At 70.9% G+C, this 224,736-nt stretch carries 201 protein-coding genes and 3 tRNA genes (2 of these 204 only partly in view); 89 read left to right on the top strand and 115 right to left on the bottom strand.

What is annotated here, in order from left to right:
* Both ACXJY8_RS05450 and ACXJY8_RS05445 read right to left on the bottom strand, forming a co-directional pair.
* Positions 1 to 58: the 5' end (the start) of an NAD(P)-dependent methylenetetrahydromethanopterin dehydrogenase gene (locus ACXJY8_RS05450; protein WP_463777096.1), read on the bottom strand. It extends 836 nt beyond the left edge of the window; only the first 58 of its 894 coding nucleotides appear in the window; the start codon lies at positions 56 to 58; its stop codon lies beyond the left edge, outside the window.
* Between the two features lie 110 nt (positions 59 to 168).
* A complete protein-coding gene (locus ACXJY8_RS05445) occupies positions 169 to 1,155 on the bottom strand; it encodes a beta-ribofuranosylaminobenzene 5'-phosphate synthase family protein (protein ID WP_463777093.1) in 987 nt (328 codons plus the stop codon).
* A 282-nt stretch (positions 1,156 to 1,437) separates the two neighbouring features.
* Here ACXJY8_RS05445 and ACXJY8_RS05440 point away from each other — a divergent pair, with 282 nt between their 5' ends.
* From ACXJY8_RS05440 to folK, 16 genes are all read left to right on the top strand, one after another.
* Positions 1,438 to 2,517, top strand: coding sequence for a formyltransferase (locus ACXJY8_RS05440; RefSeq protein WP_463777089.1), 1,080 nt, complete (start codon positions 1,438 to 1,440; stop codon positions 2,515 to 2,517).
* Positions 2,511 to 4,154 (top strand): formylmethanofuran dehydrogenase subunit A, encoded by a 1,644-nt coding sequence (locus ACXJY8_RS05435; RefSeq protein ID WP_463777084.1) that lies wholly within the window; start codon positions 2,511 to 2,513, stop codon positions 4,152 to 4,154. The genes ACXJY8_RS05440 and ACXJY8_RS05435 overlap by 7 nt, the downstream gene beginning before the upstream one ends.
* Positions 4,155 to 4,203: 49 nt before the next feature.
* Complete coding sequence (fhcD, locus tag ACXJY8_RS05430) at positions 4,204 to 5,163, top strand: formylmethanofuran--tetrahydromethanopterin N-formyltransferase (RefSeq protein WP_463777081.1); 960 nt, start codon at positions 4,204 to 4,206, stop codon at positions 5,161 to 5,163.
* A complete protein-coding gene (locus tag ACXJY8_RS05425; protein ID WP_463777079.1) occupies positions 5,160 to 5,957 on the top strand; it encodes a formylmethanofuran dehydrogenase subunit C in 798 nt (265 codons plus the stop codon). Before fhcD ends, ACXJY8_RS05425 begins: the two co-directional genes overlap by 4 nt.
* Before the next feature lie 142 nt (positions 5,958 to 6,099).
* Positions 6,100 to 6,306, top strand: coding sequence for a hypothetical protein (locus tag ACXJY8_RS05420; protein WP_463777076.1), 207 nt, complete (start codon positions 6,100 to 6,102; stop codon positions 6,304 to 6,306).
* A gap of 182 nt (positions 6,307 to 6,488) precedes the next feature.
* A complete protein-coding gene (locus tag ACXJY8_RS05415) occupies positions 6,489 to 8,111 on the top strand; it encodes a sensor histidine kinase (protein ID WP_463777074.1) in 1,623 nt (540 codons plus the stop codon).
* Positions 8,108 to 8,812, top strand: coding sequence for a response regulator transcription factor (locus tag ACXJY8_RS05410; protein ID WP_463777071.1), 705 nt, complete (start codon positions 8,108 to 8,110; stop codon positions 8,810 to 8,812). The genes ACXJY8_RS05415 and ACXJY8_RS05410 overlap by 4 nt, the downstream gene beginning before the upstream one ends.
* A gap of 200 nt (positions 8,813 to 9,012) precedes the next feature.
* The gene (gene pqqA / locus ACXJY8_RS05405; protein WP_055889187.1) at positions 9,013 to 9,102 is read left to right on the top strand and encodes a pyrroloquinoline quinone precursor peptide PqqA; all 90 of its coding nucleotides are present in this window, start codon (positions 9,013 to 9,015) and stop codon (positions 9,100 to 9,102) included.
* Positions 9,103 to 9,145: 43 nt separating this feature from the next.
* Positions 9,146 to 10,048, top strand: coding sequence for a pyrroloquinoline quinone biosynthesis protein PqqB (gene pqqB, locus ACXJY8_RS05400; protein ID WP_463777066.1), 903 nt, complete (start codon positions 9,146 to 9,148; stop codon positions 10,046 to 10,048).
* Between the two features lie 143 nt (positions 10,049 to 10,191).
* The gene (gene pqqC / locus ACXJY8_RS05395) at positions 10,192 to 11,289 is read left to right on the top strand and encodes a pyrroloquinoline-quinone synthase PqqC (protein WP_463777063.1); all 1,098 of its coding nucleotides are present in this window, start codon (positions 10,192 to 10,194) and stop codon (positions 11,287 to 11,289) included.
* On the top strand, positions 11,286 to 12,443 hold the full coding sequence (pqqE, locus tag ACXJY8_RS05390; protein ID WP_055951555.1) for a pyrroloquinoline quinone biosynthesis protein PqqE: 1,158 nt from the start codon (positions 11,286 to 11,288) through the stop codon (positions 12,441 to 12,443). The genes pqqC and pqqE overlap by 4 nt, the downstream gene beginning before the upstream one ends.
* A 26-nt stretch (positions 12,444 to 12,469) precedes the next feature.
* Positions 12,470 to 13,165: a hypothetical protein gene (locus tag ACXJY8_RS05385; protein WP_463780398.1), complete on the top strand. Its 696-nt coding sequence runs from the start codon at positions 12,470 to 12,472 to the stop codon at positions 13,163 to 13,165.
* A complete protein-coding gene (locus tag ACXJY8_RS05380) occupies positions 13,146 to 13,526 on the top strand; it encodes a hypothetical protein (protein WP_463777058.1) in 381 nt (126 codons plus the stop codon). The genes ACXJY8_RS05385 and ACXJY8_RS05380 overlap by 20 nt, the downstream gene beginning before the upstream one ends.
* 244 nt (positions 13,527 to 13,770) lie before the next feature.
* The gene (gene folP / locus ACXJY8_RS05375; RefSeq protein WP_463780395.1) at positions 13,771 to 14,544 is read left to right on the top strand and encodes a dihydropteroate synthase; all 774 of its coding nucleotides are present in this window, start codon (positions 13,771 to 13,773) and stop codon (positions 14,542 to 14,544) included.
* Complete coding sequence (folB, locus tag ACXJY8_RS05370) at positions 14,541 to 14,915, top strand: dihydroneopterin aldolase (protein ID WP_463777053.1); 375 nt, start codon at positions 14,541 to 14,543, stop codon at positions 14,913 to 14,915. Before folP ends, folB begins: the two co-directional genes overlap by 4 nt.
* Before the next feature lie 14 nt (positions 14,916 to 14,929).
* Complete coding sequence (gene folK / locus ACXJY8_RS05365; RefSeq protein WP_463780392.1) at positions 14,930 to 15,403, top strand: 2-amino-4-hydroxy-6-hydroxymethyldihydropteridine diphosphokinase; 474 nt, start codon at positions 14,930 to 14,932, stop codon at positions 15,401 to 15,403.
* Between the two features lie 314 nt (positions 15,404 to 15,717).
* Here the strand turns inward: folK and xoxJ are convergent, their stop codons facing one another.
* The 6 genes from xoxJ to ACXJY8_RS05335 all read right to left on the bottom strand — a co-directional run bounded on the left by xoxJ (position 15,718) and on the right by ACXJY8_RS05335 (position 22,293).
* Positions 15,718 to 16,572 carry a rare earth element methanol dehydrogenase accessory protein XoxJ gene (xoxJ, locus tag ACXJY8_RS05360; protein ID WP_463777046.1) on the bottom strand — a complete coding sequence of 285 codons (855 nt, stop codon included), beginning with the start codon at positions 16,570 to 16,572 and terminating at the stop codon, positions 15,718 to 15,720.
* Positions 16,572 to 17,141 (bottom strand): c-type cytochrome, methanol metabolism-related, encoded by a 570-nt coding sequence (locus ACXJY8_RS05355; RefSeq protein ID WP_463780387.1) that lies wholly within the window; start codon positions 17,139 to 17,141, stop codon positions 16,572 to 16,574. The genes xoxJ and ACXJY8_RS05355 overlap by 1 nt, the downstream gene beginning before the upstream one ends.
* 171 nt (positions 17,142 to 17,312) lie before the next feature.
* On the bottom strand, positions 17,313 to 19,115 hold the full coding sequence (xoxF5, locus tag ACXJY8_RS05350) for a lanthanide-dependent methanol dehydrogenase XoxF5 (RefSeq protein WP_108038892.1): 1,803 nt from the start codon (positions 19,113 to 19,115) through the stop codon (positions 17,313 to 17,315).
* A 663-nt stretch (positions 19,116 to 19,778) separates the two neighbouring features.
* A complete protein-coding gene (locus ACXJY8_RS05345; protein WP_463777040.1) occupies positions 19,779 to 20,543 on the bottom strand; it encodes an ABC transporter ATP-binding protein in 765 nt (254 codons plus the stop codon).
* Positions 20,524 to 21,261, bottom strand: coding sequence for an ABC transporter permease (locus ACXJY8_RS05340; protein WP_463777035.1), 738 nt, complete (start codon positions 21,259 to 21,261; stop codon positions 20,524 to 20,526). The genes ACXJY8_RS05345 and ACXJY8_RS05340 overlap by 20 nt, the downstream gene beginning before the upstream one ends.
* Positions 21,262 to 21,300: 39 nt before the next feature.
* Positions 21,301 to 22,293, bottom strand: a complete 993-nt coding sequence (locus tag ACXJY8_RS05335; RefSeq protein ID WP_463777032.1) for an ABC transporter substrate-binding protein — start codon at positions 22,291 to 22,293, stop codon at positions 21,301 to 21,303.
* A gap of 261 nt (positions 22,294 to 22,554) precedes the next feature.
* Between ACXJY8_RS05335 and ACXJY8_RS05330 the strand changes: the two genes are divergently transcribed.
* Positions 22,555 to 22,932 (top strand): 4a-hydroxytetrahydrobiopterin dehydratase, encoded by a 378-nt coding sequence (locus tag ACXJY8_RS05330; RefSeq protein WP_463777027.1) that lies wholly within the window; start codon positions 22,555 to 22,557, stop codon positions 22,930 to 22,932.
* 25 nt (positions 22,933 to 22,957) lie between these two features.
* On the opposite strand, the gene ACXJY8_RS05325 is transcribed toward ACXJY8_RS05330, so the two are convergent.
* The 3 genes from ACXJY8_RS05325 to ACXJY8_RS05315 are packed head-to-tail and all read right to left on the bottom strand — an operon-like array spanning position 22,958 to position 24,721.
* On the bottom strand, positions 22,958 to 23,179 hold the full coding sequence (locus ACXJY8_RS05325; RefSeq protein ID WP_055949561.1) for a hypothetical protein: 222 nt from the start codon (positions 23,177 to 23,179) through the stop codon (positions 22,958 to 22,960).
* A 57-nt stretch (positions 23,180 to 23,236) separates the two neighbouring features.
* On the bottom strand, positions 23,237 to 24,082 hold the full coding sequence (locus ACXJY8_RS05320; RefSeq protein WP_463777019.1) for a metallophosphoesterase: 846 nt from the start codon (positions 24,080 to 24,082) through the stop codon (positions 23,237 to 23,239).
* Between the two features lie 18 nt (positions 24,083 to 24,100).
* A complete protein-coding gene (locus ACXJY8_RS05315) occupies positions 24,101 to 24,721 on the bottom strand; it encodes a cation efflux transmembrane domain-containing protein (protein WP_463777015.1) in 621 nt (206 codons plus the stop codon).
* A 228-nt stretch (positions 24,722 to 24,949) separates the two neighbouring features.
* Here ACXJY8_RS05315 and croR point away from each other — a divergent pair, with 228 nt between their 5' ends.
* The 9 genes from croR to ACXJY8_RS05270 all read left to right on the top strand — a co-directional run bounded on the left by croR (position 24,950) and on the right by ACXJY8_RS05270 (position 34,235).
* Entirely contained in the window at positions 24,950 to 25,429 is a 480-nt protein-coding gene (gene croR / locus ACXJY8_RS05310; RefSeq protein ID WP_055949554.1) for a 3-hydroxybutyryl-CoA dehydratase, read from the top strand.
* Between the two features lie 82 nt (positions 25,430 to 25,511).
* Positions 25,512 to 26,264 (top strand): TrmH family RNA methyltransferase, encoded by a 753-nt coding sequence (locus tag ACXJY8_RS05305; protein WP_463780385.1) that lies wholly within the window; start codon positions 25,512 to 25,514, stop codon positions 26,262 to 26,264.
* 171 nt (positions 26,265 to 26,435) lie between these two features.
* Complete coding sequence (gene crtI, locus ACXJY8_RS05300; RefSeq protein WP_463777009.1) at positions 26,436 to 28,016, top strand: phytoene desaturase family protein; 1,581 nt, start codon at positions 26,436 to 26,438, stop codon at positions 28,014 to 28,016.
* Complete coding sequence (locus ACXJY8_RS05295) at positions 28,013 to 28,444, top strand: DUF2141 domain-containing protein (protein WP_463777005.1); 432 nt, start codon at positions 28,013 to 28,015, stop codon at positions 28,442 to 28,444. Before crtI ends, ACXJY8_RS05295 begins: the two co-directional genes overlap by 4 nt.
* A 7-nt stretch (positions 28,445 to 28,451) precedes the next feature.
* Entirely contained in the window at positions 28,452 to 29,438 is a 987-nt protein-coding gene (locus tag ACXJY8_RS05290) for an ABC transporter ATP-binding protein (protein ID WP_463777003.1), read from the top strand.
* Positions 29,435 to 30,628, top strand: coding sequence for an ABC transporter permease (locus tag ACXJY8_RS05285; RefSeq protein WP_463777000.1), 1,194 nt, complete (start codon positions 29,435 to 29,437; stop codon positions 30,626 to 30,628). Before ACXJY8_RS05290 ends, ACXJY8_RS05285 begins: the two co-directional genes overlap by 4 nt.
* 124 nt (positions 30,629 to 30,752) lie before the next feature.
* Positions 30,753 to 32,294, top strand: a complete 1,542-nt coding sequence (locus ACXJY8_RS05280) for a phytoene desaturase family protein (protein WP_463776997.1) — start codon at positions 30,753 to 30,755, stop codon at positions 32,292 to 32,294.
* A 58-nt stretch (positions 32,295 to 32,352) separates the two neighbouring features.
* Positions 32,353 to 33,105, top strand: coding sequence for a lysophospholipid acyltransferase family protein (locus tag ACXJY8_RS05275; RefSeq protein WP_463780381.1), 753 nt, complete (start codon positions 32,353 to 32,355; stop codon positions 33,103 to 33,105).
* Positions 33,105 to 34,235, top strand: a complete 1,131-nt coding sequence (locus ACXJY8_RS05270; protein WP_463780379.1) for a glycosyltransferase family 2 protein — start codon at positions 33,105 to 33,107, stop codon at positions 34,233 to 34,235. The genes ACXJY8_RS05275 and ACXJY8_RS05270 overlap by 1 nt, the downstream gene beginning before the upstream one ends.
* Here the strand turns inward: ACXJY8_RS05270 and cutA are convergent.
* Positions 34,214 to 34,546 carry a divalent-cation tolerance protein CutA gene (cutA, locus tag ACXJY8_RS05265; RefSeq protein WP_463776993.1) on the bottom strand — a complete coding sequence of 111 codons (333 nt, stop codon included), beginning with the start codon at positions 34,544 to 34,546 and terminating at the stop codon, positions 34,214 to 34,216. The two genes, ACXJY8_RS05270 and cutA, sit on opposite strands and share 22 nt — an antisense overlap.
* A gap of 136 nt (positions 34,547 to 34,682) precedes the next feature.
* On the opposite strand from cutA, the gene ACXJY8_RS05260 reads away from it, so the two are divergent.
* Positions 34,683 to 35,453 carry an NAD kinase gene (locus ACXJY8_RS05260; RefSeq protein ID WP_463776986.1) on the top strand — a complete coding sequence of 257 codons (771 nt, stop codon included), beginning with the start codon at positions 34,683 to 34,685 and terminating at the stop codon, positions 35,451 to 35,453.
* A 7-nt stretch (positions 35,454 to 35,460) separates the two neighbouring features.
* Here the strand turns inward: ACXJY8_RS05260 and ACXJY8_RS05255 are convergent, their stop codons facing one another.
* From ACXJY8_RS05255 to ACXJY8_RS05245, 3 genes are all read right to left on the bottom strand, one after another.
* Entirely contained in the window at positions 35,461 to 37,137 is a 1,677-nt protein-coding gene (locus ACXJY8_RS05255) for a DUF2336 domain-containing protein (RefSeq protein WP_463776981.1), read from the bottom strand.
* Positions 37,134 to 38,243: a lytic transglycosylase domain-containing protein gene (locus tag ACXJY8_RS05250; protein ID WP_463776978.1), complete on the bottom strand. Its 1,110-nt coding sequence runs from the start codon at positions 38,241 to 38,243 to the stop codon at positions 37,134 to 37,136. The genes ACXJY8_RS05255 and ACXJY8_RS05250 overlap by 4 nt, the downstream gene beginning before the upstream one ends.
* A gap of 103 nt (positions 38,244 to 38,346) precedes the next feature.
* The gene (locus ACXJY8_RS05245) at positions 38,347 to 38,763 is read right to left on the bottom strand and encodes a rhodanese-like domain-containing protein (RefSeq protein ID WP_463776975.1); all 417 of its coding nucleotides are present in this window, start codon (positions 38,761 to 38,763) and stop codon (positions 38,347 to 38,349) included.
* Positions 38,764 to 38,849: 86 nt separating this feature from the next.
* Between ACXJY8_RS05245 and ftrA the strand changes: the two genes are divergently transcribed.
* On the top strand, positions 38,850 to 39,845 hold the full coding sequence (gene ftrA / locus ACXJY8_RS05240) for a transcriptional regulator FtrA (protein WP_463776971.1): 996 nt from the start codon (positions 38,850 to 38,852) through the stop codon (positions 39,843 to 39,845).
* 81 nt (positions 39,846 to 39,926) lie between these two features.
* Here ftrA and ACXJY8_RS05235 read toward each other — a convergent pair.
* From ACXJY8_RS05235 to ACXJY8_RS05220, 4 genes are all read right to left on the bottom strand, one after another.
* A tRNA-Gly gene (locus ACXJY8_RS05235) sits at positions 39,927 to 40,001 on the bottom strand.
* A 110-nt stretch (positions 40,002 to 40,111) separates the two neighbouring features.
* Positions 40,112 to 40,186, bottom strand: a tRNA-Gly gene (locus tag ACXJY8_RS05230).
* A 135-nt stretch (positions 40,187 to 40,321) separates the two neighbouring features.
* Positions 40,322 to 40,798: an NUDIX domain-containing protein gene (locus ACXJY8_RS05225; RefSeq protein ID WP_463776968.1), complete on the bottom strand. Its 477-nt coding sequence runs from the start codon at positions 40,796 to 40,798 to the stop codon at positions 40,322 to 40,324.
* A gap of 5 nt (positions 40,799 to 40,803) precedes the next feature.
* Positions 40,804 to 41,502, bottom strand: a complete 699-nt coding sequence (locus ACXJY8_RS05220; RefSeq protein ID WP_463776966.1) for a fumarylacetoacetate hydrolase family protein — start codon at positions 41,500 to 41,502, stop codon at positions 40,804 to 40,806.
* Positions 41,503 to 41,649: 147 nt separating this feature from the next.
* Here ACXJY8_RS05220 and ACXJY8_RS05215 point away from each other — a divergent pair, with 147 nt between their 5' ends.
* The 4 genes from ACXJY8_RS05215 (at position 41,650) to ACXJY8_RS05200 (ending at position 46,320) form a co-directional block, all read left to right on the top strand.
* Complete coding sequence (locus ACXJY8_RS05215) at positions 41,650 to 43,149, top strand: FAD-binding oxidoreductase (RefSeq protein ID WP_463776964.1); 1,500 nt, start codon at positions 41,650 to 41,652, stop codon at positions 43,147 to 43,149.
* Between the two features lie 235 nt (positions 43,150 to 43,384).
* Positions 43,385 to 43,678: a DUF2218 domain-containing protein gene (locus ACXJY8_RS05210; protein WP_056468938.1), complete on the top strand. Its 294-nt coding sequence runs from the start codon at positions 43,385 to 43,387 to the stop codon at positions 43,676 to 43,678.
* 108 nt (positions 43,679 to 43,786) lie between these two features.
* A complete protein-coding gene (locus tag ACXJY8_RS05205) occupies positions 43,787 to 45,067 on the top strand; it encodes an aminopeptidase (protein WP_463776960.1) in 1,281 nt (426 codons plus the stop codon).
* Between the two features lie 377 nt (positions 45,068 to 45,444).
* Entirely contained in the window at positions 45,445 to 46,320 is an 876-nt protein-coding gene (locus ACXJY8_RS05200) for an outer membrane protein (RefSeq protein ID WP_463776958.1), read from the top strand.
* Between the two features lie 113 nt (positions 46,321 to 46,433).
* On the opposite strand, the gene ACXJY8_RS05195 is transcribed toward ACXJY8_RS05200, so the two are convergent.
* From ACXJY8_RS05195 to ACXJY8_RS05155, 9 genes are all read right to left on the bottom strand, one after another.
* Entirely contained in the window at positions 46,434 to 47,207 is a 774-nt protein-coding gene (locus ACXJY8_RS05195; protein ID WP_463776955.1) for a DUF1223 domain-containing protein, read from the bottom strand.
* A 4-nt stretch (positions 47,208 to 47,211) separates the two neighbouring features.
* Positions 47,212 to 48,234 carry a lipid A biosynthesis lauroyl acyltransferase gene (locus ACXJY8_RS05190; RefSeq protein ID WP_463776952.1) on the bottom strand — a complete coding sequence of 341 codons (1,023 nt, stop codon included), beginning with the start codon at positions 48,232 to 48,234 and terminating at the stop codon, positions 47,212 to 47,214.
* Between the two features lie 114 nt (positions 48,235 to 48,348).
* Positions 48,349 to 49,371, bottom strand: coding sequence for a zinc-binding dehydrogenase (locus ACXJY8_RS05185; RefSeq protein WP_463776948.1), 1,023 nt, complete (start codon positions 49,369 to 49,371; stop codon positions 48,349 to 48,351).
* 109 nt (positions 49,372 to 49,480) lie between these two features.
* On the bottom strand, positions 49,481 to 49,756 hold the full coding sequence (locus ACXJY8_RS05180; RefSeq protein WP_463776944.1) for an SH3 domain-containing protein: 276 nt from the start codon (positions 49,754 to 49,756) through the stop codon (positions 49,481 to 49,483).
* A gap of 58 nt (positions 49,757 to 49,814) precedes the next feature.
* On the bottom strand, positions 49,815 to 50,582 hold the full coding sequence (locus ACXJY8_RS05175) for an SDR family NAD(P)-dependent oxidoreductase (protein ID WP_463776941.1): 768 nt from the start codon (positions 50,580 to 50,582) through the stop codon (positions 49,815 to 49,817).
* A complete protein-coding gene (locus ACXJY8_RS05170; RefSeq protein ID WP_463776939.1) occupies positions 50,579 to 51,877 on the bottom strand; it encodes a beta-ketoacyl-ACP synthase in 1,299 nt (432 codons plus the stop codon). Before ACXJY8_RS05170 ends, ACXJY8_RS05175 begins: the two co-directional genes overlap by 4 nt.
* A 53-nt stretch (positions 51,878 to 51,930) precedes the next feature.
* Entirely contained in the window at positions 51,931 to 53,070 is a 1,140-nt protein-coding gene (locus tag ACXJY8_RS05165) for a beta-ketoacyl-ACP synthase (RefSeq protein WP_463776936.1), read from the bottom strand.
* A 10-nt stretch (positions 53,071 to 53,080) separates the two neighbouring features.
* Complete coding sequence (locus ACXJY8_RS05160; RefSeq protein WP_463776933.1) at positions 53,081 to 53,551, bottom strand: 3-hydroxyacyl-ACP dehydratase FabZ family protein; 471 nt, start codon at positions 53,549 to 53,551, stop codon at positions 53,081 to 53,083.
* Positions 53,552 to 53,628: 77 nt separating this feature from the next.
* Positions 53,629 to 53,931 carry an acyl carrier protein gene (locus ACXJY8_RS05155; RefSeq protein ID WP_055949487.1) on the bottom strand — a complete coding sequence of 101 codons (303 nt, stop codon included), beginning with the start codon at positions 53,929 to 53,931 and terminating at the stop codon, positions 53,629 to 53,631.
* A gap of 297 nt (positions 53,932 to 54,228) precedes the next feature.
* Here ACXJY8_RS05155 and ACXJY8_RS05150 point away from each other — a divergent pair, with 297 nt between their 5' ends.
* A complete protein-coding gene (locus tag ACXJY8_RS05150; RefSeq protein WP_463776928.1) occupies positions 54,229 to 55,392 on the top strand; it encodes an AI-2E family transporter in 1,164 nt (387 codons plus the stop codon).
* Between the two features lie 19 nt (positions 55,393 to 55,411).
* Here the strand turns inward: ACXJY8_RS05150 and ACXJY8_RS05145 are convergent, their stop codons facing one another.
* Entirely contained in the window at positions 55,412 to 55,789 is a 378-nt protein-coding gene (locus ACXJY8_RS05145) for a hypothetical protein (protein ID WP_463776926.1), read from the bottom strand.
* Positions 55,790 to 55,923: 134 nt separating this feature from the next.
* Complete coding sequence (gene ndk / locus ACXJY8_RS05140; RefSeq protein ID WP_463776923.1) at positions 55,924 to 56,346, bottom strand: nucleoside-diphosphate kinase; 423 nt, start codon at positions 56,344 to 56,346, stop codon at positions 55,924 to 55,926.
* A 289-nt stretch (positions 56,347 to 56,635) separates the two neighbouring features.
* Between ndk and ACXJY8_RS05135 the strand changes: the two genes are divergently transcribed.
* Positions 56,636 to 57,178, top strand: coding sequence for a DUF2147 domain-containing protein (locus tag ACXJY8_RS05135; protein WP_463776920.1), 543 nt, complete (start codon positions 56,636 to 56,638; stop codon positions 57,176 to 57,178).
* A 46-nt stretch (positions 57,179 to 57,224) separates the two neighbouring features.
* On the opposite strand, the gene ACXJY8_RS05130 is transcribed toward ACXJY8_RS05135, so the two are convergent.
* Entirely contained in the window at positions 57,225 to 57,860 is a 636-nt protein-coding gene (locus tag ACXJY8_RS05130) for a glutathione binding-like protein (protein WP_463776918.1), read from the bottom strand.
* Between the two features lie 216 nt (positions 57,861 to 58,076).
* Here ACXJY8_RS05130 and ACXJY8_RS05125 point away from each other — a divergent pair, with 216 nt between their 5' ends.
* From ACXJY8_RS05125 to ACXJY8_RS05105, 5 genes are all read left to right on the top strand, one after another.
* Positions 58,077 to 58,370, top strand: a complete 294-nt coding sequence (locus ACXJY8_RS05125) for a hypothetical protein (protein ID WP_463776916.1) — start codon at positions 58,077 to 58,079, stop codon at positions 58,368 to 58,370.
* A 121-nt stretch (positions 58,371 to 58,491) separates the two neighbouring features.
* Entirely contained in the window at positions 58,492 to 58,908 is a 417-nt protein-coding gene (locus ACXJY8_RS05120; RefSeq protein WP_463776914.1) for a DUF4345 domain-containing protein, read from the top strand.
* Positions 58,905 to 60,920, top strand: coding sequence for an FUSC family protein (locus ACXJY8_RS05115; RefSeq protein WP_463776912.1), 2,016 nt, complete (start codon positions 58,905 to 58,907; stop codon positions 60,918 to 60,920). The genes ACXJY8_RS05120 and ACXJY8_RS05115 overlap by 4 nt, the downstream gene beginning before the upstream one ends.
* Positions 60,920 to 61,114, top strand: a complete 195-nt coding sequence (locus tag ACXJY8_RS05110; protein ID WP_463776910.1) for a DUF1656 domain-containing protein — start codon at positions 60,920 to 60,922, stop codon at positions 61,112 to 61,114. The genes ACXJY8_RS05115 and ACXJY8_RS05110 overlap by 1 nt, the downstream gene beginning before the upstream one ends.
* Positions 61,115 to 61,116: 2 nt before the next feature.
* Positions 61,117 to 62,139, top strand: a complete 1,023-nt coding sequence (locus ACXJY8_RS05105) for an efflux RND transporter periplasmic adaptor subunit (RefSeq protein ID WP_463776907.1) — start codon at positions 61,117 to 61,119, stop codon at positions 62,137 to 62,139.
* A gap of 612 nt (positions 62,140 to 62,751) precedes the next feature.
* On the opposite strand, the gene gatB is transcribed toward ACXJY8_RS05105, so the two are convergent.
* From gatB to ACXJY8_RS05080, 5 genes are all read right to left on the bottom strand, one after another.
* Positions 62,752 to 64,224: an Asp-tRNA(Asn)/Glu-tRNA(Gln) amidotransferase subunit GatB gene (gene gatB, locus ACXJY8_RS05100; RefSeq protein WP_463776905.1), complete on the bottom strand. Its 1,473-nt coding sequence runs from the start codon at positions 64,222 to 64,224 to the stop codon at positions 62,752 to 62,754.
* Between the two features lie 68 nt (positions 64,225 to 64,292).
* Positions 64,293 to 64,592 (bottom strand): hypothetical protein, encoded by a 300-nt coding sequence (locus ACXJY8_RS05095; protein WP_463776902.1) that lies wholly within the window; start codon positions 64,590 to 64,592, stop codon positions 64,293 to 64,295.
* 172 nt (positions 64,593 to 64,764) lie between these two features.
* Positions 64,765 to 66,246: an Asp-tRNA(Asn)/Glu-tRNA(Gln) amidotransferase subunit GatA gene (gene gatA, locus ACXJY8_RS05090; RefSeq protein ID WP_463776897.1), complete on the bottom strand. Its 1,482-nt coding sequence runs from the start codon at positions 66,244 to 66,246 to the stop codon at positions 64,765 to 64,767.
* A gap of 122 nt (positions 66,247 to 66,368) precedes the next feature.
* Positions 66,369 to 66,656 carry an Asp-tRNA(Asn)/Glu-tRNA(Gln) amidotransferase subunit GatC gene (gene gatC, locus ACXJY8_RS05085; RefSeq protein WP_243913308.1) on the bottom strand — a complete coding sequence of 96 codons (288 nt, stop codon included), beginning with the start codon at positions 66,654 to 66,656 and terminating at the stop codon, positions 66,369 to 66,371.
* A gap of 147 nt (positions 66,657 to 66,803) precedes the next feature.
* Entirely contained in the window at positions 66,804 to 66,983 is a 180-nt protein-coding gene (locus ACXJY8_RS05080) for a hypothetical protein (RefSeq protein WP_463776892.1), read from the bottom strand.
* Positions 66,984 to 67,096: 113 nt separating this feature from the next.
* On the opposite strand from ACXJY8_RS05080, the gene ACXJY8_RS05075 reads away from it, so the two are divergent.
* The gene (locus tag ACXJY8_RS05075; protein ID WP_463776889.1) at positions 67,097 to 67,642 is read left to right on the top strand and encodes an SMI1/KNR4 family protein; all 546 of its coding nucleotides are present in this window, start codon (positions 67,097 to 67,099) and stop codon (positions 67,640 to 67,642) included.
* A gap of 165 nt (positions 67,643 to 67,807) precedes the next feature.
* Positions 67,808 to 68,302: a Holliday junction resolvase RuvX gene (ruvX, locus tag ACXJY8_RS05070; protein WP_463776883.1), complete on the top strand. Its 495-nt coding sequence runs from the start codon at positions 67,808 to 67,810 to the stop codon at positions 68,300 to 68,302.
* Positions 68,303 to 68,308: 6 nt separating this feature from the next.
* Here ruvX and dprA read toward each other — a convergent pair whose 3' ends face one another.
* The 6 genes from dprA to ACXJY8_RS05040 all read right to left on the bottom strand — a co-directional run bounded on the left by dprA (position 68,309) and on the right by ACXJY8_RS05040 (position 75,095).
* Positions 68,309 to 69,484 (bottom strand): DNA-processing protein DprA, encoded by a 1,176-nt coding sequence (dprA, locus tag ACXJY8_RS05065; protein WP_463776879.1) that lies wholly within the window; start codon positions 69,482 to 69,484, stop codon positions 68,309 to 68,311.
* A gap of 33 nt (positions 69,485 to 69,517) precedes the next feature.
* Complete coding sequence (gene plsY / locus ACXJY8_RS05060) at positions 69,518 to 70,126, bottom strand: glycerol-3-phosphate 1-O-acyltransferase PlsY (protein ID WP_463776871.1); 609 nt, start codon at positions 70,124 to 70,126, stop codon at positions 69,518 to 69,520.
* Positions 70,123 to 71,436, bottom strand: coding sequence for a dihydroorotase (locus ACXJY8_RS05055; protein WP_463776868.1), 1,314 nt, complete (start codon positions 71,434 to 71,436; stop codon positions 70,123 to 70,125). The genes plsY and ACXJY8_RS05055 overlap by 4 nt, the downstream gene beginning before the upstream one ends.
* A 237-nt stretch (positions 71,437 to 71,673) precedes the next feature.
* Positions 71,674 to 74,385, bottom strand: a complete 2,712-nt coding sequence (gene acnA / locus ACXJY8_RS05050; RefSeq protein WP_463776865.1) for an aconitate hydratase AcnA — start codon at positions 74,383 to 74,385, stop codon at positions 71,674 to 71,676.
* Between the two features lie 250 nt (positions 74,386 to 74,635).
* Positions 74,636 to 74,833: a DUF2283 domain-containing protein gene (locus tag ACXJY8_RS05045; RefSeq protein WP_463776863.1), complete on the bottom strand. Its 198-nt coding sequence runs from the start codon at positions 74,831 to 74,833 to the stop codon at positions 74,636 to 74,638.
* Positions 74,817 to 75,095, bottom strand: a complete 279-nt coding sequence (locus ACXJY8_RS05040) for a DUF4258 domain-containing protein (RefSeq protein WP_463776859.1) — start codon at positions 75,093 to 75,095, stop codon at positions 74,817 to 74,819. Before ACXJY8_RS05040 ends, ACXJY8_RS05045 begins: the two co-directional genes overlap by 17 nt.
* Positions 75,096 to 75,399: 304 nt before the next feature.
* On the opposite strand from ACXJY8_RS05040, the gene ccmA reads away from it, so the two are divergent.
* Together ccmA and ccmB are read left to right on the top strand one after the other, a co-directional pair.
* Entirely contained in the window at positions 75,400 to 76,053 is a 654-nt protein-coding gene (gene ccmA, locus ACXJY8_RS05035; protein WP_463776855.1) for a heme ABC exporter ATP-binding protein CcmA, read from the top strand.
* Complete coding sequence (gene ccmB, locus ACXJY8_RS05030) at positions 76,053 to 76,718, top strand: heme exporter protein CcmB (protein WP_200941289.1); 666 nt, start codon at positions 76,053 to 76,055, stop codon at positions 76,716 to 76,718. The genes ccmA and ccmB overlap by 1 nt, the downstream gene beginning before the upstream one ends.
* A gap of 4 nt (positions 76,719 to 76,722) precedes the next feature.
* Here ccmB and opgC read toward each other — a convergent pair whose 3' ends face one another.
* The 4 genes from opgC to ACXJY8_RS05010 all read right to left on the bottom strand — a co-directional run bounded on the left by opgC (position 76,723) and on the right by ACXJY8_RS05010 (position 81,571).
* Positions 76,723 to 77,922, bottom strand: coding sequence for an OpgC domain-containing protein (gene opgC, locus ACXJY8_RS05025; RefSeq protein WP_463776849.1), 1,200 nt, complete (start codon positions 77,920 to 77,922; stop codon positions 76,723 to 76,725).
* Positions 77,923 to 78,048: 126 nt separating this feature from the next.
* Entirely contained in the window at positions 78,049 to 79,221 is a 1,173-nt protein-coding gene (locus tag ACXJY8_RS05020) for an SMP-30/gluconolactonase/LRE family protein (protein WP_463776846.1), read from the bottom strand.
* A gap of 38 nt (positions 79,222 to 79,259) precedes the next feature.
* Entirely contained in the window at positions 79,260 to 80,243 is a 984-nt protein-coding gene (locus ACXJY8_RS05015; protein WP_463776842.1) for an SMP-30/gluconolactonase/LRE family protein, read from the bottom strand.
* Positions 80,244 to 80,308: 65 nt separating this feature from the next.
* Positions 80,309 to 81,571 carry an SMP-30/gluconolactonase/LRE family protein gene (locus ACXJY8_RS05010; RefSeq protein WP_463776838.1) on the bottom strand — a complete coding sequence of 421 codons (1,263 nt, stop codon included), beginning with the start codon at positions 81,569 to 81,571 and terminating at the stop codon, positions 80,309 to 80,311.
* Positions 81,572 to 82,001: 430 nt separating this feature from the next.
* Here ACXJY8_RS05010 and ACXJY8_RS05005 point away from each other — a divergent pair, with 430 nt between their 5' ends.
* Positions 82,002 to 83,471: a methyl-accepting chemotaxis protein gene (locus ACXJY8_RS05005; protein ID WP_463780375.1), complete on the top strand. Its 1,470-nt coding sequence runs from the start codon at positions 82,002 to 82,004 to the stop codon at positions 83,469 to 83,471.
* A 41-nt stretch (positions 83,472 to 83,512) separates the two neighbouring features.
* On the opposite strand, the gene ACXJY8_RS05000 is transcribed toward ACXJY8_RS05005, so the two are convergent.
* The 3 genes from ACXJY8_RS05000 to ACXJY8_RS04990 form a co-directional block, all read right to left on the bottom strand.
* A complete protein-coding gene (locus ACXJY8_RS05000; protein WP_463776834.1) occupies positions 83,513 to 83,683 on the bottom strand; it encodes a hypothetical protein in 171 nt (56 codons plus the stop codon).
* A 171-nt stretch (positions 83,684 to 83,854) separates the two neighbouring features.
* Positions 83,855 to 84,763, bottom strand: coding sequence for a response regulator (locus ACXJY8_RS04995; RefSeq protein ID WP_463776830.1), 909 nt, complete (start codon positions 84,761 to 84,763; stop codon positions 83,855 to 83,857).
* Positions 84,756 to 88,151, bottom strand: coding sequence for a hybrid sensor histidine kinase/response regulator (locus ACXJY8_RS04990; protein ID WP_463780372.1), 3,396 nt, complete (start codon positions 88,149 to 88,151; stop codon positions 84,756 to 84,758). Before ACXJY8_RS04990 ends, ACXJY8_RS04995 begins: the two co-directional genes overlap by 8 nt.
* A gap of 339 nt (positions 88,152 to 88,490) precedes the next feature.
* Between ACXJY8_RS04990 and urtA the strand changes: the two genes are divergently transcribed.
* From urtA to ACXJY8_RS04940, 10 genes are all read left to right on the top strand, one after another.
* On the top strand, positions 88,491 to 89,750 hold the full coding sequence (gene urtA / locus ACXJY8_RS04985; RefSeq protein WP_463776825.1) for an urea ABC transporter substrate-binding protein: 1,260 nt from the start codon (positions 88,491 to 88,493) through the stop codon (positions 89,748 to 89,750).
* A 287-nt stretch (positions 89,751 to 90,037) separates the two neighbouring features.
* Positions 90,038 to 90,964, top strand: coding sequence for an urea ABC transporter permease subunit UrtB (gene urtB, locus ACXJY8_RS04980; protein ID WP_463776821.1), 927 nt, complete (start codon positions 90,038 to 90,040; stop codon positions 90,962 to 90,964).
* A gap of 14 nt (positions 90,965 to 90,978) precedes the next feature.
* Positions 90,979 to 92,133 (top strand): urea ABC transporter permease subunit UrtC, encoded by a 1,155-nt coding sequence (gene urtC / locus ACXJY8_RS04975; protein ID WP_463776819.1) that lies wholly within the window; start codon positions 90,979 to 90,981, stop codon positions 92,131 to 92,133.
* 8 nt (positions 92,134 to 92,141) lie between these two features.
* Positions 92,142 to 92,927 (top strand): urea ABC transporter ATP-binding protein UrtD, encoded by a 786-nt coding sequence (gene urtD, locus ACXJY8_RS04970; RefSeq protein WP_463776816.1) that lies wholly within the window; start codon positions 92,142 to 92,144, stop codon positions 92,925 to 92,927.
* A gap of 86 nt (positions 92,928 to 93,013) precedes the next feature.
* The gene (gene urtE / locus ACXJY8_RS04965) at positions 93,014 to 93,703 is read left to right on the top strand and encodes an urea ABC transporter ATP-binding subunit UrtE (protein ID WP_463780368.1); all 690 of its coding nucleotides are present in this window, start codon (positions 93,014 to 93,016) and stop codon (positions 93,701 to 93,703) included.
* 29 nt (positions 93,704 to 93,732) lie between these two features.
* Complete coding sequence (locus ACXJY8_RS04960; protein WP_463780365.1) at positions 93,733 to 94,749, top strand: alpha/beta fold hydrolase; 1,017 nt, start codon at positions 93,733 to 93,735, stop codon at positions 94,747 to 94,749.
* A 128-nt stretch (positions 94,750 to 94,877) separates the two neighbouring features.
* Positions 94,878 to 96,107 carry a formamidase gene (fmdA, locus tag ACXJY8_RS04955; RefSeq protein ID WP_463776810.1) on the top strand — a complete coding sequence of 410 codons (1,230 nt, stop codon included), beginning with the start codon at positions 94,878 to 94,880 and terminating at the stop codon, positions 96,105 to 96,107.
* A 228-nt stretch (positions 96,108 to 96,335) separates the two neighbouring features.
* Complete coding sequence (locus ACXJY8_RS04950; RefSeq protein ID WP_463776806.1) at positions 96,336 to 96,647, top strand: FmdB family zinc ribbon protein; 312 nt, start codon at positions 96,336 to 96,338, stop codon at positions 96,645 to 96,647.
* Between the two features lie 64 nt (positions 96,648 to 96,711).
* Complete coding sequence (locus ACXJY8_RS04945; protein WP_463776802.1) at positions 96,712 to 97,764, top strand: aliphatic amidase; 1,053 nt, start codon at positions 96,712 to 96,714, stop codon at positions 97,762 to 97,764.
* A gap of 184 nt (positions 97,765 to 97,948) precedes the next feature.
* Positions 97,949 to 100,894, top strand: coding sequence for a PAS domain-containing hybrid sensor histidine kinase/response regulator (locus tag ACXJY8_RS04940; protein WP_463776798.1), 2,946 nt, complete (start codon positions 97,949 to 97,951; stop codon positions 100,892 to 100,894).
* 93 nt (positions 100,895 to 100,987) lie between these two features.
* Here the strand turns inward: ACXJY8_RS04940 and ACXJY8_RS04935 are convergent, their stop codons facing one another.
* From ACXJY8_RS04935 to ACXJY8_RS04905, 7 genes are all read right to left on the bottom strand, one after another.
* Positions 100,988 to 102,664 (bottom strand): methyl-accepting chemotaxis protein, encoded by a 1,677-nt coding sequence (locus ACXJY8_RS04935; RefSeq protein WP_463776794.1) that lies wholly within the window; start codon positions 102,662 to 102,664, stop codon positions 100,988 to 100,990.
* A 208-nt stretch (positions 102,665 to 102,872) separates the two neighbouring features.
* Positions 102,873 to 103,304 carry an inositol monophosphatase family protein gene (locus ACXJY8_RS04930; RefSeq protein ID WP_463776790.1) on the bottom strand — a complete coding sequence of 144 codons (432 nt, stop codon included), beginning with the start codon at positions 103,302 to 103,304 and terminating at the stop codon, positions 102,873 to 102,875.
* 48 nt (positions 103,305 to 103,352) lie between these two features.
* Positions 103,353 to 104,291, bottom strand: a complete 939-nt coding sequence (locus ACXJY8_RS04925) for a phosphotransferase (RefSeq protein WP_463776786.1) — start codon at positions 104,289 to 104,291, stop codon at positions 103,353 to 103,355.
* Positions 104,292 to 104,316: 25 nt separating this feature from the next.
* Entirely contained in the window at positions 104,317 to 105,279 is a 963-nt protein-coding gene (locus ACXJY8_RS04920; protein ID WP_463776783.1) for a phosphotransferase family protein, read from the bottom strand.
* Entirely contained in the window at positions 105,276 to 106,019 is a 744-nt protein-coding gene (locus ACXJY8_RS04915) for a M20/M25/M40 family metallo-hydrolase (RefSeq protein ID WP_463776780.1), read from the bottom strand. Before ACXJY8_RS04915 ends, ACXJY8_RS04920 begins: the two co-directional genes overlap by 4 nt.
* A 512-nt stretch (positions 106,020 to 106,531) precedes the next feature.
* On the bottom strand, positions 106,532 to 107,284 hold the full coding sequence (locus ACXJY8_RS04910) for a DeoR/GlpR family DNA-binding transcription regulator (protein ID WP_463776777.1): 753 nt from the start codon (positions 107,282 to 107,284) through the stop codon (positions 106,532 to 106,534).
* Positions 107,285 to 107,719: 435 nt separating this feature from the next.
* Complete coding sequence (locus ACXJY8_RS04905) at positions 107,720 to 108,307, bottom strand: amidase family protein (protein WP_463776774.1); 588 nt, start codon at positions 108,305 to 108,307, stop codon at positions 107,720 to 107,722.
* A gap of 115 nt (positions 108,308 to 108,422) precedes the next feature.
* On the opposite strand from ACXJY8_RS04905, the gene ACXJY8_RS04900 reads away from it, so the two are divergent.
* From ACXJY8_RS04900 to ACXJY8_RS04885, 4 genes are all read left to right on the top strand, one after another.
* On the top strand, positions 108,423 to 109,415 hold the full coding sequence (locus tag ACXJY8_RS04900) for an ABC transporter ATP-binding protein (protein WP_463776771.1): 993 nt from the start codon (positions 108,423 to 108,425) through the stop codon (positions 109,413 to 109,415).
* A 29-nt stretch (positions 109,416 to 109,444) separates the two neighbouring features.
* Positions 109,445 to 110,719, top strand: coding sequence for an ABC transporter substrate-binding protein (locus ACXJY8_RS04895; RefSeq protein ID WP_463776767.1), 1,275 nt, complete (start codon positions 109,445 to 109,447; stop codon positions 110,717 to 110,719).
* Positions 110,720 to 110,888: 169 nt separating this feature from the next.
* On the top strand, positions 110,889 to 111,836 hold the full coding sequence (locus ACXJY8_RS04890; protein ID WP_463776762.1) for an ABC transporter permease: 948 nt from the start codon (positions 110,889 to 110,891) through the stop codon (positions 111,834 to 111,836).
* Positions 111,836 to 112,729 (top strand): ABC transporter permease, encoded by an 894-nt coding sequence (locus ACXJY8_RS04885; protein ID WP_463780363.1) that lies wholly within the window; start codon positions 111,836 to 111,838, stop codon positions 112,727 to 112,729. Before ACXJY8_RS04890 ends, ACXJY8_RS04885 begins: the two co-directional genes overlap by 1 nt.
* A gap of 341 nt (positions 112,730 to 113,070) precedes the next feature.
* Here ACXJY8_RS04885 and ACXJY8_RS04880 read toward each other — a convergent pair whose 3' ends face one another.
* From ACXJY8_RS04880 to ACXJY8_RS04845, 8 genes are all read right to left on the bottom strand, one after another.
* Positions 113,071 to 114,099 carry an ABC transporter ATP-binding protein gene (locus tag ACXJY8_RS04880; RefSeq protein WP_463776758.1) on the bottom strand — a complete coding sequence of 343 codons (1,029 nt, stop codon included), beginning with the start codon at positions 114,097 to 114,099 and terminating at the stop codon, positions 113,071 to 113,073.
* A complete protein-coding gene (locus ACXJY8_RS04875) occupies positions 114,096 to 115,157 on the bottom strand; it encodes an ABC transporter ATP-binding protein (RefSeq protein ID WP_463776755.1) in 1,062 nt (353 codons plus the stop codon). The genes ACXJY8_RS04880 and ACXJY8_RS04875 overlap by 4 nt, the downstream gene beginning before the upstream one ends.
* Positions 115,154 to 116,083, bottom strand: coding sequence for an ABC transporter permease (locus tag ACXJY8_RS04870; RefSeq protein ID WP_463776750.1), 930 nt, complete (start codon positions 116,081 to 116,083; stop codon positions 115,154 to 115,156). The genes ACXJY8_RS04875 and ACXJY8_RS04870 overlap by 4 nt, the downstream gene beginning before the upstream one ends.
* Complete coding sequence (locus ACXJY8_RS04865) at positions 116,083 to 117,036, bottom strand: ABC transporter permease (RefSeq protein ID WP_463776748.1); 954 nt, start codon at positions 117,034 to 117,036, stop codon at positions 116,083 to 116,085. Before ACXJY8_RS04865 ends, ACXJY8_RS04870 begins: the two co-directional genes overlap by 1 nt.
* Before the next feature lie 259 nt (positions 117,037 to 117,295).
* Entirely contained in the window at positions 117,296 to 118,846 is a 1,551-nt protein-coding gene (locus ACXJY8_RS04860) for an ABC transporter substrate-binding protein (protein WP_463780361.1), read from the bottom strand.
* Positions 118,847 to 119,214: 368 nt separating this feature from the next.
* Positions 119,215 to 121,551 (bottom strand): TonB-dependent receptor family protein, encoded by a 2,337-nt coding sequence (locus ACXJY8_RS04855; protein ID WP_463776745.1) that lies wholly within the window; start codon positions 121,549 to 121,551, stop codon positions 119,215 to 119,217.
* Between the two features lie 219 nt (positions 121,552 to 121,770).
* Complete coding sequence (gene ada, locus ACXJY8_RS04850; RefSeq protein WP_463776739.1) at positions 121,771 to 122,865, bottom strand: bifunctional DNA-binding transcriptional regulator/O6-methylguanine-DNA methyltransferase Ada; 1,095 nt, start codon at positions 122,863 to 122,865, stop codon at positions 121,771 to 121,773.
* A 313-nt stretch (positions 122,866 to 123,178) separates the two neighbouring features.
* Positions 123,179 to 123,508: a CsbD family protein gene (locus ACXJY8_RS04845; RefSeq protein ID WP_463776736.1), complete on the bottom strand. Its 330-nt coding sequence runs from the start codon at positions 123,506 to 123,508 to the stop codon at positions 123,179 to 123,181.
* 375 nt (positions 123,509 to 123,883) lie between these two features.
* Between ACXJY8_RS04845 and ACXJY8_RS04840 the strand changes: the two genes are divergently transcribed.
* Complete coding sequence (locus ACXJY8_RS04840) at positions 123,884 to 125,509, top strand: hybrid sensor histidine kinase/response regulator (protein ID WP_463776734.1); 1,626 nt, start codon at positions 123,884 to 123,886, stop codon at positions 125,507 to 125,509.
* Between the two features lie 54 nt (positions 125,510 to 125,563).
* Here ACXJY8_RS04840 and ACXJY8_RS04835 read toward each other — a convergent pair whose 3' ends face one another.
* The 4 genes from ACXJY8_RS04835 to ptsP form a co-directional block, all read right to left on the bottom strand.
* Positions 125,564 to 127,099: a carbohydrate porin gene (locus tag ACXJY8_RS04835; protein WP_463776731.1), complete on the bottom strand. Its 1,536-nt coding sequence runs from the start codon at positions 127,097 to 127,099 to the stop codon at positions 125,564 to 125,566.
* A 106-nt stretch (positions 127,100 to 127,205) separates the two neighbouring features.
* Positions 127,206 to 128,930: a fructose-specific PTS transporter subunit EIIC gene (locus tag ACXJY8_RS04830; RefSeq protein ID WP_463776728.1), complete on the bottom strand. Its 1,725-nt coding sequence runs from the start codon at positions 128,928 to 128,930 to the stop codon at positions 127,206 to 127,208.
* 68 nt (positions 128,931 to 128,998) lie between these two features.
* Positions 128,999 to 129,958, bottom strand: a complete 960-nt coding sequence (gene pfkB / locus ACXJY8_RS04825; RefSeq protein ID WP_463776724.1) for a 1-phosphofructokinase — start codon at positions 129,956 to 129,958, stop codon at positions 128,999 to 129,001.
* Positions 129,955 to 132,507 carry a phosphoenolpyruvate--protein phosphotransferase gene (gene ptsP / locus ACXJY8_RS04820; RefSeq protein WP_463776721.1) on the bottom strand — a complete coding sequence of 851 codons (2,553 nt, stop codon included), beginning with the start codon at positions 132,505 to 132,507 and terminating at the stop codon, positions 129,955 to 129,957. The genes pfkB and ptsP overlap by 4 nt, the downstream gene beginning before the upstream one ends.
* 169 nt (positions 132,508 to 132,676) lie before the next feature.
* Here ptsP and ACXJY8_RS04815 point away from each other — a divergent pair, with 169 nt between their 5' ends.
* The 4 genes from ACXJY8_RS04815 (at position 132,677) to ACXJY8_RS04800 (ending at position 136,174) form a co-directional block, all read left to right on the top strand.
* On the top strand, positions 132,677 to 133,660 hold the full coding sequence (locus ACXJY8_RS04815) for a LacI family DNA-binding transcriptional regulator (RefSeq protein WP_463776716.1): 984 nt from the start codon (positions 132,677 to 132,679) through the stop codon (positions 133,658 to 133,660).
* A 295-nt stretch (positions 133,661 to 133,955) separates the two neighbouring features.
* A complete protein-coding gene (locus tag ACXJY8_RS04810; RefSeq protein WP_463776712.1) occupies positions 133,956 to 134,345 on the top strand; it encodes a hypothetical protein in 390 nt (129 codons plus the stop codon).
* Positions 134,346 to 135,325: 980 nt separating this feature from the next.
* Positions 135,326 to 135,697 carry a hypothetical protein gene (locus tag ACXJY8_RS04805; RefSeq protein WP_463776709.1) on the top strand — a complete coding sequence of 124 codons (372 nt, stop codon included), beginning with the start codon at positions 135,326 to 135,328 and terminating at the stop codon, positions 135,695 to 135,697.
* A gap of 48 nt (positions 135,698 to 135,745) precedes the next feature.
* Complete coding sequence (locus tag ACXJY8_RS04800; RefSeq protein ID WP_463776704.1) at positions 135,746 to 136,174, top strand: hypothetical protein; 429 nt, start codon at positions 135,746 to 135,748, stop codon at positions 136,172 to 136,174.
* Positions 136,175 to 136,183: 9 nt separating this feature from the next.
* Here the strand turns inward: ACXJY8_RS04800 and ACXJY8_RS04795 are convergent, their stop codons facing one another.
* Positions 136,184 to 137,254 (bottom strand): IS630 family transposase, encoded by a 1,071-nt coding sequence (locus ACXJY8_RS04795; RefSeq protein ID WP_463780359.1) that lies wholly within the window; start codon positions 137,252 to 137,254, stop codon positions 136,184 to 136,186.
* Positions 137,255 to 137,727: 473 nt separating this feature from the next.
* Between ACXJY8_RS04795 and ACXJY8_RS04790 the strand changes: the two genes are divergently transcribed.
* From ACXJY8_RS04790 to ACXJY8_RS04780, 3 genes are all read left to right on the top strand, one after another.
* Complete coding sequence (locus tag ACXJY8_RS04790) at positions 137,728 to 138,375, top strand: SCO family protein (protein ID WP_463776700.1); 648 nt, start codon at positions 137,728 to 137,730, stop codon at positions 138,373 to 138,375.
* A gap of 22 nt (positions 138,376 to 138,397) precedes the next feature.
* Positions 138,398 to 141,151 (top strand): galactose oxidase-like domain-containing protein, encoded by a 2,754-nt coding sequence (locus ACXJY8_RS04785; protein WP_463776697.1) that lies wholly within the window; start codon positions 138,398 to 138,400, stop codon positions 141,149 to 141,151.
* A 111-nt stretch (positions 141,152 to 141,262) separates the two neighbouring features.
* Positions 141,263 to 141,748, top strand: a complete 486-nt coding sequence (locus ACXJY8_RS04780; RefSeq protein WP_463776694.1) for a prepilin peptidase — start codon at positions 141,263 to 141,265, stop codon at positions 141,746 to 141,748.
* Between the two features lie 9 nt (positions 141,749 to 141,757).
* On the opposite strand, the gene ACXJY8_RS04775 is transcribed toward ACXJY8_RS04780, so the two are convergent.
* From ACXJY8_RS04775 to ACXJY8_RS04745, 7 genes are all read right to left on the bottom strand, one after another.
* Positions 141,758 to 142,651 carry a type II secretion system minor pseudopilin gene (locus ACXJY8_RS04775; RefSeq protein ID WP_463776689.1) on the bottom strand — a complete coding sequence of 298 codons (894 nt, stop codon included), beginning with the start codon at positions 142,649 to 142,651 and terminating at the stop codon, positions 141,758 to 141,760.
* On the bottom strand, positions 142,648 to 143,271 hold the full coding sequence (locus ACXJY8_RS04770; RefSeq protein WP_463776683.1) for a prepilin-type N-terminal cleavage/methylation domain-containing protein: 624 nt from the start codon (positions 143,269 to 143,271) through the stop codon (positions 142,648 to 142,650). Before ACXJY8_RS04770 ends, ACXJY8_RS04775 begins: the two co-directional genes overlap by 4 nt.
* Positions 143,264 to 143,653, bottom strand: a complete 390-nt coding sequence (locus tag ACXJY8_RS04765; RefSeq protein ID WP_463776681.1) for a prepilin-type N-terminal cleavage/methylation domain-containing protein — start codon at positions 143,651 to 143,653, stop codon at positions 143,264 to 143,266. Before ACXJY8_RS04765 ends, ACXJY8_RS04770 begins: the two co-directional genes overlap by 8 nt.
* A complete protein-coding gene (locus ACXJY8_RS04760) occupies positions 143,650 to 144,099 on the bottom strand; it encodes a pilus assembly FimT family protein (protein ID WP_463776678.1) in 450 nt (149 codons plus the stop codon). The genes ACXJY8_RS04765 and ACXJY8_RS04760 overlap by 4 nt, the downstream gene beginning before the upstream one ends.
* A complete protein-coding gene (gene gspG / locus ACXJY8_RS04755) occupies positions 144,099 to 144,539 on the bottom strand; it encodes a type II secretion system major pseudopilin GspG (RefSeq protein ID WP_463776674.1) in 441 nt (146 codons plus the stop codon). Before gspG ends, ACXJY8_RS04760 begins: the two co-directional genes overlap by 1 nt.
* Before the next feature lie 96 nt (positions 144,540 to 144,635).
* On the bottom strand, positions 144,636 to 145,850 hold the full coding sequence (locus ACXJY8_RS04750; protein WP_463776672.1) for a type II secretion system F family protein: 1,215 nt from the start codon (positions 145,848 to 145,850) through the stop codon (positions 144,636 to 144,638).
* Positions 145,850 to 147,604: a GspE/PulE family protein gene (locus ACXJY8_RS04745; RefSeq protein ID WP_463776669.1), complete on the bottom strand. Its 1,755-nt coding sequence runs from the start codon at positions 147,602 to 147,604 to the stop codon at positions 145,850 to 145,852. The genes ACXJY8_RS04750 and ACXJY8_RS04745 overlap by 1 nt, the downstream gene beginning before the upstream one ends.
* A 219-nt stretch (positions 147,605 to 147,823) precedes the next feature.
* Here ACXJY8_RS04745 and ACXJY8_RS04740 point away from each other — a divergent pair, with 219 nt between their 5' ends.
* The 3 genes from ACXJY8_RS04740 to ACXJY8_RS04730 are packed head-to-tail and all read left to right on the top strand — an operon-like array spanning position 147,824 to position 150,058.
* Complete coding sequence (locus ACXJY8_RS04740; RefSeq protein WP_463776665.1) at positions 147,824 to 148,834, top strand: hypothetical protein; 1,011 nt, start codon at positions 147,824 to 147,826, stop codon at positions 148,832 to 148,834.
* A 13-nt stretch (positions 148,835 to 148,847) separates the two neighbouring features.
* On the top strand, positions 148,848 to 149,435 hold the full coding sequence (locus tag ACXJY8_RS04735) for a GspMb/PilO family protein (protein ID WP_463776661.1): 588 nt from the start codon (positions 148,848 to 148,850) through the stop codon (positions 149,433 to 149,435).
* Positions 149,432 to 150,058, top strand: a complete 627-nt coding sequence (locus tag ACXJY8_RS04730; RefSeq protein ID WP_463776658.1) for a hypothetical protein — start codon at positions 149,432 to 149,434, stop codon at positions 150,056 to 150,058. The genes ACXJY8_RS04735 and ACXJY8_RS04730 overlap by 4 nt, the downstream gene beginning before the upstream one ends.
* Positions 150,059 to 150,253: 195 nt before the next feature.
* Here the strand turns inward: ACXJY8_RS04730 and ACXJY8_RS04725 are convergent, their stop codons facing one another.
* From ACXJY8_RS04725 to ACXJY8_RS04710, 4 genes are all read right to left on the bottom strand, one after another.
* Positions 150,254 to 150,739 (bottom strand): hybrid sensor histidine kinase/response regulator, encoded by a 486-nt coding sequence (locus ACXJY8_RS04725; RefSeq protein ID WP_463776656.1) that lies wholly within the window; start codon positions 150,737 to 150,739, stop codon positions 150,254 to 150,256.
* A 271-nt stretch (positions 150,740 to 151,010) separates the two neighbouring features.
* Positions 151,011 to 153,527, bottom strand: a complete 2,517-nt coding sequence (gene gspD / locus ACXJY8_RS04720; protein ID WP_463776653.1) for a type II secretion system secretin GspD — start codon at positions 153,525 to 153,527, stop codon at positions 151,011 to 151,013.
* A gap of 597 nt (positions 153,528 to 154,124) precedes the next feature.
* Positions 154,125 to 154,658, bottom strand: a complete 534-nt coding sequence (locus ACXJY8_RS04715; RefSeq protein WP_463776649.1) for a hypothetical protein — start codon at positions 154,656 to 154,658, stop codon at positions 154,125 to 154,127.
* Between the two features lie 158 nt (positions 154,659 to 154,816).
* Positions 154,817 to 154,891, bottom strand: a tRNA-Val gene (locus tag ACXJY8_RS04710).
* 469 nt (positions 154,892 to 155,360) lie between these two features.
* On the opposite strand from ACXJY8_RS04710, the gene ACXJY8_RS04705 reads away from it, so the two are divergent.
* The 4 genes from ACXJY8_RS04705 (at position 155,361) to ACXJY8_RS04690 (ending at position 167,314) form a co-directional block, all read left to right on the top strand.
* On the top strand, positions 155,361 to 157,568 hold the full coding sequence (locus tag ACXJY8_RS04705; protein WP_463776646.1) for a glycosyltransferase family 2 protein: 2,208 nt from the start codon (positions 155,361 to 155,363) through the stop codon (positions 157,566 to 157,568).
* Positions 157,569 to 158,082: 514 nt separating this feature from the next.
* Complete coding sequence (locus ACXJY8_RS04700) at positions 158,083 to 165,501, top strand: SDR family NAD(P)-dependent oxidoreductase (RefSeq protein WP_463776642.1); 7,419 nt, start codon at positions 158,083 to 158,085, stop codon at positions 165,499 to 165,501.
* A 25-nt stretch (positions 165,502 to 165,526) separates the two neighbouring features.
* Positions 165,527 to 166,903: an aminotransferase class I/II-fold pyridoxal phosphate-dependent enzyme gene (locus tag ACXJY8_RS04695; RefSeq protein WP_463776638.1), complete on the top strand. Its 1,377-nt coding sequence runs from the start codon at positions 165,527 to 165,529 to the stop codon at positions 166,901 to 166,903.
* A 261-nt stretch (positions 166,904 to 167,164) separates the two neighbouring features.
* A complete protein-coding gene (locus ACXJY8_RS04690) occupies positions 167,165 to 167,314 on the top strand; it encodes a hypothetical protein (RefSeq protein ID WP_181017336.1) in 150 nt (49 codons plus the stop codon).
* A 21-nt stretch (positions 167,315 to 167,335) separates the two neighbouring features.
* Here the strand turns inward: ACXJY8_RS04690 and ACXJY8_RS04685 are convergent, their stop codons facing one another.
* Both ACXJY8_RS04685 and ACXJY8_RS04680 read right to left on the bottom strand, forming a co-directional pair.
* A complete protein-coding gene (locus tag ACXJY8_RS04685) occupies positions 167,336 to 168,727 on the bottom strand; it encodes an Nramp family divalent metal transporter (RefSeq protein ID WP_463776635.1) in 1,392 nt (463 codons plus the stop codon).
* Positions 168,728 to 168,858: 131 nt separating this feature from the next.
* Entirely contained in the window at positions 168,859 to 170,556 is a 1,698-nt protein-coding gene (locus ACXJY8_RS04680) for a methyl-accepting chemotaxis protein (RefSeq protein WP_463776632.1), read from the bottom strand.
* Positions 170,557 to 171,372: 816 nt separating this feature from the next.
* Here ACXJY8_RS04680 and ACXJY8_RS04675 point away from each other — a divergent pair.
* Together ACXJY8_RS04675 and ACXJY8_RS04670 are read left to right on the top strand one after the other, a co-directional pair.
* Entirely contained in the window at positions 171,373 to 172,395 is a 1,023-nt protein-coding gene (locus ACXJY8_RS04675) for a DUF2865 domain-containing protein (RefSeq protein WP_463776627.1), read from the top strand.
* An 86-nt stretch (positions 172,396 to 172,481) separates the two neighbouring features.
* On the top strand, positions 172,482 to 173,399 hold the full coding sequence (locus ACXJY8_RS04670; protein ID WP_463776622.1) for an MBL fold metallo-hydrolase: 918 nt from the start codon (positions 172,482 to 172,484) through the stop codon (positions 173,397 to 173,399).
* A 7-nt stretch (positions 173,400 to 173,406) separates the two neighbouring features.
* Here the strand turns inward: ACXJY8_RS04670 and ACXJY8_RS04665 are convergent, their stop codons facing one another.
* Positions 173,407 to 174,186 carry a DUF1499 domain-containing protein gene (locus ACXJY8_RS04665; protein ID WP_463776617.1) on the bottom strand — a complete coding sequence of 260 codons (780 nt, stop codon included), beginning with the start codon at positions 174,184 to 174,186 and terminating at the stop codon, positions 173,407 to 173,409.
* A 140-nt stretch (positions 174,187 to 174,326) separates the two neighbouring features.
* Here ACXJY8_RS04665 and ACXJY8_RS04660 point away from each other — a divergent pair, with 140 nt between their 5' ends.
* Positions 174,327 to 174,809 (top strand): MarR family winged helix-turn-helix transcriptional regulator, encoded by a 483-nt coding sequence (locus tag ACXJY8_RS04660; protein WP_463776613.1) that lies wholly within the window; start codon positions 174,327 to 174,329, stop codon positions 174,807 to 174,809.
* Between the two features lie 99 nt (positions 174,810 to 174,908).
* On the opposite strand, the gene ACXJY8_RS04655 is transcribed toward ACXJY8_RS04660, so the two are convergent.
* Together ACXJY8_RS04655 and ACXJY8_RS04650 are read right to left on the bottom strand one after the other, a co-directional pair.
* Complete coding sequence (locus ACXJY8_RS04655; RefSeq protein ID WP_463776609.1) at positions 174,909 to 175,637, bottom strand: HAD family hydrolase; 729 nt, start codon at positions 175,635 to 175,637, stop codon at positions 174,909 to 174,911.
* Positions 175,627 to 176,166 carry a hypothetical protein gene (locus ACXJY8_RS04650; protein WP_463776606.1) on the bottom strand — a complete coding sequence of 180 codons (540 nt, stop codon included), beginning with the start codon at positions 176,164 to 176,166 and terminating at the stop codon, positions 175,627 to 175,629. Before ACXJY8_RS04650 ends, ACXJY8_RS04655 begins: the two co-directional genes overlap by 11 nt.
* Positions 176,167 to 176,268: 102 nt before the next feature.
* On the opposite strand from ACXJY8_RS04650, the gene ACXJY8_RS04645 reads away from it, so the two are divergent.
* The 3 genes from ACXJY8_RS04645 (at position 176,269) to ACXJY8_RS04635 (ending at position 179,289) form a co-directional block, all read left to right on the top strand.
* A complete protein-coding gene (locus ACXJY8_RS04645) occupies positions 176,269 to 177,666 on the top strand; it encodes an aminotransferase (protein WP_463776604.1) in 1,398 nt (465 codons plus the stop codon).
* Positions 177,667 to 177,954: 288 nt separating this feature from the next.
* Positions 177,955 to 178,170 (top strand): hypothetical protein, encoded by a 216-nt coding sequence (locus tag ACXJY8_RS04640; RefSeq protein ID WP_463776601.1) that lies wholly within the window; start codon positions 177,955 to 177,957, stop codon positions 178,168 to 178,170.
* A 168-nt stretch (positions 178,171 to 178,338) separates the two neighbouring features.
* Positions 178,339 to 179,289, top strand: coding sequence for a metallophosphoesterase (locus tag ACXJY8_RS04635; RefSeq protein WP_463776597.1), 951 nt, complete (start codon positions 178,339 to 178,341; stop codon positions 179,287 to 179,289).
* 53 nt (positions 179,290 to 179,342) lie between these two features.
* On the opposite strand, the gene ACXJY8_RS04630 is transcribed toward ACXJY8_RS04635, so the two are convergent.
* From ACXJY8_RS04630 to ACXJY8_RS04590, 9 genes are all read right to left on the bottom strand, one after another.
* Entirely contained in the window at positions 179,343 to 179,471 is a 129-nt protein-coding gene (locus ACXJY8_RS04630) for a hypothetical protein (protein ID WP_463776593.1), read from the bottom strand.
* A gap of 110 nt (positions 179,472 to 179,581) precedes the next feature.
* Positions 179,582 to 181,114 carry an acyl-CoA carboxylase subunit beta gene (locus ACXJY8_RS04625; protein WP_108038747.1) on the bottom strand — a complete coding sequence of 511 codons (1,533 nt, stop codon included), beginning with the start codon at positions 181,112 to 181,114 and terminating at the stop codon, positions 179,582 to 179,584.
* A 143-nt stretch (positions 181,115 to 181,257) separates the two neighbouring features.
* Positions 181,258 to 182,187, bottom strand: a complete 930-nt coding sequence (locus tag ACXJY8_RS04620) for a phosphatase PAP2 family protein (RefSeq protein ID WP_463776588.1) — start codon at positions 182,185 to 182,187, stop codon at positions 181,258 to 181,260.
* Positions 182,188 to 182,334: 147 nt separating this feature from the next.
* Positions 182,335 to 183,135: an ATP12 family chaperone protein gene (locus ACXJY8_RS04615; RefSeq protein ID WP_463776585.1), complete on the bottom strand. Its 801-nt coding sequence runs from the start codon at positions 183,133 to 183,135 to the stop codon at positions 182,335 to 182,337.
* A 50-nt stretch (positions 183,136 to 183,185) separates the two neighbouring features.
* A complete protein-coding gene (locus tag ACXJY8_RS04610; protein WP_463776583.1) occupies positions 183,186 to 183,860 on the bottom strand; it encodes an HAD-IA family hydrolase in 675 nt (224 codons plus the stop codon).
* A 31-nt stretch (positions 183,861 to 183,891) separates the two neighbouring features.
* A complete protein-coding gene (locus ACXJY8_RS04605; RefSeq protein WP_463776580.1) occupies positions 183,892 to 184,332 on the bottom strand; it encodes a serine/threonine protein kinase in 441 nt (146 codons plus the stop codon).
* A gap of 154 nt (positions 184,333 to 184,486) precedes the next feature.
* The gene (locus tag ACXJY8_RS04600) at positions 184,487 to 185,917 is read right to left on the bottom strand and encodes an RluA family pseudouridine synthase (protein WP_463776577.1); all 1,431 of its coding nucleotides are present in this window, start codon (positions 185,915 to 185,917) and stop codon (positions 184,487 to 184,489) included.
* Positions 185,918 to 186,008: 91 nt separating this feature from the next.
* Positions 186,009 to 187,256 (bottom strand): Hsp70 family protein, encoded by a 1,248-nt coding sequence (locus ACXJY8_RS04595; RefSeq protein ID WP_463776575.1) that lies wholly within the window; start codon positions 187,254 to 187,256, stop codon positions 186,009 to 186,011.
* 176 nt (positions 187,257 to 187,432) lie between these two features.
* The gene (locus tag ACXJY8_RS04590; protein WP_463776572.1) at positions 187,433 to 188,929 is read right to left on the bottom strand and encodes a carboxypeptidase M32; all 1,497 of its coding nucleotides are present in this window, start codon (positions 188,927 to 188,929) and stop codon (positions 187,433 to 187,435) included.
* 494 nt (positions 188,930 to 189,423) lie between these two features.
* On the opposite strand from ACXJY8_RS04590, the gene ACXJY8_RS04585 reads away from it, so the two are divergent.
* On the top strand, positions 189,424 to 189,657 hold the full coding sequence (locus tag ACXJY8_RS04585) for a hypothetical protein (protein WP_463776570.1): 234 nt from the start codon (positions 189,424 to 189,426) through the stop codon (positions 189,655 to 189,657).
* Between the two features lie 218 nt (positions 189,658 to 189,875).
* Here ACXJY8_RS04585 and ACXJY8_RS04580 read toward each other — a convergent pair whose 3' ends face one another.
* The 6 genes from ACXJY8_RS04580 to ACXJY8_RS04555 form a co-directional block, all read right to left on the bottom strand.
* Positions 189,876 to 192,521 carry a right-handed parallel beta-helix repeat-containing protein gene (locus ACXJY8_RS04580; RefSeq protein ID WP_463776568.1) on the bottom strand — a complete coding sequence of 882 codons (2,646 nt, stop codon included), beginning with the start codon at positions 192,519 to 192,521 and terminating at the stop codon, positions 189,876 to 189,878.
* Positions 192,522 to 192,731: 210 nt separating this feature from the next.
* Complete coding sequence (locus ACXJY8_RS04575; RefSeq protein ID WP_463776565.1) at positions 192,732 to 194,048, bottom strand: replication-associated recombination protein A; 1,317 nt, start codon at positions 194,046 to 194,048, stop codon at positions 192,732 to 192,734.
* Between the two features lie 84 nt (positions 194,049 to 194,132).
* Complete coding sequence (locus tag ACXJY8_RS04570) at positions 194,133 to 195,596, bottom strand: Do family serine endopeptidase (RefSeq protein WP_463776561.1); 1,464 nt, start codon at positions 195,594 to 195,596, stop codon at positions 194,133 to 194,135.
* A gap of 120 nt (positions 195,597 to 195,716) precedes the next feature.
* Positions 195,717 to 196,418 (bottom strand): hypothetical protein, encoded by a 702-nt coding sequence (locus ACXJY8_RS04565; RefSeq protein WP_463776559.1) that lies wholly within the window; start codon positions 196,416 to 196,418, stop codon positions 195,717 to 195,719.
* A 315-nt stretch (positions 196,419 to 196,733) separates the two neighbouring features.
* Positions 196,734 to 197,096: a phasin gene (locus ACXJY8_RS04560; protein ID WP_463776555.1), complete on the bottom strand. Its 363-nt coding sequence runs from the start codon at positions 197,094 to 197,096 to the stop codon at positions 196,734 to 196,736.
* 127 nt (positions 197,097 to 197,223) lie between these two features.
* The gene (locus ACXJY8_RS04555; RefSeq protein ID WP_463776550.1) at positions 197,224 to 198,483 is read right to left on the bottom strand and encodes a glycosyltransferase; all 1,260 of its coding nucleotides are present in this window, start codon (positions 198,481 to 198,483) and stop codon (positions 197,224 to 197,226) included.
* A gap of 143 nt (positions 198,484 to 198,626) precedes the next feature.
* On the opposite strand from ACXJY8_RS04555, the gene ACXJY8_RS04550 reads away from it, so the two are divergent.
* Both ACXJY8_RS04550 and ACXJY8_RS04545 read left to right on the top strand, forming a co-directional pair.
* A complete protein-coding gene (locus ACXJY8_RS04550; RefSeq protein ID WP_463776547.1) occupies positions 198,627 to 199,901 on the top strand; it encodes a glycosyltransferase family 4 protein in 1,275 nt (424 codons plus the stop codon).
* A gap of 175 nt (positions 199,902 to 200,076) precedes the next feature.
* Positions 200,077 to 200,259 (top strand): hypothetical protein, encoded by a 183-nt coding sequence (locus ACXJY8_RS04545; protein ID WP_463776545.1) that lies wholly within the window; start codon positions 200,077 to 200,079, stop codon positions 200,257 to 200,259.
* 84 nt (positions 200,260 to 200,343) lie between these two features.
* Here ACXJY8_RS04545 and ACXJY8_RS04540 read toward each other — a convergent pair whose 3' ends face one another.
* Positions 200,344 to 202,026: an acyl-CoA dehydrogenase family protein gene (locus ACXJY8_RS04540; protein WP_463776540.1), complete on the bottom strand. Its 1,683-nt coding sequence runs from the start codon at positions 202,024 to 202,026 to the stop codon at positions 200,344 to 200,346.
* 213 nt (positions 202,027 to 202,239) lie between these two features.
* On the bottom strand, positions 202,240 to 203,112 hold the full coding sequence (locus tag ACXJY8_RS04535; protein ID WP_463776535.1) for a DMT family transporter: 873 nt from the start codon (positions 203,110 to 203,112) through the stop codon (positions 202,240 to 202,242).
* A gap of 143 nt (positions 203,113 to 203,255) precedes the next feature.
* Here ACXJY8_RS04535 and ACXJY8_RS04530 point away from each other — a divergent pair, with 143 nt between their 5' ends.
* Positions 203,256 to 204,140 (top strand): YihY/virulence factor BrkB family protein, encoded by an 885-nt coding sequence (locus tag ACXJY8_RS04530; protein WP_463776530.1) that lies wholly within the window; start codon positions 203,256 to 203,258, stop codon positions 204,138 to 204,140.
* 131 nt (positions 204,141 to 204,271) lie between these two features.
* The gene (locus tag ACXJY8_RS04525) at positions 204,272 to 205,093 is read left to right on the top strand and encodes a transglutaminase-like domain-containing protein (RefSeq protein ID WP_463776526.1); all 822 of its coding nucleotides are present in this window, start codon (positions 204,272 to 204,274) and stop codon (positions 205,091 to 205,093) included.
* 175 nt (positions 205,094 to 205,268) lie between these two features.
* On the opposite strand, the gene ACXJY8_RS04520 is transcribed toward ACXJY8_RS04525, so the two are convergent.
* Positions 205,269 to 207,044, bottom strand: coding sequence for a glucan ABC transporter ATP-binding protein/ permease (locus ACXJY8_RS04520; RefSeq protein WP_463776523.1), 1,776 nt, complete (start codon positions 207,042 to 207,044; stop codon positions 205,269 to 205,271).
* A 237-nt stretch (positions 207,045 to 207,281) separates the two neighbouring features.
* Between ACXJY8_RS04520 and ACXJY8_RS04515 the strand changes: the two genes are divergently transcribed.
* Together ACXJY8_RS04515 and ACXJY8_RS04510 are read left to right on the top strand one after the other, a co-directional pair.
* Complete coding sequence (locus ACXJY8_RS04515) at positions 207,282 to 208,055, top strand: motility protein A (protein WP_056221112.1); 774 nt, start codon at positions 207,282 to 207,284, stop codon at positions 208,053 to 208,055.
* Positions 208,056 to 208,088: 33 nt separating this feature from the next.
* Positions 208,089 to 208,922 carry an OmpA/MotB family protein gene (locus ACXJY8_RS04510; RefSeq protein WP_463776520.1) on the top strand — a complete coding sequence of 278 codons (834 nt, stop codon included), beginning with the start codon at positions 208,089 to 208,091 and terminating at the stop codon, positions 208,920 to 208,922.
* A gap of 51 nt (positions 208,923 to 208,973) precedes the next feature.
* Here the strand turns inward: ACXJY8_RS04510 and ACXJY8_RS04505 are convergent, their stop codons facing one another.
* Positions 208,974 to 209,480, bottom strand: a complete 507-nt coding sequence (locus ACXJY8_RS04505) for a CAP domain-containing protein (protein WP_463776517.1) — start codon at positions 209,478 to 209,480, stop codon at positions 208,974 to 208,976.
* 26 nt (positions 209,481 to 209,506) lie between these two features.
* The gene (locus ACXJY8_RS04500; protein WP_463776515.1) at positions 209,507 to 212,182 is read right to left on the bottom strand and encodes a DUF3772 domain-containing protein; all 2,676 of its coding nucleotides are present in this window, start codon (positions 212,180 to 212,182) and stop codon (positions 209,507 to 209,509) included.
* A 597-nt stretch (positions 212,183 to 212,779) separates the two neighbouring features.
* Between ACXJY8_RS04500 and ACXJY8_RS04495 the strand changes: the two genes are divergently transcribed.
* Entirely contained in the window at positions 212,780 to 213,328 is a 549-nt protein-coding gene (locus tag ACXJY8_RS04495) for an HNH endonuclease (RefSeq protein ID WP_463776512.1), read from the top strand.
* A gap of 6 nt (positions 213,329 to 213,334) precedes the next feature.
* On the opposite strand, the gene ACXJY8_RS04490 is transcribed toward ACXJY8_RS04495, so the two are convergent.
* From ACXJY8_RS04490 to ACXJY8_RS04475, 4 genes are all read right to left on the bottom strand, one after another.
* On the bottom strand, positions 213,335 to 213,577 hold the full coding sequence (locus ACXJY8_RS04490) for a hypothetical protein (protein WP_463776509.1): 243 nt from the start codon (positions 213,575 to 213,577) through the stop codon (positions 213,335 to 213,337).
* 77 nt (positions 213,578 to 213,654) lie between these two features.
* On the bottom strand, positions 213,655 to 214,575 hold the full coding sequence (locus tag ACXJY8_RS04485) for an outer membrane protein (RefSeq protein ID WP_463776507.1): 921 nt from the start codon (positions 214,573 to 214,575) through the stop codon (positions 213,655 to 213,657).
* A 149-nt stretch (positions 214,576 to 214,724) separates the two neighbouring features.
* A complete protein-coding gene (locus ACXJY8_RS04480) occupies positions 214,725 to 215,576 on the bottom strand; it encodes an outer membrane protein (protein ID WP_463776503.1) in 852 nt (283 codons plus the stop codon).
* Positions 215,577 to 215,842: 266 nt separating this feature from the next.
* Positions 215,843 to 216,724 carry an outer membrane protein gene (locus tag ACXJY8_RS04475; protein ID WP_463776500.1) on the bottom strand — a complete coding sequence of 294 codons (882 nt, stop codon included), beginning with the start codon at positions 216,722 to 216,724 and terminating at the stop codon, positions 215,843 to 215,845.
* 211 nt (positions 216,725 to 216,935) lie between these two features.
* Here ACXJY8_RS04475 and ACXJY8_RS04470 point away from each other — a divergent pair, with 211 nt between their 5' ends.
* A complete protein-coding gene (locus ACXJY8_RS04470) occupies positions 216,936 to 217,268 on the top strand; it encodes an MmcQ/YjbR family DNA-binding protein (protein ID WP_463776497.1) in 333 nt (110 codons plus the stop codon).
* A gap of 61 nt (positions 217,269 to 217,329) precedes the next feature.
* Here the strand turns inward: ACXJY8_RS04470 and glmM are convergent, their stop codons facing one another.
* The 6 genes from glmM to ACXJY8_RS04440 form a co-directional block, all read right to left on the bottom strand.
* Positions 217,330 to 218,673 (bottom strand): phosphoglucosamine mutase, encoded by a 1,344-nt coding sequence (gene glmM / locus ACXJY8_RS04465; protein WP_463776494.1) that lies wholly within the window; start codon positions 218,671 to 218,673, stop codon positions 217,330 to 217,332.
* 243 nt (positions 218,674 to 218,916) lie between these two features.
* Entirely contained in the window at positions 218,917 to 220,833 is a 1,917-nt protein-coding gene (gene ftsH, locus ACXJY8_RS04460) for an ATP-dependent zinc metalloprotease FtsH (protein ID WP_463776491.1), read from the bottom strand.
* A gap of 160 nt (positions 220,834 to 220,993) precedes the next feature.
* Positions 220,994 to 221,890 (bottom strand): tRNA lysidine(34) synthetase TilS, encoded by an 897-nt coding sequence (tilS, locus tag ACXJY8_RS04455; RefSeq protein ID WP_463776488.1) that lies wholly within the window; start codon positions 221,888 to 221,890, stop codon positions 220,994 to 220,996.
* A gap of 98 nt (positions 221,891 to 221,988) precedes the next feature.
* A complete protein-coding gene (ybgF, locus tag ACXJY8_RS04450) occupies positions 221,989 to 222,957 on the bottom strand; it encodes a tol-pal system protein YbgF (RefSeq protein ID WP_463776483.1) in 969 nt (322 codons plus the stop codon).
* Between the two features lie 170 nt (positions 222,958 to 223,127).
* Positions 223,128 to 223,646 carry a peptidoglycan-associated lipoprotein Pal gene (gene pal / locus ACXJY8_RS04445; protein ID WP_463776480.1) on the bottom strand — a complete coding sequence of 173 codons (519 nt, stop codon included), beginning with the start codon at positions 223,644 to 223,646 and terminating at the stop codon, positions 223,128 to 223,130.
* Positions 223,647 to 223,977: 331 nt separating this feature from the next.
* The gene (locus tag ACXJY8_RS04440; protein ID WP_463776478.1) at positions 223,978 to 224,367 is read right to left on the bottom strand and encodes an Hpt domain-containing protein; all 390 of its coding nucleotides are present in this window, start codon (positions 224,365 to 224,367) and stop codon (positions 223,978 to 223,980) included.
* 112 nt (positions 224,368 to 224,479) lie between these two features.
* Here ACXJY8_RS04440 and ACXJY8_RS04435 point away from each other — a divergent pair, with 112 nt between their 5' ends.
* On the top strand, positions 224,480 to 224,736 hold the 5' portion of the coding sequence (locus ACXJY8_RS04435; RefSeq protein WP_463776473.1) for a response regulator. It continues 163 nt past the right edge of the window; only the first 257 of its 420 coding nucleotides appear in the window; its start codon is at positions 224,480 to 224,482; the stop codon falls past the right edge of the window.

The raw sequence follows: 224,736 nt of genomic DNA, 5'->3' as shown, positions 1-224,736 counted from the left end.
CGTCGAACGGGCTCATGTGCTTCAGGGGCGTGATCATGTGCAGGATCGAGCGGGCCATCGTCGGACTCCCTTCGTGCTGTGACGCGGCCCGATCGTGCGCCGAGGCGTCGAATTGTCAAAGCCGTCCCGGTGCGGGCGGCCCGAAGCTCGGATCTACAGGACGTCGTCTTAAAGCGCGGTGACCGTCGCGCCGGTGTTGCGGCCCCGCGCCACCAGGAATTTCAGGGGGCCCGGCCGCTGCAGCATGCCCACCAGGGCGCGCGCCTCGGCCTCGGAGGGCACCAGGGCGAAGCCGGTCGGCCCCCACGAGCTCTGGCCGTAGCCGGCGATCCCGAGTTCGGCGATGGCGGCGAGCGCCTCGGCCACGGCGGGGCTGGCGAAGCGTCCGCCCTGGTGGGGGGCGAAGTGGTCGCCGATCAGCTGCTGGATCCGGGTGATGCCGGCGCCGAACCCCTCCGGCTCGGCGGTGACCGCGGCGGGCAGCACCTGCATCAGCACGATGCGGCAGATCTCGGCGGCCTGGGCTTCCGGAAAGCGGGGCAGGTCGCGGAAGGCCGCGACCTCGCGGGTGCCGTGGACGCCGGTCATGCCGGTGTCGAGGATCAGCACGACGCGCCAAGCCTCCGGATAGGCCAGCCGGGCGATGACCGGGGGCGGGTTGCCCTCGGGGTCGCGCCCGCCATCGACGATGAGGCCGCCCCGCGTGAAGGCGGCGAGGCCCACGCCGGAGCGGTTGCCCCGGTCGAGGGCGTTGGCGAAATCCTCCGGCGCGAAGGGCCGCCCGGCGAGGCCGGCCAAAGCCGCCGCCACGCTGAGCGCCAGCTGGGTCCCGGAGCCGAAGCCCGCATGGGCGGGGATGGCGGATTCGATGTGGAGCGCGGCGTGCCCGGCGATGCCGAGATGGCCGGCGGCCGCCAGGGCGTAGGCGGCGGCGCGGCGCGCCTCCGGCCCGGTCACGTCGAGGCGTTCGGCCGGCCGCGCCGTCAGGGTCACGGCGGGAGCGTCGAGGGCGAGGCCGATGCTGCCGAAGCGCCGGCCGAGGCCGCCATGCAGGTCGAGGAAGCCGAAATGCAGGCGGGCCGGGGCGTGCACGCGAAGGCCGGTGCCGGGCTCGCCGGGCCCGCCCGGGATCCGCATCACGTCGATCCCCTCCATCGCGACCCGTCCTCTCCGTTCCGTACGGCCTCGTGCCCCGGCGGGCCGCGAATTCCGCGCCGCCGGCTTCTCCCACGGAGCGCCGACCCGTCGCAAGCGCGTCGGGCAAATCTCCCGGCGCGGTGGCGGGGTCCCGATTCGCACGCGGCGGGTCTGGGGGGTTGCCTGGGCGGCGGCGGCGATGCAAACGTGCCGCCCCAACGATATGGACTGGCTCAGTCCCGCCGCGCGCGACGCCGAATACGGTGCGCGCCGGGCCCTCGATTTTCCAAGGTGCAACGCATGGCGGCCTGGGTGAAGGGTGGTGCGACGGATGCGGATGCGGCGGTGGAGGCCGCCGCCACGCTCCTCGCTTCAGCGCAGAATGCTGTCCTGGCAGGCCTCTGCGCCGAGTTGAGCGCGGTGCGCGCGGCCTACCACCTTGCCGATGCCATCGGCGCCTCCGTCGATCCCGTGGCCGGCCCGAGCCTCTATGCCGAGCTCGGCCCCTTGAGCCACGGCGGCGCCATGACGACGACGCCGGCCGAGGCCGTCGGCCGGGCCGATGCGGTCCTCATCGTCGGCAACGCTCCCTGGGACCGCGCGATCGTCCAGGACATCGCCGGCTCGCAGGCGACCCGCGGCCGCGCCGCCGGCTCCGAACGGACGATCCTGTCCCTGGGCGGCCCGCGCAACGGCGCCACCCGGCACGTGGCCTATCCGGCGGAGACGGGCGGCCTCGCGGTCTCGATCGCGCACCTGCGCGCCTTCCTGAAGGGCCATCTCGCCGGGGAGGCCGCCTATGCCGACCTCGCCAAGCGCCTCGCCGCCGCGCAGTACGGCGTCGTCCTCTACGACCCGGCCGAGATCGGCGAGCTCGGCGTCGAGATGCTCCAGGGCATGATCAAGGACCTCAACGAGGTCACGCGCTTCTTCGGGCTCTCCCTCTCCGACCCGTTCCAGGGCCGCGCCCTCCTGCAGCTCGCCGCCTGGACCACGGGCCAGGCGCCCCGCGTCGGCTTCGGCCGCCACGTGCCCGAGCACGATCCCTGGCGCTTCGACAGCGCCCGCCAGGTCGCCGCCGGCGAGGCCGACGCCGCGCTCTGGCTCGCCTCCCTCCCCGCTCCCCGTCCCGACTGGCTCGGGTCCCTGCCGAGCATCGCCATCGTGGGCGTCGGCAGCCCGGACGCCAGCGGCGACGCCGCCGACGTGGTCTTCGCCGTGGGCGTGCCCGGCGAGACCGCCGGCGGCAGCCTGTGGGACGAGCGCCGGGCCGCGATCGCCTATGCGCCGGCCTCCGGCCAGACCGCCGAGCTGAGCGCGGCCGGCATCCTCACCGCCATCCAAGACCGCCTCACGCAGAAGAAGGGCGCCGCATGCTGATCCGGATTCACGGAGGCCGGGTCGTCGACCCGACGGCCGGCCGCGACGCGGTCGGCGAGGTCTGGATCGAGAACGGCCGCGTGGTGGCCGCCTCCGACCGCGCGCCCGACCGGACCATCGACGCCACCGGCTGCGTCGTGATGGCCGGCGGCGTCGAGGTGCACTCGCACATCGCCGGCGGCAACGTGGTGATGAGCCGGCTCCTGCTGCCCGAGCTCTACGCCAGCGAGGCCGCGCCCGAGGGCCACCCCTTCGCCCATGCCGGCGGCTCGGCCGCCTGGATCGGCGCGAACTACGCGCGGATGGGCTACACCCTGGCGGTCGAGCCCGCGATGCCGCCCGCCAACGCGCTGGCGACTCAGCTCGAACTCGCCGACATCCCGCTCCTCGACCGCGGCGCCCTCACGGTGATGGGCAACGACGACCACCTGCTCCAGCTCCTGCGGGCGCGCGAGGGCAAGGCGGCGGTGCGCGACCTCGTCGCCCTCTCGGTGGCGACCTCGCGGGGCCTCGGCGTCAAGTGCATCAACGCGGGCGGCGCCTCGGCCTTCAAGGACGGGATGCTGAAGCTCAGCCTCGACGACGAGATCCCGGTCTACGGCCTCTCCACCCGCAAGATCATGGGCGCCCTCCTCGACGCGGTCGAGGAGATCGGCGTGCCGCACCCGCTCCACGTCCACTGCAACAACCTCGGCATCCCGGGGGCGGACGAGTCCTTCGTGGACACCCTGGAGGCGGCGGAGGGCCGGCGCATCCACTTCGCCCACGCCCAGTTCTACGCCTACGGCGTCGCCGATCCGGAGAACCCCCTCACCGGCGGCTTCCGCTCGGCGGCCGAGCGCATCACGCAGGCCATGGAGGCACACCCGAACGCGACCTACGACGTCGGCCAGGTCGCCTTCGGCCAGACCGTGACGATCTCGCTGGACATCCTGCGCCAGTTCGCCGGCCGCAAGGGTGCCAATCCGAAGAAGTGGATCGTCAACGCGGGCGACGCGGAGGGCGGCGGCGTGGTGCCGTTCCTGTACAAGCCGCGCGGGGCGGTGAGCTCCCTGCAATGGGCGATCGGCCTCGAGCTGATGCTCCTGTCCAAGGAGCCGGAGCGCACCATCCTGACCACCGACCACCCGAACGGCGGCCCGTTCACGGATTACCCCCGCATCATCCACTTCCTGATGGACAAGGAGGAGCGCGACCGCGAAATATCCTCCCTGCACAAGGTCATCGCCGAGCGCTCCGGCCTCGGCGCCATCGAGCGCGAGTACAGCTTCTCGGAGATCGCCCAGCTCACCCGCTCGGGCCCCGCCAAGCTCCTCGGCCTGGCCGATCGCGGCCACCTGCGCGAGGGGGCCCGCGCGGACGTCGCGGTCTATCGCGACGATCCGAACCGCACCGCGATGTTCGCCCGCGCCAGGCTGGTGCTCAAGGACGGCGAGACCATCGTGGAGGACGGCGAGGTCGTGGCCTGGCGTTCGGGCCGCACCCTGGAACTCGCCGTCGAGTCCGACAAGGCGATGGTGGCCCGCTCCGAGACCTACCTGCAGGACCGCTTCGGCACCGGCCTCAAGAGCTTCGCGGTGCCCGACGAGGCCTTCCCGAAGCCGGATGTGTTCGCGGAGGTCGCATGTCGGTCGTGAGCAAACTCGGATGTGCGCTCTGCGCGACGCGTGAGGACCGGTGACTGAGATGACGGACCTCACCCTCAACGGCATCCCGGTGATCGACACCTTCGCGGAGGCGTTCGACGTCGCCGGCACGGCCATCGTCATCACCAACGACACGCCCAAATGGGCGATGATCGCCGCCACCGTGATGACGGGCTTCGCCACCTCGGTGATCGGCTGCGGGGCCGAGGCCGGGATCGACTGCGAGCTCTCCCCGGAGGAGACGCCGGACGGGCGCCCCGGCGTGCGCGTCCTGCTGTTCGGCTTCGAGCCGAACGGCCTCAAGGACCAGCTCCTCAAGCGGGTCGGCCAGTGCATCCTCACCTGCCCGGGCACCGCCTGCTACGCCGGCGTCGACGGGCCGACGAAGATCAAGCTCGGCGGCGCGATCCGCTATTTCGGCGACGGCTTCGCGGTGGCCAAGCGCCTGACCGACCCGGTGACCGGCAAGGCCCGGCGCTACTGGCGCATCCCCGTCATGGACGGCGAGTTCCTGTGCGAGGACTTCGTGCGCGCGGTGGACGGCGCGGTCGGGGGCGGCAACCTGCTGTTCCTCGGGCGCAAGCACGCCGACACCCTGAAGGTCGCCGAGATCGCGGTCGAGGCCGCCCGCGCGGTGTCCGGCGCGATCCTGCCCTTCCCCGGCGGCATCGTCCGCTCCGGCTCGAAGGTGGGCGCCCGCACCAAGGGCATGATGGCCTCCACCAACGACGCCTATTGCCCGACCCTGAAGGGCCGGGCCGGCACCGAACTCTCGGCCGAGGTCGGCGTCGTGCTGGAGATCGTCATCGACGCGCTGACCTCCGACGCCGTCGCGGAATCGATGCGCGCGGCGCTGCATGCGGCGACCGAGGCCGGGGCCGCCCACGGCCTCGTCGCGGTCACGGCCGGCAATTACGGCGGCAATCTCGGCCGCCACCATTATCACCTGAAGAACCTGCTCTCGAAGGAGCCGGGCAGCAGCGAGGCCGGAGCCGCATGAGCACCCTGACCCTGCGCCAGGAGCCGCCGGAGCGGCTCGACCTCCTGCACGTCAACCCGCTCTCCCTGAGCGGCCTCAGCGAGGCCGAGGCGGCCAGACTCCCCGTCGGCACCAGCCGCCGCGGCCTGACGCTGGGCGACTGCTTCACCCTCGCGCTCGACGGCTCGGACGAGCTCGTCATCGAGGGCGGTTCGTCGCGCCTCGACCGGGTCGGCGCCGCGCTCAGCGGCGGCCGCATCCGGGTGGCGGGCGATGTCGGCCAGCGCCTCGGCGCGGGCATGCAGTCCGGCTCCGTCACCGTCACGGGCTCGGCCGGCCCCTTCGCGGGATCGGGCGCCACCGGCGGCACCATCACCATCGAGGGCGATGCCGGCGACCATGCCGGCGGGGCGGTCTACGCGGCCAAGGCCGGGCTCGACGGCGCCACCCTGGTGATCCACGGATCGGCCGGAGACTATCTCGGCGACCGCATGCGGCGCGGCCTGATCCTGGTGGGCCGGGCCGGGGCCCATGCGGGCGCGCGCATGATCGCCGGCACCATCGCGGCCACGAGCCTCGGCGACCATCCGGGCTACGGCATGCGCCGGGGCACGATCCTGGCCGGCCAGGTCGGGGCCCTGGCCCCGAGCTTCGTCGAGACCGGCACGCACGATCTCGTGTTCCTGCGCCTGCTCGCGCGCTCGCTCCGGCCCCTGAGCCCGGCGCATGCCGACCTCGCGGCCGGGGCGCTGACCCGCTACTCGGGCGATCTCGCGACCCTGGGCAAGGGCGAACTCTGGGTGGCGGCGGCCTGAGGGCCGCCCCGCCATCACGAGTCCGGTCGATCCGGCCGCCGGACTTGCACAATTCTCCCGATCGGACGACCTTCGTCGACCGCGGGATGGCACCATAGTGCCGGCCTCCCGCGCCTCCCCCCGCGCGAACCCGGCGTCACCGATGCTCATCCTGCTCTCGATCTGCCTCCTTTCGCAGCCCTCGCAATGCCGCGAGGACAAGATCGACCTCTCCTACGAGGCGCGCAGCCCCGTCGTCTGCCTGCGCAATTCCCAGAGCGCGATTGCCAAGTGGCAGGAGGAGCACCCCGAATGGCACGTCACCAAGTGGCGCTGTGCCGTCCGGGGCAGTCAGCCGCGCGACCTGTGAACGGGCGCAGGTAAGCTTCGGCCGAACCCCGCCGCCTTGCCTCTCCGGCCGACCTCGGCCTAGAGATCCTGCCGGGGACGGAACGGATCGGCGCATTCGGCAAGGCGACGTATCCGGCAAGGCGGCGCATCCAGCAGGACACGGAACGCGTCGCGACGAACGCAGGATAGGCTGGCAGAACCATGCGCTCGCTGAAGGTCCGGTTCGCGCTGCTCCTCGGCGCCACCGCGCTCCTCGTCGTCCTGGCCGCCCTCGGGGTGCTCGCCTCGATCAACGCGGCCGAGCGCACCATCGACCGGACGCTCGCGGCGCAGGGACGCCTGGAACTCCTCGTCGAATTGTCGGGGCGCATGACCCAGTACGGCCTCGCCGCCCTGGAGGCGGTGAGCAACCCGGATGCGCAGCCGGAGGGGCTGGCGGTGGCGCGCACCAATGTCGACCGGGCCCTGGTGGCGGTGGACGAGGCCCTGGGGCGCTCGATCGCCTCGAGCGACGACCCCCTCGACCGGACGCAATACGCCGCCCGCACCCGGCCCCTGGCGCAGCTGCGCGCGGCCCGCGCGGTCCTCGACCGGCAGGTGGCCCAGGTTCTGCGCCAGTCCGAGGACGAGTCGCGCAAGGCGGCGATCCGGGGCGCCCTGAACGGCTTCGGCGCCATGACCGGGCAGCCCCTCTCCTTCCTGATCGAGGTGGAGCGGCGCTCGATGATCGCCGGTTCGGACGCCGCCCGCGCGCTCTCCAGCACCCTGCGGGTCGCCTCGCTGGCCGCCGTGGCGGGGGCGCTCGCCATCGTGCTCCTGCTGTACCGGGCGGTGACCCGCCCCGTGCTGGCCCGGATCGAGGCCGTGCGCCGCGCCGCCAGCGCCGTGGGCCGGGGCGAGCTCGACACCCGCCTCTCGGTGGCCACCCGCGACGAGCTCGGCCTGCTGGTGGCGAACTTCAACCGCATGGCCGCCCGCCTCGCCCGGCGCGAGGGCCGCCTCGCCGCCGACCGCGCGGCCCTGGAGGACACCGTGGCGGCCCGCACCCTCGACCTGCGCGCCGCCAATGCCCGGCTCGAGGCGGTGGACCGCTCGCGCCGGCGCTTCTTCGCCGATGTCAGCCACGAACTGCGCACGCCCCTCACGGTCATCCTCGGCGAGTGCGACATCGCCGCCCGCGCGGCCGCGCGCCAGCGCGACGTCACTCCCGTCTTCGCCACCATCCGCAAGCGCGCCCTCGGCCTGAAGCGCCGGGTCGAGGATCTGCTGCGCGTCGCCCGCTCCGAATCGGGCCAGATCGAGCTCGACCGCCGGCCGGTGGGCGCGGGGGAGATCCTCGCCGACGCCGTCGACGGCATGGCCTCCGAGGCCGCCCGCCGGCGCGTGGGCCTCAGCCTCGATCCCGCCGAGACCGACCCGATGCTGCTCGCCGACCGGGAATGGCTGCGCCAGGTGGTCGAGAGCCTGATCGACAACGCCCTGCGCCACGCCACCGGGCTCACCCGGGTGGTGGCCGCCCTGGCGCCGGTGGAGGGGGGGCGCGTGGTCGTGACCATCACCGACGACGGGCCGGGCTTCCCGGACCTCGGCGACGGCCTGTTCGAGCGCTTCCGCCGCGACAGCCCCACGGGAGAGGCCGGCTTCGGCATCGGCCTGGCCCTGGCGCGCTGGGTCGTGGAGCGTCATGATGGCACCATCCGCCTCGGGGCGGGGCCGGGCGGGCGCGGTGCGCAGGTCGCCCTCGACCTGCCCGCGCTGTCCCCCAGCGACGCCGAGCATTCCCCCTCGCCTCACCCGACGGGCGCCCAGGAGACCGTGGCATGACGCGCGTACTGATCGTCGAGGATGACAGCGACATCCGCGCCATGCTCGCCCGCGGCCTCGAGGCGGAGGGCTTCTCCGTCGGCGTGGCCGGGCGGGTCGACGACGCCCTCGCGGCCGCCCGCGCCGAGGCGCCCGAGGCGGTGGTGCTCGACATCACCCTGCCGGACGGCTCCGGCCACGACGTCTGCCGCTCCCTGCGCGAGGGCGGCTATCCGGGGCCGATTCTCTTCCTCTCGGCCCGGGACGAGGTGCGCGACCGTGCCGAGGGGCTGGCGCTCGGCGCCGATGACTACATCGTGAAGCCCTTCGTCTTCGACGAGTTGCTCGCCCGCCTCCAGACCCACCTCCTGCGCCGCAAGGCCTCTGAGGCGCCGCGCTCGATCGTCACGGCCGGCAAGCTCATGCTCGACCTGACCATCCGGCAGGTCGGCTTCGCGGATGCGACGGCGCGCCTCACCCCGCGCGAGGCCGAGCTCCTCGCCCTCCTGATGGACAACGCCAACCACCCCGTCTCCCGGGGCGACATCTTCGACAAGCTCTGGGCCGGCCAGGGCGGCCTCTCGCTGAATGTCGTCGATGTCTACGTGGGTTACCTGCGGACCAAGCTGTCCGACTTCGTCCGCCTCGGCGGTCCGGTCATCGTCACGGTGCGGGGCCGGGGCTTCATGCTCGACCTCAAGGGACAGGATTTCCGGCACTGATTCCGGCACCGCGCGTTAACGGCGGCGGCGGATTCACGGGGGTCGCCGGGAGAAACCGGCAATTTAGCGCTTGAACTGCCGAGCCAAATTGTCGATACCAGCCCGGCGACAGAAATCACTGCGCCGTCAGTGTCTTACGATCTTCTTAGAGGCGATCGGGATGCTGCTGACGTTCAGAAGAAACTTTCAGGAGAAACACCATGACCTGGGCCGCCCCCATCGTTTCCGAGATCTGCGTCGGCATGGAAGTCACCAGCTACGAGTCGGCTGAGATCGACACCTTCAACTAAGTTTCGTCGAACCCGAGGGTCCCAAGGCAGCGTCGGTTCCACCATGCATGTCCTGATCCTCGGTTCGGCCGCGGGCGGCGGCCTTCCCCAGTGGAATTGCCGCTGCCCGATCTGCTCCCTCGCCCGCGCGGACGAGACCCGCGTCAGGCCGCGGACCCAGTCGAGCATCGCCGTCTCCCCCGATGGAGAGCGCTGGCTCCTGGTGAACGCCTCCCCCGATATCCGCCAGCAGCTGTTCGACAATCCGGCGATGCATCCGCGCAGCGGACTCCGGCACTCGCCGATCCATGCCGTGCTGCTGACCAACGGCGACGTCGACCATGTCGCCGGCCTGCTGACCCTGCGCGAGGGCCAGCCCTTCACCCTCTACGGCACCGCCGGCATCCTCGACTCGGTCAACGCCAACCGGGTCTTCGACGTGATGGCCGCGGGCGTGGTGGCCCGCGAGCCGATCGCCCTCCACCGTGCCTTCGAGCCGGTGCCGGGCCTGAGCGTCACCCTGTTCGCGGTGCCCGGCAAGGTGCCCCTGTGGCTCGAGGACGAGACCCTGGAGATCGGCGCCGAGACCGAGACCACGGTGGGCGCGATGATCGAGGCCGGCGGGCGGCGCCTCGCCTACATCCCCGGCTGCGCCCGCGTCACCGAGGACCTGAAGGCCCGCATCGGCGGGGTCGACGCCCTGCTGTTCGACGGGACCGTCCTCCTCGACGACGACATGATCCGGGCCGGCGTCGGCACCAAGACCGGCTGGCGCATGGGGCACGTGCCGATGACCGGGGACGGCGGCTCCATCGCGGCCCTCGCGGATGTCGATATCGGCCGGCGCGTCTTCGTCCACATCAACAACACCAACCCGGTGCTGATCGAGGGCTCCGACGAGCGCCGGCAGGTCGAGGCGGCGGGCTGGACCGTGGCCCATGACGGATTGACGCTGTCCCTTTCGTGATGCGGCCATCTGGCAGTTTACTGCCGACGGCATACATTGTGTCCGATTGAATTGCGTGTTTGCGTCAGCGGCCTTCACGGGACGCGGCGCGATTGATAAGAAAAGTTCCTAAAACCGCTTCCCGCTGATCCGCGAGCCACGCCATGACCGCGCCCTTCCCGACCCCGAAGACCGACGAGGCTCAGCGCCTGCTCTCGCCCGAGGAACTCGAGGCGGCCTTGCGCGACATCGGCGCGCGCCGCTACCACAACCTGCACCCGTTCCACCGCCTGCTGCACGACGGCAAGCTCAGCAAGGATCAGGTCCGGGCCTGGGCGCTGAACCGCTACTACTACCAGGCGATGATCCCGGTGAAGGACGCCGCCGTGCTCGCCCGGATGACCGACGCGTCGCTGCGCCGGGTCTGGCGCCAGCGCATCGTCGACCATGACGGCGACGCGCCCGGCGACGGCGGCATCGAGCGCTGGCTCAAGCTCGCCGAGGGCGTGGGCTTCGCCCGCGACTACGTGGAATCGACGCAAGGCATCCTGTCGGCGACCCGGTTCTCGGTGGATGCCTACGTGCATTTCGTGAAGGAGCGCTCGCTCCTGGAGGCGATCGCCTCCTCGCTCACCGAGATGTTCTCGCCGACCATCATCTCGGAGCGGGTGGCCGGGATGCTGAAGAACTACGACTTCATCACCAAGGACACGCTGGCGTATTTCGACAAGCGCCTGACCCAGGCCCCGCGCGACGCGGACTTTGCCATCGCCTACGTCAAGGAGCACGCCACCACGCCGGCGCTGCAGCGCCAGGCGATGGATGCGCTGACGTTCAAGTGCAACGTGCTCTGGACGCAGCTCGACGCGCTCTACTTCGCCTACGTCGCCCCCGGCCTGACCCCGCCCGATGCCTGGACGCCCGGCACCGGGCTGGTGCCCGAGCCGGCGGTGGCCCAGGCGTCCGGACCGCTGGCGGCCGGCACCGGCACCCTGACGGCGCACGACGTGCCGCGCCTGCCCCGCGGCGTGCGCCTGCGCCACGACGCCGTGCGCGACCAGCACGTCCTCCTGGCGCCCGAGCGCACCTTCGACCTCGACGCCAACGCGGTGGCGGTGCTCGAACTGGTCGACGGGCAGCGCAGCGTGCGCGACATCGCCGGGCTGCTGGCCGAAAAGTTCACGGCCGATGCCGCCGTGATCGAGGCCGACATCCTCGTGATGCTGAACGATCTGGCCACGAAACGGGTCCTGGAGCGATGAACGCGATCACGCCGAACGCCCCCACCCTGCCGGCTCCGGTCGGGCTCCTCGCGGAGCTGACCCATCGCTGCCCGCTGCGCTGTCCCTACTGCTCGAATCCGCTCGAACTCGACCGGCGCTCGGGCGAGCTCGACACGGCGACGTGGCAGCGGGTGCTGACGGAGGCGGCGGGCTTGGGCGTGCTGCACGTCCACCTCTCGGGCGGCGAGCCGACGGCGCGCAACGACATCGTCGAGATCACCGCGACCTGCGCGAAACTGGGTCTGTATTCCAACCTCATCACCTCCGGCGTCGGCGGCGCCCTGCAGAAGCTCGACGCGCTCTACGATGCCGGCCTCGACCACGTTCAGCTCTCGGTGCAGGGCGTCGACGCGGCCAATGCCGAGAAGATCGGCGGCCTTAAGAACGCCCAGCCGCAGAAATTCGCCTTCGCCGAGCGCGTGACGCAGCTCGGACTGCCGCTGACACTGAACTCTGTGATCCACCGGGGCAACATCCACGAGGTCGAGGGCTTCATCGACCTGGCCGTGAAGCTCGGCGCCAAGCGCCTGGAGGTCGCCCACACCCAGTATTACGGCTGGGCCTACGTGAACCGCGCCGCCCTGATGCCGAACAAGGCCGAAGTCGACCGCTCGATCCGTATCGTCGAGGCCGCCCGCGAGCGCCTGAAGGGGCAGCTCGTCATCGATCTCGTGGTGCCCGATTACTATGCGAAGTACCCGAAGGCCTGTGCCGGCGGCTGGGGCCGCAAGCTCATGAACGTGACGCCGCAGGGCAAGGTGCTGCCCTGCCACGCCGCCGAGACGATCCCGAACCTCGAATTCTGGTACGTGTCCGACCATTCGCTCGGCGACATCTGGGCGAATTCCCCGGCCTTCACGGCCTATCGCGGCACGGACTGGATGAAGGAGCCCTGCCGCTCCTGCGACCGGCGGGAGAAGGATTGGGGCGGCTGCCGCTGTCAGGCCCTGGCGCTCGCCGGGGACGCGGCGGCCACCGACCCGGCCTGCTCCCTGTCGCCGCTCCACGCCAAGGTGCGCGATCTCGCCACCGAGGAGGCGGCCGAGACGCCGCCCGACTACGTCTACCGGACCATCGGCAGTAACGTGCAGCCCAATGTGCGTACGCCGCTGAATGAGGAAGCGCCGCTTTGAAGCCCGTCACCCTTGCCGCGTTCGTGATGCTCGCGGGCGCGCCCGCGCTCGCCCAGACCGCGCCCGCCGCGCCTCCGGCGTCTGAGACGCTCGCCGTCACCCAGGCCAACACCGCGACGCCCCCGAATGCCTCGGACCTGCTCTTCGAGCAGCCGCAGATGAAGAACGTCCCCCCCGGGTCGAAGCTCACCTACGACTACCTGCGCCGCAGCGGCATCTCGAAGGGGCCGTTCGGGCCGCCGCTGAACGACACGATCAAGCTCGGTGTGGAACCCGGTAACGCCGCGGACAACCGTAATATCCGTGTGGAGATGTTCTCCGGCGCCAACCGCTTCCCGGCCGGCCCGTTCGAGGACATGCCCGGCAACCCCGTGATGACGCTCTTCCTGGAGCATCACCTGATGGACCTCGCCCGCGTGCTGATGGCCAACCCGCGCTACATCAAGAACGCCATCCGCAAGGGCCTGCGCGACAACGCCACCGTGACGCCGACGCAGATCGACTACAAGGGCCGGAAGGTCGACGCCTGGCGCATCGAGACGCAGCCCTTCGTCGACGACAAGATGAAGGAGCGCATGCGCGGCTTCGAGAACCTGAAATACACCTTCGTCACCTCCGAGGCCGTGCCCGGCGAGCTCGTTTCGATCGAGGCGAGCTCCAAGAACGCCGAGGGTGGCGAACTCCTGCAGGAGAACCTGAGCTATGATCCGAACGCTGGTTAAGCGGCTTCCGCGCCTCGCCGCCGGCGCCTGCGCCGCGGCTCTCGTGGTCGGCGCGGCGGCGGCGGCCGAGCCCGAGAACGACTACCCGACCGAGGCCCGGGCCGATTACATCTTCGGCTGCATGGCCGCCAACGGCCAGTCGCGCGAGTCGCTGTCGCGCTGCTCCTGCTCCCTCGACGCGCTCGCCTCGCTGCTGCCCTACGACAAGTACGTCCAGGCCAGCACCGTGCTCTCCCTGCGCCAGGGCATCGGCCAGCGCACCACCGCGTTCAAGTCGACCAAGGTCTTCGACGATCAGGTGGCTGAACTTCGCCGCGCCCAGGCCGAGGCAGAGATCCGCTGCTACCGCGGCGGGACCTGACCGGGACCCTCGACATTGCCGCGACGCCGCCGCCTCGAGGCGGCGGCGCAGGACCGGGCCGTGTTCGGCTCCGACCTCGGCATGGGCGTTGCTCCGACCCGGTATTGCGTTCAAAGACAGCGGCATCCCGGCCGAGGACGCGCCCCGGACGCGCCCGCCTTCGAACCCGAGCAATCCCGTGCCCCCAGACCTGCCGGCCCCGCTGACGTCGCTCCTGCCCGATCTCGGACGGCGCGTGCTCGTGATGGGCATCCTCAACGTCACGCCCGATTCCTTCTCGGATGGCGGCCGCTTCGCCGATCTCGATCCTGCCCGCGCGCAGGCCGAGACCCTCGTGGCGGAGGGCGCGGCCCTGGTGGATATCGGCGGCGAATCCACCCGCCCCGGCCACGTGCCGGTCTCGGCGGAGGAGGAGCAGGCCCGCATCCTGCCGGTGATCCGCGACCTCGCCCCGCGCCTGCCCGTCCCGATCTCGGTGGACACCTACAAGGCCTCGACCGCGCGGGTGGCGCTGGAGGCCGGCGCCCGCATCGTGAACGACGTCTGGGGCCTCCAGCGCGAGCCCGACATCGCCCGGGTCGCCGCCGATCACGGGGCACCGGTGATGATCATGCACAATCGCGAGACCATCGATCCGGCCATCGACATCGTCGCCGACATGCTGCGGTTCTTCGAGCGCTCGCTCGCCATCGCACGCGCCGCCGGCCTTCGCGACGGCGACATCGTGCTCGACCCCGGGATCGGCTTCGGCAAGAGCTGGGCCCAGCACCTCGAAGCCCTGCGGCGCCTGCCCGAGATCGTTGCCCTGGGCTTTCCCGTCCTCGTCGGCGTCTCGCGAAAGTCGCTCCTCGGGCGCCTGCACGACGCCGAGACCAAGCCGGTGGACCGCCTGTTCGGCTCCATCGGCAGCCATGTGCTCGCCGCCACGCTCGGCGCGCAGATCGTGCGGGTCCACGATGTCCGTCCGCATGTGGACGCGCTCCGGGTGGTCGACGCCGTGATGGGACACGCCGCATGAGCGACCGCATCCTCGTCGACCGCATCGCCGTCTTCGCCTTCCACGGCCTCCTGCCGGAGGAGGCACGCCTCGGGCAGCGCTTCTACGTCTCCCTCGACGTCCGCTTGGATCTCGCGGCGGCCGGGCGCTCCGACGACGTCGCCCGGACCGTGAGCTATGCCGACCTCACCGAGATCGTGACCCGGATCGCCACGCAGCGGCGCTTCGCCCTGATCGAGGCGCTGGCGGAAGCCATCGCGGCCGAGATCCTGGACCGGCACCCGACCATCACCGAGATCCGGGTGCGGGTGGACAAGCCGAGCGCGCCGGTGCCGGCCGTGATCGACGGAGTCGCCATCGAGATCGTCCGTAGCCGCGAGGCGGCCCGATGAACGCGGCATCGGGGCTGCACGCGGCCTATCTCGGCCTCGGCAGCAACATCGGCGACAAGGCCGCGACCCTGGCCGATGCGGTGGCGCGGCTCGCCGCCACGCCGGGCATTCGCGTCACCGCGCGCTCGTCCGACTATCGTACCCCACCCTGGGGCGACACCGATCAGGACTGGTTCCTCAACGCCGCGATCGGGATCGAGACCAGCTTGACTCCGCACGACCTCCTGGAGGCGGGCCTAGCCATCGAGACCGCCATGGGCCGGGTGCGCGAGCGCCGCTGGGGGCCGCGGGTGATCGACATCGACGTGCTGTCCTACGAGGGCGCGGCGATCTCGGATGCCCGCCTGGTGCTGCCGCACCGCTTCGTGCGCGAGCGCGCCTTCGTGCTGATGCCCCTGGCCGAGATCGCCCCGGATCTGCGCATCGGCCCCGAAACGGTGACCGAGGCCCTGGCCAAGCTCGACGCTGCAGGCATCGAGCGGGTCTGATCAGGGCCGGATCTCGATTCCGTCGCAGGTCGCGACCCGCTCGGCGTCGATGACGCCCACGCAGCCGTCGCTCTCCGGGAGGAAGGCGGTGCGGGTGGCCGAGTCAGAACGGCCCATCGTGCAGGCCATGGATCCAGGAGGTCGACGCCAAGACGCGCGGCCCTCGTTCGCGCCGCTGGCGGCCTGCGCCGACGTCGCGGATAAGACCTTCAGCGAGCCGGGGGGACGCTGCGCAGGTTTGCGCCTCGGATCGACGCGTGCAAGCGAGCCGGGCATACGATGGCGGCGGCGGAGCCGATCCGCCGCCTTCCGTCTCAGGGGGCCGGAGCGTCGAGGAGCTTGTTGCCCTCTTCCTCCAACAGCGGCACGTCGTAGTCGCGCAGCACCTTCTCGATGTCGGCGCGGCGCTTGCGTAGGATCGTATTGAGCGTGCGCTTCCAGTCGTTCTCCTCCAGGCGGACCCCGAGGGCGATCCGGAAGGTGAGCGGCGGGCGGTCGGGCTCCTGTAGCAGCGGCGTGACCGTCATCGGTACGCCGCTCTGCTTGGCGAGCCAACCGGCGGCCGGACCCCAGAGGATCGCCGCGTCGATGCGCTTCTCGGCCAGATCCGCGATGACCTCGGCCGAGACGGTCTGGTGCTTGCGGGCCGGATCGAGCTGGTAGGGAGCGTAGGCCTTCATCGCACTGACGAGGCCCACCTCGCCCATCCGGTTGACCGGGGGCGTGCCGCCGATGACGCCGATCGACTTGCCCTTGAGCTTGGGATCGTCGAGGCGGGCGACCCCGTCGAACTCACCCGTACGGGTGACCAGCGTGTAGGCGGAGCGGTAATAAGGGTTCGAGTGCTGGACGAGCTCGCCGCCGGCGGCCGATCCGATGATGATGTCGCACAGGCCGGTGCCGAGGGTGTTGCGGACGAAGCCGGGCCCCTGCGTCAGCCAGTAATAGCGAATCTTGACCTTGAGCTCGTCGGCGATGATCGCCGCGATCCTGTTCTCGAAGCCATCCTCCTTGCGTTCGGAGAACGGCATGTTGCCGGGATCACCGCAGACACGCAGGGTGTCCGTCGTGACGAGGTCCGGCAGCGATTGGGCCAGCGCCGGTCGCGCTCCTGCCGCGAGCAGCAGGAGCGCGAGCGCGAGACCCGTCCGGGAGCCTGGATGCGTCATCAGCCGCCCAGGCACTCCTTCTCGGCCGTCTTGGCCGCCTCGGGCTTGTCTTCCTTGTCGCTCGGGCGGATGCGCGGCATGGCGCCGGACGCACGAGCCTTCAGATACACGTACAGGTCGTCCGCGTAGCACATGACATTCTTGTTGTCGCCGAAAGCCGGCATGACCTTTTCCTGGCCTGCCTGCGTGTCGCGCTTGCCGCCGGCGAGAATGCCGATGAACTCCTCGTAGCCGATCGTCTTGAGGGAGTCCTTCAGGGCCGGCGCGTAGGTCGATCCCATGGCATCGGGGCCGTGGCAGACGTGGCACTCGGCGTGATAGCGGCGGTAGCCCGAATAGGCGTACCAGTCGAACTTCTTGCCATCGTTGGTGATGTGGAAGGTCGGGTGGCCCTCGGCGTCCTGATACTTTCCGTCCTCGACCTTCACGGCCGCGAACTTGTCGATCAGCTTGGCGTCCTTGTCCGGAGCATTCGGGTCCAGCTGATTGGCAAGAGCCGGGTCAGCCTTCTTGGCGTCCTCGGCATGAACAGCAAAAGTCGAGACGGTGGCGAGGGCGAACGCCGCCATGAGCGGACGGATGGCGGCTTTGCTGATGATATGCAACGACGTTTCTCCCAGGAACTCCACGTCGGCTGACAAGCCGCGTGTTTCACATCTTGTTCTTCCAACTCTAATCATAAAGGTGCCGGCGCGGAAACCCGCGCCGGCACCCAAGGCCTTACCGTAACGTGCGACCGATTAGTTCGGCAGCGAGAAGACGGTCAGCTGACCACCGAGGTTGGTGTAGTTCGAGAGGGCAGCGTAGCCACCCACCGCGCCGAGACCGGCGTTCGGGTCGGTCAGGCCGGCCGCGAGGCCGATGCCGGCCCAGCCACCGACACCCGACAGGATGCCGACGAACTGCTTGCCCTTGTGGCTGTAGGTCATCACGTTGCCGATGATGCCCGACGGGGTCTTGAACTTATAGAGTTCCTTGCCCGTCTTGGAGTCGACAGCCTTCAGGTAGCCTTCCAGGGTTCCGTAGAACACCACGTCACCGGCGGTGGCGAGGGCACCCGACCACACCGAGAACTGCTCGGCGTTCGACCACTTGATCTTACCGTTCACGCCGTCCCAGGCGATGAAGTTACCCATGCCGCCGTGGCTGTTGGGGGCCGGGTACATGGCCAGGGTCGCACCGACGTAGGGCTGGCCGGGGGTGTAGGAGACCCGGAACGGCTCGTAGTCCATGCAGACGTGGTTGGTGGGCACGTAGAACAGGTTGGTCTTCGGGGAGTAAGCAGCGGGCTGCTGATCCTTCGAACCCAGCGCCGCGGGGCAGATGCCCTTGGAGTTGGTGTCCTCACCGTTCTGCTCGGTGGAGTACTTGGCCTGGACGAGCGGGCGGCCGTAGTTCTTGGAGCCCTTGTCCATGTCGACCTTGGAGGCCCAGTTCACGACCGGATCGTACTTCTCGGCGACCAGGAGCTCGCCGGTGGCGCGATCGAGGGTGTAGCCGAAGCCGTTACGGTCGAAGTGGGTCAGGAGCGGACGCTCCTTGCCGTCAACCTTCTGATCCGTGAGGATCATCTCGTTGATGCCGTCGTAGTCCCACTCGTCGTGCGGGGTCATCTGGTAGACCCACTTGGCGGCGCCCGTGTCGGGGTTACGCGCCCAGATGGTCATGGACCACTTGTTGTCGCCCGGACGCTGCTTGGGGTTCCAGGTGGAGGGGTTGCCCGAGCCGTAGTACATCAGGTCGAGCTTGGGGTCGTAGGAGAACCAGCCCCAGGTGCAGCCGCCGCCGGTCTTCCACTGATCGCCTTCCCAGGTCTTCAGCGAGGAGTCCTTGCCGACCGGCTTGCCGAGCGAGGTGGTCTTCTCGGGGTCCATGATCATGTCGGCGTCGGGGCCCTGGGAGTGGCCGCGCCACACCTTCTTGCCCGTCTTGGCGTCGTAGGCGGTGACGTGGCAGTTCACGCCGAACTCGCCGCCGGAGATGCCGACGATGATCTTGTCCTTCACCGGGAGAACGGTCGCGGTGTTGGTCTCACCCTTCTTGGGGTCGCCGTTGACGACGGACCAGTTCACCTTGCCGGTCTTGGCGTCGAGCGAGACGACCGTGGTGTCGGCCTGGTGCAGGATGATGGCGCCATCGGCGTAGGCGAGACCACGGTTGACCGTGTCACAGCACATCACCGGGATGACCGACGGGTCCTGCTTGGGCTCGTACTTCCAGGCGATCACGCCGTCCTTGTCGAGGTCGAGGGCGTAGACGATGTTCGGGAAGGGGGTGTGCACGTACATCATGTTGCCGACGACGAGCGGCGAGCCCTCGTGGCCGCGCAGCACGCCGGTCGAGAAGGTCCAGGCGACCTGGAGCTGCTTGACGTTGCTGGCGTTGATCTGGTCGAGCTTCGAATAGCGCGTGTTGGCGTAGTCGACGGTCTGAAGGACCTGCTCGGCCGGGTTGGCCGTGCGCTTCAGGACGTCTTCGTTGGCGAACGCCGTGGTCGAAGCGACCATGCCGGCGCCGAGTGCGAGAAGATGTACCGCTCTCATGGATTCCTCCGACAGATCTTCCAGCCGTGATCACGCAGCAGTAGCTGCAGGATCACGCCGTGATCTGACTGTTTGCGACAGGGATAGGTTCGCCTCGGTAGCGGACGCCAAACCCTGATCACCAAACCATAAAAGGTTTGAGCAGGGTCTGTGTGGTCAGGGGCCGCTATCCCTTTGCGGCGCCCCTCGAAACCGAAGCTTGAATGAACTCTAAGAAAAATTCGGGCGGCGTCAACACGCTTGCGCGCCGTGCATCCAGGCTTCGCACAAGTCGTCGTGAACGATCCAGCGACGTTCTAAACGGCTCACGCTACGCACCATAAGATGGTGCACCGCAATATCGCGAAATGGTAAGATAAAGTGTTTTATAGATCTTTGCCGGTTCTTCATGCGGTCGACGCATGTCGGTTCAGCTTGGCCGCAGATGGCATGTCCTCGTTGACCCATCGCGATCACGTCGCGAGCCGGATCGGCGAACGGGCATGAAACAAAATGCATTGCTTGTTTTATAATGCTGGAATCGCCGCGTCGGGCGTTCCTGCGGGCGGAGCTGCGTCCGTCCGGATCGACGGGTTGTGCCCGTGACCCGATGCGCGGTCTCGCCGCATCCGGTTTCAGAACAGATGGGGGAAATCCCGCGGTCGATGCGGGCCCGTGATCGAATCAGACCGCGATCACACCGGGAAACCGCGTGGCGAGGTCGGCGCGGTTCGCTTCCACCCAGGCTCGGTCGCGCTGCCCGCGGGGCCGGTCGAGGGTGATGGTCCCGAGGAGGCTCGCTGGGCGGGCCGAGACCAGGAGCAGACGGTCGGCGATCTCCAGGGCCTCGGCGACGTTGTGGGTCACCATCAGGACACCCATCCCCGAATTCCCCACCGCCGCGACCACCAGGCCACGCAGGGCCGCCGCCGCGTTGTCGTCCAGGGAGACGAAGGGCTCGTCGAGGATGAGGATGCGGGGCTTCTGGGCCAGCGCCCGGGCGAGGGAGACCCGCCGGGCCATGCCGAGGGACAGCGCGCCCGGATAGCGCCCGCGCCAGGGCGCCAGCCCGAGGGACTCGAACAGGAGGTCGAGATCCTGCCGCCGCTCGGTCCGCGGCAGGGCGAGGCGCACGTTCTGCTCGACGGTGCGCCAGGGCAGCAGGCGCGGCTCCTGGAACGCCATGGCGATGCCGGCCTGGTCCGGCGGCGGGGTGACGCTGCCCTCATAATCGGGATCGAGGCCGAGGAGGATGCGCAGGGTGGTGGTCTTGCCGGCCCCGGACGGGCCGATCAGGCAGGTGATCTCCCCGCCGATGATCGAGAAGGCGAGATCGCGCACGGCCTCGACCGGCTCGGGGCCGGCCCCGCCATAGACCTTCCGGACGATCGCGACCCGCAGGGCCGTCGCGCCGGGAGCGGATCCACCCTCAGCGCCAGCGTCGGACATAGGCTTCGAGCCGTTGCAGGATGAGGATGTCGATGGCGATCATCACGCTCATAAATACGATGCTGTAGCCGACGATGGCCGCCACGTTCAGGCTCTGGACGAAGTAGTAGTTGATCGCGAAGCCGACACCGTTGGGTCGGCCGAGCAGTTCGATCACCAGCACGATCTTCCAGGCGAGCGACAGCCCCGAGCGCGCGGCCGCCACCGCGAAGGGTTGCAACTGCGGGATCAGCACATGGGCGATCCAGGTCCGCCGGTCGAAGCGGTAGCTGCGCGCCATCTCCTCGAGCTGTGGATCGAGGCCGCGGGCGCCCTCGCGCAGGATCACGGCGACGTTCGGCAGCTTGTTCAGCACCACGGCGACGATGGCGGCCGCCTCGTTGAGGCCGACCCAGATGTAGGCCAGCACCGTGATCACCAGGGCGGGCGTGTTGAGGAGGATGAGCAGGGGGGTGTCGAGGACGAGGTTCAGCCGGCGCGAGCGGCCGAGGGCGATGCCGAGGAGCACCCCGAGGGTCATCGCCAGGAAGAAGGAGATCCCGACCCGCGACAGGGTGATGCCGACGTTCCACCACAGGTCGCCGGTGGCGGATTCGCGCGCGAGGAAGTCGACGATCGCGAGTGGCGCCGGCAGCAGCCGCGAGCCGGCGGCGGACGCCGCGACCTGCCACCCCGCGAGGAGGACCAGCACGGAAGCGAGGCGGGTGGCAAAACCCATGGGGGTCAGGGCGTCGGGGTCGCGGCGCGCGGGGCGGCCTCAACCATTGCCGGTGCCGTCGAAGTAGAGGCCGGCGGGAAGCGTCGTGCCGGCGCCGACCAGGCGCTCGCCGCCGAGGCGGGCCATGACGGTGAACAGCTTCTCGCCGTCGCTGCGCTCCGTGGCGAGGGGGCGGCGCGGGATTCCGGCGAGGAAGTCGCGCTTCAGGGCCTGGAAGGTCGCCTCGTCCTCGGCCGCCATCAGCGGGCGAACCACGTCCCAGGCGGCGGGGTCGTTGGCGAGGATGTCCTTGGCGGCCTTGGAGGCGCGGGCGAAGCCGACCACCGCCTCGCCCTTGTCCTTTACGGTGGCGTCGTCGAGGAGGTAGCCGATCAGGGCCATCGATCCGGTGGCGCCGAAGGCGCGCATGATGTCGTCCGAGCCGATCAGGCGGCGAAAACCCTTGGGCTCCAGGCGCGCGCAGTAGGTCCAGTACAGCAGCCCGGCATCGAGTTCGCCCTGCTCGAGCTTGAGTGCCAGGAGCGGCGGCGCGCCGAAGGCGATGGTAGCCTGGGTCTCGAGGTCGATGCCGGCGGTGTCGCGGGCCTGGGCTTTGAGCAGGAGCCAGTTCTTGTCGAGGGGGCCGCCGGCGACGCCCAGGCGCTTGCCCTTGAGGTCGGCCAGCGTCCGGATCGGGCTGTCGCCCGGCACCATCAGGGAGCCCTCGGTGGTCGAGTAGGGGAAGAACCGGATCGCGCGGCCCTCGTTGCCGAGCCGGGCGGCCCAGAGCAGGTCGCCCACGATGGTGTCGACTTGGCCGCCCAGGAAGGCGATCCGCGCGGCATCGTTGCCGGCGAGCTTGACCACGTCGAGGGTGAACCCGTTGGCGCCGTCGAGCCCGCGCGCCTTGATCACCGCCGCTTCCCAGGAGACCGTGCCGAAGGGCAGGCTGCCGACCCGGAACGCCGGCCCCGCCGCCCGCGCAGGCCGGGCGAGGCTCCAGGGCAGAGGCAACAGTGCCGCTGTCGCGAGCAATCCGCGCCGTGACAGCATGAGGGACTCTCCCTGGATTCGAAGTCGAACGCTCGGGTTGTCCCGCGAAGGCCGGCGTTGGTTGGCAGTCTTCATAGGAGGTCGGGCACAGGGCGTCCACAGGACGAATTGGCAAGTCCGCCGGGCGGATGGTCGCCCCCGAACCGGCAAACCCTTGCGAATCTGCCGCGAGCCCTCGCCGAGCCGGCGCGATCCTTTGCGTGCGACCGGGCCCCGGCGCAGAGATTTGGCCACGATACTTGTTCGAGGGAGCTTGGAACCATGGCCGGCATGCGGGACGACGTGATCGACGACGCCACCGTCACGGAGCGCCTCGCGCGCGAACTCCCGGCCTGGCGCCTGGAGGAGGGCTGGATCCGCCGCACCTACAAGACCGCGGGCTGGAAGGGCACGCTCATGGTGATCAACACCGTGGGCCATCTCGCCGAGGCCGCCTGGCACCATCCGGACATCACCGCCTCCTACGCCTGGGTCGAGGTGCGCCTGACCAACCACGCCGCCAAGGGCATCACCGAGAAGGACTTCGCGCTGGCCGCCAAGATCGAGGAGGTGGTCGGCTGGCAGCCCGGCACCGAAGGCGGCGCGCTGGAGGGCACCCCCACCGATCCGCGCTTTGCCTACATCAAGTACGACAGGTAGCCCGAAGAGCCGGGGAGCGGCCGGCTCAGTCGGCCTGCTTCACCCGGCGGCACTCGGTCTTGAGATAGCTCGTCTTGCCGACCTCGTCCCGCAGGTCCGTGCGGGCGATGATCTCCTGCCAGCCATTGGTGCAGCCGAGTTCGTTGGCGACGCGGACCTTGCGGACCTCGCTGGCCTTGTCGTCGGTGCAGGCCTCGATCGGGATCCCGTTGGCGCAGACGAGGACCACGGCGATGAAGGCGTTCATGGGGTGAGCTCCGGCGATGCGATGCCGGACAGGTACGCGGCCGGGCGGCGTCCGGTCTCAACCGATCGTGAGAATGTGATCGGCGGAGAAGTCCCGCCCCTCGACCGGGTTGGCGACCCAGCGGGTCTCCCCGATCCGCATGTCGTGCCCGGCATGGAAGTGGCCCGAGACCCAGAGGTCGGGCCGGTCCGCCGCCGGTAGGTCCTCCAGGACGGTGGTGGCGTAGAAGGCCGGGACCCACCAGGGCACACCGAGGGTCTCCCGGAACGCATTGGCCGCGCGCGGGCTCGCCGGGTGATGGGTGACGCAGACGGTCGGGCCGCCATGGGGCTTGGCCAGGGCTGCCGCCAGCAGGGCGCGCTCCCGCGCGTGGGCCGCCATCGCGTCGGCGGGCGACCAGATCGTGCCGTCGCCGTTGCGGATCGAGCCGCGGTACTCGCGCGAACCGGTGACCGGGTCGGTCATCCGCGCGGCCGCGTAGGCGATCGGGTCCTCCGGCGGATCGACCACGCGACCATCGAGCCAGAGCCCGGCCAGCGACCAGTCGCTCCACAGGGTCGTCCCGACGAAGCGGACGCCGTCGAGGACGACGGTCGCCCCCCGCTGGAGCAGGTGGATCTCCGCCCCCTCCCCGTTCAGGCGAAGGACCTCGGCCTCCAGGGCGGCGAGGAGCTCGGGGGCCGTGCGCCCGTCGCCGGTCGGCGCGTAGTGTTCGTGATTGCCCGGCACGAGCACGATCGGGTGCCCCTGCGCCAGCATCATCAGGGCCGCGAGGCCCGATTCGGGCCGGCCCTCGTGCAGGTCGCCCGGGCAGACCAGGACGTCGAAGGGCCGGCTCGGGCGTGGGATGACGTCGAGGCGACGGCGCTCCAAGTGCAGGTCAGAGATGGGAAACAGGCGCATGACGGGGCTCGACGCCTCTCAGGGGATCGGATTCTCGGACGCGGCCTTCGCCGCGCGCCACTCGGCCCGCGCGGCCTTCAGGATGTCGCCCGCCGAATCCGCATTGAGGACGGCGATGCCGGCCGCCGCGATGAGGTCGGGCCAGGCCGACAGGGTCAGGGCGGTGGCGAGGCCAGCGGCGATGATCGCGAGGTTGGCGAAGGCGTCGTTGCGGGCCGAGAGATAGGCCGCCCGAGTCAGGCTACCGCCGCCCGAACGGTGGCGGGCCAGCATCGCCGCGCAGGCGAGGTTGACCGCCAGCGCCCCGAGGCCTGTGAGCGTCAGGGGCAGCGGGGCCGGCGGCGCCATCGTGGCGAACTTGATCCAGGCGGCGTAGGCGGTGGCCAGGGCCGGCAGAAGCAGGATGACGGCGAGGACGGCCCCGAGCCGGGCCCGGTTGCGCACGCTCCAGCCGATGCCGGCGAAGATCAGCAGGTTGATCGCCGCATCCTCGAGGAAGTCGAGGCTGTCGGCGATCAGGGCCAGCGAGCCGATCGCCAGGGCGACGCTGATCTCGATGCCGAAATACGCGAGGTTGAGCCCGGCAACGCGGGCGACCACCGGGCGCAGGGTGGCGGACGGGGTGGGCGTAACGGACAAAGGCGGCGTCTCGACCTGACGGGGGCGGGGGGATCGGCCCGGACCCGGGCCCGGCACCTCGCGACGAGAATCTCCATGGCGCGAGATGCCTCCGGCTGTCGAGGCTCAAGATCCGAACCGATGCTTTTCGGGCACCGGATACTGGATTTGGCCCGCCGCCTGTGCGAGGCGAAACGCCAAGCCGCACGAGACCCGCGTGCCAAACACCAAAGTCAGGGGAAACTGCCGATGATGCCCGAACTGCGCGTCCTGTACTTCGAGGATCTCGAAGTCGGCCTGTCCGAGACGCTGAACAAGGTCATCGCCTCTTCCGACGTGGTGGGCTTCGCGGAGATCACCGGCGACCGCAACCCGATCCACCTGTCCGAGCACTTCGCGGCACGCACGCCCTTCGGGACCCGGATCGCCCACGGCCTCTACACCGCCGGCCTGATCTCGGCGGTGCTCGGCACCCGCCTGCCCGGCCCCGGCGCGGTCTACATCAGCCAGACCCTGAACTTCCGCGCGCCGGTCCGCATCGGCGACACGGTCGAGGTCACCGTCGAGGTGGCCGAATTGGTGCCGGAGCGCCGCCGCGCCCGTCTGAAATGCACCTGCTCGGTGGCGGGCGAGGTCGTCCTCGACGGCGAGGCCCTGGTGAAGGTGCCGACCAAGGCCGAGGCCGATCCCCTCGCGGTGCGCATGGGCGGGCGTCCGGCGAGCGCCTGACGCCGCCTTGGCTGCCGCTCCCCGGCCCGCGCCGGTCGCCATCGACGATCCCGCAGACCCGCGCCTCGCGCCCTACACGGCGATGCGCGAGCGCGACCTCGTCGGGCGCGCCGGCCGCTTCATCGTCGAGGGCGAGGTGACCCTGCGGGTCATGCTCTCGGCCCGGGCGCGGTTCGGCCTCGAATCGGTCCTGCTCGCGCCCGAGCGCCTGGCCGGCCTGGCGGAGGCTTTGGCCCGGTTGCCCGAGGCCGTACCGGTCTACACGGCGACGAAGCCGGTGATGAGCGCGATCACCGGTTTCCCGATCCACCGTGGCGTCCTCGGCGTCGGCCTGCGCAGAACGGAGGCGCCCGACGACGTGCTCCCCCGCTTGCCGCCCGCCCCGGCGCCGGCCCTCGTGGTCGGCCTCGTCGGCCTGACCAACCACGACAATGTCGGCGGCCTGTTCCGCAACGCCGCCGCGTTCGGCGCCGACGCGGTGCTGCTCGACGCCGGGACCTGCGACCCGCTCTACCGCAAGGCGATCCGCGTCTCGGCCGGTGCCGCGCTCATCGTCCCGTTCCGGCAATTGGCCGATGCCGACGCGATCCTGGCCTTCGCGGCGCGCCACGCCCTGGAGCCCCTGGCCCTGAGCCCCGGCGGCGCCGAGACCCTCGCGGCCCTGGCGCCGCCCGCCCGCGCCCTGCTGTTGCTCGGGAGCGAGGGGCCGGGCCTGCCCCCGGAGCTGATGGTGCGCCTGCGCACCGTCCGCATCCCGATGGCGCCGAATTTCGATTCGCTCAATGTCGCGACGGCGGGGGCGATCGCGCTGCATCACCTGTCCCGATCGGCCTAGCGGGCGAGCGGCCCGCTCCGAGGGCCACCGCCACGCGCGACACTGCGCCCCCATTGCCGCGCGCCCGGCTACGGTCAAGATTACGCACCGGACCGCACGAGGTCTGGACGGACCATTCTTGCGCGCCAGATGCGCTCAAAGATGGGAGCGTGGACGAGGGAGTTGCGAGCGTTGTTGCAGTCACGGGACGGCTTGCGGACCCTGTCCGGACGCCGCGTCATCATCGTCGGTGCCGGTCCCGGCGGCCTCGCCACCGCACTCCTCCTTGCCCGGGCCGGCGTCCACGTCACGCTGCTGGAGAAGGACCCGGCGGTCGGCGGCCGTACCAAGACCGTGGAAGCCCCCGGCGGATTCCGCTTCGACATCGGCCCGACCTTCTTCCTCTATCCGCAGATCCTCGCCGACATCTTCGAGACCTGCGGCGAGCGGCTGGAGGACCACGTCAAGCTCGAGCGCCTGGATCCGCAGTACCACCTCGTGTTCGAGGCGGGCGGCGAGATCCGCGCCACGAACGACATGGACCGGCTCGAGGCCGAAGTAGCGCGCATCGCGCCGGACGACGCGAAGAACGTGCGCAAGTTCTTCGCCGACAACCGGGTCAAGCTGAAGTTCTTCAAGCCGGTCCTGGAGCAGGCATTCCACACCCTGCGGGCCATGGCCTCCCCGGCGATGATCGCCGCCCTGCCCCATCTCCATCCCGGGCGCAGCGTCGACAAGGACCTGCGGCGCTACTTCAAGGATCCGCGGGTCCGCCTCGCCTTCGCGTTTCAGACCAAGTACCTCGGCATGTCGCCGTTCCGGTGCCCGAGCCTGTTCACCATCCTGTCGTTCCTCGAATACGAGCACGGCGTCTATCACCCGGTCGGCGGCTGCGGCGCCGTCTCGGAGGCGATGGCCGGGCTCGCCCGCCGGATGGGCGTGGACATCCGCCTCGGGGCGGGCGTCGAGCGCGTGCTGTTCGAGGGCAAGCGCGCCAGTGGCGTGGTCTGCAACGGCGAGACCCTGCAGGCCGACGCGGTGGTCATCAACGGCGACTTCGCCAAGGTGATCCAGGACCTCGTGCCGCAACAGCACCGGCCGCGCTGGCGCGACGCCAAGATCGAGAAGGCGCGCCTCTCCTGCTCGACCTTCATGCTCTATCTCGGCCTCGACGGGCCGATGCCGGAGGCGCTCGGCCACCACACCATCCTGCTGTCGGAGGATTACGCCCGCAACATCCGGGAGATCACCGACGGCATCCTGCCGATGCAGCCCTCGCTCTACGTGCAGCACGCGGGCTTCACCGACGGCGGCATGGCGCCCCCCGGCCAGACCAGCCTCTACGTGCTGGTGCCGGTGCCGAACCTGAAGGCGGGCATCGACTGGAAGGGTCTGCGCGAGACCTATCGCCGCCTCGTCCTCGACCGCCTCGCCCTGCTCGGCCTCGGGGACATCGAATCGCGGATCCGCTACGAGCGCATCGTCGATCCGACCGAGTGGCGCGACGAGTTCTTCGTGCACGAGGGCGCCACCTTCAACCTCGCCCACGACCTGATGCAGATGCTCTACTTCCGACCCCACAACCGCTTCGGGCCGGGGCTCTACCTCGTCGGCGGCGGTACCCATCCGGGCTCCGGCCTGCCGGTGATCTATGAGGGCGCGCGCATCACCGCCCGCCTCCTCATCGAGGAATTGTCCGCCGGCCGCGTCGGCGCCGCCAGCGCCGGCATTCCCGCGACCGCACCCCTGGCCGCCTCGGGCGACGCCACTTGAGGCGGCGGTCGAGGCTCACGGTCGCCGTCTGCACCCTCTTCCTCGTCACGGGGGCGGCGCAGGCCGCTTCCGTGGCGGTGGAGGTCGAGGGCATCGAGCCCGGCGGCCTCCTCTCCGTCGCCCTGTGCCAGGACGGCCTGTCCGAGGCCGATTGCCGGACCGGGCAGCAGGCCGAGCCGCGGGCCGCCGCGCAGCGCTTCGTCTTCCCAAACGTGGCACCCGGGATCTACGCGGCCCTCGCCTATCAGGACACCAACGGCAACGGCCGCCTCGACCGGACCGGCCTCGGCCTGCCCCTCGAGCCCTACGGGTTCTCCGGCGAATCTTCACGATCCGCCCGCCCCGACTTCGCGCGCGCGCGCTTCACCGTGCGCGAGCCGGGCGTGGCCGTGCGGGTTCGCCTGTCGCGCGCCCTGCCGCCCCGCTGAGTTCCGCGTGAGCCCCCATTCCGAGCCGCTCCTGAGGGTGGCCGGCGCCGCCCTCGCCTATCGGGGCAGCCGCGTGCTGGAAGGCGTCGACCTCGCCCTCGGGGCGGGCGAGACGCTTGCGCTCCTCGGCCCCAACGGCGCCGGCAAGACCTCGCTGATGCGCCTCATCGCGGGGCGTCTGGCCCCCGGCGCCGGCAGCGTCCGCGTCGCCGGCGACGACCCTCACCGGACGCCGGCCGCGCGCCGGGCGATCGGCTGGGTGCCGCAGGAGATCGCCCTCTATCCCCGCCTCTCCGTGGCCGAGAACCTGTCGGTCTTCGCCCAGCTCGCCGGCATCGCCCGGCGCGAGAGGTCCGAGGCGGTGGCGAGGGGCCTCGCGCTCTGCGCCCTCGCGGAAGTGGCCCGGCGCCCGGTCGGGCTGCTCTCGGGCGGCTATCAGCGCCGCGTCAACATCGCCGCCAGCCTGATGGCGCGGCCCCGTCTCGTCCTCCTCGACGAACCGACGCAGGGCGTCGACCTGCATGCCCGGGCGGCCATCCATGCGGTGCTCGGGCGCCTGCGCGAGGCCGGCACGGCCCTCCTCGTCGCCACCCACGACTTCGCCGAGGCCGAGCGCCTCGCCGACCGGGTCGCGATCCTGGCACGGGGCCGGATCATCACCGATGGCCACCTGTCCGAACTGCTCGCTCGCATCCGCGCCGACGCCCCCGAGCACGAGGCGGCGCTCGTCGCCCCGGCCGACGCGGCGGCGGAGGCGGTGCTGCGCCGGAGCGGATTCCTTCCCGTCGACACTGGCTCGACCTGGCGGGCGCGCCGCCTCAGCGGGACGCCCCGCGATGGCGCCGACCTCCTCGCCGCCCTTCGGGACGCCGGCGTGCCCATCGCCGAGATCCGCATCCGTGCGCCCGGCCTGGAGGCGGTCTATCGCGAGGCGTTGGCGGCATCCGCGGCCGATGGCGGGGACGTCTCTCCCGAGACGGGAGCCGCCGCATGATCTCGGCCGCCTTCCGCGTGATGCTGCTCGGCCTGGTACGCGACCGGGCCGCCCTGGTCATGGCCTTCGTGCTGCCGACCGTGATCTTCACGATCTTCGCCGCGATCTTCTCCGGCGCGCTCGGCGAGCGCATCCGCATTCATGTCGGCCTCCTCGACCTCGTCCAAACGCCGACGACGCAGCGGCTGATGCAGGCCCTGGAGGCGGACCCGTCCCTCCGGGTCGGGCGCCTCTCCGCCGCCGACCTCGACGGCGCCGTCGCGGCGGTGCGTCGGGGCGAGGTCGACGTGGCCCTGGTGCTGCGCGGGGACCTCGACGCCGGTTCGACCCGCGCCGACCAGCCCGTGGTGCTGATCGAGAATCCCGCTAAGGCCCTGGCCACCCCGATCGCCCTCGGCCAGCTCCAGCGCGTCCTCAACGAGGCCCTGCCCGACGTGGTCCTGGCCCGGATCGTCGCCGACGTCGAGCGCTCGGGCAAGATCGGCCCGGACGAGCGCGCCTTCCTCAACCAGGCCTTCGCCGAGCAGCGGGCCCGCAAGGAGCCCTTCGCCTTCGCCTCCCTGGTGGAGCGGCGCAGCACCGCCTCGGGCGCCACCAACGATCGCGTCAGCTACTATGCGGGCGCGATCACGGCGGTGTTCCTGCTCTTCGCCGCCATGCAGGGCGCCCTCTCCCTCGTCGACGAGCGGCAGTCCGGCCTCGCCGATCGGCTGATGGCGGGCCCCGGCGGCCTCGCCGTGGTGGTGCTGGGCAAGTTCCTGTTCCTGGTGGGCCAGGGCCTCGTCCAGGCCGGGCTGATCTTCTCGGCCGCCGCCCTGCTGCACGGGGTCGACATCCTGCCCCATGCCGGCGCCTGGCTGGTGACCTCCCTGCTCGTCTCGGCCATGGCGGCCGGCCTTGCGCTGGCCGCCTGCGCCGCCTCCGCCACGCGCCAGCAGGCGCATCTGGCCGCCACCTTCGGCGTCCTGCTGCTCTCGGCGGTGGGCGGCAGCATGGTGCCCCGTTTCCTCATGCCGCCGTGGCTGCAGGAGGCCGGCTGGCTCACCCCCAACGCCTGGGCCATCGAGGCCTACCAGAACGCCCTCAGCGAGGGCTGGGCCGCGGCCCTGCCCGCCTGGGGCGTGATGGCCGCCGTGGCGGCGGCGGGCCTCGGCGTCGCGTTGGCGCTGGTGTCGCGGCGGGCGATCTAGGAAGGTGCGTGCGAAGACGGCGTCCGTCCACGCCGCGACCGGTTAGCGCGTTGACCGCGCGGCCATCCGGTCTAGCTTCATATAGAGAATGGGCTTTCGGACCGGCCCGGGGAGTGACACGAACATGCGGGCTGGGTCTTCGGTCGCCGTCGTCGGCGCAGGGTTGGGCGGCTTGGCGGCCGCCTGCGTGAGCGCCGCGCGCGGCCACACCGTCACGCTCTACGACAAGAACGACTGGCTCGGCGGCAAGGCCGCGGTGTTGCACGAGGGCGGCTTCCGCTTCGACATGGGGCCGACCATCCTCACGGTGCCGAAGGTGCTGGAGCGGATCTTTCAGGAGGCCGGGCGCAACATCCACGACTACCTGGACCTGCGCCGCCTCGATCCGCAGTGGCGCTGCTTCTTCGACGACAACACCCATCTCGACCTCATGGCCGACGTGCCGACCATGGCCGCCGACATGGAGCGCTTCGCCCCCGGCACCGGCGCCGGCGAAGGCTACAAGAAATTTCTCGAGATCTCCGAGCACCTGCACGACGTCTCGAACAAGTTCTTCTTCTGGAAGCCGGTCGAGGACCTCTTCGACACGATCAACATCCGCGCCAACATGAATCCCGGCACCCTGCGGGACGTGCTGTCCCTGCGCATGGGCTCCTCGGTGGCCGGCACCATCCGCTCCAAGGTGAAGGATGCCCGCCTGGCGCAGATGCTCGATCACTTCGTGCAGTATGTCGGCTCCTCGCCCTACGGCGCCCCGGCCGTGCTCTGCGCCATCGCGCACATGCAGACCGCGGAGGGCGTCTGGTATCCGATGGGCGGCACCCGTGCCGTGGCAGAGGCGCTGACGAAGCTCGCCGGAGAACTCGGCGCGACCCTCCGGCCCGGCGACGAGGTCACCGGCCTCGCCATCGAGCAGGGCGCGGTCAAGGGCGTGCGGACCGCCTCCGGCATCACCCCGTTCGACGCCGTCATCTCGAACATGGATTCGGTTCGCACCTACCGCGAGCTCGTCGGCGGCGATGTCGGCAAGTCCTACGAGAAGAAGAGCTTCGAGCCGGCCTGCTCCGGCGTGGTGCTCTACCTCGGGCTGAACAAGCGCTACGAGCACCTGAACCACCACGACTTCGTCTTCTCCCGCGATCCGGAGGAGGAGTTCGACTACATCTACCACAAGGGCGAGCCGGCCCCGGACCCGACCGCCTACCTGGCGGCCCCCTCCTCCACCGACCCGTCGGTGGCGCCTGAGGGCGGCGAGGCGCTCTACGTCCTCGTCCATACCCCGTACCTGCGCCCGCACCACGACTGGTCGAAGATGTTCCCGGCCTACCGGCAGGTCATCCTCGACAAGCTCAAGCGCACGGCCAACATGCCCGACCTCGAGGAGCGCATCGTCGTCGAGCGCCACCTCACCCCGCAGGACATCCATGAGCGCTACAAGGTGCTCAACGGTGCGATCTACGGCCTCGCTTCCCACGGCAAGTTCATGGGCGCGTTCAAGCCCGGCAACCGCTCGCGGCAGGTGCGCGGCCTCTACCTCGCCGGCGGCGCGGCCCATCCGGGGCCCGGCATGCCGATGGTGATGATGTCGGGCTGGATCGCGGCGGATGCCCTCGACACCGATGCGCGGGGCGCCGGCATCCGCGGGGAGGAGCGCGCCAGCGCCTGAAGGCCCGACCGTGTCCCGCGAGGACGGCCCCACCCGATCACCCGCCCTGTGGCGGTTCATGGTCGGGTATTTCGACCGCTACGTCCGACGCCACCTCAACGCCCTGCGGCTCGCCCGCTGGGGCGTGCCGGCCTGCGCCGACCATCCCGGCCCGGTGGTGGTCTACTGCAATCACCCGGCCTGGTGGGACGCGGCCGTGGTCATCCTGCTCGCCGGCAAGCTCTTCCCGGCGCGCGAGAGCTACGCCCCCTTCGACGCGCGGATGCTGGAGAAATACGCGGTCTTCGCCCGGATGGGCGCCTTCGCGGTGGACCTCGACTCGGCCCGCGGGGCGGCTCAGTTCCTCAAGGCGACCCGGCGAATCCTGGGGGCGCCGAACCGGATGATCTGGATCACCGCCCAAGGGCGCTTCCAGGACGTCCGCGCCCGGCCCCTGGCGCTGCGCGCCGGCGTCGGCCGCCTGCCCGAGATCGCGCCCGACGCGCTGTTCGTGCCGCTGGCCCTCGAATACGCCTTCTGGGAGGAGCGCGGCGGCGAAGCCTTCGCGGCCTTCGGGACGCCGGTGACGGGCGCCGCCCTTCTCGCCCTGCCGCGGACCGAGCGCCTGGCCCGGATGGAGGCGGACCTGACCGCGACCCTCGACCGGCTCAGCGCCGACGTGGTCGCGCGCGAGGCCGGACGCTTCACGCCGCTCGCCTCCGGTGCCAAGGGCATCGGCGGGATCTACGATCTCTGGCGGCGCCTCGGCGCCGTCCTCACGGGCCGGCGCTTCGAGCCGGCCCACCGCCAGAAGGGAGATCCGGTCCCGTGATGCTCGGTCTCGCGATCCTGGCCCTGGCCTGCGCGGCGCTGCCCGCCCTCGTCGCCTGGGTGAATCTCTCGATCCTGCGCACCCCCGAGCCGGACCTCGACGTCCGGGCCCGGGTCTCCGTGCTGATCCCGGCCCGGAACGAGGCCGCGGTGATCGCCGCCACGGTGCGGGCCGCGCTGTCGAGCGCCGGCGTCGCCCTGGAGGTGCTCGTCGGCGACGATCATTCCACCGACGACACCGCCGCCATCGTGTCGGCCATCGCGGCCGAGGATCCGCGCCTGCGCCTCGTTCCGATCCCGCCCCTGCCCGAGGGCTGGACGGGAAAGAACCACGCCTGCGCGCGGCTGGCCGAGGCCGCGACCGGGACGCATCTCCTCTTCGTCGACGCCGACGTGAGCCTGGCGCCCGCGGCGGCGGCGGCGCTCGCGGCCCATGCGCGCCGGACCCAGAGCGCCCTGGTCAGCGGCGTCCCGCGCCAGCTGATGGGCTCGCTGGGCGAGCGCCTAACGGTGCCGATGATCAACTTCCTCCTCCTCGGCTACCTGCCGATGGCGATGATGCGGGCTTCCCTGCGTCCCAGCCTCGGGGCCGCCTGCGGTCAGCTCGTCCTGGTCGGGCGCGAGGCCTATGCGGCCACCGGCGGTCACGGCGCCGTGCGCACCAGCCTGCACGACGGCGTCGTGCTGCCGCGGCGCTTCCGGCAGGCCGGCTACCGGACCGATCTGGTGGCCGGCTACGCCCTGGCCACCTGCCGGATGTATCGCGGCTTCGATCAGAGCTGGGCCGGCTTCTCGAAGAACGCCCACGAGGGCATGGCGACCCCGCGAGCCCTGCCCGTCTGGACGCTCCTCCTGGTCGGCGGGCACGTGCTGCCTTGGCTGCTCCTCCTGGCCGCGCTGTTCGGGCTCGGGTCGGGCCACGCCGTATTCCTGGCCTTCGCGGCCGCGCTCGCCTCCCTGGCGACCCGGGCCGCGATCACCCTCGTCACCCGCGAGCCCCTGGGCACGGTGCTCCTCCACCCGGCGACGGTCCTGGTCGCTCTGGCGATCCAGTGGACCGCCCTCCTGCGGCGCAAGGCCAGCGGCACGCCCCTGTGGAAGGGCCGGAGCTACCCGATCGGCGGCCCTTGAGTCTCCGCCGCGATCCAGGCCGCGGTGTCGGGGTCGGACCCCATCACGGGCAGGTGCAGGATGATCGGCGTCTCGTAGGGGTGGCGGGCCTTCAGCGCGGTGCTCAAGGAATCCGCCAGGCCGTCTCGGGTCTTGAGGATCGCCACGACCTCGGATCCCCGCTCCACCGCGCCCTTCCAGGCGTAGACGGAGAGCATCCCCGGCAGGACGTTGACGCAGGCGGCGAGGCGCAGCCGCACCAGCGCCTCTCCGACATCCAGGGCGGTGCCGGCATCGGGGAAGGTGGTGTAGACGAGAAGCGGCCGCTCCATGCTATGGGTCTCCGACCAGGGCTACGCCGCTCCACCGGCGGGAGCGGGCCGGCGGGAATGCCGGCAGGACTGGGATCGAGACGCTGGAGCGAACGCTCCGCGTCGGCAAGGTGGTCGGCAAGGCGGATGTGAGCCCATGGCCCGGCGTTTCGAACGGCTCGCCTTCGTCGCAAGTCCCACGGAGGACGCCCGCCAGGCGGCCGCGACCCTGATGCGGCGCTACGACCACGTGCCGCCCAACGAGGCGGACGTGGTGGTGGCGCTGGGCGGCGACGGGCTGATGCTCCAGACCCTGCATCGCTTCATGCATGCCGGTACGCCGATCTACGGCATGAACCGCGGCACCGTCGGCTTCCTCATGAACGAGTTCCGCGAGGACGGGCTGATCGAGCGCCTGGAGAACACCAAGCGCAGCATCATCCACCCGCTGATGATGGAGGCCGTGGATACCGAGGGACGCCGGCACCAGGCCCGCGCCCTCAACGAGGTCTACATGCTGCGCCAGACGCACCAGACCGCCAAGCTGCGGATCTCGATCGACGGCCATGTCCGCCTGCCGGAGCTCATCGCCGACGGCGTGCTCGCGGCGACCCCGGCTGGGTCCACCGCCTACAACCTGTCGGTGGGCGGCCCGATCCTGCCCCTCAACGCCCGGCTCCTGGCCCTGACGCCGATCTCGGCCTTCCGGCCCCGGCGCTGGCACGGGGCCCTGCTGCCGGACTACGCCCGCATCCTCATCGAGGTGCTCGACGCCGCACACCGGCCGGTGGCGGCGGTGGCGGACCACACCGAGTTCCGCCGGGTCTGCACGGTGGAGACCTGGCTCGACCACGCCACCAACCTGACCCTGCTGCACGATCCCGGCCACAGCCTCGACGAGCGCATCCTGCGCGAGCAGTTCGGCTGAGCGCCCCTCAGGCGGCCAGGCGCGCCCGGTCTTCGCGATAGCTCGCGATCAGCGCCTCGGGGATCGCATCGAGCACGACTTCGGTCGCCAGGGCGCGGCTCCGGGCGCGGCTGCCCTCGAACTCGGCGAGCAGCGCGTCGGAGAGTCCGTCGAGGATCAGGCCCACCGGGTCGGTGCGCGCCGTCTCGACGTCGGCCGGCGCTTCGGCCGCCGCGATCTCCGGGATCTCTTCCGCCACGGTCACGGCCGATTCCACCGATGCATCCGGACCCGGCAGCTCCGCCTCGGCGGGCAGTGCCTCGGCAGCGAGATCGACGGCCACCGGCACGGTCGTTTGCGGGATCGTTTGCCGGGCCTCTTCCGAGGTCGCCTCCCAGGCCCCGTCCACGGCCGCTTCCTGGATCGCCGCGACGGTCTCGGCGACGGGTTCGGGAGCGCTCTCCAGGGCCTGGTATGCCTCCTCGTCGGCGAGGACCTGGCGCTGGGCCTCGCGCCACTCGGCATCGAGGATCTCGCGCTCGATCCGCAGGATCTCGCTGCGCTCGGCCTCGGCGGCGAGTTCGCGAGCGAGCACCCGGGCCTCGTCGCGGGCGGCCTCCGCCTCGAAGCGGGACAGGAGCGCCATGACGCTCTGCGCTTCGGTGAAGGGCATCGTCTCGCAGGCGGTCAGCGCCCGCTCGATCATCAGGCGCGACAGGCCGGCTCCGGCGCTGGCGATGGCGCCCTGCCCGGCTTCGCGCCAGGCCGACAGCGCGGCGCTGAAGGCCGGCAGCAGCACCGGCGGCAGGCCGGCCTTGCGGTGCAGGGCCGCGAAGGCGGCGGTCGAGGCGTCGTGCATCAGTCCGGCCACCCGGCGGACCGGAAGGCCGGCGAGGTCGGCCAGCGCCATCTCGGCGAAGGCCATGTTGCCGGAGAGGATCGCCCGTAGCAGCAGGCCGGCATTGAGCTGGCCGCAGGCCTTCAGATGGGCGACGAGGCGGGCGAGATCGACGGGATGGGCCTCGGCGCAGAAGGCGAGCGTCGTGCGCTCCTGTGCCTCGCGACTGGCGCGCGCGCTGCGGGCCGGCGTGAGCCAGCCGGAGGACACCGCGAAGGCGGAGAGCGATTCGGCGAGACGCGTGGTCACGCTCTGGCGCACCTCGAGGGGCAGGTAGGGCCGGGCCAGGACGGCCTCGCGCAGGGCGGCCACGTCTCCGTGGCGCTCCACCATCCGCATCAGGCTGCCGGTGGTGATGTGGGCGGTGCGGTTGCGGACCAGCACGACCAGGGCCTCGGGTTCGGCGATCTCGGCGAGCGCCCCCGCGACGGCCGGCGACAGGTCGAGCCGGCTCGCGATGGCGCGGCGGGCGGCGAGGCACCCGATGGCGACGCCGTCGACGAGGTCGGCATCGCTCAGCACCGGCGAGCGGGCCAGCACCAGGGTGGCGATCTCGGCCTGGTCGCCGGCCAGAGCCACGATCAGGGTGCGGGGCGCGTTCGCGCAGGCCGCGCAGGCCTCGGCCAGCGCCCGACGCACCAGGCTGGAGGGATCGTCGAGGAGGGCGAGGAGTGCGGCTTCCGCCTCCCAGGCCACGTCCTCGCCGAGGCCGTCGTAGAGGTAGGCGCGGGCCAGGGCACCCGCGGCCTCCGCCCGTCGCGCCGCGGAGGAGTGCTGCGTCCAGGCGAGGAACTGGCGGATGATCATGAGCCGCTCCGGATCGTGAAGAGGGACAGGTCGAGGGGGGCACCGGAGCGGGCCGGCTGGGCGGAGGCGCCGAATTCCGCCGGGCGGCGCGGCGGCAGCGGCGCTCCGACGAGGGCCGCCGTCGCGGCGGGCGCCGGATTCGCGGCGGCCGTCGGGGCGGCGATGGCGGAGGCGATCGTTCCCGTCCCGCCGTCGGTGCCGTCCGAGCGCGGAAAGTAGGTCGGCGCGGCGCGGGCGGCTTCCGGCCGGCTCGCCTCCTGCCCGGCGCCGCGCCCCTGCCAGAGGCGGGCGACGCCGGCCGAGACGCCACCCTGCTGGCGCGGGTCGGTCTGGAACATCGAGCGCAGCCCGCCCTCGTTGAGGGAGGCGTAGGCGGTGGTCCCCTCGGGCAGCGTGATCGTGGCGGCCGGCGTGGCCGGCGCGGTGCCGGCGCGGGCAGTGGCGAGATGGGCGTAGAGTTCGGCCGCGCCGCGCGGGCGCCCGGTTCGGTCGTAGAACAGGCCGCGATTGGCGGCGGCCGCCTCCGGCATGTCGAGGGCGGCGGCCCGGGCCGGGCTCGCCTGCGCCGTGGCGATGAGGGCGGCGGCGCCGCGCGCGCCGAGGACGTGGGCGGCGTAGAGGTCGCCGCCCGTGGGCTCGCGCCCGAGGGCCGCGGTCAGGGCCTCGCGGTTCCGCTCGGTGAGGGCCCCCGCCATGGTGGCGGCGATGCGAGGATCGCGGCGCAGGTCGAGGATGGTCTGCTTGGCCGCCGGGTCGCTCACCGTGTAGGTGCCGTCGGCCGCCTTGGTGATCGCGTCGGCATAGGTCCCGAGGCCGAGCCGGGGCCCGGCGGTCTTCATCGTGCCGAGCCAGGTCTGCTCGATGAACTGGAACAGACCGGTGGCCGAGGAGGTGGCGGCCTTGGCGGAGGGGTCGAGGGAGGATTCCCGCTGCGCCGTCGCGAGCAGGTAGTCGAACCCCGCGCCGGACGTCTGCGCCCCGTCGCGGATCGCATCGACGACGCCGCCCGACCCACCCGTGCGCGCCGCGGCGCTGTCGCGCGGACCCAGGTCCCGGCTGGCGCTGGAATCGCGGGCATTGGCGGGCGGCGTGGTGAAGAGGAACATGGCCATCCGGCTGGGGGCGGACCCAGGCGCCGCCCCGACGGCAACTTTGTTCTCCCTATGGTAAAGGAAGGTTGAAGAGCCGGTTGGCCGACGCGGGCCTCTTTCAGGATTCACCCGTCGCCGAAAGATCTTCGGCGAAGGTCAGTCCCTCGTCGGCCCAGCCCGTGAGTCCGCCGAGCATGAGCTTGACCGGTCGGCCGAGTTCGGCGAGCCGCAGGGCGGCGCGGTCGGCTCCGTTGCAATGGGGACCGGCGCAGTAGACCACGAACAGCGTGTCGACGGGCCAGGCGGCGAGGCGCTCGGCCGTGATCAGGCGGTGCGGCAGGTGTACGGCCCCCGGGATGTGGCGGCGCCGGAACGCCGCCTCCGAGCCGACCGCGTGCAGCAGCACGAAATCGGGCGGGCCTGCCTCCAGGGCGGCCGCCACGTCGGCGCAGTCGGTCTCCAGGGCTAGGCGGCGGCGGAAGTGGTCGCGCGCGATCGCGGGCGGGCAAGCGGGAATGGCGGTCACGGGGCTCATCGTCGGTCTCCGTCTCGGGGCCGCCCAGAGCTAGCAGTGGGCGCGACGCTTGGCGGCGGGCCGAATTGCCAGTTAGCGTCGCGATCATGCCAAAGCCGCAGGCCCGCCTCTCCCCCGCCGACCGCCTCGTGGTGGTGTTGGCCTATGACGGGCTCTGCACCTTCGAGTTCGGCGTCGCCGTGGAGATCTTCGGCCTGCCGCGCCCCGAGATGGGTCCGGACTGGTACCGCTTCGCCGTGGCCGCGGTCGATCCGGGTCCGCTGCGGGCCGAGGGCGGCGTGCGCCTGCTCGCGGATGGCGGTCTCGACCTCCTCGATCGGGCCGGCACCATCGTGGTGCCGGGCTGGCGCGGGGCTGAGATGCCGGTGCCCGAGGCCCTCGCCGCCGCCCTGCGCAGGGCCGCCGCCCGCGGGGCGCGCGTCCTGTCGATCTGCTCCGGCGTCTTCGTCCTCGCCGCCGCGGGCCTGCTGGAGGGGCGGCGCGCCACCACCCACTGGCGTCACGCCGCGGCGCTGGCCGCACGCCATCCCGGCATCCGCTTCACTCCCGACGTGCTCTACGTGGACGAGGGAGCGATCCTGACCTCCGCCGGTTCGGCCGCCGGGATCGACCTCTGCCTGCACCTCGTGCGCCGCGACTTCGGGCCGGGCGCCGCCAACGCCGTCGCGCGGCGCCTCGTCGTCCCGCCCCATCGGGACGGCGGCCAGGCCCAGGTCGTCGCGGGGGCGGTCCCGACGCTTCACGAGTCGGGGCGGATCGGGCCGCTGCTCGACGCGATGCGGGCGGCGCCGGCCCGCGACTGGCCGGTCGCCGATCTGGCGGACCGTGCCGGCATGAGCCCCCGGACCCTGCTGCGCCGCTTTTCCGCCGCCACCGGCACGACGCCGGCCCGCTGGCTCCTCGACCTGCGGCTCGCCCGGGCCCGGGACCTGCTGGACCAGGCGGACCAGCCACTTCAGGCCGTCGCCGAGGCGGCGGGCTTCGCCACGGCCGCGGCCCTGCGCCAGCACTTCCGGCGCCGTTTCGCGGTGACGCCCGCGGCCTATCAAGCCGGCCGTGCCCCGCGCCTCGAAAAGGCGTGAACGGACACCGCCAACACACGGTCCGGAAACACAAAAACGCCCCGGAGGGCGTTGCATCGTCTCAATCTTGGTTGGGAAAACTGGAGCGGGCGAAGGGATTCGAACCCTCGACCCCAACCTTGGCAAGGTTGTGCTCTACCCCTGAGCTACACCCGCTCACACCCATCCTGGCGGAGGAATTCCTCGTGCCGGAAAGGTTCGTCGTCTCAACGAAGCAAAAAGCCGCCTCTCAGCGGCTGTCGCTCCGGTCGTCTCGTTCGGTCTATTGGAGCGGGCGAAGGGATTCGAACCCTCGACCCCAACCTTGGCAAGGTTGTGCTCTACCCCTGAGCTACACCCGCTCACAACCGCGCCACTGGTGGGAAAGACCCGCCGGCGGCCCCGGACGGCGTCTCTAAACACCATTCCGCCGGGCGTTGCAAGCGCTGAATCCGGGCGCCGGACACCGGGGCCGTTTGCCGGCGTCATGACGGCCGTCAGGCCTGCCAGTGGGCGGCCGGGGGCAGGCCCTCGCGGATCTCGCGCAGGCGGGCGCGGGTGGCGGCGGTGGTTTCGGCCGGCAGCGCATCAAGGGGGAAGAAGCCGCAGGCGGCGATCTCGCGGTCGGGGTGCTTCGGCGCCCGCACCGAGAAGCCGGCGGCCACGTAGAGTGCGACGTGGTCGCGCCCGGCCGCCGTGAGGTTGTGGTAGAAGCCGTGCAGCCGCATGGGGCGGCCGGGATCGACCACGATCTCGGCCTCCTCGCGGAACTCGCGGATCATCGCCGTCACCGCACTCTCCCCCGCCTCGATGCCGCCGCCCGGCAGGTGCCAGCCCGCCACGTAGGTGTGGCGCACGAGGCAGACCCGGCCCTCCGCATCGATGGCGGCCCCGCGCACGCCCAGGGTCATGCCGCGGGTCGCGAGCGCGCCGTAATGAACCAGGCGCCGCATCCAGGACCGGTCGAGGAGCATCCGGCTCAGACGACGTGCAGGCGGATGGCGCCGAGGCCGTCGATGGCGGCCGTCATCGTCTCGCCGCGCCGGACCGCGCCGACGCCCGAGGGGGTGCCGGTGAAGATGAGGTCGCCGGGATGCAACTCGAAATAGGTCGAGAGCAGCGCGACCTGCTCGGGGATCGACCAGATCATCTCGGAGAGGTCGCCGCGCTGGCGCTCGCCCGCATCCACCGCCAAGATGATGGCCCCCCGCACCGGGTGACCGATGGCCGAGGCCGGGTGCAGCGGCCCGATCGGCGCCGAGGCGTCGGCAGATTTTGCGAGGTCCCAGGGCCGCGCCAGGCGCTTGGCCTCGTCCTGCACGTCGCGCCGGGTCATGTCGAGGCCCACCGCATAGCCGTAGACGTGGTCGAGGGCGGAGGCTTCCGGGATGTCCCGGCCACCGAGGCCGAGAGCCGCCACCATCTCCACCTCGAAATGGTAGTTCTCTGTGCGCGGCGGATAGGGATGGTCCACGGGGGCGTCGCCGGTCACGATCTGCAGGGCGTCGGCGGGTTTCATGAAGAAGAACGGCGGCTCGCGGTCGGGGTCCTTGCCCATCTCGCGGGCGTGGGCGGCGTAGTTGCGGCCGACGCAATAGACCCGCCGGACCGGGAAGAGGTCGTCGCTGCCGACGATCGGGAGGGCGGTGCGGGGCGGGTTCGGGATCACGGACAGCATGGGTCTCTCCAACCTCTTCTCTCGGCCGCTGCGGCACGGCGCCCGGTCGCTCGCCCTGCACAGGACGGCGCGCCATCCCTATCATAGGCGGCAGGCCCGGCCGCGCCATCCCGCCGCCGCCCGTGGCCTGCCGTTGTGAGATCCGTGGTGACCGACCCTTCCCGCCTGCTGGCGTACCTCGCCGCGCATCTCGGCACTGACCATGTCCTGACCGACCCGGCCGACCTCGCGCCTCACCTGGCCGAGACCCGCGGCCTGGAGCGCGGCCATGCCATCGCGGTGGTGCGGCCCGCCGACACCGAGGCCGTCGCCCTCGTGGTGCGCGCCTGTGCCGAGGCGGGGGTGCCGGTGGTGGCGCAGGGTGGGAATACCGGCCATGTCGGGGGCGGCCTGCCGCAGGGGGGCATCGTCCTCTCCCTGGCGCGGCTGAACCGGCTGCGCGCACTCGATCCCGTCAATGCCAGCATCACGGTGGAAGCCGGGATGGTTCTGGCCGACGTGCAGGCGGCGGCCGCGGAAGCCGGGATGCTGTTCCCGCTCTCCCTGGCTTCGGAGGGCTCGTGCCGGATCGGCGGCAATCTCGCCACCAATGCGGGCGGCACCGCGGTGCTCGCCTACGGCAATGCCCGGGACCTCGTCCTCGGGCTGGAGGTGGTGCTGGCCGACGGCCGGATCTGGAACGGGCTGAAGGGCCTGCGCAAGGACAATGCCGGCTACGACCTCAAGCACCTGTTCCTCGGCTCGGAGGGAACCCTCGGGCTGATCACCGCGGCGGTGCTGAAGCTTTATCCCCGGCCGGTCTCGCGGTCCGTGGCCTTCGTCGGCCTCGCCTCGGCGGAGGCCGCCCTCGCCCTGTTCCGAAGCCTGCGGGCCGAGGCCGGCCCGGCCCTCACCGCCTTCGAGTACATCGCGCCCTTCGGCCTGGAGATCGTGCTGCGTCATCGGGCCGGGGCCCGCCGGCCGCTCGCGGGCTCGCACGCGGCCTACGCCCTGGTGGAGCTGTCGACGACCCGCCCCGGCGACGATGCCGGCGCCCTGCTGGAGTCGCTCCTCGTTCGGGCGCAGGATGCGGGGCTTCTCGAGAATGCCGTCCCGGCGGCGAGCGAGGCGCAGGCGAACGCCTTCTGGGACCTGCGCGAGAGCCTGTCGGAGGTGCAGAAGGCCGAGGGCGCCTCGATCAAGCACGATGTCTCGGTGCCGCTCTCCCGCCTGCCGGAATTCCTCGCCCGGGCGACGCGGGCCTGCGAGGCGGAGATGCCGGGCCTGCGGGTCTGCGCCTTCGGGCATTTCGGGGACGGCAACATCCATTTCAACCTGAGCCAGCCCGTGGGTATGGACCGCGCCGCCTTCCTCGCCGCCTGGGAGCGCTTCAACCGGATCGTCCACGACATCGTCGCGGCGCTCCAAGGCTCGATCGCGGCCGAGCACGGCGTCGGCCTGCGCAAGCGCGCGGAGCTGGCACGCTACGCCGACCCGGTCGCCCTCGACCTGATGCGAAGCCTCAAGGCGGCCTTGGATCCCGCCAACATCCTCAACCCCGGCAAGGTCTTGGACTCGGGAAGGGGGTCGCCGGAGCAGGTTCACCGGACGAAGGGCGCGGCCGGTCCGGCATCATTCGGTTTTTCGGAAGGCTCAACAAAAAATTAGCCGGAACCCGACCTGTCGTCGCCGGATTGACGTTGTGCGACGCACAAGGACTTGCCAGATTATGGACCGCAACGCGCCATAAATCGGCTCGGCTGCGGGCGGAAGAGGTTGCACGACAACGACGGACAGCTGGTTGCAGTGCGGTGGGTTAGCCCGGTCTTAACCCTTGCCGCTTCTCTTGGAAGAGAGATCAGATCGGCCGTCGCGATCGAAGACCGAGCAGGAGACACGTTCGATGCCGACTTCCCAGGCGAGAGTTCCCACGGCGGAGGCGAGCCGCTACCTCAAGCAGCTCTGCCGCCACTGGAGCCACAAGTTCCCGGTGGAAGCCACCGAGGATGCCGGCCGCGTGCCCTTCGGCGAGGACCGGGTCTGCACCTTCGAGGCCGGCCCCGACGCCCTGCTGATGCGGGTCGCGACCCCCGATCCGGCCGCCCTGACGCGCCTGGAGAACGTGGTGTCCGATCATCTCCTGCGCTTCGCCTTCCGCGAGAACCTCGGCGAGATCACCTGGTCGCGCGCCGCCTGAATTCCTGCCGCGGCCGGTCGGCCCGTTCCGCGTCGGCGGAGGGTTGACCTGTCGTCCCGGGACCTGATCTTGAGCGCGAGACGCGTCGGGACGCACCGGGAGACAGGCATGGACGGGATCGCGCAGACAACGAGCGGGGCTGCCCCTGCACAGGGTACGCGGCACGCCGAGCGCCTGGAGCGCCTGGCCGAGGTCGCCGTGAAGGTCGGCCTGGGCCTCCGGCCCGGACAGGAACTCGTGATCACCGCCCCTCTGGAAACGGTGCCGCTGGCCCGGCTGATCACCGAGCAGGCCTACAAGGCCGGCGCCTCGCTGGTGACCACCTTCTACACGGACGACGCCGCCACCCTGGCGCGGTTCGCCTACGCGCCCGACGCGGCCTTCGATACCGCCGCCGGCTGGCTCTACAGCGGCATGGCCGAGGCCTACCGCAACGGTGCCGCCCGCCTCGCCATCGCGGGCGACGACCCTTCCCTCCTCGCCGGCCAGGACTCGGCCAAGGTGGCCCGCGCGAACCGGGCGCGCTCCAGGGCCTACGTGCCGGCCCTCGAGCTCATCGCCAACTTCTCCACCAACTGGACGATCGTCTCGGCAGCGACGAGCCCCTGGGCCCGCACGGTGTTCCCCGACCTGCCGGAGGCCGAGGCCGTGTCCCGTCTGTGGGATGCGATCTTCGCGGCCTCACGGGTCGACGGCCCGGATCCGGTGGCGGCCTGGGAAGCGCACAACGCCGCCCTGCACGCCCGGATGGACGCGCTCAACACCCATCGCTTCGCGGCCCTGCGCTTCTTCGGGCCCGGCACGGACCTCACCGTGGGCCTCGCCGACGACCACGAATGGTGCGGCGGCGCCTCGGCCTCGCGCAGCGGCATCGTCTGCAACGCCAACATCCCCACCGAGGAGGTTTTCACCACCCCGCACAAGGACCGGGTGGACGGCACCGTTACCAGCACCAAGCCCCTCTCCTACCAGGGCACCCTGATCGACGGCATCCAGGTGCGCTTCGAGGGAGGGCGCATCGTCGAGGCCACCGCCCGCACCGGCGGCGACGTGCTCGCCAAGGTGCTGGAGACCGACGAGGGCGCGCGTCGCCTCGGCGAGGTCGCCCTGGTGCCGGCCTCCTCGGCGATCTCCGCCTCGGGGCTCCTGTTCTACAACACCCTCTACGATGAGAACGCCGCGAGCCACATCGCCCTGGGCCAGGCCTACAGCAAGTGCTTCCGCAACGGCGGCGCGGATTTCAGCGAGGACGACCTCGCGGCGCGGGGCGCCAATCGCAGCCTGATCCACATCGACTGGATGATCGGCTCCGACCGGATCGATGTCGACGGCCTGTCCGCCGAGGGCCGGGCGATCCCCGTGATGCGGGCCGGCGAATGGGTCGCCTGAACCGGCACCTCCAGCCGGACTAGCTCCGCAGTCATTTGCGTGCGCCCCCATCGTGTGCGGGCGCACGCCGATCTGGTCTGCTGGATTGACGTGGGCAAATTTCCCACGCAAGGTTGGGACGTGGTCGCACCGGCCACGGACCTGCAGCCGCCCTGACGGGCCGATGCTCCGAACCCACTTCCTGAGCCCACCGTTCGGGAAACCGTCCGATCACCGCGCCGCGCGTTTGCCGGCACGCGCGGGCGGCGATCGAATCGGCCGATCCCGACGCCGCCCGGACGCACGCTCGTGCCCCGGAACGGATGAACGGGGATCGACCGGCGGATCGGATCCATCGTCCGGGCTCGCGATCTCCCGCGGGAGACAACGAGGATCTCATGACCAAGACCTATCTGCTGGCCGGCCCGATGGCCGCGGTGCTCGCCGGGGCGGCCTCCGCCGCCGACCTTCCGCGCCGCGTGGCGCCGCCGGTCTTCACCGCGGTGCCCGTCTTCAGCTGGACCGGCTTCTACGCGGGTCTCAACGCCGGCTACGGCTTCGATGCCAGCGGCAGCAGCGGCGCCACCGTCATCGGCACCACGGCCGCCTCGGGCATCATCGCCAACGGCGCCGCTCCAGGCCTCGTCGCCTTCAGCAACCGCAACGCCAACGACGGCTTCACCGGCGGCGGCCAGATCGGCTACAATTATCAGCTCGCGCCGGGCTCGGGCTTCGTCGTCGGCGTCGAGGCCGATGCGCAGTATCTCGGCTTCGGAACCAGCCGCAACACGGCATCCTTCGTCGGCACGCCCAATGCCGACCTAACCTTCGTCAACCCGAACGGCCTGTCGAACCTCGATTATTTCGGCACCGTACGCGGTCGCCTCGGCTACGCCTTCGACCGGACCCTGGTCTACGGCACCGGCGGTTTCGCCTATGGCGGTGGCGGCGGCTCCAGTTTCGGCCTGCCCAACAGCACCGGGGACACGTTCCGCACGGGCTGGGCCGCCGGCGGCGGCATCGAGTACGCCCTGCCGACCGACTCGTTCCTGAACTTCTTCCGGTCCTCGGCCGTCACGCTGAAGGTCGAAGGGCTGTATGTCAGCCTCGACCGCAACAGCAGCAACGGCGTGTTCGCCTACTCGAACTCCACCGGGACCCAGTACAGCGTTTCCGGCACGGATTATGCCGCCGCCACGGGCTATGCCAGCCGTCGCTCCGACGAATTCGCCGTCGTCCGCGCCGGCCTGAACTACAAGTTCGGCACGTACTGAGGCATCGGACGGACCTCCCTTTGGCCTGAGCATCCCCAGCCCGATCAGACTGGCCGCTCAGTCAAACGGCACCCCGGGAGCGATCCCGGGGTGGTGCCGCTGCGGAAAGCCTTTCAGAAACCCGGGGCCTTGGCGGCGCCGAGGATGCGGGTGGGGCGCCCCTCGTTGCCGCCCTGGAGCACGACCACGTAGGAATCGGCCTCGGCGATCTGGGCCGCGTGGCGCGGCACTTCGTAATGCGCCGCATGGCCCGTCCAGGGGCCGATCCGGTGCATTCCCCGCACGACGTTGATGTAATCGAAGGCCTGACCCTTGTTCTCGCCGCCGCCGATGGCGATCCGGCGGCGGCGCATCACCGGCAGCAGCCAGAGTTCGGCCTTGGCGTCCGTCACGCTGCTCGCGCCGACATCGATGAAGATGCGGTCGCCCTCTTCCCAGCTTCGGACCGATACCTGGACCGGACTCCCGGCCCGGGCGCGGCGCAGGGCCCGCTCCAGCGAATTGCGGTCCGAGCGGATCATCGAGGGCTCGCCGTTGACGATGGCCTGCGGCGTGAAGACCTGCCGCTCGCCGCGCAGGGACGCGTAGGCCCGCTGCCGCGCCGTGAAGGCGGGCTGGGCGTAGACGTCCTTCCAACCGAGATAGTCCCAATAGGTGATCGGGAAGGTCAGGGCGATGATGCCGGGGTCGCGGGCGAACTCGCCGAGCACCCGCGAGGCCGGCTGGCAGGAGGCGCAACCCTGGCTGGTGTAGAGTTCGATCACCACGGGCATGCGCTCGCCCGCCGAGACCCGGGCGGCAGCCGACACCAGGACGCCGGCCGCGACGAGCAGGGCGAGGCGCAGGCCGGCGGTTCGGCGCGGGAGGGGCGTGGCGTCGCGGCTCATGAACTCAGGATACCGCCGCCCGGCCATTCCCGGTCATCACGGTCGCTCGATCCTCGCCCGCTGCGTCCGGTCCGGGCGTCTGCGCCGGTTTCGGCTTCGGAAGCATCGCGGGGCGCCAGCGCCGGTGCATCCAGAGCCACTGCCCGGGATTCTCGCGGATCCAGCCCTCGATCACCCGCGTCATCGCCTGCATGGCACCCTGGACGTCGATGGCACCGGAAGCGTCGCGCGGAAGCTCGAGGGGCGGCGTCAACTCGAGGTGGAAGCCCGAGCCGTCGCGCCGGACCACCCGCGCCCCGTGGACCGGACACTCGTAGTGCCGGGCGAGCTTACCCAGCAGCGGATTGACCAGGACGGGCTTGCCGAAGAATTCCACCACGACGCCGCGGGTGAAGTGCTGGTCGATGAGCTGGCCGAGATGGCCGCCGCGCTCGACCACGCCCTGCATGGCAAACACCGCGCCCTGCCCCGCCGCGGCCAGACCGCCCATGGTCTGGCGGCGGACCTCCTGAACCAGGCGGGCGGACGCCGCGTCGTTGGGGGGGCGGAAGATCGCGGTGGCGTCCAGGCCGAACCGGGCCGCGCAGATCGCCGGCAGCTCCCAGTTCGCCAGGTGGGCCGAGAAGATCAGGCCCGGCTTGCCGTCGTCGCGCAGGTCGGCGAAGTGGCTCTCGCCCGCGACCGTGATGCGCCGGCTGGCGGTGAGATCGGCCGGGTCGATGTCGATCAGCGTGTGGAGATGGGCGTATTCCGCGCCGGTGCGCCCAAGATTGTCCCAGGCTTCCAGGGCGAGGGCTCGGATCGCGGCCTCGTCACGCTCGGGAAAGGCCGCCCGCAGGTTCGCCATCGCGATGCGGTGGGCGGGCAGGAACGGACCCACGGTCCGGACGATCCGGCCGCCGAGCCGGCTCGCGCGCTCCGCCCCGAGGCTCCGTGCCAGCCAGAACAGCCCCCGGATCAGGGGAATCATCGCGAGCCCGGCGAGGCGTGGCAGGTTGCGCTTCAGGACGAGGGCGAGGCGAAGCAAAACGAATCCCGTGACGCGGGACGTTCCGGCGACGACCCTGGCTCCTGGCATAATTCATTTTCACGCGGGTGGGCACCCGTGTGCGCTGCAACTCAGAGCGTCACGAGAATCCTGTCAGAGCGTCACGAGGATTTTGCCGAATACCTTCCGGGATTCCAGGCGCTCCAGCCCCTGCGCGAAATCCACCAGGGGCAGCACCGTGTCGATCACCGGCGTGATGCCCTGCGCCATCTTGGCCATCGCGTCGCGGATGTTGGCCATCGAGCAGCCGAACGAGCCGGTGATGCGGTATTGCTGCTGGAACAGCTGCATCAGGTTCATGGTGGTGGAGACGCCGGAGGTGGAGCCGCAGGTGACGAGGCGTCCGCCGCGCTTGAGGCAGAGCAGCGAGCCGTTCCAGGTGTCGGGCCCGACATGCTCGAACACCACGTCGACGCCCTTGCGCTTCGTCAGGCGCCGGACCTCGCCCTCGAAGCGCTCCTCGCGATAGTTGATGACGTGGTCGGCGCCGAGCGCCTTCGCCTTCTCGCCCTTGGCATCGTCGCCCACCGTGGTGAACACGGTGCAGCCGATGGCCTTGGCCATCTTGATCGCGGCGGTGCCGATGCCGGAACCGCCGGCATGTACGAGGATGCTCTCGCCGGGCTCCAGGCGGGCATTGTCGAACAGCATGTGCTGCACGGTGCCGAACGCCACGGGCGCGCAGGCCGCATCGGTGAAGCTCACGCCGTCCGGCATCTTGATGACGAGGCGCGCCGGCATGGTCACGCGTTCCCGGGCGAAGCCGTCGATGTGGAAGCCCATGACGCCGGAGACGTCCTCGCAGAGGTTGTCGCGGCCCTCCCGGCAGGCCTTGCACCGGCCGCAGGTCTGGGCGCCGTACATCGCCACCCGGTCGCCCGTCGCCAGCCCCTCGACCCCCGCGCCGACGCAGACGATCTCGCCCGAGGCCTCGGCGCCGACCGCGAGCGGCAGCTTGCGCTTGGCGAAGGCCATGCCGCGGAAGCCCCAGACATCGATGAAGTTCAGGCCCACCGCACGCACGCGGATCTGGACCTCGCCGGGGCCGGGGGCGGCGGGCTCCGCGACGTCCTCGAGGCGCAGGTCGCGGTCACCGTGGAGCTGGAGGGATTGCATGAGGCTCGCTTCCGTTCGCGGGGCGCCGCGGAGGCCCTCGCGAGGGCCGGGCGTTCATGCGCCCCTCGCTAGCCTTCGCGGGACGAGGCATCAACCCGCCGGAGCGGTCTCACTCCGGTGACAGGTAGCGCCGCCGGGCCCAGCCGAGGATCGGGCCGGCCTTGACCCGGCACCAGGTCAGGCCGCTCGGGGTCTCGGCGGTGCAGCCGAAGCCGCGCAGGCGGGTCCCCATCGGGGCCTGGCCGAGGGCGGGCGCGGCGGCATCGGGCGTCTCGCGGATGCTTAGGGTCTCGCCACGCGGCAGGCCGTCGACCCGGAAGGCTTCGGCGGCGGCGGGACCGGCGGCGAGCAGTGCGAGGACCAGCGCGGCGCGGATCGGGGACATCGGGCGAGGGGACACGAAGCGAGGGGACACGAAGCGCGGGGACATGGTCGGTTCGGCCTCAGGAGCGGTGGACGCCCATCATCGCGGTGAGGCCGCCGTCGACGGGCAGCACCGCCCCGGTGATGTAGGCGGCGCCCTCACCCATCAGGAAGGCCGCCAGAGCGGCGACGTCCTCTGGCCTGGCGAAGCGGCCGGCGGGAATCTGACGCTCCATCGTGGCGCGGTAGGCGGCGTAAGGGGCCATCATCCCGGTATCGATGAAGCCGGGCGCGATCACGTTGACGGTGACGCCGCGCTTGGCCGACTCGACCGCCAGGGTGCGGCAATAGGCGACCAGGGCGCCCTTGGTGGCGGCGTAGGCCGCGTTGCCGGGATTGGCCTGGAGGGCGGCCACCGAGCCGATGGCGACGATGCGTCCCGAGCGCGCGCGGATCATGCCCCGGATCAGGGACTTCGCCAGGCGCGTGAGCGACCAGAAGTTCACCTGCATGGCCGCCTCGGCCCGATCCTGGTCCAGCATCGCTGCCAGCGCGTCGTAGGATTGGCCGGCATTGTGGACGAAGCCGTGGAAGCCCTCGCCGGCCTCGAGGCCCTCGCAGAACGCCTCGATGGCGGCACGGTCGGCGAGATCGAGGGCCTCCGCGGTGATCGTGCGGCCGGGATGGGCCGCCGACAGCTCCGCCACCAGCCGCTCGGCGGCCTCGGCGGAGGAGCGGTAGGTGAAGGCCACGTCGTGGCCGGCGGCGGCCAGCGCCCGCACGATCGCCGCGCCGAGGCCGGATGCGCCGCCGGTGACGAGGACGCGACGAGCGACCCCCGCACTCATGCCGGCTCGTCCGCCAGAACGAGGCAGGTGTTCTGGCCGCCGAAGCCGAACGAGTTCGACAGCACCCGGCGCACGGGCACGTCCCGGGCCTCGGCCACGATGTCGAGGGGGATGGCGGGGTCGGGCACCGCGTAGTTGATCGTCGGCGGGATGCGCCCGTGGGCGATGGTGAGGAGCGAGATCACCGCCTCCACCGCGCCGGCGGCCGTGAGGGTGTGCCCGATCATCGACTTGTTGGAGGAGACCGGCAGGGCGCGGATGCGGTCGCCGAACACGGCGGCGCAGCTCATCGCCTCCATCTTGTCGTTCTCCGGCGTCGAGGTGCCGTGGGCATTCACGGTGTCGATGGCGTCGGGGGCCGTGTCGGCATCCTGCAGGGCGGCGCGGATCGCCGCGATGCCGGGGGCGCCGTCGGGGCTCGACCGGGTGCGGTGGAAACCGTCCCCCTTCTCGCCGCAGCCGAGCACGTAGCCGAGGATCCTGGCGCCCCGGGTCCGTGCCGCCTCGGCATCCTCCAGCACCAGCGCCCCGGCGCCCTCGCCCATGACGAAGCCGTCGCGGTTCTTCGAGAACGGCTTCGAGGCGGCTTCCGGCGGGTCGTTCTGGGTGGACAGGGCCGAGAGCAGCGAGAATCGGATCAGGGATTCCGGATTCACCGAGCCGTCGGTGCCGATGCACAGGGCGGCGGTGACCTCGCCGCGCCGGATCGCCTCGACGCCGAGCTGGATCGCGGTGGCGCCGGACGAGCAGGCGGTGGAGAGCGGGATCGGCGAGCCCTTGGTGCCGAACCGGTCGGCGATGTGGTCGGCTACCGTGCCGAAGATGAAGAGGTCGTGCCAGGGGTCGAAGCGCCGGCTCGCGGCGGCGCGCTGCAGATCCGCGTAGGTGATCGGGCCGCTCTGACCCGAGGCCTCGGCCAGGGCCTGACGTTGCGGCCACTCGATCTCCACCGGGGGCACGGCGATGAACAGGGCGCCGGGGAAGTCGCCGGGGCGGCCGATGCCCGCCTGCGCGATCGCCTCGTCGGCGGCGGCCTCCGCGAAGCGCTGCGACAGGGCCGGCGCCACCAGGGGATCGGTGTCGAGGAAATCGACGGTGCCGGCGATGCGGGTGCGCAGGCCCTCCGTGGGGAAGCGCCGGATGGCGTGGATGCCGGACCGGCCGGCGGTCAGCGCGGCCCAGTTGTCGGCCTGCCCCTGTCCCAGGGAGGTGACGATGCCCAGGCCGGTGACCGCCACCAGCGGCCGGCCCTTCGCGTCCCGAACCCTGGTGTCGCTGAGAGGTTGGTTCGTCATCGCGCCGTCTTACACTCTATTTCGTCGCGACCGGAGTCCGGGATCGCCCCGTGTCAGGCCGCCGTCACCCGGATCACGCCCTCGCCGCGGCGATGGCCCACCACCGTCACCGCCACCTCGCGCAGGCCCCGCTCGGCGACGAGCGCCGCCGCCAGGGCGGCGCCGAAGGGGGCCACCGTCTCGAGGGTGTGGCCGGCGAGGTCGCCCAGGGCCGTCACGGCCACGCCCGGCGCGAGGCGCGCCAGGGCCGCACCCTCTTCGGCCGTGACCGGGGCGACGCCGGTGGCGCCGGCGAGCACGGCGTCGGGCGCCGCGACGCCCGCCGCCGCCCAGAGGGCCGCGAGGCTGGCCTCGGTGCTGCCGGGGGCGCGCTGCGTGCGGTCGCTGCCCACCGGGCCGAGGCGGGCGAGCGCCCGCGCGCCGCGCGCGGCAGCGTGCTCGGCGGCCTCCAGAACCAGGAACGCGGCGGCGCTTCCCAGGATGAAGCCGGCCTCGTCCTCCGGAACCCGGTCGAAGACCGGGCGGAAGTCGCGGGCGCGCAGGAAGCCGCCCATCTCGTGGATCACCATCACGTCCGGGCGCTCGGCGCTGTAGGAGCCGCCCACCAGCATGCAGTCCACCTGCCCGGAGGCGATCCGCGCCTGGGCGATGCGCAGGGCGTCGGTGCCGGCGGCCTCCTCGCCCATGAAGGTGCGCGAGGCGCCGGTGACCCCGTGGACGATGCCGATATTGCCGGCGAGCAGGTTCGAGAGCTGGGCCAGGAACAGGGTCGGGCGCAGGTCGTTCTGCAGGTGCTCGTTGAGGTAGGCGCCCGGGTCGACCGCCTCGCGCAGGCCCGTGAGGATGGCGCCGTCCACCGCCGTGTCGCGCTCGCCGCCGCCGGCCGAGACCACGAGGTGCATGCGCCCCTTGAGGTCGGCATCGCCCTTCACCCCGGCGGAATCGAGGGCGAGACCGGCGGCGTAGACGCCGAGGCGCTGCCAGGGCTCCATCTGGCGCTGGTCGGATTTCTTCGGGATCTGTCCGTCGAGGGCGAGGGGCGCGACCGGATGCACCGTGTAGGGCGCGAAGGTCTCGGTATCCGTGCGCGCCGGCGCACCCGCGTCGAAGGCCGCCAGATGCGCCGCGAGGCCCTCGCCCGCGCAGGAGACGAGGCCGATGCCGGTGACGACGACGTCGCGAAGTTCGCTCATGCGGTCATGCTCATGCGGGCTCGCCCGCGAGATCGAACAGCCCGATCCGGCGGGCCCGCTCGCGCATCGGCGCGTCGAGGCCGGCCGGGAACGGCATGGTGCGGAAGCGCAGCTCGGCATTGGCCAGCGGCTTGCCGTCGTGACGGATCGCCGCCTTGGTCACCGCGTAGCCCGAGCCGTCATGTTCGAGGCTCGCCTCGATCTGCAGCTCGGCGCCCGGGCCGACGAAGGAGCGGAAGCGCGCCTTGTCCACGCCCATCAGGAACGGCATCTGCCGGAACCCCAGATGGGCGAGCACGAGGTAGCCCGAGGCCTGCGCCATGGTCTCTGTGAGCAGCACGCCCGGCACGAGCGGGTGATCGGGGAAGTGCCCCTCGAAGACCGGGCTCTCCATCGGCACGCGGGCCAGAGCCTCGATCCGGCCGGTCTCCCGGTCGAACCGGGTCACGGCGTCGATCATCTCGAAATATTCGAGGCGCATGGCGTCCAGGGTCCCGTGCGGGCGGGTGTTTCGAAGAGGCCGCGCCGGTCGCCGAGGGTGTTCCGGGCGGCTCGGATTCAGGCTTTGGCGGCCTTCTCGGCCACCAGGGCGTCGATGCGGGCGCAGAGGTTCTTGAGGACGAAGTACTCCTCGGCCGGCACCTTGCCCTCGTTGACCTCCTGGGTCCAACGCTCGAGCGGGAGCTTGATGCCGAAGGCCTTGTCCACCGCGAAGGCGATGTCGAGGAAGGCGAGCGAATCGATCCCGAGGTCGTCGATGGCGTGGCTCTCGGGCGTGATCGTGTCGCGCGGGATGTCGGCGGTGTCGGCGATGATGTCCGCGACGCGGTCGAAGGTTGCGGTATGGGTCTGGTCGGACATGCGTTCTCGCCGTGTGACTGGGTATCCCACCGGGTTCGGCCCGAGCCGATCGGGGGCCGGAGCGATCCGGCGCATGGTGCCCGGTGCCCCCGGTCGCGCAGCATGCCCCTTCGGCCGGCGTTTCCGCCGCCCTGGACAGTGAAGGCGGTCCCTTACACGAGGGGTGTAGGAGGGGCAACCTTGGCCATCACGGCGTCGCGATCGGGCGGCCGCCTCCATTCCGATCCTGCGGCGATGGACTAGATGGACGCTGAGGACGTGCCGCCGCGGCCGGTCCCCACGAGGTCGATCAACACGATGGCACAACTTCCCTCCGTGACGCCGGCCGGAGCGCCGCCGGCGGGCGCGCCCGACCCGCGCCTGTCCCCCGACCATCCGCCGCGTGCGGGCGCGCACCCGCTGTCGGGGCCGTCGCAGAGTCTGGCCCGCCTCGCCCTGATCCTCGCCCTCGCGGGCCTCGGGATCTGGGTGCTGCACCACTTCATCCCGGCCCTGGTCTGGGCCGTGATCCTGGCGATCGCCCTCGGGCCCCTCTACGCCCGCGCCGAGCGGCGCTGGCCACCGGGCCGGCACAACATCCTGCTGCCCCTGCTGTTCACCGCGGCGGTGGCCCTGGTCTTCCTGATCCCCCTGGTGGTTCTGGGCGTGCAAGCGGCGCGCGAGGCCCACGACGTGGTCGCCTGGGCGCGCTCCTTCGAGAAATCCGGCATCCCGGTCCCGGATTTCCTCGGCCATCTCCCCTTCGGCGCGGCGCAGGCGCAGGCCTGGTGGGCGGAGAACCTGAGCCATCCGGCGGCCGGCTCGGAACTCCTGCACCGCTTCGACAACTCCTCGGTGATCGGGGTCACCCGCAGCCTCGGGGCGCAGATCGTCCGGCGGGTCGTCCTGTTCGGCTTCACCCTGGTGGCGCTGTTCTTCCTGTTCCGGGACGGGCGGGCGGTGGCTGCCCAGGCGCTGACCGCCAGCGCGAAGCTGTTCGGGCCCCGGGGCGAGCGGGTGGCGCGGCAGATGGTGGCCTCGGTCCACGGTACCGTGGACGGCCTCGTCCTGGTCGGCCTCGGCGAGGGCGTGCTCCTGGGGATCGTCTACTACTTCGCCGGTGTGCCGCACCCGGTGCTGCTCGGGGCGCTGACGGCCGTGGCGGCGATGATCCCGTTCGGGGCGCCCCTGGTCTTCGGCATCGCGGCGGCGATCCTGCTCGCCAACGGCGCGGTGGTGCCGGCGGTGGTGGTCGTGGTGGCGGGCTTCGTCGTCACCTTCGTGGCGGACCACTTCGTGCGCCCGGCGCTGATCGGCGGCACGACCCGCCTGCCCTTCCTCTGGGTGCTCCTTGGCATCCTCGGCGGCGTCGAGACCTTCGGCCTCCTCGGCCTGTTCCTCGGTCCGGCGGTGATGGCCGCGCTGATCCTGCTCTGGCGGGACTTCACGCAAGGCCGGCCGGAGGAGGCACCCCGGGCCTGAGCCCGGGGCGCGCCGCGCCTCACGCCGGGCGCGGCAGCTTGCAGCTGTCGAGGGCGTTCAGGGCCTTGGTGCGGGCCGAATCGTTGAAGTAGCCGGTGCTGCGGTAGGCATCGAGCTCGCCCTTGTCGAGGCTCGCGAGCGTCTGGTTCGCGTAGCAGCCGCAGGGGCGCGCGAGGGAGACCTCGGAGACGTTCTGCAGGCGGGCCTGGGTCACGGTGCAGGCGTGGCGCACGCGGCCCGTGAGGTTGCCGGTGGAGGCCGTCTTCAAGGCCGGATCGGGGGTGTAGCCCTCGAGGGACGCGGTCGGGCCGGACTTGTTGGCGTTGCAGGCGGCGACGAGCGAGAGCAGGCCGGCGGCGAGCAGGAGCCGGCCGGTGCGCGGGGCGATGGAGCGCATGGAATGATGGGTCCGTGAAAGCGATTCGGGAACGAACCGGTTTCACGTCCGTGCCCCCGCCGCGCAAGGGCGCCGGGGCCACACTGGGACGGCAAACGCCGGAGCTTCCGCGAAGCTCCGGCGCGCCGCGGGCTTCAGCCGACGATGTCGGAATCCTGGAAGAACTGGGCGATCTCGGCCTTGGCGTTCTCGATGCTGTCGGAGCCGTGGACGGTGTTCTCGCCGACCGACTCGGAGAAGGTCTTGCGGATGGTGCCCTCGTCGGCGTTGGCCGGGTTGGTGGCGCCCATCACTTCGCGGTACTTGGCGACGGCGTTCTCGCCCTCGAGCACCTGCACGACGACCGGGCCGGAGGTCATGAACTCCACGAGCTCGCCGAAGAACGGGCGCTCCTTGTGGATCTCGTAGAACTTCTCGGCCTGGGCGCGGCTCATCTGGATGCGGCGCTGACCGACGATGCGCAGGCCCGCCTTCTCGATCACGGCGTTGACCGCGCCGGTCAGGTTCCGCTTCGTCGCGTCGGGCTTGAGAATGGAGAAGGTGCGCTCGGTGGCCATGGTCCGTCCGGTTGTGATCGCTCAGCCGAAAATGGCTTCGGCGCCGGGCTTATAGCGGGCGGACTCCCGACCCTCAACCCGAGGCGGATTCGTGGGGGATAACCGGGGCCACGGCACCGGTTTCCCGGCCGCCATGGCTTTGGCGCAACAGCGCCGGAAAATCGCCCGAATGCGGACGCCTCCTGTGGCCAGACGATCACGGCCCTCCCCCGACGGGGCCGACACCGATCCCTGCCGACCCTCTGGCCGCCGGCGTCCCGCCGCAGCCACGCCACATGGAGACCAGGACATGCGCGTCGCCCTCACCGCCGCCTTCATCCTCGCCGGCCTCGCCCCCGCCTCCGCCGCGCCGGCCCAGGACCCGTCGGGCACCTGGCTCACCGGGGACGGCCGCGCCAAGGTCCGCATCGACCGCTGCGGTCCGGGTGCCGCCAACATCTGCGGCAAGGTGGTCTGGGCCAAGACCGCGACCAACGAGGACGGCAGCCCGCGTACGGACATCAAGAACCCCGATCCGAAGAAGCGCAGCCGGCCCGTGCTCGGCCTGACGCTCCTCGACAACCTGAAGCCCGAGGAGACGAAGTTCTCCGGCGAGATCTACAACGCCGACGAGGGCAAGATGTACCAGGTCAGCCTGGAGCGGGAGAGCAGCTCCGAGCTCTCGGTCTCCGGTTGCCTTCTCAAGGTCCTGTGCGGTTCGCAGACCTGGACCCGGGTGCCCGACGTGAACCAGCAGGCTTCCGCCGCCACGCCCGAATCGGCCCCGGCCCCGCGCCCGGCGCCGAAGGCCGCCAAGGCCGCGCCCGCCAAGGCCGCCGCCCCGGCCGAGTGAGGTCGACACATCGAGGGGGGGCGGCCCTGGATCGAGGCGCTCTCGCTCAGACCGCCGCGAAGCCCCTCTGCACGGCCGGCCGCTCCATGACGCGGTCGAGCCAGGCCCGCACGTGGGGCACGGCGGCGAGTTCGATGCTCTGCTTCTCGTGGTACTTGGCCCAGGGCAGGATCGCGATGTCGGCGATGGAGAAGTCGCCCGCCACGTAGTCCCGGTCCGCGAGGCGCTTGTCGAGCACGCCGTAGAGGCGCTGCGCCTCCGCGGTGAAGCGGTCGATCGCGTAGGGGATCTTCTCCTGCGCGTAGATCCGGAAATGGTGGACCTGGCCCAGCATCGGCCCGAAGCCGCCCACCTGCCAGAACAGCCATTCGTCCACGGCCACCCGGGCGCGCTCGTCGGCGGGATAGAGGCAGCCGGTCTTGCGGCCGAGATACTGCAGGATCGCGCCCGACTCGAACACCGTGATCGGCTCGCCCCCCGGGCCGTCCGGGTCGACGATGGCGGGGATCTTGTTGTTGGGCGAGATCTGCAGGAAGTCCGGGGCCATCTGGTCGCCCCGACCGATATTCACCGGCACCACCCGGTAGGGCAGCCCGCACTCCTCCAGCATGATCGGGATCTTCCAGCCGTTCGGCGTGCTCCAGGTGTGCACGTCGATGGGTTTTCCCGGGGCGTGTGCCATGCTGATGTTTCCGACCCTGTTCAGGCCCGCTCGATTCGCCGAAACAATCCGGAACGCGAGCGGAAGGTTGCAGACTCCGTGCCATCGGCACGGGCGGTGGCGGGAGCAGTGGATCGCACGCCTACCCGCACAGATGGCGCTTGCCCTCGCCCACGGTTGTGGCTGTGATGCGGACGGCCCGCCGGATGGCGGCGCCCAAACGTCCCGGGGGTCGTCATGCTGTCGTTCCGTTCGCGCCGCGCCAATGCTTTGTTCGCGGGCTTGCTGCTTCTGGCAAGTCCCCTGGTTGTGACAAGCTCCCTCGTCTCCGGCGGTGCGCTGGCACAAGCCGCGGCGGCGCCCAAGCCCGCCAAGGAACTCAGCGTCGGCCAGAGCGCGGCCCGCGAGCGCCAGAAGAAGTGCGGCGCCGAGTGGCGCGCCCTCTCGGTGGCCGACAAGGCCGCGCAGGGACCGAAATGGCCCCAATATTACAGCAAGTGCGTGAAGCGACTGAAGCAGGTGAACGCCTGATCCGACGCGCCGCCCGCGGTCCGTCCCGGGCGGTTCGGGGCCTTTCGCGAAGGGCCGAGGAACGTAAGCCTGACCGTCCCGGTTTCCGTTCCTGACAGGATGATTCCGGACGGACGCGACGATGCGGGAACGGCAGGCGCTGCAGCGCGCGGTGGCGGTGATGGCCCTGGTCCCGGTGGTCTCCGGCTTCTACGGCGTGCTGTTCGGCCTCAACGGGATCGGCCGCGGCGGTCTCGTCGACGTCTCCGCCGACAGCCACTTCCGCTACCTGTCCGGCCTGCACATGGGCATCGGCATCCTGTTCTGGACCTGCGTGCCCGGCATCGCGGGCAAGACCACCCTGTTCCGCTTCCTCACCCTGGTGGTGGCGCTCGGCGGCCTCGCGCGCCTGCTCGGCTGGGCCCTCACCGGCCTGCCGTCGTTCCTGATGCTGGCGGCGCTGGCCGTCGAACTCCTCGTCACCCCGCTGCTCTGCCTGTGGCAGGCCCGGGTCGCGGCGCGCGCCGCCGACGCGATGGCCCGCGGGGTCACCGTGTGAGCACGCTCGCCGACCGCCGCCCCCGCCTGCCGGAGCGGGCGCTCGCCGCCCTCGAGCGCGTGGTCCCGAAGCCCGCCGCCTGGGCCTTCGCCGTGCGGATCTGGCTCGCCATGGTGCTGGCGCTCTACGCGGCCTTCTGGCTGCAGCTGTCGAGCGCCTCCTCCGCCGCCGTCTGCGTCGCGATCCTGGCCCAGCCCAAGCGCGGCCAGGCCCTGTCGAAGGCGTTCTACCGCTTCCTCGGGACCCTCGTGGGGGCGGCCGTGGCCATCGTCCTGATGGCCCTGTTCGCGCAGGACCGGGTGGTGCTCCTCGTCGCCTTCGCGACCTGGCTCGGCGTCTGCGTCTTCACCGCCCACTTCCTGCAGGACACCCGGGCCTACGGCGCCATGCTGTCGGGCTACACCGTGGCGATCATCGCCATCGCCCATATCGACACGCCCCAGAGCACCTTCGATGCGGCGGTCGACCGGGTCGCGGCGATCACCCTCGGCATCGTGGCAATCACCTTCATCAACGACGCCCTCGGCTCGCCGAGCATCTGGCGCAGCGTCCGCGACAGCCTGGGCGACGCCCTGGCGGAGAGCCGCGCCTTCGCCCGCGAGACCCTGACCCGGGGCGATCCGGGCTCCGAGCGCACCGCCGCGCTGATCCGGAAGATCGCCGCCCTCCGGGGCGATGCCAGCGCCATCGCGGGCGAACTCGACGACGGGCCGGACCGGGCCGCCGGCGCCCGCAGCGCCATCGCGGCGCTCTACGTGATGGCGGCGGCCGCGCGCCACCTCCGGGCGGCCCTGGCCCGGCTGTCCGCCCCGCCGCCCGCCGTGGCGGAGGCCCGCGACCTCTGCCTCGCCCTCACGGAACCGGAGGGCGAGCCGGACCGGGCCGTGGCACGGCTGTCGGATCTCGTCGACGAAGCCGTGCGCACGGGCGACCAGCCCCTCGACGCGATCCTCGCCCTGCAGCGCGCTCTCGACTTCGCCCGTGCGGCCCGGTTCGCCGCGGACGGTCACCGGGTCCTCGCCTGCGGCGGGCGCCCCTTGCGCGACGTGACGCTTCCGACCCACCGCGACGTGCCCGAGGCCCTGCGGGGTGCCATGCGGGTGGTGATCGCCTTCGGCCTCACCGCACTCCTCCTCGTCGCGACGGGCTGGCCGGCCACCTCCTTCGCCCTGGTCCAGGTGGCGGCGACCTGCTCGCTCTCCTCGATCACGCCCGACCCGCGGGTCTTCGCCAAGGGCGTCCTAATCGGCATGCCGCTGGCCGCCCTCTGCGCCGGGATCGTCCTGTACGGGGCGCTCGCCGGCGTGCAGGGCTTTCCCCTGCTGGCGATCGCCATCGCGCCGGTCGTCTTCGCCGCCTGCTTCCTCAGCCTCAACCCGCCGACCTTCGGCATCGGCTTCATCCTGCTGGTGTTCTTCCCCGTGCTGCTCTCGCCGGCCAATCCGCAGAGTTACGATCCGCAAGGGTTCCTGACCAACGCCTTCCTGGTGATCTTCGCGGCGCTGATCCTGTTCTTCACCGTCCGGGTCATCCTGCCGATCTCGAACGCCCGGCACCGCGCCTTCGCCCTCGATTCGGCCCGGCGCGCCCTGGTCGATGCGCTGGCGGGGCGGGGCGGCGACGCCACGACCCGGACCAGCCTCAACAGCGACCGCCTGCTGCAATTCGCCCGCTGGAGTTCGGGCAGCGCCGCCGTGCGGCGGGCGAGTCTCGACCGGGCCTTCGAGCTCGCCCGCATGGAATCGGCGGCCGCCCGGGCCCATGCGCAGCTGCGCGGTCTCGCCCGGGACGGCGCCCTCGCGGCGGCCGCGGACCGGGCCCGCGCCGCCCTCGCGAGCGTCGAGGCCGCGCGCATGCGCGCGGCCGCCGCGGCGCTGCTGGCTGCGGGCCGCGAGGCCGCGCCGGCCACCCGCCTGCACCTCGCCCGTGCGGTCAGCGACCTCGCCACGGCCGCCCTCGTCGCCGAGGGCCAGGGGCGCTTCCTGCGCCGCCTCGGCATCCGGGCCGCCTGATGCGCAGCGACCTCGATCTCGGCGGCGTGCTGCTCTCGCCCTTCGTGGCCTATGCCGCCGGGGCGCTGGCGATCCTGGTGATCCTCCGCCTGCTCTTCGCGCGCCTGCGCATCGCCCGCTACGTCGCCAACCCGCCCCTGGCGGAGGCCGGCCTCTACGTCTGCATCCTCGCCCTCCTGATCGTGTTCCTGTGACGATGGCCCAAGATCCGCCCGCCGAGACCGCCGCCGCAGGACCGGAGGCCCGCTCCCGCGCGCCCGAGCCCGACATCAGCCCACGCGCGCCCGGGCGCGGACGCCGGGTGCTCCGCCTGCTGATCACCGGGCTCATCCTGGCCTGCGCCTTCGTCGCGGCGGCCCTCGTCTGGCAGTTCTACGTCACCGCCCCCTGGACCCGCGACGGGCGGGTGCGCGTGCAGGTCGCCAGCGTGGCGCCTCAGGTCTCGGGCCAGATCACGGAGCTGCGCGTCGTCGACAACCAAGCCGTGAAGAAGGGCGACATCCTCTACGTCATCGATCCGTTCGATTTCGAGGTCTCGGTGACCTCGGCCCAGGCCGAGCTCGACAACCGGGAGGCGGACCTCCAGGTCAAGCAGACCCAGGCCGCCCGGCGCGAGGCGCTGACCACCCTCTCGACCTCCGTCGAGGAGAAGCAGCAATTCGCCGGCACCGCCAAGATCGCCCAGGCGGCGGTGGCCTCCGCGAAGGCGCAGCTCTCGCAGGCCAAGATCAACCTCCAGCGCACGCAGGTCCGCTCGCCTGTGAACGGCCGGGTGACGAACCTCCTGCTGCGCCCGGGGGACTACGCCACCACCGGCACCGTCAACATCGCCATCATCGACACCGATTCGTTCTGGATCGACGGCTATTTCGAGGAAACCAAGATGGCCCAGATCCACGTGGGCGATCCGGTCTCGGCCGAGCTTCTCGGCTACGATCCGCTGATCCGCGGCACGGTGGAGAGCATCACCCTGGGCATCAGCACCGCCAACGCCACCGCCAGCACCCAGGGCCTGCCCAATGTCGACCCGGTCTACACCTGGGTCCGCCTCGCCCAGCGCGTGCCGGTGCGCATCCGGATCGAACAGGTGCCCGAGGGCGTGACCCTGGTCGCCGGCATGACCGCCACCGTCTCGGTGGGCGAGCCCGGCACCCACCGCCAGGACTGGCTCGCCCGCCTGCGCAGCCGCTTCACCGGGGCGGCGGCCCCCACCCCGTAGGCTGTGGCGCCGGGCCGGCCGGTTGCAGGGGCGGTCAAGGGCCTGGGCGGCAACGAGAATTCTAGGCTGTGCCGATGGGAATGAATACAGTCGCGGAATCCCACAAATAGGCTCTTGACGCATCCCCGATCTGGTCGCACCTTGATGTGGTGCTTCGACGGCAAAGCACAGCTCAAGCAACGAGGAGGCCTTGATCGGATAACGATCACGACCGACCGGACGCAGGAGATTTGGGTATGACTCCACCCCAGCAGGCGGCTGCGGCGATCATCCAGGGCTGATTCGACCTGGACGTTGAGCAGCGCACACGCGAATTACGGGACGGAAGCGGTCTCCGGGGCGCAGAAGCGGCCAGCACGGCACGACTTCAGACATGCACCAGGCCCCACCTCGGCCGCTTCCGCCGCCAGTTTTCTTTTTCTCCAGGCAGGCGGGCGCGCTTCGCGCCGGACGTTCACGCTGCATCTCTCCCGAGGCCTCGCCGCTGCGCTTCCGCGCGAGCGGCCCGACCCATGAGTGGGAGCGTCTCAGCAAGAGTGTGGCCGCAAACGGACCGGTTCGCCACCCGGTCCCGGCCGCGGATGTCCGCGGCGCGGGACCCGAGCCCGGTCGTTACTCAATCCCCAGCTTCGCCTTCAGCAGGGCGTTCACCGCCGCCGGGTTGGCCTTGCCGCCGGTGGCCTTCATGGTCTGGCCGACGAACCAGCCGAGGAGTGTCGGCTTCTCGCGGGCCTGCTGAACCTTGTCGGGGTTCTTGGCGATGATCTCGTCCACGGCGGCCTCGATGGCGCCGGTATCGGTGACCTGCTTCATGCCGCGCGAGTCGACGATCTGGCGCGGATCGCCACCCTCGGACCAGACAATCTCGAACAGGTCCTTGGCGATCTTGCCCGAGATCACGCCCTCGCCGATGAGGTCGACGATGGCGCCGAGCTGATCGGCCGACACGGGCGTCGCCTCGATGCCCCTGCCCTCCTTGTTCAGGCGCCCGAACAGCTCGTTGATGACCCAGTTCGCGGCGGCCTTGCCGTCGCGGCCCTTGGCCACCGCCTCGAAGTAGTCGGCCGAGGCGCGCTCGGCGATGAGCACGCCGGCATCGTAGGGCGACAGCCCGTAGGATTCGATGAAGCGGGCCTTCTTGGCATCCGGCAGCTCCGGCAGGCCGGCGGCCAGGGCGTCGACATAGGCCTGGTCGAATTCCAGCGGCAGCAGGTCCGGGTCGGGGAAGTAGCGGTAATCGTGCGCCTCCTCCTTCGAGCGCATGGAGCGGGTCTCGCCCTTGCCCGGATCGAACAGGCGGGTCTCCTGGCTGATCGTGCCGCCATCCTCGATGATCGCGATCTGGCGCCGCGCCTCGGTCTCGATGGCCTGGCCGATGAAGCGGATCGAGTTGACGTTCTTGATCTCGCAGCGGGTGCCGAGCGGGTCGCCGGGCTTGCGCACCGAGACGTTGACGTCGGCGCGCAGCGAGCCCTTCTCCATGTCGCCGTCGCAGGTGCCGAGGTAGCGCAGGATGGTGCGCAGCTTGGTCACGTAGGCGCGCGCCTCCTCCGAAGAGCGGAGATCCGGCCGCGAGACGATCTCCATCAGGGCGACGCCGGAGCGGTTGAGGTCGACGAAGCTCTGGGTCGGGTTCTGGTCGTGCAGGGACTTGCCGGCATCCTGCTCCAGGTGCAGCCGCTCGATGCCGACGGTGATCGATTCGCCGTCGGTCAGGTCGACCAGCACCTCGCCCTCGCCGACGATCGGGTCCTTGAACTGGCTGATCTGGTAGCCCTGCGGCAGGTCCGGGTAGAAGTAGTTCTTCCGGTCGAACACCGAGCGGTGGTTGATCCGCGCCTTCAGGCCGAGGCCGGTGCGCACGGCCTGGGCGACGCACTCTTCGTTGATGACCGGCAGCATACCGGGCATCGCCGCGTCCACCAGGGAGACGTGGTCGTTCGGCTCGCCGCCGAACTCGGTGGAGGCGCCGGAGAACAGCTTGGAGCGGCTCGTGACCTGGGCGTGGATCTCCATGCCGATCACGACCTCCCAGTCGTGCAGGCCGCCCTTGATGAGCTTCTTGGGGTTCACGGCAGCGGTCATGATGGCCCGGATTCAGCGTTGCGGGGCGCGGATGCGCGCCGGAAAAGTGGAAGTGCCGGCCGGCGCGGTCAAGCGCGCAGGCGGTAGAGCTGGTGCGCCAGGAAGCCCAGGGTGCCCCAGGCGAAGCCGGCGATCCAGCGCACGGGGAAGAAGGTCGGCCCGTCGTGGCTCACCGGCGCCGGCCAGGGAATGCCGATCGCGGTGAGGCCCCACGACACCAGCACCGAGACCGCGAAGGCCATCAGCGACACGAGGATGACCTTGACGAACTGGTCCGACTTCCAGCCCATCACCAGGGCGATGGCGATCAGCACCGGATCGAAGGCGGCCCAGATCCAGACGTCGAAGGGATAGACCGGGACCGTCATCGGGCCTGTTCCCAGGGTGAGGTGCGCCGTCCGGCAGACGACCGCGACCGGCTCCCTCTCCTGGAAGGAGAGGGTTGGGGTGAGGTGTGGTCCACCTCCGGACAGGTCACGCACCTCACCCTGTCCCTCTCCTTCCAGGAGAGGGGACCCGCGCTTCCCATTGAAACCCTGCTCATGCCCACCACGCGGCGGGCAGCTTGGTGCGTCCAGCTGCGTCCTCGATCACCTGGGCGGCGGCGAACAGCGTCTCCTCGTCGAAGGGTCGGCCGATGAGCTGGAGCCCGAGGGGCAGGCCCTGGGCGTCGAGGCCGGCCGGCACCGAGATGCCGGGCAGGCCCGCCATGTTCACCGTGATGGTGAACACGTCCTGCAGGTACATCTCGACGGGGTCGCCCGAGCCCTTCTCGCCGATGCCGAAGGCGGCCGACGGGGTCGCGGGCGTCAGGATCGCGTCGATGCCGGAGGCGTAGGCCTGCTCGAAGTCGCGCTTGATCAGGGTGCGGATGCGCTGGGCGCGGACGTAGTAGGCGTCGTAGTAGCCCGCCGAGAGCACGTAGGTGCCGATCATGATGCGGCGCTTCACCTCGCGGCCGAAGCCGGCGGCGCGGGTGTTCTCGTAGAGGCCAGCGATGTCCTTGCCGGGCACGCGCAGGCCGTAGCGCACGCCGTCGTAGCGGGCGAGGTTCGAGGAGGCCTCCGCCGGGGCGACGATGTAGTAGGCCGGCAGGGCATATTGCGTGTGCGGCAGCGAGATCTCCCGCACCGTGGCGCCGGCATCCTTCAGCATCGCCGCGCCCCGGTCCCAGAGCGCCTGGATCTCGGCGGACATGCCCTCGACCCGGTATTCCTTCGGGATGCCGATGGTCAGCCCCTTCACGCCGCGGGCCACGGCGGCCTCGAAGTCCGGCACGGGCAGGTCGGCGCAGGTGGTGTCGCGCGCGTCCTGGCCGGACATCGAGCCGAGCAGGATCGCGCAGTCGCGCACCGTGCGGGCGATCGGGCCGGCCTGGTCCAGGGAGGAGGCGTAGGCGACGGTGCCCCAGCGCGAGCAGCGGCCGTAGGTCGGCTTGATGCCGACCGTGCCGGTGAAGGCGGCGGGCTGGCGGATGGAGCCGCCGGTATCGGTCGCGGTGGCGCCGAGGCAGAGATGGGCGGCCACCGCCGCCGCGGAGCCGCCGGAGGAGCCGCCCGGCACCAGCTTGGCGTCCGATCCGGCGCGGCGCCAGGGCGAGACCACGTCACCGTAGGCGGAGGTCTCGTTGGACGAGCCCATGGCGAATTCGTCGAGATTCAGCTTGCCGAGCATCACCGCGCCGTCGCGCCACAGATTGGCGGTCACGGCCGATTCGTAGGCCGGAACGAACCCCTCGAGGATCTTCGAGCCCGCAGTGGTCGTCACGCCCTCGGTGCAGAACAGGTCCTTGATGCCCAGCGGGATGCCCTCCAGCGGCCGGGCCTGCCCGGCGGCGATCCGCGCATCGGCCGCCTCCGCCATGGCCAGGGCCCGGTCCGGCGTCTCGACCAGGTAGGCGTTCAGCGCCCGGGCCTTCTCCATGGCGTCGAGATGCGCCCGGGTCAGGTCGGCGGCGGTGAAGTCCTTGGCCTTGAGCCCGTCGCGGGCCTCCGCCAGGGTGAGTTCGTTCAGAGAGGTCATGGGTTGCGAGAGTCCTGGGCGCTCGTCCTGTGGGGTCCCGGGGCTCCGCCGTCGCCGCCGGTCGGGCGCCAGGCGGACCGTCCCTCGGGGCGGCCGGGTGTGCGGGTCGGCGGCGGGCGCGCCTACTCGACGACCTTCGGCACGAGGAAGTAGTGGTCCTCAGTCTCAGGGGCGTTGGCCACGATCGCGTCGGCCTTGGCCCCGTCGGTGACCACGTCCGCGCGCTTCTTCATCGCCATCGGGGTGACCGAGGTCATGGGCTCGACCCCCGTCACGTCCACGGCGCCGAGTTGTTCGACGAAGGCCAGGATCGCGTTCAACTCGCCCTGCAGGGGGGCGACCTCGTCCTCGCTCACCGCGATGCGCGCCAGATGCGCGATGCGCCTCACCGTCGTTGCGTCGACCGACATGCTGTCTTCGGATCCTCAGGCACCCATCGCGGTCCGGCGGGGTTCCGCGGGCGATGGGGCGTCGGGCCGGGCTATAGCACCCGCCTCTGCGGGCTCGCAACGCCGGGGCCGCGCTCAGGCCGCCGCGGCGCCCGGAGGCCGCCAGCGTCAGGCGATGGCGTGGTGGGGCAGGATCGGCGACTCGATGAGGATGCCCGCCCGCGCGGGGGAGACGTCCGCCTGCCGGAACCCGACGAGCAGGATCTCGCAGGCCAGCGCCAGCATCAGCTTGTGCCGCAGGGGCATCCGGCGGCGCGCGGGCCGCGGCTGGGGCATCGGGTCGGTCATGCGGTCGATATCCGGCGTCTTAACGATGGATTAACGATGCTCTGGCCGATCCGGTCCCCGCAAGGCTATGACAACGCTTCTTTAAGGTTAACCCCGGTCCGGAGATCGATTTCATGTGGGAGACGGTGTTCTCGCCCTGCGCGCCGGGTCCGGTGGCGACCGAGGCGGCCCTCGACCGGGCCGAGGCGGAACTCGGCTACGGGCTGCCCGAGAGCTACCGCGCCTTCTGCCGGACCCTCGGGGCAGGGCTCGCCAACGGCTACTTTCGCGTGGCGGTCCCGAGCGAGGCCCCGGAGACCGACCTCCTCGCGCAGTCCGAGCTGATCGCCCACAGCATCGCCTCCGTCCTCGGCGACCGTCCAGAGCACCGCTTCGAGGTGGAGGGCGACGATCCGAGCGTCGTCGAGCGGGCCGGCTTCTTCGGCCGCTCGGAGGCCGGCGTGTTCCTGTTCTGGGACGTGGTGCCGGGGCGTGACGAGTACGAGATCTGGGTCTTGGGCGCCGACCTCGAATCGGTGCGCTTCGGCGGGGCCGACCTCGTCGACCTGATTCGGCGCAGCCAGGGACCGGCGGTGCGCGGCATCCTCGGCATGGGCGCCGAGCCCCTCCCCGCCAGCTTCGTCGGCGACGGCACCGAAGGCTCGGCCGGCCTGCACTGATTCCCGGGCGGCCCGGATCGGCCACGGATGCCCCCTTTGGCGCGCGGCGGGGTTTGCCGATCGAGAGTACGACTCGCCGGCCGCCGGGAAGGCTTGCCGCCAGGAAGGCTTGCCGCCCGGAGCCGGATCGCGCAGGAGAGGCGCCATCACGGGAGAGCGACGGACATGGACGAGGCCGAGATGCGGGCCTTCGCGGAGGCGTCGCAGGGCGGGCCCCGTCTGATCGGGATCGACCTCGGCACCAAGACGATCGGGCTCGCCCTGTCGGATGTCGGGCGCCAGATCGCCTCGCCCCTGGAGACGATCCGGCGGGTGAAGTTCACCCCCGACGTGAAGCACCTGGCAACCCTGTGCGAGCGGCACGGCGTCGGCGGCCTCGTCATCGGCCTGCCCCTCAACATGGACGGCAGCGAGGGGCCGCGGGTCCAGTCGACCCGCTCCTTCGTGCGCAACATGAAGCCGCTCCTGCCCCTGCCCGTGCTCTACTGCGACGAGCGCCTCTCCACCGCCGCCGTCACCCGCGCGCTCATCGCGGCGGATGCCTCGCGGGCCAAGCGCGGCGAGGTGGTCGACATGCTGGCGGCCGCCTACATCCTGCAGGGCTGCCTCGACCAGATGCGCCGCGCGCTGGGCGAGGAGGAGCCCGACGACGAGGCGTGACGGCCCTCAGCCCACCAGCGACACCGCGCCGCTGCCGTGGCGCTCGATGCGCCCGTCGAGTTCCAGCTCGAGCAGGGTGGTCTGGACCACGCGGACGCTGAGTCCGGCGCTGCGCGCCAGCTCGTCGGTCCCGATCGGGGTCGGGCTGAGATAGGCGATGAGGCGGGCGCGGTCGTCCGTGGGCTCCGGCGCCGCGAAATCCTCGGCGGGCATCGGCAGGACGATGCCGTCGACATCGAGCTCGTCCCAGAAGATCGGCGCATCGGCGAGGTCCGGCCGGTCGACCGCCAGGGCCTCGGACCGGCGCCCGTCGGCGCCCCCCGCCAGCAGCGGGGCGATGACGTCGATGACGTGGGCGGCCTCGGAGACCAGCGTCGCGCCCTGGCGGATGAGGTCGTTGGTGCCTTCCGCCCGCGGGTCGAGGGGCGAGCCCGGCACGGCGAAGACCTCGCGGCCCTGTTCCAGGGCGAAGCGGGCGGTGATCAGCGAGCCCGAGCGGCGGGCGGCCTCCACCACGATGGTCCCGTAGGCGAGGCCGGAGATGATGCGGTTGCGCCGGGGGAAGTCGCGCCCGCGCGGCTCCCACCCCATCGGCATCTCGGCCAGCACCGCCCCGCCCGCCTCCAGGATCGCCTCGACCAGGGCGGCGTGGTTGGCCGGGTAGATCCGGTCCTGTCCCCCCGCCAGCACCGCCACCGTGCCGGGCACCAGGGCCGCCCGATGGGCGCGGGCGTCGATGCCCCGCGCCAGCCCCGAGACCATGACGAGGCCGGCCTCGCCGAGCCCGCGGGTGAGGCGCTCCGTGAAGGCGAGGCCCGCGGCGGACGCGTTGCGCGAGCCGACCAGGGCGATGGCGGGACGCTGGAGGATCGCGGCCTCGCCCCGGATCGCGATCAGCGGCGGGGCCGAGTCGGCGGCCTGCAGCAGCTTCGGATAGTCCGCCTCCCCGAGCGCGACGAGGCGGGCACCAAGGCGACCGGCTGCGGCGATCTCGGCCTCGGCCTCCGCCCGGCTCGGCGGCTTGATGCTGCGGCCACTGCGGCCGGTGAGGATCGGCAGGGCCTCGAGGGCCGGGCCGGCGCCGCCGAAGCGGTTGATCAGGGTGCGGAAGCTGCGCGGGCCGATGCCCTCGCTGCGGATCAGGCGCAGCCAGTCGAGACGCTGGGCATCGGTGAGCTGCATCGCCCTCCCCCTTCCGGAGCGGGCGCCCGGGCCTCAGCCCTTCTGCCCGATGCGCCCCTCGGTCCCGTCGATCAGCCGGCGGATGTTGGGCGCGTGCTTCCACCATAGCAGGACGGCGAGCAGGAGAAACAGCATTGCAACCGCAGGCTGTCCCAGCGCCCACAGGACGAGGGGCGTCAGGGCCGAGGCCGCCAGCGCCGCGAGGGAGGAGTATTTCAGGGTGAAGGCGAGGCCGAGCCAGATGGCGGCGAAGGCCAGGAGGCCCAGCGGGCTCAGCGCCAGGAGGACGCCGAGGAAGGTCGCCACGCCCTTGCCGCCCTTGAAGCCGAGCCAGACCGGGAACAGGTGCCCCAGGAAGGCGCCGAGGCCGGCCACGAGCGCCGCCTCCAGCCCGAAGCGGCCGGCGAGCAGCACCGCGAGCGTGCCCTTCAGGGCGTCCCCCAGCAGGGTCGCGGCCGCCAGGCCCTTTCGCCCGGTGCGCAGCACGTTGGTGGCGCCGATGTTGCCGGAGCCGATCGCCCGTACGTCGCCGAGCCCCGCATAGCGGGTCAGGATCAGCCCGAACGGGATCGAGCCGAGAAGGTAGCCCCCCGCCAGCCCTGCCAGCAGGAGGGGCCAGGATGTTTCGTCGAGGGCGATCACGCGGCGGCCTCGGTCTCGGCGGGCGCGCGGAACACGACGCGTCCCGCCACCATGGTCAGGATGGCGGCCCCCTGGAGGCGCGCCTCGTCGAAGGGCGAGTTCTTCGAGCGCGACTTCAAGGTTCGCTTGTCGAGGACGTAGGGCAGGTCCGGATCGATCAGCACGAGGTCGGCCGGCGCCCCGGCCGCGAGGCGGCCGGCCGCGCGCCCGAGGAGGGCCGCCGGGTTCGCCGTCAGGGCCGCCAGCAGGCGCGGCAGGGCGACGTCGCCGGTATGGACCAGCCGCAGCGCCGCGCCGAGCAGGGTCTCGATGCCCAGCGCCCCGTCGGCGGCCTCGGCGAAGGGCAGCCGCTTGGTCTCGACGTCCTGCGGGTTGTGGTCGGAGACGACGACGTCGATCACGCCCGCGTTGAGGGCCGCCACCAGGGCGAGCCGGTCGGTCTCGTGGCGCAGCGGCGGCGAGAGCCGGCAGAAGGTGCGGTAATGGCCGATGTCGCCCTCGTTGAGGACGAGGTTGTTCACCGAGGCGCCACAGGTGACGGGCAGGCCGTCCGCCTTGGCCCGGCGCACGATCTCGACCGAATCGGCACAGGAGATCATCGCGGCGTGGTAGCGCGCCCCGGTGAGGCGCACGAGGCGGATGTCGCGCTCCAGCATCACGGTCTCGGCCTCGCGCGGGATGCCGAGGAGCCCGAGGCGCGAGGCCATCTCGCCCTCGTTCATCACGCCGTCGCCGACGAGATCGGGCTCCTCCACATGCTGCATCAGCAGGGCGCCGAAGTCGCGGGCATAGGTCAGCGCGCGGCGCATCACCTGGGCGTTCGCCACCGCCTTGAGGCCGTCGGTGAAGGCCACGGCGCCGGCTTCCTGCAGCAGCCCGAACTCGGTCATCTCCTGGCCGGCCAGCCCCTTGGTGATGGCGGCGGCCGGCAGGACGTGGACGCTCGCCGTGTCGCGGGCCCGGCGCAGCACGAAGTCAACGATGGCCGGCCCGTCGATGACCGGGTTGGTGTCCGGCATGCAGACCAGGGTGGTGACGCCGCCGGCCGCCGCCGCCGCGCTGGCGCTGGCCAGGGTCTCGCGGTGCTCGGCGCCGGGCTCGCCCACGAAGGCGCGCAGGTCGACCAGGCCGGGGCTGAGGACATGGCCGCCGCAATCGATCGTCTCGGCCGCGTCCGGCACTCCGGCGACGGGTCCCCAGCCGACATCCTGGATCAGGCCGTCGCGCACGAGGACGTGGCCGGGTCCCTGCCGGCCCGTCGCCGGATCGCAGAGCGTCGCGTTGGTCAGGAGGATCGGGCGCACGTTCATCACCCTCTCCCCTCTCCCGCAGAGGGGGGAGGGTTCAGGGTCGGCGCAGACAACATGAGATCGTCGGATAAGCGAGGCACCTGAAAATCCTTGCTCTGTCGCGGTCTTGGATCGTTTCACCGCGTTTCGGCCGCCCACGGCGCGGCGTCAAGCGCAGGGAGGCCGATACGAAAAAGGCCCCGCCCTTTCGGGCGAGGCCTCACAATCGCGATTGCGATTTGCGGAACCGGTCGTTTCTTACGCGGCCAGCGAGCGCAGGACGTAGGGCAGGATGCCACCGTTGCGGAAGTATTCGAGCTCGTCGAGGGTATCGATGCGGCAGGTCAGCGGCACCTCGCGCTTGGTGCCGTCGGCCGAGGTGATCTCCGCGATCATGGTCTGGCGCGGCTTCAGGTCGCCGGACAGGCCCCGGATCGAGACCGTCTCGTCGCCCTTCAGGCCCAGCGAGGCCCAGGAGGTGTCGCCCTGGAAGACCAGGGGGACGATGCCCATGCCGACGAGGTTCGAGCGGTGGATGCGCTCGAAGCTCTCGGCCACCACGGCCCGGATGCCCAGGAGCTTGGTGCCCTTGGCCGCCCAGTCGCGCGAGGAGCCGGTGCCGTATTCCTTGCCGGCGAAGACGACGAGCGGGGTCCCTTGCGCCTGGTACTTCTGCGCGGCGTCGTAGATGAACATCCGCTCGCCCGAGGGCTGGAACAGGGTCCAGCCGCCCTCGACCACGTTGCCGGACTCGTCGCGGACCATCTGGTTCTTGATGCGGATGTTGGCGAAGGTGCCGCGCATCATGACTTCGTGGTTGCCGCGCCGGGTGCCGTACTGGTTGAAGTCCTGCACCCGGACCTGGTGCTCCTGCAGGTAGGCGCCCGCCGGGGAGTTCGCCCGGATGTTGCCCGCCGGCGAGATGTGGTCGGTGGTGATCGAGTCGAGGAACAGGCCGAGGATGCGGGCGTCGACCACGTCCTCCACCGGGGCCGGGGTCTTCTGCATGCCCTCGAAATAGGGCGGGTTCTGCACGTAGGTGGAGGTCGAATCCCACTTGAAGGTCTCGGCCTCGGTGACCTCGACGGCCTTCCAGTAATCGTCGCCGCCGAACACGTCGGCGTAGCGGGACTTGAACAGGGTCGAGGTGATGTTGGCCTCGATGAACTCCTGGACCTCGGCGGACGAGGGCCAGATGTCCTTCAGGTAGACGGGCTGGCCGTCCGACCCCGTGCCCAGCGGCTCGGTGGTGATGTCGATCTGCATCGAGCCGGCGAGCGCGTAGGCGACGACCAGCGGCGGCGAGGCGAGGTAGTTCGCCCGCACGTCGGGGTTCACGCGGCCCTCGAAGTTGCGGTTGCCCGAGAGCACGGCGGCGGCGACGACGTCGTTGTCGTTGATCGCCTTCGAGATCGGGGCCGGCAGGGGGCCCGAGTTGCCGATGCAGGTGGTGCAGCCGAAGCCGACGAGGTTGAAGCCGAGGGCGTCGAGGGGCTTCTGCAGGCCGGCGCTCTCAAGGTACTCCGCCACCACCTGGGAGCCGGGCGCCAGGGAGGTCTTCACCCAGGGCTTGGAGCGCAGGCCCTTGGCGACCGCGTTGCGGGCGAGCAGGCCGGCGCCGATCATCACGCTCGGGTTCGAGGTGTTGGTGCAGCTCGTGATGGCGGCGATGACCACGTCGCCGTGGCCGATGTCGAAGTTGGCGCCCTCCACCGGGTAGCGCTTGGCGATGTCGGCCGCCTTCTTGAACTCGGTCTCCATCGACTGCGCGAAGCCGGGCTTGGCGCCGTCGAGGAGCACCCGGTCCTGCGGACGCTTGGGGCCGGCGAGCGACGGGCGCACGTCGCCCATGTCGAGTTCGAGCGTGTCGGTGAAGACGGGGTCCGGCGTGGCCGCGTCGCGCCACATGCCCTGCGCCTTGGCGTAGGCCTCCACCAGGGCGATCCGGTCGTCGGCGCGGCCAGTGACCTTGAGGAAGTCGATGGTCTTCTGGTCGATGGGGAAGAAGCCGCAGGTGGCGCCGTATTCGGGGGCCATGTTGGAGATCGTGGCGCGGTCGGCCACCGCCATGTCGTCGAGGCCGGGGCCGTAGAACTCCACGAACTTGCCGACCACGCCCTTCTTGCGCAGCATCTGGGTGACGGTGAGCACGAGGTCGGTGGCCGTGGTGCCCTCGGGCAGCTTGCCCGACAGCTTGAAGCCGACGACCTCGGGGATCAGCATCGAGAGGGGCTGGCCGAGCATCGCGGCCTCGGCCTCGATCCCGCCGACGCCCCAGCCGAGCACGGCCAGGCCGTTGACCATGGTGGTGTGCGAATCGGTGCCGACGAGGCTGTCCGGATAGGCGAGCTCGGTGCCGTCCGAAGAATCGGGATCCTGCTTCGTCCACACGGTCTGCGACAGGAACTCGAGGTTCACCTGGTGGCAGATGCCGGTGCCGGGCGGCACGACGGAGAAGTTGTCGAAGGCCGACTGGCCCCATTTGAGGAAGGTGTAGCGCTCGCCGTTGCGCGAGTATTCCAGCGCCACGTTGTCGGCCAGCGCCTTCGGGGTGCCGAACTCGTCGACGATCACCGAGTGGTCGATCACGAGGTCGACCGGCACCAGCGGGTTGATCTTCTGCGGGTCGCCGCCGAGCGCCACCATGGCGTCGCGCATCGCGGCGAGGTCGACCACCGCGGGCACGCCCGTGAAGTCCTGCATCAGCACCCGGGAGGGGCGGAAGGCGATCTCGGTCTCGGTCTTGCCCTTGTTGCCGAGCCAGGCGACGGTGGCCGAGATGTCGTCCTTCTTGACCGAGCGGTCGTCCTCGAAGCGCAGCAGGTTCTCGAGCAGCACCTTCATGGAGAAGGGCAGCGCGGTGGCGTCGGCGAGGCCGGCCTTCTCGGCATGGGGAATCGAGTAGTAGGTGTAGGACTTGTCTCCGACGGTGAGGGTCTGGCGAGACTGGAAGCTGTCGAGCGATGCCACGGCGTTGTAATTCCTCGCGAGCGGTTGGTCGAACACGCGCAGGCATAACCTGCGCCACGAAAACACGTGTTCGGCTGGGAGCGCTGTGAAGCGCGCGCCGCCCCGGGGGTGCCCGGGTGAGGATGATGCGCGAAGGGCGATTTGGACGCCCTGAAACTCGCGCGGCGCAGCCTGCGCGCGTTATAGAACACTTCGAAACTGGCCGCTACCGGGGGCCTGACAGCGCGCGGGATCTGTTCGGAAGGCGCGACTACGCCGCGACGAGATGCGCGAAATCCGCGCCCTCGGCCACGTGCCGGGAGGCATCGAGGATCTCGATCCCGACGACGCGTCCCGCCGCGTCGAAATCGAGCACGATGCCCGGACGCACTTCCTCGCTTCCGGCGATTCGCGCGTCGGCGAGCTGCACGTAGAGGGCGTCGGCCTCGGCATCATATCGGGACTTCATCGGCTCCAGGCCTCCGGCCACGATCCAGGAATGCGGTGATGACGTGAAAGGTCGAGGCAGATCGTACCACGAAAACCACGCGAAGCGTGCGGCCCTCCCGCTCGGGCACGGTGCGAAAGGCGCGCGTTCGGTCCGGATGTCCAGGGTCGGTTTCGAAGGCTTCTGGGGCGAGGATCGTGCGCTCGACCCAAGCCGGCTCCAGCTTGCGCAACGCGAGCTGGTCCCGCGCGTGCCGCGTGTAGGTGAAGATCGGACCGGGCATGGGACCCGCGCGTGCGGCGACCGGACAGCAGCGACCGGAAAGGAGCCGATCAGTGCCGATTACGACCGAAGCCCCCGAATTGCACGCGAAAGTTGTCGTGCGTCGGGCCGGGTCCGATCCGGATCACCGCCGGAATTCCCGGCCCGGACGGCGCGACCACCGACGCATCCTTTTCGCGCTCCTGGGTCTCGCCACCGAACGATCCGCGTGCGATGGGCGAAGCGCCGAGGGAGCGGAGACCCCCGCACTTGGTTTGGCCGGCCCGGCAGGCGCATCTCTCAAGGCTCATGATTCAGGACCCCCCGTGCGGCTGACCGCCCAAGACCTCGCCGTCCGCCGCTCCGGCCGCCGCATCTTCTCGGGCCTGTCCTTCGCCCTCGGGCCGGGCGAGGCCCTGATGGTCACCGGGCGCAACGGGGCCGGCAAGTCGACGCTGCTCGCGGTGCTGGCGGGCCGGCTCAAGCCGGAGGCCGGGACGGTCGCGGCGAGCGGGGTCGGCGAGGCGACCCTGTCCGAGTGCCTGCACGTGGTCGGCCATCGCGACGGGCTGAAGAGCCCGCTGACGGCCGAGGAGAACCTCGCCTTCGCCCGCGACCTCCTCGGCGCGCCGACGGCGAGCCCGCGCGCGGCCCTCGAGGAACTCGGGCTCGGCCACGCCCTGCGGCTGCCCGTGGCCTATCTCTCCGCCGGCCAGCGCCGGCGGGTGGCGCTGGCCCGCCTCCTCGTCTGCCGGCGCCCGCTCTGGCTCCTCGACGAGCCGACCGCGGCCCTCGACGCCGCCTCGCAGGATGTCCTGGCCGGGATGATGGCGCGCCACCGCGCGGCGGGCGGCCTCGTGATCGCGGCGACGCACCAGGCCCTCGGCCTCGCCGACGCGCAGGAACTGCGGATCGAGGCGCCCGTGCCCGCGGCACCGGCCGCGGCCCGGGCGGCGGCGGCCGACGAGGTCTGGTGGTGATGCGCGCCCTGAGGGCCCTCGTCGCCCGCGACCTCGCCCTCGCCGCCCGCGTCGGCGGCTCGGGGGCGCTCTCCCTCGTGTTCTTCCTGATGATCGTCGCCCTGGTGCCCTTCGCCCTCGGGCCCGACCTCAACCTGCTGTCGCGGATCGGCCCGGCGATCCTCTGGCTCGCCGCCGTGCTCTCGACCCTGATCGGCCTCGACCGCCTGTTCCAGGCCGACGAGGAGGACGGCTCCCTCGACCTGATGACCGGCTCGCCGGCCCCCCTGGAGGGGGTGGTGCTCGCCAAGGTGCTGGCCCACTGGCTCACCACCGGCCTGCCGCTGGCCCTGGCCTCGCCCCTGTTCGGGCTCCTCGTCGCCCTCGACGGCCGGGCGATGGCGGCCACCGCCCTCACCCTGCTGGTCGGCACTCCGGCCCTGACCTTCGTGGGCGCGGTGGGCGCGGCGCTCACCGCCTCCATCCGCCGCGGCGGCCTCATCCTGGCGGTCGTGGTGCTGCCGCTGATGATCCCGACGCTGATCTTCGGCGTCTCGGCGAGCGAATCGGCCCTCGGCGGCACCGTCCCGTTCACGACACCCCTGGCCATCCTGTGCGCCCTCAGCCTGATCGCGGGCGTGATCGGGACGCTGGCCGCCGCCGCGGCCCTGCGCTGGTCGGAATAGGGGTTCAGGCGGTGGTCGAGCGCGGGCCGCCCGCCGCGCGTGCCAGTCTGTCCGGACCCGTCGTCCCGCTTCGGCCGGGAGCCGCCGGACCGCGCATCGGCCGGTGGGCGGGACCGGCGATCCGCAGGGCGATGCCGACGAACAGGGCGATCATGCCGGCTTCGAGGAGCAGCATCGGCAGCCAAGCGTCGTCGAGGGGAACGGAGGCGAGATCGAGCGCCTCGCTGGCCGCCACGGCCCCGATCGCGCCGGCGGTGAAGACCGGCAGGGAGCTGCGGCCGAGGCGGCACAGGAGATGGTCGCGCGGCACCTGGTGCAGCAGGCGGATCAGCGGAGCCCGCGGCAGGGCCATCACCACGTAGGTCAGGGCGAGGAGGTGCAGCAGGCGCAGGGGCGACTGATAGGTCTTGCTCGCGCCGAACCAGAAGCCGTCGTTGCGCGTCGCGGCCCAGTCCGCCGCCAGCGGCCACAGGCGCACCACGATCACCGCCAGGACGAGGTAGCCGACGAGGTAGGCCAGCGCGAGCCCGGTCAGCCACCGGCTGCGCGGCAGGGCGACGCCGCCGACCATGCCCTGGCCGATCGCGATCCCGATGGAGAAGACGAGGATCCAGGGCAGGACCGTCAGGACGAAGGGCGCGCCCGTGAGGCTGTTGTTCACCACCAGATCGAACGCCCCGGCCGCGAGCCAGAGGAGCAGGGCCGGTGGCAGGGGCGCCCAAAACCGCCATCCGGCCAGGCGCAGGAGGAGGGGCGCGACCAGCATCAGGGCGACGTAGAGGCGCAGGACGGCGGAGTAGCCCACCGTCTGGCGCAGGGTCAGGGCATGGCCGAGCACGCGCGGAAAGCCGTGGTCCCGCAGCAGGCCCAAAGCCTCCGCGTGAACGCCCGCGACGCCGCGCAGGGCGAGGAATGCGGCCAGGAGGCCGAGCGTCGACAGGATGATCACGAGGTCGAAGGCGTAGATCCGGACGGCCCGCCGCCAGAGATGGGCGACGATGTCCGGGAGCCGGCGCCGCGACGCCTGGCTCGCCGCGAGGGCGACGGAGATGCCGCTGAGCAGGACGAAGATGTCGGCGCTGTCGGAGAAGCCCAGGCGGGACGGCGAGACCGCCGCGAGGGCGCCGTCCTGGATGTGGTTGACGAAGATGTTGATCAGGCAGAGGCCGCGGATGGCGTCGATCGTCGCCCGTCGCTGCGGCATGCCCTCGGTCCGATGCGGTTCACACGCAGCGGTGATAGCGTCCGACGCTTAAGGTTGTATTGCAACCCCATGGCGCAGGGCCGGGGCGATGCCCGGCCGAGCGCCTGGCCCGACGACCGGTGCGCCTCAGGCCGGATCGGCGTCGATCCGCATGCGCAGGATGGCGTAGGGCTGCGCCTGCAGGTCCTCGCCGCCGTTGTATTCCGGGCGCCGGTTCACCTGGGCGGACGAGATGTGGAGCCAGCGGTCCGGGGTGATCCAGAACGTGTCGGCCCAGATCAGGCGCGGGTCGGAGGCGATGATCTCCACCGTACCGTCGGGGTCGCGCCGGCCGACCGCGTTGAATTCCTGCATGGCGAGGTAGACCCGGTCCTTCGAATCGGTGGTGAGGCCGCCGGTCATGCCCTTCTCGCCGAGATCCGCGACGCCGGCCGCCACGCCTGCGTCGCTGGTCTCGGGGTCGAGGAGCGCGGCGGTCTCCACCGCGTAGAGGCGCCGCCCGATCAGGGGGGCGTAGTACAGGCGCCGGCCGTCGGGGCTGAGCGCGATGCCGTTGGCGCCGCCCTGGACCGGGCGCGGCGGCCCCTCCCCCTTGCGCTGCACCACCGGGCGGTCCTCGACGATCTTGAGGAGCCCCTTCTGCGACTTGGTGCTGGCGTGACCCGCAAGGCGGCGCACCACCCGGCCGCTGGCGAGATCGACCGCCAGGATGGCGCCCTCCCCGTCCTGGCCCTGGTCGGTGATGTAGGCGCGGGCATAGCCGTCGCGGATGTCCACCCGCAGGTCGTTGAGCGACGAGGTCGGGGTGATGCCGGCCTCCAGCGGCACGACGCGGCGGATGCGGTTGCCGGCGAGGTCGATCTGCACCAGCTTGGCGCCGCCCTTCACCGGCGGGCCGGAGCCGTCCGGCAGGCCGGCATCCAGGCACCACAGGGTGTCGTCGCGGTCGAAGACGCCGTTGGGCACGTGGAACAGGCGCGCCTGCGGCTGCTCCGGGTCGGGCTGGTTCGTGGCCATGTCCGGGTAGGGCCGGACCGCGCCGTCCGCCAGCACCTCGCCCAGGGTGTAGGGCACCTTGGCGTTGAAGCGCGGCATCATCACGAAGCGCCGGCCGCCGGCCGAGATGGCGAGGCCGGTGGGGGTCGAGGGCGCGTTCGCCGTGAAGGCGAGTTCGAGCCCGCCCGCCGCCCGGCGGGTGGCGACCTCGGGGGGCGCCGCCGCGGCGGCCTCGCCGGGCAGGGAGAGGGCCGCCGCACCGGTGAGGCCGGCGGCGAGGAGGTCACGGCGAGCGAGCGTCATGGCGCAATCCGGTCGAGCGGGGACGAGGGAACGGCGGGTCAGCCCCGGGCGGGGCCGCGCACCTTGAGGTCGATGGCGAGGACATGGGCGCCCGCGCCGATGAAGAGGCGCCGGCCGTCCGGGCCGCCGAAGGCGACGTTGGCGGCGTCCGTGGCGGTGGCGATGCGCCCGAGGGCCGTGCCGTCGAGCGCGTAGATCCGCACGCCGTCGAAGCAGGCGGCGTAGACCCGGCCGTCGGCATCCACCGCGAGCCCGTCCGGCACGCCGGCCTCCACGGTGGCGAAGGGTTTCGGTGCGCCGAGGCCGCGGCCCTCCCGCACCGGGAAGACCAGGACGGTGCGGGCGCCCTCCGGGTTCTTCAGGGCGGCGCTGGTGTCGCTGACGTAGAGGCGGCTGCCGTCCGGGCTGAAGGCGATGCCGTTGGGCTGGCCGACGGCGTCGGTCATGGCCTCGACCCGGCCGGACGGGTCGATCCGGTAGACCCGCCGTGCCCCTTGCGCCGGCGTCGCCATCAGGCCCTCGTCCGGCATGGTGATGCCGAATACGGGGTCGGTGAACCAGATCGCGCCGTCCGGCGCCAGGGCGGCGTCGTTGGGCGAATTCAGCGGCCGGCCCCCGAAGGCGTCGGCCAGCACGGTGAGGCGCCCGTCCGGCTCGCGCCGCACCACCCGGCGCCCGCGATGCTCGCAGGTGACGAGGCGGCCCTCGCCGTCCAGGGTGTTGCCGTTGGCGTTGTTCGAGGGATCGCGGAACACGCTCGTGCCGCCGTCGTCGCCGATCCGGACCATCCGGTTGGCCCGGACGTCGCTGACGATCAGGCCGCCGAGCCCGGGCGCGTAGCACAGGCCCTCGCACCAGCGCCCGCCCGCATAGAGCGTGCGCAGCGGCGCGCCGGGATCGAGCACGTCGCGCAGGCGCGGATCGTCGACCCGGACGATGGGGGCCGCCGCGGCCGGCCAGCCGCGCAGGGCGAGGGCCGTTCCCGCGCCGGCGAGCAGCGCGCGTCGTCGTATCGTCGGCATCGATCCTCGATGGGCTAAGGGCACGACGGCCGCGCCGCCCCGGTGCGGGGACGGCGCGGTGCGGGTCAGCGGGCGGCCGGGGCCGGGGCGGTCGAGCCGGTGGCGTCGCTCGCACCCGGCTTGAAGCTCCACAGCTCCGTCGGCAGGGCCGCCGGCGCGTCTGGCTTGTAGAAGGCCGAATCCTGGATGTGCGAGGTGGTGACGTAGAGCGTCCCGTCGGGCCCTTCCGCGAAGGTGTCGGGCCAGCGCAGGCGCTTGTCCTGCACCACGGTGGCGAGCGCATTGCCCTTGGCCGAGAGGTCGCGGACCTTGATCGAATCGTCCTGCGGCGAGGTCACGTACATCCGGCCGTCCTTGCGCGAGATGATCAGCCCGTCGGCCGGGCCGTTCTCGCCCACAGTCTCGATGCGGCCCGACACGCTCTTGTCGGCCAGCGCCGTCGGCATCAGCGCGGAGGTGATGCTGCCCGCGAGCGTCTCGGTGGGCAGGCTGTAGAGCGTCTTGCCCTTGATCGCCTGCCAGTAGAGCGTCTTGCCGTCGGGCGAGAGGGCGATGCCGTCGGCGGCGAACTCGACGCCGCGCCCGTCCGGCCGGCGCAGGGGCTTGCCGTCATAGGTCACGGTCACGCTCTTGTCCGCCTGCGTCGAGGGATCGCCGTCGAGCACCCGGTGGGCCCGGCCGCTGTCGAGGTCGACCACCACCAGGGCGCCCTTGGCCCCGGAATCGGTGAGGTAGGCGGTCTTGCCGTCGGGGGAGAAGCGCACGTCGTTGAGGTAGGAGCCCTGGGGCGCGACGCTCTCGTCGAAGGCGATGGTGCGCGCGGGCTGGTTGGTCTTCAGGTCGATCTCGACGAGCTTCGGGCCGCCGGGCACCAGGGCCGCCATGGCGGGGGCGGCCGGATCGAGCACCCAGAGGTTGCCGTTCGGACCGGCTACGACGCTCTGGACGCAGACCCAGTGGTCCTTGGCCGTGACCTCGTCCTTGCGGGCGTTGCGCCAGGCGTTCCAGGCCGCATCGGGGAACGGCACCACCTTGCCGTCCTTCAGTTCGGCCACCGAGACCTCGGTGTCCTCGGTCCAGCGCGGGAAGTTGACGAAGATGCGCCCGTCCTTCGAGACGGTGACGCCGGTGACCTGATGGTCGAAGCTCGCCACCTTGGTCAGCGTCGCGGCCGGCGCCGCGGGCGCGCCCTGCGCCAGCACGGAACCCGGCAGGAGGACGGCGCCCAGCAGGGCCGCCGCGAGGGTCCGCGTCCGTCCGGCGCGGAAGCCGGATTGCGGGAGCCCCCGAATCGGACGTGTCGGGTGGTCGGACTGGCGTCGCGTCATCGGCCCTCTCGGCATGGAAACTCTCTCGGTCGGGAATCTCGGTCGGGAAACTCGGCGTCGGGGCCCTGCGGTCCCGCGGCGCACGTGTTCGTCGACGGGGCAACGCACGAGGCGCCGGCCAAGGTTCATCGCTCGCGCAACTCGTGAACGGGCGGCCGCGCCCGCATCGCCCAGGCGCTCCGCGATCCAGGCGCGGGGGCGTGGCGATCCCGGCCCCCGCGGCCGTTTCGGTCACGGCCGCGTGATAGACAATTCCGGAATGCGAGGAAGTTCCGGATGTTCTGACTTTAAACCGCTCAAATCGGCACAAAATTGCAAAAGGTCCAGTACCGTTAAATTCGGATTCAGGTTTCCTATTCAGAAAGTTCAGGAACGGAACCGGGCGTCGCCGGTCACGGATCGGCCGCTGAGTTCAAGCATGGGGATCGCAATGTTCGGGGCAGGCCTTCGGGCGACACTGGATGCCCTCGACCGGTCACAGGGTCGGATCGAGTTCGGCATGGACGGGACCGTCCAGGGCGCGAACCAGATCTTCCTTGATCTCGTCGGCTATACCCTCGACGAGGTCCGGGGCCGTCCGCACAGCCAGTTCGTGCCCGCCGAGGAGCGGGATTCGCCCGCCTACCGGCAGTTCTGGGACGCCCTGCGCCGCGGCGAATTCCAGGCGCGGGATTTCTGCCGGGTCGCCAAGGACGGGCGCCGGATCTGGATCCAGGCGAGCTACAACCCGATCCTCGACCGGCGCGGCAAGCCGATCAAGGTCGTCAAGTTCGCCACCGACATCACCGCCCAGACCGAGCGCAACGCCGGCAACGAGGCGCAGATCGCGGCGATCAACCGCTCGCAGGCGGTGATCCACTTCACGCCGGAGGGCATCGTCACCGACGCCAATCCGAACTTCCTCGAGACCCTGGGCTACCGCCTCGAGGAGATCCGGGGCCGCCACCACAGCCAGTTCATGGCGCCCGCCGAACGGGACAGCCCGGCCTATGCGGCGTTCTGGTCGGCCCTTGCCGGGGGCGCCTACCAAGCCGGCGAGTTCCGCCGCCTGGCGAAGGGCGGCCGCGAGGTGTGGATCTACGGCGCCTACAACCCGGTATTCGGGCCCGACGGCCGGGTGATCGCCGTGGTCAAGTTCGCCAGTGACGTCACCGCTGAGGTCGCCGACCGGTTGCGGCGCCACCAGGGCCAGCAGGCGATCGACAAGGATCTCGGGCTGATCACCGGCTCGATCTCCGACGTCAGCCATCAGGCCAGCCTCACCGCCGAGGCGGCGGCCCAGACCTCCGGCAACGTCCAGGCGGTGGCGGCGGGCGCCGAGGAATTCTCGGCCTCCATCGAAGAGTTGAGCCGCCACGCCGTCGAGGCGAAGACCGCCGCCGACGAGGCCGTGATCCGGGCCGGGGAGGCCTCCGGCATCGTCGCGGGCCTGACCTCGGCCGCCGACAAGATCGGCGAGGTGATCTCGGTGATCCGCTCCATCGCCGACCAGACCAACCTGCTGGCGCTCAACGCCACCATCGAGGCGGCCCGGGCGGGCGAGGCGGGCCGGGGCTTCGCCGTGGTCGCCGCCGAGGTGAAGGCCCTGGCCAACCAGTCGTCCCGCGCCACCGAGGAGATCGGGACGCAGATCGCGGCGGTTCAGACCTCCACCAACCAGGCGGTGAGCGCCATCGGGGCCGTGGCCCAGACCATCGCCCATCTCAGCGAGATCTCGCTGAGCGTGTCCTCGGCGGTGACCGAGCAGGCCGCGGTGACCCGCGACATGTCGGTCAACATGCAGAACGCCGCCAGGAGCGTCGAGATCGTGCGTCAGAACGTGGACGGGATCGCCGCCGCCGCGAGCGACGTCGACGGCTCGGTGCGCAAGGTCGGCACCGCGGCCCGTGCCCTCGCCTGACGAGACCGCGGGCGGAGGGTAACGCGCCTCCCCGCGCCGTCCTATTCCTTGCGGAGACCGGCCCCGGGCTGCGTCACCGAGGGTTCCGAGCCCGAGCCCGGCACCCGGCCGCGCAGGGCCGCCGGCGTCCCCGCCCGGCCGGCCTCGTGCCGGTCGAGGCCGGGCACGACGCGCTCGGTGATGTCCACGCAGCGGCCGACCAACCACGCCATCCAGTTCATCGCCAAGCTCCCCGTCGAGACCTCGGACTTAGATCGTGTCTCGCCGCGCCAAAGCGAGGGGTCGGGGCGGAAATATCCGCGTGCCGGTGGGGACGGCAGGCGTCGGGCGAAATCTCTTCGCGCGACGTTCCTTCGGGCCAGACCCCGTCGGCCGTGACCCCGTCACTCCAGATCCTGCAGGTGGCGGGTGGCGATGACGGAGGCGGCGGTGCGGTTCTCGACGCCGAGCTTCTCGTAGATGCCCTCCAGGTGCTTCGTCACCGTGCGCGGGCTCAGGCCCAGGATCTCGCCGATGTCGCGGCTGGACTTGCCGCGCGAGAGCCAGAGCAGCACCTCCGCCTCCCGCCCGGTGACGCGCAGGCGCAGGCGCAGGCGCTCCAGCCCCGCCTCCGTGCTATCGCGGGACAGGCGCAGCAGGATCTCGTCGCCGGTGCCGCCGATGAAGCTGAAGGTGTAGGCCGTGCCGGCGCGGTCGGCGAGCGTGAGGGCCGGCCCGCCCGCGCCGGCGAGGCAGGCCCGGAGCCAGGCGGCCCCCTGCGGCGGCAGGCTCGCGGGGGCGCCGGGTTCGGTGAAGCCGCCGAGCAGGCGGGCGGCCTGGGGCGTGCCCCACAGCACGGTCCCGTCCCGGTCCACCGCGAACAGGGTGCGGCCGGTGGTGTCGAGGGCGGCCCGGGCGCTCTGGGCCGCGCGGGCCCCGGCGAGGTGGACCCGGATGCGGGCCAGGATCTCGTCGGGCGCGATCGGCTTCGTGACGTAGTCGACGCCCCCCGCCTCCAGGCCCTTCACGATGTGCTCGGTCTCCGACAGCCCGGTCATGAAGATGACGGGCACGTGGGCGAGGTGGCCCCGGGCCTTGAGGCGGCGGCAGGTCTCGAAGCCATCCATGCCCGGCATCATCGCGTCGAGCAGGATCACGTCCGGGGTGATCTCGTCGACCAGCGCCAGGGCGAGGTCGCCGGCCACCGCCACCAGCACGGTCGCGCCCGAGCGCTCGATCGCCTCCGTCAGGAAGCTCAGGGTCTCGGGGGAATCGTCGACCACGAGGACGATGTCGCGCTGCGCCTCAGCCATCGGAGGCCGGCTCCATCAGGCCCTCGATCACGGTCCGGGCCCGGCGCAGGTCGAAGACCGCGGTGAGCGACCGCATCTGCGCGACGAAGGCCGTCGGCGGCGCGGGGCCGCCCGCCATCTCGGCGAGCTTCGCCTCGATGCCGCGGACGTGGCCGATGCGCACGAGGCGCAGGAGGTCGGCGAGGTGCTCCGGGCGCGGGTCCGGCGCGGCGGATGCGGGGGAAGACTGCCCGGGGACTTCCAGCGAAGGGACTTCCACCGCAGGGACTTCCGCCGCGGTCCAGTCCAGGCCGAGGAGGCCGGTGACGCATTCGAGGAAATCGCGCAGGTCGAAGGGTTTGGCGATGATCGCGTCGTGGGGCGCGTCGCTGCCGCGGACCGGGCTGATCTCGTGCACGTTGGCCGACATCATGGCGATGCGCGCCGTGTGGCCGGCCTCCCGCAGGGCCTTCGCCAGCACCCAGCCGCTCATGCCCGGCATGGCGATGTCGAGGAGGAACAGGTCCGGCGGCCGCGTCGCGGCCAGCGCCAGGCAGGCCGGGCCGTCGCCGGCCTCCAGCACCACGAGGCCGAGGGGCTCGAGGATGTCCCGCATCAGCCCGCGATGGGCGGCGTCGTCGTCGGCGACCAGGATGGTGCGGCGCGCGCCCGCGTAGCTCCGGGCCGGGGCGCTGGCCTGGGCGAGGACCGGCTTCGGACGCGCCACCGAGGCGAGCATCAGGCGGACCCGGAAGCGGGTGCCGCGCCCGACCTCGCTCTCGACCGTGATCTCGCCGCCCATCACCTGGGCCAGCAGGTGCGCGATGGTCAGCCCGAGGCCGGTGCCCGGCGTGGAGCGGGCGGCGGCCAGGGAGCCGCGCTCGAACGGCTCGAAGATCCGCTCCAGGTCGTCCGGGCGGATGCCGAGGCCGGTGTCGCTGATCGTGAACACCGCGATCTGGTTGCGGTAGGTCAGGTCCAGGGTCACCGTGCCGGCGGGGGTGAACTTGATCGCGTTCGACAGGAGGTTGAGCAGGATCTGGCGCAGGCGCTTTTCGTCGGTGGCCACCACCGCCGGCAGGGTCTCGGGCCGGGTGAAGCGGAACGCCAGGGCGGCGCCCTGGGCCTGGAGCCGGATCATGTCGACGATCTGGTCGAGGAAATCGGCGAGCCGGACCTCGTTGCGGTGGATCTGCAGGCGCCCGGCCTCCATCCGGGAGATGTCGAGGAGGCCGTCGATCAGCCCCGACAGGTGCTGGGCCGATCGCCGGATCACCCGGATGCCGTTCTGGCGCGGGGCCGGAATCGAGGGGTCGCCCTCGAGCAGCTGCGCGTAGCCGAGCACGGCGTTCAGCGGCGTGCGCAGCTCGTGGCTGATGCCGACCACGTAGCGGCTCTTGGCGAGGTTGGCGGCTTCGGCGATCTCCTTGGCCTGCTGCAGCTTGGCGTCCGTGACTTTGTGGGCCTCGATCTCGGCCTGGTAGAGCCCGGTCTGGCGGGCGGTCTCCTCCAGGGCGACCCGGCGGCTCTCCTGGGCCAGTACGAACAGCCAGGCGACGATGCCGAGGATCACGATCAGGATCAGGAACACGCTGGTGAGCGCGGCGCCGAGCACCTCGCGGTGCTCGGGATGCTCGGCGCTGGCGCCGGCATGGACGATGCCGAGGATCAGCGCGATCGCCGCCACCAGGGTGAGCATCAGCGCGAGGTAGCGCCCCAGGGGGGCGCCGATCCAGGCGGCGGTGCGGGCCGGGGCGACCCGGGCGAGCAGGCTCTGGGCCTGGGCCTCCAGGCGGCCGTGCGGCTTGCACAGGTCGCCGCAGCGCGCGTCGAGGGAGCAGCACAGGGAACAAATCGGCCCGGCATAGGCGGGGCACTGGGCCATGTCCTCGGGCTCGAACGGGTGCTCGCAGACCCGGCAGGTGATCTCGGACGCGCCCTGCCAGTCGGTCCGCGGGGTGCGGGCGAGGTAGTAGCGCCCGCCCGTGGCGAGCGCGATGGCGGGCGCCCCCAGGCCCGCCACGGCCAGCGCCAGCATCGGCGCGAAGGGCACGGCCGTCCCCCCGAGCCAGCCCGCATGGGCGGCGAAGCCGGCGAGGATCGCCAGCGCCATCGCGCCGGTGCCGACGGGGTTGATGGCGTAGAGATGCGCGCGCTTGAACTCGATGCCGGGCGGCGACAGGCCGAAGGGCTTGTTGATGGCCAGGTCCGCCGCCAGGGCCCCGACCCAGGCCGAGACCACCACGGCGTAGAGCGACAGGGTGCTGACGATGGTCTTGTCGATGCCGAGCTCCATCAGCAGGAGCGCGATGGCGACGTTGAAGACGAGCCAGACCACGCGGCCCGGATGGCTGTGGGTCAGGCGCGAGAAGAAGTTCGACCAGGCGATGGAGCCCGCATAGGCGTTGGTGACGTTGATCTTGAGCTGCGAGACCACGACGAACAGCGTCATCAGGGCGACGGCGCCGATCCCCGAGGGCAGCACGTAGCCGAAGGCCACCGCGTACATCCGCGTCGGCTCCCCGGCATGCTCGGCGGGCACGCCGTGCGCCAGCGCGAGCACGGCCAGGAACGAGCCGAGCAGGATCTTGAGCATCCCGGGCAGGATCCAGCCGCCCCCGGCGCCCAGCACCGCCGCCCACCAGCGGCCCTCGCGGCCGGGCTCCCGCGCCGGCACGAAGCGCAGGAAGTCGACCTGCTCGCCGACCTGTGCCAGCAGCGCCAGGAGGATGCCGGAGGCCAGCCCGAAGCGCGGCCAGTCGAAGCCGCCGAGGCCGTCCGCGCCCGGATGGCCGAGCCAGGCCGTTACCGGCGCGTCCCCGGCCCAGGCGATGCAGGCCAGGGGTAGGAGGTTGAGGACGATCCAGACCGGCTGCGTCCAGAGCTGGAAGCGGCTGATCATCGCGATGCCGTAGACGACGAGCGGGATCACCGCGAGCGCGCTGACGAGGTAGCCGAGGCTCGGCGGCAGCCCGAAGCAGAGCTCCAGGGCCAGCGCCATGATCGCCGCCTCGATGGCGAGGAACAGGAAGGTGAAGCTCGCGTAGATCAGCGAGGTCACGGTCGAGCCGATATAGCCGAAGCCGGCTCCCCGGGTGAGCAGGTCGATGTCGACCCCGTAGCGGGCGGCATAGAGGCTGATCGGCGTCGCGGTGGCGAAGATGATGGCGCCGACCACCAGGAGGGCCGCCAGGGTGTTGGTGAACCCGACCGTCAGCACCAGGGTGCCGCCGATCGCCTCCAGGGCGAGGAAGGAGAGCGACCCCAGGGCGGTCTGGGCGACCCGGAAGCCCGACCAGCGCCGCGCCTTCTTGGCGGTGAAGCGGAGGGCATAGTCTTCCAGCGTCTCGTCGGCGACGAGGCGGTTGTAGTCGCGCCGGATCGGCAGGATACGCTGGTGCTCGGTCATCGTGTTCGGCGCGGACGGTACCATGCCGCGCGGGGTCTGGCGCGGCATCCCGGCCCGTCCGGGACCGTGGCGCTCCGTCGTCCCCAGCTTAGCAAGGACCGTGCCCGTCGATCGTGCGCCCGAGCGGAGGCGCGCTCCGGCCCGGCAGGTGGCGCGCGGGCCCGGGGACCGGAAGTCCGGAGACTCGCGGGGAAGTTCGTCAGCATGGGCCTGTGCGCGGGCCGCCGACATACGCAAAACAGCGTATAGGCCGCACTGCACAACGCGGCCTAGCCTCCGCTCCGTCGATCCGCGGCCGTTCCAGGCGCCGTGCGACGACGGACAGGGGTTTTGGGCACGATGGCAGAGGACAAGGGCAACGGCCTGCAATCGGCGCTGCGGCGCAGGCTTCTCATGGGGCTGGCCGGCGTTCCGGCGATCGCCCTGATGCCGCGCATGAGCTTCGCGGCGGCGCCGCCGACCTCGGCGGTGAACACCACCGGCCTCGCGGTGACCGACACCGAGGTCACGGTGGGCATCCTGCACTCGGCCACCGGCACGATGGCGATCTCCGAGACCGGCTCGATCCAGGCCGAGAAGCTGGCGATCTCGCAGATCAACGAGGCGGGCGGCGTGCTCGGCCGCAAGATCAAGGTCATCCAGGAGGACGGCGCCTCCGACTGGCCGACCTTCGCCGAGAAGGCCAAGAAGCTCCTCGTCAACGACCATTGCGCCGCCGTGATGGGCTGCTGGACCTCCGCCTCGCGCAAGGCCGCGCTGCCGGTCTTCGAGCAGTACAACGGCCTGCTGTACTACCCGACCTTCTACGAGGGCCTGGAGCAGTCCAAGAACGTCATCTACACCGGCCAGGAAGCCACCCAGCAGATCCTCGAATCGCTCAACTGGGTCGCCAAGGAGAAGGGCGCCAAGACGTTCTTCTTCATCGGCTCGGACTACATCTGGCCGCGCACCTCGAACAAGATCGCCCGCAAGCACATCGAGAACGTGCTCAAGACCAAGGTCGTCGGCGAGGAATATTTCCCGCTCGGCCACACGCAGTTCAACTCGGTGATCAACAAGCTCAAGCTCACCAAGCCGGACGTGATCTTCACCGACGTGGTCGGCGGCTCGAACGTGGCGTTCTACAAGCAGCTCAAGGCGGCCGGCATCGACCTGTCGAAGCAGACCCTGCTGACGATCTCGGTGACCGAGGACGAGATCGACGGCATCGGCGGCGACAACATCGCCGGCGCCTATTCCTGCATGAAGTACTTCCAGTCGCTCAAGAACCCGAACAACGAGAAGTTCGTCGCCGCCTTCCACAAGATGTGGGGCGAGAAGACCGTCATCGGCGACGTGACCCAGGCCGCCTATCTCGGGCCGTTCCTGTGGAAGATGGCGGTGGAGAAGGCCGGGTCCTTCGACGTCGACAAGGTGGCGGCCGCCTCGGCCGACATCGAGTTCAAGGAAGCCCCCGAGGGCTACGTCAAGATCCACCCCAACCACCACCTCTGGTCGAAGACCCGCGTGGCCAGGGCCCTGCCCACGGGCCAGTTCGAGGTGGTCTACGAGAGCCCGAACCTGATCGAGCCGAACCCCTTCCCGAAGGGCTACCAGTAGGACTTCGGGTCCCGGTGCGCGTGTCCTCTCCGTCCAGGCAAGGCCCGGAGGGAGAGGGACTGCCGGACCATCCAGGAACACCGTCATCCCGGGGCCGCGCAGCGGAGCCCGGGATCCAGACACGCAGGGTCCGCAAGGTTCTGCACCGGTGGCGGCTCCGGAGTCCGGGCTCGCCTGCGGCGCCCCGGAATGACGGTGTGGCAAACGCGAGCGCTCTTTCGGAAGGGCGAATGATTGCGGCCCGATGCTTGCACATCCCGCGGCGGCATCCTTCGGAGAACGAACCCATGTTCGGTGATTATTCGCTCGGGGATCTCAGCTCGATCTTCGTCATGCAGGGCTTCGCCGGGCTGATCCTGTTCTCGGTCTACGTGCTGATGGCCCTCGGGCTGGCGATCATCTTCGGCCAGATGGGCGTGATCAACATGGCCCACGGGGAGTTCATGATCCTCGGCGCCTACATGACCTATCTCTGCTCGGGCTTCTTCCAGACCCACCTGCCGGCCCTGTTCCCGGCCTACTTCTTCGTGGCGATGGCGCTCGCCTTCCTGGCCTCCGGGGCGCTGGGGATGCTGGTGGAATGGGCGCTGATCCGCCACCTCTACAAGCGCCCCCTCGACACGCTGCTGGCGACCTGGGGCCTCTCGCTGATCCTGCAGCAGGCCTATCGCTCGATCTTCGGGGCCCGCGAGGTCGGCGTCGAGCTGCCGTCCTGGCTCATCGGCTCGGTCCAGGTCACCGACACCATCGAGATCCCGATCAACGGCATGTTCGTCATGGGCGTCACCACCCTGATCACGGTCGGCGTCGCGATCCTGATGTACCGCTCGCGCTTCGGGGCCCAGGTCCGTGCCGTGGTGCAGAACCGCCCGATGGCCGGCGCCGTCGGCATCGACACCGAGCGGGTCGACCGCCTGACCTTCGGCCTCGGCTGCGGCATCGCGGGCATCGCCGGCTCGGCCTTCACCATGGTGGGCTCCACGGGGCCGACCTCGGGCCAGCTCTACATCGTCGACACCTTCCTGATCGTGGTCTTCGGCGGCGCCGCCTCGCTGCTCGGCACCATCGCCTCGGCCTTCTCGATCTCGCAGACGCAGTCGACCCTGGAATTCTTCCTCTCGGGCTCCACCGCGAAGGTGATCACCCTGCTGGCGGTGGTCGGCATCCTGATGCTGCGGCCCCAGGGCCTCTTCACCCTCAAGGTCCGGCGCTGAGGAGCCCGAACGTCATGACCCGCTCCACATCCCCCACCCCCGTCGTCAACGACAACCCCTTCATGAAGCCGATGGAGTGGGTGAGCCTCGCGCTCCTCGTGGCCGTGATCTTCATCCTGCTGCCGCTGCTGCTCGACGCCTTCCGCCTCAACCTCGTCGGCAAGTACCTGACCTACTCGTTCGTGGCCCTCGGCCTCGTCATCTGCTGGGGCTTCGGCGGCATCCTGTCCCTCGGACAGGGGGTGTTCTTCGGCCTCGGCGGCTACCTGATGGCGATGTATCTCAAGCTGGAGGCCTCCAGCGTCGAGAACACCAAGATCCAGTCGACGCCGGGCATCCCGGACTTCATGGACTGGAACCAGATCACCGCCCTGCCCTGGTTCTGGAAGCCGTTCCAGAGCCTGCCCTTCACCCTCCTGGCGGTGCTCGTGGTGCCGGCCTTCTTCGCCTTCGTCATCGGCACGGCGATGTTCCGGCGCCGCGTCGGCGGCACCTACTTCGCCATCATCACCCAGGCCATCGCCGCCATCCTGACGATCCTCATCGTGGGCCAGCAGGGCTATACCGGCGGCATCAACGGCATCACGGATCTGCGCACCCTGCACGGCTGGGACATCCGCACCGACAGCGCCCACAACATCCTCTACTTCGTCAATGCGGGCCTCCTCGTCGGCTGCATCCTGTTCGCCCAGATGGTGAAGAAGTCGAAGCTCGGGCGCATCCTGCTGGCCATGCGCGACAAGGAGGACCGGGTCCGGTTCTCGGGCTACCAGGTGGCGAGCTTCAAGACCTTCGCGTTCTGCCTCGCGGCCGTGTTCGCCGCCATCGGCGGCGCGATGTTCACCCTCCAGGTCGGGTTCATGTCGCCCTCCTTCGTGGGCATCGTGCCCTCGATCGAGATGGTGATCTACGCCGCCGTCGGCGGGCGCCTGTCGCTGTTCGGCGCGGTCTGGGGCACGCTCCTCGTGAACTGGGCCAAGACCAGCTTCTCGGAGAGCTTCCCGGAGCTCTGGCTCTTCGGCCTCGGCGCGCTCTTCATCGCCGTGGTGCTGGCCTTCCCCAACGGCCTGGCGGGCATCTACCGCACCTATGTCGAGCCCCGCCTGACCCGGCGCGTGAAGGCCCTGGAGCCCGCCCCCGCCGTCGCCCTGCCGCACGCCGCCGAGTAGGATTCCCGATGAACGCCGCCATCCTGCCCTCGCACATCATCGGCGCCGACCCGGCCGAGAAGACCTTCCTGCTGGCCGTGGAGGCCCTCACCGTCTCCTTCGACGGCTTCAAGGCGGTCAACGACGTCTCGTTCTACGTCGACCCCAACGAGATCCGGGTGATCATCGGCCCCAACGGGGCCGGCAAGACCACGGTGCTCGACCTGATCTGCGGGCGCACCAAGGCCAGCGCCGGCTCGATCAAGTACAAGGGCCAGGAGCTGACCAAGCTCTCCGAGAGCGCCATCGTCCAGGCCGGGGTGGGGCGCAAGTTCCAGACCCCGTCGATCTACGATGACCTGACGGTGTTCGAGAACCTGGAGATCTCCTATCCCCGCGGCCGCTCGGTTTTCGGGGCCCTGACCTTCAAGCGCGACGCCGAGGTCCGCGACCGGATCGAGGAGGTCGCCAGCATGATCTTCCTCAAGGACCAGCTCCTCGAGCGGGCCGAGTTCCTCAGCCACGGCCAGAAGCAGTGGCTCGAGATCGGCATGCTGCTGATCCAGGACCCGGAACTGCTGATGCTCGACGAGCCGGTGGCGGGGATGAGCGTCGGCGAGCGCATCAAGACCGCCGAGCTCCTCAACCAGATCATCCAGGGCCGCTCGGTGCTGGTGATCGAGCACGACATGAAGTTCGTCGAGGACATCGCCCACCGGGTCACCGTGCTGCACCAGGGCAAGGTCCTGTCGGAGGGCTCGATGGAGCGGGTCAAGAACGACCCGAAGGTCATCGAAGTCTATCTCGGCCACTGAGAGGAAACGGCGCCATGCTCCAGACCACGCCCGTCCCCTCCCCGAGCCCCTCCCCCGTGCCGCCCATCCAGGCCGGACTCCCGCCGATGCTGGCGATCGGCGACCTGCACGCGGCCTACGGCCAGAGCGAGGTGCTGCACGGCCTCGACATCGCGGTGGCGCCCGGCGAGATCGTCGCCGTGATGGGCCGCAACGGCATGGGCAAGACCACGCTGATGAAGACCCTGATGGGCATCGTGCCGCTGAAATCCGGCTCGATCCGGGTCGACGGCGCCGAGGTCGGCGGCCTCAAGAGCCATCAGCGCGTGGCGCAGGGCCTCGCCTACGTGCCGCAGGGGCGGATGATCTTCTCCGCCATGACCGTGCAGGAGAACATCGAGACCGGGCTCACCGTGACCAACGAGCGCCGGGTGCCGCAGGACCTCTACACGATGTTCCCGGTGCTGCTGGAGATGAAGGGCCGGCGCGGCGGCAACCTGTCCGGCGGCCAGCAGCAGCAACTCGCCATCGCCCGGGCGTTGGCGAGCCGGCCCAAGGTCCTCCTCCTCGACGAGCCCACCGAGGGCATCCAGCCCTCGATCATCCGCGAGATGGGCCGCACCCTGAAGAAGATCCGCGACGACCGCGGCCTCTCCATCGTGGTCTCCGAGCAGGTGCTCAGCTTCGCCCTCGACGTGGCCGACCGGGTGCTGGTGATCGAGAACGGCCACATCGTCCACGAGTCCCTGCGCGCCGACATCGACGAGGCCCAGGTCGCCCGCTTCCTCTCCGTCTGACGGGGTCCGGCATGCCGAAAGGGGCAGAGATGGTCGATTACGAGATCTTCGAGCTCGGCGACTTCGTCCTCCAGTGCGGGAAGACGCTGCGCAGCGCCAGGCTCGCCTACAAGACCTTCGGCACGCTCAACGCGGCGAAAGACAACGCCATCGTCTATCCGACCTGGTACTCGGGCCAGCACACCGAGAACGAGTGGCTGATCGGCCCCGGCAAGGCCCTCGACCCGGAGCGGTACTTCATCATCATCCCGAACATGTTCGGCAACGGGCTCTCGTCCTCGCCGAGCAACACGCCGGCCCCCTGGAACGGGCCGCGCTTTCCCAACGTCACCGCCTACGACAACGTCACGGCCCAGCATCGCCTCGTCACCGAGCATTTCGGCATCGAGCGGCTGGTCCTCGTGACGGGCTGGTCGATGGGAGCGCTCCAGACCTACCACTGGGGCGCGCTCTACCCCGACATGGTGCCCCGCATCCTGCCGTTTCAGGGTTCGGCCAAGTGCTCGCGGCACAACTTCGTCTTCCTCGAGGGCGCCAAGGCCGCTCTGCAGGCGGATGCCGCCTACGCGGAGGGCTGGTACACGAGCCCGCCGAACCGGGGCCTGCGCGCCTTCGGCCGGGTCTATGCCGGCTGGGGCCTGTCGCAGACCTTCTACCGGATCGAGGCCGACCGGACCCATATGGGCTACGCCTCGCTGGAGGACTTCCTCGTCGGGTTCTGGGAAGGGCTGTTCTACACCCGGGACGCCAACGACCTGCTCGCCATGCTCTGGACCTGGCAGAACGGCGACATCAGCGCCAACGACCGCTTCAAGGGCGACTTCAAGGCCGCGCTCGGCGCCATCCGCGCGAAGGCGATCCTGATGCCCGCCTCCACCGACCTGTACTTTCCCCCCGAGGACAACGCCATCGAGGCGGCGGCCATGCCGAACGCGGAGCTGCGCGTCATCGACACCTGGTGGGGCCACTTCGCGGGCGGCCCGGGCACGAGCCCCGACGACATCGCCACACTCGACGCGGCCCTGAGGGAGCTGCTCGCAAGCTGACCGGCCCGGGGCCGGAGCGCGTCGCGCCCGGCCCGACGATCACCGGCACATCACCCGCCGACGGATCTCACCGCCGGCGCGAACGGGGACGCATGTCCTCACGTCTGGCAAGGGAGCAACGACCCAGCATGCCCGAGACCCTGATCAAGGTCGATCTGACCCAATCGGCCTACGACAACGACATGGTGCACAATCGCTGGCACCCCGACATCCCGATGGTGGCCATGGTCAAGCCGGGCGACGACTTCATCGTCGAGACCTACGACTGGACCGGCGGCTTCATCAAGAACAACGATTCGGCCGACGACGTGCGCGACATCGACCTGTCGATCGTGCACTTCCTCTCCGGCCCGATCGGCGTCGAGGGTGCCGAGCCCGGCGACCTCCTGGTGGTCGACCTCCTCGACATCGGCGCCAAGCCCGAGAGCCAGTGGGGCTTCAACGGCTTCTTCTCCAAGAAGAACGGCGGCGGCTTCCTCGACGAGCACTTCCCCCTGGCCCAGAAGTCGATCTGGGACTTCGAGGGCATGTTCACCAAGTCGCGCCACATTCCCGGCGTGCGCTTCCCCGGCCTGATCCATCCCGGCCTGATCGGCTGCCTGCCCGATCCGAAGATGCTGGAGACCTGGAACACCCGCGAGAAGGCGCTGTTCGACACCGACCCCAACCGGGTGCCGGCGCTCGCCACCCTGCCCTTCGCGCCCACCGCCCATATGGGCCGGCTCAAGGGCGAGGGCCGCGACAAGGCGGCGGCGACGGGCGCCCGCACGGTGCCGGGGCGCGAGCACGGCGGCAATTGCGACATCAAGGACCTGTCGCGCGGCTCGAAGATCTACTTCCCGGTCTACGTGCCCGGCGCGGGCCTCTCGATGGGCGACCTGCATTTCAGCCAGGGCGACGGCGAGATCACCTTCTGCGGCGCCATCGAGATGGCGGGCTGGGTCCACCTCAAGGTCAGCCTGATCAAGGACGGCATGGCCAAGTACGGGATCAAGAACCCGATCTTCAAGCCGTCGCCGATCACGCCGAAGTTCGACGACCACCTCATCTTCGAGGGCGTCTCCGTCGACGAGTACGGCAAGCAGCACTACCTCGACGTGACGGTGGCCTACCGCCAGGCCTGCCTCAACGCGATCGAGTACCTGAAGAAGTTCGGCTATTCCGGCGCCCAGGCCTACTCGATCCTCGGCACGGCCCCGGTCCAGGGCCACATCTCCGGCGTCGTCGACATCCCGAACGCCTGCGCCACCCTCTGGATTCCGACGAAGATCTTCGACTTCGACATCAATCCGGGTGCCGACGGGCCGACGAAGTTCCTCGACGGCTCGATCCAGATGCCGCTGTCGCCGGACCTCTGAGACCCGGCCCGCGCCCGGGGCCGGCGCCGATCCCCCTCCCCCCGGCAGGGGGATCGCAGTTGCCGGTTCGCGAGCCGGGACGTCGCCCGTCGCAACCTCTCGTCCCGGGGCCGCGCGGCGGAGCCCGGGATGACGCGGCGGGTCGCACGCGAACGCGCGAACGTCCGGATTCGTGAGTCGCACGACGCTCGCCGCGTTCCCTCACGCAGACATCACCGAGAGGCCCCGATGCCCGTCTACGATTACAGTTGCGATGCCTGCGGCCCGTTCACGGTGCTGCGCCCGATGGCCGAGTTCCGCGATCCGCACGATTGCCCGGATTGCGGCACCGCCTGCGGCCGGGCCTTCCTCACCGCGCCGAACCTCGCCTCCATGGATGCCGGCCTGCGCAAGGCGCACGCCACCAACGAGCGCAGCCGCCACGCCCCCCGCAAGGCCTCCGGTCACGGCCCCGGCTGCGGCTGCTGCGGCAAGACCGCGAAACAGCCCGCCGCCGCCAAGAGCTTCCCCAACGCCCGGCCCTGGATGATCAGCCACTGAGCCGAGCCCGAACGGCCCGCCTGCGCACCGGAGGACGGGTTCGAAACCCCAGGAGGATCACGCCATGATGCACGGAGACATTTCGTCGAGCCAGGACAGCGTCGGCGTCGCCGTCGTGAACTACACGATGCCCCGCCTGCACACCCGGGCCGAGGTGCTGGAGAACGCGGGCAAGATCGCCGACATGGTGGTCGGCATGAAGTCCGGCCTGCCCGGCATGGACCTGGTGATCTTCCCCGAATACTCGACCCACGGGATCATGTACGACGCGGCCGAGATGTACGAGACCGCCACCACGATCCCGGGGCCGGAGACCGACATCTTCGCCGCCGCCTGCCGCAAGGCCAAGGTCTGGGGCGTGTTCTCGCTGACCGGCGAGCGCCACGAGGAGCATCCGAACAAGGCGCCCTACAACACCCTCATCCTGATGAACGACCAGGGCGAGATCGTGCAGAAATACCGCAAGATCATGCCCTGGACCCCGATCGAGGGCTGGTATCCGGGCGACCGGACCTACGTCTCCGACGGGCCCAAGGGCCTGAAGATCAGCCTCATCATCTGCGACGACGGCAACTATCCCGAGATCTGGCGCGACTGCGCCATGCGGGGCGCCGAGCTCATCATCCGCTGCCAGGGCTACATGTATCCGGCCAAGGAGCAGCAGGTGCTGATGTCGAAGGCGATGGCGTTCGCCAACAACACCTACGTGGCGGTGGCCAACGCCGCCGGCTTCGACGGGGTCTACAGCTATTTCGGCCATTCGGCGGTGATCGGCTTCGACGGCCGCACGCTCGGCGAGTGCGGCGAGGAGGCGATGGGCATCCAGTACGCCGCCCTGTCGAAGTTCCTGATCCGCGACGCGCGCGCCCACGGGCAGTCCGAGAACCACCTCTTCAAGCTGCTCCACCGCGGCTATACCGGCATGATCGCCTCGAAGGAGAACCGGCACGGCCTGTCGGAATGCCCCTACGACTTCTACCGCCGCTGGATCGAGGACCCCGACGGGACCCGCGACGCCGTGCGGGCCATCACCCGCCAGAGCGTCGGCACCGAGGAATGCCCGATCGAGGGCATCCCCTTCGTGGGCAAGGGCGAGGGCCCGCCCGACCCGCGCTGAGCGCCGAGCGCACGCGTCTCGCCCGATCCGGATGCCAGGGCCGGTCCCGCCGCCGCGGGGCCGGCCCGCGTCGTTCCGGCGGCGGCGCCGCATTGCCGTTTGACCCGGGCGGGCGGCCCCTCTACCGCCCATGCGAGGCCCGCGCGCGCCCTTGAGCGAATCCCGGAAGGAGGGACGTCCCGGCATGAGACAGCCCGAGACCGACGCGCGCCTGCGCCGCGCCGAGGACCTGGAGCGCGAGGCCGCGCGCCTGCGGGCCGAGGCCCGCCGGGCCGGCGCGGTGTCCGAGGGCCAGGGCCAGGGCCAGGCCGAGGGCGGGCGGCGGGCCGACCCGGTGCCCCACCGGCAGGCGATCCTCGACAGCACCACCCGCTTCGCCATCGTGGGCACGGACCGCGACGGGGTGGTGTCCGACTGGAACACCGGGGCGGCGCGCATCTTCGGCTGGAGCGCCGCCGACATCCGCGGGCGCAGCATCGCCGAGCTGTTCGTCCCCGAGGACCGCGCCATCGACCGGCCCGGGATCGAGATGCGCTGCGCCCTGGAGCAGGGCCGGGCCGACGACGAGCGCTGGCACCTGCGCGCGGACGGCTCCCGGTTCTGGGCCTCCGGCGAGATGATGCCCCTGCGGGACGCGGACGGCCATCACATCGGCTACGTCAAGGTCGTCGCCGACCGCACCGCCGAGCACCGGGCCGGCGACGCCCTGCAGGATGCGGAGATGCGCCTGCGCCGGGCCCAGGAGGCGGGCGGCATCGGCGTGTTCTCGGTGGGCATCGACGACGGCCTCCTGCACCCGACCCCGGAATTCTGCCGGCTCTACGGCCTGCCCGAGGCCGCGAGCTACCCGGCCGTGGCCTTCGAGCGCCTGATCATCCCGGACGATGCGCACCTCGTCTCCACGGCGGAGAGCCGCCGGCTGGGCGAGCCGCCGCGGGACGTGGAGTACCGCATCCGCCGGCCCGACACCGGCGCGCTCCGCTGGATCGCCCGCCGGGGCGAGATCGAGCGCGACGCCGCCGGGCGGCCGCTGCGGTTCTCGGGCGTCGCCCGCGACGTCACCGAGCAGCGCTCCGCCCGCGACGCGCTGGCCACCAGCGAGGCGCGCTACCGCGCCCTGTTCGAGGCGGTCGACGACGGCTTCTGCATCATCGAATTCTTCGACGGACCGCACGGCCCCGCGAGCGACTACGTCCATGTCGAGGCCAATGCCGGCTACGAGCGCCACACCGGCATCCCCGACATCGTCGGCCGCACCCTGCGCGACCTCGCGCCGGCCGAGGCCGAGGGCTGGCTCGAACTCTACGGCGGCGTCCTGCGCACCGGCAAAGCGATCCGGTTCGAGCGGGCCTTCCCGCTGGCCGGGCGGTACATCGAGGTCTCCGCCGCCCGGATCGAACCGGCGAGCCGGCGCCAGGTCTCGGTGCTGTTCCGGGACATCTCGGACCGCCGCCGGGCGGAGGACGCCCTGCGCGCCAGCGAGGCCCTGGCCCGGGAGAACATCGAGCGGGTGCAGCTCGCCCTGGCGGCCGGCGCCATCATCGGCACCTGGCTCTGGGACCTGCCCACCGACCGCTTCAGCGTCGACGAGGCCTTCGCCCGCAGCTTCGGCCTCGACCCCGCCGCGGGCCGCGAGGGCCTGAGCCTCGCCCAGGTGGTCGAGACCGTGCATCCGGACGACCGCGCCGGCCTCGCCGCGGCGATCGAGGCCGCCATCGCCCAGGGCGGCCCCTACGCGCACCAGTACCGGACCCGCCGCGCCGACGGGCGCTACTACTGGCTCGAGGCCAATGGCCGGGTCGAGCACGGCCCGGACGGCACGCCCCTGCGGTTTCCCGGCGTGCTCATCGACATGGAGGAGCGCCGTGCCGGTGAGGCGGAGCGCGCGCGAGTCACCGAGCAGCTGCGCAGCCTCAACGAGACGCTGGAGCAGCGCGTCGCCGAGCGCACGGCCGAGCTGATGCGGGCCGAGGAGGCCCTGCGCCAGAGCCAGAAGATGGAGGCGGTGGGCCAGCTCACCGGCGGGCTCGCCCACGACTTCAACAACATGCTCGCGGGCATCGTCGGCTCCCTCGAGCTGATGCAGACCCGCATGCTCCAGGGAAGGGTCGGCGACCTGGAGCGCTACATCGGCGCGGCGCAGGGGGCCGCGCGCCGGGCCGCGGCCCTGACGCACCGGCTCCTCGCCTTCTCACGCCGGCAGACCCTGGCCCCGAAGCCCACCGACGTGAACCGCCTCGTCGAGGGCATGGAGGAGCTGGTGCGCCGCACGGTCGGCCCTGCGGTGTCGGTGGAGGTGGTGGGGGCCGCCGGCCTGTGGCCGACCCTGGTCGACCCGAGCCAGCTGGAGAACGCCCTCCTCAACCTCTGCATCAACGCCCGCGACGCCATGCCGAAGGGCGGGCGCATCGTGGTCGAGACCGGCAACCGCTGGCTCGACCCGCGCGGCGCCCGCGAGCGCGACCTCGATCCGGGCCAGTACGTCTCCCTCTGCGTCTCGGACAACGGCACCGGCATGACGCCCGACGTCGCCGCCAAGGCCTTCGACCCGTTCTTCACTACGAAGCCGCTGGGCGAGGGCACCGGCCTCGGCCTGTCGATGATCTACGGCTTCGCCAAGCAGTCGGGCGGCCAGGTGCGGATCTATTCCGAGCCCGGCGCGGGCACGATGGTGTGCCTTTACCTGCCGCGCCATCTCGGCGAGGCGGAGGGGGCTGAGACGGTGCCGGACCTGTCCGAGGCGGCCCGGGCCAAGCTCGGCGAGACCGTGCTGGTGGTGGACGACGAGCCCACCGTGCGGATGCTGGTCACCGAGGTGCTGGAGGATCTCGGCTACGCCGCCATCGAGGCGGCCGACGGCGCCTCGGGCCTGAAGGTGCTGCAATCGGACGTGCGCATCGACCTCCTCGTCACCGATGTCGGCCTGCCCGGGGGCATGAACGGCCGGCAGATGGCGGAGGCGGCCCTGGTCTCGCGGCCCGGCCTGAAGGTGCTCTTCATCACCGGCTACGCCGAGAACGCCGCCCTCAACCACGGCCACCTCGCCCCCGGCATGCAGGTGCTGGTCAAGCCCTTCGCCCTCGAAGCCCTGGCCACCCGCATCCGGGGCCTGATCGAGGGCGGCGACTGAGACGGGCGCCGGTCGCGCGTGCCGGCACCGGTATCGGGCGGGCCCGCGCGGCGCCCGGACCCGTCGCGGCGCGCCCTGGCGGAGCGGGCGCCCTCAGGCGGCCCGCACCGTCGCGAGGAAGCGATGCACCTCCGTGCTCAGGTGCTCCGACTGGCGGGACAGTTCCCCGGCGGCGCCGAGCACCTGTCCGGCGGCCGCGCCGGTCTCCTCGGCCGCGCTCGCCACGCCCGTGATGTTGCTGGTGACCTCGGTGGTGCCCGCCGAGGCCTGGGCGACGTTGCGCACGATCTCCTGGGTGGCCGCGCTCTGCTGCTCGACGGAGGCCGAGATCGCCGCCGCCACGCTGTTGATGTCGCGGATGCGCGCGGTGATCGAGCCGATCGCCGAGACCGCCTGCCCGGTGGCACCCTGGATGTGGCCGATCTGCTGGGAGATCTCCCCGGTGGCCCGGGCGGTCTGGTTGGCGAGTTCCTTGACCTCGGCGGCCACCACCGCGAAGCCGCGGCCGGCCTCGCCGGCGCGGGCCGCCTCGATGGTGGCGTTGAGCGCCAGCAGGTTGGTCTGGCTGGCGATCGTCGAGATCAGGCTCACCACGTCGCCGATCCGGCTCACCGCACCGCTGAGCTCCTGGACGAGGCCGGCCGTCGCATCGGCCTCCGAGACCGCGGCCTGCGCCAGCGAGGCCGAGTTCGTGACCTGGCGTCCGATCTCCTGGACCGACGAGCCGAGCTCCTCGGCCGCCGCCGCCACCGTGTTGACGTTGACCGCGGCCTCCTCGGCGGCGGCCGCCACGCTGGTGGATTGCGAGGCGGTCTGCGTCGCCGTCGCCGTCATGGTCTGGGCGGTCGCCTGCAGCTCGGTGGCCGAGGAGGAGACCATGCCGATGATCCCGCCGACGGCCTGCTCGAAATCCTGGGCCATCCGGCGCATGCCCGCCTTGCGCTGCTCCTCGGCGCTCGCGCGGGCCGCCACGGTCTCCTGCTCGAGGGTGCGGGTGTGGATCAGGTTCGTCCGGAAGACCTCCACGGCCTCGGCCATCGCGCCGAGCTCGTCGTGCCGGCCCCGCGACGGGACGGCGGTCTGCGTGTCTCCGCCCGAGATGCGGCCCATCGCCTGGGTCATGCGCTCGATCGGCCGGGCGATGCCGAAGAAGGAGAAGAGCATGGCCGAGACGGCCGCGACGATGCCGACGACGAGCATCACGACCGAGACCTGGGTCGCATCCGCCTGCTGGCGGCGGACATCCGCGCCGGCGGCATTGCCGGCCGCCACGTTGATGTCCACGAGGCGGCCGGCCGCCTCGGCGACCGCCCGGTAATTGGCGTGGTTGCCCTCGCGGAAGAAGGTCAGCACCCCGTCCCGGTCGCTGATCTTCAGGGCGCGGAGTTTCTTCCAGTCGGCCAAAAGGATCGCCATCTTGGCGACCAGGTCGTCATAGGCGGCCTTCTCCACCGCGCCGCTGATCAGCGGCTTGTAGTCCTCGACCGCCTTGGCGCGCTCCTGGACCAGCTCCTGCGCCAGCTGGAGGTCGGTCTGCTCGGTGGCGCTGTCGGGGGCCGTCAGGAAGCGCAGCTGGGCGGTTCTGACCCGGAGGACCAGACGGTTGATCCGGTGGGCCTGATCGATCGACGGCATGGAATTGGTGACCAGGATTTCGGTGGCGGCGCCCATATCTTTGATCTTCAACAGCGTGACCACGCCCTGTGTCGCGGAGATCGCGACGAAGAAGCTGAAAAGGCCGATCAGGATTGTCTTGATCGTGAGGCGCATTGGATCATTCCGGCAAGAGGTCAGTCTATGCCGATTGATGAACCAATTTCACTAAATTTATCTGAAGATCGAAAATGGAGATATTCTTCAATACAGTTGGGTGTTGGGTCGGTGAATTGAACAAGTCTTGGGCCGATCGGAGCGTCGGCGCCGGACTGGTCCGTACCGGATGGTCGGGCGTTCGGTCCAGGGCGCATCGGACGGCGTTTCAGCGCTGCCCCGTCAGGCGCCGCAAGGCCGCCGCGTGCAGCTCCGGGTTGGCGGCGGCGACGACGCGGCCGTCGAAATCCGGGGTCAGGGGGCGCCCGGCCCAGTCGGTCATCACGCCCCCGGCGCCCTCCACCTCGGGCACGAGGGCCATCACGTCGTAGACCTCGAGGCCGGCCTCCACCACGAGGTCGCAATGGCCCGAGGCGAGGAGGCCGTAGGCGGAGCAGTCGCCGCCGAAGCGGCGCAGGCCCACGGCGGCGCTCAAGGCCGCGAAGGCCTCGGCGTCGGCGCCCCGGAACAGGTCGGGCGAGGTGGCGAGCAGGCGGGCCTGCGCCAGGATGCGCCCGCTATTGGCGAGGTGGTGGGCGAAGGCCATCAGCCCGTCGGGCGTTGCGTCGAAGCCCGCCGGCGCGGCGCGGGTCGAGAACATGGGAGCGGCCTCGGTCGAGGGGGGAATGCGGGCGCGGGCGGGCGGTGGTCACAGCAGCCGCAGCCAGCGCGGCCAATCGGGATGGTGGAACAGGGTCCGGGCCCGCGCGAGCTTCCAGGTCCCGTACTTGTAATAGTCGAAGTCGAGGGTCGAGACGCGCTCCTGGATCATCGCCCAGGTGGCCCATTTGAGGTCGCCCAGCGCCTTCAGCACCTCGGTGCGGGCGTGGATCTGCGGGGTCCAGCGGCCCCAATAGGCCTCGATCATCTCGCGCTCGACATCGGCCGGGAAGGCCATCTCGTCGAACCACAGGGCGAGTTCGTAGGCGCGCTCGTTGTTGGAGGCGTACTCGAAGTCGACGAGGCGGACCCGGTCCTGCCCGTCGAGCATGAAGTTGCCCGCCAGGGTGTCGTTCATGCAGGGCACGAGGTCGAGGCCCGAAGCGCACAGGGCCGCCTTGGCCTGCCCGTGGCGCCGCATCAGGAAGGCCGAATCCTGCGGCACCCGGCCGCCGACCGCCGCGACCTGCCCGACATGCTCCTCGATCATGTCGAAGATCGTCTTGGTCAGGGTGAGGGCCGGCGCGTCGTTGAAGGCGCGCAGGGCCCGCACCGCGTTGCGGCGCACCGCGGGGCGCAGGAAATCGAGGTTCGAGGAGGCCCGGAAGTCCTCCAGGAAGGCGAAGATCTCGACGCCGTCCTCGGGCAGGTAGTCGAGTACCGCAACCCCGAAGCCGCAGGCCTCCGCCCGTCGGCTCGCCTCGTGGGCCGCCGCCCGGGCGATGAACATCTCCGTGCCGCGCCCCGGCACCTTCAGGAAGACGTCCGTGCCCTCCCCCGCCTGGACCCGCCAGTTGGTGTTGCTGAGGCCGCCCGAGACGGCGCGGTAGCGCAGGGGCACGCCCGCCCAGCGCGGCACCCGGGCGAGGATCGCCTCGAGCGCCTGCTCGGCGGCGCTCCGCCCCTCGCCCATCCGTGTCCAGCTCATCGCGTCCTCCCCGCCGCCCGGTCCGTCACAGCCGGCGCAGCCAGAGCTCGAAGTCGCGCGCCGCCATCGTGGTGCGCGCGTGCAGCAGCCGCCACTGGCCGTACTTGAAGAACTCGATGCCGGGCCGGCGCGACGTGACCGCCCGGGTGACCCCCCACAGGCCCCACATCAGGTCGTCCACCGCCCCGTAGAGGCGGCAGCGGTGGAGCAGCGCCTCGGTGCAGCGCCCGGCATAGATCTCGATGGCCTGGCGGCGCTCGGGCTCGAAGGCGTAGGCCTCGTTGAGGAGCGCGCCGACCTCGAACCAGGGGTCGAAGTCGCCCGCGAGGTCGAAATCCACGAGCCGGACGCAGTCCGGGGCGAGGCTTTCGCCGTCGAACCGCAGCATGAGGTTCGAGGCGGTGCCGTCGTTGCGGCTGAACCGGCGGTCGAAGCCCGCCGCCGCGATCGCCTCCCGGATCAGGGCGGCATTCGCCAGGAGGGCGTCGAGATCGTCGGGCAGGGGCGCAGCGCAGGCCCGGGCCTCGGCCGCCAGGGCGGCGATCCGCCCGAACGGACAGAACTCCCGGCCCAGGCGATCCGCCCCGTGCAGCCGGCGCAGGGCGTCGAGGACCTGCGCCATCGTGCCGGAATCCTGCAGGTCGCCGACCCGGGCGTAGCGCCAGGGCTCGGGCAGGTCGGCCAGGACCAGCACGCCCTCGGCCTGCGCCAGCAGCGCCGGCCCCAGGCCGAGCGCCCCGGCCCGGCCCGTCGCCTCCGCCAGGCCGGGCCCGATATCGGCGTCCATGTCGGCGTGGCGGACCTTGACGAAGACCGGATCGGCTCCGTCGCGCCAGACCCGGGCGCAGTCCGAGGCCACCGCCCGGTGGGTCGGCGAGGCGACGGGCGCCGCCGCCAGGGCGATCCGCGAAGCCCCGCCGCTCCAGCCCGGGACCCGCGCCAGCGCAGCGCCGATCCGCTCGGCGAAATCCGGTTCGGGAGGCGTCATCCTGTCGGCTCCGATCGCGCGGCCCGCACCGGGTCGCCGCCGTGGCGGCACAGCCGCTCGGCCGCCTCCCGCATCAGGGCGAGGCCGGCGGCGAGGTCGGCCGGGTCGGTGGCCTCGGCCTCGTTGTGGGCGATGCCGTCGATGCTCGGCACGAAGACGAGCCCGGTCGGGCAGATCCCGAGGAAGCTCAGCGCGTCGTGTCCCGCCACCGTGTCCATCCGCAGGGTCCCGAGCCCTCGCGCCGCGGCGCAGGCCGCGACGAGCTCGCAGACCGCCTCCGGCAATTCCCGGATCGGGCGCTCGCTCCGGCCGGCGATCGTCAGCCCGGTGCCGGCCCGGCCGGCGGCCTCGCGCAGGAGCCGGTCGGCCCGCTCCCCGGCCTTCGCCAGGATCGCGTCGTCGGCGGACCGCAACTCCACCGAGATTTCGACGCGCGCGGCGACCACGTTGGCGGAATTGGGCGCGACCTGGACGCGACCCACCGCGGTATACAGACGGCCGGGCCACGCCTCCGCCAGCGCCCGGACGTCCGCGATGGCATAGGCGGCCGCGAGCAGCGCATCGCGCCGGCGCTCCATCCGGCCCGGCCCGGTATGGGCCTGGACCCCGGTGAAGACCGCCTCGATCTTGGTCGTCCCCCAGTTGCGGGTGACGATGCCGATGGTCCGCCCCGCCTCCTCCAGCACGGTGCCCTGCTCCACGTGGATCTCGAGGTAGCAGGCCGGGCGCGGCGGCGGCACCGCCCCGCCCGCGCCGTCCCCAGGCTGATGCCGTCGTCGTCGCGGCAGGCCAGCGCCTCCGCCACCGTGTGCCGGCCGAGATAGGTGCCGCTGCCGAGGAGGCTCGGACGGAAGCGGGCCCCCTCCTCGTTGGTCCAGTTCACGGCGCAGAAATCGGCGGTGAAGGGGGCGCCCGCGCGCCGGGCCGTCATCAATCCGGCACCCACCCGCAGGGCCGCGGCGACGCCGTAGGTACCGTCCAGGCGGCCGGCGCGGCTCTGGCTGTCGAGGTGCGAGCCCATCATCACGAGGGGCGCATCGCCTTGATCCGACAGCGAAAACAGGCCGAACTGGTTGCCTACCGCATCGACCCGCAGGGTGCCGCCGGCCGACCGGACCGCGTCCGCGAACACGGCGCGGGCGGCGCCGTCCTCGGGGCTGGCGCAGAGGCGGGTCACCCCGCCGCCCGGGGTGGCACCGCAGGCGGAGAACCGGGCGAGCAGGTCCTCGAGCGCGCGGGCCTCGCCTGCATATCAGGTATGGATGGTCTCGATCTCATGCCGGGCGAACGCGTCCTGGAACGCCTCCGGCGGCGGCCTGTCCGTGACGATGCTCAGCTTCTCGCCGAGGCCGAAGGTGCAGAGATTGGCCTGTCGCCCGAACTTGCGCGAATCGGCGAGCAGGACCGACCGGCGCGACTGCCCCCTCAGCGTCCGGCGCAGGACCGACTCGTGCTCCTCGTAATCCATCCAGCCATGCTCGAGATCGCAGGCGGCGATCCCCATGAAGGCGATGTCGAAGAAGTAGCGCTGGGCATAGGCCACGGTCTCGTAGCCGACGAGCGCGTTGTCGTTGCTCCGCAGGGTGCCGGGCGTCAGGTTGACCCGGGCTGGGCCGCCTCCGAGATGCAGCGCCACATCCACGGAGTTGGTGGTAATCGTGAGGTTGCGCCCGGTCAGCCGCCGCGCCAGCGCAAGCGTGGTGGTGCCGGTGTCGATGAAGATCGACATGCCGTCGAGCACTAGGGCTTCGGCCAGAACCGCCACCCGCCCCTTCTCGCGCGTGTTGAGCTTGCCGCGCTCCTGCAGCGGACGCTCCTGGTCGAGGCGGGGCGGCACCGCGCCGCCGTGGATGCGCCGGAGCAGGCCGCGTTCCTCGAGCACCTTCAGATCGCGCCGGATGGTCTCCTCCGAGACCTTCAGGAAGAGGGCCACATCCGCGACGCCGACCCGGCCCGTCCCATGGAGGCGGGACAGGATTTCCTGATGGCGATGATCCGTCAGCATGCTCGATGGCCGTCCTACCGTTCACCCGATGATAACGATGATCCGAGGTCGCGGTCGCACAGGAATGCGGACGCGGGAAACGGTATCCCATGCTCGTTTGCGTTGTAATGCAACTGCAATCATTCATGGGTCCCGGCGCAACACTCTCGGCGGGTATGACTGCTCGGGCAGAACCCACACGCTCGGGCACGCTTCCCCAGGCCGCCGCCCCGCTCCGCGGTGCCATCGAACCGCCGATCTCCGGCGCCGTGGCATCGCCTAGGCGGTCCATCCGGTCGCCATTCCCACGGGGGCTGGGGCGTGATCGTGGATGGACGTCAATCTCGATCCTTGGCGTTTGTGGGATTTGTGATTTGTCTGTCCGATGTCGAGGCACCTGCCTCCGGCGTGATCTGCCGCGCGGCGATGCCCGGCGCGGATCACCCTGCCGGACCCTCAGCCGCCGAGGTTCGGGGCCCGGCGGTGATGGGTCGCCTGCTCGTAGGCGTCGGCGAAGCCGAGGAGGTCGGCCTCGCTCCACATCCGGCCGACGAAGATCAGGTTGAACGGCGCCCCCGAGGCGTAGAACCCGGCCGGCACGGTGACGCCGGGCAGGCCCGCGATGTTGATCTCGCAGACCGTGGTCTCGTTGATCGCCCGGCCGCCGTGCAGGGGCGGAAGTTCGTCGCGCATCTGCGGGAAGACCAGGGGCACGTTGGTCTTGCCGAGCATGACGCAGCCGGCGGCCCGCATCCGGGCGACGACGGGCGAGTCGATCTCGGGCACGACGTCGACGCCGCCGGGCCGGGCGCTGAGGAAGTGCCAGCCCGCCGTGGTCGGCAGGCCGGCCATGTCCATCGGGTCCTTGATCACCACGGGCACGCCGGCGAGCGGTCCCAGTGCCTCACCGGCCGCATGCCGGGCATCGATGGCGCGGGCATCGGCCAGGGCGTCCGGATTCCTGATGATGAGGGCATCCCGGGGCGGGGCCGGATCCGCGACCGGACGGTGACACCGACGCGGCCGGTCTGAGCGATTCAACACCGGAGCGATCCGGCACACGGCGCCGGATCGCCCCCGGGGGCCGAGGGCGCTCTCGGATGCGAATCGGGTATCGTCTGGCCCGTCCCTTGCTGGGGATTGGGTGGGGAGACAACGCATGGACGTCGAGCTGATCCGCCTGACCAAGCGCTACGGCAATACGACCGCCGTGGACGGTATCGACCTGAAGGTCCGCTCGGGCGCCTATTGCTGCCTGCTCGGCCCCTCAGGCTGCGGCAAGACCACGACCCTGCGGATGATCGGCGGGCACGAGACGGTGTCGGGCGGCGACGTGGTCATCGGCCCGCATGCCGTGGGCGATGCCACCCCGGCCGAGCGCGGCACGGCGATGATGTTCCAGAGCTACGCCCTGTTTCCCCACTTGAATTGCCGCGACAACGTCGCCTTCAGCCTGAAGATGCGAGGCATCGCGAAGGCCGAGCGCCGCGCCAAGGCGCTGGCGATGCTCGACCTCGTGCAGATGGCCCATCTGGCGGAGCGCTTGCCGGCGCAGCTCTCCGGTGGCCAGCAACAACGCGTGGCGCTCGCCCGCGCGCTGGTCACCGGACCCAAGGTCCTGCTCCTCGACGAACCGCTCTCGGCCCTCGATCCGTTCCTGCGGGTCCGGATGCGGACCGAGCTGAAACGGCTCCAGGCCGAGCTCGGCATCACCTTCATCCACGTCACCCACAGCCAGGAGGAGGCGATGGCGCTCTCCGACCTCGTGGTGGTGATGAACGGGGGGCGCATCGAGCAGGCGGCCACCCCGCGGGACGTGTTCGAGCGCCCGGCCACCGCCTTCGTCGCCCGCTTCATCGGCGGCCACAACATCATCCGCCTTCCCGATGCGACCGAGGTGGCGGTGCGTGCCGACCGGATGCGCCTCGGCCCGCAGGCCGGTCCGGAGGCGGTGCCGGCCCGCGTCGTCTCGGTGGAGTACCAGGGCACCAGCGTGCATGTGGGCTTCGAGGCGGACGGTCTCGGCGGAGACCCCGTCACCGCGCTCACGGCCGTGATCGACGACCGCGCCTATGCGGGCCATCCCCTGGCGCTGGGCCAGACCGTTCCGCTGGGCTGGGACGCCGACGCCGCCCACCGCCTGAGCGCCTGATCCGTTTTTTACCGCGTAGAGGAACCCGCATGACGACTCCGATCAAGCTGAGCCGCCGCACCCTGCTCCAGGGCGCGGGTGCCACCGGACTGGCCCTCGGCGCCGGTCCGATCACCGGCTTTCCCAACGTGATCGCCGCCGAGCCCGTGACCCTGCGCTACCTCGGTACCGCCGTGAACCAGTCCGGCGACATCGCCCGCAAGGTGAAGGAGGATCTCGGGATCACCATCGAGTACATTCCCGTCGTCACCGACGAGGTGACGAAGCGCGTGGTGACGCAGCCGAACTCCTTCGACCTCCTCGACACCGAGTTCTTCAGCCTCAAGAAGCTCATCCCCTCGGGCAACATCCAGGGCATGGATGCCCGCCGGATCAAGCAGGCCGACAACATCACCCCGGTCTTCACCAAGGGCGAGGTTGGGGGAAAGAAGATCGGCGACCAGGGCACGGCACCCAAGAAGGTGTTCTACCTCGAGGGCCAGAACGCGAAGACCTTCGCCGGCTCGCCCACCGAGTGGATCACCCTGATCCCCACCACCTACAACGCCGACACGCTCGGCATCCGCCCGGACCTGATCAAGCGCCCGATCGCGAGCTGGAAGGAGCTCCTGAACCCCGAATTCAAGGGCAAGGCCTCGATCCTCAACATTCCCTCCATCGGCATCATGGATGCCGCCATGGTGATCGAGGCCACGGGCGACTACACCTATCCCGACAAGGGCAACATGACGAAGGCCGAGATCGATCGCACCATCAAGCTGCTGATCGAGGCCAAGCGCGCCGGCCAGTTCCGCGCCTTCTGGCAGGACTTCAACGAATCCGTGAACCTGATGGCGTCCGGCGAGACCGTGATCCAGTCGATGTGGTCGCCCGCCGTCACCAAGGTCCGCAGCCAGGGCGTGGCCTGCACCTACCAGCCGCTCAAGGAAGGCTACCGCGCCTGGGCCACCGGCTTCGGCCTGCCCAAGACCCTGACGGGCCGCAAGCTCGACGCGGCCTACGACTTCATCAACTGGTTCCTCTCCGGCTGGGCCGGCGCCTACCTCAATCGGCAGGGCTATTACTCCGCCGTGCTGGAGACGGCCAAGGCGCACATGGAGCCCTACGAGTGGGCCTACTGGATGGAGGGCAAGCCCGCCGAGAAGGACATCAAGGGGCCGGACGGCAGCGTGCTGGAAAAGGCCGGCGCCACCCGCGACGGCGGCTCCTTCGAGACCCGCATGGGCAGCGTCGCCTGCTGGAACGCCGTGATGGACGAGAACACCTACATGGTCCGCAAGTGGAACGAGTTCATCGCCGCGTGAGCGGGGCGTGCGACCTTGCCCTCTCCCCCCTGCGGGAGCGGGTGGCCCGCGAAGCGGGTCGGGAGAGGGGGGCGCGCTATCCGAGGAGGTCGCTCCCCTCTCCCGCCTGCTCCGCAGGCACCCTCCCCCGCCGAGGGGGGAGGGATCAGAGTCTCACGAGGGTTGAGCCATGACCGACATCGCCCTCCCCGCGATCGCGAAAAGCCCGGCCGCTGCAGCCTCCGCCACCAGCCTCACGGCCAAGACCCGGCGGCGCCAGGCGCTGGCCTATGTCCAGGCCGCACCGATGGCGCTCGTGTTCCTGGTGTTCTTCGTGGTGCCGCTGGCGCTGACCCTGATCGTCAGCTTCTGGGAATACAACGAGTACGAGATCATCCCGTCCTTCACGGTGCAGAACTACATCGACGTGTTCGACGGCTGCCTCAACACGGCGGATGCCTGCACGACCGTGCGGACTTACCTCTCCACCCTGAAATTCTGCGCGCTGACCTGGGCCTGCACCCTCGTGATCGGCTTCACGGTGGCCTACTTCGTCGCCTTCCATGTCCGCTCGCGGACCATGCAGATGGCGCTGTTCCTCGTCTGCACGATTCCGTTCTGGACCTCGAACGTGATCCGGATGATCTCCTGGATCCCGCTGCTCGGCCGCAACGGCCTCGTCAACGACACGCTGATGGGGATGGGGCTGATCAAGTCGCCGATCGAGGGCCTGCTCTACTCCGACTTCTCCGTGGTCCTCGCCTTCGTGCACCTGAACACGGTCTTCATGATCGTGCCGATCTTCAACAGCATGGCGCGCATCGACCGCTCGCTGATCGAGGCGGCCTATGATTCCGGCGCCACCGGCTGGCAGACGCTCTGGAACGTGGTGGTGCCCCTGGCCAAGCCCGGCATCGCCATCGGGTCGATCTTCGTGATCACCCTCGTGATGGGCGACTTCGTCACCGTCGGCGTCATGGGCGGCCAGCAGATCGCCTCGGTCGGCAAGGTCATCCAGGTCCAGATGTCGGCCCTGCAACTGCCGGCGGCGGCCGCCAACGCGGTGGTGCTGCTGGGTGCCGTGATGCTGATGATCGTGGCCATGACCCGTCTCATCGACCTGCGCAAGGAACTCTGATCGTGAGCGACCGCCCCCGCTCCCCGGCCTTCTACGCCCTGGCGGCGTTCTTCGCCCTGTTCGTCGCCTTCCTGTACGGGCCGACGCTCACGATCCTGGTGCTGAGTTTCCAGGGTCCGCAGGGCGGGCTGACGTTTCCGATGAATGGGATCTCGACGCATTGGTTCGGCAAGCTCTGGGCGGGTCTCGGCATCGTCGACATCTGGGGCGCGTTGTGGCGCTCCCTGCGTCTCGGCCTCGTGGTGATGCTGCTCACCGTCGTCGTGGCGTTCTTCGCAGGGTTGGCCTTCCGCAAGCGCTTCCGTGGCGAGGGCGCGCTGTTCACCATCGCGGTCGCGAGCCTGATCGTGCCCTCCATCGTGGTCTCGCTCGGGATCGGGCTGGAATTCCGGCTGCTCGACGAGGCGGTGAAATGGGCCGCGGCCGAGACCGGCTGGGGCTGGCTCCAGGAGCACGGGACCCTGATGGGGCTCTACACCTCGGCGCTCGGCGCGCACCTGACCTGGACCCTGCCCTTCGGCCTCCTCATCATGTTCGCGGTCTTCAACCGGTTCGACCCGGCCTACGAGGAGGCGGCCCGCGATCTCGGCGCCACGGGGCCCCAGACGCTGCGGCACGTGGTGGTGCCGATCCTCGGCCCCTCGCTGGTCGGCGTCGCGCTGTTCGGCTTCACCCTGTCCTTCGACGAACTCGCGCGAACGAGCCAGGCCATCGGTGGTCGCAACACCCTGCCGCTGGAGTTGCAGGGCCTGACCACCACCGTCACGACGCCGGAGATCTACGCGCTCGGCACCCTCACCACCGGCCTGTCCCTCGCGGTGATCGGGCTGGCGCTCGGGGCGAGCCTGTATCTCCAGAAGCGGAAGGCGAAGGCGGGCTTGCGGCTGGGGTGAGTCCCCATCCTTCTCCCCTTCGCGGGAGACGGTGGCCCGCGTCGGCGGGGCGGATGAGGGGTGCGTGTGATCCGGATCGTCCGCCCCCTCCTGGCCGCTCCGCGACCACCCTCCTTGCCATCTCAGGGCTATCGCATTTGGCGGATTGCCGGTCGTAATGCCTCTGTCAGCACAACGTCATCCCGGGGCCGCGCAGCGGAGCCCGGGATCCAGAAACGCAGGTGGTGCAAGGTTGTCCACTGTTGGCGGCTCTGGATTCCGGGCTCGCCTACGGCGACCCGGAATGACGTTGTGTTGCCATATGCGATCGCCCTGCCGCCCTGCGAAGAGAGCTTCCGTTCTCACGCCACCGCGTCCGCCAGCACTGCCGCCTTGTCCGTCTGGAACGCCGCGTGGGCCGCCTCCGTGCGCCAGCAGGCGGCCCGGTGGCCGGGCTGCACATCGACATAAGCGGGCGCCTCGACCCGGCAGCGCTCCTCGGCGAGGAAGCAGCGGGGGGCGAAGGGGCAGCCCGGCGGGCGGTTGGCGAGGTCGGGCGGGCTGCCGGGAATCGTCTTCAGGCGGGTGCCCTTGGCGAGCGCCCCGTCGGCGCGGCTGCGCAGGAGGCCGATCGTGTAGGGGTGGTGCGGATTCAGCACCACGTCGCGGGCGGAGCCCTCCTCGACGATGCGGCCGGCATACATCACCGCGATCCGGTCGGCGACCTCCACGGTGGCGCCGAGGTCGTGGGTGACGAAGAGCGTCGAGAGGCCGAGTTCCGCCTGCAATTCGCGCAGCAGCAGCAGGATCTGGATCTGCACCGTGGCGTCCAGCGCCGTGGTCGGCTCGTCGGCGAGCAGCACCTGCGGCCGGCAGGCGAGCGCCAGCGCGATCATCGCGCGCTGGCGCATGCCCCCCGACATCTCGTGCGGATAGGCGTCGAGGCGCCGCTCCGGGCTCGGGATGCGGACGCGCTCGAACAGGGCCAGGGCGCGCTGGCGGGCCGCCGTGGCGCTGATCCGCTCATGCTGGCGGATCGCCTCGGTGATCTGCCGGCCCACCGTATAGACGGGATCGAGGGCGAGCAGCGGTTCCTGGAAGATCATCGCCACGGCCCGGCCGCGCAGGGCCCGCAGGGCCTTGGGCGACATCGCCATCACGTCCGCGCCGCCGACCCGGATCGTGCCGCCGATCCGGGTTTTTCGCTCCGGGTTCAGCCGCATGATCGCCCGCAGGGTGACGCTCTTGCCGGAGCCGGACTCGCCGATCAGCGCCACGGCGTGGCCGCGCTCCAGGGTCAGGTCGACCCCATCCACGGCCTCGACCACGCCGCCGAAGACCACCGTCAGGCCGCGGATCGCGACGGCCGGCTCGGATGCGGACGCGCTCATGCGGCCACCGTCAGGCTGGGCGACAGGGAATGGCCCGAGCCCGGCTGGCGGGCGAGGCAGGCGACGCGGTGGTGCGGGTCGAGGGCGTCCAGCGGCGGGACCGTACCCCGGCAGACCTCTTCGACGAGGGTGCAGCGGGGATGGAAGCGGCAGCCCTCGGGCGGGTTGATCGGGTTCGGCGGATCGCCGGCGAGCGGCGCCACCTGCGTCCGCGCATCCGGGTCCATCGAGGGCATCGAGGACAGGAGCGCCGCGGTATAGGGGTGCGCCGGCGCCGCCAGCACCGTATCCGCCGGGCCGATCTCGACCACCTGGCCGAGATACATCACCGCCACCCGGTCGCAGATGAAGCGCACCACGTTGAGGTCGTGGCTGATGAACAGGTAGGTAAGGTTGAACTCCTGCTTGAGGTCCATCAGCAGGTTCAGCACCTGTGCCTCGACCGACTTGTCGAGGGCCGAGACCGCCTCGTCGAGCACCACGAGGCGGGGTTCCAGCGCGAGCGCCCGGGCGATGTTCACCCGCTGGCGCTGGCCCCCGGACAGCTCGTGCGGGTAGCGCGCGGCGAAGCGCGCCGGCTCCAGCCCGACCCGGGCGAGCAGGGAGCGGGCGCGCTCGATGGCCTGGCGCTTCGGAACCCCGTGCACCTGGGGTCCGAAGGCGATGGAGCCCTCGATGGTCATGCGCGGATTGAGGGAGGAGTAGCTGTCCTGGAACACCATCTGGGCCTGGGCCCGGAAGTCACGCAGGGGCAGCGCCCGGCCGCCGATGCGCTCGCCGTCGAACAGCAGGTCACCGGAATCGTGCTGGATCAGGCCCATGATCAGCCGGGCGGTGGTGGACTTGCCGCAGCCCGATTCGCCGACGACCCCGAGGGTCTCGCCCTTCAGGATCTCGAAGTCGACGCCGTCCACGGCGCGCACGACCGCCTTCGTGCCGCCGAACCCCTTCTTGACGGGAAAGTGCTTCACGAGACCGTCGACGATAAGGAGGGGCTGGGCCGGGCCGCCCCGGTCGCGGGCGATCGGGACGGTGGCGAGGCCGATGGGCGTGCTCATGCCTTCACCTCCATGGCGGATCGCAGGCCGTCGGAGAACAGGTTGAACGAGATCGAGACGATGAAGATGGCAAGCCCCGGCAGGGCCGCGACCATCGGGTTCACGTAGATCGCCGTGCGCAGGGTGTTCAGCATCAGGCCCCATTCGGGCTCCGGCGGCTTCACGCCGAGGCCCAGGAAGGACAGGCCGGAGGCCAGGATCATCGATACGCTGATGAGGCTGGTGGCGTAGACGAAGATCGGCCCGAGCACGTTGCCGAGCACCTGCACCCGCAGGATCGTCAGGGTCGAGGCGCCGGAGAGGCGGGCCGCGTCGACGTAGTCCCGGGCGCGGATCTGGGTGGTCACGCTCTCGGCCACGCGGGCGATCTGGGGCACGAACACGCAGGTCAGCGACACGATCGAGTTGAAGATGCCCGCCCCCAGGGCGCCGGAGAGCGCGATGGCGAGCAGGACCGAGGGGAAGGCGAAGAACACGTCCACCGTGCGCATCAGCACGGTGTTGACCCAGCCGCCGACGTAGCCGGCCAGGATGCCGATGCCGGACCCGATCACGAAGGCGAGGATGACCGGCGTGACGCCGATGAACAGGGACAGGCGCCCGCCCATCATCAGGCGGCTGAGCATGTCGCGGCCGAGTTCGTCGGACCCCAGGATGTAGGTCGCGTCGCCGATGGGCTTCAGGCGCCGCAGCATCGAGCCGCGATAGGGGTCCATCGGGGTGATCCAGGGCGAGAGCAGCGCCACCGCCACGATCGCCAGGATGACGCAGGCGGCAGCCATCGCCACGGGATCGCGCAGGAGCTTGTGGCCGACCTGCCCCCAGAACCCCCGCGAGGGTACGAAGGCGTCGGGCGCCGCCGGTGCGGGGGCGGCCCCGCCGGCGATGTCGAGGACCGGCGCGGCGGCCTGTGTCGCGAGTGCCATCAGCCCCTCTCGATGCGCGGGTCGAGCGCCGTCTGCACGACGTCGACGATGAGGTTCAGGGCGACGAAGAACATCGCCAGGACGAGGATCGAGCCCTGGAGCAGGGGCAGGTCGCGCTGGAAGATCGCGGCGTTGAGGAGGAAGCCGGTACCGGGCCAGGCGAACACCGTCTCGATCAGGATCGAGCCGCCGAGCAGGTAGCCGAGCTGCAGACCCATGATGGCCAGCGCCGTGGGAGCGGCGTTCTTCACCACGTGCTTGAACACGCCGAACTCGCTCAGGCCCTTGGCCCGCAGCGCGCCCACGAAATCCTGGGCGAGGATGTCGCCCACCAGCGCCCGGATGGTGCGGGCGATGACCCCCATGGGGATCACCGACATCGTGAGGGCGGGCAGGATGATGTAGCGCAGGTGATCGAGATCGGGCCGCCAGTTGCCCGAGCCGTCCGGCCCGGCACCGGTGGGCGGCAGCCAGCCGAGCTGGGCCGAGAACACGATGACCAGCACCATGCCGAGCCAGTAATGCGGCACGCTCACGCCGAAGACCGAGACCGCCGAGGCGAGCCGGTCCAGGATCGAGTTGCGGAAGTAGCCGGCCACGAAGCCGAACAGGCAGCCGAAGGTGAAGCCGATCAGCGTCGCCACGAAGGCGAGGATCAGGCTGTTGACCACGGCCCGGCCGACCTCCTGCACCACGGGGCGGCCCGTGGCGATGGAGATGCCGAGATCGCCCTGGAGCACGTGCCAGAGCCAGATCACGTACTGCACCGGCAGCGGCTTGTCGTAGCCGTAGGCCGCCCGCATGGCGTCGATGGTCTCCTGCGTGGCGTCCACCGGGAGCACGGCGCTCAGGGGATCGCCGGGGGCGAGGTGGACCAGCATGAAGCAGACGACGCTCACGCCGAGGGCCACCGGCGTGACGGTCAGCAGGCGCTGGAGGATGAACTTCAGCATGATGCGAAGCCTCGGAACGCATCGTCACCCGGCGACCATGCGGCCGAGGTCTTCGATCGTGAGCACGAAGCACCACGGGGCTCCCTCTCCTGAAAGGAGAGGGATGGGGTGAGGTGTAGTCCATGTCCGGAGAGGTCACGCACCTCACCCTGTCCCTCTCCTTCCAGGAGAGGGGACCCGCGCAGCCCGCGCGAAGTATGAACACGACCACCGCGAGGGGGAGGGTTCGTGCGCGCGCACATTCGCATCACCCGCTCCGTCACTTGCCCATTGAGATCGGCGAGAAGTCCTGGAACCAGTTCTGCGCCTGCACGAAGCCCTTCACCTTGTAGCTCATGGCGCGCGGGTTGGTGTCGTGGGCCACCATCAGGAACAGGGCGTCGTTGACGTATTTCTCGTGGACCTTCTCAAGGACCCTGGTCTGCTCGGCCGGGTCGAAGGTGGTGCGGACCTGGTCGAAGAGCTTGTCCATCTCGGGGTCGCAGTAATGGCCCCAGTTGGTGCCGGTGGGCGCGGCCAGGTTGCACTGGAGATGGCGGATGAAGCCCGTGAAGGGGTCCTGGATGAAGTAGGAGAAGTTCATCCCCGTCGCCTTGCGCGACATGTCGGACTTGGCGCCCGCGCGCCACAGGTTGATGAGCGTGTTCCACTCGACCACCTCGAACTCGACCTTGATGCCGACATCCGCGAGGTTCTGCTGGATGAACTCGTTCATCGGCAGGGGCTGCATCTGGCCCGAGCCCGAGGGTGCGATCAGGATCTTGGTGACGATGGGCTTGTTGGGGCCGTAGCCGGCCTCAGCCAGGAGCTTCTTGGCGGCCTCCGGATCGTAGGTCGGCTTGAAGCTCGGGTTGCCGAACCAGGCCGAGCCCGGCGGCATGAAGCCCTGGGCCGGGATCATCAGCCCGTTGAGCAATTCCTTCATGCCCTCGCGGTCCACCGCGAGGTTGGCCGCCTTGCGCACGCGGATGTCGTTCCAGGGCGAGCCCTCCGCGCGGGAGAGGTGCCAGGTCCAGTTGTGCGGGTAGGCATTGGTGACGATCCCGAAACCGGCCGCCTTGAGGGAGGCCACCGCGTCCGGCGGAGGCGCCTCGATCCAGTCGACCTGGCCGGACCGGAGCGCCGCCACGCGGGCATTGGCCTCGGGCAGCGGCACGAGCACGAGCTTGTCGAGCTTCGGCACCCGGCCCTTGTCCCAGTATTCCTTGTTGGGCACCATCTCGGCCCGCTCGCGCGGGGCGAACAGGGTCAGCTTCCAGGGGCCGGTGCCGGCCGGAGTCTTGGCGAAGGCGTCCCAGCTCTTGCCGACCTTCTCCCACTGGGTCGGTGACGAGATCATGATCCAGGCGATCTGATAGGGCAGCGTCGCGTCGGGGTTCTTGGTGATCACCTCGAGGGTGGTCGGATTCACGGCGCGGTAGCTCGCCACCGCCGGGATGCGCGAGCGCCCCTGGGCGGACTGGCGCGGGTCGAATTGCGGCGCATCGGTCTTCAGGAGCTTGTCGAGGTTCCACACCACCGACTCGGCGGTGAAGGGCGAGCCGTCGTGGAAGGTCACGCCCTCGCGCAGCTTGAAGGTCCATTTGGTGTTGTCGGCGGGGTCGACGGTCCAGCTCGTGGCGAGGCCCGGTACCAGCACGGAGGGCTTCGTGGCCGAGGAGAGGTCCCAATTGATGAGGCCGTCATAGACCGTGTAGCCCGTGAACCGCATGCCCTCGCCGCCATTGTCGGCCTGGCCCGTGGTGAGGGGGATGTCGGAGGCGGTCATGCCGATCTTGAGCACGCCCTGGGCGAGGGCCGCGGGCATCATCGCCCCCGACAGCAGGGCGGCGGCCAGGAGGCGGGATTTCGACCGGCGGGAGACGGAAGCGAACATGCGGCGACAGGTTTCCAGGGGCTGCGGACGGCTTGACGAAGCCGTGAATGCAATCCCTCGGCCAACGCGCCCGAAATTCTCAAGAACCGGGTGCGTCCGTGCCCTGCGCGCCTGTTGTGCCTCTGCTTTCCAGACGCGCAGGTGCCCTGCCGCAAGAATAATCAGGGCGATCCGAGGTGGGTCGCCGATGCGAAATCTGCTTGAAAGACGTGCAGGCGACGCTGGAATCTCTCCGGAATCTCTTTGGGAAGCCTGCGCTGTAGGCATTCCGGCTCGGCTACGCTCCGAGACCGCCCGGTCGCTCAGAACGACAGCTTCAGACCCCCGACGAGATTGCGTGGGGCTCCGGCGAAGATCGCCCCCGTCGTGCCGGCGAGGACGGCCGCGCCGTTCTCCAGGCCGGTGGTCCGGCTGAGGGTGCTGGTGAGGTTCTGGGCAGAGCCGATATAGGTCGTGTCGAGGAGGTTGCGGACCTCCAGGTAGAGGCTGAGGCGCTTAGCGTAGCCACCCGCCAGCGCCGTGGCGTAGTGGATGTTGGCGTTGAGCACGGCGTAGCCGGGCGTCCGCAGGAGGTTCCCGTTGTCGATGAAGACGCCGTCCTGGACCACGGTCTCCAGGAAGGCGCCGAGGCCGTCGAGGGGACCGCCGACCTGGTCGTAGCCGACCCGCGCGAGGAGTTGGTGCGCGGGCACGCCCGGGATCGCCCTGCCCGCCCGGTCGAAGCGCGCCGTGAAGGGACCGGCGCTGAGCTGTTCGAAGAAGCGCGTGTAGATCTGGTCGTCGAAGCTGTAGGCCAGCGTCCCGCGCCAGCCCGGCGCGAAGGCCCATTCGCCGCCGAGTTCGACGCCGCGATGCTCGGAGGCCGGGGCATTGACGAAGTAGTTCAGCCGGCCCCCGCCCGGCGACTGCGACAGCAATTCGTTGCGGAAGAACTCGTAGAAGCCCGTCAGGCTGATCCGCAGGGATTCCGCCGGCGTCCAGTCGGCCCCGAGGTCGAAGCCGAGGTTCTCCTGCGCCTGGAGCTGCGTGTTGTTGCCGGGCAGCCCCGCGCTGGTGACGAACAGGTTGCTGCCCGTCGGCGTGGCGTAGCCGGTAGCGATTCGCCCGCGCAGGCTCCAGGCCTCCTGGGGCCGGTAGACGATGGCGAGCTCCGGCGCGACGTTGAGGAAGCTGCGCGCCGCGTCGACCGCCGAACTGGTCCGCCCGGCCTCCGAATAGGCGTAGGCGAGGTTGCGGCCGGTGATCGTGGTGTTCGTCGCGCTGAGCCCGACGAGTCCGGTCCAGTGCTCGGAGAGCGCCACCTCGGTGCGGGCCCGCCCGCCGAGATTGGTCTGGTCGCCGCGCAGGTCGCCGATCAGGGCGCCGAGCGCCGGTCGCCCCGCCCCCGGTGCCCGGTTGAAGGTCGTCACGTGGTTGTCGAGGATCTCGGAGGTGAAGGCCACGTAGCCCACGGCCGGCAGGCCCATCAGGTCGTAGCGCCGGGTCAGGTCCGTGAGGAAGGTCAGGGACGGATAGCTGCCGCGGACGGCCGCGGTGTAGAACGGCTGATCGAAGTTGCGCTCGTCGAAGCCGAGCTGGGTGCGCCAGGACGTCTGCGCGTCGAGGTCGTGCTCCCAGCGCAGGGCCACGACGGTGCGCCGGTCGTCGCGTCCGAACCCGCCCTCTGCGGTAGTCACCGGCACCGTGGCGCCGAAGGTGCCGTTGCGCAGGAGGTTCGTCAGGGTGCAGCCCGGCGCGGCGGTCGCGGCGCGGGCGCAGCCGCGCTGGTAGGGGTTGATCCGGTACCCGTCGAGGGCGGCGCGCGCCGCCAGATCGGCCTCCAGCTGGTTGTTGATCACCTTCAGGGTGAAGCGGTTGTCAGGCGTCGGCGTGAAGCTCGCGAGCAGGTTGACCGTCTGGGTGTCGTAGGCGGTGTGGTCGAGGTAGCCGCCGGCGCGGACGTCGCTGGCGAACAGGCTGATCTCGACGGGGCCGCTGACCCCGCCCACCGTGAAATAAGTGCTGAGATAGCCGAAGCTGCCCGCATCGGTGCCGATCTCGAAGCCGTCGATCTCGCGGCCCGTCCGGGTCCGGAAGGCGAGTGCGCCGCCGGTGGCGTAGTTGCCGAACAGCGCCGATTGCGGGCCTCGGAACACGTCGATGCGGCTGTAGGCTCGGGGATCGACGAGGTCGAAGCGCGAGGCGCCGTCCGGCTGGGTCAGGACGAAGCCGTCCTCCAGCACGACCATGTTGCGGATGACGCCGGTGGAGCGGGCATTGTTGCCGCGGATGGAGATCACCACGTCGCGCCCGCCATTGCCCTGGCGCGCGGAGACGCCGGGGCTGTCCGTCAGCACCGAGCCGATGCTCGTGGCCGGACGGTCGTCGATCGTACCGGCACGGCCCACCCGCGTGGCCGCAGCGCCCAGGGGCTGCTCGATCACCGGTGGACCCGAGCCGGGGGGCGCCGCGACGCCGAAGGGCACGGACGCCGGCACCGGCCGCCCCTCGGCCGTGACCGTGAGTTCCTCAAGGCGCACGCCCGCCGCGTCCTGAGCGTGCAGGTCGATGGACCACGGCAGGGCGGCCACGGCTCCGAGCCAGAGGCACCGGGCCCGGCGCAGGATGGCCGGGCGGTACAGGGGGATGACAGCGGCCATGCCGATTGCGACCACGGGAGTGCGTGCGGATGACGCCGCGTCGGGCGAGGAGGATGCGCGGTCGCCCGGACGCGTCCCGCTTCCGTCACCCTCGATCGTCGGTGGGACTTATAACCCATCCGGCCTCGGCCGGCGACGGGGCCGACACCCTGCGGTCGTCACCTGTGGCCCCCATACCACGCGGGGCGCCCGACCCGGCCTCGCCCCGCCGCGACGGTCTCATCCTGCGCCCGCCTCGCGGTCGAGCAGCGCCCGCTTGCGCGCGACGCCCCAGCGATAGCCGGAGAGCGCCCCGTCCGAGCGCACCACCCGGTGGCAGGGAACGACGACGGCCAGGCGGTTGGCTCCGCAGGCCTGGGCCACGGCGCGCGTGGCTTTGGGTGCGCCGATGGCCCGGGCGATTGCGGCATAGGTCGTGGTGGTTCCGACCGGAACGGCGCGCAGGGCCTCCCAGACCCGCTGCTGGAAGACGGTGCCACCGATGTCGAGGGGCAGGTCGAGACCGCGCCCGGGTGTCTCGACGAAACCGACGATCGCCGCCACCCAGAGGTCGAAATCCGCGTCCCCCGGTGACAAATCGGCCCGCGGGAAGCGGTCCTGGAGATCGCGCACCAGGGCGTTGGGATCGTCGCCGAGGAGGATGGCGCAGACCCCCCGCGCGGTCGCCGCGACGAGGAGCGCGCCGAGGGAGCACGCGGCCACCGCGAAGCGGATGGCGGTGCCGGGACCGCCCTTCCGGTAGACGGAAGGGCTCATGCCGAGCCGCCCGGAGCCCTGGGCATAGAACCGGCTCGAGGCGTTGTAGCCGGCCGCGAACACCGCCTCGGTCACCGTCTCGGCCTCCGGCAGGCGCCGGGCGATGCGCTCGGCGAGCCGGGCCGCCGCATAGGCCTTCGGCGTGATGCCGGTGACCCTCCGGAAGACGCGGTGGAAATGGAAGGCACTCAGGCCCGCCGCGGACGCCAGGGCATCGAGGGCCGGCATGGTCTCGGCCGCGTCGATCAGGCGGCAGGCCCGGGCGATCGCCGCCGCCTGCCGTTCCGCCAGCGGGGCCTCGTTCGGCCGGCAGCGCCGGCACGGGCGGAAGCCCGCCGCCTCCGCCGCCGCGCAGGTGGGGTGGAAGCTGACATTGTCCGGGTGCGCCGCCCGCGACGGGCAACTCGGTCGGCAATACACGCCGGTGGTGCGCACCGCATAGACGAACCGGCCGTCCGCGTCGGGATCCCGAGCCGCGAGCGCGGCCCATTGCTGGGCGCTCGCGCTCTCGGATGGGTCGGAGGCCTGGGGCCGGGGATCCGCTTCGGCGCGCTGCATCTGGGACGTCCTCCGTCGTCGGCCGCCGGAATCCGCAGGAACCGGCTCGGTCACGGACTTCTGACCCGAATGGCATCCGGGGCGCATCCCGATCCTTGCTTTCAAATCCGCGCCACGTCGATTCCTGTGCAGCCGAGGGCACAAGATCCTGCGCGGGGATCGTCGCCCTTCTTCGAGCCGCAGGTGCCCACCCCTCGCCGCGTCGCCGACGCTCGGGCCGCGAGAGGCGAGGAGTCCCGATCTCGATCGGCCAGATCGTCAGTGGCGGCCGAGAAGGACTCCCCGGAGGGGTCGGTGGCGGAAAGCGGGCGCGTCAGATCTTGCTGACGAGGAGGCCGAGGCCGAAGCCGACGAGGCCGGCGACGAGCAGCGAGGCGTGCGGCCACTCGACGGAGCGCTCGTGAACCTCGTGCAACTGGCGCTTGCCCTGGTCGTAGGCGTCCTCGGCATAGTCCGAGACCTCGTCGGCCACAGTCCGGACGGCGTCCTTGGCCTGGCCGTAGAGGTTTTCCGCCGAACCCTGGGCTTCGCGCAGGCGTCCCTTCACCGAGTCCTCGTGTGATCCGACTAGGTCGCCGAGGGCGCCCTGGGCCTTGCCGGCGAGGTCCCGGGCGGCGCCCGTCACGCGGTTGGTATCGACCATGATGTTCTCCAATCTTTGTGCGCAGGAAGGTCGCCGGGCCGGACAGGTGCCGGGGCGCGTCGGTCACCGTCCACGAACGGGTTGTGCGCAATCCTGTTCCGGTCGCGGCCGCGATTTCTCGGCAGGATGCCTGGTACGGATGCACCAGCCGGCCGGCGCCGGCGATCAGGCCGGCCCGGCAGTCCTGCGCCGTCCGCATCGTCAGCGTGAGGCCGACCCCCGATACGCGGCTGGTAAAGTCAGCCTGCGACGACGACGCCGCGACCATGGGTTCAACTTTTGTTCAATCGCCATTCACCGGTCTTGCACCGTATGGCATCTGACCATCTGGAATGGTTCAAGACGCCTCGGTGTCTCGAATACCGGAGCTTCGATTTGCCGACTTCCCCCGAGAAGCCGAAGACATACGGCCCGAAGACGCCCGTCACCGGCAGCGGTCCTTCGGGTGTCATCGATCAACATCACGACATCTTCTTCGCGGCCGTCGAGACCACGCGGATGCCGATGATCGTCACGGATCCGCATCAGGCGGACAACCCGATCATCTTCGTCAACCGCGCCTTCGAGCGCATGACCGGCTACACCCGCGACGAGCTGATCGGCACGAACTGCCGCTTTCTCCAGGGTGCGGAGACGGACCGCGAGGTGGTCGCCGAACTGCGCCTCGCCATCGAGGAACAGCGCGAGTTCTCGACCGAGATCATCAATTACCGCAAGGACGGCTCCTCGTTCTGGAATGCCCTCTTCGTCTCCCCGGTGTTCAACCGGTCGGGCGACCTGGTCTACTTCTTCGGCTCGCAGCTCGACGTCTCGCGCCGGCGCGACGCGGAGGAATCCCTGCACCAGGCCCAGAAGATGGAGAGCCTGGGCCAGCTCACCGGCGGTATCGCCCACGACTTCAACAACCTGCTGCAGGTGATCTCCGGGCACAACGAGGTCATGCTCGCCCTGGTCGACCATCCCGACATCGACATCGGGCGCCTGCGCCGGGCCGGAGAGGCGGTCCGCGACGCCTCCGAGCGCGCCGCCAAGCTGACCCACCAGCTCCTCGCCTTCTCGCGCAAGCAGCGCCTGGAGGGCCGGCTCCTCAACCTCAACGGCCTCGTCCACAGCATGAGCGAGATGGCCGAGCGCACGCTGGGGGACCACATCACCCTGCGCCAGGACCTGCTGACCGACCTCTGGAACACCCGCATCGACCCGACCCAGGCCGAGGTGGCGCTGCTCAACGTGATGCTGAACGCGCGCGACGCGATGCCGGACGGCGGCACCGTCACGGTGAAGACCGAGAACCTCCTCGTCGAGGACGAGGATGCCGCCCTGTTCAAGACCGTCGGGCCGGGCGCCTACGTCGTGGTCTCCGTCACCGATACGGGGAGCGGCATGCCGCCCGAGATTCTGCACCGCGTGATGGAGCCGTTCTTCACCACCAAGGGCGAGGGCAAGGGCACCGGACTCGGACTGGCGATGGTCTACGGCTTCGCCAAGCAGTCCGGCGGCTCGGTGAAGATCTACTCCGAGGTCGGGCACGGCACGACCGTGCGCCTGCTGTTCCCGGCGAGCGACCAGAAGATCGAGGAGGAGCGCAAGGCCTCGCAGCGAGCCGCGGACCGGCACGGGACCGAGACGGTCCTGGTGGTCGACGACCGGGCGGACGTGGCCGAGACCGCGGGCATCATCCTGGAGGATTTCGGCTACAAGGTCCTCGTGGCCGACGGCCCGAGAGCCGCCCTCGAGATCCTCGACGGCGAGCGGCGCATCGATCTCCTGTTCACCGACCTGATCATGCCGGGCGGGATGAACGGCGTGATGCTGGCCCGCGCCGCGCGCGAGCGCCAGCCCCGGATCAAGGTGCTGCTGACCACCGGCTATGCGGAGGCGTCCCTGGAGCGCACCGATGCCGGCGGCACGGAGTTCGAGATCATCAACAAGCCCTACAAGCGCCTGGAGCTGGCCCGGCGCGTACGGCGCGTGATCGACGGTCCCACCGGCGTCGGCTGAGGCGGCGCGGACGCCACGGCCGCGGTCGGGGGGCGGGCCTTTCCCCCGGCTCCCTCAGTTCTGCCCGGGGCCCCGTGCCAGCCCGGCCAGGGTGAAGAGGTCCACCGACAGCTTGGCGCCGACGACCAGGGCGTCGGGAATGTTCTTTCTGTAGTACGGGAACCGGGTCTGGTCCGGGTTGAGGATGTATTGCAGGTTCGGCGTCAGCCGGATCGCGGGCGTGACCTGGATGCCGTAGTTCAGCTCCATCATGACCTGCTGGCGGGGGATCGTCCGATCGAGGCCGAGCGCGGTCTGCGCGAGCGTGATGTTCGACAGGGCGAGCGGGCTGAAGCGCTGGGTGTTGATCACGAAGCCGAGGGTGTCGAACGGCCGGTTCGCGAAGGTGCCGGTCTGGAGGGCGCCGATCTCCAGGAAATAATCCTCCACGAGGCGGCCGGAAGTGCCCGCCATGGCGACGCCGAACAGGGTCAGCCCCTGGATGCCGCCGGGATCGGGCCGCCAGACCATCTGGTCGAAGCGGGCATAGACGCCCGAGCGTCCGAACCGGGTCGCCGGCGCGAGACCGGTGAGCACCGCCCGCTGGCCGGTGACGTCGCGCACCGGGTCGGCGTAGTCCGAGGCGTCGAACCAGCCGCCGATGCCGTAGTTGCGCGGCAGGGGATCGTTGGCGAAGGTGGTGGAATAGCCGAGCTCGAACGGCAGGATCGCCCCGGTGGCGCCGCGGGTGGAGAAGTCGAGGCCGTTGTCGCCGGGCTGCTGGTGGCGCGGATTGACCTCGTAGACGCCCGCATGGACGAACACCCGGTCGGTGAGCCAGGCCTTGGCATGGGCGCCCCAGCTCGAGACCGGCCAGAAGGTGAAGTTCGAGGTCTTGAACACGAAGGTCGGGTTGCCGCAGGCGGAATTCGACTGGAAATTGCAGTAGATCGGCGAGTTCAGGAAGGCGATGTTCGCCACCAGCCGGCCGAACTCGACCACGAGCCGGTCGTCGAACAGCTTCTGCTCGTAGCTCAGCAGCGTCAGCCGGGTGGTCTGGCCGCCGCCGAAGATCTCCTGCACCGAGGTGTTGTTGCCGATGTAGTCGCCCGCGAGGTTGTCGCCGTGGCGGTTGGTGACGGCGACGTGGAGGGCGCCGCCCGCGATGCCGGCGAGGCGGTTCAGGTCGGCGTCGATGCCGAAGAAGAGCTGGCCGGCATAGGCCGCCCCCTGGCGGATGCCGCCGACCGGGTTGGCGGCGGCCTGGCCGGTGTAGTTGGCGCTGAGCGCGAGGCCGTTGCCGAGGTCGAACACGCCGGCGGGCAGGGTCGCGGGGGTCGCGCTCTGGCCGAGGGTGTCGGCGGCGCCGGCCGCGCTCTCGGCGCCGGTGATGTCCTGGCCGTCCGGCCGGGCCGGCGGGCGCCGCAGGGCCGGGCGCCGGAGCGGGCCGGGCACGCCGATCCCGTCGGCCTGCACCGCCAGGATCTCCTGCCCTCGCGTCTTCAGACTTGGCGTCTCCTGCTCTCGCGTCACTTGCGCCCGCGCATCCGGGGCCGGCGTCAGCGCTGCCAGGCCGAGGCCGAATGCGGCCGCCCTCCATCCCTTGCTCATCCGCCATCCCCCGTCGGTCGTCGTCTTCGCGTTCCCGGTCTTGGCGCCGGGTGATCGTGGCCGGCCGTCCCGCGGCCGGATCGGTCCCCCGCGCGGGGGAGCGGCCTCAGGCGGCGCGCTTCTTGAGCAGGCCGACGAGCAGCCCGGTGACGAGGGTGCCGGTCGCGAGGGCGATCAGGGCGCCCGGGACATTGGTCACCGCATTGGGGATGGGCAGGACGAACAGGCCGCCATGGGGCACCTTCAGTTCGACCCCGAGGCTCAGGGCCACGGCGCCGGCCAGCGCCGACCCCGCCACCATGGAGGGGATGACCCGCAGGGGATCGGCCGCCGCGAACGGGATCGCCCCCTCGGTGATGAAGGCCGCGCCGAGCACGGCGGCCGCGCCGCCGGCCTCGCGCTCGGGCTTCGAGAAGCGGCCCGGGAACAGGCGGGTGGCGAGCGCGATCCCGAGCGGGGGCGTCATGCCGCCGATCATCACGGCGGCCATGGGCGCGGTGATGCCCGACGCGATCAGCGCGGCGGCCGAGGCGTAGGCGGCCTTGTTGACCGGGCCGCCCATGTCCACCGCCATCATGCCGCCAAGCACCAGGCCGAGCACCACGGCGCTCGTCCCCTGCATGCCCTTCAGCCAGTCCGTGAGCGCCGCCAGGATCGCCGCCACCGGCACGCCGACCACGTAGACCATGAGCAGGCCGGTGATCGCGGTGGCCAGCAGGGGCAGGATCAGGACGGGCTTCAGCCCCTCCAGGTTCCGGTGCAGGCGGATGTGGCGGTTGAGGAAGGCCGTGGTCGTGCCGGCGATGAAGCCCGCCGCGATGCCCCCGAGGAAGCCGGCCTGCAGGTTGGCGGCGAGCATGCCGCCGATCATGCCCGGCGCGATGCCGGGCCGGTCCGCGATGGAGAAGGCGATGTAGCCGGCCAGCACCGGCACGATCAGGGCGAAGGCCGCCTTGGCGCCGATCTCGCCCAGGGCGAAGCCCAGGGTGCCGGCCTGATCGGGCTTCATCGCGTCGATGCCCCCGATGGCGAAGGCCAGGGCGATGAGCAGGCCGCCCGCCACCACGAAGGGCAGCATGAACGAGACGCCGGTCATCAGGTGCTTGTAGGCGCCCGCCTTCGTCTCCGCCGGCGCGGGCCGGGCCGGGCCGTCGGCTTCGGCGGGCGCGGGTCCGGCGGCGGGCTGGTGCTGCGCCTCGGCCAGCGCCGTGGCGAGCAGCCCCTTGCCGTCGCGGATCGCCGCCTTGGTGGTGGTGGCGTAGAGCCGCTTTCCGGAAAAGCGCGTGCGGTCGACGCCGGTATCGGCGGCGATCAGCACGATGTCGGCGGCTGCGATCTCGGCGGCCGTGAGGGCGTCGCGGGCGCCGACCGACCCTTGCGTCTCCACCCGGACCTCGTGGCCGAGGGCCTCGGCCGCCGCCTGGATGCCCTCGGCGGCCATGAAGGTATGGGCGATGCCGGTGGGACAGGAGGTGACGGCGACGATCCGCCGGCGCCCGCCCGGCGCCGTATCCGTCCCCGCCTCCCCCGAGCCGGCGAGGAACCGGTCGAGCACCGCGTGGGCGTCGGTGAGCACGTCCTCGATGCGGATGCGGGCGCGGCGCATGGCGCCGAAGCGGCCCTCGTCGAGATCGCCGTCGCCCACCAGCAGCACCACATCGGCGGCCGCGATGGCGCCCGCGCTCAGGGCGTTGCCGGTCACGCCCTTGCCGCGCAATTCGAGGTCGAGGGGCTGGTCGCGCCGGCCCGCCGCCCGGCGCAGGGCCTCGCCGGCCAGCACCGCGTGCAGGCCGAGATCCCCACCGCCCACCACTGCGAGCACCTGCGTCATGGCTTCCTCCCGTCTCGTCGTGTCCCGGTTCGCCGCTGCGTCCGGGTGATGATCCGAAGTCCGGTGCCTCAGGCCCGGACGTCGACCGGCGTGATCCGCACCGTCTCGGCGATGGCCAGGACGGTGGCGCGCGCGGGCAGGTTGGCGCCGGCCAGGCCGAGCTTGCCGGCGGCGAAGGCCAGGGCGAGGCGCGCGGCCGCGGCCGCGTCGAGGTCCGCATGCAGGCCGGCGACGAGGCCGGCCACGAGGGCGTCCCCGGCTCCGACCGTGCTGGTCACCCGGGTCGGAGGCGGATGGGCGTGGAGCGTGCCCTCGGCCGTGGCGAACAGCGCGCCCTCGGGGCCGAGCGAGACCACCACCAGCGGGATGCCGCGCGCCACGAGGCCATGGGCCGCCTCGACCACGTCGGCCAGGGCCGGCAGCGAGCGCCCGGCCCAGTCCTCAAGCTCGTGCCGGTTGGGCTTGACCGCGAAGGGGAGCGCCCCGGCCGGGGCGGCCAGGGCCGCCGCCAGGGCGGGGCCGGAGGCGTCGAGGACGAGGCGGGCGCCGGCCGGCCGCAGCTCGGCGGCGATCTCCGCGTAGATCTCCGGCGCGACGCCGCCCGGCAGGCTGCCGGCCAGCACCACCAGGGTGCCCGGCTCCACGGCCCGGCGCAGCACGTCCCGGACGGCCGCGAGGGCGTCGGCACCGACCGTGAGACCCGGCAGGTTGACGTCGGTGGTGTCGCCGGTGCCGGCGTCGAACAGCTTCAGGTTGGTCCGCGTCTCCCCGGGGATCCGGACGAAGCGGTCGTCGATGCCCTTGGCCGCCAGCAGGGCCTGGAACGGCGCGGCATTGCCGTCGCCGAGGAGGCCGGTGGCCGCCACAGGCACGCCCCAGTCGGCCAGGCAGGCGGCGACGTTGACGCCCTTGCCGCCGGCATCCGAGCGGGTCCCGCGGGCCCGGTGGACGTGGCCGGGCCGCAGGTCGTCGAGGATCACGGTCCTGTCGAGGGCCGGGTTGAGGGTGAGCGTGACGACGCGGGTCATGCCGGCTCTCCGTCGCCGAGGGCGGCCAGCGCCCGCACCGCCGCCGCGTCCTCCTGGGCGCAGGCCCGGGCGGCCAGGGCCCGCAGGGCGCCCATCTCGCTCGCCCGCAGCCGCGCCTTCACCGAGGCGACGTCGCGCGGGGTCATCGACAGCTCGTGGACGCCGAGCCCGGCGAGGAGGCAGGCGCCGAACGGGTCGCCGGCGATGCCGCCGCAGACCCCGACCCAGCGCTTGTGCCGGGCCGCGCCCTCGCAGGTCATGTGGATCAGGCGCAGCACCGCCGGATGCAGGGAATCGGCCTCGGGCGCGAGCTCGGTGTTCTGGCGGTCGATGGCCAGAGCGTACTGCGTCAGGTCGTTGGTGCCGATCGAGAAGAAGTCGCAGTGCCGGGCGAGGGCATCGGCCTGGATCGCGGCGGCCGGCACCTCGATCATGATGCCCAGCGGCAGCTCCGGCGCGTCGAGTTCGGCCCGGATGCGCGCGCAATGGGCGCGCAGCGCCAGCACCTCCGGCACCGAGGTGATCATTGGGAACATGATCGAGAGCGGGGCGTCCTTGCCGGTGGCCGCGCCGGGGGCGAGGCCGTCCCGGGCCGCCCGGTAGAGGGCCCGCAGCTGCGGCTCCATCAGGTCGGGCCGGCGCAGGAGCAGCCGGGCGCCGCGCACGCCGAGGAAGGGGTTCTCCTCCCGCGGCAGGTGCAGGTGGGCCACCTGCTTGTCGCCGCCGATGTCGAGGGTGCGCACGATCAGCGGTCGGCCCGCGAGGGCGTCCAGCATCGCCCGGTAGGTGGTGTACTGGTCGTCCTCGCTCGGCGTGTCGCCGCGCTCGAGGAACAGGAACTCGGTGCGCATCAGGCCCACCCCCTCCGCGCCCTGGTCCAGGGCGAAGGGGACCTGCTCGGGGTTGTTGACGTTGGCCCCGATGGCGACCGCGTGCCCGTCGCGGGTGCGGGCCGGCAGGGCGCGCGCCCGGGCCTCCTCGTCGGCTTCGGCCTGCCGGCGCGCGCGCCAGGCCCGGGCCGAGGCGAGGTCGGCCGTGCTCGGGTCGAGGTAGAGGCGTCCGGTGCCGCCGTCGAGGATCGCGGGGGTGCCGTTCCGCAGGGCGAGCAGGCCGGGGCCGCCCGCCACCAGGGCGGGGATGCCGAGGGTGCGGGCCAGGATCGCGGTGTGCGAGGTCGGGCCGCCCTGGGCGGTGGCGAGGCCGATGACCCGGGCGGGGTCGAGCCCGGCGGTGTCGGACGGGGCGAGGTCGGGGGCGACGAGGATGCAGGGCGCGTCCGGCAGGTCGTGGCCGCTCTTGAGCGACGGGTCGATCTGCGCCAGCACCCGGCGGCCGACGTCGCGCAGGTCCGCCGCGCGCGCGGCCAGCACGGGATTGCCCAGGGCCGAGAGCCGGCCGGCCATCCGCTCCACCGCCTGGTTCCAGGCGAAGGCGACCCCGTGGCCCTCCACCATGAGCTGGCAGGCCAGGGTGATCAGGTCGGTATCGGCGATGAGCTCGCCCTGCGCCCGGAAGATGCCGGCATCGGCCTTGCCGAGGCGGCGCTCGGTGTCGTCGGCCAGCGCCCGGAGCTGGCCCTCGGTGGCGGCGAGGGCCGCGTGCAGGCGGTCGCCGCCGGAGGTCAGGGGCTCGGGCGCGTCCGGGACCACGAGTTCGGCCTGGCTCAGCACGTGGATCGGGCCGATGGTCAGGCCGGGGCTCGCGCCGATGCCGGCCAGCACCCGCGGCGCGTCGGCGGGGTTCCAGCCGGCCACCGGACCGGCGGCCCGGGCGGCGGCGTCCGCCGCGGCCTTGGCGGCCGCCTTCTCGCCGGCGCTCAGGCCCGTCACCGCCGCGCAGATCCGCGCGAGGGCGCCGGCCTCGTCGTCGCCCTCCGCCGAGATCGTCACCGCGTCGCCGCAGCGTAGGCCGAGCTGCAGCAGGGCGATCAGGTTCTTGGCATCGGCCACCTCGGCGCCGTGGCGGACCTGGATCCGGGCGGCACAGGCGCGGGCGGTCTCGACCCAATGCGCGGCCGGGCGCGCATGGAGGCCGGTGGGGTAGTCGACCGTCCAGTCGAAGCGCTGCCGGAGGTCGCCGGCCGGGCCGGCCGCCCCGGGGGCGGGCGCGTCCTCCGTGAGGGCCGCGGCGATCGCCTCCTTGCGGGTGGTGGTGCGCAGGGCGGCGAGGCGCGCCTCGTCCTGGATCAGGCGGGTCAGCCGGCGCAGGATGGTGATGTGGGTGTCCGATTGCGCCGCGATGGCGACCACCAGATGCGCGACCTGGCCGTCGTGCCACTCGATCCCGCCCGGCACCTGCAGCACCGCGAGCCCGCTGGCGCGGACGTGGTGACGGTCGTCGACCATGCCGTGCGGGATCACCACGCCGTGGCCCAGATAGGTGTTCGCTACGCCCTCGCGCCGCAGCATGCTCGCCTCGTAGGGAGGCTCGATGCAGCCGGCCGCCACGAGGAGCTGCGCCGCCTCGCGGATCGCCGCCTCCTTGCTGGCCGGGGCGGCGGCGAGCTGGATCAGCAGGCGCGGGGGCAGGGTCGGCGTCGGTGCGAGCATGGCGTGCTCCTCCGGTGGACGGGTGTGGCCGCGTTGTTCGTTGCGCCTATGAAAACGTTTTCACGACCCCTGTCAACGCAAATCGGCGCAATAATGCCGGATCCCCGCTTGCCGCAGTGGGGCCTGAGTGTCAGAACGGCTGTATGACGCTGAAAACGTTCTCTCCACGATGAGTGCCAGTATTCGCGACGTGGCGCGGGCGGCCGGCGTCTCGACGGCCACGGTCTCCCGGGCCCTAGGCCGAGGGCCGGTCAGCGAAACCTTGCGCCAGCAGGTCGAGGCGGCTGTCCGGTCCACCGGATACCGGCCCAACCTGTCCGCCCGGCGCCTGCGCTCGCAATCGACGCAGACCATCGGGCTGATCGTCGCCGATATCCGCAATCCGTTCTTCACGGCGGTGAGCCGGGCGGTGGAGGATGCCGCCTATGCCGCCGGCATGCGGGTGATCCTGTGCAACACCGACGAGGACCCGGAGCGCGAGCGTCTCTATCTGCGCCTCATGGAGGAGGAGCGGGTCACCGGCGTGATCTTCGCGCCCACCCGCACGACCGCCGAGTCGCTCACGGCCGACAGCCTCGACGTGCCCGTGGTGTTCATCGACCGGACCGGCCCCGCGGGCCTCTGCGACAGCGTGGTGCTCGACAACGCGGCGGCGGCCGCGACCCTGGCCGATCATCTCCGGGCGCGGGGCTATCGCCGCATCGGCGGCCTGTTCGGCTCGACGAGTTCCACCGCGCAGGAGCGCCGGGCCGGCTACGAGGCGGCGATCCGGCGCCACGGCGCCGAGCCCCTCGTCCGCGTCGCTCCGCCCACGGCGGAGGCGGCCGAGGCGACGCTCGCCCGCTGGCTCGCCGAGCCCAACCGGCCCGACGCGCTGATCCTGTCGAACGGCCTGACCCTGATGGGCGCGGTGCGGGCCGCGCGCACGCTCGGCCTGACGGTCCCGGACCAGCTCGGCCTCGCCGGTTTCGACAACGACCCCTGGACCGACCTCGTCGAGCCCGGCCTGACGGTGATCGAGCAGCCGGTGGCGCAGATCGGCGCCCAGGCGATGGCGCTGCTGTTCGACCGGCTGAAGGCACCGGCGGAGGCGGTCCGCAAGGTCACGCTGAGCGGCCGGCTCGTGGTCCGGGGCTCGTCGGGGCGCGGCTAGGAGCGGGGCGACGGCGGCACGGTGGGGGCCGGCGCTTCCGGTCGTCGGGCGGCCATCGTCTTCAGGCGGCCATCCCGGTGTCCGTGGTCGCCGCGGGAGCGGGACATCGTCCTCGGCGACCGTCCGTTCGGATCCCGGCCGCGCCCTCGCGGATCGGGACGGCAGGGCGCCCGCATCCGCCCGCACGACGGGGGGGGCGCGCCGGACAAATCCCGGGTCGCGCGACGACACGGATTCACCCGCGGTCCGGCGATCCGGCCGGAGCGTCCGAAACGAGCCGGACGAGTTTCGGGGCGTGAGGCTTCAAGGCGCGATGCTCCCTCTGGTCGCGGGCCGGGCGGCACCCGGTGACCATGCCGGCGTGGAGCCTCAACGTCGTGCAGATCGTTGCTGTCGCCAGGGTTTCACTCTCGCTCAGGATGGCAAACTGGAGGAATTTCTTGGCACCGTGAGCATCTGCCGGGCACTGAACATCGACGAGGTAGACGAGCATAAAGCAACGACAGTTCGTTCCGATTGGATAATGTCGTTGCAGACGTCATGTCAGGTGATTGCGTTCCATCACAGTTTGGTGGCACGCAGGAAACGCTTCTCTGTATCGCGACATATGCGTTTCGAATTTGTGCAAAAAGCTTGCATTTACATTCAAAAGCTGCTGACGAGCCGCGCTTTACGGGTTGTCTGACCAAAGATCGAGTTTACGGCATCTTGGATCTCCATTGCCGAACCCGCAGTCCCGCAGTAACCGGTCGAGGCGCACGTCTGCCGCGTCCGGGGAACACTGGGAATTAGGCAGTTGACCCGCTCGTTCTCTTCCCCGATCTTCGGATCGTGCGGCTTGGCGAGGGGGACATGAGGGATAGACAGCACCGGTATGGTGATCCCCCGATCCCGCAGGGGTGTCCATAAGGTTCTGTCGAGCGGCTTCGGCTCCGAGACGTCGAAGCCCCGGTACCCTGGGAAATGGCAGGCGAAGGCGCGGTTGTTTCCGGACTTGTCCTTTGGCCTGCCCCCATTCGGTGGCCGTTAGGCAGGGTCAGTCAACGGCCGCTGCCCGGACGCCCCGCTCGGCGATGCCGTGCGCGGCCGTATGCTGGCAGGCGCCAGCGTGAGCGTGCAAAACTGTTGTCTCCAGATCACGGGCCGTGGCTGGGAAGAGGCGATGGCCCTGCGCATCGGCCAAGCCTACCAGTCGGCGACCACCGGGCACCTGCGCGGTCTCGCCCCTCCGGCCTGAGAGCCATGGCCTCGCGCGGTCGTTCACCAAGGGGCCGGACGACCATGGCCTCGGGCAGGACACCGCCGCGCAGCTTCGATGCGCCGGTATCCCACAAGCGTCCCGCCGCGGAAGACTCCATCGCGTCTTGCCGGAATCGATCCACCCCGATTCTGCAGTCGAGGCCGCCCGTGGGCGTGGCCTGATCTCCGATCTTGGTCAGCAAGCCAAGTCCGCACCGGATCGGGCGTGCACGGAAACTTTCGGCGCCGTCGATTTTGTTCTCTGCCAGGCTCAAACATCGGTGTTTTGAAGGTATAGATACAGGTTACGGCGCCGTGATTTGCAATCGTATCGGATCGTTCGCGAGGAATTATTGTTATTTCTGGTTTCTTATCGAATAAGGCGCATTCCTCTCACCGTGTCCCCCGCACCCGGAGAGGAGCGCCATGCTGAGATCCGAACCCGGCGGCCCCGTGATCCGGGCCTGCGTCACGACGCTGGCGGCCCTGGCTGCCGGCCTCGTCGCGCTGCTCTGGGTCTGTGCGGCGGCCGGGCCGGGGCTCGGCCGTCCGCTGATGCTGGCGCTGCCGGCGCCGCTTCCGCCGGTGCGCCTGCTGACGCCCCTGATCGGCCTCCACCTGGTCGGCCTGTGCTTCGGCCTCGGCGGGGCGACGATGCTGGATTTCTGGATCCTGCGCTGGATGCGCGAGGGCGCGATGCCGGCCGAGATGGAGCGCAGCTTCCACTTCATCAGCAAGGTCGTGACCATGGGTATCGCCCTGCTCTGGATCTCGGGGCTCGGCTTCCTCGGCCTCTAGGCCATCGAGGCGCCGGAGAAGCTCGCCAATCCGAAGATCTGGGCCAAGGTGGTGGTGGTCGGCGTGCTGACGGTCAACGGCGTGCTGATCCACGCCCTGGTGCTGCCGAGCGTCCTGCGCGACGTGCGCCGCCCCATGCTCGACGGCGTCTCGCGCCTGGCGGCGGGGATCTTCCTGGTCTCGGGTGCGGTCTCCGGCGTGTCCTGGTACTTCGCCTTCGCCCTCGGGCTGCTGCGCGAGTTCAACGGTAAGGTCTCGACCGGCCTGCTCCTGTCCTTCTGGGGGCTCGGCGTGGCCCTGGCGACGCTGGGCGCCTTCGCCCTGCGGGAATCGCTGATGCGGATGGCGGCACGGCGGCGGGCGCGCACCGTTCCGGCGATCGAATGGGTAGCCACCCGGCCCGGCGCGCCGTTCTCCTCCGTGCGCCTGCGCCGGATCCCGGACGGGCTGATGGTGCCCGTCCGCGCGTCCCGCTAGTGCAGTGACTCAGACGGATGGTTCAGGGGATCGGCTGACGGCGGCGAGGATGTCGGTGGCGGGTTTGGTCCAGACGAAAGGTCTGGCGCGCCGGTTGTGCTCGGCGATGTAGCGTTTGATCGCCGCCTGCAGGTCGACGACGCCGGTGAAGGAGCCGCGCCGCAGCCGACGACGGGTCAGCGCTGAGAAGAAGCCCTCGACGGCGTTGAGCCACGAGGCCGAAGTCGGGGTGAAGTGGAACGTCCAGCGCGGGTGGCGAGCCAGCCAGGCGCGCACCTTCGGATGTTTGTGGGTAGCGACGTTGTCGAGGATCGCGTGGATCGCCTTGCCGGGCGGGACGGCGGCCTCGACGGCGTTGAGGAACCGGACGAACTCACCGTTCCGGTGGCGCTGCATGCAACGGCCGAGCACGGTACCCGCCAAGACATCAAGGGCAGCAAACAGTGTCGTCGTGCCGTGACGGGTGTAGTCATGGGTCTGGGCGGCCGGATGGCCGGGGGCGAGTGGCCGGTCGAGGCGGGTCCGCTCCAGCGCCTGGATCTGGCTCTTCTCATCGATGGACAGCACCACCGCATGGGCCGGCGGATCCATGTAGAGGCCGACGACATCCTCGACCTTGGCGGCGAAAGCGGGATCGCGCGAGCGCTTGAACGTGCGCAGACGATGCGGCTGGAGGCGGTGAGCGTCCCAGATCCGCTGCACGGCCCGTAACGAGATCCCGACAGCACGAGCTACGGCACGACCAGTCCAGTGAGTGACCTCGCCCGGCGGCTCCGAGCAGGTCAGCGCCAGGACCTCGGCTACCGTCTCGGTCGAATGGGGCGGCGTGCCGGGTGGACGTGTCTTGTCGCGTAGCAAACCTTCGACACCCGCCTCGGCGTAGCGCTGCTGCCAGCGCCACGCGGCCGGGCGGCTGACGCCCGCCCGCCGGGCGACGTCCTGGACGCTCAGGCCCTCGGCTGAGAGCAGGACGATGCTGGCGCGCTGGGTGTGCTTGAGCGGACGGGAGCGGTCGCTGGCGATCGCAGCCAACCGTTCCGCGTCGATCGCATCGAGGAGCACGCATACCGTCTGAGCCATCGCCCAGACTCGCACGGCTCATCGTACGCGTGAATCCTCCGTCCGCGTCACTGCACTAGGCTCTCCGGCCGGCCGATCGTGCCCGACCGCCCCCGTCAGGTCCGGGCGTCAACGCAGCAACACTTCGCAGCGTGATCGTTTCCGCTGTGACCGCGTGCGGGTCCAGCGCGCGATGGCAGCGATTCGGTGTGCCGGACGGGGTGCGAATGCTTCGGTCCTGCTGGGTACGCACTGTCCCGACGAGAACCGGATCATGCCGGCCTCGATCGAAGTCTATCCTTCGCGGGTCGGACTCGACATTCGACCGATGCTTGTTCTTTACATCGTCATGATAAATCCAAATCAACTAAGCTGTTAATAGTTAATCGTATTAAGTAGTTTTGTGAACTACATCGCAAAGGTTCGGCGGTCTATTCCTGCGGCTGTCCAGCAGAGCGGCGCAGCCCTCTGCTGATGAAGCAGGATCAGCCGCAATGTCGTTCAGGTTCGGTGACCCTTCGAGGACCATGCGCGTCCTGGCCGGCGCGGCCCTGATCCTCGCCTCCGGGCCGGTCCGGGCCGGCGGACCTGTGGCGGGCGCGCCGCGGAGCGATCTCGAAACGCTGCTCTGGCCCATCCCCGGCGCTTTGCGCCGCGACCAGGCCGGGCAGGCCCTCACCGCCGGCCGCCTCGGCGACCGGGTGGTGGTGGTGAGCTTCCTAACCACCGGATGCGGGATCGCCTGCGTGATCCGCCTGCGCGAGATCGCCGCCCTGGAGCGGAGCCTGCCCGCTCCGCTGCGGGCGCGGGTGGCCGTCCTCGGCGTCAGCCTCGACCCGGCGCGGGACCCGCCGGAGGCTCTCCGGGCCTTCGCCGACGGCCTCGGGCTCGATCCGGCGCGGTTCGCCCTGGTCGACGGCGATCCCGATACGGCGGCGCGCCAGCGCGCGGCCCTGCGCTACCCGGCCGACCGGAGCGAGCCGCCCGACACCGTGCTGGTCTTCGACCGGACCGGACAGCTCGCGATGAGCTACGGCGCCAACCCCGTCGACCGTCCGCGCCTCGCCCGCGACCTCGCCGACATCGACTGCTTCGCGCAGGGCGTCGGGCATCCCCCGACCGCCGCCGCGCCCGCCCTCTGACGTTTCTCCCGAAAGGCCCCCGATGCTCCGCTCGACCCGTCCGCCCGGCTCCCGTCCCGGCTCCGCCCGCTGGCGTGCCCTCGCGGCCGCCACGTTCCTGACCCCGGCGGCCTGGGCCGGCGCCGCGCCGCCGGCGGGCGCCGCGCAGCTCCCGGTGGTCCCCACCCCGGTGGCGGACCCGATCCTCGCCGACCTGGCGATCCCCGAGACCGCTCCGACCCAGGGCATGTGGTCGGGCGTGAAGGCCTGGCCCCTCAACGCCATCCACATGACCCTGCTGCCCACCGGCAAGTTCCTGACCTTCGGCACCCCGCTCGGCGATGCCGGCACGCAGAACGGCCGCACCTTCGACGTCTGGGACCCCAGCAAGGGGCCGGTCGACGGCAGCCATGTCAGCTTCCAGGAGCCCGGCTTCGTCAACAGCTTCTGCGCCACGACCTCGTTCCTCGGCGACGGCTCGCTGCTGGTGGCCGGCGGCATCTTCGAGGGCGGCACCGACAAGAGCAGCGCCCTCCTGAACCCCGCGGGCACCGCCGTCGGCACCATCAACGCCAAGCTCGCCAACGACCGCTACTACTCGACCATGATCACCCTGCCCGACGGCCGGCCGCTGATCATGGGCGGCTCCTATCCGTACCAGGGCGGCTTCGCCGACCCGCAGGGCAGCATCGACCGCGGCCTGATGACCGGCATGACTCCGGAACTCTACGACGGAACGAAGTGGAACAGCCTGTTCGGCGCCACGAGCCGCGACGCCTTCGGCCCCGACAACAGCCGCTGGTGGTACCCCCGCGCCTGGGTCGCCCCGAACGGCCGGGTGTTCGGCCTCTCCTCCGAGAAGATGTGGTTCCTCGATCCGGCGGGGAACGGGTCGGTGACGCCGATGCCCTTCAAGGAGCCGCAGCGGAACGCCAGCAGCGCGGTCGACGCGCCGAATGTCGGCCCGGTCTCGACCGCGGCCCTGTACGACACCGGCAAGATCCTCCAGGTCGGCGGCAACAGCTACGACAACGGCAACGGCTTCCTCTCCAGCAGCCGCGCCACCCTCGTCGACATCAACGGCGCCAACCCGGTCCTTACCGAGGCGCCGCCGATGCGCTTCGGCCGGGCCTGGGCCAACGCCACCGTCCTGCCCACCGGCACGGTGGTGGTGACCGGCGGCAGCAAGTTCAACGACAGGGCCGGCGACGACACCGTGCTGGCCACCGAGCTCTGGGACCCGAAGACCAACGCCTGGACGCTGGGCTCCTCGAACGCGGTCTATCGCGGCTACCATTCCTCGGCCGGCCTGATGCAGAACGGCACGATCCTGATCTCGGGCGGCGGCGCGCCCGGCCCGATCGCCAACCTCAACGCGGAGTTCTACTATCCGCCCTACCTGTTCACCACGGTGAACGGGAAGGCGACGCTGGCGCCCCGGCCGCAGATCGTCAGCCTGAGCAGCACCAAGCTCGCCCACGCCCAGTCGATGCAGATCGAGCTGACCTCGCAGAACGGCCTGGCGCAGGTGGTGCTGGTGGGGCTGACCCAGGTCACGCACAGCTTCAACAGCGGCCAGCGCCGCGTGCCGCTGAGCTTCACCCAGGCGGGCGCCCTCGTCACCCTGCAGACGCCGGCCTCGGGCAACCTCGCGCCGCCCGGCTACTACCAGATCGTCGCCGTCGACCAGAAGGGCGTGCCCTCGCCGGGCGTGATCGTGGCGCTCGGCGCCGACGTCGCCGCGCCCTCGGGGGCCGCGACCGTCCCGTCGAACGGGGCCGCCGGCCCGGTGGACATCACGGGCTGGACCCGCTGCTCGGCCGAGTACGAGACCTGCACGGTGGCCGACGGCCCCAGGACCGTCCGCTACGGCGGCAACGGACAATACGTCACCAAGACCGTGACGGGGGCCACGCCCTGCACGAACGCGGCCTTCGGGCGGGATCCCCTCCCCGGCACGGTCAAGGCCTGCGAGGTCGCCACCGCCGCCACGACCGGCGGCACCGGCGGCACGGGGACGGGCGGCACCGGCGGCACGGGCACCGGCGGAACAGGCACGGGCGGCACGGGCACCGGCGGGACCGCGGGCGGTACGACCGCGACCGGCCCCTTCACGGCGCCGGCGACCGGCGCCTTCGCGGCCATCGGCATCGAGGCGAGCCGGATCGCCGCCGCCGCCGACGGGACGACGGTCACGGTCAACCGGAACGACGGGAAGGTCTGGCAGTACCAGGCCGACGGCGTATGGCGGAACCTGCCCGGCCCGATGAAGGACGTGGCGGCGGTGAAGGCCAACAGCCTCTACGGCATCGGCGCCGACAACCAGGTCTGGCGCTTCGACGGGACCCGCTGGACCCCGGTCGGCGCCGGCAACAGCGTCACCCTCGCGGCGGCGGCCGACGGGACGGTGGTGGCGGTGAACCGCGCCGGGGAGATCTGGACGAAGCCCACCGACGACGCCCAGCGGAACTGGCGACGCCAGCCCGGGACCGCCCGGAAGGTGGTGGTCATGAACCGCCGGAGCTTCTGGTCGATCGGCCTCGACAACAACATCTACCGCGGCGACGGGACCGGTGCCTGGGCCCTGGTCGGCCGCGATGCCCTGGATCTGGCTGCCTCGTCGGACGGGGGCGTGGTCACGGTGAACCGGAACAGCAAGGCGATCTGGCGCAAGGCGGGCGACGACACCGTCGAGGCCTGGACCCTGATGCCCAACGTCACGGCGAACGCGGTGGCGACCCCGAACGCCAAGCGGCTGCTCTCCATCGGCCTCGACGGGAAGATCTACCGCTACTGACGCGTCGCCGCCGCGCGCCCCGGCGCGCGGCGGTCCCGCCCCACCTTGCCCGACAGGCGATCCTGTGTGATCCGCGGGTCGGGGCGGCGGCTGGAACGGGATGCGGGCGGTATGGTGGTTCTCGGCCCGGCGCTCCTCGCGGTGCTGCTCGCCCTGCCGCTGACGGTGCCGATCGCCGTCATCGACCTGCGCCGCCACATCATCCCCGATGCCCTGAACGGGGCGCTCTTCGGCCTCGGCTTGGCCGTGCTGGCCAGCCGGGTTCCGGCCGGCGCGATCCCGGCCGAGATCGGCCTCGCACTGGTCGAAGCCGTCTTCGCCTACCTGCTCCTGGCCGGCCTGCGCGCCGCCTATGGCCGGCTCCGGAACCGCACCGGCCTCGGGCTCGGCGACGTCAAGCTGGTCGCCGCCGCGATGCCCTGGATCGGCCTCGCGCAGCTGCCCCTGATGATCCTCGTGGCCAGCCTGTCCGCCCTCGGCGCCTTGGGCCTGCTGCGCCTCGCCGGGCACCCGATCGGGTTGCGCACGCGGCTGCCCTTCGGCCCCTTCCTGGTCCTCGGCCTGCACGGCGCCCAGCTGCTGCGGCCGGATCTCTGAGGGCCCGGATCAGTCCGCGCCCAGCGCCGCCGCGATCCGGGGGCAGGCCGGGTGCCCGGCCGTCGCCTCTGAGGGCGGGACGGCGCGGACCCATTCGAGGATGCCGATCCCGGCGGCGGAGGCCGTGGTGGCGACCAGGGCGGTGCGCCCGGCCCGGGCGCCGGCCGGGCCGGCGACCGAGACGCCGATGCGCAGGACCTGGCGCGGCGACGGGCTCCCGGCGGGCGGGAGGGCCGCGCCGGGGGCCGCCGCGCGCCGGCGCAGGCCGGCGGCGTCGAAGCGCCCGTTCGGGTTGTGCACGGTCACGGCCGGGCGCAGCAGGGCCGCGAAGGCCGGCGTCATCGAGGGCAGCTGGTCGATCTCGTCGGCGTGCCGGAACGGCCCGTTGCGCGGGCCGGCGGCGAGCCCGCGGGCCTGGTACTGGGGCGCCTCGGCGCCGCCGCCGGGCTCGGGCGTGTCGTCGGCATCGCGAAAATCGACGATCTCGGCCGCCAGGGCGGGGGCGTCCCGGTCGGGAATGCCGAGGGCGCGGAACGCCGCCTCCAGCTGCGGACGCGCGGTGGTGTTGAGATCGATCAGGGCGCCCTCGTCCCGCACCGCGATCCGGGCGATCCGGCCCCCCGGCAGGGGGCAGGCCACGGCGCGGCCGTCCTCGGGCAGGCCGAGGGGCACGGCACGGTAGATGCGCTCGACCACGAGGCCGTAGGCGACGAGCCGGGCGATGCCGTCCGCCAGACCCTGCAGGCGCAGGCCGTCGGCCCGTGCCCCCGCCAGGGTGGTGCCGGTCTGCAGGCGCAGGGCCGCGGTGGCGGCCGCCGCCGAGACCACCACGAGGATCACGAGGACGGCCGGCAGGACGAAGCCCGCCTGCGCCGCCCCGCCGCGGGCACGGAGCCGCCTCACGGCCGCACCGCCACCGGGACGAGGAGCGGCGCCCAGCGCCGCCGGTCGCCCGCGGGAAAGCCGATGCGGATCTCCACGAGGTCCGGGCTCGCGTCCCGGCGCGACCACGCGGCGAGCCATTCCGGCGGCCGGCGCGGGGCCGGGCTGCCGAAATAGCGAAGGTCGAGGCTGGCGAGGCCGCCGAGGAGGCGCTCGGGCGCCGCCGCCCCGGCATCCCCGGCCGGCGCCCGGACGGGCCGGCGCCCCTCCACGAGGTCGAGGCCGCCGGGTCCGGGGACCGCCCGCAGATCGAGGCGCTGCTCGGCGTCGCGCTCGACGTCGCGGTTGGCGGCGAGCAGGCCGGAGACGCCGTCCGGGCCTCCGGCGAAGGCCGGCAGGGTCCCGTCGGGACGGCGCCCGGCGAGGTCGCCGAGGGTGCGGCGCAGGTGGTCGCGCACGGCCTGGACCTCCTCGGCGGCGGCGTAGCGCGCCGAGACCCCCGCGATGGTGCCCGTCAGCGACAGGGCCTGGGCCAGCATCAGCCCGATCAGCGCCGCCAGCGCGAGGGCGACCAGCATCTCCACCAGGGTGAAGCCCGCGCAGGTGGGGTCGGGGGCGAGGGCGGGGGCCGGCTCAGCCACCGTAGCCGCTCGCCACCAGGGTGACGTAGACGGGCCGCCCGTCCGGGCCGCCGCGGGTCAGGCGCACCCGCCACAGGGGCGGCAGGCGCGACCAGCCGAGGCCCGGGCCGATCTCGGCGACGCTCAGGGTCCAGGGCTCGCCGTTGGAGAAGGTGCCCCGCTCCAGGCCGGGGCGCAGGCCGGCGGCCACGCGCAGGGCGACGATCCCCTCCGCCTCGTCGGCCACGATCTCCGCCGCCGCGACCCGGCCGAGGCCGGCGCCGGTGCTGCCGCCGACCTGGAGGGCGAGGACGAGGCCGAGCGCCACCAGGGCGAAGGCCACGAGCACCTCCACCAGGGTGAAGCCCTCCTGACCCGTCCGGCCCTCGGCGCCGGCGCTCACGGGCTTGCCTCCACCCGATGGGCGAGGCCGATCAGGGTGCCGACTACGAGGACCTGGCCGGCGCGTCCGCGCGCCAGGGTGATGCGGCCGCCGCTGGCGCTGCCGTCGGGCCGGAAGCGGATCTCGCCCGGCACATCGTGCCTGCCGCGCGGGACGTCGACCCGCACGGCGGCCTCCACCGGAATCGGCGCCGCGCCGGGGCGGGAACTGAGGAAGCGGTTGGCGGCGGGCTCGAAGGCGAGGCGCGTGGTGCGGCCGGTGCGCAGGGCCTCCCCGCGCAGGAGGTCGATCTCCGCCCGCAGGGTCTCGGCGCTGCGCGCCAGGCGGCGGGCCGGCAGCACGGCGTCGAGGGCGGGACCGGCGGAGACCGCGGCCAGGGCCAGGATCGCCAGCACCACCAGCATCTCCACGAGGCTGAAGCCGCCCTCCCCGCTGCCGCGCGCCATCAGTTGCTCGACGCGTCGGCGTCCTCGCCGGTGCCGCCGGGCTGGCCGTCGCGGCCGAGGGTGTAGACCTCGAAGGGGGCGCCCGAGAGCCCCGGGCTGCGGTAGAGGTAGGGCCGGCCCCAGGGGTCGGTCAGGCCCTTGGCGTCGCGCAGGTAGGGGCCCTGCCAGTTGACGCCGCCGGGGGGCGAGACCAGGGCGGCGAGGCCCTGGCGCTGTTGGGGATAGCTGCCGGCATCGAGGTAGTAGAGTTCCACCGAGCGGGCGATGTTCTTGGCCTGCACCTTGGCGGCATCGCCCTTGGCCCGGCCGAGATAGCCGAGCACCTGCGGGGTCACCATGGTGGCGATCATGCCGATGATGGCCAGGACCACGAGGAGCTCGACCAGGGAGAAGCCCGCCTCTCCCGCGCGCGCCGGCGCAGCCCCTCGCCTCTTGCCCATTGCCGTCGTCCCCGTCGTCGTCGGCGCGACCCTAGGACGGGCGGGTAAAGATTGCCTTCCTAGCGGAGGTTGCCGCAGGTTACGGGCCGGGTCGCCCTACCGGGCGAGATCGCCGACGCTCAGGATCGCGCCCATCACCGACATGATCAGGCCGCCGATCAGGCCGCCGAGGATCACGGTGACGAGGGGCGTGAGCAGGGCGAGCAGGCGGTCGATGCGCTCGCGGGTCCGGGTCTCGTGCATCTCGGCGGCGTGGATCAGCACCGGGCCGAGGCGGTTCACCTGCTCGCCGCTGGCGATGAGGTTGAGGGTCGAGGGGGCGTGCGGGCGCAGCAGCGCGAGGCCCGAGGCGAGGCTGGCGCCCTCGGTGAGGCGGCGGGCCGCCTGGTCGAGGGCGGCCCGGAACAGGTGGTTGCGGGCCAGGGGCCGGGTCGCCGCCACCGCCTCGGGGATCGGCACCGCCGCGTTCAGGAGCGTGCCCATCACCCGGCAGAGCCGGCCGAGCTCGGCCCCGACGACGATCTCGCGCACCAGCGGCAGCCGCAGGGCCCAGCGGCTGCGCGCCGCCGCGAAGCCGGGATGGTTCCAGCGCCGGGCGAGGAGCAGGACCAGCAGGCCCATGCCGGCGAGAAGATGGGGCCACCAGGCGGCGAGGCCGTCGCCGAGGGCCCCGGCGGCGCGGATCGCGAAGGGCGGCGGCCGGCCGGTGCCCTCGAACATCGGTGCCAGGGCGGGCACGAGGACGCCCACCACCATCGCCACGGTGCCGAGCGCCATCAGCAGCAGCAGGCTCGGATAGACCATGGCCGAGGAGAGGTGGCACCGCACCGCGTCGCGCCGGGCGAGGGATTCGGTCAGGCTCGCGATGACGTCGACCAGGGTGCCGGTGGCCTCGCCGGCGCGTACGGCATCGACCATGTCGCGCGGGAAGGCCGCCGGATGGGCCGCCATCGCCTTCGAGAGGGAGGCGCCCGCCACCACCCGTTCGAGGAGGTCGCCGAGGACGGGCTTCAGCGCGGCCGAGGCCTGGCGCTGCACCAGGCGCAGGGCCTGGTCGACGGTGAGCCCGGCGCCCAGCAGGGTGCCGAATTCCTTGAGGAAGCCGATGCGGGCGGCGTCGTCGACGCGGTCGCGCCCGAACAGGTCGCGCTTCCAGAACGGCACGCCCCCCGCCGCGGCGGGCGCGATCGAAAAGACCCGCAGGCCGTCGGCGCGCAGGTCCGCCACCGCCCGCTCGCGCCCCCGCGCCTCGATCCGCCCGGCCCGCACCCGCCCGGCCGGGTCGTAGGCCCGGTAGCTGAAGGCCGGCATCAGACCCGGTCCTCGAAGATCTGCCCCTCGAACACCCGGCCGATCTCCTCGAGGGTGGTCTCGCCGGCCAGCACCCTGGCGCGGGCGGTCTCGGCCAGGGTCGCCATGCCGGCGGCCCGGGCGCGGGCCGTGAGGGCGCCCTCGTCGGCGCCGGCGCAGATCAGGGCGCGCAGCTCCGCGTCGAGGGTCATCACCTCGGAGACGACGCTGCGCCCGCGATAGCCCGAGCCGTTGCAGGCCGGGCAGCCGCAGGCCCGGCGCAGGCGCAGGGGCGGGCCCTCGGCCGGGTGGCCGAGGCGGATACGCTCCTGCGGGGTCGCGGCGTCCTCGGTGGCGCAGGCGGCGCAGACCCGGCGCACCAGGCGCTGGGCGACGACGCCGTTCAGGGTCGCGGCGATGAGGAAGGGCTCGACGCCCATGTCGACGAGGCGCGTCACCGTGGCGGGGGCCGAGTTGGTGTGCAGGGTCGAGATCACGAGGTGGCCGGTGAGCGAGGCCTGCACGGCGATGCGGGCGGTCTCGGCGTCGCGGATCTCGCCGACCATGACCACGTCCGGGTCCTGGCGCAGGATCGAGCGCAGGGCGGCGGCGAAGTCGAGCCCGATGCCCGGATGGGCCTGGACCTGGTTCACCCCCGGCATCCGGTACTCCACCGGGTCCTCGACGGTGACGACCTTGAGATGGCTGCCGTTGATCCGCCGCAGGGCGGCGTAGAGGGTCGTGGTCTTGCCGCTGCCGGTGGGTCCGGTGACGAGGACGAGGCCGTTGGGCCGGCGCGTCATCGCGTCGATCTCGGCGATGGCGTCGCCGTCGAAGCCGAGCCCGGCAAAGTCCTCCACCCGGCGCGAGCCGTCGAGGACGCGCATCACCACGCTCTCGCCGTGGGCGGTGGGCAGGGTCGAGATGCGCAGGTCGATGTCGTGGCCCCGGTCGGCCACCTCCATGCGCCCGTCCTGCGGCAGGCGCCGCTCGGCGATGTTGAGGCCCGCCAGGATCTTGATCCGGGTGGTCAGCGCGAGCTGGACCGACTTCGCCAGGCGCTCGGATTCCACCAGGACCCCGTCGACCCGGTAGCGCACCCGGACATCCGCCTCCTCGGCCTCGATGTGGATGTCAGAGGCCGAGAGCTCGAAGGCCTTGCGCACCAGCCGCGCGGCGAGGCGCACGATCGGGGCCTGGCTCGCCACGTCCTGCAGCCGGGCGAGGTCGCCGTCGAGGACGGCGCCGTCGGCGTCCTCCGCCTCGCCGTCCCCGTAGACGGCCCGGTGCGCCCGCTCGAAGGCGCCGGGGCCGACGAGGCGCAGGGCGATCCGCCGGTCGGTGAGGTGGGCGAGCGCGGCCGGCGTCTCGGCGTCGAAGGGGTCGACCACCGCGACCGCGAGCTCCCCGTCCCGGTCGGACAGGGGCAGGATGCGCGCCCGGGCGGCGTAGTCCCCCTCGATGACATCGGGCAGCACGGGCTGGGCCGGGACCTCGTCCTCGCGCAGGAAGCCGAGGCCGGTGGCGTCGGCCAGCGCTGTCACCAGGGTGGCCTCGTGCAGGAGGCCGCTCTCGGTCAGCAGCACCGGCAGGGGCCGGCGGCCCGGACGGTCGAGGGCGGCCAGCGCCTGGTCGAGGCCGGCGGCGTCGAGGGCCTGGGTCCGCACCAGGTAGTCGAGGAAGTCGCGGGCGGCGTCGGTGCCGTCGCGGCCGGGCGCGCGGCGGTCGGGCCGCGGCTGGCGCGGACGGCTCTTGGCGGCCCAGATCGAGAGCATGCGGGAGGTCCGGTTCCACGGCAGGTTGAGGCGGGAGGCCGGCGACCCGCGCGACTTAAGGCAAATGAAACCACCGGAACGGTAAAGATTGCGTCTCGCCGCCCCGCCCCGCGCGGCCGATTCCGGAGCGCCCCGTTAAGCGGATACGTCGCCGGCCTGGCCGAGGCCGGCCACAGGATCGAGGCGGCCCTGGCCTGGTGGGCCGCCGAACTCGGCGGCGTGGTGGGGGCCGAGGGCCGCCCCGCGCCGGCCCGTAGCGACCTCGCCCTGCATCTCGGGCCCCCCGGCGCGGACCAGGCCCTCGTCCTGATCGACCGGCGCGGCGCGCCGCCCCGGCGCTACACCCTGGCCGCCGGGGGCGACGACCTGTCCGAGCGCCTCGCGGCGATCCGGGGCACCGGGCGGAAAGCCGTCTCGGTCGCCGTCCTGGTCGATCCGGCCGCGTGCTTCCTGCGCAGCCTGCACCTGCCGGCCGCCGCCCTGCCCCGGATGCGGGAGGTGCTGGCCCAGGAACTCGAGGCGGCGACGCCGTTCCGGGTGGCGGGCATCCATGCCGACTGGTTCGTCGAGGGCGAGGACGAGACCGGCCTGCGGGTGCGCCACGTCGTGCTGAAGCGCGCCCGCCTCGACCCGATCCTGGCCGTGCTGGCCCGGGCCGGGCTCCAGGTCGAGGCCGTCAGCGTCGGCACGTCCGAGGACCGGGCGCTGCCGGTGGACCTCCTCAGCGGCGGCCGCCGCCCGATCCCGCGCCTGCTGCGGGGCCTGACCTGGGGCGACGGCGCCGCCCTCGCCCTGGCGGGCCTCCTCGCGCTCGCGGCCTTCGGGCTCTGGCGCGCGCACCAGGAGGCGACCCTCGGCGCCCTGGAGACCGCCACCTTCGCGGCGCGCCGGGCCGCCCCGCCGCGGCTCGCGCCGCCGGTCCAGGCCCTGGCCGGCGCGCTGGCGGCGGAGCGCGCGGCCCGCCCGCCCCTCGCCCTCCTCTGGTCCGCCCTGGCCGCAGCCCTGCCGGCGGGCGCCTTCGCCGAGGCCCTGCATCTCGGGCCGGAGGGCGCGACCGCGACCCTGCGGACCTCCGACCTCGACGCCACCCTGCGGGCCTTGCGGACCGCGCCCGGCCTCGGCCCCGTGGCCGTGCGCGAGCAGGACGCCGCGACCGGGCGCCTCGTCGTCGGTCTGCTGACGCGACCCTGGACCGACCCCGCCGGCGGCCCGACGCGGCTGCGTCCATGATCCGGAATCGCCGATGACCCGCGACCTGCCCGGCCTCCTGCGCGGCCGCCTCGGTGCCCTGTTGCTCCTCGGCCTCGCCGCGGCTGCCGGCACGGGGCTCCTGGCGCAGGCCTGGGGCGAGGTCCGCGAGGCGGACGAGCAGATCGCCGACAGCCGGGCGCTCCTCGCCCGCACCCGCGCGGCGGCGGACCGGCCGGCCCCGCAAGCACCCCTGTGGGGGGCGGACGAGGCGGCGCTCCTGGGAGCCTTCCGGACCCGGCTCGACGGACTCGCGGCGGACCGCGCCGTCCTCCTCGACGAGACACGCCTCGAGCGCGACGCCGACCGGCCGACTGCGCCGCGCCTCGCCGCCGCCCTGCGCGGCACCGCGGAGGGCCTGCACGGCCTCCTCCTCGCCCTGGAGACCCAGGCGCCCCTGGCCGTGGTCGAGAGCGCCGACCTGTCGGCCCTGCGCCCGGCCGATCCCGAGACCGGCAGCCCCACGGTGATGCGGCTCTCGCTGTTCCTGCGCGGTGCCCTCGCGGCGGCCCCCGACGGTGCCGCAGTGGCCCCCGACGGGGCCGCGGAGGCCCCGGCCGGGGCTGCGGAGGCCCCGCGATGAGCGGTCTCGCGATCTCGGCGCGGACGATCCACCCGGCCTGCCTCGGGCTCCTCGGCCTGGCCGGGCTCGCCGCCCTAGCCGCCGGGCTCTGGCCGGTGGACGCCTCCGCGCCGCCGGCGCCGCCCGGCCCGCCACCCCTCGACCTCGCCGCCCTCGCGGCGGCCGAGACCGGCGCGGCCGTGGCCGCACCCCTGTTCGACCCGGAGCGCCGGCCCTGGACGGCGCGGGGTAGCCGCGCGGATCTCACCGCCGAGGCGTCGCCGCCGACGATGCTGTCGGTGCGGGGCATCCTGATCGAGGCCGGCGCGCGCCGCGCCCTCGTGGCGGACGGCACCGGCGCCCCGGCCTGGCTCGCCCCCGGCGAGGGACAGGGCGCCTGGCGCCTCGTCTCGGTGGAGCCCGAGGCGGTGGTGGTGGCGGATGCCGGCCGCCGGTACACCCTCGCCTATCTCGGCGCCCCGGTCGCCCTGCGCCCGCCGCCGCGCCATCCGGGACCGGACGCCCCGGGCCTGCGCCCGAGCCTCGGCCCCGGCGAAGCGCCGCCCCGGCCCGAGGCCGCCCCGGTTCCGCCGCGCGCCGCCGCACCGGTGCGGCGCATCGCGATCGACCCGTCCGGGCGCTGAGCGGACGACGCGCGCGTCGAGATGCAACGGCTGACGGGGTGACGGTGCGGGCCGGCCCCCGGACTTTCACCGGGAGGCAGACGTCCGGCTGTCGATCCATGGCGGCCCCCAGGCGTCCAGCCCGTCGATCAGCCCCCTAGGCCCGGATCCGCGACGCCGGCTCGGGTCGCGGACGGACCGTCGTGGCGATCGCGGTTACGTCTTGTCCGGCTCGGTCGAGGGAGCGGCAATGGCGCCGACGCCGTGACCCAGGTCCAATCCCCGATGGGGCGGGACGCTGCTCGGCACGATGGGGGCGGCCGAGGGCTCGTCCCGCACCTGTCCGAGACCCGCTTCCACCTCTTGGAGAAGGTCCGCCAACTTGTACGGCTTGCTGAGAAGGCGCGTCCCCGGCGGCAACGCGCGCTGAAGGTCGGCCCCGGCTCCGGAGGTGACGATGATGCCGACACCAGGCCAACGGTGGTGAACCAGGTGGGCGAGGGCGACGCCGTCGCCCACGATGCTGCGCCCGGTGATCAGCATCCGCACGTTGGCCGGTCCTCGAAGCACCGCCAGCGCTTCGGCGGCGGTACGGACCTCCAAGGCCTGATAACCAAGATCCGTCAGCATGTCGGCGGTGACCATGCTGACGATCGAGTCGGCCTCCGCGAGGAGGATCGCCAAAGGCTTGGTGTCTGACACGAACGTGCTCCGCGAGTTCAGGGCGGGAGCACTCTCTACTCTCAGGCACTGGCGGCCGGGACCGAAGCCAGTGATGGTTTTTCATACTCCGATTATCGGCCGGGCGCGATGGCAACGGGGTGTGGCAGCTTACGCCCCATCACGGTCGCGGGTCTTCTTCCATCGAGCGGCCACGAGGCGGGCCTTCGCCCGGGTCTGCGAAGGGTCGGCCCCTGCCGCCACGACAGCCCGGCGAACGACGCTCAGGCCCGCGCGACGGCCGCGCCCCGGCTCAGTCCATCGCGCGGCGCAGAATGCCCGGCGGTCCATCGGGCGTGGCGGCGAGCGGCCGGGGGGCCGGCACGGGGCGCACCGGCATCATCGCCCGGACCTGCTCGCGAAAATCCTGGCTGATGCGGTCGGCATCCGCGGTGCCGCGGATGACGCGCGGGCGGATGAAGATGATCAGCTCGGTGCGCACCCGGCTGTCGACCCGGTTGCGGAAGGCCGGCCCGATCAGCGGCAGGTCGCCCAGCACCGGCAGGCTCTCGTTGGTGATCAGCGCCTTCTCCTGCACCAAGCCGCCGATGGCGAGGCTGTGGCCGTCCTGCACGGCGATGCTGGTGGCGACCCGGCGCTGGCGGATCGTCGGCGAGTTGATCGAGGAGGTGGTGGTCGGCACCACGTCGCTGACCTCCTGGTTGATGTCGAGCACCACGAGGCCGTTCTTGTTCACCCGCGGCGTCACCGAGAGGATGACGCCGGTGTCCTTCATCTCGATCTGGTTGAGGATCGGCGCCCCCGCCGCCAGGGCGCTCTGCCCCGTCTGCTTCACGATCGGCACCTGGTCGCCGACCTGGAGCTTGGCCGTGCGGTTGTCCATCACGGTGAGGTTGGGCGAGGAGATCACGTTCACCCGCGTGATGCCCTGGAGGGCGTTCACCACCACGTTGAAGTCGGTGGCGTTGAGGAGGTAGTTGAAACCCGGCACGCCCCGGGTGGCGGCCGCCACCAACCCGGCGGTGCCCCCCGTGGCCATCGCCGCGACGGTGTTCGCGGGGGCGAGGTTGAACTGGCCCTGGCCGCCGTTCTTGAGGAACCACTGCACGCCGAAGCGCAGCTCGTCGTTGAGCGTGACCTCGGCGATGATCGTCTCCAGCAGCACCTGCGTCGGCATCGCGTCGAGGCGGGTGAGGATCTTGAGGATCTTGTCGTACTGGTTGCGGGTGGCCGAGATGACGAGGCTGTTGTTGGCCTCGTCCGGCATGATGCCGATCTGGTCGCGGCGCGGACCGGCCTGCGCGGCGGCCATCCCGGGCGGCATCGCCCCGGCCCCGTAGGCACCGGCCTGCATCCCGCCCTGCCCGCCGGGATCGAAGCCGCCCGCCCCCGCGCCGACGCCGAAGCCGGCATCCGCACCCATGCCTCCTGGATTCATGCCTCCCGGATTCATGCCTCCCGGATTCATGCCTCCCGGATTCATGCCTCCCGAGCCCAGACCGCCGGACCCCATGCCTCCGGACCCCAGGCCTCCGGATCCCATGCCCCCCGAACCCATGACGCCAGAGCCCATGCCTCCGGTCCCCATGCCGCTGGAGCCCATGCCGCCGGAGCCCATCCCGCCCGCGCCGGGCATGCCGAACCCGGCGCCGGCCCCCGGGCCGCTGCCGTCGCCGAAGCCGCCCGGGCCGAACGCGCCCCCGCCGCCGCCATAGGCGCCGAAGGTGCTGCTGATCGCGGCGCTCACCCCGGTCTCGGCCGCGACGACGCCCTGCAGCACCACGGCGAGGTCCCGGGCCGAGCGGTTCTGGATCCGGTAGACGAAGAGCTGGCGCTCGCGCTCGGCCGCCATGGTCTCGAGGCGGCCGATCCAGGCGCGGGCGCGGTCGAGATAGGCCGCCCGCGCGCTCACCACCAGGATGGCGCCGAGGGCCTCGTTGGGCACGAACCGGATGATGTCGCCGGTGCCGGCGGTCTCGCTGCCGAAGATCTGGACGAGGTCCCGGGCGAGGGCCGCGGGATTGGCGCTGCGCACCGGGATCATCGCCGTCGACATGCCGCTCATCCAGTCGACGTCGAACACCGCGATGGTCTCGCGCAGGGCCTGGATCTGGGCGCGGTCGCCGGACAGGATCAGCATGTTGCGGGTCTTGTCCGCCCGCAGGATCACGTCGCGGGGCGCCACGGCGGACAGGATCGCCTGCATCTCCGCGGCGGAGATCCAGCGCAGGGGAATCGCCTGGGCCCGGGCGCCGGGCTCCCCGGCGAGGTCCGGCACGCTGCGGACCGGCAGGATGCCGGGCGGGCCGCCGCTGGGCACGATCTCCACCGTGGCGCCGCGCCGGCGCAGGGCGGCGCCCCGGGCCGCGAGGGCGGATTCGAACATCGCCAGCAGGGTCTCGCGCCGCACGGCGCCGGCGGTCTGCAGGGTCACGCTGCCGGTGACGCGCTCGTCGATCGTGTAGTTCCAGCGCAGGGTCTGGGCGAGCACGGCCTGGGCCGCCACCGGGATCGGCACCTCGACGAGGTTGAGGCTGACCGGGCCGCCGGGCAGCGGACCGGCGACCACCGCCTCGCCGCCGATGAAGCGGTCGCTGCCGCGCTGGACCAGCGGGGCGCTCCGCGCCGGTGGAGCGGCCGAGAGGGCATCGGGCGGGACCATACCGGATTCCGGGCGCCCGGTTTCCGAGAACACAAGGCCGGCATCGGCCGCCCGGGCGCCGGTCCCGGCCACCGACTCGGCCAGGAGGCCGAGCACGAGGCCGATCCGGAGGGCCTGGCGTCCCAGAAGAGTTGCCGGTGTCGCCATGTCCCCCGGCGCCTGAAAGTCTGAAAAGTCCGTATCGGGAGCAGGGATAATGGATTTATGGTTAAAGTTTAATTAATCGACGGTATCTCCATCCTGATGCAGATGTTCTACAGATCGATCTATCGATCGATCGTCGCCGTGACGGCGTGTCATGTAAAGATTTGCGCATCATACAGACGATGTTTAGGCGTCGATGCCATCTGATGCGGATCTGTTCCAGACGAAAACTCCCGTCATCTGGCCACGCCCGGGACGAGTCCCGATCTCGGCTGCCCGTATTGCGACGACAACGGTCGAGGGCCCCTGCCTCAGGCGTCGAGGGATCGGCGCGACGACCAAGCCTTCGCCGGCGTCGCGCCGTCGGGCCGTAGATGCGATGGCTCGGAGGGGCAATGGCCCGGGGATGCGTCCGGTCGAACGAAGGCCCGGGCGGGCGCCGGTCCATGCCCGTGGGAGGCGCTGTATCCCGACTGGGATCGATGCCTGCGGCCGGTGGCGTCTCGGGTCGAGCCATCCGGCCCGCCACGGCCACCGCCCCGCAGTGGCCTCGCCGTCGGCGCGGTCCGGGATGCCGGGCCGGCCGGCCCCGGGGCCGGTTCAGGTCGCTTTGGTGGCGTGCGGGTACGTGGCCGCGATATCCTCGAACGTGATGACGGTCCCGAATTTCGAGGCCTGCGAGCCGTACTCCGGCAGCTTCGACGCGCTGCACAGCAGCACGGTGGCCGCCGCCGAGTGCGGCAGGACAGCCTTCGGTGCCGACCTCACCCAGCACTCGGCCCGGGTGGCATAGTTCGCTGCCTGATCCCTGTCGCTAGGAAACCTGTCCTTTGGCTGCTTGATCTCGAAATGCATCGCGAAGCGGAAGCCGGCGCGATTTTCGAAGATCGCGAGGAGGTCGGTTTCCTGGCCGCTGCATCCCCGGCATCGGCACGTCTCGGTGAAATGCGACCGCCACCACGTCGCGGCGCCTTTGGCCCGTCGCATCCGCATCTCGTCGTGCAGCAGCGATGCCTCGTCTGCAAATGCCGCGAACGTGGTTCGACGCAGCACCCAGGCGCGAAATGCCGGATCTCCGATTAGGCTCTCCGCGAACGGTTGTGCGTAGGTCAGTTCGAGCGATCCGTACGACATCGAGGACTCGTGCTGCTGTCGCGCGTCGCAATCGAGGATCTGTCGATCGTCGCGCGTTGTCGATGCCGGCGGGTCGTCGAGGTGTCCGTACACCTCGGAAACGACGAAGGCGGCCCGAGGGCCGCCTTTCGTGAACCATTCATCCCGTTTGGGAAAAATGGTGGGCGCGACAGGGATCGAACCTGTGACCCCTACCATGTCAAGGTAGTGCTCTCCCGCTGAGCTACGCGCCCTCACCGGGGCCGCTCGGCCGCCGGTGGAGGGGGCTATAGCCTGGGGTTTTGAGGGGCGCAAGGGCTCTCGCGCGGTGAATGTGCGGCCGCGTCCCGGGCGGCCGCCGGTTCGTGCGTCGGCGCTGCGCGGGCGTCGGAAATGCGCTAAGGCCCCCCTGGCCCGGTGGGGTGGCGACACGCGACAATCCGGTCGGCCGTCCCTCGCGACCGGGCGACGGGGCAGCGGGCGGGGCATGCGGGTCAGCGACGGGCGCGATCGGGACACGGGCCGACCGGGGCGGGGCGATCCGGCCCGGCCTGGGCTGTCCGATCGTGTCGCTCCGGGACCGGTGCGCGCCTTCGCCGGACCTTGGCCGGAGCCGGTCCGCCTCGGCCCCGTGATGCGCGCCCGCGCCACCGGGGATTCGGTGCGCCCGGATCATGGGCGCAAAAGTAGGCTTAAGAATAGGCGCAAGAGTGGGCGCGAGAGATGAAACCCCTGACCATGTCCGCGCCGCCGCTCACGGCCCTCCTCCCCCGTCTCCGCAGGCGCGGCACCCGCACGGGACCGGCGCGGCGGGCCTTCACGGCCGACGGCCCCGCCCTGGACCTCGATCTCGCGGAGACCGGTCTCGGCGGCACCTGGGCGACGATCCGCTTCCGGGACGTCGGGAGCGGCGGCGTCTGCCGGCTGGTGCTCAGCGCCCGGTTCGCCGGGCCGGACGGCGCGCTTAGGCTCCTGGCCCTGTCCGAGGAGGCGGAGGGCGGGGATCGCTTCACCTGGACGGGCCGCCTGCCCGAGGGCCTGCTCGCCCTGCGGCTGGCGCCCCTTGCCCGCGAGACGCCCTTCCACCTCGACGGCTTCACGATCCGGCGGGGCCGGCGCCTCGGCCTCGTCGCCCGGGCCCTGCGCCGGAACCCGGCCCTCGCCGCCCGCGCCGTGTACTGGCGCGCCCTCGGCCTCAAGGTGCGCGGGCGCGCCCTGCTCCTGCGCGCGCTGCACGACCGGGCCGAGACCGGCTACGCGGCCTGGATCGCCCGGTTCGACACCCTGACCGAGGCGGACCGGCGCCGCATCCGCGACGCGGTCGCCGCCTGGACCGACCCGCCGCGGATCTCGGTGGTGATGCCGGTCCACGACCCCGCCCCGCGCGTCCTGGAGGCTGCCATCCGGTCGGTCCGCGCCCAGCTCTATCCGAACTGGGAGCTCTGCATCGTCGACGATGCCTCGACCGATCCGGCGATCCCGCGCCTGCTCGCCCGCCACGCCGGGCAGGATCCGCGCATCCGCGTCCTGCGGCGCCCGGAGAACGGCCATATCGCCCGCGCCACCAACGACGCCCTCGCGCAGGCCGGCGGGGCCTTCGTGGCCTTCCTCGACCACGACGACGTGCTGGCCGAGAGCGCGCTCTATCACGTGGCGGCCGCGATCCGCGCCGCGCCCGACCTCGTGCTGATCTACAGCGACGAGGACAAGATCGACGCCCGCGGGCGCCGCTTCGAGCCGCACTTCAAGTCGGGCTTCGACCGGGAGCTGCTCTACGGCCAGAACTACATCAATCACCTGACGGTGATCCGCGCCGAGGCGATCCGGGCCGCCGGCGGCCTGCGTCCCGGCTTCGAGGGCAGCCAGGACCACGATCTCCTGCTGCGGGTCACGGCCCGGCTCGCGCCCGAGCGCATCCGCCACATCCCGCGGGTGCTCTACCACTGGCGCGCCGCCGGCGGCTCGGGAACCTTCTCCGACCGGGCCCTGGAGCGGACCGAGGTGGCGCGCCTGCGCGCGCTGGCGGAAGTCGCCGCGCCCCTGGGGGCGACCGCCACCCGGGGTCCGCTCGGATTCAACCGGCTGGTGCGCCCGGTGCCGGAGCCCGCGCCCCTGGTCTCGGTCATCGTCCCGACCCGGGACCGGGCGGACCTGCTCGCCGTGGCCCTCGCGGGCGTGCTCGAGGCGACGGACTACCCGGCCGTCGAGGTCATCGTGGTCGACAACGAGAGTCGGGAGGCGCGCACGCGCGACCTCTTCACGCGCCTCTCGGTATACGAGCCGCGCGTCCGCATCCTGCCGGTGCCGGGGGCGTTCAACTTCTCGGACCTCTCCAACCGCGGCGCGGCGGCAGCGCGGGGCACGCTCCTCCTGTTCCTGAACAACGACATCGAAGTGATCGAGCCCGGCTGGCTGCGGGAGATGGTATCCATCGCGCTCACCCCCGATATCGGCGCGGTGGGCGCCAAGCTTCTCTACCCGGACCGCACCCTCCAGCATGGCGGAATCGTGCTCGGCATCGGTGGCGTGGCCGGCCACAGCCATCCCGGCCTGCCCGAAGACGATCCCGGTTACTTCGCCCGAATGGTGCTGACCCAGGAGGTCTCGGCCGTGACCGGCGCCTGCCTGCTCCTCCGGGCGGAGGTCTTCGCGGAGAGCGGCGGCTTCGATGCCGATGCGCTCACGGTCGCCTTCAACGACGTGGATCTCTGTCTGCGGTTGCGCGCCCAAGGTTATCGCAATGTCTGGACGCCCTACGCCCGGTTGATTCATCACGAATCGAAGAGCCGGGGGGCGGAGGATACGCCGGAGAAGCGGGAACGCTTCGAGCGTGAGGTCCGGGTGATGCAGGAACGCTGGGGCGCGGACCTGCGCGCCGATCCCTATTACAACCCGAACCTTTCGCGCGACGCGGCGCGCTACCGCCTTTGATGCTGCGGCGCGGCGGCGCTGCGTCGCACCGCAAAGTCGCCGCAATCCGCCGTTTAATCCCTGCCTCTGGCGCTGCGAACGACGCCCGTGCCGCCGCGGACCTTTATTCGCCGGCTTTTCTTGGACGTGGTTTTTAGGGGGATGAGGGTCATCGGCATCCTCCTGGATTCTTGATCCCCTCGCTTCCGAAGCAGGAAAGCGATGGGCTTGCCGCCGCGATACGGGACGCCAGGGGGCGGGATCGGGCTACGATGCTCGACGGATGGCAATTGTTTAAAACCAACCGTTCAAGAGCGAGAGAAACTTGCTGGTCGCTAGGGTGAATTGCTCCTTTGTCTTGCCCGAATGATTGATGAATACGTGCAACAGGGTCGATGTTCCTGATCGGTGATTGCCCTGATTCCAGGTGCTCCGGTTGGACAGTAGCCTGGAGCCATACTAAGGATCGGGCTGGTTGCCGCCGGTGGTGCAAGTCGATCCTGTCCCCCCGTTCAAGAGCGTGTGCGAATCGAACGTGACACAACGTACAGACATCGCGATCATCGGCCGTGCCTGCCGGCTTCCCGGCGCCTCGAGCGTCGACGGGCTTTGGCAGCTCCTCACCGAGGCGCGATGCGCCGTCGGCCGTATCCCGGATGACCGCTGGTCGCTGGAGCGCTTCGGGCACCCGCGGGCTCAGGAGCGGGGCAAGAGCTACACTTGGTCCGCCGGTGTCCTCGACGACATCTGGTCGTTCGACCCGGGCGTCTTCGGCATCTCGCCCCGCGAGGCCGAGCAGATGGACCCGCAGCAGCGCCTGCTGCTGGAACTGACCTGGGAGGCCCTGGAGGATGCGGGACTGCGTCCATCGGACGTGGCCGGCAGCCAGATCGGCGTCTTCGTCGGCGCCTCCTCCCTCGATTACGGCAACCTGCGCGTCCTCGACACCTCGTCGGGCGATGCCTACGCGGCCACCGGCAACACGCTCTCGATCCTGTCGAACCGCATCTCCTACATCTACGACCTGAAGGGCCCGAGCTTCACCGTCGACACCGCCTGCTCGTCGTCCCTCGTCGCGCTCGACGCCGCCGTGGCGGCGATCTCCAGCGGACGGATCGACACCGCCGTCGTCGCCGGCGTGAACCTCCTGGCGAGCCCCTTCAACTTCATCTGCTTCTCGAACGCGCAGATGCTCTCGCGCACCGGCCTGTGCCAGGCCTTCTCGTCGAGCGCGGACGGCTACGTGCGCTCCGAGGGCGGCGTAGTCCTCGTGCTCAAGTCCGCCAAGGCGGCCCTGCGGGACGGCAGCACCGTGCGCGGCGTCATCGCGGCGAGCGGCGTCAATTCGGACGGTCGCACCACCGGCATCTCCCTGCCGTCGGGCTACGCCCAGGGCGCGCTGCTGGAGCAGGTCTACCGCGAGGCCGAGATCGACCTCGACTCCGTGGTCTTCGTCGAGGCCCACGGCACCGGCACGCCGGTGGGCGATCCGATCGAGGCGAGCGCCATCGGCGGAAAGCTCGGTCGTCCCCGCAAGGCGCCGCTGCCGATCGGGTCGATCAAGAGCAATATCGGCCATACCGAGCCGGTCTCGGGCCTCGCCGGCCTGCTCAAGGCGAGCCTCGCCCTGGAGCACGACCTGTTCCCGACCTCGCTGCACGCGGCCGAACTGAACCCCGAGATTCCCTTCCAGGAACTCAACCTGTCGGTGACGAACAAGCCCCTGCCGCTCACCCGCGACGGCAAGGCGCGCTTCGCTGGCGTGAACTCCTTCGGGTTCGGCGGCACCAACGCGCACGTCGTGCTCACGGACGGGCCGCCGGTCCGTGCCGCCGGTGCCTCCGAGGCGACCCGCACGCCGGAGGTGCTGCTGCTTTCGGCCCAGAGCCGGGCCGCCCTCAACGAACTCGCCCTCGACTATGCCGAGCGCTTCGACGGCGCGGACAAGGCCGAAGCCGCCCGGATCGCGGCGGCCGCCGCCCATCGCCGCGAGCGCCTGTCCTCCCGTCTGGCCGTGCCCCTGGAGGCCGATCTGCCGGCGGTGCTGCGCGCCGTCGGCGAGGCCGAGGATGCGCCCGACGCCCTTCTCGGCACGGCCGTGGATCGCGCGGCGGAGGTGGCCTTCGTCTATTCCGGCAACGGCAGCCAGTGGGCCGGCATGGGCCGCGAGGCCTATGACGAGAACGCCGCCTTCCGCGAGGCCTTCGACCGCATCGACGGCCTGTTCCACGCCCTGTCCGGCTGGTCGCTGAAAGAGGCTCTGTTCGCCGAGGATCTGGAGGAGCGCCTGGCCCTCACGCGGGTGTCGCAGCCCCTGATCTTCGCCATCTCCAGTGCCTCGACCACGGCCCTGCGGGCCCGCGGGCTGAAGCCGAGCTACGTCCTCGGCCACAGCGTCGGCGAGATCGCCGCGGCGGAAGCCGCCGGCATCCTCAGCCTCGAACAGGCCGTGAAGGTCATCTTCTACCGCAGCAAGCACCAGGAGACGACGCGCGGCTTCGGCACGATGGCGGTGCTGCTCGCGCCCGCCGACGAGATCGAGCTGTTCCTCAAGGATTATCCGAGCCTCGATATCGCGGCCTACAACAGCCCGAAGGCCATCACGGTGGCGGGCCCGGTGGACGACATCGACGCGGCGATGAAGGCGCTGTCGCGCAAGCGCCGCCGCGGCCGCAAGCTCGATCTCGAATACCCCTTCCACGGGCGGCTGATGAACCCGACCGAGAAGCCGCTGCTGCGGGATCTCGCCGGGCTGAAGCCCCATCCTGCGACGACCCCGATGGTGTCGACCGTCACCGGCAAGGTGCTGGCCGGCGACCAGTTCGGGGCCGGCTACTGGTGGCGCAACATCCGCGAGCCGGTGCGCTTCTGCGAAGCCGTGCAGGAGGCCACCCGCCAGGGGGCCCGCGTGTTCATCGAGGTCGGGCCGCGCGCCACCCTGCTGTCGCATATCGGCGACGCCATCGAGCCTCTCGGCATCGAGAACGCCACCATCGGCGTCCTGCACCGCAAGCCGGCCGGCGGCGATCCGATCGCCCGCACCGTCGCGGCCGCCCTCGTCCAGGGGGCCGCCGTCGACGAGGCCACGGTGTTCGGCGAGAACCCGGTCGGCGACGTCTCGCTGCCGCTCTATCCCTGGCAGCGCAGGACCTTCCGCCTCGCCGAGACCACCGAGGGCGTCGGTGCGGCCACCCCCCGCTCCTACCATCCGCTCTACGGGTCCCGCGTCGCACCGGACGGTCTCGAATGGCACGGCCATGTCGACATCGCGACGGTGCCGGAGCTCGACGATCACCGCATCGACGGCCAGGCGATTCTGCCCGGTGCGGCCTTCATCGAGATGGCGCTCGGCGTCGCCCGCGAGGCGATGAAGACCGACAGCGTGGTCCTCGCCGAGTTCGAGATCCAGTCGCCGATGGTGTTCGGTGAGGAATCCCTGCGCGAGGTCGCGGTCCGCGTCGCCGGTTCCGGCAATGCCATCCAGATCCTCAGCCGGCCGCGCCTGACCCAAGCCGCCTGGCAGCTTCATGCGGCGGCCAAGATCATCGACGGCAGCTTCCCGGCGCCGGCGCCGGTGGACATGCACGTTCCCGCCGAGCACGCGGTGGCGGGCGAGGGGCTCTACCGCCTGGCCGCCGCCTCCGGCCTCGGCTTCGGTCCGAGCTTCCGCCAGGTCGCCGCGAGTGCGCGCCTCGACGAGACCACCATCGTCTCCGAATTGCTGCCGGCCGAAGCCGACGCCCGCTTCGGGCTCGTGCCCGCGCGCCTCGATTCCTGCTTCCACGGGCTCATCCTGCTCTTCGCCGGGCTGATGGGCGAGGGTTCGACCAAGGCCTACGTCCCCGTCCGCTTCGGCGAGATCCGCCTCGTGAAGCCCGGCGCCGTCATCGCCCGGGCGATGATCCGGACCCGGCGCGCCAACGAGCGCAGCATCCTGGCCGACTTCACCCTGGTGGATGCCGAGGGCGAGGTCATCGCCACCCTGCGCGAGGGACGCTTCCAGGCCCTGCGCGCCAAGAACGGCAGCGACCTCGCGGCCTATGCCATCGCGCAGCGGCCGGAACTCGCCACCGAACCGACGGCCATCGCGATGGAGCGTGGAAAGCGCGTCGCGGACGCGATCCGTCCGGCCTGCAAGGCCGCCGTCGCGCCGGCCGAGGCCCCCCTGGCACCGGGACACCTTCTTCTCGAGGGCTGGGCGACCTCGATGACCTACCGCCTCGCGGAGGGCCTGCAGCGTTCCGGGACCGTGGCGATCGACGAGCGGGTGCCGGAGGCGATGCGTCCCTGGCTCCTCAACGCCCTCTACGCCCTGGAGAGCAGCGACCTCGCCACCCTCGACGGCGAGCGCTGGACGCTGCGCAAGGACGTGTCCCTGCCGGCGCCCGACGAGATCATGCGCTGGATCGCGGCGGATCACCCCGAACTCTCGGCCGAACTCGTGCTCACCGCCGATATCGGCGCCGTCGTCGGCCGGCTGCTCTCGGGCGACCTGACCGAGGCCCCGACCCTCTCGCAGAATGCCCTCGACGCCTTCGTCCTGCGCAGTGCAACGGCACGGGCCGCGGCCGACGTGATCGCGGATCTCGCCGAGTCGGGCCGTGCCGCCTTGCCCCGCGACCGTGCGCTGCGGGTGCTCCAGGTCGGATTCGGGCCGCTCTCGGCTCAGGCCGCCGCCTTCACGGACGGCATCGAAGCGCAGCTCACGGTGTTCGAAGCCGATCGTCGCCTGGCCGAGCGGGCGCGCCTTGCTCTGCCGCGCGGCATCACCGTCATCGAGGATAGCGCCGAACTGACGCCCGGCAGCTTCGACGCGATCCTGGCGAGCAACGTCCTGCACCGTTCCGAGCGGGCGCTCCTCGGCAAGGTCGCCGATGCCCTGGCGACGGGCGGCTTCCTGGTCGCCGTCGAGCCCGGCGCCTCGCTGTTCCGCGACCTCGTCTTCGGCCTGACCCCGGACTGGTTCGAGGCCGGCGCCGACCTGCCGGTGGGCCGCCTCGACGACATCACCGGCTGGCAACGCGCCCTGAGCGACACGGGCCTGGTGCGCGTGGCGGTCGATCGCGCGGTCTCTGCCAATGGCGACGACCTCCTGTTCATCGCCGAGGCTCCGGTCCGCGCAAGACCGGCCCCTGGTCAGACCTTCGCCTTCGTCATCGGCTCGCACGACGCCTTTGCGGCCGAGACCGCGTCCTCGCTGGCGACCCTGCTGGTGGCGAGCGGCGTCCACGTCTCGATCATCCTCGATTCCGAGCAGTCCCTGCTCGAACTGGAGCGCGAGACGCCGGACACGGTGGTGTTCCTCGCCGGCGCCTTCAACCATTCCGGCGCGGCGGCCGATCGTCTGCGCGAGCGCTGTCTCAGCCTGAAGCGCTGCGTCGAGCATCTCGGCAGCCGCCAGACCCGGCTCTGGGTGGTCTGCCCCGGCGCGACCCGCGATGCGGGTGACCCGACCGGGTCGGTGGAGGCCGGCGTCTGGGCCTTCAGCCGGACGCTCGCCAACGAGGTGGCGAACCTCGACGTGCGCCGGATCGATCTCGCCGAGGCGCTGTCCACCAAGGCCGCCGCGGAGCGCCTGCGCGACCTCATCCTCTCGGGCACGCTCGAGACCGAGATCATCCTCGACGCCGACCGCACCCGGGTGATCCGGTTCTCGCCGGGTCAGCTCTCCCGCCGTCCCGGCGCCGACGCCGTTCCGGCCCCCGCCGCGCGCCTGGAGCGCAGCAACACCGGCGGTCTCAACGAGATGGCCTGGGGACCGGCGACGCGCCGGGCGCCGGGGCGCGGCGAGGTCGAGATCGCGGTGGAGGCCACCGGCCTCAACTTCCGCGATGTCCTCTGGGCCCTGTCGATGCTGCCGGAGGAGATTCTCGAGGACGGCTTCGCCGGACCCCGCCTCGGCCTCGAAGTCGCCGGTCGGGTCCTCTCCGTCGGCAAGGGCGTCGAGGCCTTCAAGCCGGGCGACCGGGTCGTCGCCTTCGCACAGTCGGGCTTCGCGACCCACATCGTCGTGCCCGAACTCGTCGTGGCCCCGAGCCCGCCCGGCCTCGATCCGCAGGCCGCCGCCACCGTGCCGGTCGCCTTCCTCACCGCCTATTACGGTCTCGTCAGCTGTGCCCGCCTGCGCCGCGGCGAATGGGTGCTCGTCCATGGCGGCGCCGGCGGCGTCGGCCTCGCGGCCCTGCAGATCGCCAAGCTCAAGGGCGCGCGCGTCATCGCCACCGCCGGGTCGCGGGAGAAGCGCGCCCTCGTCAAGGCGCTGGGTGCCGAGCACGTGCTCGACTCGCGCTCCCTCGCCTTCGTGGACGATGTCCGCCGGATCACCGGCGACGGCGTCGGCGTGGTGCTCAACAGCCTGTTCGGCGAGGCGATGGAGCGCAGCCTCAACGTCCTCAAGCCGTTCGGCCGCTTCATCGAGCTGGGCAAGCGCGACTACGTCGCCAACACCCATATCGGCCTGCGCCCGTTCCGCCGGAACCTGTCCTACTTCGGCGTCGACCTCGACCAGGTCCTCCAGCACCAGGGCGAGGACGGAGCCCGGCTGTTCCGCGAGGTGATGTCCCTGTTCAAGGAGGGCGGCCTGAAGCCCCTGCCCTTCCAGCCCTTCACGGCGGACGAAGTCTCAGACGCCTTCCGGCTGATGCAGCAATCCGGGCATGTCGGGAAGATCGTCATCGCGCCGCCGAAGCCCGGCAGCGTGATGCAGTCCGAGAAGTCCGCCTTCACGATCTCGTCCGAGGGCGTCCACCTCGTCACTGGCGGCCTCGGCGGCTTCGGCATCGAGGCGGCCCGCTGGCTCGCCGACCGGGGCGCGAAGCACATCGTCCTCGTCGGCCGCAACGGGGCCGCGAGCCCCGAGGCGAAGCAGGTGGTGGCCGATCTCGGCGCCCGCGGCGTCAACGTCGCCGCGATGGCCTGCGACATCACCAGCCGCAAGGCGGTGGATGCGCTGCTGACCGAGGTGGAGCGCAAGGGCCGGTCCCTGGCCGGCGTGATCCACGGGGCGATGGTGCTGCAGGACGGCCTCATCGCCAACATCGACGCCGCCGCCCTCGACACCGTCATCCGCCCGAAGGTCATCGGTGCCGAGCACCTCGACGCGGCGACGCGCGGGCGCACGCTCGACTACTTCGTGATGTTCTCCTCGGCCACGACCTTCATCGGCAATCCCGGCCAGGGCGCCTATGTCGCCGCGAACGGCTTCATGGAAGGCCTTGCCCGGCGTCGCCGCAAGCTCGGCCTGCCCGCGCTGGCCGTCGCCTGGGGAGCGATCGGCGATGTGGGCGTGCTGGCGCGAAACCGGGCGGTGATGGAGACCCTGGCCGGCCGCGTCGGCGTGACCCCGATGGATGCCCGCCACTGTCTCGACCTCATGGCCGACGCGCTGGAGGGCCAGGGGACGAACTCGGACGACGCCGTGATCGCCATCGCGTCGATGCATTGGGGCAAGGCGCGCGAGCGCCTCGCCACTATGAAGAGCCCGAGCTATGCCGAACTCGGTTCGGACCAGCAGATGGAAGCCGGCACGGTGGCGGCCATCAACATCGGCATGCTGCTGAAGACGCAGGACATCGACACGGTGCGCAAGACGGTGGCGGACGCCATCGTGGAGGACATCGCGAGAATCCTGCGCCTGCCCAAGGACGACATCAGCCGCGTGCGCCATCTCTCCGAGATCGGCCTCGATTCGCTGATGGGCGTGGAACTCGGCGCCAGCCTGCAGGAGCGCTTCGCCCTCGAGGCGCCGCCCTCCGGCATCTCCTCCGGCCTCACCGTGAACGAACTCACCGAGACCCTGATCCAGTCGATCGCGGCACCGGTGGACGAAGCCGCGGCGGCCGTGATGAGCCTGGCCCAGCGCCATGCCAGCGAGGGCGTGGACGTCCGCACCCTCGAGCCGTTCCACGCGATGGTCGAAGAGAACAGTCTCGCGATCAAAGAAATCCTTCCGTGAGCCATTTCCCCTTGAGGCATGCCGCATGAGCAATTCCGCGAGACCGGACGGCGGACGCGCGGCCCTGGCAGGCTTCGTCACGAACCGCCTCGGGCGCAACGCCAACCGGACGGCTCCCGCCCGTCCGGCGCAGCGCCCCTCGGGTGACCCCTCCGTACAGAACTTCGAGTCGCTGCCGGGCTACCGGGAACTGCGCCTCCAGCGCTCGGCCGCCGACCTGATCGGCCTCGGCAATCCGTTCTTCCGGGTGCACGAGACCAGGGCCGGCGCCACGACGCGCATCGCCGGCAAGTCCTTCGTCAACTTCTCGTCCTACGACTATCTCGGGCTGAACGGGCATCCGGACGTCAATGCGGCCGCCGCCCGCGCCATCGAGACCTACGGCACCTCGGCCTCCGCGAGCCGGATCGTGGCCGGCGAGCGCCCCGGGCACCTCTCCCTCGAGAAGGCCCTGGCCGATCACTACGACACCGAGGCCTGCGTGGTGATGGTGAGCGGACACGCCACCAACGTCACCACGATCGGCGCCCTGCTGGAGCCGGGCGACGTGATCTTCCACGACGCCCTCAGCCACAACAGCATCGTCACGGGTGCCCAGCTGTCGGGCGCGCAGCGTCGCTCGTTCTCCCACAACGACCTCGACGCCCTCGAGACGCTGCTCGGCGCCACGCGCCACGAGCATCGTCGGGCCCTGATCGTCGTGGAGGGCCTCTACAGCATGGACGGCGACGCGCCGGACCTCGCCGCCCTCATCGCGCTCAAGCAGCGCTACGACGCCTGGCTGATGGTCGACGACGCCCACGGGCTCGGCGTCCTCGGCCGCACCGGCATCGGCCTCGCCGAGCATTGCGACGTCGATCCGCGCGGGGTCGACATCTGGATGGGGACCCTCTCGAAGACGCTCTCGACCTGCGGCGGCTACGTCGCCGGACCGGCGCCGCTGATCGAGTACCTCAAGTGCACCGCCGGCGGCTTCATCTACAGCGTCGGCATCTCGCCGCCGCTCGCCGCCGCGGCCGAGACGGCGCTCAAGATCATGCATGCCGAGCCGCAGCGGGTGGAGCGCCTGCGCCAGAACGGTCACCTGTTCCTGTCCTGTGCGAAGAAGCACGGTCTCGACACGGGGACGAGCCTCGGCCTCGCGGTGATCCCGGTCATCGTCGGCGATTCCCTGAAGTCGGTGACGCTGTCGGACCGCCTCTACAAGCGCGGCATCAACGTGCAGCCGATCATCCACCCGGCGGTGCCGGAGCGGGCCTCGCGCCTGCGCTTCTTCATCACCTCGGAGCATACCCCGGAGCAGATCCGCGAGACCGTCGATGCCGTCGCGGAGGAACTCGCGGCCATCGAGAAGGGCGGCTCGCTGATCGAGCAGCTGATGGCCAAGCGCGGAAAGCCGTAGGGCCCGACGCGAACACCCGGGCCGCGTCCCGGGGGCGGACGCGAGGCGCGGTGGAGAGACCCACCCGCCATCCATCGATATGCATCCTGTCGAGGCACCGGCGTCCTGCGCCGGTGCTTTTTTGCGCCTGTCCCACGAATGCGGCGGATTGCCCTCGACCCCTGAGCAGGCGACACTGGCCTCGCTATCTGTGTCTCATCGCAACCGGAACCCGGCCCGGAATGCGACGTTCGTCCTCAGCCCGTCGGTCAGGAGCCCGTCATGAGACAATCGACTGTCGCCTCCATCGCGCGACGTCTGATCAAAACCGTTGCCGAGGCCAGCCGCTCGCTGATCGGTGCGATCCTCGAAGGTCCGATGCCCGCGCCTCAGCCCGTTCCGGTGCGCGTGCGCGCCGACCGTCGCCGCTGAACCCGCCAGATGCGGCGCCGCTCAGGCGCCCATCACGGTATCGAACAGAAGCTTCACGTTCAGCACGACGATGACGGTCGCGATGGCCCAGGACAGGATCCTCAGCCAGGGCGGGATCGCGTGGACGCCCATCTTGCGCTTGTCCGAGACGAACCCGACCAGCGGGATCACGGCGAACGGGAGCTGCATCGACAGCACCACCTGGCTGAGCACGAGCAGCTTCGCCGTGCCCTGCTCCCCGTAGAGCGCCGTCACCCCGACCACCGGCACGATCGCGATGGCGCGGGTGATCAGGCGCCGCGCCCAATCCGGGATGTGCAGGCGTAGGAAGCCCTCCATCACGATCTGCCCGGCCAGTGTCGCGGTCACGGTGGAGTTGAGGCCCGAGGCCAGCAGAGCCACCGCGAACAGCGTCGAGGCGATGCCGGCTCCGAGCAGGGGCGAGAGCAACTCGTAGGCCTGTTCGATCTCCTGCACGTCGGTGCGTCCCTGCGTGTGGAACACCGAGGCGGCCATGATCAGGATCGCGGCGTTCACGAACAGGGCGAGCATCAGCGCGATCGTCGAGTCTGTCACCGCGAAGCGGATCGCCCCACGCCGGCCCGCCTCGGTGCGCGGATAGGCGCGCGTCTGCACGATCGACGAATGCAGGTAGAGATTGTGCGGCATCACGGTGGCGCCGATGATGCCGATGGCGATGTAGAGCGCGGCCGGGTTCCGCACGATCTCGGCGGAGGGAAGGAAGCCGCCGAGCACCGCCTGGATCGGCGGCGCGGCCAGGGCGATCTGGATGCCGAAGCTCACGAAGATCACCAGCAGCAGAGCGATGACGAAGGCTTCCAGGGCACGGAAGCCCCGTCGCATCAGGAGCAGGATGAGGAAGACGTCGAGCGCCGTGAGCGTGGCGCCGACGACCAGGGGCAGGCCGAACAGGAGCTTGAGGGCGATCGCGGTGCCGATGACCTCGGCGAGGTCGCAGGCGATGATCGCGGCCTCGCAGGCGATCCACAGGACGAGACTGACGGGCCGCGGATAGTGGTCGCGGCAGGCCTGGGCGAGATCACGCCCCGTGGCGATCCCGAGCCGGGCGGACAGGGCCTGCAGCACGATGGCCATCAGGTTCGAGAGCAGGATGACCGACAGCAGCGTGTAGCCGAACTGTGCCCCGCCCGCGATGTCGGTGGCCCAGTTGCCCGGGTCCATGTAGCCGACCGAGACCATGTAGCCGGGGCCGATGAAGGCCAGGAGGCGGCGCAGCCAGGTCCCGTCGGCCTGGACGGGGACGCTTCCGTTCATGCGCCCGAGGCTGGGCTGGGCGTGCGTCTCCTGGCTGAAGCGCCAAGCCCCTTCCGCGGACGAGGTCTTCTGCGCCGAGACGGGACCCGGCGTCGTAGCGTGTTCGTGTCGAGCCATGCCTGCGCGTGTTTCCGACGAAGGAAGAACCGGTCGCCGCGGGGCGACCCCCCGCGTTATAGCAGGGGCTATAATAAGAGCAAACGGCTAAGTTCGTCGGCGTCCGTCGTTAGGTCGGCTTCGGCGCGTGCTCAGGAGGCCAGGGATTGCAGACTGCGATCGATGTCCGCCACGCCGTGGGCAGCGGTCTGCATGCTCATCGAGATCTCGTTGGTCACGGCGCTCTGCTCTTCCACCGCCGAGGACACGCCCGTGACGAAGCCCCGGACGGCGTCGATCGATTGGCCGATCGCGGTCAGGGTGGCGACCACGTCGCCCGAGACCGCCTGCATCGTCTTGATGTCCTCGGCGATGCGGGCTGTGGCGTTCGTGACCTGGTTGGACAGGTTCTTCACTTCGCCGGCCACCACGGCGAAGCCGCGGCCCGCCTCCCCGGCCCGGGCGGCTTCGATGGTCGCGTTGAGCGCCAGCAGGTTGATCTGCGCTCCGACGCCCTGGATGAGCTGGACGATGCCGTTCATCGACGTGGCCGCGCCCGCGAGTTCGCCGGTGGATCTTTCCGCCCGCTGCGCGCGCAGGTCCATCTCGTCGACCTCGTGGCGCGATCGGGCCAGGCTGCTGGCGATCTCACTGATCGAGGCGTTCAGCTCCTCGGCCGCCGCCGCGACGGTCTGGACGTTGACCAGGGTCTGGGACGAGGCGCCGGCGGCCCCGATCTGCGAGCGCATGCGGGTCGTGATGTCGGTGGCGTACTTCACCACCTTGAACGGCTTGCCGCTCGTGTCGAAGATCGGATTGTAGGAAGCCTGGATCCAGATCGCGCGTCCACCCGCGCCGACGCGCTGATAGATGCCGGACTGGAACTCGCCCCGGCGCAGGGCCGCCCAGAAGGCCTGATACGCGGACGAGGCGCCGTAGGACGGATCCACGAACATGCGATGGTGCTGCCCCCGGATCTGGTCGAGGGGATAGCCCAGCACCGACAGGAAGTTCGCGTTGGCGTCGAGGACATGCCCCGCGAGGTCGAAGTGGATCACCCCCTGCGAGCGTCCGATCGCCTCGACCTGCCCCCGCAATTCCGCATTGCGCAGTTTCTCGGCGGTGATGTCGGTGGCGAACTTCATTACCTTGATGGGACGTCCCGCCGGATCGAGAATCGGGTTGTAGGTCGCCTGGAGCCAGATCTCGCGGCCGTCCTTGCCGACGCGGCGGAATTCGCCGCTCTGGAACGCGCCCTGCGCGAGCCCTGCCCAGAAGGCGCGGTAGCCCGCGCTGTCCCGCTCGGGCTGATCGACGAACATGCGGTGGTGCCGGCCCTTCACCTCGTCCAGGCCGTACCCGACCACGCCCAGGAAATTCCGGTTGGCGGTGAGGATCGTCCCGTCGAGATCGAATGCGATCACCCCCTGCGACCGGTCGATCGCCTCGATCTGGCTCAGGGTATCGGCGCTGCGCAGCTTCTCGGCGCTGATGTCCGTGGCGAACTTGACGACCCCGATCGTGCGGCCGTCCCGGCCCTGGATAGGGTTGTAGGTCGCCTGCAGCCAGATCTCGCGACCGCCCTTGCCGATCCGCCGGTACTCGGCGCGCTGGAACTCGCCCCTGGCCAGGGCCGCCCAGAAGGCTCCGTAGGCCAGGCTCTCGCGATCCGCCGGATCGACGAACATCCGGTGGTGCTGACCCCGGATCTCCGCCAGTGTGTAGCCCACGGTCCGCAGGAAATTCTCGTTCGCCGTGACGATCGTTCCGTCGGGAAGGAATTCGATCACCGCCTGGGACCGATCCAGCGCCTGAAGCTTCGCGGTGGTGCGCGAATTGAAGAACGTCATCGGCGGTATCCCTGGAGGTGAGGCGTTCCACTGCCATTCGGACACGTCAGCGCCGCCCGGTGGACCGCGAGACCGGTCCGGCCACTGGTGAAGGAGGGGGCTCGCGTTTCCACAGGCGGATTGTGCTGTCGATCCGACCGTCCGACGCGCTCGACTTCCTCGAAGCCTGTCGTGCCTTTGACCGTCACGGCTGCGGCTGACTTTCTTGCTTGGTTGTATTGCTTGTGACAGAAAGAGTTTAAACCATCCTTAAAACCCGATAACATCTCTGTGATCAGGCGCCGTGATTGGTAGTCCTGATGAATACCATAGATGAAGATCAGTCGTGCACCTCCTGCCGATGGTCGAGGCGCAACCCGTACCCTTTGCCAATAGTGATCCGCTCAGCCCCGCCGCGTTGCTCAGTCGCTCCGCCTCCGATCTTTGGACACGTGATGGCTCGCGCGGCGCGCAGGATCAGGGCTCGATCGGAGACTGATATTCGCAGAGCTTTTCGGGAGGCTGGACTGCCCTTCGCCAGTGTCGGTTTCGGGCGGTATGGCTGTCCCCCGAGGTCGGCGGGATGAAGTCAGGAACCTCTTCGGAGCGATACCGGTCGCCTTCCCGTGCGGGATGGGCGTGGGTTCGGGTGAGAGGCGGCCGGCGGGCGCGATCCGACCGGGGGTCGCCCCGGGTCATCGACGGCCGCTGGATGCCGTTCGTCTCGGTTGTTTGCCGCCGTTGCGCCGGGTCCGCGATGATGTGTACCTGACGAGGCTGCAGCCGACCGGTGATGCGGCCAGGATCGTCGAGGCGACGCAAGCGGAGCCGGCAGGTATGAATTGGCAGCGTCTCGCCCCGGCCGGCACCCGTCAGCAGATGGTGGTGACGGCGCTCGCCGGCCTCCTGCTCGGGCTCGGCGGGGTCACGGCCGGCACGACGATCGTCAAGGCGTCCGAGCGGGGCGGCCTGTTCGATTTCCTGGAGACGATCTTTCGCGGCCCGGAACCGGCCCCGACGGTGACGATGCCCGCGCGACGCCCGGCGCATTACGCCTCGCTGCCCGATGCCCGCCGGGTCACCGCGGCGCGGACGATCCGGCAGACGCCGAGGCCCGTCGTCGAGGTGACGGCCCGACCGGCCCGGGTCCGGCGCCCCAGGGGAGCGGCGCCGCTGACACGGGTGGCGCTCGCTCCGGAGGCCGGCGGCCGCCCGGCGCTGACGGGCGCGCGCACCGTCTGCGTGCGGTCCTGCGACGGCTACGTCTTCCCCCTCGGTCGCCTCGGCGCCCGCTCCGACCTGCCGGTCCACGAGGCCGCCTGCGCGGCCGCCTGCCCGAACACGCCGACGCGCCTGTTCACCCTGGGCTCCGGCGAGATGGAACTCGACCGCGCCGTCGGCCTCGACGGGCAGCCCTATCGCAGCCTCGCGGTGGCCAACCTGTATCGGACGAAGCGGGTGGAGCATTGCAGCTGCCAGCCCGAGCAGGGTGTCGCCGCGCCGCTGCCGATCCTGCAGGACATGACCGTGCGCGCCGGCGACGTCGTCGCCACCGAGGCGAGCGCCGCCGTCGTCACGCCGGTTCGCTCCGGTGGCTTCGGCGTGGTCGACTTCCGCGAGGCCCGGGGCCTGTCGCGCCGGGCGCGGCGCGACATCGACGCCAAGGTCGATGTGGTCCGCCGCGAAGCCGATGCCAGGGCCTTCCGCCGGGAGCTTCGCAACGCAGACCGCCCGAACCGCGTGCGGGTCGCGGCGTCCGGCGGCTTCGAATCCGTGGCGCCGCCGATCGAGGTCGAGCCGCGTTTCGTCGCGGTACGGGCCCCGACGCGCGTCGTGATGGCATCGCCCTTCGTCTACTGAGGCGGCCGCCCGCCCGACGGCGTGCGTTGTCCCCGGTCCGGCGATGGCGTACGGCCGGGGCCGGTCCCACGCGGTCAGGAGCCGGCATGAGCGAGACGCAGTCCGACCCCGTCTTCGACGGCGCGTTGCCTCCGAGCGGCGAAACGGTGCGGCTCTCGCCCCTGGTCCGGCGACGGATCGCGCCGAACGGCGGTCCGTTCACGGCCACCGGGACCTGCAGCTACATCGTCGGACAGGAGGCCGTCGCCGTCATCGATCCGGGCCCGGCGGACGAGGGGCACATCGCGGCGCTCGTCGAGGCCTGCGCGGGTGCCGTCGTCTCCGCCATCCTGGTCACCCATACGCACCGGGACCACTCGCCGGGTGCCCGCCTGCTTCGGGCGCGCACGGGGGCACCGATCATCGGCTGCGGGCCGCACAGGGCGGCACGCGACCTCTCGGAGGGCGAGATTCCCCATCTCGATGCCAGTGCCGACCGCGATCACCGCCCCGACCGCCACCTGCGCGGCGGCGAGACCGTCACGGGTCCGGGCTGGACCCTGGAGGCCCTGGAGACCCCCGGGCATACCATGAACCACCTCGCCTTCTCGCTGCGGGAGGAGGCGGCCCTGTTCTCCGGCGATCACGTCATGGCCTGGTCGACCACCATCGTGGCGCCCCCCGACGGGGCGATGCGCGCCTACATGGATTCCCTCGAGGCCCTGCGCGACCGCGACGAGACGATCTACTGGCCCGGCCACGGCGGTCCGGTCCGCGATCCCCGCCGCTTCGTGCGCGGCCTCGCCACCCATCGGCGCCAGCGCGAGAACGCGATCCGCAGCCGTGTGGAGGCGGGCGACCGCGACATCCGCGCCATCGTCGCGGCGATCTACCAGGGCCTGAACCCGGCCCTGCACGGCGCGGCCGCCCTGTCGGTCTTCGCCCACCTGGAGGATCTGGTCGAGCGCGGGATCGTGCGCAGCGACGGCCCGGCCCGGCTCGACGGCCGCTACGCGCCGGCCTGATCTCCGGTCACTTCACCGCGATGGCGAGGTTGGCGACCTCGTCGAGATAGGCCCGGATGCGGTCGGCATTGTTGCCGAGATCCCGGGTGCCGAGGCGCGAGGCCGAGCGTACGTCGATGCGGGCCCCGTCCGCCCGCGGATGGACGCGCACGGTGACGTCGTCGGCGAGGTTCAGGATCGGGCCGCGCGAGACCGCCTCGATCCGCCCGTTGCCGATGCGGCCGCCGGGGCGGATCGCCTCGACGATCTGCCAGCGCCGGTTCACCGCCGCCTTGCGGGCGAGCTCGAAGGCCTCGTCGGCGTCGAGATCGAGGGTGAGCGGGGCGATCTGCGGGTAGGCGGCGCGCTGGGCGGCCCGCGCGGCGGGGCCGGGATCGGGCGGATAGCGCCCCTCTCGCGCCGCGAAGGCCACGCGCGAGCGCGAGAAGGCCGGCGGGTTCTCGGTGTCGGTGGTCACGTCCGCGATCGCCGGGAGCCGCAGGCCGCGCAGGGCCGCGAAGGCCGGATAGGCGAGGACGAGGCTCGCCAGGAACAGCCCCGCCAGGGCCGCGCCGAGGCCCCGCGCGCCCTCGCGCCAGACCTGGACGAAGGCGACCAGGGCGATCAGCACCGCGAGTCCCGCCAGCACGAGGCCGGCGCCGAGGGTCGCCAGGGCCGGACCGGCCTCGGCGCGGGGATCGCGCACCAGAACCAGGGCGAAGAGGCTGACGAGGACGGCCAGGACCGCGACGGTCCGCGAAACCGGGCCCGCGCGGGTGACGGGATCTTCATAGGGCAGACGACGCATGCTGTGACGAGATTCGCTGTCTGGAAGATCCGCGGGGCCGTGGGAGGGAAGCTTTACCGGGCCCCGCCCCGCGGCGCCACCCGGGCCATGCGTCGCGCAGCTTCCGGGGGACGCGGTCCGTCTGCTATAGCCCCGCGACGATGCCCGCGCCCCCGCCCTCCCCGATTCCCGCCGAGGCCGCCGATCCGTTGCGGGTCTGGTTCCGCTTCATCCGCCTCAATCGCCGGGTCACCGCGGCGATGGCCGGGGAACTGCGCGGACTGGGCTTGTCCATTCCGCAGTTCGATGCGCTCTCCACCCTCACCGAGCGGGAGGGAATGACGCAGCAGGACCTGGCGGAACGGCTCTACGTCACGAAAGGCAACGTCTCCGGCCTGATCGACCGCCTGGTCGAGGCGGGCCTCGTGGAGCGTCGTCCGATCCCGGGGGACCGGCGCTCGCATGCCCTCTACCTGACGGCCGCCGGGGCCGACCTGGCGACCCGCGGGATCGTCGCTCAGAAGGCCTACGTGGCCCGCACCCTGGGCCAGTTGCCGGCCGGGGACATCGCGGATTTCGAGCGCCTCGTCCTCAAGTGGCGCGATCTGGCGCGCGAGCAGGCCGCCCCGGGCGGAACGGATTAGAGCATTTTGAAGCGAGGTGGATGCCGGCTCGCGTGAAGACAATGCGACCACGCAATCAGAGAAAGCATGTCCGGTGATCCAGGGATCACCGGACATGCTTTAGAGACCGAGCAGCGCCGGCAGGTCCGCGGCCGAATCCAGGATATGGTCGGCCAGCGGCGCCATCTCGGCGCGGGCCGCCGGACCGAGGGGGCCGCTCAGGACCGCGATCGAGATCGCTCCGGCGGCCCGGGCCGCCACGAGGTCGTAGGGCGAATCCCCGACCATCGCGATGCGGTCCGCCGGGACCGCGAGATGGTCGGCGAAGGCCTGGACCATGCCGGGTTCCGGCTTCGATCCATGCCCGGAATCATAGCCCACCACGAAGCCGCAATGGCGACCCAGGCCGAGGGCCGCGCATTGTGCCCGGGCCGAGGCCTCGGCGTCGTTGGTGGCGATGCCGAGGGCGTAGCCGGCGGCGGCGAGACGCGCGGCGAGATCGGCCGGCGTTCCGATCGGGGTCAGCGCGACCAGGCCCGCTGCCCGGAACAGCGCATCCATCTCCCGGTAGAGCGCCGGGCCTGCGGGGCGATCCAGCACCTCGGCCCAGAGCGGGCCGTAGCCCGCCGAGGAGCCGGCGATGAGGGGCGAGGTCGGCGCGAAGCGCTGCCCGGCCTCGTCGTAGTGGCTCACCCGCATCAGGGCCTCCAGGCGAGCCCGATCGCCGCCCGACAGGTCGGACATCACCGAATAGGCCGCCGGGCCCCAGGTGCGGTCGAAGTCGACGAGGGTGCCGTCCTTGTCGAACAGGATGCCGCGGATCGCGCGTCCGAGGGGCTCAGGCCGCATCACGGACCTTCTCGACCTCGATGACGACGCCCTGCGGCGTCATGCGCTCGCGCGCCACCATCCGGTCGCCGGGCTCGAAGACGCCGAGGGCGACGTCGCGGTCGGGCAGGACCACGGTGGTGGTCTTGTTGAGGTGGACGAGGACGTGGCGCTTCTGGGCCAGGGACGAGGCCGCCCAGCGCTTCAACTGGCCGTAATAGGGTTCGCGCCGCCAGGCGTTCGGCTGGCCCGGATCGACCTGCACGTTCATGTGGCGCGAGACGGGATCGAGGCTCAGCACCAGCTTGGCGCGCTCGGGCTTCCATTCCGGGCCGAGCCAGGCTTCCGTCATCCAGAGGCAGTGGAAGGCGCGGCAATGGTCGGGCCGCGTCGCATGGATGGCGCAGCCCCTACCCTGCTTCGTGTGCCGGCACCATTGCCCGGCGACGGAATCCACCGCCGGCACGTCGTAGACCTTGCAGCAGAGGGTGCAGGTTCCGCAGGCGCGGCCCGGGGCCGGGTGGGCCACGATGGTTGCGGGGTCGAGCATGGCTTCGGGTCCGGTTGCGACGTCGCGCGGGTTTATACCGGGGGCGCCCCTCGTTACAGTCGCGCACCCATGTCGGCCATCGGCCAACCGTCAGGCAAAAATATGCTCTCGAACCTCGCGACCCGCGACGTCGAAACCCTGATCCACCCCTACACCAACCTGGAGACCTTCCGCGAGACGGGCCCGCTGGTGATCGAGCGCGGACACGGGGTCTGGGTCTATGACAGCGACGGCCGGCCCTATCTCGAGGGCATGGCGGGCCTGTGGTGCACGGCGCTCGGCTATTCCAACGAGGAACTGGTGGAGGCGGCCAGCGAGCAGATGGCGCGCCTGCCCTTCACCCACCTGTTCTCGGGGCGCAGCCACGATCCCGCGATCGAACTCGCCGAGACCCTGAAGGAGCTGATGCCGGTTCCGACCTCGAAAATCTTCTTCACCTCCTCGGGCTCGGAGGCCAACGACACGCAGGTCAAGCTGACCTGGTACATGAACAACGCGCTGGGCCGGCCGCGCAAGAAGAAGATCCTCTCGCACATCAAGGGCTATCACGGCGTCACCGTGGCCACGGCGTCGATGACGGGCCTGCCGGCCAACCACGCCGACTGGGATCTGCCCCTGCCGGGCTTCCTGCATGTGGGCTGCCCGCACCATTACCGCTTCGGGCAGGAGGGCGAGAGCGAGGAAGCCTTCACCACGCGGCTCGCTGTGGAACTGGAGGCGGTGATCCTGCGCGAGGGCCCCGAGACCGTGGCGGCCTTCGTGGCCGAGCCGGTGCTGGGGGCCGGGGGCGCCATCCTGCCGCCTGCGGGCTATTACGCCAAGATCCAGGCCGTGCTCGACCGGCACGACGTGCGCTTCATCGCCGACGAGGTGATCTGCGGCTTCGGGCGGCTCGGCACCTGGTTCGGGTCGGAGGCGATGGGCATGCGGCCGGACAGCCTGTCCTTCGCCAAGGCCCTGACGTCCGGGTACCTGCCGCTGGGCGGCGTCTCGGTGGACGAGCCGCTCTATCGTCTCATGGTGCAGCAGAGCGCCAAGCTCGGCACCTTCGGCCACGGCACCACCTATTCCGGGCATCCCGTGGCCTGCGCCGTCGCCCTCAAGACCATCGCGATCTACAAGCGCGACGGCATCATCGCGGGCGTCGCCGAGAAGGCGCCCCAGTTCCAGGCACGCCTCGCGGCTTTGGGCGACCACCCCCTCGTCGGGGAGGCCCGCGGCATCGGGCTCATCGGCGGCATCGAGCTCGTGGCGGACAAGGCGTCGCGGCGCCAGTACGAGCCGAAGGCCGGCGTGGCGGCGCGCGTGGTCGCCTTCGCGCAGGCCGAGGGGCTGATCGTGCGCTTCCTCGCCGGGGACCGCGTCGCGGTCTGCCCGCCCCTGGTGATCGCGCCGTCCGAGATCGACACGCTGTTCGACCGGCTGACGCGCGCCCTCGACCGCACCCTGGCCTGGATCTCGGAGCAGAAGCTGGAGGCGGCTCCGCTCGTCAGGCCCTAAGGATTAAGACAGCATCTCGAAGATGGTCTTCGCGATGCATCATGTCCTTCGCACTGCAATCGTGGCTCTGCTTAAGTGTTTCGCGGACGGGATTAAATCTCGCGCCGACGTCCGTCGAGAGATCGTGAGAGCCTTAAGCTTTCATTCAGGTACGACGCGGCTGTATGGTCCTCACGTCGTTCGATATGCGTCCGGGTGGAGCCTTTCGGTGCCCGTGAGACGTGCATGGCTCAAGATCAGGCACGAGAACCTGAGCGGGTCCGTCGAACACAACAGGACACCCGTCGCATGTACCCGCGCCAGCAGACCTCAAGCACCGCTCGACGTTCGGACCGTTCCACGATCATTGTCGATCACCAGGCCGAAACATTGCGGCCGGTGGCACTTCCGGCGCTCGCCGCTGCCGTACGGGTCGTCTCGACCGCGCAGAAAGCGACCCGCACGGGTCGCGTGAGCAGCCCGCGCTCCGCGCGCTTCGAGCACGAGGACACGCCCCTCGGCTGAAATCCCTGCTTCGGTTGTGTCGCGAGGCACAATTCCGCGGTTTTTCGTATTCCTTCCGCAACGTCTCGGCCCTATCCGTCGGCACGGGCGTCGCATGCTCCTCGATTTCGTCACCATTGACGGCGAGAGGAGCGTGCCGCGCCCGTCGCGCGACCGAGGAGCCTGACGATGCTGATCCTGCCGAGCCGCCGGCAGTTCCTGACCGGGCTCGGAGCGAGTGCGGGCGTCGTCGGGTCGACCGGCGTCTACGCGTTCGGCATCGAGCCGCTCTACCGCCTGGTCGTCACGCCCTACGCGCCCGTCCTGCCCAACTGGACGCCCGGCCTGAGCCTGCGTGTCGCCGTGCTGGCCGATTTCCACGTCGGCGAGCCGTTCATGCCGCTCGACCGGATCGCCGAGATCGTCGACACCACGAACGCGCTGAAGCCCGACCTGATCCTGATGCTCGGGGATTACCCGGCCGGGCCGAGCGTGACCTACCGGAAGATCCCCCTGACGGACTTCGCCCGCGTGGTCTCGGCGCTGCGCGCGCCGCTCGGCGTCTACTCGATCCTCGGCAACCACGACTGGTGGGACGACAAGCAGGCCCAGGCGCGCCTCGACGGGCCCGTGGCGGCGCAGCGGGCCCTCGAGGATGTCGGTATCCCCGTCCTGGAGAACGAGGCCCTGCGCCTCGAGAAGGACGGGAAGCCGTTCTGGATCGCCGGGGTCGGCGACCAGATCCCGTTCCTCCTGCGGGACATCGAATGGGGTCGTGACGATCTGCCGGGCACGCTCGCGAAGGTCACCGATGCCGCGCCGGTGCTCCTGATGATCCACGAGCCCGACCTGTTCATGCAGGTGCCGGCGCGGGTGGCCCTGACGCTGGCCGGCCATACCCACGGCGGACAGATCCGGATGTTCGGCTACTCGCCGGCGATCCCGTCGGTCCACGGCAACGACTTCGCCTACGGCCACGTGGTGCGGAAGGGCCGGCACATGATCGTCTCCGGCGGCTTCGGCGTCAGCCGCATCCCCGTGCGCCTGGGGGTGCCCCCCGAGATCGTCCTGCTGAATCTCGGAAGCCCGTCCGATCCGGCGGGCAAGACCGTCCAGGGCGCGGGGCTCGCCCACGGCTGAGGCCCGGGCCGGCACCGCATGCGGGATCGGCCCGCGGCGGCACCGGCGACGTCCTACTTCTTGCCGGCCTTCGGAGCGGCGATCACCATGCCCTTGGTCGAGGGCGCCGCCGCGATCGTCTTCGTCACGGGCTTCTTCGGCTTCTTCGCCTCGCGACTTCCACGCTTCTGTTCCGTCGCCATGCCATGTCTCCTCCCGGTGTGGGTGAGGGATCATGGCAGCCTTCCGGGAATAGGCCACCGGAATGTTTTGCAACGCCCGGCCCGGCGGGGTGCCGGGCCGGGCTCCGGCCTCAGAGCGGGATGTTGTCGTGCTTCTTCCAGGGCTGCTCCATCTCCTTGGTGCGCAGCATGCTGAGCGCCCGGGCGATGCGCTTGCGGGTGGAGTGCGGCATGATCACCTCGTCGATGTAGCCCCGCTCGGCGGCCACGAAGGGCGACAGGAAGCGGTCCTCGTACTCGCCGGTGCGCTCGGCGATCTTCTCGGCATCGCCGATCTCGCTGCGGAAGATGATCTCCACCGCGCCCTTGGCGCCCATCACGGCGATCTGCGCGGTCGGCCAGGCGTAGTTGAGGTCGGCGCCCACGTGCTTGGAGGCCATCACGTCGTAGGCCCCGCCGAAGGCCTTGCGGGTGATGATGGTGACGAGCGGCACGGTCGCTTGACTGTAGGCGAAGAGCAGCTTGGCGCCGTGCTTGATCAGGCCGCCATATTCCTGCGCGGTGCCCGGCAGGAAGCCCGGCACGTCCACGAAGGTGACGATCGGGATCGAGAAGGCGTCGCAGAAGCGCACGAAGCGGGCCGCCTTGCGGGAGGCGTCCGAGTCGAGCACGCCGGCCAGCACCATCGGCTGGTTGGCGACGAACCCGACGGTGCGGCCCTCGATGCGCCCGAAGCCCGTCATGATGTTGCGGGCATAGGTCGCCTGGATCTCGAAGAAATCGCCCTCGTCGGCCACGCGCCGGATCAGCTCGCCCATGTCGTAGGGCTTGTTGGGATTGTCCGGGATCAGCGTGTCGAGGCTCATGTCGAGGCGCAGGGGATCGTCGAAGCTCTCGATCTCCGGCACGCCGTCGATGTTGTTGGCGGGTAGGAAGTCGAGCAGCCGACGGATCTGCAGGATCGCCTCGACGTCGTTCTCGAAGGAGCCGTCGGCGATGGAGGACTTGGTGGTGTGGACCTTGGCGCCGCCGAGTTCTTCCGCCGTCACGACCTCGTTGGTCACGGTCTTCACCACGTCGGGGCCGGTGACGAACATGTAGCTCGTGTCGCGCACCATGAAGATGAAGTCGGTCATGGCCGGCGAGTAGACGTCGCCGCCCGCGCAGGGGCCCATGATCACCGAGATCTGCGGGATCACGCCCGAGGCCGCGACGTTGCGGCGGAAGACCTCGCCGTAGCCGCCGAGCGCCGCGACGCCCTCCTGGATGCGGGCGCCGCCGGCATCGAAGATGCCGATGATCGGCGCGCGCATCTTCAGCGCCATGTCCTGGACCTTGACGATCTTGGCCGCGTGCGCCTCGGAGAGCGAGCCGCCGAACACCGTGAAGTCCTTCGAGAACAGGAACACGGTGCGGCCGTTGATGGTGCCCCAGCCCGTGACCACGCCGTCGCCGGGGATCTTCTGCTTCTCCATGCCGAAATCGGTGGAGCGGTGCTGGACGAACATGTCGAACTCTTCGAACGACCCGTGGTCGAGGAGGAGCTCGATGCGCTCGCGCGCCGTCAGCTTCCCGCGCTTGTGCTGGGCGACGACGCGGTTCTCGCCGCCGCCGAGGCGGGCCTGGGCGCGCCGCTCTTCCAGCTTCTCGAGAATGTCCTTCATGGGGGTGCGCCTCGTGGCTTGTGCTGGCGTTTCCGGCCACGAGCCGCCAGCCCCTCTCGCGGCGAGCTTGGCGGTCGGCCTCGATCGGCCATAGCACAGGGATTTCGCCACGAAAATCAATCGTTGGTCGTGCGCGGAGCCGTTCAGGTGGAGGTCGGAGCGAGGGAGCGGGAGGCCGCCGAGGCGCCGCCGGCCGATCGCGACGTCCGGCCCACGAGGCGGGCGCTCGCGACGGCGGCGCACGCGAGCAGGACGCCGGCAGCGACATCGACGAAGTAGTGGCCCCCGTCGATCGGGGTCGCGGCGATCAGCATCGCGTTCAGCGCCAGGCCGGGCCAGCGGGTGAGCCGGGACAGCCAGAAGTAGCGGATGAACACGACTCCGAGCGCCGCGTGAAAGCTCGGGAACGTGATGATGCCCTCGACCTGGTCGAGGGCGATGACCCGGAGCGTCCCATCGCGCAGGCCCGAGAGAGGAGCGAGATGAACGTAGGCGGCGGCCGGCTGCAGGCCGGGAAAATCCTCCGGCGCCAGCCCGAGATGCACGAACATCGCCATCGCGGGCATGAAGCCGGAGACGAGGACGGCGACCAGCCCGGCGATCACGAAGGCCAGCACGAACTCCTGCAGCGCGGCCAGCCGGCCGCTGAAACCGAGCACGATCACCAGGAGGATCGTCTGCGGCATCAGGCTCCGATAGGCCAGCGACAGGACGAGCCCGAGCTCCGGGCGATCGTTCAGGGCCCGCAGGTAGGCCAGCCAGTCGAGGCCGAGCGAGCGGTCGAGGGCGAGGAAGCTCTCGTCCCAGAGCGGACCGCCCCCGGCCGCCACGGCGTAGGACAACAGGCCGGCGCAGGCGCTGAAGGCGATGACCTGCGCGAGGCAGGTCAGGGTCGCGGCCAGGCGCGGCTCCGGCCGACGGGTCGCGTAGAACGTGGCCAGGAGTTCGATCCCGGCGCAGCCGAGAGCGGGGGGCAGCGCGCTCGCGAGATCGAGGGCGAGGCCCGCCGCGCGCATCCAGGCTGCGGTGAGGATCGCGCAGGCCAGGATCGCGAGCCAGAGGCGCGCGCGCATCGACCGGGGAACGGGCGGCACCCAGCTCCGCCGTGGGACTGCGCCTTCCTCGTTCTGCCCGGACATCGCGCGTCGCTCTCGTGTCCGGAGCGGCGTAGCATCGGGGGACTTAACGGATTCCGTGCGGGTCTCGCGCCCCCGCGGGCATCAAACCGGCCCCGCGAGGGCGGCGAGGCGTGCCGCGGCCTCGAATTCCGCCTGCCGGAGGGCCTGGCGCGCTTCCGCCTCCGCGTCGCCGCCCCAGACGCTCGCCTGATAGGTCTCGTCCACATGGGCCGCGGCCCAGGCCGCGGCCGGGCTCAGATGCGCCCGCAGCACCGCCAGGGCGAGGACGAGCGATCCGGTCAGCGTCGTCAGCGTGTGCAGCGCGGCGAGCCTGAACGGGCCCTCGGTTTCCACGATGGCCCGGCGCAGCGCCGCGACGGTGGTGTCGGGCTGGGTGACGTGCATCACGCCCTCGCCGAGGATGAAGCGGGCGCCGAGCGCCGCGTGCGCCCAGTCGAGGACGGGGTCCCAGGCCTCGGCCTGTGCCCGGACGAGGCGGTCCGGCTCGCCGGCCCGATAGGCGAGCAGATCGGTTCCCGCATAGGCCGAGAGGTCGTCCACCACCGCGTCGCGGCGCGGCGCAACACCGTCGATGGCGGTATTGGCGAGCCGCGTCAGCGGCATGGTGGCGGGATCGATGACCGCGACCTGCGCGCCCCATTCGGCGGCCACGGCCTCGGCCAGGCCCGGCGTCGGCAGGACCAGGGCGTTGCGGGCCGGCGTGTTGGCCGGGCGGCCGTCGAGGGTCAGGCGAAAGCCGCCCGCATCCGGGGCGAGACCGGCCCGCTCGTAGAAGCGCTTGGGCAGCGCGGGCTTGGACGGGCCGCGGGCCGCGCGGGTCGGGTCGGGCGGGGGGGCGCCGCCGGGGCTGCCAAGCCAGTCGGGTGTCGGATCGTCGCTCATGCGGCCTCAGATAGGGTATCGGCGCAGCGGCTGCGAGCGCCCCTGTGCGCTCAGGGCCGGACCGCCGGAGCGCGGGCGGGCCCCGGGAACAGCGCCTCGAGATCCGCCGCGGTCTCGACCACGATGGAGGCGCCGGCGCCGAAGAGCGCCCCCACCGGATGGTAGCCCCAGGACACGCCGACCGCGGCGGTGCCGGCATTCACCGCCATCGTCATGTCGTAGGTGGTGTCGCCGATCATCACCGTGGCGCCGGGCTCGGCACCGGTCTCGGCCATGGCCCGCATCAGCATGGCGGGGTCCGGCTTCGAGGGCGCGTCGTCGGCGCTCTGGGTGGTGGCGAACCACCCCTCCCAGCCATGGGTCTCGATGAGGCGGTCGACGCCGCGCCGGGCCTTGCCGGTGGCGATGCCGAGCCGCACGTCGTCGCGCGCGTGGAGGCGGGTCAGCAGCTCGCCCATGCCGGGGAACAGCGGCTCCTCGTAGTTCGGGTCGATGCGCAGGATGTTGAAGGCGCGCTTGTAGCTCTCCGAAAGGCCCTCGATCGGCCCGTCGTCGCCGACCAGGCGGCGGAAGGCCTGTGGCAGGGACAGGCCCACCACCGAGAGCGACTCGCTCCGGCTCGGCGCCGTCAGGCCGTGTTCGGCGAAGGCCATGACCTGCGCCGCGACGATGAGATGCTGGCTGTCGACCAGGGTTCCGTCGACGTCGAAGACGATGAGCTTCAAGGAAGCGACCTCGCCATGCGGGTGGCTCTCCTCACGGCTGGCGGGCGGGCGCCGGCTGCGGCTGCCCGGTGCGGGGCCGGTCGTAACCGAGCTTGCACCGGACGAGGAAGCGGCGCCGCGCGCCGCCCCGCAGACCGCGGGCATGGGACATGCGATTGCAGGCCGCGTAGGAGGGCCGGCGCGACCGTCCGGTCTGCGCGGCACCGCGGCCGCCGCTCGTGCCGGAGACCTGACCGGTCCCGGGGGCCCGGGCCGCGCCCTGGGCCGCGGGCTGCGTGGCGGCCGGGGGCGTCTGGGGCTGACCCGGCGGCTGGGTCTGGGTCTGAATTTGGCCCTGCGGCCGGTTCTGTGCGGGCGGCCCGGCCTGCGCCAGCGCCCGGATGCCGAAACCGGGGCCGGCCCCCCAACTCGAAAGGGCGAGGAGCGCACAGCCGATCACGGTCGCGGGCGTCAGGATCGTGTCTCGATGCATCGTGGCGCGACAGTCCTTGGCCGGCGGCGAGGCGCCGACCGGGATGGATCGAGAGGATAAGGCATGGCGGGCGCTTGCCAAGGTCCAACCCGGGCGCCCGCCCCGCCTCGTCCTCCGGCGAGGTGCCGCACCTCCCGACGGGCGGCGGGGACATTCAGGCCTCGGGCGCCTCCACGATGGGGTCGTAGCGAGACGCGTCGAAGCCGAGCAGGTTCCAGCTCTGCGCCATATGCGGCGGAAGCGGGGCCGTGACGTCCACCGGCTGCCCGGTGCGCGGATGCGGGATCACGATTCTGCGCGCGAGCAGGTGCAGGCGGTTCTGGATGCCGCCCGGCAGCTCCCAGTTCTCGATGCTGAAATATTTGGGATCGCCGACGATGGGGTGCCCGATATGCGCGGCGTGCGCGCGCAGCTGGTGCGTGCGCCCGGTCACCGGCTTCAGCGACAGCCAGGACAGCTTCTGCGCCGCGTTGTCGACCATGGCGTAGTAGGTCAGGGCGTGCGCGGCCCCCTCATCGCCGTGCTTGGCCACCCGCATGCGCGCATCCGCGTCCGTGGGCTCCTCCTTGGCGAGGTAGGTCGAGATCCGGCCCTGCGCCACCCGCGGCACGCCGGCGGTGAGGGCCCAGTAGACCTTGCGGGCCGAGCGCGAGCGGAAGCTCTTGGCCAGGGTCGCGGCGGCGAGCCGCGTCTTGGCCACGATGAGGCAGCCGGCCGTATCCTTGTCCAGGCGATGCACGAGGCGCGGCTTCTGCCCGTCCTTGCCGGTCAGCGCCTCGAGGAGTCCGTCCACGTGGCGCACGGTGCCGGAGCCGCCCTGCACCGCGAGGCCGAAGGGCTTGTTCAGGATCATCATCTCGGCATCCTCGTAGAGGATGAGCGAGCGGATGAAATCGGCGTCGGTGGCGTCCTTCGCGGCCGAGCGGGGCCGCTCGCCCTGCGCCTCGAGCTTGAGCGGCGGCACGCGCACGCTCATGCCGGGCTCCAGCCGGTCGTTGGGCTTGGCGCGCTTGCCGTCGACCCGGAGTTCGCCCTTGCGCACGATGCTCTGGACGCGGGTGAAGGGAAGCTGGGGGAAGCGGGTCGTCAGGAAGCGGTCGATCCGCATCCCGGCCTCGTCTTCCTCCACCGTGAGGGTCTGGACGCCGGAGGCCAGGGTGGCCGAGGCGGCCGCGCGCTGCTCGCGCCGGGTCGGTCCCTCCGGCGCCGGTGCGGTCTCGCGCGAGGGGGCGCCCGGGCGCCGTGCCGGCGCCGCGCCCGCCGGCGCCGGGCGCTCGGCCCGGGTCCGCGGTGCGCGCCGGGGCGCCTCCTCGAACGCCTCGGGGGCATCCCGCGGGGCCGCCTCGCGGTCGCTCGCCTCCTGGCCGGGGCGCCAGGGCGCGTGCTTGGCCGCGGCGTCGCCGCGGCCCTGCGCCGCGCGCTGGGCGGCATCGAGGGCGCTGGTGCGCGGACCCGTGCGCTCGCGGTCCGGCCGCCGGAAGGCACCCGGCTTGCCCGGCCGGGGCGAGCGGCCGGGAGGGGCGCCGCGGCCCGGACCGGCGCCCTTGCGCCCGGAGCCGCCGCGTGAAGGTGGTCGTGTGGTCATGGCCTGCTCGTAACACCGGCCGGCGCCGCCACAAAGGGCGCGGGGCCCGGGGCGCCGTCGCGGGCGCGCTTTTCCCGCCGTTCGCCCGCCGTCAGGCCGCGCGCCGGGCCGCCTCCAGGGTCAACCCGGTGCCGACGGAACCGAAGGTGTCGCCGTCGACCACGCGCGCGTTCGGCACGCCGGCGGTCAGGGCGGCGCGGACATGGGGCAGGCCCGTGGAGCCGCCGGTGAGGAAGATCGCGTCGATGCGGTCCGCCGTCAGGCCGGCCTGCGCGAGGCAGCGGGCGATCCGCTCGGCGATTCGGCGGGCGAGTTCGTCCGTATGGGTGACCAGGCCCGTCCGGTCGATCTCGGCGCCCAGATCCGTCTCGACCCAGTCCAGGTCGATCCGGCCCCGCCCCGCCTCCGAGGTCGCGATCTTGGCGCCCTCGACCTCCATCGCCAGGGAGTGGCCGCGCTCGGCCTCCACCACGGTGTGGAGCCGCGCCAGGAGCTCGGGGCGCTGCGCGTCGCGGCGGACCTCCTCGATCTCGCGCAAGGTCCTGGCGTTGTAGAGGCGGTTGATGCTCGACCAGGTGGCGAGGTCGTGGAAGTAGCCCGAGGGCACGTCGATGTCGCCGCGATTCATCGCGCTGCCGAGGCCGAGGAGCGGCATCACGGTGCCGAGGCTGAGACGGCGGTCGAAGTCCGTCCCGCCGATGCGGACCCCGTCATTGGCCAGGATGTCGCCGCTGCGGTCGGGCCGCGCGTGCCGCTCCGGAGAGAGCCGCACGATCGAGAAGTCCGAGGTACCGCCGCCGATATCCGCGATCAGGGCGATTTCCTCCGACCGGACCTGCTGCTCGTAGTCGAGGGCCGCCGCGATCGGCTCGAACTGGAAGGAGACGTGACGAAAGCCGATGCCGAGGGCGATCGCCCGCAGGGCATCCTCGGCCCGGGCGTCACCCTCGGGGTCGCCGTCGACGAAGTGGACCGGCCGGCCGTGGACCACGGTGTCGAGGACGCGGCCGGTCTCGGTCTCCGCCCGCGCCTTCACGGCCGCGAGGTAGCGCCCGATCACGTCCCGGAACTTGATGCGCTCGCGGCCGACGGGGGTCGTCTCCTCCAGAAGGGAGGAGCCCAGCACCGACTTGAGGCTGCGCATGAGCCGGCCCGGCGTTCCCTCCAGGTACTCGGCCATGGCGGCGCGGCCGACGAAGGGGGCCTGCCCCGGCGGGAAGAAGATCGCACTGGGGATCGTGAGGTGGCGCCCCTCCAGGGGCACGAGCTGCGGGCGCTGTCCCGTGACGAGGCCGAGGGTTGTGTTCGAAGTGCCGAAATCGAGGCCGCAGGCCGCCATGGAGGTCTCCGGACGTCAGGTCCGCTGGTAGGAAGGGCCGCCGGCCTACAGGCTGCTGTGCGCCCGGTCTACCGCCCTCGTCGCTCGCGCCCGGTTTCCCTCCGGCACCGGAGCGGGGGCGGCGAGGGGTCGCCTGCGCCGTCCGCTCGCCTCGGCGTTGCCGATCGCGCGGAGCCTCAGCCCTCCCCGAGATAGCGCAGGCGCAGGTGACTCAGGAAATCTTCCGCGCCGAGGGGTTTGCCGGAGGCGGCGACCAGCAGGTCATCGGTTTCGAGGAGGCAGCCGCGGCCATGGACGGCCTCGCGCAGCCAGCCGCGCAATCCTGTGAAATCGCCCCTGGCGAGATCGGTCGGAAGGTCGGGCATCCGCTCCCCGGCGGCACGAAACAGCTGGGCCGCCGCCATCGCGCCGAGGGTATAGGTCGGGAAGTAACCGAAGCTTCCGCTCGGCCAGTGGATGTCCTGCAGGCAACCCTGCCGGTCGTCCGGGACGGTGAGCCCGAGGAGATCGCGCAGGCCGTCGTTGAAGGCCCCGGGCAGGTCCGCCACCGCGAGGTCGCCCGCGATCATCGCCGTCTCCAGGGCGTAGCGCAACAGGATGTGGGCCGGGTAGGTCACCTCGTCGGCATCGACCCGGATGAGCCCCGGCGCGACGCGGGTGTAGTGGCGATGCAGGTTCTCGGCGCTCCAGGCGGGCCCTTCCCCGCCGAAGGCCTCCGCCAGCACGGGCGCGAGATAGGCGCAGAATTCGGCCGAACGGCAGGCCTGCATCTCCACCAGCAGCGACTGGCTCTCGTGCAGGGTCATGCCCCGGGCCGTCCCCACGGGCTGGTGATGCCACGCGGCTGGCAGGCCCTGCTCGTAGAGGGCGTGGCCGGTCTCGTGCAGTACGCCCATCAGGGCGCCGGAGACGTCGGCGACATCGTACCGGGTGGTGATCCGGACGTCGTCGGTGGCGCCCCCGCAGAACGGATGCAGGCTGACGTCGAGCCGGCCCCGTTCGAAATCGAAGCCGACGGCCCGCATCAGGCGCACGCCGACCGCCTTCTGCGTCTCGACCGGGAACGGGCCGGGCAGCGGCAGCGGCGCCGGCTCCCCCGCCTGGCGGTCGCGGGCCGCCGCGATCAGACCCGGCAACGTCGCGCGCAGATGCGCGAACAGCGGGTCGATCGCGGCGCGACGCATCCCGGGATCATAACCGTCGAGGAGCGCGTCGTAGGGATCGAGGCCGAGGGCGGCGCCCTTCGCCTCGCCGACCGCCCGCTGCAGGCGCAGGGTCTCGGCCAGGGCCGGCGCCAGCATCGCGAAATCGGATTGCGCCCGGGCCTCGCGCCAGATCATCCCGGATTGCGACGACGCCTTGGAACTCGCCGCCACGAGATCGGCCGGCACCGCCGAGGCATGGAGATAGGCTCGGCGCATCTCGCGCAGGTTCGCCCGCTCCCACGCGCCGAGGCCCGGGGATTCGTCGAGGGCCTGGGCGATCAGGTCGCCGGTCTCCGCCGCCGTCAGGATCTCGTGGCCGATGACGGCCAGTTGCGCCAGCTGCTCGGCCCGCATGGGGGCCGCACCGGTGGGCATCAGCGTCTGCCGGTCCCAGTAGAGAAGTCCGGCCGCGTCGCCGAGGACGCCGAGGCGGGTGAAACGGGCGGAGAGTAGGGAATAGGCCTGCATGGTGTGCGGGTGCTTCCTCGCGTGTCCCTGGCCCGCGCCCGGCACGGCCGGGGCCGGCGGCAGAGCGGACGTTTCATGGGTCTAGGCCCCGCGGTCGGCGCGATACCGTCGCGGCGTCGTGCGTGACCCCACCATGCCGGCGGCTCGGGTGCAAGGTCGGTGCAAGGTCGTTGCAAGGTCGGCTCCTGCGCGTACCGCCGACCCTGCTCCGCCCCCTGCGCCCGAAGCTTTCTCGGTCCGATCAGGCAGACTCCGATCAGGCAGATTCCGATCAGGCAGACTTGGCCACTGTTCGAAACAGGTTCGCCTGCGCCGGCCGGCAATTAACACCGTGTTAGCCGCAGGGCTTCAATCTGATCGACATGGATAACCTGCCTCTTCCATTCAGCCACGACTCCGCTGTCTTCGACTTCAGCGAGCTCCCGGTGTCGTCGGGCACCCGCCCCGTCATGGCCCCCGGGCCCGCAGCGGTTCCGGATCCGGAATCGGACGGATTGGAACTGAGGCCCATCCTCCGGAAGCTGTTCCCGTGGATCAGCGCCCAGGTGGTGGCGGCACTCGGGCTCGGCACCTGCCTCGCGCAGGCGATGCCGCCGGCCCCCTCGAAGCCGATGCTCGGCGACGACATGAATTTCGCCCTGCGCCTCAGCGAGGCGTCCGACGCGATCGGACCCGTGCCGCACGCGATCCGCGACGGTTTCCACCTCCGGATCGGCTCGATCGACTGACGCATCTTCGCCCCCCGCGACGCGCGGGCAGGCGCGCCCGGCCGCGCCAGGGCTTTTCGCCGAAGGCCTTGTCGCGGAAGAGCTTTTCGTGGAAGGCCTCGTCGCGCCGAGGGTGGCCGGCCATCGTCGGGCCGGGTCGCCCTGCGGACCCGGCCTCCGGGGCGATCGACCGGATGCCGGGTCGGTTGCGTCGACGAACGTCCTGGCGCCGGCCGTACCTAGTGAAGGTCGTAGTGGAAGGCGAAGTTCGACGCCGTCAGGCTCTCCGCGACCACGCCCTTCAGCAGGATATGATCGGCGGGGCTGAAGGTGATCAGGGTGTCGTGACCCGTGGTCTGCATCATCCCCTTCAGCTGCGCGAAGTTCGACGCCAGGGTGGCGTTGAGATCGATCACGTCGTGACCGACGCCGGTTCCCGCATCGAAGCCGGTCACCGCACTGCCGCCGAACGCCTTCTCGAAGACCAGCGTGTCGCTCTGTCCCTTCAGGGAGATCGACTCCGCGGGTCCATCGACCTTGAAGGCAAAGTTCGAGCCGTTGACCGTCACCATGTGCGAGCCGTCGGCCTTCGTCACGTCGAGGTAGAGGCTCTTCGCATCGGTGCCGTACTTCTCGTGGTAGGCCACGTAGTCCCGGCCGGTGACGCCGTTGGCGTAGACCTCGTAGGACTTGTCGGCGTGCAGGACGGTCTTGTTGATGAGGGTGCCGGCCGCGTCGTAGGTCTCGGTGGTGGTGTCGAGCCCGACGACCTTCTTCATCGCCAGGCTGCCATCGGCCCGGAACTGCTCCTGCAGGACGACCTTGCCGGCGCTGTCGGTGCTGGTATGGGCCGAGGTGTAGTCCCGGCCCGTGATGCCGGCGAGATAGACGTCGGTGGACTTGTCGGCGTGCAGGATCGTTTTGTTGGTGAGAACACCGGCCGCGTCGTAGGTCTCGGTGGTGGTGTCGAGCCCGACGACCTTCTTCATCGCCAGGCTGCCATCGGCCCGGAACTGCTCCTGCAGGACGACCTTGCCGGCGCTGTCGGTGCTGGTATGGGCTGACGTATAGTCCCGGCCCTTGATGCCGGCGAGATAGACGTCGGTGGACTTGTCGGCGTGCAGGACGGTCTTGTTGGTGAGGGTGCCGGCCGCGTCGTAGGTCTCGGTGGTGGTGTCGAGCCCGACGACCTTCTTCATCGCCAGGCTGCCATCGGCCCGGAACTGCTCCTGCAGGACGACCTTGCCGCTACTATCGGTGCTGGTATGGGCCGAGGTGTAGTCCCGGCCGGTGATGCCGCCGAGATAGACGTCGGTGGATTTGTCGGCGTGCAGGATCGTCTTGTTGGTGAGGGTGCCGGCCGCGTCATAGGTCTCGGTGGTGGTGTCGATCCCGACGACCTTCTTCATCAGCAGGCTGCCGTTGGCCCGGAACTGCTCCTGCAGGACGACCTTGCCGGCGCTGTCGGTGCTGGTATGGGCGGAAACGTAGTCCCGGCCCTTGATGCCGGCGAGATAGACGTCGGTGGACTTGTCGGCGTGCAGGACGGTCTTGTTGATGAGAACGCCGGCCGCGTCGTAGGTCTCGGTGATCTTGTCACCGTTGGCGGCGGGCGGTGAAGTGGGCGGCGTGGGAGCCGGCACGACCGGCGCCGGCGCGACGGGGGCGATCTCGACCGGCACCGGATTGGCGATCGGGGTCGGCTTGGCGGAGTTCAGGCCGACCGAATCTGCCGAGACCAGGGAAGCGCCGATGCCGCCCGACACGGCCGTGAGCGTCTCGACGATCGAGGCGCCACCCGTCGGTGCGGTCGTGATGTATTTCTCCCCCGAATTCAGGGTCATGTTCCAGTTGTTATACAGGTGCGTTGCCTTGGAGGGCGCGTAGAATGTGTTGTTGTAATGATAGTCGCCGACCTGCTTGAAGAAAGAGTCGCCGGTATTCATGTACATGACGTTGTCGTGGAAGGAGAGTTCGCCCTTCTGGGAGGGCGCATCCAGGAAGACGCTGGCCATCTGCTTGGCGCTGTTGTTCTGGTCGATGATGGTGTTGTTGCTGGCGTCGACATTCTTGAACGTGCTGGCGAAGTTTCCACCGCCGTTGTGCAGCACGAGGAAGCCGGTGTTGTTCAGGCTGACGTTGTTCGAGATCGAAATGTTGGTCAGGGTGCTCTTGAACCCGCCGGCCTCGATGAAACCGACGCTGTTCTCGACCCAGTTGTTGTGGATCTTGATGTTGTCCATCGAGCCGAACAGCTCGATGCCGCCGCCATCGTTTTTGTAGTCGAAGCTCGGCGCCTTGGCGTTGACGATCTTGGTGTACGAGACCTCGTTGTTGCTGTTGGCGATCATCACCCCGACGGCGCCGTAATCGTCGTCGTAGACGTTGGCCGTGTTCTTGATCATCTTCAGGTCGTGGAAGTAGCTGCGCGTGACGAGGTTGTCGGTGCCGACGAGCATCACGCCTTCGCCGACGTTGCTCGCCTCGACGTTCTGGATCGTGATGTGGCTGGCGGACTTGCTGACGTTGACCCCGGCCTGTCCGGCGCCGGTGATGTTCAGCCCGTCGATGACCACGTACTTGGCGTTGCCGACATAGATCCCGTCGGAATAGCCCGTGGCCGTGTTGGTGATGGTCGGGGCGGGGCCGCTGCCGTAGCTGGTGAAGGTGATGGGGGCCTTCTCGGTGCCCGATGCGCTGATGGTGAGCGCGCCCATGCCGGCGGCCGAGGTGGTGTAGGCGGTGCCGGCCTTGAAGGCGACGGTATCACCGGCCTGGAGCTTGAGCTTGTTGACCGCGTCGAGGCTGGTCAGGGGCGCGTCGGCCGAGAGGCCGCTCTTGTTCGAGCCGCCCGTGAAAGAAGAGTCGACGTAGTAAATCGTCATCGCGTTTATGGCCTTCCGGCAAGAACATCCGTGATGACCCCCTTATACAAGATACAACTTGCCCTATTTTCAGGAAAACCAGTAAAATTCGAGCTCTCTTTTCAGATTGTGTTAACGATCGTGCGGCGACGACGGGTAGGCGCGATCGCGCGCCGGCCCCGAGGCCGACACGGGTGTTCGCCCGATGGGTCCGATCGGTGCGGCGAAGCTTCAGTCCTGCTCGGACCGGCGCTGCCGGCGCAAGGCTTCCCAATGGGCGAGGCGCTCGGTGTAGCGGCTCTCCATGCCCCGCTCCGTGGGGGCATAGAAGTGCTGGCGACCGAGCTTTTCCGGCCAGTAATCCTGGCCCGAGAAGGCGTCGGGCTCGTCGTGGTCGTAGCGGTAGCCCTCGCCGTAGCCGATCTTGCGCATCAGCTTCGTCGATCCGTTGAGGATGGTCCGGGGCGGCGGCAGGGAGCCGTGCTCCTTCGCCACGCGCGTGGCGGCCTTGTAGGCCTCGTAGACCGCGTTCGATTTGGGCGCGCAGGCGAGATAGACCGTGACCTGGGCGAGCGCCAGTTCGCCCTCCGGCGAGCCCAGGAAGTCGAAGGCGTCCTTGGCGGCGGTGGCGACCACGAGGGCCTGCGGATCGGCGAGCCCGATATCCTCCACCGCCATGCGCACGAGGCGCCGGGCGATGAACAGGCGGTCCTCGCCCCCGTCGAGCATCCGGCAGAGGTAGTACAGAGCCGCATCCGGGTCGGAGCCGCGCACGGTCTTATGCAGCGCGCTGATGAGGTTGTAGTGCCCCTCCTGGGACTTGTCGTAGATCGGGGCGCGCCGCTGGATGATCGCCTGCAGCTGATCGGCGTCGAAGATCTCGCCCGCCTTGGCCGAGCGCCAGACCTCCTCGACGAGGGTGAGCGCGGCGCGCCCGTCCCCGTCGGCCATGCGGACCAGCACGCCCCGCGCCTCCGCGTCGAGCGGCAGCGTGCGGCCGGTCAGGGCTTCCGCCCGCACCAGCAGCTTGGCGATGGCCGCGTCGTCCAGGGCGCGGAACAGCAGCACCCGCGCGCGCGACAGGAGCGCGGCGTTCAGCTCGAAGGACGGGTTCTCGGTGGTCGCGCCCACCAGCGTCACCGTGCCGTCCTCCATGACGGGCAGGAAGGCGTCGAGCTGCGCCCGGTTGAAGCGGTGGATCTCGTCGACGAAGAGCAGGGTGCCCCGGCCCATCGCCCGGCGCCCGCGGGCCGCCTCGAACACCTTCCGGAGTTCGGCGATCCCTGAGAAGATCGCCGAGATCTGCTCGAAATGCAGGTCGGTCTCGTGGGCCAGCAGGCGTGCCACGGTGGTCTTGCCGGTGCCGGGCGGCCCCCAGAACACCAGCGAGCCGAAGGACCGGGCGTTCAGGAGGCGGGTCAGCGCCCCGTCCGGCCCGGTCAGGTGCTCCTGCCCCACCACCTCGTCCAGGGTCTTCGGGCGCAGGGCATCGGCGAGGGGGCGGGGGGCGGCCTGGGAGAGGCCGGCGGAGGCGAAGAGGTCGGACATCCGCGCATCAAAGACGCGGGTGCCCGCCGCCCGCAACTGGGAAATGCGCGCCCTCCCCGGCCGGCGACGGGTCCGGTCGGGGCGTCAGCCCCCGAACATCGAGGTCATCACCTCGCCGCCGCGGTTGATCGAGACCTCCCACATGTTGAGGCTGTTGCGGGTGATCCGCTCCAGGTCCTTCGTGGTGGCGATCGGCATGCCGTTGATCGCGACGATCATGTCGCCCTTCTGCAGGCCGGCCCGCGACGCGATCGAGCCCTCGTCAACGCCGGCGACCGCGACGCCCTCGGCGGGGAAATCCGCCTGAAGCTCCTCGGCCACCGCCGGCGAAGTGTTCACCAGGGTCGCGCCGAGGAAGGGCGAGCGGGTGCGCACCTTGAGGGTGTCGCGCGGGCGGGTCTCGGGGGCGGGGCTGAGCTTCACCGCCACGGTCGAGCGGCCGCTGCCGCGCAGGATGCCGAACTGGGTCTGGCCGCTGAGACCCTTCAGGGCGAAGCGGTAGCCGAAGGCCTCCGGATCGTCGACGCTCTTCCCGTCCACCGTGAGGATGAGGTCGCCGCGCTTCAGGCCGGCCTCCTCCGCCGGGCTCTTGGCCTGGAGGCTCGCCACCAGCACGCCGGTGGGATGGTCGAGCCCCATGCTCTCGGCGATGTCGGGGGTCACGCTCTGGACCCGCGCGCCGAGCCAGGGGCGACGCACGGCGGTGGCCCCGCCCTTGGCCGTCTCCACCACGGCGCGGACCATGCTGGCGGGAATGGCGAAGCCGATGCCGTGGCTGCCGCCGGATTGCGAGTAGATCGCGGTGTTGATGCCGACCAGCTGGCCCTGGAGGTTGACCAGGGCGCCACCGGAATTGCCGGGATTGATCGCCGCATCCGTCTGGATGAAGAACTGGTAGTCGGAGGAGCCGACCTGGGTGCGCGCGAGCGCCGAGACGATGCCTTGCGTCACGGTCTGGCCGACGCCGAACGGGTTGCCGATCGCCATCACGAAATCGCCGACCTCGAGAGATTCGGAATCGCCGAAGGCCATCGGGATGAGGCCGCCGGACGGGCTCTTGATCTTGACCACGGCGAGATCGGTGCGGGGGTCGCGCAGCACGATGGTGGCCTCGAACTCGCGCCGGTCGGCGAGGGCGATGCGGACCTCGTTCATGTTCTCGATGACGTGGTTGTTGGTGATGACGAGGCCGGATTCGTCGACGATCACGCCGGAGCCCAGGGACTTCTGGGCCCGCTCGCCCGGTGCGCCGCCGCGCCCGCGGCCGCCGCCATTGTCGCCGAAGAAGCGCCGCATGAACTCGTCCATGGCGCTGCGGCTCTGGCCCCGCGTGTCGACATGCGAGGCGTAGACGTTCACCACCGAGGGAGCGGCGCGCTTCACCACCGGCGCGAAGGAGAGCTGGACCTGGCCCTTGGCCAGAGGGACCGCTTTCTCCGGGACCGCCTTCTCGGGGGCATCCGGCGACTTCATCATCTGCGCCGTGGCGGGCGCGGCGGCGAGCGTCGCGGTCAGCAGCGGAACGAGCAGAAGGGATGTGCGCGGCATGGAAACTCCCGGAACCTGGGCGTGGCGGCCCTGCCCCGATCTGGGGCGCGGCCGCGACGGATTGCGGGATATCTAGACGGGTCGGGCCGCCGGCGCGAGGGGCGCCGGGGGCCGGGTCTCTCAGCGCCGGGCGAGCGAGCCGGTGAAGCGGCCGGCCCGCTTGGCGAGGGCGGCAAAGCAGCTCAGCGAGGCATCGGCGGCCCGCTGCATCTCGGTCACCTGGAGGCGGAGCGCATCGGCCGGGGTCTTGGCGCCCGAGAGCGCCTGCCAATGGGCCACCGCCGCGGCGCTCTCGCCCCGCAGGTAGGTCAGCAGCGTGGTGTTCACCTCGCCGAGCTCACCCATCACTTCGGAGATCCGCGGCGCTTTCGCCAATTCGGTGCGCTTGCCGACGGAAGCCTGCACGCCGGTGACCGCGGGGAGCGCCGCCGACGGGCCGTCGGACATCGTCTCGGGCGAGGCCTGATCGGGCAAGTCCTGATCGGGCGAGGCCTGATCTGGCAAATCCTGATCGGGCAGAACCTGAACGACGGCCTCGACGGTCTGCGTCGCAACCTCGAGCGTCTCATTCGCCGCCGCCGCCGATGCGCCGACCTCCTCCGGCACCACGGTGAGGTCCTCTGCGCGTTCGGAGGTCTCCGACCCGGTGCTCACGGATTCGTCGGCGGCCGGGGCGGTCTCGCCCTCCCCGCCGCCGGCCGCCGCCAGGGCATCCGGCGAGACGCCCTCGAGAAGCGTCTCGTGAACGCTCGGCGCCTGTTCGGGTCCGGCCGGGAGGTCGTGGTCACCCGCGCCGGCGCCGTGCACGATGTCAGCGGTCATCGATCCCTCCTCCGGGATGCCTGCCGTCCCTGGCTGCGTTGCGGATCGGTCCTGCGCTCGGGAGGGCGTCTTGCGCCGTCTTGCCATGGCTCTGTCTCCTTGCCGTTTCAGGCGAAAGAATAGCCCGAATCGGCGGGATGGTGTGCGGGCCGACGCCGCACCCCGGTACCGCCCCGGGGGGGCGGTCCGGAATCGTCACCCGGGTCCCGGACTTGCCCCGGGTCCGTGACTTGCCGGAAGTCCTGGACTTGCCGGAAGTCCTGGACTTGCCGGAGGTTCCGGACTTGCCGCAGGTGCCGGACTTGCGCGCCGCGCTCAGGCGGACGGGCGCAGGGTGTTCTGGGCCAGCGTGCCGAGGTCCTTGGCCTGCGCCTGCAGATTGGCGATCCGGCTGCGGAAGAATTCGCTCTGCAGTTCCATCGCCTCGCGGATATCCCGGGTGCGCACCAGCTTCTGGGCGAAGTCGAAGGTCGCGGCGGCGTTCTCCTGGACCTGATCGAGACCCTTGGCGACGACGGTCTGCATCGATTCCTGAACCGACTTCGACGTGGTCTGCATCTGCTCGGCGGTCTTGAGAGCGTTGCCGAAGAGGGTGCTGACGGCGGTGCGGGCCTGATCGACGCTCTTCTCGGCGAGCGTGCGCATCTCGGCGGGGATCTCGAAGGTCTGACCGTTCATGTCCGTTCTCTCCACTCACGACCGAATCGTTCGGTGCGTTGCGAGAGATTTATGTTGCGGTGCAATATGGAGGTCAAGACGCCTGACCCGGAAAGTTGCAGAATTGTGCCAATTTTCCGGTTTGCCTTCAAGCCGCGGAATCGATGCCCCTCGGGTTCGCACCCGCGGAGCGTCCGGTCCGGGCGCCGAGGATGCGCTCGTAGACCGTGATCAATGCGGCCGCGTGGGCGTCCAGGGTCATCGGGGCCGCCCAGTACCGGGCATGGGCCGCGGCGCCGAGCCGGGCGGTCAGGCCGTCGTCGCGGAATGCCGCCGCGGCCTTCGCCCAGGTCTCCGGTTCCGGCGAAGCGGCATAACCGTTCACGCCGTCGGCGACCTTCTCGGAGGCGCCGGACCGCGTCGAGGCGATGACCGGGATGCCGTGGGCCAGGGCTTCGTAGACCGTCAGCGGCCCGGTCTCGTACCAGCGCGACGGGGCGGCGATCGCCCGGGCACGCCGGCGCAGGAGCGACCAGACGGCGTCCGGTTCCTGCCAGCCGATGAGCTCGACCCCGGGGCGGGCCCGCAATTCGTTCTCCAGGGGGCCGGCTCCGATGAACAGGGCCGGAAGTCCGGCGGCGCCTGCGGCCGCGGCCACCAAGTCGGCGCCCTTCTCCCGCGTCAGGCGCCCGACATACGCGATGGCATCGCCCCGGGCCGGATCGGCGGGGGCCTGCCGGCCCACCCGCACCGGGTTGTCGACCCGGTGGTGGGTGAGCGCCAGCCCCTCCAGCAAGGCGCCCATCCGGGCGACGCTCGCGTCGCAGACATGGATGACGTCCAGCCGCCGCCGCTTCAGGGCGGCGCGCAAGGAGACCGAGCGGCCGACGCGCACGAGCTTGTGGAGCCGGCTCCGGCCGTCGCAGGGCGCGGCGATGCAGGCGGCCGAGAGCGGTGTCAGGGTGCAGGGCTCGGCCTGGTCGAAGCGGTAATAGACCCCGTTCGGGCAGGCGAGGAAGTAGTCGTGCAGGGTCGCCACCACCGGGACGTCGCGGGCGAACAGGGCGGGGAAGACGCTCGGCGATAGGCTGCGCGTCCACTGGTGGAGGTGGATCAGGTCCGGCCGCACCGGCAACCCGTCGAGGGCGGCCCCGAGCCGGGCGGCCGCCTCCGCGCTCCAGAGCCCGTCCAGGGCGGCGCGATGGGCCGGGCGCTGCCAGATATCGGTGTTGCCGAGGCTCAGGCGGCGGATCCGGGGATGGTCGAGGAGCGGATCCACCGGCCCGTCGATGGCCTGGATGTACGTGACGTCGATCCCCGCCTCGGCGAGGCCGCGGGCGGATTCGACCGCGACCTTCTCGGCGCCGCCGCTCGCCACCGCGAACTCGGCCAACACGACGATCTGCATGGAGAGGCCCGACGATCTGGCAATGCCCAAGGAATCCGCAGCGGTCCGCGCGAGAACCACCGCAGACGCGTGGATTTACCGGAGATCAACGCACGTTCGGTAAAGATCCGCGAAGACCTCGTCGTTGGCCGGGACTGTCCACCATGCACCTCGTCCTCGTCGTCGACCATGCCTTCATCAATGGCGGCCAAGCCAAGGTGGCGCTGGATGCGGCGCTCGGCCTGCGCGCGCGGGGCCATGGCGTCACGGTCTTCGCCGCCGTCGGTCCCGCCGATCCCCGCCTGGAGGCGGCCGGCATCCGTGTGGTCTGCCTCGGCCAGGATGATATCGGCACGACGACGAACAAGCTCGCCTTCGCCGCGCAGGCGATCTGGAACCGACCGGCGGCCCGGCGCCTGGCGATGGAGCTGCGCGGGCTCGACCCGCGGGACACCGTGGTCCACGTCCATGCCTTCGCCAAGGCGCTCTCGCCCTCGATCGGGCGCAGCCTCGCGGCCTCCGGGCTGGCGCTGCTCTACACGATGCACGAGTTCTTCCTCGTCTGTCCGAACGGCGGGTTCTACGAGTATCCGGCCGCCCGGATCTGCCATCGCACGCCGATGTCCCTCGGCTGCCTGACCACGAACTGCGATGCGCGCAGCTATCCGCGCAAGCTCCTGCGGGTGGTGCGCCACCTCGGCCTCGAGCATGTGGCCGGCCTGAAGGCGCTGTTCCCGCACATCGTCACCCTCAGCGCCCTGCAGGAGCGGGTCGTCGCCCCGCATCTCCCGAGCTCGACCCGCTTCCACCGGGTCGACAACCCGATCGCGGTGGCCCAGGCGCCCCTCCGCTCCGGGCCGCCGGGCGATTTCCTGTTCGTCGGGCGCATCTCCACCGAGAAGGGCGCGCCGATCTTCGCCGAGGCGGCGCGCCGCGCCGGCGTCCGTCCGGTCTTCGTCGGGGACGGGCCGGCGCGCGCGGATCTCGCGGCGCGCTATCCCGAGGCGGTGATGCTGGGCTGGCGCGACGAGGCCGGCGTCCAGGCCCTGATGCGGCAGGCGCGCGCCCTGGTCTTCCCGAGCGTCTGGTACGAGGGCCAGCCCCTCACCGTCTACGAGGCGCTCGCCTGCGGCGCCCCGGTGATCGTCAGCGACGCCTGCGCCGGGCGCGAGGCGGTGGAGGACGGCGAGACCGGCTTCTGGTTCCGCTCGGGCGATCCGGATTCCCTCGCCGCCCACCTCGTCCGGCTCTCCGACGACGGTCTCGCCGAGCGGATGAGCCGGGCCGCCTACGAGCGCTACTGGGCCGCACCGCTGACCCCGGACGCGCATCTCGACCGCCTCACGCAGGTCTACGACTTCGTCCTGCGGGAGGCCCGGACGGCGGGCGCCCGCACAAGCCGGGCCGCAACCCGGACCCAGGTCCCGGCGGCCCCCTGAGGGAGGATCGCGCCGCGCCGGGGCCGGCTCGGTCGCCGCCGGGCCGTTTCGCATCCGGGGCCGTGTGCCCGGCGCACCGTCCGGTCCCCGCCATGGAAACCGGACGCGCCCGCGGCGTTGTCAGGGACGACGTGCCGACGAAGGCGCTGACCCGCGAGCCGAAGGAGTGCCCAGGATGGCCGATCATCAGAAGACGCCGGAGACCGACACCATCTCCACCACCGGCCAGGCGGCCCCGAAGGGGTCGGACAAGAACCGCCCCGAGAACCAGAAGGGCGAACTCGACGCGCGCCTCGACGAGGCGCTGGAGGAGACCTTCCCGTCGAGCGACCCCGTCTCGGTGAAGGTCACCAAGTAGCGCGACCTCGACGACACCCTCGTGGAATACCGGAACGCCGGGGCGATCGGATCGCCCCGGCGTTCCGGTATTTGGGTGCCAGGCTCAGGCGGCTTCGAGCAGGCGGCGGGCGATGACCTGGGCCTGGATCTCGGCGGCGCCCTCGAAGATCGACAGGATGCGCGCATCGCACAGGACGCGGCTCACCGCGTATTCCAGAGCAAAGCCGTTGCCGCCATGGATCTGCAGGGCGTTGTCGGCCGCCGCCCAGGCCACGCGGGCGCCGAGGAGCTTGGCCATGCCGGCCTCGAGATCACAACGCTTGCCTTCGTCCTTCTCCCGGGCCGAGAAATACGTCAGCTGGCGGGCGATGTTGATCTCCACCGCCATCATGGCGATCTTGTCGGCCACGCGGGGGAAGTTGATCAGGGCCTTGCCGAACTGCACCCGGTCCTCGGCGTAGCGCAGGCCGAGGTCGAGGGCGTTCTGCGCCACGCCGATGGCGCGCGCCGCCGTCTGGATGCGGGCGGATTCGAAGGTCTGCATGAGCTGGGCGAAGCCCTTGCCCTCGACCTTGCCGAGGAGGTTGCCGGCCGGCACCTCGAAGTTGTCGAAGGCGAGCTCGTATTCCTTCATGCCGCGATAGCCGAGGACGTGGATCTCGCCGCCGGACAGGCCCTGGACCGGGAAGGGCTCGGCATCGGTGCCGCGCGGCTTCTCGGCGATGAGGAGCGAAAGACCCTTGTGACCCTTCTCCTCGGGCTTGGTGCGCACGAGGCAGGTCATGATGTCGGCGCGCACGGGGTGGGTGATCCAGGTCTTGTTGCCCGAGATCTTCCAGACGTCGCCGTCCCTGACGGCCTTGGTGCGAAGGCTCGCGAGGTCGGAGCCGGTGTTCGGCTCGGTGAACACGGCGGTGGGGAGCGTGTCGCCCGAGGCGATGCCGGGCAGGAAGCGGTGCTTCTGCTCCTCGGTGCCGCCGCACAGGATCAGCTCGGCGGCGATCTCCGAGCGGGTGCCGAGGGAGCCGACGCCGATATAGGCGCGCGACAGCTCCTCGGAGACCACGCACATGGAGATCTTGGGCAGGCCCATGCCGCCGTACTCCTCCGGGATGGTCAGGCCGAAGACGCCGAGCTCGGCCATCTTGGTGACGATCTCCATCGGGATGTAGGCGTTCTGGCTGTGCCATTCGTGTGCGTGCGGCACGACCTCGGCGAGGCCGAAGCGGCGCATCTCGGAGCGGATCGCCTCCATGTCCTCGTCGAGGCCGGACTTGCCGATGGTGGCCGCGCCGCCGTTGTCGCGGATGCGGGCCACGAGGGCGGCACGGTTCTCGGGGGTGTTGCCCTCGGCGATCAGGGTCTCCACCGCCGGCGTGCGGAACTTGGCGACCTCGCGCGCGGCTAGGCCGAGGGAGCCCGTGGGCCGCACCATCTCGCCCTGGCTCATCGGAATGCCGGAGAACATCTGGTCGAGGTATTCACCGAGGCCGATCCGGACGAGGAGGCTCTCGGTCTCTCCGAAATCACTGCTCTCCGTCAGGCGCTGGGCGTAGGCGCCGAGCTCGCGGACGCCCTCCGCGTAGGTGGCGATCCAGGCGAGGCCGTGCGTGGCGTGCTGCTGCGTCTCCATCTTCTCGGCCGAGATCTTGCCCTCGTCCGACAGGATCGTGGTGCGCACCCGCCGGGTCGCCTCGGCGACGAGGCCCTTGGCGGCCTCGGCCGCCTCGCGGGCCAGGGTCACGAGGTCCTGCGGTTCGGTCGAGACGACGGGAGAGGCTGACATGGCAAACTCGCTGGCGAGGGAATGAGACTTTGCAGTCCATTATAGGCAGGTTTGTCGCCCCTGTAGAGGCGTCTCGCCGCAGTGCGGCACTATCCCGCCTGAATTCATTATCCGTCAGGGCAAAAAACCCTGATTCTTCTTTGTCGTCCGCGGCGTGATGAATTTTATTGAGATGTTTCTCAAAGAAAAAGTCGTCTTCGGGCGGTCATGGGCTTACCCGCGGCTGGCGAGGGCGACCCCGAGCGTGGCGATCGCCATGCCGCCCATCTGGATCGGCGCCAGCGCTTCCCCGAAGAGCGCATAGGCCATCGCCGCCGAGACCGGCGGCACCAGGAACAGCAGGGAGGCGACCCCCGCCACGGCGCCGCGGCGGATCAGCATCAGCAGCAGCAGGATGCCGCCGACGGAGTTCACGAGGACCGACCAGGCGAGGCCGAGCCACAGGGGCGTGGACGCGTCGAAGCCGCCGGTTCCGAAGAGGAGAGCGACCGGCACCGCGAGACAGGCGGCGCCGACGAACTGGACGGCGGCGTTGCTCAGGAGGTCCGCACCGGCGCCGTGCCGCTTCTGCCAGAGGGTACCGCCGGTCATCGCTACCATCGCGAAGAGGCAGGCGGCCAGGGCCGGAACCGGAATTCCGGCCGAGTCGGCTGCGCCGATCTTCGGCGCCAGGACGAGAAGCGCGCCCGAAAAGCCGGTGCCGATGCCGAGCCAGCGCCGCCGGCTCACGGGCTCGCCGAGAACCGGGCCCGCCAGGGTCGCGGTTAGCAGGGGCTGCAGGCTGCCGACCAGGGCGGCGATGCCCGCTGGCAGGCCGTGCTGCACTGACCAGAACACGCCGATGACGTAGATCCCCTGCATCAGCACGCCGGCGAGCCCGGCATGGAGCCAGCCGGGCCGTTCGCGCGGCCAGCGCGCTCCCCGGATCAGGGCGAGGCCGCCCAGCACCAGTGCGACCGCGACGACCCGGACCGCCACGAAGGTGAAGGCCTCGGCATGGGGCGAGACGAAGCGGGCCGCGACGAAGCCCGTCGCCCAGATCACAACGAAGAGGGCTGGGACGAGGAACGGGGCTGGCGCGGGCATGACGGGGGCCACGCATCACAGGGTCGCGGAGATTTCAAGCCGGCCGGGCGGTGCCGCCCGCGCGGCACGTTGCGCGAACCGGCCGCGTTGCGTTTAGAAGACACGCCCGCCTCCCGCCCCGTTCGAGGACGAACCCCCGCCCCGTGAGACGTCTCCGCAAGCCTTTCGAGATCGCAGGCGTCGCCGCCCAGCGCTTCGTCGCCCATGACGGCTGGGCCATCGCGAGCCACATCGCCCTGTCGAGCCTGACCGCCCTGTTCCCGTTCCTGATCCTCCTCGCCGCCCTGGCGGGCCTGTTCGGCACGAAGTCGCTCGCCGACGAGGCCAGCGTCCTGATCTTCGATGCCTGGCCGCGCGAGGTCGCCAAGCCCATCGTCAACGAGGTGCACCGGGTGCTCACCGAGCAGCGCGGCGGCGTGCTCACCCTCGGCGCGCTGCTGGCGCTGTACTTCTCGTCGTCGGGCGTCGAGAGCCTGCGCGTCGGGTTGAACCGCGCCTACGGTCTGCGCGAGGTGCGGCCATGGTGGCTGACGCGCCTCGAATCCATCGGCTACGTCGTCTGCGGCGCCTTCGCCATGCTGGCCTTCGCCCTCCTGGTGGTGCTGGGGCCCCTGATCTGGCGCAAGGTCATCAACGTGGCGCCGGGCCTCGAGCCCTTGAGTCTCACGGTCGCGATCGGCCGCATCGGCATCACGGCCTTCCTGCTGCTCACCGTGCTGGTGATCGCCCACAAGTTCGTCGCCACCGGGCGCCGCACGGTGCTGGCCGTGGTGCCCGGCATCGCCGTGACGCTGCTGCTGTGGTTCCTGGCCGGCCTCGGCTTCGGCTATTACCTCGACCGCTTCTCCAACGCCTACGCCTCCACCTATGGCGGCCTCGCCACCGCGATGGTGTTCCTCGTCTTCCTCTACTGGCTCGCCGCGATGTTCCTGTTCGGGGGCGAGATCAATGGCACCGTCATTGCAGCGCGGCGTGTGCGGCTCCAGGCGCGGATGCAGCAGAAGCAGGCGCGGGCCCGGGGGCTCTGAGCCCGCTGCTTCATCTGCGCGCAGGGCGTGCAATGACATCCGCCTGTGACCCTGGCGGCCTAGTGTCCCGGTTCGGGCGCGGGCAGTGAGGGCGAAGGCGGCAGCGCGGCGGCCGGCCCGGGGGAGCTTCGATGCGGATCAGGTTCGGTTGCGAGATGGGCTATGATTTCCCACAGCCGACCCCCGTCATCGCCCGTCTCAATTCCTATTCGGCCAAGGGCCTCGCCGCGGTCCCCCCGGACGTGCTCGCCCTCGATCCGCCGCTGCCGGTCCGCACCTTCCGCGACGTCTTCGGCAACAGAACCGTGCGCTTCGTCGCTCCGGCGGGTGTCCTGACCCTGAGCGTGCAGGCGGAGATCGAGGACGACGGCGACCTCGATCCGGTGGTGCCGGAGGCCGAGGAGCATGCGGTCGAGGATCTGCCGGAGGAGGCGCTCCCGTTCCTCGTCGGGAGCCGGTACTGCGAGTCCGACCTGCTCTCGAGCGAGGCCTGGGCGCTGTTCGGCGACCTCGCCCCGGGCTGGTCGCGGGTGCAGGCGATCTGCGACTATGTCCACCAGCATATCACGTTCGGCTACGGCTACGCCCATGTCGATCGCACCGCCGCCGATGCCTTCGCGAGCCGGCGCGGCGTGTGCCGGGACTACGCCCACCTGTTCGTCGCCTTCTGCCGGGCGCTGAACATCCCGACCCGCTACTGCACCGGCTATCTCAGCTTCATCGGCGAGCCCGAGCCGCACGCCCCGGGCGACTTCGCCGCCTGGACGGAGGTCTATCTCGGCGGCGCCTGGCACGTGTTCGACCCGCGCAACAATGCCCCCCGGCGGGGCCGGATCCTGGTGGCGCGCGGACGCGATGCGGCGGACGTGCCCCTGACCCACACCTTCGGCCCGAACCGCCTGACGAAGTTCCGGGTCTGGGCGGAGGACGCGACGGCGGTCCCGGCCGAGTGATGGCCCCGCGCCCAACCGGTCCCGTCCCGGCGACTCACGGCTGAGCCCAGGCCGGTGCTCGCCGGCATGAGGAACGACATCCAAAATCTCTGCCAAGCCACTCGGGCGCCGACAAAAAACCCTCGCCCGGACTGGCGGGCGAGGGGTGATGCGTCGGGGTCTGGAGGGGCGTGGCTCAAGCCGCGAGCGGCAGGCCTTCCGATTCCTGGGCCGCCATGAACTGCGCCCGGGCGAGTTCGGCGAAGCGGCCGTTCTGGGCGACAAGGTCGTCGAAGCTGCCCGATTCGACGATCCGGCCCTCGTGGAAGACGAGGATGCGGTCGGCGTTGCGGATCGTCGCCAGGCGGTGGGCAATCACGAAGGTCGTGCGGCCCTCCATCACGGCTTCCAGGGCCCCCTGGAGCTTGCGCTCGGTGGTCGCGTCGAGGGCCGAGGTGGCTTCGTCGAGGATCAGCACCGGCGGGTTCTTGAGGAGCGCGCGGGCGATCGAGAGGCGCTGGCGCTCGCCGCCGGAGAGCGAGCGTCCGCGCTCGCCGATCACCGTGTCGAGCCCGTCCGCCTGGCGGGCCATGAACTCGGTGGCCTGGGCACGCTCGAGGGCGTCGAGCATCTCGGCATCCGTGGCGTCCGGGCGTCCGACCTGGAGGTTCTCGCGGATCGAGCGGGCGAACAGCATCGGCTCCTGGAAGACGACGCCGATGTTGTGGCGCAGAGACGACAGGCCGATGTCGCGGATGTCGGTGCCGTCGATGCGGATGGCCCCATGGTCCGGGTCGAAGGCGCGGTGCAGCAGGCCGAGGGTGGTCGACTTGCCGGAGCCGGTGGTGCCGACCAGGGCGACGGTCTCGCCGGCCCGGGCCGTGAACGAGACGTCCTCCACGGCCTTGCGGCGGGCATTGTAGGAGAAGCCGACGCCGTCGAAGGCGACCTCGCCGTCGAAGCGCGCGACCTGCTGGGCGCCCGGGCGGTCGTGTACGGCCGGCGTCGTGTCGAGGATCTCGAAGAACTCGTCGATCTTGGGCATCTGCTGGAACAGGCCGTTGATGCAGGTGGCGACCTGGTCGAGGCGCGTCACCAGCATGGTGGCGAGGCTCATGAAGGCCACGACCTCGCCGACGCTGGCCTGGCCGTGCTGGTGCAGGGCGATGCCGGTGATGAAGATCGCCGTCATGGTCAGGGTCGCGGAGGCGCGGGTGGCCACGTTGGCCAGCGCCCACCAGGACAGGACCGGGATCTGCGCGGCCAGCAGGTTGCGGATGATGTCGTGCATCGCATCCTTCTCCGCCTTGGCGCGGGTGAAGGACTGGATCACGGCGACGTTGCCCAGGGCGTCGGAGGCGTGCTCGGCCAAGCCGGACTGGTAGGCCTCGACCCGGCCCTGCAGGGTCTCGGTGCGGCGCATCACCATCGTGGTCAGCGCCGTGAAGGCGAGCACGAGGACGACGAGGATCGAGCCGAGCTGCCAGTTCACGAACAGGGTCATGGGCAGCAGGACGATCAGCGAGACGAAGGCGACGAAGTGGTCGCGGAAGAAGCCGAGCCAGAGCCAGAACATGCCGTTCGAGCCTTCCAGCATCGCCTTCAGGACGCGGCCGGAATGGTTCGAGGAATGGAACGCCAGCGGCAGTTCGAGCACGTGCTCGAAGTAATTCGCCATCGCCGTCAGGCGGTTGCGGTGGGCGAGCCGGTCCGCGTGCAGCGCGATCGTGACGCCGGCCGCGATGGTGAACAGGCCGAAGGCCACCCAGGCCCCGATCAGGGGGGCCAGCGTCGTGAAGGCGTTGGAGCTGGACTTGAGGTGGGTCAGCTGGTCGATGATGCGGCCCATCAGCAGCGGCTCGGCGAACGCCGCCACGGCCAGGGCCACGTTGGCGCAGGCCAGGACGGCGGCCAGGCGACGATCGGTGCCCAGAAGACCCATCACGCGCGCGTACAGACGAACCAACGACATAATACCGTGTGCTCCGATGCCGGACCGGGTCGCGACCGCGCTTCCCGGGAGAGGCCGCCAAACCCTTGGCGTGCCGTGCCTTATGTCGTGGCCTCCCTGAACGGGGCATGACGCGATCGAGCAGCGTTTGGCCAGGGTTTTTACGGTTCGTTCAACCTGAATCCCTAATCGTGGGGACGGCGCCTCGTCCTGCGGCGCCAACGCGGCATGCGGGCAGCCGCTCAGGCTCGAGTGACCATGGATCTCGCAACCGGTATCGGCCTCGTGGGCGGCTTCGCCGTCGTCTTCGTCCTGATCATGATCGATGGCGGCAACTTCGCCGCCTATTTCGACAAGCACGCCGTCATCGTGATCTTCGGCGGCGCCACCGCCGCCACGATGATGCGCTTTCCCTTCTCGACGATGATGCACGGCCTGCCGATGGGCCTGCGCTACGCCTTCTCGATGCGCGCCATCAAGCCGCGCGACCTCATCGAGGAGATCACCAAGATCGCCGACGTGGTGCGCAAGTCCGGCCCGATGGCCCTGGAGAACATGGAGATCTCCGACCCCTTCCTGGCGCAGGGCGCGCGCTACATCGCCGACGGTTACGATCGCGAGTTCATCCGCGACACCATGGAGCGGGACCGCGACAACTTCCTGATGCACCTCGACGAGGGCTCGAAGATCTATCGCGCCTTCGGCGACTGCGCCCCGGCCTGGGGCATGATCGGCACCATCCTGGGCATGGTGACGATGTTCGCCAACATGTCGGACCCCTCGAAGCTCGGCCCGGCCATGGCGACCGCCCTCCTCGCCACCCTCTACGGCGCGCTGATCGCCAACATGATCACCCTGCCGCTGGCCGACAAGCTCCACGTGAAGCTCGAGGAGGAGGATGTCTCGCGCTCGCTGATCATCGACGGCATCCTGCTCATCCGCGACGCCAAGAGCTCGTCCCTGGTGCGCGAGATGCTGATCGCCTACCTGCCGCACAATCATCGCGACGAACTCGTGGCCGAGCCGGCGTGATGGCACGCGCCCCCAGCACGCGCGACGGCGCAGATGGCTAAGAAGAAGCGCGGCGGCGCCCATGGCGGTCACGGCTGGTTCGTGACCTTCGCCGACCTGATGGCCCTTCTCATGAGCTTCTTCGTGATGATCGCCGCCTATTCGACCCAGGACCAGAAGAAGATGCAGGCGGTGGCCGGCTCCATGCGCGACGCCTTCGGCGTGAACAAGGAGTCGCGCTTCGCCGGCATCATCGAGAAGGACGGCCTCGCGCATGCCGACAAGGTCAAGTACAAGCGCGACATCCCGCCCGAGCTCGCCAGCGACCACACGACTCCGCCGGCCGTCGACGGCAATGTCGACGAGGGCATGCCGGACAAGGGCTATCCGGACGGTGCCGGCCTCGCCGCCGCGAGCCTGCGCCAGGCGCTCCAGGACATGCCGGAGATCGCCGAACTCTCGAAGAACATCATCGTGGCGCCCTCGCAGCGCGGGGTCGACGTCTCGATCGTCGACCAGGACGGCGCCTCGATGTTCCCCGACGGATCGAGCCGGCCCAATGCGCGGACCCGGCGCCTCCTCGAACGCATCGCGCTGACCCTGCGCAAGATGCCGAACCGCATCGCCATCACCGGCTACACCGCGACCGACCGTCCCGGCACCCGTCCCCCGGCACCGCTCTGGGAGCTGTCGTCCAACCGGGCGATCAGCGTGCGCGAGATCCTCGCCGGCAGCGGCGTGCCGGACGACCGCTTCGCCTCCGTCACGGGCAAGGCCGACACCGAGCCGCTGTTTCCCGACAATCCCTACCTGCCCGCCAACCGCCGGGTGACGGTGACGCTTCTGAGCGAAACCTCCCCCATGCCGCGGATGAAGGGCTTTCCCTGATCGGCGAAGCGCCGGACCCGGGCGGCCGGTCCTGTCGACGCCGGGCGGGGCTTATTTCGCCAGGAGGAGCGCCCAGTAGACCTTGTACTTGGAGTCCGGTGCATAGGCCGTGGCGATGCCCATGCGCTGGGCGTCCGGCGCCAGCATCGCGGCGTTGTGGGCGGGGCTGTCGCGCCATCCCGAGAAGGCTTCGGCCAGGGTGTGGTAGCCGGCCGAGAGGTTCGCCTCGGCCGAGTGGAAACCGAGCCGCTCCACCGCGTTCTTGACGGTCTGCGCCCGGCTCGGCCGGTCGGCGGTGGCCATGGCGGCCGCTTCCGCCTCGGCCAGCTTCTGCAGTTCGGGGTCGAGGCGCAGTTTGCCCGCGCCGCTGCGGGCGCGATAGGCCGAGATCATGTCGCGGGCGGTCGCCGTATCGACCTGGGCCGACTGCGTGGTCATCGGCCAGTACAGGCTCGGCAGAGTGGCGTTGACGGGCTCCGGAGTGGCGCAGCCCGTCAACAGCGCCACACCGCCGGCCGCCAGGCCGGCCCCGAAACCCCGTACCGATCTCCGCCCCACGTCCCGATCTCCTAAAAAATCCCGCGTCAGCTTCCCGCGCGCCGCCGGGCCGCCTCCGCCGAGCGCATCGGCTCGACCTCGTCGAGCCGGTCCTCGGCGCGCTGCGGCGAGCTTTGGTCCCCGGAGCGTTGCGGCTGCGTAAACACGCTGGCGATCTGCCCCACGGCGCTCTGGAAGGTCTCCAGGCCCTGCACGGTGACCACGCTGGAGCCCGGTCCCAGCGCCGGGATCATTCCGGCCTGCGACAAGGTCTGAAACACCGCAAGGTTCAAATCGTTCTGCACTTTCAGGCTGAGGCTGACGTCGACGATCATGACGATCAGCTCGAACTCCAGGAACGGGTCGCCGATCTTGCGGAAGACCACCCGGGGGCCCGGCTCCTTGAGCACGTCCGGCTGCGCCTGGGCACAGCCCATCAGCAGTTCGGCCGCGTGGACGGGGTCCTGGTTGCGCAGGACGCTGACGGTGATGCTCACGCGCCCGGTGCGGTCGCCCCGCACCCGGTTCTTCACGATGCCGGAGATCAGATTCGAGTTCGGCACGATCACGGCCGAGCGGTCGAAGGTCTGGATCTCGGTGGAGCGCACCGAGATGCGCTTCACGATGCCCTCGCTGTCGCCGATGAGCACCTGGTCGCCGACCCGGATCGGGCGTTCCCAGAGCAGCAGCAGGCCCGAGACGAAGTTGTTGACGATCGATTGCAGGCCGAAACCGATACCGACCGAGAGGGCACCGGCCACGATGGTGAGCTTCTCCAGGCTCAGGCCCAGATAGGAGAACGCCAGCGCGAGGGTGAGCAGGAAGCCGATATAGCCCGCGATGGTCGAGATCGAATTGCGCAGTCCGGCATCGAGATCGGTGGCCGGCAGGTAGGTCTGCTCGAGCCAGCGCTGGATCGCGCGCGTCACCGCCATGCCGAGAAGGAGCAGCCCGATCGCCAGCACGATGGTGGAGAGCGAGATCGTGACGTCGCCGACCTTGAAGCCGAAGAAGGCGGTCCGCACCGAGGAGAACACGTCCGTCGAGTCGAGGCCCCAGGGCGCGAGCGCCAGCAGGGCCGCCACCATGACGAGGACGACGCGGGCGAGGCCGGTCGCCAGGACGGCGATCTGGTTGATCGAGCGCTTGCGCAGGCCGGTATTGGCCTGGAGCGCGGTGGCGATCTTGGTGTCGTCGCCCAGCGTCCCGCCGATGAAGGTGTCGGCGCTGGAGATCAGCAGGAACAGCAGGACGAACAGGCCCGCCACCCAGACGAGCTGGTCGATGAGGAAGGCCGCGAAGGCGACGTAGCCGACGAGCGGCGCGATCGCGATCGTGACCGCCGCCGCCCAGCCGAGGAGACGGGCCGGGCCGCCGATGCCGGTGGTCGCCTCCGGCGCCACGTAGGGTCCGAAGCAGGCCTCCTCCTTCTCCGCCGTGTCGGCGAAGCGGTGCAGGCCGATGGCCAGGATGAGGGCCGTGGCCAGAGCCCCGATGCCGCGCGTGGCGATGGAGACCGGGAGGGCGGCCGAGATGCCCGAATTGAGGGCCTCGATCGACTTGACCACCGTGATCACGATGGCGATGCCCACGGCCAGCCGGGTCACCCGGGCGGCGGCGGTGTCGTCCATGCTGGTCACCCGCCAGGAGGGCTTGTCCGGCGAGAGCAGCGCATCGGCCAGGGCCTCCACGAAGGCGATGAAGGCGAGGCCGCCCAGGATGGCGCCCGCCACCGGCAGCAGGCGTAGGGGCAGGAGGTCGGTGGCGTCGAGGGCGTAGTAGACCGCGTAGCTGCCGATGAAGGCCGGGATGGTGCCGAGGAGGAACACCCGCCAGGCGGCCATGAGCTTGCGCCGCTGCGAGGGGGCGACGGCCTTCGCGTCGCGGCGGCCGAGGCGCGGCGCGATGTTGCGGCGGCCGAAATACAGGGCGATCGAGATGCCGAAGGCGATCCCCAGCAGCAGCAGGTTGCCGATGGTGCCGTTGCGGCCGAACAGCGCCGCGGTATCCTCCACCGCGCTCTGGAGCGCGCGCAGGTCGCGGGGAATGTCGGCGGCGATCCGCATCCACAGGTCGGGACTGACCAGGGCGGTCGAGCGCTCGAACAGGCCCCGGGTGAAGGCCGCCCGCCGCCGGTTCGAGACCTGGTCGACGATCTGGTCGGTCTGGACGAGGAGCGATTTCGCCAGCCGCTGGGTCTCGTCGATCTCGGCGACGGCGTGTTCGCGCTCCGTCCGCTCGCGCGCCACGTCCTCGCCCTCCTCGCCCTCCTTCGGCTTCGGGCCGAGCTGGGTCAGGCGCTCGCGGGCGGCCTCGAGGCGCGGCGTGGTGATGTCGATGACGTGGCGGATCTTGTCGGCGATGGCCTCGATGCCGTCGCGGGCGCGGGTCAGGTCGCCGCTGCCGACGTTCGGACCGGTCAGGATCTTTTCGCGCTGCTCGAGATCGGCCTTGGCGGCGTCGAGCTGGTCGCGGACGTTCTGGATCTGCTCGGAGACGACCGGTTTCGGGGCCGGTGCCTTGGCGGCCGGCTTGGCCTCCGCGGGCGCGGCGGGCGGGGCGCCGGCCTGCACGGGTTTGGCCGGCGCCGTGGCGGCCGGGGCGGCGGGCGCCCCCTGCCCCACCGCGCCGACGGGCGCCAGGACGAGGGCGCCGAGCCAGGCGGCGATCACGGCCGCTTTCCGGATGCCGCGGGTCGTCTGGCCTCTCGGGATGTCGCGCATGATGATCCTTTCGTCCCGCGCCACCGCGCGGTCCTGGCGCGCCGCCGCGCCTCGCCTCGTCGGGCCACTGGCAACCCGCATGCCCGAAGCGCGCGGGCAGGACCTGCGCGTTCCGGGGACGGGGAGCGACCGGGGCCCGCCCCATCGCCGAGCAATGGGGCGAAAGGCTGACGACGCGCCATATTCGGGCCGAAACGGGTGCGGCGGGCCGAGAAGGCCCCCCCCCGAGCCGAGGGCCTGTGGGCGCGACCTCGTGGAAAGCGGTTGCGACCTTCACAAGCGTGTCACGCTGATATTAGACTAAGCCCCGATGGACTTGGCCTTTTCGTTCCCGTGCGAGGAGGTGGCGACGACCATCCGCGCCGATGAGCGTCGCCACGAACCGGGCGTTTTCGCCCGATGCGACGGCTTTTGGCCAATGACCGCTTCTCCCGCGCCTCGCCGGCGCCCTTGCGGAGGCCGGTCCCTGCACCCGTCCCGGTCCGTGCGGCGACGCCCCGGGATGCGGAGATGTCCGATCTTTCACCAACCTGGGACGATGCGCCGGCCGACCCCTGCGCGTTGTCCCTCCGTTGACCCGTCGAGAGGGTAGCGCCGATGCTGGATCTCCAAACGCTCGTCCTGAATGCGGATTACCGGCCGCTCTCCTACAATCCCCTGTCGCTCTGGTCCTGGAAGGACGCGTTCACGGCGCTGTTCCTCGACCGGGTCACCCTGGTGGCCAGCTACGACGTCGAGGCGCGCTCGCCGTCCCGGTCCCTGCGGGTCCCCAGCGTCGTCGCCCTGAAGAGCTACGTGACGCTGGCGCGCAGCCCCGCCTTCACCCGCTACAACATCTACCTGCGCGACACCTTCTCCTGCCAGTATTGCGGCCTGCGGCTGCCGGCCGGCGGACTGACCTTCGACCACGTGGTGCCCCGGTCCCGCGGCGGCCTGTCGAGCTGGGAGAACGTCGTCGCGGCCTGCTCGCCCTGTAACCTGCGCAAGGCCAACCGCACCCCGGCGGAGGCGGACATGCCGCTCCTCCACGAGCCGCACCGGCCGACGCGGCACGAACTGCACCGCCGCCAGCCGGAATTCGACCATCGGGAGTATCACCACACCTGGCTCGACTACCTGTACTGGGACACCGAGCTGGAGAATTGAGGCGGGTCAGGGCACGGGAAAGCGCGGCGGCGGCTCGTTGTAGAGCGGCAGCGCCAGGGATCGCGGCGCGCGCGGCACCGGAGCCACGAAGAACGGCCGCACCCGCGCGGCGTAGGCCGGATCGCGATAGGCGATGTGCGCCGGCGGAAGCGGGCGCCGAGAGATCGGGCCGGGCTCACCGCCCGCATGGACGGGCCCCGCCCCCATGGACACGGCCGCGGCGCTGCCGAGGAGGACGAGGCGAAGCATGAATGAACTCCGGGCGGTGGGCCTGATCGCCGGGGCGATGATCCCAGTCTGACTGTACGAGCGAGTTCTTGGGAGCGTTAGAACTTCACGGCGGCACCGGCACGCACGGTGTTGACGGCAATGCGGTTCGCGGCGCTCTTCTGGAAATCATTGAGCATCACGTACTGATATTCGCCGCGCAGAATGATGTTGCTCGTCAGGGCGAACTCCAGTCCGGCGCCTAGAACGAAACCGCCCATCGTCTTCGTCTTGGCGTTCCGGACCGTTCTTGTGGCCGGGGTGCCGTCTTCGGGATTGTTTGGATCGAAGCCGTTCGCCGTATAGCCAAAATTCTTTACTGCCACGGGGTTGCCGGCGGTCAGAGCCTGATTGGCCTTATAGGCGACCGTATCGTACCCGTAATATTGAATCGCGACCGACTGCTCGGTTTGAACACGCCCGATCGCCAGGCCACCGGTCACGTATGGGAGGAAGTTCCCGATCGCGTAGCCGCCGCGCGCACGGATCGTTCCATAGTCTTCGATCCGGGAGGTTGCCGCACCGTTCAGCGACACGGTCTCGATGTAACCGTCGGATCCCGACTTGAAGCGACTGATGTAGTCTTGCGTCGCAGCGGTCCGATCGAAGCGCGTGTAGTCGGCTTCGATACCGATCACGGTATCGTCGAACTGATAGTTGAAACCGGCGAAGGCGCCGTAGCTCGCACCCTCCGTGTCGCCGCCACGCGACGCGAGCATGGTCGATGCGTTGAAACTCGACTCAGCGTTCGAGTAGCGCAACGCGTTCGCGATCAGGGGCGTATAGGCATTCTTGAAGCCGGCCGATGCCGACGAGTACCCCCCGTGTCCGCCGAAATAGACACCGTTCCAGTCGATGACCTGGACCTCCGGCTCGTAATCCGAGCCGCGCAGAACGCCATAGTCGAGGTCGGCGCCCTGCGCCGGCGCGACGACGCCGAGCGTGAATCCGGCCAGGAGCGCGAGGGAAACGGTACGCATCGATGTCGTCCTCAAGGTTTCAGCCCGATGGGTCAGATGGCTGAGCCTGTAGTTTCTTTTTACTTGAGTAACCTTAACGGTCCGTTGCCCGCCGAGGGTCTTCCACGGGGACGGGTTCCGCGACGCGACCCGTCCCCGGGGTCTTCCGCCTACTCGTAGGGGTTGCGGTTCCAGCTCGGGATCGGCAGGCCGGCCAGACGGCCCGGACCGCCCGCGAAGCTGTAGCGCAGACCGACGCGGACCTCGTGCGAGGCCAGATCCTTCAGGCGCGAGTCGAAGCCGAAGGTATCGAGGCCCGTCTTGGCGCGGCCGAGGTCGACGTAGCGGTAGCTCGTATCGAGGCTGAAGCCGCCGCCGATCTCGTAGGAGACGCCGCCGGTCAGGGCCCAGGCCAGGGACGTCACCGACCGGCTCGGGCGCCGGACCGCGTCGCGCGGGCCCGTTCCCGCATTGCCGTCGCAGAATTCGACGGTGCAGGTCGTCTGGGTGTAGGCCTTGCCGAAGTGCTTGTCCGCGAAGCCGATGCCGCCGCCGATATACGGGGTCAGACCCCACCAGGTGCCGAGATCGGCATAGACGTTCACCAGGCCGGTGAGGACGTCGATCTGTCCCGCCTCGACGTTGGAGCCGGTGACGAAGTTCGATCCCGACGAGTAGGCGCTGTAGCGGGACGGCATGCGCTGATCGACCGTCGCGTCGACGCGGAGCCAGTTGTTGATGCGGTAGCCGACGCCGCCGCCATAGCCGGGCACCGTCTCGAGGTTCATGCGCGTGAGGGGATTGAACGGGCTGCCATCCGCCGGCGCCGGGGTCGCATCGCGCGGACGGGCATAGTCGCTCACGGTGGCGTCGACGCGCAGGTACCAGCCCTCCCCGATGGCGACCGGCGGCGGTGGTGGGGGCGGCGGCAGGAGATCCGCCGCCTGCGCGGCCGTCGCCAGACCCTGCGCGACGAGGGCCAGTTTGAGGGCCGTGACAATGCGGGAGTTCAGGACGGCCATGACGCTCTCATACGCTGGAAGATACGGGGCGGGCCAAGGCGTGACGGGGACGCCTCGAATCATCGCTCAGGGGCCATCCTCCCCCGGAAGCGTTAGAGAGGACTTAACCCTAACGCCTTGTGATCAGAGACTTTCCACCGCCCTGCCCGGCTGTCCCGAAACGGAGAACGGCCGAGATGCGCGAGGCGCATCCCGGCCGTTCCGTCGAAGCTGCCGTCCCGCCCACGCGGCGGGGAGCCCCGTCGCGCGTCGCGCGTCGATCGGCTTCAGTACTTGCGCACCAGCGGTGCCGGCTCGGGCTGATACTCGGCGACCGCCGGGGCGACGACGCCTCCGAGCAGCCAGCGCATGCCGATCCGGACGTCGTGGGAGGTGATGTCCTTGATCTTGTAGACCGCACCGCCGCAGCCCGGATCGTTGATGCAGGTCACCGGGTTCGAGGAGACGTGGCCGAGATTCATGTAGCGGTAGCCGAGCTCCAGCCTGAGGTTCGGGGTCACGCTGTAGCCGAGGCCGGCCATGGCGGCCCAGGCGAAGCTGGTCGTGTTCTTGTCGCGGGCGTAGCCGTAGCCGCCCGTCGCGCCGCCGAAGCCGGAATCGTTGAAGCCGCTCAGGTGATGGAAGGCCGAGCCGACGCCGCCGCCGACGAAGGGCGTGATGCCGTACCAGGTGCCGAGGTCGATGTAGCCGTTGGCCATCACGACCACCGACGAGAGGTTGGCGTTGTAGGAATTCACGCCCTTGCAGCCGTAGGGACCGTCGCCGCCGTAGCAGGTGGTGTCGAAGCTGTCCTGGAACCGGAACTTGCTGCCGCCGCGGTACTCGGCGGTGATGTCGCCGTGGAAGTAGCTGCCGAACTGGTAGCCGACGCCGCCGCCGGCGAAGAAGCTGTCCTCGACCGCCTTCTGGTCGTAGCGGTAGCCGTCGGGGAGCGAACCCTTCAGCACCGTCGAGATCGCGCCGACGCTGGTCGCGCCGACGCCGACATCGCCGCGCAGGTACCAGCCGCCGCCGATCTCGACCGGCGGGGGCAGCGGCTCGGGCGGCAGGGGCGGGAGCAGATCCGCCGCTTGGGCGAGGCAGGGCGCTGCCACGCTCGCAATGAGCGTGATCGAGCGCGCCAAGGCAGACAGCTTGGTGCGGCGCATCGGATGTCCTTCAATCGACCGTGTGCCGGAAGCTCGAAACGCCGGCGGGATGACGGGGACATGATGGGCGGCAAGGGTTAAATCGGGTTTAACGTTAAAACTTATCCTTGCCAAAGCGTTGATGACGGCATCGCAACGTCAGATATGTCTTCGGGAAGACAGGCAGCCTCCTCCGGGCATGTGATTTCGGCCGATCAGGAACAGGACGCGCGTGCCCAGCAGACCAGAGGATGTCCGCCGATTGGCCGGGGCGCTGCCGGAAGTGGACGAGGGCGCGCATAACGGCCACCCCGATTTCCGTGTGTTCGGCCGGATCTTCGCGACGCTCTGGGTCGAGGAGGAGCGACTGGTGCTACGCCTGTCGCGCGCGCAGCAGGCCGAGTGGATCGAGGCCGAGCCCGACCTGTTCGAAGCGGTCGAGGGCGCCTGGGGCCGGCGCGGCTGGACCAGCCTCACGCTCTGGGAGGCGGACGAGGCGGTGCTCGCCGCCGCCCTCCTGGCCGCCTGGCGGGAGGTCGCGCCGGCCGCCTACGACCGGATCTGAGGTCCCCGGTCGATCGCGGGTCGGCGTCGCGGCGGCCCGGCCCGTTCCGGCGGGACGGCGTTCAGGCAGCGGCCTTGGCCACGGCCTCGACCACATCGTCCACCACTTCCGTCACGAGGCCGCGGTCGTCGCCCTCGGCCATCACGCGGATCACCGTCTCCGTGCCCGAGGGGCGGATGACGAGCCGCCCGGACTTGCCGAGCCGCTCGCGCGCCTGCGCGATGGCGGTCACGACCGCGACGGCGTTCAGCGGTTCGCCGGAGCGGTAGCGCACGTTCTTCAGGATCTGCGGCAGCGGTTCGAAGCAGTGGCAGACCTCGCTCACCGGGCGCTCCTGGCGCTTGACCACGCTGAGGAGCTGCAGGGCGGCCACGAGGCCGTCGCCGGTGGTGGCGTAGTCCGACATGATGATGTGTCCGGACTGCTCGCCGCCGAGATTGTAGCCGTGCTCGCGCATGTACTCGAGCACGTAGCGGTCGCCGACGGCGGTGCGGGCGAGGTTGAGGCCGATGCCGCCGAGGAAGCGCTCGAGGCCGAGGTTGGACATGATGGTGGCGACCAGGCCCGGCTGCGTCAGGCGGTCGTCCTCCTTCCAGGACCGGGCGACCACGGCCATCAGCTGGTCGCCGTCGACCGACTGGCCCTTCTCGTCGATGATCAGCACGCGGTCGGCGTCGCCGTCGAGGGCGATGCCGATATCGGCGCGCAATTCCCGGACCTTGGCCGCCAGGGCCGCGGGCGCCGTCGATCCGACGTCCCGGTTGATGTTGAAGCCGTCGGGCTCGACGCCGATGGCGATCACCTCGGCCCCGAGCTCCCACAGCGTCTCCGGCGCGACCCGGTAGGCGGCGCCGTTGGCGCAATCGACCACGATGCGCAGGCCGTCGAGGGTGATGTTGCGCGGCAGGGAGCGCTTGGCGAATTCGATGTAGCGGGCGTGCACGCTCTCGATGCGCTTGGCGCGCCCGAGGTCGCGCGGGCTCGCCAGGCGCTTGTGCAGCTCGCCGTCGATCAGGGCCTCGATCTCGCGCTCGACGTCGTCGTTGAGTTTGAAGCCGTCCGGCCCGAACAGCTTGATGCCGTTATCCTCGAACGGGTTGTGCGAGGCCGAGATCATCACGCCGATATCGGCGCGCATGGAGCGGGTGAGCATCGCCACCGCCGGCGTCGGCATCGGGCCGAGCTGCAGCACGTCCATGCCCATCGAGGTGAAGCCGGCGATCAGCGCGGTCTCGATCATGTAGCCCGACAGGCGCGTATCCTTGCCGATCACCACACGATGGCGGTGGTCGCCGCGCTGGAAGATCAGCCCCGCGGCCTGACCGACCTTGAGCGCGAGTTCGGGCGTGATCACGCCGTTGGCCCGTCCACGGATGCCGTCCGTGCCGAAATACTTGCGCGACATGGTCTTCGCGTCCCGTCTTCTGTTCTCGGTGTAGGGAAGCTGACTCCGCCTCACGACGCAATCCTCCGCTTCGCCGTCGGCGATGATGCTTCGGGATTATGTCCGTTCCGGCTCCTGAAGATCCGGTTGCCGGGCCTCGCCGGAGTGAGGACAAACCCGCCGTATCGTTAGGGAGGTCTTGATACGAACGAGCCCGCCGGGGGCGGGCTCGTCGTCGCGTTCGGGCTGTCTGCGTTCGGAAGCTCAGGCCTGGGGCTGCGGCTCCAGACCGTCGCTGCCGCGCGGGCGGCCACGACCGGTGGAGGGCACCGAGGAGCCCCGCAGCGTGGTCGGGCCGTCGCCGGCGTCGCGGATCGGCGGCTTGCCCGCGATGAGGTTCTTGATCTCGTCGCCGGAGAGCGTCTCGTATTCGAGCAGGCCCTGGGCCAGCGCCTCGAGATCGTCCTTGTGCTCGCCGAGGATACGGCGGGCTTCCTCGAGACCGGTCTCGACGAGGCGGCGGACCTCCGCGTCGATCTTCTGGGCGGTCGCCTCCGAGACCGTCTGCTGACGGCCCATCGACATGCCGAGGAAGACCTCGTCGTTGTTCTCGCCGTAGGCCACGGTGCCGAGCTCGGGCGAGAAGCCCCAGCGGGTGACCATCATGCGGGCGAGGCGGGTGGCCTGCTCGATGTCGGACTGGGCGCCCGAGGTCACCTTGTCGGCGCCGAAGGTCATTTCCTCGGCGATGCGGCCACCCATCATGATGGCAAGGCGCGAGGTCATCTGCTCGTAGGACATCGAGAGCTTGTCGCGCTCGGGCAGCTGCATGACCATGCCCAGTGCCCGGCCGCGCGGGATGATCGTCGCCTTGTGGACGGGATCGGTGGCCGGCACGTTGAAGGCGACGATGGCGTGGCCGCCCTCGTGGTAGGCGGTCAGCCGCTTCTCGTCCTCGGTCATGACCAGGGTGCGCCGCTCGGCGCCCATCATCACCTTGTCCTTGGCGTCCTCGAACTCGTGCATCGTGACGATGCGCTTGCCGCGACGGGCCGCCAGCAGGGCGGATTCGTTGACGAGGTTCATCAGGTCGGCGCCGGAGAAGCCCGGGGTGCCGCGCGCGATGACCTTGAGGTCGACGTCCGGCGCCAGGGGCACCTTGCGGACGTGGACGCGCAGGATGCGCTCGCGGCCGACGACGTCGGGGTTCGGCACCATGATCTGGCGGTCGAAGCGGCCCGGGCGCAGCAGGGCGGGGTCGAGCACGTCGGGACGGTTGGTGGCCGCGATGATGATCACGCCCTCGTTCGCCTCGAAGCCGTCCATCTCCACGAGGAGCTGGTTCAGGGTCTGCTCGCGCTCGTCGTTTCCGCCGCCGAGGCCGGCGCCGCGATGACGGCCGACCGCGTCGATCTCGTCGATGAAGATGATGCAGGGCGCGTTCTTCTTTGCCTGCTCGAACATGTCGCGCACGCGGGAGGCACCGACGCCGACGAACATCTCGACGAAGTCCGAGCCCGAGATCGTGAAGAACGGCACGTTGGCCTCGCCCGCCACCGCACGGGCGATCAGGGTCTTACCCGTGCCGGGGGGGCCGACGAGCAGCACGCCGCGCGGGATGCGGCCGCCGAGACGCTGGAACTTCTGCGGATCGCGCAGGAATTCGACGATCTCCTGCAGGTCCTCCTTGGCTTCCTCGACGCCGGCGACGTCGTCGAAGCTCACGCGGCCGGAGGCCTCGGTGAGGAGCTTGGCCTTCGACTTGCCGAAGCCCATGGCGCGGCCGGCGCCCGACTGCATCTGCCGGGACAGGAAGATCCAGGCGCCGATGAACACGAGGATCGGCAGCCAGCTCACGAGAAGCTGGATGAACCACGGCGTGTTGTCCGAGGGCGGACGCGCGGTGATCTGCACGCCCTTGCTCTGCAGCTTGGACACCAGGCTCGGGTCGTTGGGGGCATAGGAGGTGAAGTTGCCGCCGCCGACATAGGTGCCGCTGACGTCCTGCCCGGAGATCACAACCGTCTGGATCTTGCCGGAATCGGCATCGTTCAGAAGCTGGCTGTAGGCGATCTCGGAGCCGCCACCGCGATGACCCGGATTCTGGAACAGGGTCACGAGGGCGAGCACGAGCAGGAAGATGACGACCCACAAGGCGAAGTTGCGGAAGTTCGGGTTCATCGATCAATCCCTGGAGGCATCGGGGCCCGCCGCGCGAAATGGGGCGGGTCGCTCCTGACGCTCCCCGCCAATGTAGGCAGCGAGTCACCCCTTGCCAAGTCGAAGGGGGAGGCCGTGCCATGGCCACACCGCCGCGGCAAGGCCGCATCGGCCGCGAAGGTTACGGAGATCCCCTCCCCCGCCGCGGTGGCGCCGGGATCAGGACGAGGTCGCCGGTCCGGGTCACCGCGAACAGGATGTCGCGCAGGGTCCGGCGCACCGGCGCACCGGCGTGCAGGGCCGGCCGGAGCCCATCGAGCACGAGGCTCTCCAGGCGCTCCAGCCGCTCCCGGCCCCCCGGGGACATCCGCTCCGCCGCCAGGCTGGCGACACGCAGCAGGACCGCGTCCGGCAGGGCGCGCAGACGGCCGCCGTCGAGCCGCAGGCCCGGGGCGGGCTGCGGACGGAGCGCGCCCGCGAAGGCCGCCTCCGCGAAGGCCGCCAGGGCGGCCTCGTCGCGGGCGCAGCGCTCGGCGAGGCGGCAGAGCCGGTCCGGGCTCAGGCCTTCGCGATCGAGATCGGGCAGGAGCCGGCGCAGGCGGGCGCGGGCGAAGCGCTCGTCGCGATTGGACGGATCGCGCGCGAAGGTCAGGCCGCGCGCCTCGCAATAGGCGACGAGATCGGCCTTCGGCACGCCGAGGAAGGGCCGCGCCAGGCGAATGGATCGTGCCAGGACGCGCTCGGGGCGCATGCCGGCGAGGCCGGCCGGTCCGCTGCCGGCCAGGAGCCGCATCAGGACGGTCTCGGCCTGGTCGTCGCGGGTGTGCCCGGTGAGGACGAAGGCGGCCCCGAGGGATTCGGCATGGGCGGCGAGGAGGTCGTAGCGGGCGGCGCGGGCCGCCGCCTGCAGCCCGTGTGCCGGCTTCGGGCCGGTCCAGAGGAGGGTTCGGTGCGGGAAACCGAAGGTCCCGGCGAGGCGCGCGACGGCCTCGGCCTCCGCGGCCGCATCCGGCCGCAGGCCGTGATCGACGGTGGCGACGTGGACGGCGTCGGGATCGCTCGCCGCGGCCGCGGCCATCAGCGCCGTCGAGTCCGGGCCGCCGGAGACCGCGAGGAGGACCGGGGTCCCGGTGAGGTAGGGCCGGAGCGCGGCCTCGACCGCGCCGTCTCGCGGGGTCAGGCGGCGCAGCGGGCGCGCTTCTGTTCGCGGGTCACGCCCTGGCGCACGCTGGCGCTGGCGGAGGGGAACTTGCGCTCCAGTTCGGCGAGGGTCGCGCAGGCCTGCTCGCGGGCGCCGAGCGCGTTCAGCGATGCGCCGAGCTTCAGCATGGCGTCGGGGGCCTGGGCCGAGCGGGCGTAGTCGGTGGAGACCTTCAGGAACTGCTCGGCCGCCTCGCGATTGCGGTTGCGCTGGAGGTAGCTCTCGCCGAGCCAGTAGGTCGCCGAGGGCACCAGCGCGTCGCGCGGATGCGACTGGATGAACTGGCGCAGGCCCATCTCGGCCTGCTCGTACTGGCGCTGGAGGATATAGGCGTAGGCGGCCTCGTAATCGGAGCGCGCGTCGCCCGAGCCCGTGGCGGCGACGCTGCCGGCGCGGGGCGGGGTCGGCAGGGCGCCGGTGGTCGGCACGCGGGCGGGCGGCGACAGGTCGACCGGGCCGCCGAGACCGGGCGGCGTCAGGCCGGGCTCCTCGTCATCCGCCTCGACGACGGTCGGGGGGACGCTGCGGGCACGGGGCGCTTCCGCCACCGGGGCGCTCGGCGTGGTGGTGCCGAGCTGGATCGGCGCTCCTGGCTGATTGGGATTGCGGTCGGGATCGAAGGCGTCGCTGCGCTTCTGCGGCTTGGCCGGGGCCGGGTTGGTGCCGGCCGGGGCGCCCGGGCGGCCCCCCTTCGCCTCCTGCAGGCGGAACTCCACGTCCTCCTGGAACTTGCGGAGCTGCTCCTTGAGCTGCCGATTTTCGTATTGCAGCGTCTCGATCTGCCCGGCGGTCTGGCGCGACTGGTTCTCCAGCCGGTTCAGCCGGACGACGAAGTCGGAGGCATCCTGCGCCGCCGCCGGAGCCGAGGTTCCGCACAGGATCGCTCCCGAGACGAGTCCGGCGGCAGCGGCGAGGCGGGTCGCGAGGAGAAGGCGGGCAAGCATGGCGGTCGGCACCGGTGGTCGAGGGGCGGAGGTTCGCGCGCGAGGGGCGCGGCCCGCCGATAGCAAATGCTGCCCCACGCGGCAAAAATGCGGCCATGCCGCGACGCACCGCTCCGCGGGCGGGACCCGGCGGGCCGTCGCGGCACCCCGGATCCCGTCCTTCGCCGACCTCAGGAGCCGGCGCCGCGATCCAGCACGGTGACGGCGCGACGGTTCTGCGACCAGCACGAGATGTCGTTGCAGACGGCCACCGGACGCTCCTTGCCGTAGGAGACGGTGCGGATGCGCCCGGTCGCGATGCCGCGGGAGCTGAGATAGTCCTTCACCGACTGGGCACGGCGCTCGCCGAGGGAGAAGTTGTACTCGCGGGTGCCGCGCTCGTCGGCGTGGCCCTCGATCAGGAAGGTGTAGCGCGGGTAACGCTGCAGCCAGCTCGCCTGCTTGTCGAGGGTGGCGGTGGCGGTGGGGGTCAGGTCGGTGGAATCCGACTCGAAGAAGACCCGGTCGCCGATGTTCACCACGAAATCCTGGGCGCTGCCGGGGGTGTTGGCGCCGCCGTTCAGGCCGCCGCCGGCGCCGAACCCGGAGGCATCGGCGAGGTCCTTGTCGTTGGTACAGGCGGCGACGCTGAGAGCGGCGCAGAGGGCGGCCGCCAGCGGAAACACGCGGAAGCGCGCAGTCATGGACATGATCCTGTTCTCCTCGGGCACGCCCGCCGGATCGGTGACGACCGGACCGGCGACGTCGCCTCGTGGGGCCCCCTCGGGGCCACATCGGCGGTTCTTATGCGGTCTCGGTTAAGCGAAGGTTCCATCAACCTTGAGCGGACCCTGCCGAAACCGGGCAAAGTCTCGCAAAACCCAGTCTTCACGCCGGCCGGCCCGGAAGCAGTCCAGCGACGGCCGGTGTGACACCGAGACTGGAATCGGCCCCGATTGCGGCATCGGCGCGACGCGAAAACGTCACTCGCACACGTGCGGCCAAGCCGTGGCCGCGGTGCAACATGCCGGGCCGCCCGGCTCAAGGGCGATCCTGCAGCACCCGGATCGCCGCGACGGCGCTGGCGGCGGACAGCCGGGCGGCGGCCAGGGGCGCGGCGAGATCGGCTCCCTGCAGACAGGCCCGCTCCATCTCGGAACAGCGGATCGAGAGATCGAGGAAGCCGAGGGACCCGCTCACGGAGAGGAGGGTGTGGGCGTCCTGTCCCAGCACGTTCCGTTCGGCCACCGGGGCCTGCAGGCGCTGGCCGATCTCGGCCCTCAGGCGATCGAGGAGATCCATCAGCCGGGTCCGGCCGAAGATGCCCTCCAGTTCCGTCAGCGTCCGGAGGTCGTAGACCGGGGGCGCCCGAAGGTCCGGTGCACCCGGGGTCTCGGACACCCCGGCCGCTGGGGTCGAATGGTCCGGCATGGATTCGTCCAGAGTGCTTCGGGGCACGAGACTGCGCTTTGGCGCCGCTTCTGTTGATCGAGGGTTAACCAATATCGGACTAAGTCGGACCTGCAAAGAGTTGGTGCGATCCATGCCTCGGCGTCAGATCCTCGTAGTCGAGGACAACTACCTGCTTCTCGAGATGTTGACCGCCCTGTGCCAGCGCAACGGCATCGCCGTGGCCTCGGTCTCCAGCGGCGAGGCCGCGGTGGCGGCCATCCGTCAGGCCGGGAGCGCCGGGACCGGTGGAGCGTTCGGGCTCCTCCTCACCGACATCAACCTCCCGGGGCTCATCGACGGCTGGGCGGTGGCGCAGGCCTTCCGCACCTTCAACCCGCATCGCCCGGT

The sequence above is a fragment of the Methylobacterium sp. TK31 genome (assembly GCF_055361545.1).
Note: the sequence above shows the minus strand (reverse complement) of the source record. Positions and strands in the feature narration are given on the sequence as shown.

Coding starts and splice junctions, on each gene's coding strand:
- ACXJY8_RS04665 (WP_463776617.1), bottom strand. CDS start 174,186: ATGCGTCGTCTGCCCTATGAAGATCCCGTCACCCGCGCGGGCCCGGTT.
- ACXJY8_RS04860 (WP_463780361.1), bottom strand. CDS start 118,846: ATGATGCCCGCGGCCCTCGCCCAGGGCGTGCTCAAGATCGGCATGACC.
- ACXJY8_RS05155 (WP_055949487.1), bottom strand. CDS start 53,931: ATGTCCGACCAGACCCATACCGCAACCTTCGACCGCGTCGCGGACATC.
- ACXJY8_RS05040 (WP_463776859.1), bottom strand. CDS start 75,095: ATGCCCGGTCCGATCTTCACCTACACGCGGCACGCGCGGGACCAGCTC.
- ACXJY8_RS04515 (WP_056221112.1), top strand. CDS start 207,282: ATGGATCTCGCAACCGGTATCGGCCTCGTGGGCGGCTTCGCCGTCGTC.
- ACXJY8_RS05185 (WP_463776948.1), bottom strand. CDS start 49,371: ATGCAATCCCTCCAGCTCCACGGTGACCGCGACCTGCGCCTCGAGGAC.
- ACXJY8_RS05320 (WP_463777019.1), bottom strand. CDS start 24,082: ATGCGCCTGTTTCCCATCTCTGACCTGCACTTGGAGCGCCGTCGCCTC.
- gspD (WP_463776653.1), bottom strand. CDS start 153,527: ATGGCGACACCGGCAACTCTTCTGGGACGCCAGGCCCTCCGGATCGGC.
- pfkB (WP_463776724.1), bottom strand. CDS start 129,958: ATGACCCGCGTCGTCACGCTCACCCTCAACCCGGCCCTCGACAGGACC.
- ACXJY8_RS04960 (WP_463780365.1), top strand. CDS start 93,733: ATGGTCGATTACGAGATCTTCGAGCTCGGCGACTTCGTCCTCCAGTGC.
- ACXJY8_RS05425 (WP_463777079.1), top strand. CDS start 5,160: ATGAGCACCCTGACCCTGCGCCAGGAGCCGCCGGAGCGGCTCGACCTC.
- ACXJY8_RS04555 (WP_463776550.1), bottom strand. CDS start 198,483: ATGCAGATCGTCGTGTTGGCCGAGTTCGCGGTGGCGAGCGGCGGCGCC.
- ACXJY8_RS04675 (WP_463776627.1), top strand. CDS start 171,373: ATGAATTGGCAGCGTCTCGCCCCGGCCGGCACCCGTCAGCAGATGGTG.
- ACXJY8_RS05255 (WP_463776981.1), bottom strand. CDS start 37,137: ATGATCATCCGCCAGTTCCTCGCCTGGACGCAGCACTCCTCCGCGGCG.
- ACXJY8_RS05325 (WP_055949561.1), bottom strand. CDS start 23,179: ATGAACGCCTTCATCGCCGTGGTCCTCGTCTGCGCCAACGGGATCCCG.
- ACXJY8_RS04760 (WP_463776678.1), bottom strand. CDS start 144,099: ATGGCGCGCGGCAGCGGGGAGGGCGGCTTCAGCCTCGTGGAGATGCTG.
- ada (WP_463776739.1), bottom strand. CDS start 122,865: ATGCAGCGCGCCGAAGCGGATCCCCGGCCCCAGGCCTCCGACCCATCC.
- ACXJY8_RS04680 (WP_463776632.1), bottom strand. CDS start 170,556: ATGACGTTCTTCAATTCGCGCACCACCGCGAAGCTTCAGGCGCTGGAT.
- ACXJY8_RS04890 (WP_463776762.1), top strand. CDS start 110,889: ATGACCGACATCGCCCTCCCCGCGATCGCGAAAAGCCCGGCCGCTGCA.
- ACXJY8_RS05330 (WP_463777027.1), top strand. CDS start 22,555: ATGGCCGGCATGCGGGACGACGTGATCGACGACGCCACCGTCACGGAG.
- pqqA (WP_055889187.1), top strand. CDS start 9,013: ATGACCTGGGCCGCCCCCATCGTTTCCGAGATCTGCGTCGGCATGGAA.
- ACXJY8_RS05305 (WP_463780385.1), top strand. CDS start 25,512: ATGCGCGAGCGCGACCTCGTCGGGCGCGCCGGCCGCTTCATCGTCGAG.
- ACXJY8_RS04480 (WP_463776503.1), bottom strand. CDS start 215,576: ATGGCCGTCCTGAACTCCCGCATTGTCACGGCCCTCAAACTGGCCCTC.
- ACXJY8_RS04670 (WP_463776622.1), top strand. CDS start 172,482: ATGAGCGAGACGCAGTCCGACCCCGTCTTCGACGGCGCGTTGCCTCCG.
- ACXJY8_RS05120 (WP_463776914.1), top strand. CDS start 58,492: ATGCGGGAACGGCAGGCGCTGCAGCGCGCGGTGGCGGTGATGGCCCTG.
- ACXJY8_RS05135 (WP_463776920.1), top strand. CDS start 56,636: ATGCGCGTCGCCCTCACCGCCGCCTTCATCCTCGCCGGCCTCGCCCCC.
- croR (WP_055949554.1), top strand. CDS start 24,950: ATGATGCCCGAACTGCGCGTCCTGTACTTCGAGGATCTCGAAGTCGGC.
- ACXJY8_RS05195 (WP_463776955.1), bottom strand. CDS start 47,207: ATGAGCCGCGACGCCACGCCCCTCCCGCGCCGAACCGCCGGCCTGCGC.
- ACXJY8_RS05210 (WP_056468938.1), top strand. CDS start 43,385: ATGCCGACTTCCCAGGCGAGAGTTCCCACGGCGGAGGCGAGCCGCTAC.
- pqqB (WP_463777066.1), top strand. CDS start 9,146: ATGCATGTCCTGATCCTCGGTTCGGCCGCGGGCGGCGGCCTTCCCCAG.
- ftrA (WP_463776971.1), top strand. CDS start 38,850: ATGCCAAAGCCGCAGGCCCGCCTCTCCCCCGCCGACCGCCTCGTGGTG.
- ftsH (WP_463776491.1), bottom strand. CDS start 220,833: ATGAACCCGAACTTCCGCAACTTCGCCTTGTGGGTCGTCATCTTCCTG.
- ACXJY8_RS04620 (WP_463776588.1), bottom strand. CDS start 182,187: ATGCGCGCGCGCCTCTGGCTCGCGATCCTGGCCTGCGCGATCCTCACC.
- ACXJY8_RS05275 (WP_463780381.1), top strand. CDS start 32,353: ATGGTCGGGTATTTCGACCGCTACGTCCGACGCCACCTCAACGCCCTG.
- ACXJY8_RS04875 (WP_463776755.1), bottom strand. CDS start 115,157: ATGAGCACGCCCATCGGCCTCGCCACCGTCCCGATCGCCCGCGACCGG.
- ACXJY8_RS04790 (WP_463776700.1), top strand. CDS start 137,728: ATGTCGTTCAGGTTCGGTGACCCTTCGAGGACCATGCGCGTCCTGGCC.
- ACXJY8_RS04525 (WP_463776526.1), top strand. CDS start 204,272: ATGCGGATCAGGTTCGGTTGCGAGATGGGCTATGATTTCCCACAGCCG.
- ACXJY8_RS04565 (WP_463776559.1), bottom strand. CDS start 196,418: ATGACCGCTGACATCGTGCACGGCGCCGGCGCGGGTGACCACGACCTC.
- urtB (WP_463776821.1), top strand. CDS start 90,038: ATGTTCGGTGATTATTCGCTCGGGGATCTCAGCTCGATCTTCGTCATG.
- xoxJ (WP_463777046.1), bottom strand. CDS start 16,572: ATGACGCATCCAGGCTCCCGGACGGGTCTCGCGCTCGCGCTCCTGCTG.
- ACXJY8_RS04705 (WP_463776646.1), top strand. CDS start 155,361: ATGAAACCCCTGACCATGTCCGCGCCGCCGCTCACGGCCCTCCTCCCC.
- ACXJY8_RS05045 (WP_463776863.1), bottom strand. CDS start 74,833: ATGAAGTCCCGATATGATGCCGAGGCCGACGCCCTCTACGTGCAGCTC.
- ACXJY8_RS05345 (WP_463777040.1), bottom strand. CDS start 20,543: ATGTCCGACGCTGGCGCTGAGGGTGGATCCGCTCCCGGCGCGACGGCC.
- ACXJY8_RS04900 (WP_463776771.1), top strand. CDS start 108,423: ATGGACGTCGAGCTGATCCGCCTGACCAAGCGCTACGGCAATACGACC.
- ACXJY8_RS05440 (WP_463777089.1), top strand. CDS start 1,438: ATGGCGGCCTGGGTGAAGGGTGGTGCGACGGATGCGGATGCGGCGGTG.
- ACXJY8_RS05245 (WP_463776975.1), bottom strand. CDS start 38,763: ATGAGCCCCGTGACCGCCATTCCCGCTTGCCCGCCCGCGATCGCGCGC.
- ACXJY8_RS05285 (WP_463777000.1), top strand. CDS start 29,435: ATGATCTCGGCCGCCTTCCGCGTGATGCTGCTCGGCCTGGTACGCGAC.
- ACXJY8_RS04945 (WP_463776802.1), top strand. CDS start 96,712: ATGATGCACGGAGACATTTCGTCGAGCCAGGACAGCGTCGGCGTCGCC.
- ACXJY8_RS05205 (WP_463776960.1), top strand. CDS start 43,787: ATGGACGGGATCGCGCAGACAACGAGCGGGGCTGCCCCTGCACAGGGT.
- ACXJY8_RS04940 (WP_463776798.1), top strand. CDS start 97,949: ATGAGACAGCCCGAGACCGACGCGCGCCTGCGCCGCGCCGAGGACCTG.
- ACXJY8_RS05340 (WP_463777035.1), bottom strand. CDS start 21,261: ATGGGTTTTGCCACCCGCCTCGCTTCCGTGCTGGTCCTCCTCGCGGGG.
- fmdA (WP_463776810.1), top strand. CDS start 94,878: ATGCCCGAGACCCTGATCAAGGTCGATCTGACCCAATCGGCCTACGAC.
- ACXJY8_RS04475 (WP_463776500.1), bottom strand. CDS start 216,724: ATGCGCCGCACCAAGCTGTCTGCCTTGGCGCGCTCGATCACGCTCATT.
- ACXJY8_RS05420 (WP_463777076.1), top strand. CDS start 6,100: ATGCTCATCCTGCTCTCGATCTGCCTCCTTTCGCAGCCCTCGCAATGC.
- ACXJY8_RS05270 (WP_463780379.1), top strand. CDS start 33,105: ATGCTCGGTCTCGCGATCCTGGCCCTGGCCTGCGCGGCGCTGCCCGCC.
- ACXJY8_RS04685 (WP_463776635.1), bottom strand. CDS start 168,727: ATGGCTCGACACGAACACGCTACGACGCCGGGTCCCGTCTCGGCGCAG.
- gspG (WP_463776674.1), bottom strand. CDS start 144,539: ATGGGCAAGAGGCGAGGGGCTGCGCCGGCGCGCGCGGGAGAGGCGGGC.
- ACXJY8_RS05445 (WP_463777093.1), bottom strand. CDS start 1,155: ATGGAGGGGATCGACGTGATGCGGATCCCGGGCGGGCCCGGCGAGCCC.
- gatB (WP_463776905.1), bottom strand. CDS start 64,224: ATGACCGCTGCCGTGAACCCCAAGAAGCTCATCAAGGGCGGCCTGCAC.
- ACXJY8_RS04605 (WP_463776580.1), bottom strand. CDS start 184,332: ATGCATCGAGACACGATCCTGACGCCCGCGACCGTGATCGGCTGTGCG.
- ACXJY8_RS04730 (WP_463776658.1), top strand. CDS start 149,432: ATGAGCGGTCTCGCGATCTCGGCGCGGACGATCCACCCGGCCTGCCTC.
- ACXJY8_RS04660 (WP_463776613.1), top strand. CDS start 174,327: ATGCCCGCGCCCCCGCCCTCCCCGATTCCCGCCGAGGCCGCCGATCCG.
- fhcD (WP_463777081.1), top strand. CDS start 4,204: ATGACGGACCTCACCCTCAACGGCATCCCGGTGATCGACACCTTCGCG.
- ACXJY8_RS04490 (WP_463776509.1), bottom strand. CDS start 213,577: ATGCTTCGCCTCGTCCTCCTCGGCAGCGCCGCGGCCGTGTCCATGGGG.
- ACXJY8_RS04635 (WP_463776597.1), top strand. CDS start 178,339: ATGCTGATCCTGCCGAGCCGCCGGCAGTTCCTGACCGGGCTCGGAGCG.
- gatC (WP_243913308.1), bottom strand. CDS start 66,656: ATGTCGGTCGACGCAACGACGGTGAGGCGCATCGCGCATCTGGCGCGC.
- ACXJY8_RS04695 (WP_463776638.1), top strand. CDS start 165,527: ATGAGCAATTCCGCGAGACCGGACGGCGGACGCGCGGCCCTGGCAGGC.
- ACXJY8_RS04815 (WP_463776716.1), top strand. CDS start 132,677: ATGAGTGCCAGTATTCGCGACGTGGCGCGGGCGGCCGGCGTCTCGACG.
- ACXJY8_RS05095 (WP_463776902.1), bottom strand. CDS start 64,592: ATGACGGTCCCGGTCTATCCCTTCGACGTCTGGATCTGGGCCGCCTTC.
- ACXJY8_RS04845 (WP_463776736.1), bottom strand. CDS start 123,508: ATGGTCGATACCAACCGCGTGACGGGCGCCGCCCGGGACCTCGCCGGC.
- ACXJY8_RS05005 (WP_463780375.1), top strand. CDS start 82,002: ATGTTCGGGGCAGGCCTTCGGGCGACACTGGATGCCCTCGACCGGTCA.
- ACXJY8_RS04990 (WP_463780372.1), bottom strand. CDS start 88,151: ATGACCGAGCACCAGCGTATCCTGCCGATCCGGCGCGACTACAACCGC.
- ACXJY8_RS04835 (WP_463776731.1), bottom strand. CDS start 127,099: ATGAGCAAGGGATGGAGGGCGGCCGCATTCGGCCTCGGCCTGGCAGCG.
- ACXJY8_RS04595 (WP_463776575.1), bottom strand. CDS start 187,256: ATGGCGGCCTGCGGCCTCGATTTCGGCACTTCGAACACAACCCTCGGC.
- ACXJY8_RS05015 (WP_463776842.1), bottom strand. CDS start 80,243: ATGCCGACGATACGACGACGCGCGCTGCTCGCCGGCGCGGGAACGGCC.
- ACXJY8_RS05165 (WP_463776936.1), bottom strand. CDS start 53,070: ATGAGCGAACTTCGCGACGTCGTCGTCACCGGCATCGGCCTCGTCTCC.
- ACXJY8_RS05260 (WP_463776986.1), top strand. CDS start 34,683: ATGGCCCGGCGTTTCGAACGGCTCGCCTTCGTCGCAAGTCCCACGGAG.
- ACXJY8_RS05055 (WP_463776868.1), bottom strand. CDS start 71,436: ATGAACGTGCGCCCGATCCTCCTGACCAACGCGACGCTCTGCGATCCG.
- ACXJY8_RS04920 (WP_463776783.1), bottom strand. CDS start 105,279: ATGACGCCTCCCGAACCGGATTTCGCCGAGCGGATCGGCGCTGCGCTG.
- ACXJY8_RS05160 (WP_463776933.1), bottom strand. CDS start 53,551: ATGCGCCTCGAATATTTCGAGATGATCGACGCCGTGACCCGGTTCGAC.
- ACXJY8_RS05110 (WP_463776910.1), top strand. CDS start 60,920: ATGCGCAGCGACCTCGATCTCGGCGGCGTGCTGCTCTCGCCCTTCGTG.
- ACXJY8_RS05385 (WP_463780398.1), top strand. CDS start 12,470: ATGCTCGCGGGCGCGCCCGCGCTCGCCCAGACCGCGCCCGCCGCGCCT.
- ACXJY8_RS04535 (WP_463776535.1), bottom strand. CDS start 203,112: ATGCCCGCGCCAGCCCCGTTCCTCGTCCCAGCCCTCTTCGTTGTGATC.
- ACXJY8_RS04495 (WP_463776512.1), top strand. CDS start 212,780: ATGCTGGATCTCCAAACGCTCGTCCTGAATGCGGATTACCGGCCGCTC.
- ACXJY8_RS04650 (WP_463776606.1), bottom strand. CDS start 176,166: ATGCTCGACCCCGCAACCATCGTGGCCCACCCGGCCCCGGGCCGCGCC.
- ACXJY8_RS04615 (WP_463776585.1), bottom strand. CDS start 183,135: ATGAGCGACGATCCGACACCCGACTGGCTTGGCAGCCCCGGCGGCGCC.
- ACXJY8_RS04655 (WP_463776609.1), bottom strand. CDS start 175,637: ATGCGGCCTGAGCCCCTCGGACGCGCGATCCGCGGCATCCTGTTCGAC.
- folP (WP_463780395.1), top strand. CDS start 13,771: ATGGGCATCCTCAACGTCACGCCCGATTCCTTCTCGGATGGCGGCCGC.
- ACXJY8_RS05200 (WP_463776958.1), top strand. CDS start 45,445: ATGACCAAGACCTATCTGCTGGCCGGCCCGATGGCCGCGGTGCTCGCC.
- ccmB (WP_200941289.1), top strand. CDS start 76,053: ATGCGCGCCCTGAGGGCCCTCGTCGCCCGCGACCTCGCCCTCGCCGCC.
- ACXJY8_RS04865 (WP_463776748.1), bottom strand. CDS start 117,036: ATGCTGAAGTTCATCCTCCAGCGCCTGCTGACCGTCACGCCGGTGGCC.
- ACXJY8_RS04540 (WP_463776540.1), bottom strand. CDS start 202,026: ATGTCAGCCTCTCCCGTCGTCTCGACCGAACCGCAGGACCTCGTGACC.
- ACXJY8_RS04950 (WP_463776806.1), top strand. CDS start 96,336: ATGCCCGTCTACGATTACAGTTGCGATGCCTGCGGCCCGTTCACGGTG.
- ACXJY8_RS04575 (WP_463776565.1), bottom strand. CDS start 194,048: ATGTCCGACCTCTTCGCCTCCGCCGGCCTCTCCCAGGCCGCCCCCCGC.
- ACXJY8_RS04855 (WP_463776745.1), bottom strand. CDS start 121,551: ATGGCCGCTGTCATCCCCCTGTACCGCCCGGCCATCCTGCGCCGGGCC.
- ACXJY8_RS04935 (WP_463776794.1), bottom strand. CDS start 102,664: ATGCGCCTCACGATCAAGACAATCCTGATCGGCCTTTTCAGCTTCTTC.
- ACXJY8_RS04485 (WP_463776507.1), bottom strand. CDS start 214,575: ATGCGTACCGTTTCCCTCGCGCTCCTGGCCGGATTCACGCTCGGCGTC.
- ACXJY8_RS04600 (WP_463776577.1), bottom strand. CDS start 185,917: ATGACCACACGACCACCTTCACGCGGCGGCTCCGGGCGCAAGGGCGCC.
- glmM (WP_463776494.1), bottom strand. CDS start 218,673: ATGTCGCGCAAGTATTTCGGCACGGACGGCATCCGTGGACGGGCCAAC.
- ACXJY8_RS05080 (WP_463776892.1), bottom strand. CDS start 66,983: ATGACCGACCCGATGCCCCAGCCGCGGCCCGCGCGCCGCCGGATGCCC.
- ACXJY8_RS05180 (WP_463776944.1), bottom strand. CDS start 49,756: ATGTCCCCGATCCGCGCCGCGCTGGTCCTCGCACTGCTCGCCGCCGGT.
- ACXJY8_RS04930 (WP_463776790.1), bottom strand. CDS start 103,304: ATGTTCTCGACCCGCGCCGCGCCGGCGGGCTTCGACGCAACGCCCGAC.
- ACXJY8_RS05000 (WP_463776834.1), bottom strand. CDS start 83,683: ATGGCGTGGTTGGTCGGCCGCTGCGTGGACATCACCGAGCGCGTCGTG.
- ACXJY8_RS05355 (WP_463780387.1), bottom strand. CDS start 17,141: ATGGCGGCGTTCGCCCTCGCCACCGTCTCGACTTTTGCTGTTCATGCC.
- folB (WP_463777053.1), top strand. CDS start 14,541: ATGAGCGACCGCATCCTCGTCGACCGCATCGCCGTCTTCGCCTTCCAC.
- ACXJY8_RS05250 (WP_463776978.1), bottom strand. CDS start 38,243: ATGTTCCTCTTCACCACGCCGCCCGCCAATGCCCGCGATTCCAGCGCC.
- pqqE (WP_055951555.1), top strand. CDS start 11,286: ATGAACGCGATCACGCCGAACGCCCCCACCCTGCCGGCTCCGGTCGGG.
- ACXJY8_RS04795 (WP_463780359.1), bottom strand. CDS start 137,254: ATGGCTCAGACGGTATGCGTGCTCCTCGATGCGATCGACGCGGAACGG.
- ACXJY8_RS05225 (WP_463776968.1), bottom strand. CDS start 40,798: ATGCTCCTCGACCGGTCCTGGATGCGGCGCCTGGTTCATTACGGCGCG.
- ACXJY8_RS04805 (WP_463776709.1), top strand. CDS start 135,326: ATGCTGAGATCCGAACCCGGCGGCCCCGTGATCCGGGCCTGCGTCACG.
- ACXJY8_RS04630 (WP_463776593.1), bottom strand. CDS start 179,471: ATGGCGACGGAACAGAAGCGTGGAAGTCGCGAGGCGAAGAAGCCGAAG.
- ACXJY8_RS05125 (WP_463776916.1), top strand. CDS start 58,077: ATGCTGTCGTTCCGTTCGCGCCGCGCCAATGCTTTGTTCGCGGGCTTG.
- ACXJY8_RS04690 (WP_181017336.1), top strand. CDS start 167,165: ATGAGACAATCGACTGTCGCCTCCATCGCGCGACGTCTGATCAAAACC.
- ACXJY8_RS05335 (WP_463777032.1), bottom strand. CDS start 22,293: ATGCTGTCACGGCGCGGATTGCTCGCGACAGCGGCACTGTTGCCTCTG.
- ACXJY8_RS04550 (WP_463776547.1), top strand. CDS start 198,627: ATGCACCTCGTCCTCGTCGTCGACCATGCCTTCATCAATGGCGGCCAA.
- ybgF (WP_463776483.1), bottom strand. CDS start 222,957: ATGCTTGCCCGCCTTCTCCTCGCGACCCGCCTCGCCGCTGCCGCCGGA.
- cutA (WP_463776993.1), bottom strand. CDS start 34,546: ATGGAGCGGCCGCTTCTCGTCTACACCACCTTCCCCGATGCCGGCACC.
- ACXJY8_RS05010 (WP_463776838.1), bottom strand. CDS start 81,571: ATGACGCGACGCCAGTCCGACCACCCGACACGTCCGATTCGGGGGCTC.
- ACXJY8_RS04780 (WP_463776694.1), top strand. CDS start 141,263: ATGGTGGTTCTCGGCCCGGCGCTCCTCGCGGTGCTGCTCGCCCTGCCG.
- ACXJY8_RS04510 (WP_463776520.1), top strand. CDS start 208,089: ATGGCTAAGAAGAAGCGCGGCGGCGCCCATGGCGGTCACGGCTGGTTC.
- ACXJY8_RS04625 (WP_108038747.1), bottom strand. CDS start 181,114: ATGAAGGACATTCTCGAGAAGCTGGAAGAGCGGCGCGCCCAGGCCCGC.
- ACXJY8_RS05075 (WP_463776889.1), top strand. CDS start 67,097: ATGTGGGAGACGGTGTTCTCGCCCTGCGCGCCGGGTCCGGTGGCGACC.
- ACXJY8_RS05220 (WP_463776966.1), bottom strand. CDS start 41,502: ATGCTGTCCGTGATCCCGAACCCGCCCCGCACCGCCCTCCCGATCGTC.
- ACXJY8_RS04440 (WP_463776478.1), bottom strand. CDS start 224,367: ATGCCGGACCATTCGACCCCAGCGGCCGGGGTGTCCGAGACCCCGGGT.
- ACXJY8_RS04500 (WP_463776515.1), bottom strand. CDS start 212,182: ATGCGCGACATCCCGAGAGGCCAGACGACCCGCGGCATCCGGAAAGCG.
- urtE (WP_463780368.1), top strand. CDS start 93,014: ATGCTGGCGATCGGCGACCTGCACGCGGCCTACGGCCAGAGCGAGGTG.
- pal (WP_463776480.1), bottom strand. CDS start 223,646: ATGTCCATGACTGCGCGCTTCCGCGTGTTTCCGCTGGCGGCCGCCCTC.
- ACXJY8_RS04870 (WP_463776750.1), bottom strand. CDS start 116,083: ATGGCACTCGCGACACAGGCCGCCGCGCCGGTCCTCGACATCGCCGGC.
- ptsP (WP_463776721.1), bottom strand. CDS start 132,507: ATGCTCGCACCGACGCCGACCCTGCCCCCGCGCCTGCTGATCCAGCTC.
- ACXJY8_RS05145 (WP_463776926.1), bottom strand. CDS start 55,789: ATGCGCTCCATCGCCCCGCGCACCGGCCGGCTCCTGCTCGCCGCCGGC.
- opgC (WP_463776849.1), bottom strand. CDS start 77,922: ATGCCGCAGCGACGGGCGACGATCGACGCCATCCGCGGCCTCTGCCTG.
- ACXJY8_RS04880 (WP_463776758.1), bottom strand. CDS start 114,099: ATGAGCGCGTCCGCATCCGAGCCGGCCGTCGCGATCCGCGGCCTGACG.
- ACXJY8_RS04640 (WP_463776601.1), top strand. CDS start 177,955: ATGTACCCGCGCCAGCAGACCTCAAGCACCGCTCGACGTTCGGACCGT.
- ACXJY8_RS04830 (WP_463776728.1), bottom strand. CDS start 128,930: ATGACGCAGGTGCTCGCAGTGGTGGGCGGTGGGGATCTCGGCCTGCAC.
- ACXJY8_RS05175 (WP_463776941.1), bottom strand. CDS start 50,582: ATGAGTGCGGGGGTCGCTCGTCGCGTCCTCGTCACCGGCGGCGCATCC.
- ACXJY8_RS04785 (WP_463776697.1), top strand. CDS start 138,398: ATGCTCCGCTCGACCCGTCCGCCCGGCTCCCGTCCCGGCTCCGCCCGC.
- ACXJY8_RS05020 (WP_463776846.1), bottom strand. CDS start 79,221: ATGACGCTCGCTCGCCGTGACCTCCTCGCCGCCGGCCTCACCGGTGCG.
- ndk (WP_463776923.1), bottom strand. CDS start 56,346: ATGGCCACCGAGCGCACCTTCTCCATTCTCAAGCCCGACGCGACGAAG.
- gatA (WP_463776897.1), bottom strand. CDS start 66,246: ATGACCTCTCTGAACGAACTCACCCTGGCGGAGGCCCGCGACGGGCTC.
- ACXJY8_RS05415 (WP_463777074.1), top strand. CDS start 6,489: ATGCGCTCGCTGAAGGTCCGGTTCGCGCTGCTCCTCGGCGCCACCGCG.
- ACXJY8_RS04735 (WP_463776661.1), top strand. CDS start 148,848: ATGACCCGCGACCTGCCCGGCCTCCTGCGCGGCCGCCTCGGTGCCCTG.
- ACXJY8_RS04995 (WP_463776830.1), bottom strand. CDS start 84,763: ATGGCTGAGGCGCAGCGCGACATCGTCCTCGTGGTCGACGATTCCCCC.
- ACXJY8_RS04590 (WP_463776572.1), bottom strand. CDS start 188,929: ATGCAGGCCTATTCCCTACTCTCCGCCCGTTTCACCCGCCTCGGCGTC.
- urtC (WP_463776819.1), top strand. CDS start 90,979: ATGACCCGCTCCACATCCCCCACCCCCGTCGTCAACGACAACCCCTTC.
- ACXJY8_RS04750 (WP_463776672.1), bottom strand. CDS start 145,850: ATGCCGGCCTTCAGCTACCGGGCCTACGACCCGGCCGGGCGGGTGCGG.
- ACXJY8_RS04580 (WP_463776568.1), bottom strand. CDS start 192,521: ATGACGATTTACTACGTCGACTCTTCTTTCACGGGCGGCTCGAACAAG.
- ACXJY8_RS04520 (WP_463776523.1), bottom strand. CDS start 207,044: ATGTCGTTGGTTCGTCTGTACGCGCGCGTGATGGGTCTTCTGGGCACC.
- ACXJY8_RS05410 (WP_463777071.1), top strand. CDS start 8,108: ATGACGCGCGTACTGATCGTCGAGGATGACAGCGACATCCGCGCCATG.
- ACXJY8_RS04895 (WP_463776767.1), top strand. CDS start 109,445: ATGACGACTCCGATCAAGCTGAGCCGCCGCACCCTGCTCCAGGGCGCG.
- ACXJY8_RS04645 (WP_463776604.1), top strand. CDS start 176,269: ATGCTCTCGAACCTCGCGACCCGCGACGTCGAAACCCTGATCCACCCC.
- ACXJY8_RS04715 (WP_463776649.1), bottom strand. CDS start 154,658: ATGTCGTACGGATCGCTCGAACTGACCTACGCACAACCGTTCGCGGAG.
- ruvX (WP_463776883.1), top strand. CDS start 67,808: ATGGACGAGGCCGAGATGCGGGCCTTCGCGGAGGCGTCGCAGGGCGGG.
- ACXJY8_RS04745 (WP_463776669.1), bottom strand. CDS start 147,604: ATGCTCTCGATCTGGGCCGCCAAGAGCCGTCCGCGCCAGCCGCGGCCC.
- ACXJY8_RS04545 (WP_463776545.1), top strand. CDS start 200,077: ATGGCCGATCATCAGAAGACGCCGGAGACCGACACCATCTCCACCACC.
- ACXJY8_RS05130 (WP_463776918.1), bottom strand. CDS start 57,860: ATGGCACACGCCCCGGGAAAACCCATCGACGTGCACACCTGGAGCACG.
- tilS (WP_463776488.1), bottom strand. CDS start 221,890: ATGGCCGCGGCCGCGGCGAGCGATCCCGACGCCGTCCACGTCGCCACC.
- ACXJY8_RS05380 (WP_463777058.1), top strand. CDS start 13,146: ATGATCCGAACGCTGGTTAAGCGGCTTCCGCGCCTCGCCGCCGGCGCC.
- ACXJY8_RS04570 (WP_463776561.1), bottom strand. CDS start 195,596: ATGCCGCGCACATCCCTTCTGCTCGTTCCGCTGCTGACCGCGACGCTC.
- xoxF5 (WP_108038892.1), bottom strand. CDS start 19,115: ATGAGAGCGGTACATCTTCTCGCACTCGGCGCCGGCATGGTCGCTTCG.
- ACXJY8_RS05105 (WP_463776907.1), top strand. CDS start 61,117: ATGGCCCAAGATCCGCCCGCCGAGACCGCCGCCGCAGGACCGGAGGCC.
- urtD (WP_463776816.1), top strand. CDS start 92,142: ATGAACGCCGCCATCCTGCCCTCGCACATCATCGGCGCCGACCCGGCC.
- ACXJY8_RS05150 (WP_463776928.1), top strand. CDS start 54,229: ATGGCACAACTTCCCTCCGTGACGCCGGCCGGAGCGCCGCCGGCGGGC.
- ACXJY8_RS05435 (WP_463777084.1), top strand. CDS start 2,511: ATGCTGATCCGGATTCACGGAGGCCGGGTCGTCGACCCGACGGCCGGC.
- ACXJY8_RS04925 (WP_463776786.1), bottom strand. CDS start 104,291: ATGAGCTGGACACGGATGGGCGAGGGGCGGAGCGCCGCCGAGCAGGCG.
- urtA (WP_463776825.1), top strand. CDS start 88,491: ATGGCAGAGGACAAGGGCAACGGCCTGCAATCGGCGCTGCGGCGCAGG.
- ACXJY8_RS04560 (WP_463776555.1), bottom strand. CDS start 197,096: ATGAACGGTCAGACCTTCGAGATCCCCGCCGAGATGCGCACGCTCGCC.
- ACXJY8_RS05170 (WP_463776939.1), bottom strand. CDS start 51,877: ATGACGAACCAACCTCTCAGCGACACCAGGGTTCGGGACGCGAAGGGC.
- ACXJY8_RS05280 (WP_463776997.1), top strand. CDS start 30,753: ATGCGGGCTGGGTCTTCGGTCGCCGTCGTCGGCGCAGGGTTGGGCGGC.
- ACXJY8_RS04910 (WP_463776777.1), bottom strand. CDS start 107,284: ATGCTGACGGATCATCGCCATCAGGAAATCCTGTCCCGCCTCCATGGG.
- pqqC (WP_463777063.1), top strand. CDS start 10,192: ATGACCGCGCCCTTCCCGACCCCGAAGACCGACGAGGCTCAGCGCCTG.
- dprA (WP_463776879.1), bottom strand. CDS start 69,484: ATGCAGCTCACCGATGCCCAGCGTCTCGACTGGCTGCGCCTGATCCGC.